Here is a 169,586-nt window from a genome sequence, read left to right on the forward strand (position 1 = left end):
GCCGCCGTCCCCCCCGGCCGCGCCCCCCCCCCCCCGGGGGGGGGGGGGGGGGCCCCCCGCCCCCCGGCGGCCCCCCACCCCCAGCAGCACGAACAGCGCGATCCGGCGGCGGTGCGGGCGGGCGAATGCGCCGATGCGGCGCAATGTCACCCGGTCGAAGGGGCGGCGTTCCTGCTGGGCGTGCATGACGCTGTAAAGCTGCGTCCAGGCGGTGCTCTCCATGCTCATGGGAGCGACCGTAGGACCTCAAGCAACCTTGAGGTCAACCTTCTCCCCGCATCCTCGACGACAAGGGATCGGACAAGGGATCGGCCGAGGGATCAGACAGCGGTTCAGGCAGAGGATCAGACGAAGGACCCGATGACCGTACGTAATGTTCCGTCCCCGCTTCCGCAACCCGCAGTTGGCGCCGTGCGGAGAACCTCTCCGAGTGTGACAGCGGTTCCCGTTCCCCTTCCCCCAGGCAGGCCGGCCCGGCGGGTGCCGGTGCGGCAGCTCCTGTGTCTGCTTCCGCTCCTGCTCGTCACCGTGGTCGCGGTGCGGCACCGGTCCGTTCTCGTCGAGGGCTTCGCACAGTTGCGGAGCGCGGAGTGGCCCTGGCTGCTGGCCGCGCTGGGAGCGACCTGCCTGACCTGGGTGGCGGCGGCCGTCACCCGGCAGGGCGCGGTGGTGGAGCGGCTGCCCGGACGGCGGCTGCTGGCCGCGCAGTTCGCGGCGGGCGCGGCCAACCACCTGCTGCCGACGGGGCTGGGCGCGAGCGCGGTCAACCTGCGGTTCATGACCGTGTGCGGGGTTCCCCTGGCCCGCTCCTCCGCGGCCCTCGCGCTGTATCTGCTGGCGGAGGGCGTGGCCCGGGTGGGCCTGCTGACCGTGCTGCTGCTCGTCTTCCCCGACGCGCTACGGCTCGGCTCCCTGCTGCCCGGCGGGGCGCTCGGCCCGCTGCTGGGCGCCCTCGGGGCCGCCGTGCTGGTGGTCGCGGGCGCGCTCGCCCTCGTACGGCGGCTGCGGTCGGCGGTGTGCTCCTTCCTGCGTACCGCGCTCGGCGAGGCGCGCTCGGTGCACTCCCGTCCGTCCCGGGCACTGGCCCTGTGGGGCGGCTCGCTGGCGTTCCCGGTGCTCCAGGCGGGTGGCCTGGCCGCGGTGGGGCAGGCGTTGGGGCTGCCGGTGCCGGTGGCGCACATGGCGGTCGCGTACCTGGCGGCGACGGTGGCGGTCGCGCTGGTCCCGACGCCGGGCGGGATCGGCTCGGTGGAGGCGGCGCTGGTCGTGGCACTGGTGGCGGCGGGCGGGCCGGTGGCGTTGGCCACGGCCGTGGTGCTCGGCTACCGGATCATCACGGTGTGGCTGCCGCTGGTGCCGGGGGCGCTGACGCTCGGCGCGCTGGTACGGATGAAGGTCATCTGAGGCACCCGCCGGGCCTCGGGCGCCTCAGGGCCGGACTCCTCGGGCGCCTCAGGGCCGGACTCCCACGTGGACGGGACCGTCCCGCGGGTCGACCCGGTGCGTCCAGCCGGCCGGCAGGCGCAGGGTGCGGTTCGGCAGGACGGTCGTCCACAGCCGTTCCTGGTGCAGCACGCGCCCGCTCTGGGTGACGCGCAGGACCGGGCGGGTCAGTCTCGTCGCGGTGCGCAGGACGTAGGGGAGACGGTCGGCCGGGGTGACACGGTTCGGGGCGATCCAGCGCAGGGGCGGGTCCACGAGGAGCGGGACGACGTCGGCTCGGTCGGCACCGCAGGGGTGACCGGCGTCCGAGGGGTGGCCGGCGCCCCAGGGGTGACCGGCGCCCGAGGGGTGACCGGCGCCCGAGGGGTGACCGGCGTCCGAGGGGTGACCGGCGCCCGAGGGGTGGTAGGCGTCCGCGAGGTGGTCGAGGACGGCACCGGCGGCATGGGTGCCCTCACGGGCCGCGGTCGCCGCGCTCTCCACGGCGTGCAGCACGCTGCCGACGGCGAAGACACCGGGGCGCGAGGTGCGCAGGGCGCCGTCGACGGCGGGGCCGCGGGTGCCGGGGTCCAGGACGAGTCCGCCCCGCCGGGCCAGTTCGTGGTCGGGGACGAAGTCGCCGGTGAAGACGACGGTGTCACAGGGCAGTACGGCCGTACGGCCGTCGCGGTGCCGCACCCGCACTCCCGACAGACGTCCGTGGCCCAGCAGTTCGACGACCGTGGTGCCGGTGAGGAGCGCGGTGCCGTGGCGCAGCCGGGAGCCGGCGGCCCGGGCCGCGGTGGTCTGCGGGCCGGGCAGGTCGGTGAGCATCGCCACGACCGTGGCGCCGGCGGCCCGTACGGTGTCGGCGGCGGCGTACGAGACGTCCTGCGCGCCGACCACCACCGCGCGCGTACCGATCCGCTGCCCGTAGAGGTGTACGGCCTGCTGGAGTTCACCGGTGGTGTAGACGCCGGCCGGGCGGGTGCCGGGCACCAGCCGGGCCGCCCGGGGGCGTTCGCGGGCGCCGGTGGCCAGGACGACCGCCCGTGCGGTGATGGTCCCGGGTCCCTCGGCGCCGAGGGTGTGCAGGGCCAGCGGGCCGGCCCAGGCGAGGGCCGTCACACCGGTGCGGACGGTCGCCCCGGCCTGCCGGGTCGCGGCGACCAGCAGCCGGGCGTACGCGGGGCCGGTGAGAGGACGCAGCAGGGTGCCGTAACCGCCGTGCGCGCAGTGCCGCGGCGCTCCCCCGGCCCGTGTCTCGCGGTCCACGATCTCGACGCGGCCCGCCCCGGCGGCGGCGAGCCGGGCGGCGGCCGCGAGGCCCGCGGGGCCCGCGCCGACGACCAGGACGTCGACCCGGCGTACTCCGCTCATTCCCGCGCCTCCTCCAGCAGGGCCCGCACGGCCGCCCCGCAGTGGAACCCCTGGCAGCGGCCCGCGCGGGCCCGGGTGCGGCGGCGCAGTCCGTCGAGGGTGCGCGGCGGGATCGGATGGGCCAGGGCGTCCCGGATCTCGCCCCGGGAGACGCGTTCGCAGTGGCAGACGAGGATGCCGTACTCGGGGCCGGTCGGCTGCCGGTTCCTCCGGACGGGTCGCAGTTCGCGCACCGGCCCCGGGTCGAGGCCGGTCTCGGTCTCGAGCAGCCCGACGACGTGGGCGGCGATGGCGAGGGACGCCGTCAGGCCGGTGGAGCGGATCCCGCCGACGGTGACACAGGCCTGACCGGGGTGGGCGGTGATGCGGTAGTCGTCGTGCTCGGTGGCGGCGCGCAGTCCCGCGTAGACGGCGGTGACCTCCTCGTCGAGGAGCCCGGGCAGGATGCGGCCGCCCTGCGCGCGCAGTCCCGCGAGGCCGTCGGCCGTGGAGTGCGTGGCCCGTTTGTCGTCCAGGTCCTCGGCGGTGGGGCCGAGCAGGACGTTGCCGTACACGGTGGGTGCGACCAGGACGCCCTTGCCCAGGGCCGTGGGCACGGGCAGCAGGATGTGGTGGACGAGATCGCGGGCGAACTTGTCGAAGACGATGAGCTGGCCGCGGCGCGGGACGACGGTGAAGTCGTGGTGGCCGAGCAGCCGGTCGAGCGCGTCGGCGTGCAGACCGGCCGCGTTGACGAGGAAGCGGGCGCGCAGGGCGCCCCGGGCGGTGCCGATCACGTGTGTGTCGCCCTGCCGGTCCACCTGTCGGACACGGGCGTGGAGGTGCAGGTCCACGCCGTGCCGCACGGCCTGGGTGGCGTACGCCAGCGGGGTCGTCCAGGGGCAGACGACGCTCTCGCCGGGCACGTGCAGGGCGCCGAGCGCGCCGGGCCCCAGGTGCGGTTCACGCGCGTACAGTTCGGCGGTCCCGATCAGGCGGGCGTCCTTGTACTCGTTGCGTTCCGCCTTCTCCGCCAGCCGGGGCAGTGCGGCGAGCTGCTCCTCGTCCCAGGCCACGAGCAGCGCGCCGACCGGCTCGACGGGGATGCCGGACTCCGCGGCGTAGGCGGCGAGGAGGGCGGCGCCCTCGCGGACCAGGCGGGCCTCCAGCGAGCCGGGGACCGCGTCGAAACCGGTGTGCAGGATCGCGGTGTTGGCCTTGGACGTGCCCTGGCCGATGTCGTCCTGGGCCTCGACGAGGGCGACCTTGAGGCGGGGCCGGCGGGCCAGTTCGCGGGCGACGGCGCAGCCGACGACTCCGGCGCCCACGATCGCGACGTCGTACGGCGTCGTGGGCAGCGGCCCCTCGGTGGTCACCGTCATGCCGGCTCCCGCTCCAGCAACGCGCCCACGGCAGCACGGAACTCGCCCAGCCGCCGCGCCGCCTCGGCCGCCGGGATGCGGGGCTCGTACACGGCCGAGGGCCTGCCGTCGGGCAGCGCGTCGGCGACGCTCAGACCGGGGGTGGCGCCGAGGCGGGCCAGGGCGCCCGCGCCGAGGGCCGTCGCATCGGACAGCGGGGACACCTCGACGGGACACTGCGCCAGGTCGGCCTGGGTCTGCATGAGCAGGGCCGAGCGGGTCAGGCCGCCGTCGACCCGCAGAGTCGACACGGGCCTGCCGAGGTCGGCCGCCGCGGCCTCGGCCAGTTGAACGATCTGTGCGGCCAGTCCCTCGCACAGGGCGCGCACCAGGTGCCCCGGGGTGGTGTCCAGGCCGAGTCCGGTGAGGGAGCCGCGCAGGTCGCCGCGCCACCAGGGGGCGGCGAGTCCGGCGAGGGCGGGGACGAAGGTGACGCCGCCGCTGTCGGGCACGGTGGCGCCGACGGTGTCGAGGTCGGCGGCGCCCTGGATGACACCGAGGCCGGAGAGCCAGCGGACGGCGGAGGCGGCGGTGTACACCTGGCCGTCGAGACAGTAGGCGGTGCGTCCGTCGAGCCGCCAGGCCACGCAGCCGACCAGCCCGGAGGTGCTGCGGCGGGCCGTGCCACCGGTGGGGGCGAGGAGGAACGCCCCGGTGCCGTAGGTGCACTTGACGACGCCGGGCGTGGTGACGCGTTGGGCGAGCAGGGCTGCCTGCTGGTCGACGACGAGGCCGGTGAGCGGGATCTCCGGGCCGAACGCGCGGGTCGTGCCCACCGGTCGGGCGTTGTCGACGATGTCCGGGAGCCGTTCGCCGGACAGTCCGTAGAGGTCGAGGGCGCGCGGCGACCACTGCGAGCGGTCCAGGTCGAGCAACTGGGTGCGGCCCGCGGTGGCGGCGTCGGTGACATAGGCGCCGGTGAGCCGGTGGACGAGCCAGGCGTCGCTGGTGGTGACGACCCCCTCGGTGGTGAGGTGCCGTCGTATCCAGGCCATCTTGGGGGCCGCGAAGTACGGGTCCAGGGGCAGCCCGGTGAGCCGGCGCAACTCGTCGGCGTGCGGCTCCAGTCCGGCGCACACGGAGGCGGCCCTGCGGTCCTGCCAGACGAGGGCGTCGGTGAGCGGGCGGCCCGTGGCCGGGTCCCAGGCGAGGACGGTCTCGCCCTGGTTGGCGAGACCGAGCGCCACCACGGGTTCGCGGGCCTCGGCCAGCGCCTGGCGGCCGGCGGCGACGACCGAGTCGTACAGCGCGTCGGGGTCGGCCTCGGCCAGGCCGCCGGACGGGTAGCAGGGGTGCACGGCGGCGAAGCCGGCGCCGATCACGCCGCGTTCGGGACAGATCACCAGGGCCTTGGTGCCGGAGGTGCCCTGGTCGACGGCGAGTACCGGACCCGTCATCGTGCCCTCCCCTCGGTGATCGGTTCGGGTGATCACCGGGCGACAGCCTGCCGTCGGCCCACGGGTCGCGTCAAGAGGCCCCCGACCAGCGGCGACCTGCTCTTCGTTCACTGGCTGATGGCCAGTCAATTATGTTGTTCAAAAGGTCGGTTGGATCGAGCGGGAAACGAGTGTGATGCGTTTCCCGCGCCCCTATAGTGACGGCCGACCGACGCGATCCCCTCACCCGCCACTCCATCCGCCGCCCCGAGGAGGGCTGTTGTTACTCCACCCTGCCGTCGTGCCGGTGCCACGCCCGCGGGCGGGTGGCTGATGGCCAGAGACGGAGCACGGCCGGCCTACGACCCCGCCGGGCACGACGGCGATCTGCGGGCCGCTCTCCAGGAGGTGCGCACCGGCCGCTGGCTGTCGATGCGCCTCCTGCTGGAGCGCACCACGGCCTGGTGCCAGTGGACGCGGCGCACCCAGGTGCTGGCCGCGGCGGCGGCCGGGACGGACGTGGTGCGGGCCTGGCTCGCCGAGGAGCCGCACAGCGTGCCGGCCACGGTGATGCAGGCCCGGGTGGCCGTCGAGCGGGCGCTGCGGGCGCACCGCGAGCGCCACCTCCGTACGCACGAACTGTGGATCGAGGCCTGGGACCTGAGCCAGTCCGCGGCCCGGACCGCGCCGCCGGACCCGGTGCCGTGGGTGTGCCTGCTGGCGCTGGCCCAGCTGGACCGCGAGCTGCTGTGGGAGGAGCACCGGGCGGCGCCGCCCGAGCCGACCCTCCCGCCGGGCCCGTGGGGTCTGCTCGACGAGGCCGGCCGCCGTGACCCGCACAACCGCGAGGCGCACCACCGCATGCTCCAGTTCCTGTACACGCGGGCGAGTTCCGGGCGGCTGGCCGAGGCGGCGGGCTTCGCGCACCTGGTCGCGGGCACCGCCCCGCCGGGTTCCGCGCTGCACGTCCTGCCGCTCTACGTCCGGGCCGAGCGCTACCGGCGCGGCGCCGGCCGCGACGCCGCCCTCGACCTGCACTGGGTGGCCGAGGACGCGACCCGGGAGGCGCTGCGGGCGCGGGAGGGGTGGTTCGACCGCGCCGGTCCCGCCGAACGCTCGCCGCTCGACCTCAACCACCTGGCGCACGCCCTGTGGGGAGCGCTCCGCTTCGCCGACGCGGCCGAGGTGTTCGACGCGATCGGACCGTACTGCACGCCGCTGCCCTGGGCGTACCGCGCCCCGGCCCCGGGCGATCACGCGGAGGCCGTGCGGGTGTTCCTCCAGGCCCGCACGCGCAGCCGGCCCGGGGCACAAAGGCCCGGTTCCTGACGCCGTCCGGGTCCCCTCACCCGCCACCCTCCCCTCCCCTCCCCCTCACTCGTACTCCCCGGTACTCCCCCGTGCTCCCCTCGTGGCCCTTCTCTCTTCGGAGGTTTGTCATGTCCAGCGTCCCCGACCCTGCGGCTCTGCCCGCCGTACCCGCGAACCCCGCCGTGCCCCGTCCCGACGAGGAACAGCGGCTGCGCGAACTCGGTTACCGGCCGGTGCTGGCCCGTCGGATGGGCGGATTCGGCAACTTCGCGATCAGCTTCTCCGTGATCTCGGTCCTGTCCGGCTGCATGACCCTGTACGGCTTCGGCATGGGCGCGGGCGGCCCCGCGGTGATGCTCTGGGGCTGGGCGGGCGTCGGCCTGTTCGTGCTGTGCGTCGGGCTCGCGCTGGCCGAGGTCACCAGCGCCTATCCGACGTCCGGCGCCCTGTACTACATGGCCGACCGGCTCGGCGGACGGCGCTGGGGCTGGTACACCGGCTGGCTGAACCTGCTCGGGCTGCTCGGCGCGATCGCCGGCATCGACTACGGCGCCGCGCTGTTCGCGGGCGCGTTCGCCAATCTCCGCTGGGGCTTCGAGCCGACGCCACAGAAGACGATGCTGATCTTCGTGGCGATCCTGCTGCTGCACGCCGTGCTGAACCTGTTCGGCGTCCGCCTGGTCAGCGTCCTCAACTCCGTCTCCGTCTGGTGGCACCTGGCGGGGGTGGCGCTGATCGTCGGCGCCCTGTGGATCGTCCCCGACCACCACCGGTCGCCGTCGTTCGTGTTCACCGAGTTCGTCAACGACACCGGCTGGCACAACCCGGTGTACGTGGCCGCGATCGGGCTGCTGCTGGCCCAGTACACGTTCTCCGGCTACGACGCCTCGGCGCATCTCTCCGAGGAGACCTCCAACGCCTCGGTGTCGGCGGCCAAGGGCATCGTGCGCTCCATCTGGGTGTCGTGGATCGCGGGCTTCGCGCTGCTGGCGGGGCTGACCTTCGCCATCCAGGACTACGCCGCCACCCGCGCCACCGGCACCGGCGTGCCGCCCGCGCAGATCCTCCTCGACGGGCTGGGCACGGACGGCGCGAGCGCGCTGCTCGTCGTGGTGATCACCGCCCAGCTGTTCTGCGGGAACGCCGAGGTCGCCGCCGCCAGCCGCATGGTCTTCGCGTTCAGCCGGGACCGGGCCCTGCCGGGCTCGGATCTGTGGCGCAGGGTCAGCAGCCGTACCCAGACCCCGGTCGCTGCCGTGTGGCTGTCGGTGGTGGTCGCGGGTCTGCTCGCCCTGCCGTCCCTGTACTCGGCGACGGCGTACGGCGCGGTCACCGCCATCAACGTCATCGGCATCACCCCCGCGTACGCCATCCCGGTGCTGCTGCGGCTGCGCGCCGGGGACCGTTTCCAGCCGGGTCCGTGGCATCTCGGCCGCTGGAGCCGCCCGATCGGGTGGGTCGCCGTGGCGTGGGTGGCCTGTGTGACGGTGCTGTTCTGCCTGCCCCAGTCGTCGCCGGTGACGGTGGACACGATGAACTACGCGTCCGTGGCCCTGGCCGTCGTACTGCTCCTCGCCACGGTGTGGTGGTTCGTGGCCCGCCGTTCGTACGGGACGCCCACCACCGCGGCCTACGGATCGGACCGCGAGCAGGCCGAACTGGCCGAGGGAATCGTCTGAGCTGCGGGATCCCGCCACCGCGACCGGATCCTCGGGTACGAACTCCCGTGCCGGATACGGCAGGATGAGCGGTCGCGCCCGCTCCGCGAACGGCAGGCGCGACCGCACACCCCGGAACCGAACAGGTGACATCGTGACGAGACTTCACATCCGGCCGTCGGCGGCCCTGCGTGCCGCGGATCGACTTCCCGGAGGTGACCGGTGAACCGCGCCCTGACCCTGGACGACGGAGCCATCGCCGGAATCGCCCTGGCCACCGGCCTGTTGGCCGCCTTCCTGTCCCGCGCGCTGCTGCGCTGGCTGGCGAAGCACGCCAAGCGCACGAGGTGGAGCGGCGACGACGTCGTCGTGGACGCGCTGCGCACCGTGGTGCCGTGGTCGATGATCGCCGCCGGCGCGGCGGCCGGGGCCGCGGTGCTGCCGCTGACGAAGGCCGTCCAGCACACCGTCAACCAGTGTCTGACGGTGCTGCTGATCTTCGTGGTGACCGTGTCGGCGGCGCGGGTCGTCGCCGGGCTCGTGCAGTCGGTGACCTCCTCGCGCTCCGGAGTCGCCGGGTCGGCCACGATCTTCGTGAACATCACCCGGATCCTGGTCCTGGCGATCGGCTTCCTGGTGGTGCTCCAGACGCTGGGCATCTCCATAGCCCCGCTGCTCACCGCCCTGGGCGTCGGCGGTCTGGCCGTCGCGCTGGCCCTCCAGGACACCCTCGCCAACCTGTTCGCGGGCATCCACATCCTCGCCTCCAAGACCGTCCAGCCCGGTGACTACATCAAGCTGAGCAGCGGCGAGGAGGGCTATGTCGAGGACATCAACTGGCGTCAGACGACCGTGCGCGCCCTCTCCAACAACCTCGTCGTCATCCCCAACGGGCAGCTCGCCAAGTCGAACATGACCAACTACATGCGTCCCGAGCAGCAGTTGACGATCCTGGTGCAGGTGGGTGTCGCCTACGACAGCGACCTGGAGCATGTGGAGCGGGTGACCTCGGAGGTCATCGCGGAGGTCATGGCGGGCGTCGACGGCGCCCTCCCGGACCACGAACCCGCCATCCGCTTCCACACCTTCGGCGACTCGCGGATCGGCTTCACGGTGATCCTGGGCGTCGGCGAGTTCAGCGACCAGTACCGGATCAAGCACGAGTTCATCAAGCGGCTGCACCGCCGCTACCGCGAGGAAGGCATCCGCATCCCGGCGCCGGCCCGCACGGTGGCGTTGCAGTCGGGCACGGTCGTCATCCCGCAGCAGCGGACCGGCGACGACATCGTGCAGGGCGGGCTGACCGCCCTGCACGACTGACGGCGGCCGACGGCGCCGGCCGCCGGGTCAGAGCGTGGCCGAGTTCTCGTGCCAGCGCCCGCCCGCCTGCCGGCGCGGGGCGGTGAGGGACGGCGTCACCGGAGTGACCGTCCAGTCCGGATGGCCGGGCATCCTCGGTGTCGTCGTGCCGTACAGCCAGTCCCGCAGGAAGCCGGACACGTCCTGGCCGCAGGTGTGCGAGGCGAGGGCGATGTAGTCCTCCGTCGACGCCGAGGAGTTGCGGTGGCGGGCCAGGAAGGTCCGCTCGACCGTGTGGAAGGCGTCCTCGCCGATGAGCTGCCGCAGTGCGTACAGGACGAGGACGCCGCCCAGGTAGCGCTGGCTGTCGAAGAGGTTGGCCGCGTTCGGCGCGGCGACCGGGCCGGAGGTCTTGCGCCACTGGTCGCCGCGCGCGTAGGTGTCCTTCATCCGGGCCTCGAAAGTGGTCAGGCCCAGAGAGTCCGGCCAGCCCCGCTCGTAGCGGTACAGCAGCCCGTAGAAGTCGGCGTGGCCCTCGTTGAGCCACAGGTCGGCCCAGGTGGCGGGGCTGACACTGTTGCCGAAGTAGGAATGGACCAGCTCGTGCATCATGTGCGAGCCGATCTTCGGCTCCGCCTGGAGCAGGTAGTTCGGCTTGTACAGGGTGAGGGTCTGGGTCTCCAGGCCCGTGAAGTCGAAGGCGTTCGGGTCGTCGGAGTTGCAGGGCAGCAGTCCGTACGTCTCGAAGGGGTAGGCGCCCAGCCGTGCCTCGAGCCACTCGACCAGGCCGGGGGTGAGCGCGAGGGCGGGCTCCAGGGCCTCGGCCCGCGCGGTCGGGACGACGTCGCGCAGGGGCAGTCCGTGCGGGCCGCTCCGCTCCTTGACGACGTAGTCGCCGACCGTGATCTGCACCAGTTCGGTGGCGATCGGCGAGCGGGAGCGGTAGGTGTACGCGGTCCGGTCGCCGGCCAGGTCCTCGGTGCACACGAGCGAGCCGCCGGCGACGGCGCGCAGGGTGGCGGGGACGGTGATGCGGAAGGTGAAGTCCGCCTTGTCCGACGGATGGTCGTTGCAGGGGAAGACGGTGTGCGCCGAGTCCGGCTGGGGACAGATCGCGAACCCGTCCGCCGTCGGGACCCACGCGGTGTGGGCGAGCGCACGGCGCGGGTCCGCCGTGTAGGTCACGCACACGGTGACCCGGGCCCGGGCGGGCAGCGGCCGGGCGGGGGTGATCCGCAGCTTTTCGTCCACCTGTTCGAAGGTGGCCGTGCGGCCGTCGACGTGGACCGTGCGTATGTCCAGGCCCAGGGCGTCCAGCGAGAGCCGGGTGAGGGCCTGGGCGGTGCGCAGCTCCAGGGTCGCCGTGGCGTCGACCAGCGTGGTCGAGTGGTCGTAGGAGAAGTCGAGGTGGTAGGCGTCGACGCGGTAGCCGTCATTGCCCAGAGCCGGGAAGACGGGGTCGCCGAGGGTCTCGGGACCCGGGGCGTCATCGGGCTTCGGGTCCGCGTACGCCGTGTTTCCCCCGGCCAGGACTGCTGCTGCCGTGCCGATCAGCGCGGCCGCCGGGGCCGTCACTCTGCTGCGATATCTCATGGTCCGCTTTCGCTCGGGCGGCCGGGTGGTCGGTCCGGCCGTCGGATCAGGTCGACGATCTACCTCCATGACTACGAAAAGCGGAGCTTCGGTTGCCCCGTAAAGGAAACATGTACATGCCGAAGTTGGAGGAGACCCCTGTCGAGCCGAACCCGGTCACGAGATATCTTGATGTCGAGCAATGTTGCAGACGTGGAGCGGAGCACCCGGTGACTGACTCGACCATCATCTATACGCACACTGACGAGGCCCCGGCCCTGGCGACGTATTCCTTCCTGCCGGTGGTCCAGGCGTACGCCTCGCAGGCGGGTGTCGCCGTCCAGACGCGGGACATCTCCCTGGCCGGGCGGATCATCGCCCTGTTCCCGGAGTACCTGACCGAGGACCAGCGGATCCCGGACGCGCTGAGCGAGCTCGGTGAGCTGGCCAAGACGCCCGAAGCCAACATCATCAAGCTGCCGAACATCTCGGCGTCGATCCCGCAGCTCAAGGCCGCGGTCGCCGAGCTCCAGGCCCAGGGCTACGCGCTGCCGGCCTACCCGGACGACCCGAAGACCGACGAGGAGCGGGACATCCAGGCCCGCTACGACAAGGTCAAGGGCTCCGCCGTGAACCCGGTCCTGCGCGAGGGCAACTCCGACCGCCGCGCCCCCGCGTCGGTCAAGAAGTACGCGAAGACCCACCCGCACCGCATGGGCGCCTGGTCGTCGGAGTCGAAGACCAACGTCGCGACCATGGGCGAGAACGACTTCCGCTCCACCGAGAAGTCGGTCGTGATCTCCGAGGCCGGATCCCTGCGGATCGAGCTGGTCGGCGACGACGGCTCCACCAAGGTGCTGCGCGAGTCGGTACCGGTCCTCGCGGGCGAGGTCGTCGACGCCTCCGTCCTGCACGTCGCGCCGCTGCGCGAGTTCCTCACCGCGCAGATCGCCCGGGCCAAGGCCGAGGGCGTGCTGTTCTCCGTGCACCTCAAGGCCACGATGATGAAGGTCTCCGACCCGATCATCTTCGGTCACGTGGTGCGCGCCTTCTTCCCGAAGACCTTCGCGCAGTACGGCCAGGCGCTCGCCGCGGCCGGCCTGACCCCGAACGACGGTCTGGGCGGCATCTACAAGGGCCTGGAGTCCCTGCCGGAGGGCGCCGAGATCAAGGCCTCCTTCGACGCGGAGCTCGCCGAGGGCCCGGAGCTGGCCATGGTCGACTCCGACAAGGGCATCACCAACCTGCACGTGCCGTCCGACGTGATCGTCGACGCCTCGATGCCGGCCATGATCCGCACCTCCGGCCACATGTGGGGCCCGGACGGCCAGGAGGCCGACACCCTCGCGGTGCTGCCGGACTCCTCCTACTCCGGCGTCTACCAGGCCGTACTCGACGACTGCCGCGCCAACGGCGCCTACGACCCGTCGACCATGGGCTCCGTCCCGAACGTCGGTCTCATGGCGCAGAAGGCCGAGGAGTACGGCAGCCACGACAAGACCTTCGAGATCCCGGCCACCGGCACGGTCCGCCTCGTCGACCAGGCCGGCAACGTCGTGATCGAGCAGACGGTCTCCGCCGGCGACATCTTCCGCGCCTGCCAGACCAAGGACGCGCCGATCAAGGACTGGGTGAAGCTGGCCGTCACCCGCGCCCGCGCCACCGGCGACCCGGCCGTCTTCTGGCTGGACGCGACCCGCGCCCACGACGCCAACCTGATCGCCAAGGTCGAGGCGTACCTGCCGGAGCACGACACCGAGGGCCTGGACATCCGTGTCCTCGCTCCGGTCGAGGCCACCAAGCTGTCGGTGGAGCGCATCCGCCGCGGCGAGAACACCATCTCGGTGACCGGCAACGTCCTGCGTGACTACCTGACCGACCTGTTCCCGATCCTGGAGCTGGGCACCAGCGCCAAGATGCTGTCGGTCGTCCCGCTGATGGCGGGCGGCGGTCTGTTCGAGACGGGCGCCGGCGGCTCCGCGCCGAAGCACGTCCAGCAGCTGGTGAAGGAGAACTACCTGCGCTGGGACTCGCTGGGCGAGTTCTTCGCCCTCGTGCCCTCCCTCGAGCAGTACGCCGACTTCACCGGCAACACCCGCGCCAAGATCCTCGCCGACACGCTCGACCGCGCCACGGCGACCTTCCTGAACGAGGACAAGTCCCCGACCCGTCGCGTCGGCGGCATCGACAACCGCGGCAGCCACTTCTACCTGTCCCTGTACTGGGCGCAGGAGCTGGCTCAGCAGACCGACGACGCGGAGCTGGCGAAGGCCTTCGCCCCGCTCGCCGAGACGCTCGCCACGAACGAGCAGGCCATCGTCGACGAGCTGCTCGCCGTCCAGGGCCGGCCTGCCGACATCGGCGGCTACTACCAGCCCGACCCGGCGAAGGCGGCGGCGTTCATGCGCCCGTCGACCACCTGGAACGAGGCCCTGGCGTCCCTGAGCTGACGCACCGCAGCACCCACCTCCGCCCCGACCGGACCTACCCGGCCGGGGCGGCCGTGCGTCCGACGCCCCCCCTGGACCCCGACGCGGCCGGCCCGGTCCCACCCGCGACCGCGCCCACCTCCCCCTGCCGACCGTGCGGGTCGCTCCGACGTGCCGGTATGGCATCTTGATCATGCGCCACGCCATCGACAACGTCCGGAGCAGCCTCGTGACCCCTGCCGCACCGTCCTTCTCCTTCGTCCCCGGCGCCGCCGACTCGCCGGTGATCCTTCATGTGCCGCACTCGGCGCGGGAGATACCGGCCGGGGTGCGGGCGGGCATCGTGCTGGACGACGGGGCGCTGGAGCGGGAACTGGACCACATCACCGACTCGCACACCGCGGAGATCGCCGAGGCGGCGGCGCGGCTGGCGTCAGTCACGCCCTGGCGGTTCGTGAACCGGCTGTCGCGGCTGGTCGTCGATCCGGAGCGGTTCCCGGACGAGCGCGAGGAGATGCTGGCCGTCGGCATGGGGGCCGTGTACACGCGCACCACGCACCGCGAGGTGCTGCGGCCGCGGGAGACCGATCCCGAGCCGCTCGTCGCCCGCTACTTCCGGCCGTACGCGCAGGCGATGACCGACGCCGTCGCCGAGCGGCTGGCGGCCGTCGGACGGGCCGTGGTCGTCGATGTGCACTCCTACCCGACCGAGCCGCTGCCCTACGAGCTGCACGGCGAGGGGCCGCGGCCGCCGGTCTGCCTCGGCACCGACGCCTTCCACACCCCGCCCGAACTGCTCGCCGCCGCCCGGAAGGCGTTCGGGGAGGCGGTGGGGGAAATCGGGCTCGACAGCCCGTTCGCCGGGGCCTATGTGCCCCTGGAGCACTACGGGAAGGAGCCGCGGGTGAGCGCGCTCATGGTCGAGATCCGGCGGGACACGTACATGACCGAGCCGGGCGGACCGGCCGGGCCGGGACTCACCCGGCTCGCCTCGGCGCTCGCGGCCCTCGTGGACACCGTCACCGGCTGACCTCCGGCCGGACCGCCGAAACCCGGCTGGGGTGGACGGCACGACCGGGAAGACCGCCACGCCGACCGGGCCGGGCCCCGAGGCGCTGGTGGGCACGCCGGTGGACGGGCCGCCGGGGCAACGGCCGAAGCCTGGTCGGCGAGCGGGCGTCGATCCGCCGCCGGGGCTGCGGCCGAAGCCTGGTCGGCGAGCGGGCGTCGATCCGCCGCCGGGGCTGCGGCCGAGTCCTGGTCGCCACGCCTCTGGTCGGCGCGTCAGCCGGGGCAGCGGCCGAGGCGCTGGTCGGCGCGCCGGCGGACGGCCGGGGCAGCGGCCGAGGCGCTGGTCGGCGCGTCGGCGGACGGCCGGGGCAGCGGCAGCGGCAGCGGCAGCGGCTCACGGTCGCGGCCGCCGGGTCGGCTCGCGGCGGGCGGCCGTGGGTCCGGCGCCGCGGAAGCCGCCCCGCTCGTCTTCGGGCTCAGGCGCGCAGCCACTCCGTCACGACCACCTCCGCGCCGGTGTGCAGCCGCAGGGCGAACGGGCCGCCCGGAGGCGTGTCGCAGGCGAAGCGGCCCATGTCGTCGGCGGTGAGCGAGGCGCCCGCCCGGGGGCCGTGCAGGACCTCGATCGAGGCCGACTGGGGCGGCAGCAGCTGACCCATCAGCCCCTCGTCGGTCACCTCGACGTCGACCGTCAGCCCACCCGTGTGGAACGTCAGCATCCGTGGCACGTCCACCGCGCCCCGCACCGGGATGGCGTCGACCAGCGAGTCGAAGGTCAGCTCGGCGATCCGCGCGTCCAGGTCGTGCAGCGCGTAGGCCTCGATGGCGGCCCGCCGCAGCTCGGCGGGCACCGGGTCCAGGATGGCGGCGGCCTGGCGGAGTTCCTCCTCCAGCCGGTCGTGGTCGAACTCCTCGTCGACGAAGGGGACTTCGCCGAAGAAGTCGTCCTGCTCGTCGTCGTTCATACCGTTCATGCCGTTCACAGGGCTCCCCGTGCGTCGAGTCGGGCGCGCAGGCGGCGCAGACATCGCTGGCGCATCGGTCCGATGCTGCCGACGGCGATGCCCAGGGCGGCCGACACCTCCTGATAACTGGGCGGCGGCGAGGCGATCAGGACCCGCAGCAGCTGCCGGCAGCGCTCGCCGAGCGCCTCGAACTCCTGCCACAGGAACCGCACCCGCTCGCTCTGCGCGGCCGCCTCCTCCGAGTCGAGGACCGACTGCTCGGGAGTCAGCTCCTCGCTGGCCCGGTCGAGCAGCAGGGGATCGTCGGTCGGGGTCAGCCGCCGCAAACTCTTGATCACTTTCAGGCACTCGTTGCGCGCGGTGCTCGCGAGCCAGGAACCGGCCTTGTGCGGCTCGCGGATCCGCCCGAGATGCTGGGCGAAGCGGAACCACACGGTCTGGTACACCTCGTGCCCGTCGGCGTCGGAGAGCCGATGCGCGCGTACGACCGACCACACCAATGGGCTCAGCCCGTCCACCAGCGCCTTCCAGGCCGCCGTGTCACCGTCGACGGCGGACTGGACGAGCGCGCCGACATCAGTACGGTCCACGGCCCCACCCCTCGTGTACGGCCTGTCATCGTACGCCGTGGCGGGGCCCCTCTCGGACGTCATGCCGCCCTCACGCCGGACCGGCCTGAGCCGGTTGCCAGGTGGGCGGAAGCAGTGCCGGTACGTGCGCGCCCCGCACCTCCGCGAACTCGGAACCGGTGGCGAGGAGCCGGCGGGCGGCGGCCCGTGGATCGGTCACCCCGTGCGCGGTCATGTAGGCCGCGACCAGCCCGGCCACCAGGGGGGTCGCGAAGGACGTGCCGCTCCAGGACGCCAGTCCCTCGAACATCACCTGGTCCGGCTTGCCCGGGGTGACCTGCTGCGCCTCGCTCAACACACCGACGTGGCGCGGGGATCGGCAGGTGCAGGAGTAGGTGAAGCCGTAGCGGCAGGCCTCGTAGGTGGAGTGCTGGTAGACGTACGGGACGGGGGTGCCGAAGCCGGTGAGGGGGCCGGTGAGGCGCTCGCCGGGGGCGTAGACCTTCACCCAGGGGCCGTGGTTGCTGAAGCAGGCGCCGAACTCGCCGTCGCCGCGCAGCGCGCCCACCGACAGCACCGCGTCGGCGTACTCCGGCAGCGAGGCGTAGGCGGCCGGCCAGAAGGGCACGGCGCTGCCGTTGTTGCCGGCGGCCGCGACCAACAGGGTTTCCTGGGACTGGAGTTCCTCCATGAAGGCGGCCACGCCGAGCAGGCCGTCCACCCGGCCGTTGGAGGTGCCCGCGGAGAGGCTGAGGATGTCGGGCCAGCCGCCCTCGACGGCGTCGAAGAGCCGCTCGCCGAACTCGGACTCCAGGATCGCGCCGGCGTCGTTGAGGGTGCCCCGCACGGTGACGTCGGTGTTCGGCGCGACGGCCGCGACGAGCCCGGCGATGAACGTGCCGTGGCCGACGTACTGCTGGAGGATCCCGTCCTCGTCGGTCTCCCTGACCTGGGCGTCGCCCTCGGTGCGGGCCAGCAGCGGGTAGGAGCGGTAGTCGTGGGTCAGGCCGGTGTCGACGACGAGCACGCCGACGGCGTCCGCGCCCTCTCCCCCCTCCGCGGCGTCGGCCGCCCGTGCCGCGGCGGGGTTGGGCCGGGCGCTGCGCGGGACGGGCACCGGTTCGTCGCCGGGGCAGGCGTTGACGGCGATCGACACCAGGTGGTTGCGGCTGACCAGGCGGCGGCCCGCGCGGCCCTCCGTCTCCCGCAGCGCGCGCAGGGCCCCCGCGACGGTGTGGTCGGCGCCCCGTCCGCCCTCGCCGGCGTCGCCGACCCGGATGCGGGTGATGCCCGAGCGGTTGGTCTCCGGGCCCGCCCGGCGCACATGGTCCGGGACCAGGCCCTCGGTCGCCGTGAAGTGCGAGCGGACGGCGTCCTCGACGACCCGGGCCTCCTCGCCGTCGCGTGCGAGGACGACGCCCTTCTCGTAGATGAACTCGGCGGAGTCGTCCGGTCCCATCGCCAACGGGACGTCGGGCAGCGAGCGTTGGATGTGGTCGAACTGCTCGTGGAATCGCTGTGGTGCCATGGCGTGTCCTCCCCCTACAGCCGGTGGTCGACAGCAAGACCCGCGGGACGGCCGTCTGATACAGGTGGTGCGACGGCGGATGGGGGTGGTGCGGTTGCGGTTACGCGCCCCTCACGATGCCGAGTCCGTTGACACGACGTCCAATTGTTACTGGTGGATACGGTGCCGAACCGGTGTGGGGTGCCGGCCGGAGCACTACCATCCGTGGAGTGACAGCGGGAAACGACTCGGTTCTCGAACTGCTGCCGATGGTGTTCGCCGCCCCGGGCGACGCGTTGTCGCGGGCGCGAGGAGTGCTCGGCACCGACCCGACGCCGTTGCACGCCTCGGTCGCCCACCAGGTGATCGGCATCTGGCAGCGGGACTGGGGCGACATGCGTCTCGCCCTGGACCATCTGCGGCGCGCCCGGGACCTCGCGGCGCGCGCGGACTCGGCCGAGCGGGAGGCGGACGTCCTCGGCACGCTCGGCGTGGCGCTGGTGCACGCGGGCCGCACCCGGCAGGGGCTCGCCGCATTCGAGCGGGGGGTCGAGCGCGGGACCGGTCACACCCGCGCGCGCGTGATGTACCGGCGGGCCTACTCCTTGTGGGTCCTCGGCCATCACCGCGAGGCACTGGAGGACGTACGCCGGACGATCCCCGTGCTGCGTCAGGCCGACGACGTCATCTGGACGGCGCGCGCCCTCACCCTGCGCGCCACCGTGCACCTGGCGCTCGGGGCGGTGGACCGAGCCGAGGCGGACTTCACGGCGGCCGAGGCGCTGTGGGACACCACCGGCCAGGAGCACGACAAGGCGGACGCGGTGGAGAGCCGGGGGCTGGCCGCCTTCCGTTCCGGCGACGTGCCGGCCGCGCTGCGGCTCCTCGACGAGGCGGAGGAGCGGTACGCCAAGCTCGGCACGCCGACGTTCATGCTCAACATCCGGCGCTGCGAGGTCCTGATGGCCGCCGGTCTCGCGCCGGAGGCGCTGGCCGAGGCGGACGCGGCGATCGGGGTCCTCGACGGCATCGGAGGCCAGTCCACCCGTAAGGCGGAACTGCTGCTGACGGCCGCGAGGGCGGCGCGGCTGGCGGGCGATCCGGGGACGGCGATCGCGCGCGCGGCGGTGGCCGAGCGGCTCTTCGCGGGCCAGCGGCGCACCTGGTGGGAGACGCACGCCCGGCTGGTGCTGATCGAGGCGCGGGTGGCCACCGGACGCGGCTCGGGGCGGCTGGTCGCGGACGCCGCCAGGCTCGCCGAACGGCTGGCCGCCTTCCAGGCGCCGGCCGCACCGGAGGCCTGGCTGCTGGCGGGGCGGATCGCACTGGACCTGAACTGGACCGCGGACGCCGAACGGTATCTCCAGATCGCGGCCCGCAGCCGGCGCAGCGGGCCGCCGCTGGCCCGGATGACGGGCTGGGCGGCCCAGGCGCTGTGGGCGCGGGCCACCGGCTCGGGCCGGGGCGTGCTGGAGGCCTGCCGGCGCGGGCTCGACGTCCTCGACGACCACCGGACGACACTGGGCGCCTCGGAGCTGCGGGCCCGGGCCACCGCGCAGGGCGCCGAACTCGCCGCACTGGCCCAGGAGGTCAGTCTGGAGCGGGGCGGGCCACGGCAGTTGCTGGTGTGGAGCGAGCGGTGGCGGGCCACGGCGCTGTCGACGCCGCCCACCCGGCCGCCGGCCGACCCTGCGCTGCTGAGCGGGATGACCGCCTTCCGGGTGATCGCCGCCCGCGCGGAGGCCGCCCGGATGGAGGGCCGGCCGGTGCCGACGCTGGAGCGTGAACAGCGGCGTCTGGAGCGGGAGATCCGTTCCCGGACCCTGCACATCCGCGGGGTCACGCCCTGGGGCGGCGACCGGTTCGGCGGCGACCGGTTCGACGCGGGCCGGCTGCTGGAGCGGCTCGGCGACGGGCGGCTGGTCGAACTGGCCGTACTGGACGGGCGGGTTCAGGTGCTGTTGTGCGGGGGCGGGCGGGTGCGCCGGTTCGCGGGCGGGCTGCTCGCCGAGGCGGAGCGGGAGGCCGAACACGTACAGGCCGGGCTGCGGCGGCTGGCCCACCCCGGCGCGGAGGGCCGGCTGCCGGTGGTGGAGGCGGCGGGGCGGAAGCTGGAGGAACTGCTGCTCGGCGAGGCGGCGAGGCACCTGGGCCCGGGTCCTCTGGTGGTGGTGCCGCCGGCCCGGCTGCACCGGGTGCCGTGGGCGCTGCTGCCGTCGCTGCGGGAGCGGGTGGTCAGTGTGTCGCCGTCGGCCAGCGGCTGGCTGCGCGCGCGGGAGACCGAACCGCCCGTGGGCGGCCGGCAGGTCCTCGTACGGGGCCCGGGGCTGGCGACCGGCGGAGCGGAGGTGCCGGAGGTCGCCGGGCGGTACGGCAGGCCGATCGTGCTGGAGCAGGCCGACGCCCATGTGGCGCGTGTGCTGCAGGAGTTGGACGGGGCCGCACTGGCGCACATCGCCGCGCACGGCACGTTCCGCGGCGACAGCCCGATGTTCTCGTCGCTGCGGATGGCGGACGGGCCGCTGATCGTCCATGACTTCGAGCGGCTCGCCCGCAGCCCGTACCGGATCATCCTCTCCAGCTGCGACACCGCGCGGCTCGCCTCGGTCGGCGCGGACGAACTCCTGGGCCTGGTAACGGCGTTGCTGCCGCTGGGCACGGCGGGTGTGCTGGCGAGCAGCGCACCCGTCAACGACGCGGCGGTCGTCCCGCTGATGCTGGCCCTGCACAAGGGCGTCAGCGCGGGACTCTCCCTGGCCGAGGCGCTGCGGGACGCCCGTGCCGCACTGCCGGACGACGCGGTGCACCAGGCGACGGGCTGGGCGTTCACGGCGTTCGGCGCGGCGTGAGACGGCGCTGGGCCCGGCCCGTTCAGGCCGGCTGTTCCACCAGCCACGGGAGGGCGCCGCGGTCGCCGGCTCCGAGCCGGGTGTAGGCGCCGTAGAGGTGGTTGCCGACGGTCCGGACGGACAGGGTGAGGCGTTCGGCGATCTGCCGGTTGCTGAGGCCGGCCGCGGCGAGGGTGACGATCTGCCTCTGCCGGGCGGTGAGTTCGCCCAGGACCAGACCGGACAGGGCCGGGGTACGGGCGCCCTGGCAGCGCCGGGCCAGGGCGACGGCACGCGTCCGGGCGGTGCGGGCCGCGCCGGCGTCCCGGTGGACGCGTACCGCCTGCGCGTACGCCTCGGCCGCGAAGAGAAGGAATCCACGCTCCTCCAGTTCGGCGGCCGCCAGGTCCAGCGCGGGGCCGTCGCCCCCGGCGAGCGCGCGGGCGTGCCGGGCGAAGGAGCCGTCCGGGGGGAGAAGCCGGACGGCGTGCCGGGGAGCGCCGAGGCGTACGGCGTCGTAGGCGGTATAGGCGTCGGGGGCCAGGTTGCCGGGGGCCGGGTCGGGGGCGTCGGCCGCGCAGGGGTGGTTGCCCGTGCGGGAGCCGGCGGTGTGTGCGTGGCTCGCTTCCGGCGGGGCCAGGGTCGAGTCGGCGCATATGCCGGTGCCGTCACAGATGCCGATGCCAGTGCCGGCGCAGATGCCGGTGGCGGTGGCGGTGCCGGTGCCGGTGCCGGTGCCGGTGGCGTCACAGATGCCGGTGCCGGTGCCGAGAGGTGGGGCGGTGGTGGTGCCGGGGGGTGGGGCGGTGTGTTCGAGGGTCTTCACGGCCGTGTCGAGGTCTCCGCGGGCGGCCGGTGGCCATGCCGCTGTACCGGGGTGCTCGGCGAGGAGGTCGATGGGTGGGCCGGTCTCGCCCGACTGGGCTGCGGCCAGGGCGAGTTCGGTGCGGCAGGCGCGGTCGTGCGGGGCGGTGGCCAGGCCCTCCCTCGCCCAGGCCGCCGCCTCGCGCAGCTCTCCCCGCAGCCGTGAGAACCGCGCGCGGACGGCGGCGTACCGCGCCGGTACCGGTTCCCCCTCCGCGACGAGCCACTCCCCCACGGGCGTGGGCGTCGTGCGGACGTCGGCCCGCCCGATGCGGCGGGTCAGCTCGGCCGCCTCGGCGTCGAGGGCGGACACGGTGGACCGTCGTCGGCCGGTGAGCCGCCTCGCACGCAGCCGGCCGGTCTCGGCGCGCAGCACCGGGCCGTGCAGGGGGTGGGCCAGGCGGACGGTCGCGTCGTCGTCGACGTCGAGAAGGCCGTCCGCCTCCAGGCGTTCGAGGACCCGCAGGTCCAAGGAGTCCGCCGCCAGCGGCAGCGGTTCGGCGAAGGCGAGCCGGTCGAGGATCTCGCGTTCGTCGGGGCAGGCGCGGCCGAGCACCGCGGCGGCGCGTTCCCGCAGGGCCGGGGTCACCGGGATCGGGCCGCGCCAGGTCCGCTCGTCGGAGTCCTCGTCCCTGGTCGGCAGGCTCCGCTCGCGCAGCGCGTCCAGCAGGTCGCGCAGGAGGCGCAGGTCGCCCCGGCACAGCCGGTGCAGGCGGTTGGCGGCCAGGGGCTCCAGGGGGCCGCCGGCGCCGGCGTCGAGGAGTGGGGCGGTGTCCTCGCGGGGCAGGGGCCGCAGCGCGAGACGGGGCAGCAGTTCGCCGGTCCACAGTCGGGAGACGGCGCCGGGCGGGCGGGCTCCGTCGGTGACGAGGACCAGCAGCCGGGTGCGGCCCTGGACGGCGAGCTGGTGGAGCAGGGCGGCGGAGGCGTCGTCCAGCAGATGCGCGTCGTCGACCAGCAACTGCCGTACGCCGGAGAGAAGTTGGACCGCTCTGTGCAGGGTGACTCCCTCGGGGAGCAGATGGGCGAAGGCGGCGAACGGCAGATCGCGGGTCCCGGGGGTGCCGGCCACCCGGGCGCAGTCGGTGCCGCGGACCGCCTCCACGGCCAGCCGGGTGCGGCCGCAGCCCGCCGGTCCGGTGAGCACCATGCCGGGCCGGCCCGCCGCCAAGGAGCGGCGGACGAGCTCCAGTTCCTCGTCCCGGCCCGTGAACGGCCACGGCAGTCGCAGGGTCCCGGCTTGCGGTTCGAACGTGGTCACACCTAGGAGAGTCGGCATACTCACGCCTGATACAGGGCGACTTGAGTAGCCCCCGACTCAGGCCGGGCGGCGGTCCCGCACGGCAACCTGGAACCCATGACCGCCCGTTACTGCTCGCTCGCCCGGCAGTCGGCCCCCGCGTTCGCGCCGGGGCTGGCCGTCGAGCGGCTCGGCGCGCTGATGAGCGGGCGGCGGATGTGGGTCAACGGCACGGTGCTGCACTACTGCTTCCTCGACGGCGAGAGCGACGGGTCGGTCATCGCCCTGCCGGGTTCCGGGGGAACCCGATGGGTGTCGTGGGCCGGCGGCGAGAACCAGCGGGAGGTCGTGCGGGACTGCTTCCGCGAGTGGCGGGAGCTGGGCATCGGGGTGTCCTTCGCCGAGGTCGCCGACCGCTCGGAGGCGGAGCTGCGCATCGGGTTCCAGCCGGGCGACGGCTCCTGGTCTGCGGTGGGCCGGGACGCGCTGTCGGCCGGTCTCAACGAGCGCACCATGAACTTCGGCTGGGACCTGACCGCGCCCGGGGAGCGCGCGACGGCCCTGCACGAGATCGGACACGCACTCGGCATGCAGCACGAGCACCAGAGCCCGTTCGCCGGCCTGCACTGGGACGACGAGGCCGTGTACGCCGATCTCGCGGGCCCGCCCAACCACTGGAGCCGGGACCGGACCTGGTTCAACATCCTGCGCAAGCTGGACCCGGCCGAGGTGAACGGGTCGGTGTGGGACTCGCAGTCCGTCATGGAGTACCCCTTCTCGGCGGGGCTGATCCTGGAGCCGGAGCAGTTCCGCGGGGGTGTGCATCCGGCCGGCGGGCTGTCGCCGCTGGACAAGGAGTTCGTCCTCGGCTGGTATCCGCCGCCCGACACGGCACGGCCGCCCGCACTGGTGCCGTTCCGTTCGGCGCCGCTGTCGCTGGGTCCGGGCGAGCAGGTCGACTTCACCGTCGAGCCGCGCGAGACCCGCGAGTACACCTTCGCCCTCTTCGGGGAGAGCGACTCCCTGGTCGTGGTCTTCGAGGAGCGGGACGGCGAGCCCCGCTTCCTCGCGGGCCACGACGACGCGGGCACTGCGCACAACGCCACGATCAGGGTCCGGCTCGTCAGGGACCGCCGCTACTTCGTCCGCGTACGCCTGTACTCCGGCTGGGGTTCGGGCGAGACGGCGGTCATGTGCTGGTGAGCCGGGAGGCCGCCCGGAAACCACAGTCCGGCGCCGGGGGAAGCGCCGGGGACGCGTCTCCTTCGGGGGAGGGGGACGCGTCCCCGGCCACACCGGGCACGCCTTCGCGGACGGGTCCGCCCGGCGTGTTTCCATCGTGCGAACCGGCCGGCCGGGACGGCGACAGGAGCGTTGGGGCGGTGTGAGCATGACGGCATGCTTCCGGGAGATGATCGCGCGGCCCGGCGGGTACTGACGGTCTGTCTGGCGGCCGGGGCGACGACCCTGCTGGACCAGTCGGTCCTCAGCATCGCCGTGCCCGCGCTGCGCCAGTCACTGTCCGCCGGCGCCACGGACGTGCAGTGGATCGTCGCGGCTACTCGCTGGCCTTCGGGCTCGCCCTGCTGGGCGGCGCCCTGGCGGCGGTGACACTGCCGCTCGCCGCGCTGCCCCTCGTGCTGGCGGCGGTCCAGGTGGCCTCGGGGGCCGCGGCCGGCCTGACCGTCTCCCCCAACCAGGCGCGCGTCCTCCAGCACGCCCCTGCCGAGGCGGCCGGGGTGGCGGGCGGCATCCTCCAGATGATCCAGCGGATCGCGGCGGCCGTGTGCCTCAGCGCCGTCTCCGGGATCTGCCTGCGGGGTTCGGCCGACGCGGAGGGTGCGCCGCGGACGGCGTTCGCACTCGCGTCGGTCGTCTGCGCGGGCCTGCCGGCGGCGGCCCTGCCGGTGAGTGCGGCGCTGCAGCGCGTTCCGTCCGGTGCGGGGCGGGTGCGGGGCCGGGCGGGGGCTGCGGACCGTACGCCGGGCGAGGAGTCGTAGGCCGTCGGCGGGTCAGTCGCCCTGTCCCGGCCGCGTCGGGGCCGCGCCGCCCAGTTCCAGCGGTCGCGCCGGATCCTTCGACCACTCCTCCAGGGAACCGTCGTAGAGGGACACGTCCTCGCGCCCGAGCAGGGTGAGGGCGAGGGCCACCCCGGCGGCCGAGACACCGCCGCCGCAGTACAGGACGACCGGCGCGTCGGTGGTGTCGAGGACGGCGCCGACGCGCGCGGCGAGGTCGGCCGCGGGCAGCAGGCGCCCTTCGGCGTCCAGGAGTTCGCGACCGGGAAGACTGCGGCTCCCGGGGATGTGTCCGCGTCGGCTGTACCGGGTGGGGACCGATCCGACGAAGCCGCCCGCGGGCAGCGCGCAGACCAGCGTGCCGGGCTGCTCACCCCGGCTGATGGCCCCCACTTCGTGGACATCTGTCCACACTCCGGGACGCGAGACGGGGGTCACGGGCGTCACCTCGGGAACCGGCACCGTGTCGTCGCCGGACGCGAGCGGCCGTCCCGCCGACTCCCAGGCCGCCAGGCCCCCGTCGAGCACGGCCGCCGGCACGGAGACCGCCCGCAGCATCCACCACAGCCGGGCCGCCCAGATCCCGCCCCCGGTGTCGTACACGACCACCGCGCTCCCCTCCCCCACGCCGACCCGGGCGAGCGCGCCGGCCAGCGCCTCCGGGCCCGGCGCCGCGAAGTGGCAGGGCGCGTCCGAGTCGGTGAAGTCCCCGGTCAGGTCGGCGTACCGGGAGCCGGGGAGATGCCGTCGGACCCATCCCTCGCGGCCGCTCGCACAGCGGTGGTCACCATCGTGCCGGGGCGAGGGGAGCAGCACCGTGGCGTCGAGGACGACCAGCCGGGGGTCGTCGAGCCGGGCGGCCAGCCAGGTGTCGTCGACGAGGGGGCCGGGCAGCGGGGAGGTGGTCATGGCGGCCGATGGTACGCCCGCGAGCTGGTCGTCTTACCCACTGATCATGGCCGTCTCATATATCGGATCAAGGTTGCGCGAGGACCGTCGACTGCCGTTATGGTTTCGGCCATCTACGCGGGAGCCCCTCCCCGGACGGGCTGAGAGGGCGTCTGGGATCCGTTCGTCGAACGCGGTCCCCATGGGGACGCCGACCGCACGAAACGCGCCCAGGCGCCCCGCGTAGGAGTTCACGTGTCCGCAGCAGTAGAGCCGAAGCCTTTGGTGGTCTCCACCCCGGCGGGCAGCTCCTGTTGTTGTCGTACGTGCAGCTGCCGCGCGTGCCGCTGTCGCCGGTCCGTCTGACCGCGCACCGCCCCGCACACCGCGTTCCTTCTCCCCCTCCGCCACTCTCCCGCGTTCTCGCGCGCCGCCTTCGGAGTTCCCTCATGCCGCACATCCGGGTCATGCTCGACTATTTCCATCCCTGGCCGAATTCCTCCGGTTTCTATGTGGCCCGTGCCCGCCGCTGGTTCGCGCAGGCCGGGCTGGATGTGGAACTCGTGGTCCAGGATCCGGGACGCGGCGACACCCTGGAGTACCTGGCCCGCGGCGAGGTGGACTTCGGGGTCTTCCCGCCCAACCGGCTGCTGGCCCGGCGTGCCGCGCACGGCCAGCCGCTGATCGCCGTGGCCGCCGTCAACCACCGGGGTCTGGAGGCGATCCAGACCACCGCGTCCACCGGCATCACCCGCCCCCGTGAGCTCGCCGGCCGTCGCGTCGCCCTGAACCCGACCCCGCGCGGTCTGGCCATGGTCCGCCATCTGGTGGCGGCCGACGGCGGCGACCCGGACGCGGTGCTCATGATCGACGCGGGGACGCGCGAGCTGACCGTCGACGACATCGCGGCGGGCGAGGCCGACGCCACCTTCGGCACCTACTGGTCCTGGGACGCGCTGCGCGGCGACCTCCCCGAGGAGCAGCGCGTGACCTGGCCGGTCGACGAGATCGGCGCTCCCCGCTACCACAGCTACCTGCTGGGCACGAACGAGCGCCTGCTCGCCGAACAGCCTTCTCTCGTGCGGGACTTCCTCGCCGTCACGGCCCGGGGCTACGCGGCCGCGGCGCAGGACACCGAGCGGACGCTGGAGCTGCTGGAGGGGGTCATTCCCTACTTCCCGCGCCCGCTGATAGCCCGTTCCCTCGCCCTGATCGCACCTACCTGGACGGACCCGGAAGGCCGTTGGGGAGTGATCGATCCGGCGCGCACGGGCCCTTACGCGCACTGGCTCGCGGAGCACGGCGCCCTCGCGCACGACCGGGACTGGGACCGCTCCTTCACCAACGCGCTGCTGCCGGCCGTGACCGCGTGAGTGTTCTGTCCTGCCAGGCGCGGGGGCTGACCCGGCGGCTGGCCGTCGACTTCAAGCGGGTGGACAGCGCGCTGTGTCGCCGGGCGTGACCGTGCCGACGCCGCCCCGACCCCCCTCGCCCCCGAAGGAACCCTCATGCACCGCCGCACCGTCCTGTCCGTCATCGCCGCGTCGGCCGTCCTGGCCGCCACCGGCTGCTCGGCGGACCCCTCGGCCGACGCCACCGCCAAGGACGGCACCACGACCGTCACCCTCGCCCTGGACTGGACCCCGAACACCAACCACACCGGCATCTACGTCGCCCGGCAGAAGGGCTGGTTCAAGGCCGCCGGCATCGATCTGAAGATCGTGCCCTACGGTTCGACCGCGCCCGAGACGCTGATAGCGAGCCACAAGGCCGACTTCGGCGTCTCCTACCAGGAGGGCGTGACCACGGCGCGCGCCGCCGGGCAGGACATCACCTCGGTCTACGCGGTCACCCAGAAGACGAACGTCACCATCGCGGTGCGCGCCGGCCGTACGGACATCGCGTCCCCGAAGGACCTGGACGGCGAGACGTACGCCGGTTTCGGCGCGCCCTACGAGAAGCCGCTCCTGCGCAAGGTGATCCAGAACGCGGGCGGCAAGGGCGACTTCAAGCAGGTCACCCTCAGCACCTCGGCGTACGCGGCGCTCTACGCGGGCAAGGCGGACTTCGCGATGCCGATGCCGACCTGGGAGGGACTGGAGGCGGAGCTGAGCGGCAAGCCGCTGAAGAACTTCCAGTTGTCCGACTACGGCTTCCCGGCGATCTACTCGACGCTCCTCGCGTCCTCCGACCGGTTCCTGAAGAAGAACCCGGCGGTCGCGAAGAAGTTCCTGGCCGCCGTCGACAAGGGGTACAGGTACGCGGCCGACCACCCCGACCAGGCCGCGGATCTCCTGATCGACGCCAACAAGAGCGTGCTCACCAACACCGAACTCGTGCGCAAGAGCGAGGAGCTGCTCGCCAAGGAGTACTACAGGGCCGCCGACGGCACGATCGGTTCCCAGAGCGGGGAGCGCTGGCAGGCCTTCGCCGACTTCGAGTACCGGGCGGGGCTGCTGAGCGACGCGAACGGCCGCAAGCTGACCGAGGCCCCGGACGCCGCGTCGTTCTTCACCAACGCCTATCTGCCGGCCTCGAAGGACGCCGGGAGCGCCAAGTGAGTTCGCTGCTGCGGTCGTTGTGGCCGCCGTTGCTGGTGCTGGCCGTCGTGGTCGGCGGCTGGCAGCTGTACGTGACCGGCGCGGGCGTCGATCCGACGATGCTGCCGTCGCCGGCTCGGGTGCTGGAGCAGGGCTGGGCCAGCCGCGCGGACCTGTGGGCGCAGACCCTGCCCACGCTCCAGGAGACCCTGCTCGGCTTCGCGCTGTCGTTCGCGGCGGCCTGGCTGGTCGCCGTGCTCCTGGACTTCTCGGCGGCGGCCCGCCGGGGCCTGTACCCGCTCCTGGTCGCCTCGCAGACCATCCCGATCGTCGCCGTGGCGCCCCTGCTCATCATCTGGTTCGGTTTCGGGCTGCTGCCGAAGATGCTGGTGGTGACGCTGACGACGTTTTTCCCGCTGGCCGCCAACCTGGCCGCCGGTTTCGCCGCGACCGACCGGGAGGCGATGCGGCTGCTGCGCTCGCTGGGCGCGGGCAGGCTGCGGACGTTCCGGCTGGTGCGGGTGCCGAGCGCGATGCCGTACTTCTTCGCCGGGCTGCGGGTGAGCATCACCTACGCCGTCGTCGGCGCGGTGTTCGCGGAGTACGCGGGCGCGGAGGCCGGACTCGGGATCTACATGCAGGCGCAGAAGAGCGCGTTCCGCACGGACCTGGTGTTCGCGGCGGTGGGCGTGACGGCGGCGCTGAGCATCGCGCTGTTCGGGGCGGCCTGTCTGCTGCAGCGGCTGGTACTGCCGTGGGAGCGGGCGCAGCAGGAGGAGAGGTCATGAGCAGTCTGCGTATCGAGGGGGTCGGCAAGTCCTTCGGCTCGCTGGAGGTCCTGCGGGATCTCGAACTGTCGGTGGAGCCGGGCGAGTTCGCGGCCGTGATCGGGCCGAGCGGCAGTGGCAAGAGCACCCTGTTCAACCTCGTCTCAGGGCTCGACCGGCCGACGACCGGTCAGGTGCTGGTGGAAGGCGAACCGGCCGGGGTGGAGTCCGGCAAGGTCGCCTACATGCCGCAGAAGGACCTGCTGTTCCCGTGGCGGACCGTGCTGGACAACACCGCGCTCGGCCTGGAGGCGCAGGGCGTGCGCAAGAGGGACGCCCGGGCGCGGGCCGACGCGCTGTTCGCCGACTTCGGCCTCGACGGCTTCCAGAAGGCATACCCCTCGCAGCTCAGCGGCGGGATGCGGCAGCGGGCCGCGCTGCTGCGCACGGTCGTCCTGGAACGTCCTGTGCTGCTGCTGGACGAGCCGTTCGGGGCACTGGACTCGCTGACCCGCACCGAGATGCAGCTGTGGCTGGCGCAGATGTGGCAGCGCCACCGGTGGACGGTGCTGCTGGTCACCCACGACATCCGCGAGGCGGTACTGCTCGCGGACACCGTGCACGTCCTGTCGCCGCGTCCGGCCGGCGTCGTCGCCCGCGTGGAGGTGCCGCCGGCCCGCTCGCGCGGGGCGGAGGACTTCACCGCGCCCGGGTTCGCGGCCACCGAGCGCCGGGTCCTGGAGGCGCTGCGCGGCACACCGACGGTGCCGGCGGGGGTGCGTACGGGATGAGTGCGCATCTGGCCCACGGCCTGGGCACCGACCCGGTCGAGCCCGACTGGGCGCCGCTGACCGACGACGAGGTGACGGACGTCGTCGGGGCGGGCGCCCGGGTGGTGTGGCGCAGCCCGCGCCCGCTGTCCGCGGCGGCCGTCGTCGAGCGGGACGGCCGGCGGCTGTTCGTGAAACGGCACCACGTCGGCGTGCGCTCCCCGGAAGGGCTGGCGGAGGAGCACGCCTTCCTGCGGCACCTGCGCGAGCACGGCGCGCCGGTGGTGGAGGTGCTGCACTCGGCGGCACGCGGCGCGTGGACGTACGAGGTGCACTCGACCGGCGACGGGGAGGACCTGTACCGGGACGCGCTGTCCTGGTCGCCCTTCCGCTCCCGCGCGCACGCCACGGCGGCGGGCGAGGCGCTGGCCCGACTGCACCTGGCGGCACGGGGGTTCGACGCGCCGCGGCGTCGGGTGCAGCCGCTCGTCGCCTCGTTCACGGTGTTCGCCGCGCAGGATCCCTGGGGCGCGCTGGAACGGTTCCTGGAGGAGCGGCCCCAACTGGCCTGCGGGATACGGCGGTTCCCGTGGCGAGAGGACGTCCGGCGGGTGCTGCTGCCGCTGCACGAACGGCTCGCGCCGCGGCTGGCCGGCCTGGAACCCCTGTGGACCCACAACGACTGGCACGCCTCCAACCTGCTCTGGGGCGGCGACGGACAGGTCCGCACCGTCCTGGACTTCGGCATGAGCGACCGCACGACGGCCGTGCACGACCTGGCCACGGCGATCGAACGCAACGCCGTGCAGTGGCTCCGGCCCGGCTACCCGGTGCGGGAGGAGGACGTGACCGCGCTCGTCGACGGCTACCAGTCCGTACGACCGCTCACCCCCGCCGAATCGGCCGCGCTCCCCGAGCTGCTGCCGCTGGTGCACGCCGAGTTCGCGCTGTCCGAGCTGGGCTACTTCCACGGGGTCACACGGTCCGCGGAGAACACCCGGCTGGCGTACGAGTACTGCGTGGGGCACGCCGAGTGGTTCGCCGGCGACGACGGCGGACGCCTGCTGGACGTCGTGGCCGGTGCCGCCGGGGTGGCGCGCGGGGGATCCGCGGCTCGCACCTTGCGGTAGGCGTCGGGTGTGCCGCCGTCGGCGCGGCGACGAGGCCGGCCGCGCCGGGGCGATCACGTACGGGCGGTCCGCGGGAACGCCGTTGGTGGCGGGAACGCGGGTGGATCAGCTCGACGGGGCGCAGTGCCCCCTGCCGCGCCACTCCTCGGCGAGGAGTCCGTAGGAGCGGACGCGGTCCGTGTGGTCGTGGGTGATGGTGGTGACGAGCAGTTCGTCGGCGCCGGTGGCCTCCTGGAGCTGCTCCAGGAGGTCGGCGACCCGGGCCGGGGAGCCGACGAACTGGGTGTCGATCCGGTCCTGGACGAGCGACCGGTCCTCGTCGGTCCAGGTGTGGGCGCGTGCTTCCTGCGGGGTCGGGAACGGGATCGCGCCCTCGGCGGTGCGGATGCTGCGCACCCACAGGCCGTAGCCGGTGGCGAGTTCGCGGGCGCGGGCGTCGTCCTCGGCGACGACGACATCGGCGGAGACGCTGACATGGGGCGCGTCGAGGGACGCGGAGGGCTTGAAACGGGCCCGGTAGCCGTCCACCGCCTCCAGGACGGTGGCCGGGCTGACGTGGTAGTTCGCGGCGAAGCGCAGACCCCGGGCGCCCGCGACCTCGGCGCTCTGGCCGCCGCTGCTGCCCAGGATCCACACGTCGACGTCGGCGCCCTCGCCCGGTACGACATGCGCCTCGACGCCCTCCGGGGAGCGGTAGGTACCGGCCAGCAGGGCGAGGATGTCGTCGATCTGCTCGGCGTAGTCCTGCGAGGTGGCCTCCGGCAGGAGGAGCAGCCTGCGCTGGAGGGCGATCCGGGGCGAGCCGAGGAGGCGTTCGAAGGAGAAGCGCGGCGGGATCGGCAGGCCGTTCGGGGCACGGCCGTCGACGACCGGGGTGGCCGCGGCCGGCGGGCTCTCCTTTTCCCCCGGCGGACGGCCACCCGAGCGGCCCAGGCCCAGGTCGAAGCGGCCGGGGTGCAGCGCGTCGATCAGGCCGAACTCCTCCACCGTGGACAGGGCGGTGCGGTGGCCGAGCTGTACGGCGCCGGAGCCGAGCCGGATGGTGGAGGTGGCGGCCGCGGTCAGGGCCAGGACGACGGCCGGGGACGTGCCCGCGACCCCGGGGTTGAGGTGGTGTTCGGCGAACCAGTAGCGGGCGTATCCGAGCCGTTCCGCGTGCCGGGCCAGGTCGATGGAGTTGCGCAGGGCGTCCGCGGCCGTCGAGCCCGAGGAGATCGGGACCAGGTCGAGCACGCCGAGGGGGATCTCAGACACGGGCAGGCTCCTGGGTGGTCGACGATGTGGGAAGCACCGGCCCCCAGTCGAAGGGCGGGTCCGGTATGTCCTTGCGGAGCACGGACGCCACCTCCGACCGGAACAGTTCGAGTGAGTCGCGGTGCTGGGGTTCGGTGAGGCCGCCGGCGTCGGCGTGCACATGCAGCACGGTGTGGCCGAACCGCTCGTGGTAGCGGTGCACCTTGTCGACGACCTGCTGCGGGCTGCCGATCAGGGCGGAGCTGCGCTCGACGAAGTCCTCCACCGTCTCGAAGACGACGGGCAGCCCGGCCTGTCTCTGGAAGGCGAGCGTGCCCTCGAAGACCGGCCGGTAGGCCTCGACGGCCTCCTGGGAGGTGCGCGCCACGTACAGTCCCGCCGAGCCGGCGCCGACCGCGAGGGCGCCCGGGTCGTGACCGTAGTGCTCCCAGCGCTCCCGGTAGTACCCGATCAGCTCGGCATAGGGCTCGATGGGGTGGGTGACGTTCGCCGAGAACAGCGGATCGCCGTAGCGGGCGGCCAGGTCGACGGACTCCTTGCTGGTGGCGCTGCCGTGCCAGACCCGGACGGGCCGCTGGTACGGCCGGGGCCACACCTCCGCGTCCGCCAGCTCCGGGCGGAAACGGGTGGCCGCGGTGACCTTGTCCTGGCGCCAGATCCGCCGGAACACCTCGTAGCTCTCGGCGTTGCGCTCCCACTGGTCGTCGGGCGTGACCTGGAACAGCTCGCGCTGGGCGGCGCCGTTGCCCTTGCCGATGATCAGTTCCAGGCGGCCGTCGGAGAGGTGGTCGAGGGTGGCGTAGTCCTCGTAGGCGCGGACCGGATCGAGGAGGCTGAGGGTCGTCACGGCGGTGAAGAGCCGGATGCGGCGGGTGAGGGCGGCGATGTGGCTCAGGACCACCGGCGGGGAGGAGGAGATGAACGGCCGCTCGTGCCGCTCCCCCACGCCGAAGCCGTCGAAGCCGAGTTCCTCGGCGAGCAGGGCGTTGTCGAGCACCTCGCGGAAGCGGTCCCGGGTCGTCTTCAGGACGCCGGTGACCGGGTCCGGGCGGTGCACGATCAGGGTGATGGCGAGGAACTTCACGAGGCCACCCGCTCGGCGCCGCCCGCCTCGTCGATGGGGGTCCCCCCGCTCGAGCGAAGCCGAGAGTGGGGGAGAGCGAGGCCGAGGTGGTCCCTGAGCGTGGTGCCCTCGTACTCGGTGCGGAAGACGCCCTGTTCCTGGAGGAGCGGGACGACCTTGTCGGCGAACGCGTCGAGGCCGCTCGGGGTGATGTGCGGGACGAGGATGAAGCCGTCGGCGGCGTCGGCCTGGACGTAGTCGTTGATCGTCCTGGCGACGGTGGCCGGGGAGCCGACGAAGTTCTGGCGGTTGCCGGTCTCGATGACCAGGTCGCGGATCGACCAGTTGTTGGCCTGTGCGAGCTCCCGCCATTCGCGGGCCGTGGCCAGCGGGTCGCGGTACATCCGGACCTGGGCGCGGCCCCGCGCGATGTGGCTCTCGCCGAGATCCGGGTCGATGTCGGGCAGGGGGCCCTCCGGGTCGTAGCCGGACAGGTCCCTGTTCCAGACGAACTCCAGGTGCTTGAGGGCGGTGGCGCCGCTGACCTGCTGGCGGCGCACGTCCTTGGCGATCTCCTCGGCCTCGGCGTCGGTGTCGCCCAGAACGAAGCTCGCGGCGGGCAGGATCAGCAGTTGGTCGGCGCGCCGGCCGTACCTGGCGAGGCGTGACTTGACGTCGGTGTAGAAGGCCTGCCCGGCGTCGAGGGCCGCGTACCGGCTGAAGATCGCGTCGGCGGACGAGGCGGCGAACTCGCGGCCCTCGTCGGAGTCCCCGGCCTGGAAGATCACCGGACGGCCCTGGGGGCTGCGCGGGACGTTGAACCGGCCCTGGATGTCGAACTGCCGGCCCTCGTGGACGAAGGCGCCGGCCTTCGCGTCCTGGAGGAAGGCGCCGGTGCTCTGGTCGGCGACGATCTCGTCGCCCTGCCAGGAGTCGAAGAGCTCGCCCGTGGTGGCCAGGAACTCCTTGGCGCGGGCGTAGCGCTCGTCCTGCGGGAGGTAGCCGCCACGGCGGAAGTTCTCGCCGGTGAAGGCGTCCCAGGAGGTGACGACGTTCCACGCGGAGCGGCCGTCGGAGAGGTGGTCGAGGCTGGCGAACTGGCGGGCCACCTCGTAGGGCTCGTTGAAGGTGGAGTTGATGGTGCCGGTCAGGCCGAGGCGCTCGGTGACGGCGGCGAGCGCGGCGAGGATCGTGAAGGTGTCGGGGCGGCCGACCACGTCCAGGTCGTAGATCTTGCCGCCCTGTTCGCGCAGGCGCAGCCCCTCGGCGAGGAAGAGGAAGTCGAACTTGGCGCGTTCGGCGGTCCGCGCGAAGTGGGCGAAGGAGCTGAACTCGATATGGCTGCCGGCCCGCGGGTCGCTCCACACGGTGGTGTTGTTGACGCCGGGGAAGTGCGCGGCGAGATGGATCTGCTTCTGGGGCTTGCTCATGGTGGGGTCTCCCTCCCGCTCAGACGGCGGCGTAGCGGTTGGCGGGGCGGGGCAGGCCCAGCAGCCCGCGCAGGGTGTCGGCCTCGTAGGCCCGGCGGAAGGCGCCGCGGCGCTGGAGTTCGGGGACGAGGCCCCGGGTGATGGCGGGGAGGTCGTGGCCGGCGACGGCGGGGCGCAGCCGGAACCCGGTCAGGCCCGCCGCCCGGAAGTCCTGCAGCAGATCGGCGAGTTGGGCGGGCGAGCCGGCGAATACACGGGCGTCGCTGCGGTACTCCTCGCCGGCGAGGGCGTCGAGGCGGTCGCGTCGGGCGGCGGCCTCGGCCGGGTCGTCGTCGAGGAAGACCACCAGGTCCGCGAAGACGTGCAGCGGCTCGGCGGCCCGCCCGGCCCGCTCCTGTTCGGCGCGGATCTCGGCGACGATCGCCCGGGCCTGGTCGGTGTCGTGCGGGGTGACGTACCCGACGTCGGTGGCGCGGGCCACCAGGCGGTAGGGGACCGTGTCGTGCGCGAGGGCGCTGACCAGGGGCTGGCCTTGCGGGGGACGCGGGGTGATGGAGGGTCCCTTGACGCTGAAGTGGCGGCCCTCGAAGTCGATGTAGTGGAGTTTGTCGCGGTCGACGAAACGGCCCGTCGCCACGTCCCGGATCTCCGCGTCGTCCTCCCAGCTGTCCCAGAGGCGGCGCACGACCTCGACGTAGTCGGCGGCCTCGTCGAACAGGTCGGTCACCAGGTCCTGGGTGGCCGGGGCTTCGTAGGCCTCGATCCGGGGGATCGTGCGGCGGCCGAAGTGGGCGGCGTCGGCGGGACGGGCGCTGACCTGGACGCGCAGGCCGGCGCGGCCGGTGCTCACGTAGTCGAGGGTGGCGATCGCCTTGGAGAGGTGGAACGGCTCGGTGTGCGTGGCCACCACGGTCGGCACCAGGCCTATGTGGTGGGTCAGCGGGGCGACGCGGGAGGCGACGAGGACGGCGTCGAGCCGGCCGCGCACCTGGTCGGTGCGGTCGTCCGGGTCGAGGAAGTGGGAGGACTGCGGGCCGAGGCCGTCCTCGATCGTCACGAAGTCGAGCAGGCCTCGCTCGGCCTCGGCGACCAGGTCGGCCCAGTAGCCGGCGGTGAACAGCTCACGGGGTCGGGCGACGGGCTCGCGCCAGGAGGCGGGGTGCCAGCCGGTGCCGTCCAGAGCGACGGCGAGATGCAGCGGGGAGGAGGGGGTCGGGGACACGAGGGTGCCTTCCTGGAGGTCCGTACGAGAGCGCCGGCCTGCGCGCAGGGATCGCGCGGGCACATGGCGGGGGCGAGCGCAGCCAGAAGGAGGTTCCCCGGCCGATGGCCGGGGGAGGGTCAGGAGGAGCTACAGAGCGCGCCGGCCACGCGCTGGAGGTCGATGTGGGGCCGGGAGTGGAGGTGCACGGCGTGGCGTATGCGGGTCACGTCCGCTCCTCCCTCTTTCCGGGCGCCGGACGGCGCCTCACACATCTCGTCATCAGTCAGAACGCCCCGGCCGCGCCGGATGTTCCCGGGGTGCGCACCGAGACGGTGGCCGAACGGCGGCGCGGGACGAAGCCCAGGGACTCGTACAGACCGATCGCGGGGGCGTTGCCGGCGGCGGCGTGCAGGAACGGGGTGTCGCCGCGGTCGCGGATGCCGGCGCCCACCGCGCGGATCAGCCGGGTGGCGAGGCCCTTCCCGCGGTGGTCGGGTTCGGTGCAGACGGCGCTGATCTCAGTCCAGCCGGGCAACCGCAGCCGCTCGCCCGCCATGGCGATCAGGCGGCCCCGGTGGCGGATGCCGAGGTAGGTGCCGAGGGCGATGGTCCGTTGCAGGAAGGGGCCGGGCCGGGTGCGGGCGACGAGGCCGAGGATCTCCGGCACGTCGTCGGGCCCGAGGCGGACGCTCTCGGGTGCCGGTTCGGTGCGGAACTCCTCGGTGGCGACGAGCTGCACGCCCTCTCCCCCGCCGGTGACCTCCCAGCCGTCGGGTACGAGGTCGACGGGCTTGACGCGTACGGCGGTGCCGGGGCCGACGAGGGTGTGCAGGTCGGCCCAGGCGGCCGGGTCCGCGGGGTCGGCGAGGGCGGCGAAGGCGTAGACGTCGGCAGGGTAGCGTGCGGCGCGGCCCAGGCGTTCGGCGAGAGGGGCGTGCGGGCCGGTGAGCGCGGCCCAGACGGCGTTGTCCAGCGGGTGCGGGCGGGTGACGGCCGGAGCTCCGCCTCCGCGGGGGTCGATCGGACAGGCCACGGAGGCGGAGTCCCTTCCTGTCGTGTGCCAACTCAACTCGCGTGTCTCATCGTCTAAATGACGGGACGTCAGGAATTGTCCAGGGGAAGTCCCGGCGGGTTGATCTCGGACTTGGCGACGGCCTCGTTGGAGAGGTTGTAGGCCGCCAGCCACTTGGCGTACTGACCGTGCTCGATCAGGTAGTTGATGGCCTCCTCGACCGGCTTGGCGAGGCCGCTGTCCTTCTTGGCGGTGGCGGCGATCAGGCCCTGGAGCGTCTCGCCGGCGCCGGAGAACGTGCCCGCGTTGCGGGTGGCGTTGGCCTTGCCCGCCGTCTGGGAGACGTTGTAGGCGATGCCGGGGTTGGGGCCGAAGTACGCGTCGATCTTGCCGCTGGCGAGCGCCAGGTAGATGCCGTTGCGGTCCGGGTAGTACTTGACGGTGAGCTTCTTGCCCTCGGACTCCAGCTTCTTCTTCCACTCCAGGAGGATCTTCTCCTGGTTGGTGCCGGAGCCGACGGTGACGGTCAGACCGGCGAGGTTCTCGTAGTTGCCGTCGAAGTTCCACGTGCTGGACTTCTTGACCTCCCAGCCGAGGTTGTCCTGGCGGTAGGAGGCGAACTCGTACTTCTTCTTGCGCTCCTCGGTGTCGGTGATGTTCGAGAAGCCGACGTCGACCTTGCCGCTGTCGATGCCGACGAAGAGGTTCTCCCAGGTGAAGTTCTTCGTCTCCGGCTTCAGGCCGAGGACCGCGGCCACCAGGCGGCCGAGGTCGGGCTCGGCACCGGTGAGGGTCTTCTGGTCGTCGCCGACGTAGGCGAGCGGGGCGAAGCCGGAGGGCAGGGCGCCGATGCCGATGTTCAGCTTGCCGCTCTTCCTGATCGCGTCGGGCAGTCCGGCGCTGATGGACTTGACCTCGGAGACCTTCAGGGCGGTCTCCTCGGCCGCGCCGTTGGACACCCGGCCGATGGTCACGCTGCCGGCGGCGCTGCCGGTCGTGGTGGCGGCCTCGCTGTCACCACCGCAGGCGGCGAGCCCGGTGGCGAGGGTGGCGACCGCGGTCGCCGCGGTGATGCCGCGAATCAGGCTGCGTCGGGTGAAGTGGGCAGACATGGCCGTCCTTTGTGACTGGTGTGACTGGGCGAGAGGGTGGTGGCGTGGGGGGAAGTCGGGGGCGCGTCGGTGTCAGAGCACCTTGCTGAGGAAGTCCCGCGTCCGCTCGTGCTGCGGTTTGTCGAGGACCTCGCTGGGCGGGCCCTGCTCGACGATCTTCCCTTCGTCGATGAAGACGACCCGGTCGGCCACCTCGCGGGCGAACCCGACCTCGTGGGTGACGATGACGAGCGTGGTGCCGCTGGTCGCCAGGTCCTCGATGACCGCGAGGACCTCGCCGACGAGCTCGGGGTCGAGGGCGGAGGTGGGCTCGTCGAAGAGGATGACGCCGGGGCGCAGCGCGAGGGCGCGGGCGATGGCGACGCGCTGCTGCTGGCCGCCGGACAGCTGCCGGGGGTAGGCGCCGGCCTTGTCGGCGAGGCCGACCCGGTCCAGGAGTTCGCGGGCCAGTTCCAGGGCGGCGGACTTGGCGAGCCGCCCGGTGGCGACGGGCGCGGCGGCGACGTTGTCCAGCACGGTCAGGTGCGGGAAGAGGTTGAAGTTCTGGAAGACGAAGCCGATCCGGCCGCGCTGGGTCAGGATGGCGCGTTCGCTCAGCTCGCGCAGCCGGTCGCCGTTGCGGCGGACGCCGATCAGCTCGCCGTTGACGCTGACGTAGCCGATCTCGGGCTTCTCCAGGTGGTTGATGACCCGCAGCAGGGTGGACTTGCCGGAGCCGGACGGGCCGAGGATCACGGTGACCTCGCCGGGCCGCACGGTCAGGCTCACGCCGTCCAGGACCCGGTGGGCGCCGTACCACTTGTGCACGTCGTGCACCTCGACGGCGGCGGGCACGATCGCGGCGGTGCCGGCGCTCTGCACGGTCTCGGTGGTCATACGGCGGCCTCCCGGCGGATGCGGCCCCGCAGGTCGGTGAGACCGGTCCGCAGTTTCTGCAACGGCGTCGGCGGCAGGGAACGCGTGGCGCCCCGGGCGTAGTACCGCTCGACGTAGAACTGGACGACGGAGACGAGGCTGGTCAGGATCAGGTACCAGACGGTGACGACCAGCAGCAGCGGCACGATGTCGCCGGGGTAGGTGGCCCCCATGGTCTGCGCGGTGCCGAACAGGTCGAGCAGCGACACGTAGAAGACCAGCGAGGTGGACTTGACCAGGCCGATCAGCTGGTTGACGTAGTTCGGCGTGATCGACCGCAGGGCCTGCGGGAACACGATCTTCCAGAACTGGTAGCGCTTGGGCAGACCGAGCGCGGCGGCCGCCTCGTGCTGGCCCTGGTCGACGGAGAGGATGCCACCGCGGACCACTTCGGCGGCGTAGGCCGCCTCGTTGAGGCTGAGGCCGATGACGGCGATCACCATGTCGGTGGCCAGCCGGGACTCGTCGAAGCGGAAGAACGCCGGACCGAAGGGAACGCCCACGCTCAGGGTCTGGTACAGAGCGCTGAAGTTGTAGAGGAAGAGCAGCACCACGATCAGCGGGATGGAGCGCAGGGCCCATACGTAGGTCCAGCTGACCGCGCGCAGCACCGGGCTCTTCGAGAGCCGGGCGAGGGCGAGCAGGATGCCGCCGAGGAGGCCCAGCACCGCGCTGTAGGCGGCCACTTCCAGGGTGATCAGCAGTCCGTCGAGGATCACCGGCCGCAGGAACCAGTAGCCGAAGCGGTCCCACTGGTAGAAGGGGTTGGAGATCAGTCCGTGCGTGAACTGCGCCACCAGGACGAGGGCCACGGCGGTGGCGATCCAGCGGCCGGGCTTGCGCAGCGGCTGGACGCGCTGGGCGGTCAGCCTCTCTGACGGGACGTCGATGACGGGCGCGGCCTCGGCGAGGGTCACGGCGCCTGGGGGTTCACTCATGAGGGGCTCCGGCGGGAGTCGGACACCCCGGGTCACGGCGGACGTGCGTGGCCGGACACGCTTCGGCGGGGCGGCGGGAACCGCTCCGGGGGCGCGAACAGGGCATGGCGCACGGATGCGTACGGGAGACCGGGGTGGGGCGGACAACGGCACACCGCTCGGGCGGTGTTCGTCAGGAACGCGGCGGCGGGGCTGCGGTGCGAGGGGTTCGTTCAGCCCCGACAGCGGGCACGGCCCGGTGCGGTACACAGTGCGCTGTTCACACGCAGGAGGTCGACGGCGCGGTTGGCGACGAGGATGTCGAGGTACGGCCGTACGCAGCCCCGGGGGCGACGCGGCGCCGTCCGATGAGCTGCGTACATGTCCGTCACCGTCACTGTTCCGGCCCCTGAGGGGCCCTCGCGCTTACCGATACGTCATTACCGAAACGTCGGTCCGGTCGTCACCTGGGGCACCCCACCGCGGAGCGAGGGTTGCCGGTCAGCTAGCCAGGGCTTGTCGCTGACGCTCATGACCGTTCTGGGCCGTAAGTAAGACAGTTGCCCGAACGAATGTCAACGGCGGTCCAGTGGATGGACCGGGTCAGGGCCGGTTGACCTGCGGTCGGACCGCCGAACCGTCTGCCGCGTGGGTCTCCCAGTCCAGGATCTGGACAGCTGCGCCGGCGGCCTCCAGGCCCTGGCAACGGGCGTGGTGACGGCGGGCGATGGCGTCCAGGTCGAGGTGGGCGCCGAAGGCCGGGTGGGCGGCCAGCCGACCGGCGTAGGCCCACAGGGCGGGATGGTCGGCGATGCGGTGCACGGCGGCCGCGTCGAGGTGGTAGCGGTGCACGGTGTCGAGTTGGACCAGGGCGACCCACAACTCGACGTCGGAGGCGGTGATCTGATCACTGATCAGGTACTCGTGGGCGCCGAGCCCCCGCTCCAGCACCCCGAGCGTGGTGAGCAGCGTGTCGAGGGCGGCGGTGCGCTCCGTCTCCTCGATGTCGGCCGCTCCGGCGCGCTGGGCCGCCTCCTCGACGCCCTGGGCGCACATCCGCTCGACGGCCTCGATCTGCGACTCCGCGCCGCACGGGTACAGGGTGGGCCGGCCCCCGCCGAACCGCCGGGCCAGGTCGCGGGCGATGTCGGGGCCGTGGCTGCTGACGATGCGGCCCGACCAGTCGTCGCTGAGCACCGGCGCGAGGGCGGGTCCGGTGTACCGGTGCGCGCTGGCGTCGTACAGCGGACGCAGCGCCGAGTGGCCCCCGTCGGGACAGTCCGGGACGGCGGGCAGGAAGGTGACCGGGCAGGCCTTGTCCAGGCCGAGGAGGCTGTGGGTGACGGCGATGCGCAGACAGTCGGGGTCGGCCGCCGCCAGGTGGAGGCGGTAGCGGCGCGGCACGGCGTAGTGGCCGCTGCGCGCGTCCCGGCCGATCCGGCCCCGGAAGGCGGCGGTGGGCCGGGCGGACGGGTGGGCGGCCAGTGGTGTGACGGACATGACTCTCCCCGGAGGCGGGACGCACGAGGGACGTGCGCGCGGCGGATGCGACGTCGAAGAGGGAGGTGCGGACCTCGTCCGCTCGTGCCGGGTGCGGCCGCGTCCAGGGGACACCGCCGGTGCGGTTCGGCGCGGGGACGGGCCCGGCTCAGTCCTGGAACCTGATGGCGCTGCAGACGCGCTTCAGGTCGATGTGACGGCGGGAGGTGAGAAGGGGCGACGACCACGCCGTGCGGCTCGCGCGGCCGGTGATCGGCTCCTGTCGCCCCATTGTTTCCCTACCCGTTCACTAGGATTCCCGGATCGAGTGTCGATCCGCCTCGGGCCTCCGTCAAGGGGGCGTCCACCAGGTGAGTACCGGGCGGGTACGGGGCGGGTGCCGGGGCTGCCGGGGGGGGAGCTCCGGGAGCCGGAGTTCTCCCTCACCGCCCCATGGCGTCCAGGGCCGCGCGGGCGGCGTCCCGGACCGAACCTCGCCCGGCCCGGCCGGCCGCGTTCGCGACCTCGCTCAGCAGGCGTACGTCCTTGGCCAGCAGTCCGCCCGCGTGCGCGCCGATGCGGTCGAGGGTGCCGCCGGCGTCGGCGACCCGCTCCAGCGCGAAGCTGGCGGCGCTGCCTCGATGCAGGATCCGGCCGAGGACCACCGGATCGAGGCCCAGGGCTCCGCCGAGCGCGAGGGTGTCGGCGGCCAGTCCCAACTGAGCTGTGAACAGTGTGTTGTTGAGCAGTTTGGCGACCTGCCCCGAGCCGACGGGGCCCAGATGGACGACCGGATCGCCGTACGTGGCGAACACCGGCCGGCAGGAAGTGAACACCTCCGGGTCCCCGCCCACCATGACCAGCAGGGCGCCCTGCTCCGCGGCCCGGCCGCCGCCGCTGACGGGAGCGTCCAGCACGGACACACCCTGCGCCGCGGCCCGCTCGGCGAGGCGGCGGCAGGTGTCGGGGTGGACGGTGGAGTGCACCGCGATCACCCCGCCGGGCCGCAGTCCCTCCAGTACGCCGGAGGCGACCTGCTCCACATCCGCGTCGGCCACCACGCACAGGCACACCAGGTCGCTGCCGGCGGCCAGTTCGGCCGGTGAGCCGGCGACCCCGGCGGCGGTGCCGGCGAAGGGTTCGAGGCCGACGGGGTTGCGGGCCCACAGGGTGGTCGCGAAGCCCGCCTCGACGATCCGGCGGGCCATGGGCGCGCCCTGGCCGCCCAGTCCGATGAAGCCGACCCGCACGGGACGCCTCCTCAACTCTCGTTCCGCGGGCGCCAGAACACGGCCAGCAGACCGGCCGTCGCGACGACACCGACCCCGAGCACCACACCGGCGCCCGCCCATCCGGTCACTCCGATGTCCGCGGCCTCGTCCACCGAGTGGTCCCCCGGCCCCCACGCCCCCAGCGCCACCGCGAGGACGCCCAGGACGAGGACGTACTCGTAGCCCTCCTTGAACACGAAGAAGCCGTTGCGGCGGTGCGCGAGCAGGCCCGCCACCAGCATCACGGAGAGCACGGCCGCGCAGGCCAGTGAGGTGAGGAAGCCGGCCAACAGCAGTACACCCGCGCCGAGTTCGGTGAGGACGCTGAGCCACGCCTGGAGTCTCGGGCGGGTGAGCCCGAGCCCGCCGAACCAGTCGGCGGTGCCGGATATGCCGCCTCCGCCGCGCCAGTGGTTCCAGCCGTGCGCCACCATCACCACGCCGAGCACGAACCGCACAAGAAGCAGTGCGGCGTCCGAAGCCTCACTCATGGCCATGTCCCCTTCTCCGTCGGAAGCGCCCGCACCCCCAGCGCGCGCTCCTCTACGAAGACGGGCACGTGCAGGCGGTGAGCGAGAGCGGTACGGCCGGCGCTGGTGTTGCCCCCGCGCCCGCCTGCTCGTGGCGTACCACCCACGGGGCGCCGGTGAACATGGAAGCGAGGTCCGTACACAACGAGCGCCGCTGATCTCCCCTCAGGTACGGGACTTGGTCGTCGCGGCGAAGGAGTCGGCGGCCGCGAGGTCGAAGTCGCCGTGGTCGCTGCCGAGCCCCTGCGCGACGAGTGCGGCGGCGGCGCTGCCGAGTACGGCGGCGTCGCTCGGCGTACGGCCGAGGCTCACGCCCCGCAGATAGCCGGCCGAGAAGGCGTCACCGCACCCGGTGGTGTCGACGACGTCGACCACGAAGGCGGGGACCGGTTCCGCGCCGTCCGCGGTCACCACGAGCGCGCCGTCGCCGCCGCGCGTGACGGCGACCACGCCCGCACCGGCGCCGAGGAGCTTGCGCGCACCCGTCAGCAGGTCGCTCTCGCCGGTGAAGCCGAGGACCTGGTCCTCGTTGGGCAGCAGATGGTCGATGTGCGGCAGGGCCGCCTCGATCTGCTCGAAGCTGCCGAGGACACCGGGGGCGAGCAGGTCCACGGAGGTCACGACGCCGTGTTCCCTGGCGTACGACAGGATGCGCGTCGCGGCCTCGACGCCGATCAGCTCCGGTCCGCCCAGGTGCAGATGGTCGGCCTCGGCGAGGGCGTCCCAGGGCACGTCGTCGAGACCGTAGGTGATGTTGGCGCCGAGCAGGTGCAGCGAGGGGCGGTCGCCGTTGGGCCGGATCGGCAGGACGCTCGCGGAGGTGGCGGTGTCCGTGCGGCGGACGAGGAACTCGGTGTCGATGCCCGCCCGGCCGAGCAGCTGCACCAGCAGGTCACCGGTCGGGTCGGAGCCGATGGCGCCGGCGCTGCGCACCTGCGCGCCCAGCTTGGCGAGGGTGAGAGCGGTGCCGCCCGCGGTCCCGGCGGCGGTCATCCTGATGTCGTCGACCAGCGTCGCGCCCTGGCCCTCGGGTATCTCCTGCACCGGCCGCACCAGTACGTCCAGGACGTGTACGCCCATGGTGAAGACCTTCATCGGCTTTCCCCCTTCATCGGCCTCAGCGGCTTCAGCGGCTTCAGCGGCTCTGTTCCTGCGCGGGTGGTACGGGGTGGGTGGTGCCGTAGTCGCGGGCGATCGCGGCCTCGATCACGGCGAGCTGCTGCTGTTCGTCGAGGAAGCGGGGCCGGCCCATGGCGGCCGCGCGCTGGTAGACGCCGCAGGCCCATTCGAGGAGCAGCGCGTTCTCGACGGCCTTGTCGAGGGTCGTCCCGTGGGTGACCGCGCCGTGGTTCGCCAGCAGGGCGGCGCTGCGGCCGTCGAGCGCGGTGAGTGCCGACTCGGCGAGTTCGGAGGTGCCGAACGTGGCGTAGGGCGCGACCCGCACCGTGCCGCCGAGCGCGATCAACTGGTAGTGGATGCAGGGCAGTTCGTCGAGCACGCAGGAGACAGCGGTGGCCATCGGGGCGTGGGTGTGGACGACCGCGCCGGTTCCGTAGCGGCGGTAGACCCCGAGGTGCAGCTCCAGCTCCGAGGTCGGCCGCAGGCTTCCGGCCACGACCTCGCCGCCGAGGTCGACCACGGTCACCTGGTCAGGGGTGAGTTCGGCGAGGACCGCTCCGGTCGCGGTGACGGCGACCCGGTCCCCGACGCGTACGCTCACGTTGCCGGCCGTGCCGATGAGGAGGCCTTCGGCCCCCAGGCGCCGGCAGACGTCCGCTACGGCGGCCCGCTCCTGGCTCAGCGCCGAGCTTGAGGCGGTCATGGGCGCGAAGGTAGCGTAAACGTGAAACAAAGTCACGTTCATGTTTGGAGGCAGTTCCTTGGCCCGGACGACCACCGGTCCCGACGGCGGCACTCCCCTGCGCCGCACGCCGCGCCAGGCGCGCAGCAGGGCACGGCTGGCCCTGATGCTGGAGGCCGCCGAGCGCATCCTGGTCGGCGACGGCGTCGAGGCGCTCACCACGACCCGGGTCGCGGCCGAGGCGAAGGTGTCGGTCGGCTCGCTGTACCAGTACCTCCCCGACCGTGACGCGATCGTCGACGCCCTCGCGACGGGCTACTTCGCCCGCCTCGAGGACGTCATGGACGATCTGGTCCGGACGGCGGGGCGGGAGCGGTGGGACGATCCCGTGGGCGTGCTCATCGACACGTTCGCCCGTGTCTACCGCACCGAACACGGCTTCCGTGCCCTGTGGTTCGGCAGCGGGCTGACCGAGCGGACGCGGGCCGCGGACCGTGAGCACAAGCGGCGGATGGCCGACGGGATCCGCCGGGTGCTGCTCGCGCTGGGCGTCGCCCGCGACGACGAGACGCTCGCGCGGGCCTGCCACGCCGCGATCCTCGCCGCCGACGCCCTCGCCCAGGAGGCCTTCCGCCGCGCCCCGGAGGGCGACACCGACCTCCTCGACGAGGCGAAGGCGATGCTGCGCTGCTACCTCACCGAGGTCGTCGCGCGCTACGAGCGGCGGTCGCCGTGACGGCCGTCCGCCCGGACGGCCTGGCGGGGGCCGGAACGGTGGCACGGCTGGCCGGCTCGCTGCACATCGGCGAGATGCACACCGGCGACGTGTACAGCCCGGTCAGCGGCGGCACCTTCACCGGCCCGGTCCTCCGGGGCCGCGACTTCTCCGGCCTCTCCTTCACGACCCCGGCCCCACCACGGGTGGATCCCGTCGCGGGCACTCCGCCCCCACCCGGCTGAGGACGCCGCCGACCGGCCGCGGTCGGTACACCGGCCCGGAGGGTTTCCGGGCGCTGCCGCGTGGCTCGCCGGGGCATCGCGCGATCCGGTGAGTACTCTCGCGCTGCCCCAAGCCGCACTGTCTCCGAGCCGAACCAGGAGAAGACCCATCAGCGAGCCGAAGCGCGAAGATGCGGGGACCGCTCCGGGAAACCAGCCCCAGGAAGCCGACCAGTTGCGGGACATGCTGCGCCGGCCCGAGTACCGGCGGGCGCTGGTGTTCTGCGGTGTGATCGGGGTCCCGGTGTCATTGGCCGCGTTCTGGTTTCTCGTCCTGCTCCATGAACTGGAGAACCTGCTCTGGGTGGACTGGCCGCACCATCTCGGATGGACGGATCCGCCCTGGTGGTGGCCGCTTCCGCCGGCTCTGCTGTCCGGTGTGGTCGTGGCGCTGGTCGTCATGCGGTTTCCCGGCAGGGGCGGTCACATCCCGGCGGCCGGCCTCCACCCGGGAGGGGCGACGAAGGCCGCCCTCCCCGGTGTGGTGCTCGCCGCGCTGGCCAGCCTGCCGCTGGGAGCCGCGCTCGGGCCCGAGGCCCCGATGATCGCCCTCGGCGGCGGTCTGGCGCTGGTTTTCAGGGACCTCGTCCGCGCCCCCGCGACCGAGGCGAGCACGGCGCTGCTCGGTGCCGCCGGTTCCGCCGCGGCCATCTCCGCGATCTTCGGCAGCCCGCTCGTCGCGGCCGTGCTGCTCATGGAGGTGGCCGGGGTCGGCGGCCCGCAGCTGTTCGCCGTGATGCTGCCCGCCCTGCTGGCCAGTGGAGTCGGCGCCATCGTCTTCACCGGCTTCGGCAACTGGACCGGGCTCCAGACCGGAAGCCTCAGCATCGGACTGCCCGCTCCCCCGATTCTCGACACCGGGGACGTGGTGTGGTCCGTCCTGATGGCCGTCGTCATCGGGGCCGTCATCCACTGGGTCATCGTCGGAGGGCGGATGGCGGCGGGTTTCGTCGCCGCGCATCCGTTGCGCAACACGGTGCTCTGCGCCCTCGCCGCCGCCGGCTGCGCGGCGCTCTACGCGGTCGCCACCGGCCGTTCGCCGTCGGAGGTCTCGCTGTCCGGCCAGGCCACCCTGGCGCAGCTCGCCGCCGACCCGCACGCGTGGCCGGTCGGCAGCCTGGTGGCGGTCCTGGTGTTCAAGGCCCTCGCGTACGCGCTCTGTCTGGGCAGCCTTCGCGGCGGTCCGGTCTTCCCCTCGCTGTTCCTCGGCGGCGCGATGGGTGTGCTGCTCTCGCCCCTGCCGGGGCTCGGTGTGGTGCCGGGCATGGCGGCGGGCATGGCGGCCGCGTCCGCCGCCGCCCTCCGGCTGCCCGTCAGCTGTGTGGTGCTGGTCGTCCTCGTCGTGGGCCACTCGGGGTCGGTGCCGGTGATCGTGCTCGCCGCGGTGGTGGCGTTCGTGACCACCGAACTGCTGCCGCAGGGGCCGGGGATCCCGGCCTTCACCGAGGGATCTCGTCGAGGGCCTCGTCCAGCGTCGTCGCGGCCATGATGAGGGAGAGATGGGTGAAGGCCTGCGGGAAGTTGCCGAGTTGCTCCCCGCTGGGGCCGATCTCCTCCGCGAACAGGCCGACATGGTTGGCGTACGTCTGCATCTTCTCGAAGGTGTAGCGGGCCTGGGGCAGTCGCCCGGCGCGGGCGAGGGCGTCGACGTAGAGGAACGTGCAGAGGCTGAACGTGCCCTCGGAGCCGCGCAGTCCGTCGGGGGACGCCGCGGGGTCGTAGCGGTAGACGAGGCTGTCGGAGACGAGGACGCGGTCCATCGCGTCGAGGGTGTTGAGCCAGCCGGGGCTGCGCGGCGACATGAATCCGACCCGGGGGGCCAGCAGGAGGGAGGCGTCCAGGACGTCACCGCCGTAGTGCTGGACGAGGGCCTGCTGCTTGTCGTCCCAGCCGTGTTCCATGACCTGTTCGAGGATCGCGTCCCGGGCCCGGGTCCAGCGCGCGGTGTCCGCGGGCCTGCTGAACTCGGCGGCCAGTCTCAGACCGCGGTCGAAGGCGGCCCAGCACATCACCCGGCTGTAGGTGAAGTCCTTACGGCCGCCCCGGGTCTCCCAGATGCCTTCGTCGGGCCGGTCCCAGGAGTCGGCGAGCCAGTCCAGCATGCGGGACAGGCCCTTCCAGCCGTGGTAGCCCGCCTGTTCGCCGATCTGGCGGCTCTCGGCGAGGGCGTAAAGGGCCTCGCCGTAGATGTCGAGCTGCAACTGGTCGGAGGCGGCGTTGCCCGCCCGGACGGGGTAGGAGCCGCGATAGCCCTCGAAGTGCTCCAGGATCTCCTCGGTCAGATGGGGGTCTCCGTCGACGCGGTACATGATCTGGAGGGGTTCGTCGTCCGGTCCTTCGCGGGCGGCCAGGCGGTCGCCGAGCCAGTGGGTGAATCGGGTGGCCTCCTCCACGAAGCCGAGGTCGAGCAGGGCCCGCACCGACAGGGAGCCGTCCCGCACCCAGGTGTAGCGGTAGTCCCAGTTGCGTTCCCCGCCGACCTGTTCGGGCAGGCCCATCGTCGGGGCGGCGACCGGTGCGCCCGAGGGCGCGTACGTGAGGAGCTTGAGCGTGATGGCCGAGCGGTGCACCATCTCCGACCAGCGGCCGCGGTAGCGCGAGGTGCGCACCCACTTCTGCCAGAAGTCGACGTTCTCCCAGAGCCCGTCGGTGATGCTCTCGGTGGTCGGGGGCGGGGGCGCCTCCCCGCCCGGCGCGCACACGGTGAACACGACGGCCGCGGTCTCCCCGGCCTGGAGGGTGATGGCGCCCCGGACGTCGTTCCCGTCCCGTTCGAGCGGAATGGTGCCCTGGAGGTGGGCCGTCGTCCCCGGGGCGCGGAACGTGGCCACGTCGGGGGTCAGGTCGAGTTCGTGGGACGCCCGCGCGTAGTCGAACCGCGGGCGGCATTCGAGCCTGAAGCGCACGGTGCCGCGCACGGTCCGTACGACGCGCACCAGCCGGTGCCGGTCGGTGGCCGTCGGGCCCGGCAGGACCGGCATGTGGTCGATGATCTCGCCGACCCCGTCGGGGGACATGAACCGGGTCACCACGACGGCGGTGTCCGGGTAGTAGAGCTGCTTCCAGGACCCTTCGGGGTGGTCGGGCGCGAGGAGGAAGTACCCGCCGCCGTCGTGGTCGAGCAGCGCGGCGAAGACGCTGGGCGAGTCGAAGCGCGGCGCGGCGAACCAGTCGATCACGCCCTGGGACGAAACGAGCGCGGCGGTCTGGAGGTCCCCGACGAGCCCGTGGTCGGCGATGGGCGGGTATCGGTCCATGGCGTTCTCCTCAGGCGGCTTCAGCCGCTGCCGTCGGACGGGTGTCCGGAGGTCATCGAAGCCGCTTTGCGAGGTGGTCGCCGACGCGCAGGGCGTTGGCGATGGCGGTGAGCGAGGGGTTGACCGCCCCGATGCTCGGGAAGAAGCTCGTGTCGACGACGTAGAGGTTGTCCAGGTCGTGGGCCTTGCAGTGGACGTCGAGGGCGGAGCCGGCGGGGTCGTCGCCGAAGCGGACCGTGCCCGCCTGGTGCGCGGTGGCGCCGATGGGCATGCCCTTGTGCAGATAGATGCTGTGCGACAGGAGATGGTGTTCGCTCATGCCCAAGTGACCGAGCATTCCCTGGAGTTCGTGCCGCAGACGGTTCAGTCCCGCGATGTTGTTCTTCTCGTCGAGGGCCAGGTGGATGCCGCCGTCCCGGTCCAGGGTGACACGGTTGCCGGCGGCGGGCAGGTCCTCTCCGCACAGCCAGAAGTCGACCGCGTGGTGGGCGAGTACCTCGAAAGGCATGTCGGGAGCCACGGCCCCGGCCCAGCGGGGCGCTTCGCCGTGGATCTGCTCGGAGTCGGACTTGCCGAGCATCTGGATGCCGCCGAGGGGATAGTCCCAGTCGTCGGATCCCAGATACCAGTCGTGCAGCGCCAGGGTCTTCTGGAACCTGGTGTCGTTCGGTTCCCTGGACACGGCCATCAGGGCCAGGTTGTTGTGCCGCATGTAGTGCCGGCCCACCACGTCCGAGCTGTTGGCCAGTCCCCGCGGGTGCCGGTCGTTCGCCGAACGCAGCAGCAGGACGGCGGAGTTGACGGCTCCACAGGCGACCACCACGATGTCGGCGCGGAACTCCACGGTGGAGGCGTCCCCGTCTCCCGGCTCCCCCACCGTGGCGACGACCGAGGTGACACTCCGGCCGGTCGCGTCCGTTTCCAGCCGCCGCACATCCGCGTGGGTGACCATCTCGACGTTGGCGTGTTCGAGGGCGGGGTCGACACAGATGACCTGGGCGTCGGACTTCGCGCCGACCAGGCAGGGGAATCCGTCGACCCGGTCGCAGCGGATGCAGGCGCTGGTGCGGGTGGCCCGGCCTTGGTCGTCCTGGGTGAGGTTCACCCCGATCGGGAGGTGGAAGGGATGCAGCCCCTGCTTCTCCAGGTCGTGGCTGAGTTGCTGGATGCGCGGCTCGTGCTGGACCGGCGGGTGGGCGTACTGGGCGCTGGTGGGGCCCTCGGTGGGGTCCTCGCCGTGCCGGCCGTGGACGAGGTAGAGGTGTTCGGCCTGCGTGTAGTACGGCTCGAACTCCTCGTAGCTCAGCGGCCAGGCGGGGGACACGCCGTCGTGGTGGCGGAGTTCGCCGAAGTCCTCGGGGCGCAGCCGGAAGAGCGCGGCGCCGTAGAACTTGGTGTTGCCTCCCACGTAGTAGTTGACCTCGGGCGGGAACTCCTTCCCGTCCTTGTCGTACCAGAACTCCGGGGCACGGTACTTCCCCTTGACGAAGACCGCGGTGGAGTCCCAGTTGTCCCGTTCACGGGGAAGATAGCCGCCGCGTTCGAGGAGGAGAATCCGTTTTCCGGTGGGTGCCAGCCGATGGGCGAGAGTGCCACCGCCCGCACCTGTGCCGATGATGATGACGTCGTAGTGCTGCGCGTCGGTCATGCCGGCCACCGTCCTCGGAGAATGCGCCGGTCCTGCCGGGTGAATGGGCCGTCGGACCCGACCACCAACGTATCTCCGGGCGATGTTTCCGGCGAGTTGGGCCGGTCGGGTGAACCGGGGCGCCGCACGACGCCGCCTCGTACGCGTGCGTGAGCGGATCGACCGCTCTCACAGGATCGCGAGCGGGTTGACGGGAGAGCCGGTGGCCGCGGGCAGCCGGAGCGGGGCGATGACGCAGAGGAACGACCAGCGGCCTTCCCGCGCGCAGAGCGGCGCGAGGTCCTCGAACCGCAGGTAGTCCAGCAGGTGCAGCCCCATGGCGTGGATGCCCAGCACATGGACCGGGAACGCGACCCCCTGGGCCGCGCTGGGCGCGCTGTCGTTGTTGCCGTCACCGCCGAGTACGGCCACCTCCCGCTCGGCCAGGAACTCCATGGCCGTCGGATGGAGTCCGGCACGGGCGGCGGCCACGTCCCAGGGGCCGAGCTCCTCGCGGCGCCGGCGGTGTCCGACCCGTACCAGCAGGATGTCGCCGCGGCCGACCCGGACGCCCTGCCGTGCCTCGGCGGCGGCGAGGTCCTCGGCCCGCACCTGCGCTCCCGGTTCGAGCCAGGGGACGCCGTGCAGCCGCGGGATGTCGAGGAGGACCCCGCGTCCTACGATGCCGTCGCGGGCGAGGTCGACGGACAGGGCGCTCGCTCCGTCCGCCGACAGCACGTCCGCCGCCGGTACGCCGCCGTGCAGGGTGCCGTCGTAGACGACGTGGCACAGCGCGTCGAGGTGGCTGTCCACGTCGCCGTGGATGTTCATGGCGAAGCGGTCCCGGGCGAACTCCAGGCCGCTCGAGCCGGGTTCGCCGTCGGCCGGGGCGGTGAGCCGGTGTTCGGCCGGGTCTGCGTCGTCCGGTCCGGTACGGGTGTTCACGGGGGCGGCGAGCGACACCGTACGCCCCGACCGCACCTCGCGTACGGCGGCCAGCACGTGTTCCCCGGTGATCGTGTCCAGGGCGCCCCGGTGTGCGGCGCCGCCGGGGGACGTGTCGCGCAGGTGCCGGTAGAGACGCCGGAAGTCGGCCTCGCTCAGCTCGCCGGTCGTCCGCACGTCCCCCACCCTCCGGCAGGTTCAGGGCCCCCGCACGCCGAGTTGCCGGGCTCGGGGACCGCCGCGTTAATAGGGGAGCGAACCGATCCGCGGAGGTCCGGATGGACATGATCCGTGTCCGGGCGGTGTGCCCGCCGGACCTCACAGACCGCGCCATGGCCCTGCTCGGCGCCGAGCCGTGCGTCCTGAACCTGCACCTTCAACAGGGCCGCGTACGCAACCCCGGCGGTGACGCCATCCAGTGCGACGTCCTGACCGGAGCCGCGAACGAGGTGCTGCGCGGGCTGCGGGAGCTCGGCCTCGAGCGGCGTGGCTCCATCAGCCTCGATCCGGTGGACACGGCGTTCTCGGACCTCGCGGCCCGGACCTGGGCCAAGGAGCTCGGCGGACGGCTGCGCGCGCCGGTGTGGGAGCAGGTGGAGGCCCGGATCCGGGCCGAGGGCAGCTACCCCCCGAGCTTCTACCTCTTCCTGGTCATCGCCGGACTCATCGGCGCCGTGGGCATCATCACCAACTCCCAGATCCTCATCGTCGCGGCCATGGTGGTCGGCCCCGAGTACGGGGCCATCACCAGCGTCGCCCTCGGCATCGACCAGCGCTCCGGGCCGCGGATCCGGCAGGGCCTGCTGGCGCTGCTGGTGGGCTTTCTGCTGGCCATCGCCGCGACCTTCCTCTTCGCCCTGCTCGTCCGCGGCTTCGGGCTGCAGCCGGAGGCCTTCGAGCTGGGGGTGCGGCCCGTCTCGAATCTGATCAACACCCCCAACTTCTTCTCGGCCGTGGTGGCGGTGCTGGCCGGGGTCGTCGGCATCGTCTCGCTGACGGAGGCCCGGACGAGCGCGCTGCTCGGCGTCTTCATCTCGGTGACCACGATTCCGGCGGGGGCGGACATCGGGGTCTCCGTGGCGTTCGGCAGCTGGGACGAGGCCCGGGGCTCCCTGCTCCAACTGCTGCTCAACATCGTCGTACTGATCGTGGTCGGGACCGGCACACTCAAGTGCCAGCGGGCCATCTGGCGCCGGGTGAGCGAACGCCGGCACGCGCGCGCGGCCGGGCGGACCACGTAGGAGCGGTGCGGGTGAGCAGCGCACCGAGGTGCGGGGGCCTCCGTCCGATGCTGCAATGAGATCCGAGAGCAGGGGAGCTGAACGCCGTGACCACCCAGGGGTGAAGCCGTGAGCGAAGATTTCGTCGAAATGGGACCGATCGACTATGTCGTCGTCGAGTTTCCCGGGAACCGCATGACGGGCGAGGGCTTTCCGCTGCTGGTCGATCTGGTGGACCGCGGCCTCATCCGGATCCTGGATCTGCTGTTCGTCCGGAAGGACGAGGACGGTTCCGTGGTCGGCCTGGAGATCGCCGACCTCACCGGCGACGGGCTTCTGGACCTGGCCGTGTTCGAGGGCGCGTCCTCCGGCCTGCTGGGCCAGGACGACGTCGAGGAGGCCGGCGGCGCTCTGGAGCCCGGCAGCTCCGCGGCGATCCTGGTCTACGAGAACCTGTGGGCCGCGCCCTTCGCCACGGCCCTGCGACGCGGCGGTGCGCAGTTGGTCGCCTCCGGACGGATCCCGGTACCGGCCGTCCTGGCCGCGCTGGACGAGACGGACGACGTCCGACCGCCGAGGACGTAGAACTCCGTAGCGCAGAAACTCCGTCGCGGTGACGGAAGACCAGGTATTCCTGGGCCTCGGCCTGATCGTCGTGCTGGCCGTCGGCTCCCAGGTGCTGGCGAACCGTCTGCGCATCCCCGCGCTGATCGTTCTGCTCCCCGTCGGATTCACCGCGGGCGCGCTGACCGACGACATCGATCCCGAGCGGCTCCTGGGCAGCACCTTCTCCCCGCTGGTCTCGCTGGCCGTCGCGGTGATCCTCTACGACGCCGGACTCGGCCTGGACCTGAAGGGCTTCAGAGCCCACACCCGCCGGGTCGTGGTGCGGCTGATCTGGTTCGGCGCGCTGGTCACCGGCGCTTCGGCGGCGCTGGTGGCCATGCCGTTGCTCGGGATGTCATGGGGCGCGGCCGTGATGCTCGGCGCGATCCTCGTCGTGTCCGGGCCGACGGTCGTCGGCCCGCTGCTCGCCTTCGTCCGCCCCACGCAGCGACTGCGGCGGATCCTCGTCTGGGAGGGGTCGCTGATCGATCCCGTGGGCGGCATCCTGGGCGCGCTGGTCTTCCACGCCGTCACGGCCGGCGGGCCCGGCGGCTTCGGCAGCCGGGCCGGCCCCTTCGCCGTCAGCACGGCGGTGGGGGTGGCGGGAGGCGTCGCCGGAGCGGCCGTGCTGACGGTGGCCCTGCGCAGACTCCGGCTCGGCGAGGTGCTCGCCACCACGGTGCAGCTCGCCGCGGTGGTCGGCGTTGCGGCCGCCTGTGACATCGTCCGGGACGACACGGGACTCATCGCCGCCGTCCTGATGGGACTGGCGGTGGCGAACCTGTCCGGCGCGGGCGTCACGGCCCGCAGGCCGTTCTTCGAGACCCTCGTGGATCTGGTCATCGGACTGCTCTTCATCTCGATCTCGGCCACCGTCAGCCCCGGGTCCCTGCGCCATGTGGTGCTGCCGGCGCTGGGGCTCGTGGCGTTCCTGGTGCTCGTGGTCCGCCCTCTGGTGGCGGCCGTGTCGGCGTGGAGAACCGATCTGACGGCCGGGGAACGGGGCTTCCTCGGCTGGATGGCGCCGCGCGGGATCGTGGCCGCCGCCACCGCCTCGACGTTCTCGGCCACGCTGGTGGACCGGGGCGTCGGCGGCGCCGCGAAGATCCTGCCGGCCACGTTCGTGGTGATCGTCGCCACCGTCACGCTGTACGGGCTGAGCGCGGCGCGGGTGGCCGGGCGGCTGGGCGTGGTGCGCTCGGCGCGTTCCCGGCCGTTGCTCGTGGGCGGGGATCCATGGGTGGTCGATCTGGGGCGGGCCCTGCGGTCGGCCGGGCTGGAGGTGGTGATGTGGGCGGGGCGCGAGACGGAGCGGGGCGGTATCAGGGCCGCCGGGATCGAACTCGCCCCCGGGGAGCTGTTCGCCGCGGCCACGGGCGAGGGCGCGGAGCTCGAGGGCCTCACCGGGGTCCTGCTACTCACCGGCGAGGACGACTTCAACGCGCTGGCGGCCACGCGTCTCGAGAGCGGCGTCGAGGGCACGGTCCACCGGCTGCGGCCGGCTGCGGGGAGCCAGGGCGTCATCACGCCCTACGCGGGTGGTGAGGTGCTCTTCGATCCGGACCTCACCGGGCCCGAACTGGCACGGCGTCACGCCCGGGGCGCCCGCGTCGTGACGCGTCGCTTCGACGGCACGCTTCCGGCCGGACACCGGATGCTGTTCCTGGTGCGGGGTGACGGCCGGCTCCTCCCGGTCACCCGTGCCGGCGGCCCGACAGCGCGGCCGGGAGACGTCGCCGTACTGCTGAGCGGCTGACCCGTCAGCGGCCCGTGGACCGCCCGAAGGAGGCGACGGCGGCCCGCACCCGGGCGAGGCCGGCCGCAAGGCCGGCTGTGGCGTCCAGGGTCAGGCCCGGTTCGTCAGGTTCCAGTGGCTCCAGCGTCGCGAACTGCGAGTCGACCAGCCGGGCGGGCATGAAGTGGCCGGTGCGCCGGGCGACGCGGTCCCGTGCGGTGTCCCGGTCGAGGGCCAGGCAGAGGCACCAGAGCCGGCCGCCCGCGGCCGCCCGGAGCTCGTCGCGGTACGCCCGCTTGAGGGCCGAGCAGGCGAGAACCAGTCCCTCCCCGGCCTCGGCGGAGTGCCGGACGCGGTCGGCGAGGGCGCGCAGCCAGGGCTCGCGGTCGGCGTCGTCCAGGGCGTGCCCCGCGGTCATCTTCGCGACGTCGGCGGCGCTGTGGAAGCCGTCGCCCTCGACGAACGTCACTTCGAGCAGCTCGGCGACCGCTTTGCCGACGGTGGTCTTCCCTGAACCGGACACACCGAGGACCAGCACGATCGGCGGTCCCTGCCCGGTCCCGGGCACGGGCTCCCCGCGCACCGGCTCCCCGCCGCCGGTCACGGGCTCTCGGGCTCCCGTCCGGCCGCCGTCCGCCGCAGGTCCGCCTCGGTGAGGGGCTGGAGGGCCCCGGCGGTGTCCAGCCGGTAGAGCAGGACGAGGGGGGGTCCGACGAGCACCACGGCGATGGCCGTGACCAGCAGCAGCCAGCGCAGCGTCGTCGGCGCGCCGGCCGCCTCGGACACGGTCAGCGAGGTGGGGATGAGATAGGGCCGCTGGGCCAGCCCCCACGCCACGACGACGAGGGCCACGCTGCCGACGGCGGTGATCCTCGCCCATCCCGTGGCGGTGCGGTACAGCAGCCCGGCGGTGGCCAACGCGCCGACGACGGCGACCAGGACGAAGGCGAGACCGATTCCGCTGGTCAGCCCGTCGTGGACGTAGCGCGCGTCGTCGCGGGTCACGGCGAGGCCGACGACCGCCAGGACGGCGAGGGCGCCGAGGCTGCACCAGGCCCGCAGCCGGAAGTATCCGACCAGATCGGCGTCGAAGCGGCGGGCGTCGGCGGTCAGGAACACCGCCCCGAGGAAGGCGGTCGCGGCGACGGTCAGCAGGCCGGCGATCACGGACGTCCCGTTGGACCACGCGTCGGCCGTCGCCTTCGTGCCGGGAGCCACCCGGCCCGTGGCCAGCCCGCCGACCGCCGCTCCGAGGAAGAAGGGGGTCAGCAGCGAGGAGACGGCGAAGACGGCGCCGTAGACCCTGCGCCCGGCGAGGCGCTGCGTGGGTTTGCGCAGGGCGAACCCGGCGCCGCGCAGGACGAGTCCCACGGCCGCCAGCGCCAGCGGCAGCCACATGGCCGTGAAGACCGTCTGGAACAGGACCGGGAAGCCGGTCCACATGATGACCAGGACGAAGATGAGCCAGACGTTGTTGGTCTCCCACACCGGTTCCATGGCGTGGTCGATGAGCCACCTGGGACGCCTGCCCCGCTCGGCGCCGCCCGCGAGGAGGTCCCAGAATCCGGCGCCGTAGTCCGTGCCGCCGGCACACGCGTAGGCGGCCACCACGGCCAGCAGCACCCAGGCGACGGCGTCCTCGGTCATGTGCCGCCCCCGTCCCTGCCGCCGGTCGTGGACAACGGCCGGGGCCCGTAGGGGGTGTCGCCCTCCACGTCCCCGGTGGCGGCTGCCGTGCCGGCGCCCTCGTCGGCCAGCCGCCACCGTCTGCTCATCTTCAGCACGACGGTCAGGAAGGCGCCGAACACGAGGACGTAGAGCACCACGACGATGCCGAGCATCGTCCACAGGGTCGAGGCACGGGTGTCCGTCACCGCCTCCGCGACCCGCATGTTCTGGTAGACGATCCAGGGCTGCCGGCCCACCTCGGTGGTGATCCAGCCGCACTCCACGGTCAGCAGGCAGGCGCCGCCGGCCAGCGCCGCGCACCGGAAGAACCACGGTGACCTGGGCAGGTCACGGCGGCGGAGCCAGCACCAGCCGTACCAGAGCGCGAGCAGGGCGAGCAGGCTTCCGATGGTCACCATGATGTCGAACGCCCAGTGCGCGATCGTGGCCTGAGTCGCCGTCGGACGGTCGCTCGCGGGGACCGAGGACAGGCCCGTCACCTTGGTGCTCGGGCTGAACCCGGCGAGGATCGAGTCCAGTTGGGGGATCCTGATCCCGCCGGAGATCGTCCCGTCGGAATGCAGACGCCCGAACATGTACTCCGGCACGTGGGTGTCGGTCTTCCAGACGATCTCGGTGGCCGCGAACTTCACCGGCTGCTTGTGGAACACGGAGCGGGCGATCGAGTCCCCGAGCATGAACTGCACGGGGGTCAGGATCGCGGCGACGGAGAACGGCACGGTGAAGCCGAGCCGGTGGTAGCGGTCCCGCCGGCCCCGCAGCCAGCCGACCGCGTACACCCCGGCGACGACATAGCCGGCGGTCAGCACCACTCCGACCACGAAGTGCCAGTACTCCGGGCCGAACATCGGTGTGAAGATCGCCCTGCGTACGTCGACGTCCACCGGGTTGCCGGATCCGTCGAGGGTGAAGCCGCGCGGGGTGTTCATCCAGGAGTTCGCGGCCACGATGCCGAACGCCCCCATCAGGGCGGCCAGCGGCAGGGGCAGGCCGAGCCAGAAGTGCGTCCACGGCTTGAGCCGGCGCCAGCCGTACAGGTAGATGGCGATGAGGATCGCCTCGAGGAAGAACGCCCAGGCCTCGACCCCGAAGCCGAGGCCGAAGACATCGCCCCACCGGCCCATCATCCCCGGCCACAGCAGGCCGAGTTCGAAGGAGAGGACGGTGCCGGTCACGATGCCGATGGCGAACTGGACGGCCATGACCGCCGACCAGCGCCGTGCGAGCAGCAGGGCGACGGCGTCGCCCTTGCGCAGTCCGCGGTAGTGCATCAGGAGGGTGATGGCGGGCAGGGCCACGCCGAAGGGCACGAGCAGGATGTGGGAGCCCAGGGTGAAGGCCATCAGCTCCCGGGCCGGCAGCAGCTGTGCGGGGCCGTCCGCCAGAAAGTGGTAGATCGCGCTGTTCACATGGTCCTCGGTGGCTCGTCCGGGATGGCTGAGGCGTGGCGGGTCTCAGCCACCCGTGGCGAATCCCGGGAACAGCGTCATTCCGCCGTCGACGTAGATCGTCGTCCCCACCACGTAGTCGAAGAGGTCGGAGGCCAGCACGGCCACCACGTTCGCGATGTCGTCCGGGTCGCCGACGCGGTGGTAGGGGACGAGCCGGAGAAGGTCGGCCTCGGCCTCGGGGGTGTCCCAGGCACTGCGGTTGATGGGCGTGCGGATCGCTCCCGGAGCGACGGCGTTCACCCGGATCCGGTGCGGGGCGAGCTCCTGGGCGAGGGTCGCCATGAGCATCTGCACCCCGCCCTTGGACGACGCGTAGTTCACATGGCCCGTCCAGGGGATGAGCTGGTGGACCGAACTCATGCAGATGATTTTCCCGGCGGACCGGGAGACCTCCGGGACGACTCCGCGCCGCATGAATTCCTTGGTCGCCTCGCGTGCGCACAGGAACTGTCCGGTGAGATTCACGCCCAGTACTTTGTGCCACTGGTCCATGGTCATGTCGGTGACGGGGGCGTCTCGCTGGAGTCCCGCATTGGCGACCATGACGTCGATGGTCCCGAACTCCTCGACCATGCGGGAGACCATCTCGACGACCTGGTCCTCCTGCGACACATCGGCCTCGTGCGCATAGGCGCGGACGCCGAATCCCTCGATCTCGCGCACGACTTCTTCCGCGGCTTCCCGTCCCGCCACATAGTTCACGACCACATCGGCGCCCACCCGTCCCAGGCCGATCGCCGTGGCCTTTCCGATGCCGGAATTCCCGCCCGTCACCAGTGCCTTCTGCCCTTTGAGGAGCAGCGGGGCAAGGGGCTGGCGACCGTCACTGCCGCTGGTTTCCACTCGTGTCTCCCTGTGCGTGCCGGCGCGGACATTCGGCGGATATTCAGACGAATCCGCCCGACAACGAAAACACGCGTGGACCGGTACGGCACGGTGGCACGTCTCCCGTCAGCCGCCCGGGGTGCCTGCCCGCGCGAACGGCCCAACGGGCACCACGGGCGCCGGCCGGGTCGCGCGCGACGCGCGGCCCGCTCGGACGGCCCGCTCGGACAGGCCGGCCGAACGGGCTGGTCGAACGGGCTGGTCGAACGGGCCGCGCGCGGGGGCTATTCGGTGCGGGCGTCCCGGCCCGTTCCGATGCACAGCGCCCAGATGACGAAGGCGTCCACGGCGATCAGCACGATGGCCCAGACGGGCTGGTACGGCAGCCACATGAAATTGGCGATCATCGACAGGCCGGCCACCGCGACGCCGACGACGCGTGCCCACACCGCGCCACGGAACAGAGCGACGCCCGCGAGCGCGACCAGAACACCGAGGACGAGATGGATCCATCCCCAACTCGTCAGGTTGAAGTTGTAGGCGTAATCGTTGGTGACGACAAAGACGTCATCCTTGGCGATGGCGGCAATTCCCTGGAATATCGCCATCAGCCCGCCGAAGATCATCATGACCCCGGCGAAGCCGGTCCAGCCGGACACCCACGCCCCGCCGCCGCTTGCCGATCCATGTCCGTGGTGCACCCCGGTCGCGGTCATCTCGGGCTCCTCCCACATACATCTCGCCACTGACAGGTGGCCGTTCGGTCGCCCACTCATCAGCTTGCCATGAGAAGCACAAAGCGGCAGAACACCGGTAGACACGCAGTTCAGCGCCCGGGCCGACGTGCGAGGGAAATCCGACGGTGGTCCAATGGGGGTGTCCGGTGCGCCGTCCGTCGCGCGTCGGCCGGGAAAGCCGTCCCTTTCGCAGGTCTCCGGCGAGAAAGGAAACCGCCGTGCCAGGTCTCCTCCGCGGGGTCGCCCGCACAGCCGTAGTGGCCGGTACCGCGACCGCCGTGTCGAACCGCGTGTCACGCCGCCAGCAAGGGCGCTGGGCCCAGCAGGACTCTCCGCAGGCCGCGCCGCAGCCGGCGCCGTCCGCCGCTCCCCCGCCCGCCCGGCCGGCCGACATGAGCAGCAAGATCGACCAGCTGAAGCAGCTCGGGGAGCTCAAGGCCCAGGGCGTGCTCACCGAGGCCGAGTTCGAGGAGCAGAAGCGCAGGATCCTCGAGTCCTGAAACCGTCCCCATGGGGCATGAAGCCGATCTCGGTGGGGATGTGGGCATCGGGCAGCAGTCGATGAGCGTGCCCGCCGCCGACGAGGACACCGTGACCATGGGCGCGGCCGCTGCCGCGCCGATCATCGCCCGGCACGGCACCGACCGGATCCGGACGGTCGTGTTCGCGACGGAGTCGTCGATCGACCAGGCGAAGTCGGCCGGTGTGTACGTCGAGAAGCGCTGGACGCATTGACCCGCAGTGTTGCGCACACGGGTGAGGGCCGGTTTCGGACATCTCCGAAACCGGCCCTCACCTGCGACTCTCACGAGTCGGGACGACAGGATTTGAACCTGCGACCCCTTGACCCCCAGTCAAGTGCGCTACCAAGCTGCGCCACGTCCCGAGGCGTTGCCGCTGCGGTGAGCTGCGGAAACGCGCAGGCAGAGCCTACCGTACGGGAGCAGGTGCGGCGGTCGGCGCCTGGTGGGCGGCCGGCTCCGGCAGACGGCTCGCGCGGCGTAGCGGGACCAGCAGGGCGCCCGGCCGTGCTCGGGGTCGGGACGAACCCGGGCAGGAAGGGCCGGATCGCGTACATGCCGGCGCCGAACAGCAGCGCGGGAAGGTTGTTGGTCCACACGGCCGGCCGTCGCATGATGCGCAGGTCGATCAGCGGCTGCGGGAGCGGGCCTCGGTGAACAGCCATAGCGCGAACAGCGCCACGGCCACGGCGAACAGGCCGACGGCCCGGGCCGAGCCCCGGCCCCGGCTGCCCGCCGGTGTCACCGCGACGCCCTTCGTGGACGACGCCCAGCGCGACCGCGTCCTGGCCATCGCGCTGGACGGGGTGCGCGCCGGGCGTTGACCGGGAGGGTCAGCCGGAGACGGGAGGGTCAGCCGGAGAGCGGGTGCTGCGGGGCGAGCAGGTCCGCGATCCGTTCGGTGATCGTCTGGGCGGTGTTGCCCGCGGGGGCGTCCGGGCCGACCGTCGTGGACACCGCGATGGACAGCCGCTGGTGCGGCTCGTACGCCATCACCGCCGCGTAACCGAAGAAGGACGGGTTCTGCACGACCCAGCCGTTCTTGACGACGACGCCGATGCCGAAGTGGAAGTCCTCGGTCATGGGCAGGCAGACCGTGGCGGGGCAGTTCGCGGTGGGATGCCCGAGGCCGACCGTGCCCGGATCCAGCTGGGTGCGGAAGGAGCGCTTCGAGAGCAGTTCACCCGAGCCGATGGCCTGCCCGGAGCGGGCCAGGTCACAGATGTCCTGGGTCAGGACGGCGCCGGGCGCGGTGGTCCAGGAGGGATTCCAGTAGGTGGACTCCTCGTAGGTCCCGCGTTCGTCGTCATAGGCGTGCAGCACGGGCGGCGGGATGAGCGCGGTGTCGTTGTTGCGGGTGTTGCGCAGCTTCAGGGGCTTCATGACGCGCTCGTGCAGGAGGCGGTCGAGCGGGGTGCCGGAGATCTCCTCCAGGGCGCGGCCGAGGAGGACGAAGTTGGCGTGTGAGTAGCTCCAGTTGGTGCCCGGCCGGTACCACAGGGGGTGGCTGAGGGAGATCCCGACGACCTCCTCGGGGGACCAGTGCTGCCAGGGGTCGGCGTAGAGCTTCTTCAGGAAGAGGGGGTCGGTGACGTAGTCGTGCAGGCCCGACGTCGAGTCGCCGAGCATCCGCAGGGTGATCTCGTCGCCGTGCGGCAGGTCGGGCAGCCAGCGGGAGACCGGGTCGTCGAGGCGCGCCTTGTGCTCCTGGACGAGCTGGAGCAGCACCGTGCCCATGAAGGCGATGCCGACCGAGCCGGTCCGGAAGTGCGCGGCGGGCGTGGCGGGCACATCCGTGAGGGACTCGCCGTCCGCGCCGGTGACGAGTTCACGCCCGCCTACCGTGACCTTGACCAGGGCGGCCTTGAGACCCAGTTCCTTGCGGGCCGCGCGGACGAGGTCGAGGACCTCGCGCGCCTGGCCCCTCGGTTTCTGGGTGGCGGCGCAGGCCCGGTCGTGGTGACCGGGGCCGGCGGTCGCGGCCGCGACGGCCGTCTGGAGGGTCGAGGCGAGGAGAGCGGCGGCGCACAGGAGCGCCGTACGGGTACGCGTCATACGGGCACTATGGGCTGATTGTCACATCGGTCACGGGGACAACACTCCGTACGCCGTCCCCCCGAACCCGTACGGCCCCCCGGCACGTCCGAGCGGACCCACTCGGTCGACCCGTTCGGTCGGCAGTCGCATCGGGCCGGCAGTCACATCGGGCCGGCAGTCACATCGGGCCGGCAGTCGCATTGGGCCGGCAGTCGGCAGTCGGCAGTCGGCAGTCGGCAGTCGAGGTCAGGGGTCAGGGGTCGGCCGATGTCTTCAGTTTTCACGCGGATACGGCTACATGCTGGAGTACCCGATCGCCCGGCTGTACGCGGACGCGCGCATCGACAGGGGGCGGGGACACCGAGGCGCTGCGACAGGGAGGACGGTGGGGCATGGAGGACTTCTCCGGTCGGCAGGGGGTCGCGGTCGTCGCGGGCGGCATCGGCGCGGCGGTCGTACGGACGCCGGCGGCCCGCGGCAGCACGGTGGTGTTCACCTGCCGAGCCCGGCGGGAGGCGGCCGAGACCCTCGCAGAGGGGACGAAAGGGCTCGTGCCGCTCCCCCAGGCCCTGACCGACGAGACGGCGACGGCCCGGGCGGTGACCGCGACCGCCGAGGCGTACGGCGGCATCCACACGCTCGTGTACGCGGCCGGTCCGCATGTGCCGACATCCCGCTGCGCCGGTTCGGAGAGGCGGCGGACATCGCGCAGGCGGTGTCCTTCCTCGCCTCGGACCGGGCCGGGTTCATCACGGGCCAGGGGCTGGGGGTGGACGGGGGCTACAGCGTGTGAGGCGCCCGGACTCCCCCGCCCGCCGGAGGGGCGGGTGACCGCGGAGTCGAGCCGGTCGACGACCTCCCGAGGACCGGCTCGACTCCGCGGTCATTCCAGTCTTCGCGGCAGGTCGGCCCGCGTCAAGGCCCGTCTCACGGGGCGACTCGGGCACCGTCGTCAGCACAAGCCTTTCCCGGTCACTCCAGGAACGACACACAGATTTTTCCCCGCCACCCGGCCGACGCCGGGAATGTGCGTGGCGATTCGGACAAGCGGTCCAGAGGAACCCATTTCCTGCGTTCGTTCATGTTTCTACGGTGTGAGTGGAGGGTGAACGAGGCCTGGCCCGACAGGAATTCATCCGATTTCCTACGCCCTGCCCCTCCGCCCCGACTGACCGAATCATTGCGGCTGGATACCGCCCGATCGTTCGAACGTTGACCAGTGAGTAATAAGCGCACTACCTTTCAACGCGTTTCGAGCACGCGCTTTAGAACGGCGTTCCGCGGTGGATCTCTGCCCGCGGGAATCCGGTGAGCCGCCATTGCTGTCCCGAACCCCCCACCGTGCAGTCTCACCCTTGATTCGGAGAATCATGACGTCTGCTGTGCGTTCCGAGGACATGATCATCGGCATCACTCCTTTCGGCGAACCCGATGCCGGGCTCGCCCTGGCGATCAACCGGGCCGGCGGGCTCGGCGTACTCGACCTGGGAGCCGGTGACCGAAGAACCCGCGAGGCCCTGTCCCGTCTGCGCCGCGCCTCCCCGGGCGGATTCGGGGTCCGGGTCGGCGCACACTGCCGGCTGACCCCCGCCGACCTGGAACCCGACGGCCCGCACACGGTCGTCCTCACCGCGGAGACGGCACAGGCCGCGAGGACCGCGGAGACCGCTGCGACCGCTGCGACCGCTGCGACCGCTGCGACCGACGAGGCGCCCTGGTCGGTCGCCGGCCTCTCGACGGGCTACCGCGTGCTGGTCGAGGTCACCGACCTGGCGGGCGCGCGGGACGCGTTACGCGCCGGGGCGCACGGCCTGATCGCCCGCGGCGCCGAGAGCGGTGGCCGGATCGGCGAACTGAGCACCTTCGTCCTGCTCCAGCAGCTCCTCGCCGCCCCCGAGGTGACCTCGCCGGTGTGGGCGTGCGGCGGAATCGGCCCGCGCACGGCCGCCGCCGCGGTGGCCGGCGGTGCGGCGGGCGTCGTCCTGGACAGCCAGCTCGCGCTGCTCGCCGAGTCGGCCCTGCCCGAACCCGCCGCCGCGGCGCTGCGCACCCTGGACGGCTCGGAGACCGTCGTCCTCGCCGGACACCGGGTCCTGCTGCGGCGCGGCCCGGACGCCCCGCAGCTCGCGAAGGGCGCGGAACCGCAGGCGGTGGCGGCGCTGCTGGGCGCGCAGGATCCCCACGGACAGCTGCTCCCGGTGGGCCAGGACGGCTTCCTCGCCGCACGGTTCGCCGAGCGCTGGGGTGACGTGCGACGGACGCTGCGGGCGCTGCGGGACGCGGTCCTGGACGCCGTACGCGACGACACGGCCGTACGGGCGCTGCGGGCCGGGTCACCGATGAGCCGGGCGCTCGGCACCCGGCTCCCCCTCGCCCAGGGGCCGATGACCAGGGTGAGCGACGGGGCCGCGTTCGCCGCCGCCGTGGCGGCCGACGGGGCGCTGCCCTTCCTCGCCCTGGCGCTGGCGGACGGCGCGCGGACACGGGCGATGCTCGCCGAGACCCGGGACGCGGTGGCCGGCCGGCCCTGGGGGGTGGGCGTGCTCGGCTTCGCGCCGGAGGACGTGCGCGCCGCACAGCTGGAGGCCGTACGGGAACTGCGGCCGACGCACGCGATCATCGCGGGCGGCCGGCCGTCCCAGGCGCAGGCGCTGGAGCGGGACGGCGTCCGGACCTTCCTGCACGTGCCGTCGCCGGGGCTGCTGCGCCAGTTCCTGGAGGCCGGGGCGCGCCGGTTCGTGTTCGAGGGCTCGGAGTGCGGCGGGCACGTCGGGCCGCGCGGCAGCTTCCCGCTCTGGGAGGCCCAACTGGCGGTCCTGGAGGACTGGTCGGAGGATCACGGGGCCGAGGACGTCGAGGTGTTCTTCGCGGGCGGGGTCCACGACGAACGGTCGGCGGCGATGGTCGCCGCGCTCGCCGCGCCGCTGACCGCGCGCGGAGCGGCCGTCGGCATGCTGATGGGCACCGCGTACCTGTTCACCGACGAGGCCGTGTCCCACGGCGCGATCCGGCCGCTCTTCCAGCGGCAGGTCATGGCCGCCGGGCGCACCACGCTCCTGGAATCGGCGCCGGGACACGCCACCCGCTGCGTGCCGAGCCCGTTCGCCGCCGGCTACCGCGACGAGGAGGCCCGGCTGCGGGCCGAGGGCGCCGGGGACCGGCGGATCTGGGAGGCCCTGGAGCGGCTCAACGTCGGCCGGCTGCGCATCGCGAGCAAGGGCGTGACCCGGGACACCGACGGCTCCCTCACCCCCGTCGACGAGCGACGCCAGCTCGCCGAGGGGATGTTCATGGCCGGGGAGGTGGCCGTGCTGCGCTCGGCGACGACCACGGTCGCGGCGCTGCACGCATCGGTGACGACCGGCGCGATCGAGCATCTCACCCTGCGCGCGGCCGAGTTGGGCCAGGAGGAGACGGTCCGGGAGCCGGCCGCCCCGGCCCCGCTCGACATCGCCGTCGTCGGCATGGCGTGCATGTTCCCGCAGGCACCCGACCTGCCCACCTTCTGGGCGAACGTGGTCGGGGGCGTGGACGCGGTCGGCGAGGTCCCGGCCGACCGCTGGGACCCGGCCGTCCACCACGGCGGGTCGACTCCGTCCAAGTGGGGCGGCTTCCTGCCCCGCATCCCCTTCGACCCCCTGCGGTACGGCATCCCGCCCACGTCGCTCGGCAGCGTCGAGCCGGTGCAGCTGCTGTCCCTGGAGGCGGCCCGGCGCGCCCTGGAGGACGCCGGATACGGTGAAGGGGAGCGGGAGTTCGACCGCTCCCGCACCTCGGTGGTGTTCGGCGCGGAGGCGGGCAGCGACCTGTCGAACGCGGCCACGCTGAGGGCGGTCCTGCCCTCCTACTACGGCAGTGTCCCGGCGGGCCTCGACGACCAGCTCCCGCAGCTCACCGAGGACTCCTTCCCCGGCATGCTCGCCAACGTCATCTCCGGGCGGATCGCCAACCGGCTCGACCTAGGGGGCGCCAACTACACCGTCGACGCCGCCTGCGCCTCCTCGCTCGCCGCGGTGGACGTCGCGTGCAAGGAACTCGTCGGGGGCACCTCCGACGTGGTGCTCTGCGGCGGCGCCGACCTGCACAACGGCATCAACGACTACGTCCTCTTCTCCTCCGTGCACGCCCTGTCCCCGACCGGCCGCTCCCGCGCCTTCGACGGTTCGGCGGACGGTATCGCACTGGGCGAGGGCGTGGCCTGCGTCGTCCTCAAGCGGCTCGCGGACGCCGAGCGCGACGGCGACCGGATCTACGGCGTGATCAAGGGCCTCGGCTCCTCCAGCGACGGCCGCGCGCTCGGCCTCACCGCGCCCAGGCCCGAGGGCCAGCGCTCGGCCCTGGAGCGCGCCTACCGCAACGCGGGCGTCTCCGCGGCCGACGTCGGGCTCGTCGAGGCGCACGGCACCGGGACGGTGGTCGGCGACCGCACCGAACTGCGCATCCTCAGCGAGGTGTTCGAGGAGGCCGGGGCGCGGCCGGGCGGCTGCGCGATCGGCTCGGTGAAGTCGCAGATCGGGCACACCAAATGCGCCGCCGGACTCGCCGGCCTGATCAAGACCCTGCTGGCCCTGCACACGGGCGTCAGGCCGCCCACGCTGCACGTCGAGGCCCCCAACGCGGCCTGGGACCCGCGGACCAGCCCCTTCGCCTTCCACGCGCGGGCCCGGCCCTGGGCGGCGCCCGCCGGGGAACGGGTCGCCGGGGTCAGCGCGTTCGGCTTCGGTGGCACCAACTTCCATGTGGTGCTGAGTGCCTACGCCGACGGCGTGCCACCGGTGCGGGGCGCGGACGCCTGGCCGGCCGAACTGTTCGTCTTCCGCGGACGGGACGCCGCCGCGGCCGGCCGTGCCGTGGACGAACTCCTCAAGGCCGCGGAGGCGGAGGGCCGGCCGTGGCGGTTGCGGGACCTGGCGCTCGGCGCCGCGCGGCGGTCGGACGCGAGCGGTGAACCGGCGCAGGTCGCGCTCGTGGCGACGGACGTGGACGACCTGGTCGGCAAGTTGCGACGGGTGTCGGCCTATCCGGCCGGGCACGACCCGGCGCGGGGAATCCACCGGGCCGGACCGGACTCCCCCCAGGACGGCCTCGCGGACTCCAAGGTCGCCTTCCTCTTCCCCGGCCAGGGCAGCCAGCGCACCGGCATGCTCGCCGACCTGTTCGTCACCTTCCCCGAGCTGCGGCCCTACCTGGAGCTCGGACGCGCCCACGCCGACACCCTGTACCCGCCGGCCGCCTTCGACGACGCCGAACGCGACCGTCAGCAGTCCGCGCTGACCGACACCCGGGTGGCGCAGCCCGCCCTCGGTGTCGCCGGGCTCGCCGCGCATGCCGTGCTCACCTCGGCCGGGGTACGGCCGGACATGGCCGCCGGGCACAGCTACGGCGAACTGGTCGCCCTCTGCGCGGCAGGCGCGCTGAGCCCCGAGACACTGCTGGACCTGAGCGCGGAACGGGCGACTGCGATCCTCGAAGCCGCCGGGGCGACCGGGGCGACCCGACCGGCCGGGGCGACCGGATCGGCCGGATCCGCCGGTGCCGATCCCGGGGCCATGGCCGCCGTCGCGGCCGGCGCCGACAAGGTGGCGCGGGCGCTGGAGGCGACGCGGGCGCCGGACTCCGTGGTCGTCGCCAACCGCAACTCGCCCGAGCAGACGGTGATCTCGGGCCCCTCGGACGCCGTCGCCGAGACCGTGCGGCTGCTGCGCGAGGCGGGTCTCGGCGCCAAGCGCATCCCCGTGGCCTGCGCCTTCCACAGCCCGCTGGTCGCGGGCGCCGCCGACCGGTTCGCCGAGGCGCTCGCGGCCCGTCCGGTGCACGCGCCCGAGTTCCCGGTGTGGTCCAACCGCACGGCCACGCCGTACCCCGCCGACGCGGACGGGGTGCGGGCCGGACTCGCCGCCCAGATCGGAGCCCCGGTCGCCTTCTCCGAGCAGATCGAGGCGATGTACGCGGCGGGCGCGCGGATCTTCGTCGAAGCCGGTCCCGGGTCGGTGCTGACCCGGCTGGTCGGGCAGATCCTCGGCGACCGTCCGCACCGCACGGTGGCCTGCGAGCCCCGCCCCGGCGGCGGTCTGCACGACTGGCTCGACGCCCTGGCCCGGCTCGCCGTCGCGGGCCAGCCGGTACGTGCCGGGTGGCTGCTGCGCGGCCGGGACGCGGTCGACGCGGTACGGACCCCCGTGCCGAAGCGGCCCGGCTGGACGGTCGACGGACAGCTGGTCCGCACCGCCGCCGGCGCCCTCCTTCCCGGTGCGCTCGCACCGGCCCGACGAGTCGTGGAACCCCCCGAGAGGACCGTGGCGACTGTGCCGACGAACCCCCCGCACGGCGTCCCGTCCGACCGGGACGCACTCGTCTCCGAATTCCTGCGCACCAGCCGGGAGATGATCGCCGCCCAACGGGACGTACTGCTCACCTACTTCGGCGCCAGCGCGGGCGCGCTGCCCGCACCGCCCGTGGCGGCGGCGCCGCAGGCGATCCAGGCGGCGCCCCAACTCCGCACGGCGGAACCGGCGGTGGCCGCCGAGACGGCGGAGCCGAGCCAGGATGCCGCTCCGCCCCGGGCCACCGGGCCCGTCGATGTCCAGCAGGTCGTGCTGGAGATCATCAGCGAGCGCACCGGCTACCCCGTCGACATGCTCGAGCCCGACCTCGACCTCGAGGCCGACCTCAGCATCGACTCCATCAAACGGGCGGAGATCGCGGGCGAGCTGGCCAAGCGCCTGGGCGCCGGGGCGGGTGCGGATCTCGCGTCGATGGACGACGACGAGCTGGAGGAGCTGGCGAAGGCGCGCACGGCCGCCGCGGTGACCGACTGGCTGACCGCCCGACTGGGCGGAGCGGCCGCCCCCGTGCCCGCCCCCGTGCCCACCGCCAAGCCCGACGCGCCGGTGCCGGCGCCGGTCACGGAGCACGGCATCTCCGTGGAGGCCGTGCGGGAGGTGACCGGCGAGCCGCCCAGACGGCACGTGCTGCGGCCGGTCCTGCTCGACGCGGGCACCGACGCCCCCGCCGTCCCCGCCACCGTGCTCTCCGGCACCCGCTGGACCCTCCTGGGGGAGGCCCCCGAGGTGGTGGCCCGCCTGGTGTCCCACGGCGCCGACGTCGCCGTACGGGCCCGGGACCACGTCCTGACCGAGGCGGACGGGCCGGTGGACGGCGTGCTGTACCTCGGCGCCCTCGACGGCGCCGACGACAGCCCGGTCCTGCCGGACGCCTTCCCCGTCCTGCAGGCGGCCCTGGCGCGCGGCCCGCGCTGGCTGCTGGCCGTACGGGCGGACGGCGCTGCACCCGACAGCCGGACCGCCGGGCTGCGTGGCCTGTTCCGGACGGTGGCGCGCGAGTACCCGGAGCTGGTCACCCGGGTCGTCGACCTCTGCGACACCTCGCCGTCCGCCGTCGCGGACGCCGTGGTCGCGGAGGCCCTCGCGCCGGACCGTACCCCGGTCGTATGGCGGACGGCGGCCGGCCGGCACGGTTTCGAGCTGGTCGAGGCGCCGCTCGGCGCGCTCGGCAGCACGGGCGCCGGACCGGCCGGGGACGGGGCCGCCGAGGCGGCCGCGCTCGGACTGGACCGGGACTCGGTGGTCCTGCTCGCGGGCGGGGCGCGGGGCATCACCGCGCAGTTCGCCGCCGCGCTGGCCCGTGCCGCCCGCTGCCGTCTGGAGCTGCTCGGCCGGACCCCCGCGCCGGACGGTCCCGAGGACGCGGACACCGCGGCCGCCCGCACGCCGGCCGAGCTGCGTGCCGCGCTCGCCGCGCGCGGCGGCACGAAACCGGCGCAGATCAACCGTGCCGCCGAACTCCTGCTGGCCCAGCGGGAGATCACCGCCACCCTCGCCGAACTCACGGCGCTCGGCGGCCGGGCCCGCTACCGCTCCGTCGACTTCCGCGAACCCGGGGCGGTGCTCCAGGCGGTGAAGGAGATCCACGCCGAGCACGGCCGGCTCGACGGCGTGGTGCACGCGGCCGGGGTGATCGAGGACCGGCTTGTCGCGGAGAAGACCGCCGAGTCCTTCCAGCGCGTATACGGCACCAAGGCGACCGGCGCGGACGCCCTGCTCACCGCGCTGGAGGAACTCCCCGCAGCGCCGGCGTTCACGGTGCTGTTCGGCTCGATCTCGGCCGTCCTGGGCAACCGGGGCCAGGTGGACTACGCGGCCGCCAACGACGCGCTGGAGACCCTCGGCGCGGCCTTCGCCTCCCGTACCGGGCACCGCGCGGTGACCGTGCACTGGGGGCCCTGGGCGCCCGCGGCCGGGCACGCCGGCATGGTGGGGGTGGAGCTGGCCCGGGAGTACGCCCGGCGCGGCATCCGGCTGATCGATCCCGAGGAGGGGACCGCGGCCCTGCTGCGGGAGCTGGCCTGGGGCGACGAGTCCGCCACCGCCGTCGTCCACACCGCCTCGGGCTGGTGAGGAGAGCCGTGGCCGCACGTCACGTGCCCGTCGCCATCGTCGGCATGGCGGTGCTGCTGCCGGGCGCCGCCGGCCTGGACGCGTACTGGCGGAACCTGCGGGACGGCGTGGACGCGATCGGCGAGGTGCCCGAGGGTCGCTGGGACGCCGAGTACTACCGCCCCGGCACGGCCTCCGATCCGGCCGTCGCGGACCGGGTGTACGCGCGGCGGGGCGGGTTCGTGGACGGGCTGGCGGAGGTGGAGGTCACCCGGTTCGGGATCATGCCCCACTCGGTGGCCGGGACCGAGCCGGACCAGCTGATCGCCCTGCAGGTGGCCTCGGCCGCCCTCGACGACGCCGGCGGCCCGGACCGGCTCCCCGACCGGGGGCGGGTCGGCGTGGTCCTCGGCCGGGGCGGTTATCTCACCCCCGGCCTGGTCCGGCTCGACCAGCGGGTCCGGACGGCCGGCCAACTCGTGCGCACGCTCGGCGAGTTGCTGCCCGACCTGACGTCCGACCAACTCGGCCGTGTGCGGGCCGCGTTCACCGAGCGGCTCGGTCCGGACAGTCCCGAGTCGGCGATCGGCCTGGTGCCCAATCTCGCCGCCTCCCGGATCGCCAACCGGCTGGACCTGCGCGGGCCCGCGTACACCGTGGACGCGGCCTGCGCGTCCTCGCTGGTCGCCGTGGACCAGGCGGTGGGCGAACTCGGCTCCGGGCGCTGCGACCTGATGCTCGCGGGAGGCGTCCACCACTGTCACGACATCACGCTGTGGAGCGTCTTCTCCCAGCTCCGCGCCCTGTCCCCCAGCCAGCGCAGCCGCCCCTTCCACCGGGACGCCGACGGCATCCTGATCGGCGAGGGGACGGGCGTCGTCGTCCTCAAGCGGCTGGCCGACGCCGAGCGCGACGGCGACCGGATCTACGCGGTGATCCGGGGCACCGGGGTGGCCAGTGACGGCCGGGCCGCCGGGCTGGTCAACCCCGATCCGGGCGGTCAGGCGCAGGCCGTCCGGCAGGCGTGGCGGGCCGCGGGACTCGACCCGGCCGAGCCCGGTTCGATCGGGCTGCTGGAGGCGCACGGCACCGCGACCCCGGCGGGCGACCAAGCCGAACTGGCCACGCTCGCCGAGGTGTTCGGACCCGGCGAGGGTGAAGCGGTGCTGGGGTCGGTCAAGTCGATGATCGGGCACACCATGCCCGCCGCCGGGGTCGCCGGCCTCGTCAAGGCCGCGCTCGCGGTCCACCACCGCACGCTGCTCCCGACGCTGCACTGCGACGACCCGCACCCCGCCCTGGCCCGCACCCGGTTCCGTACCCTGGAGAAGGCCGCCGACTGGGAGACCACCGAGCGGCAGCCCGTGCGCCGGGCCGCCGTCAACGCGTTCGGGTTCGGCGGGATCAACGCGCACGTGGTGCTGGAGGAGGCGCCGGGGGCCCGCGGGTCCCGCGCGACCGCGCCGCCCCGTCCGGTCCTGGCGGTCGCCGAACCCGAGCGGATCCTGCTGCTCGCCGCCGGCTCCCCCGCGCGCCTCGCCGCCCTCCTGGACGCCGACGACGACACCGTACGGGCCGCCGGACTCGCCCCCTCGCATCCGCACCCGGACGCGGGACCCGCCCGCCTCGGCATCGTCGACCCGACCGCGAAGCGGCTCGCTCTGGCCCGCCGCACGGTCGCCAAGCAGCGTGCCTGGCACGGCCGCAGCGACGTCTGGTTCCGGCCGAGCCCCCTGCTGGGCGCCGGCCGGGGCGGACCGGCGTTCCTGTTCCCCGGTCTGGAGGGCGACTTCACCCCGCAGGTCGACGACGTGGCCGCCCACTTCGGTCTGCCCGCCCTGTCCGTCGCCGGGGACCGGCCCGGTGACGTGGGCCGCCACGGTCTCGGTGTCGTCGCCGTCGGCCGGCTGCTCGACGCGGCACTGCGCCGCAGCGGGATCGTGCCGGACGCGGTCGCCGGGCACAGCGTGGGCGAGTGGACGGCGATGGCGACGGCCGGGCTGTACTCCGGGGACGAGGTCGACGCGTTCATGGCGGACTTCGACCCCGACGCGGTGACGGTCGCGGGGCTGGCCTTCGGCGCGATCGGCGCGTCCGCCGAGCGGGTACTGGCCGCCCTGCGGGACGGCGGCCGGGCCACGGCGGGACTGGTGCTCTCCCACGACAACGCGCCCGGCCAGTCGATGGTGTGCGGTCCGCAGGCGGCGGTGGAGGAGTTCGTGCGCGCTTTCCGCGCCCTGGGTGTCCTCGGCCAGGTGCTGCCGTTCCGGTCGGGTTTCCACACCCCGATGCTGGAACCGCATCTCGGCCCGATCAAGGAGGCCGCCGACCGGTTCCGGCTGTGTCCGCCGCACACCACGCTCTGGTCGGGGACGACCGCCGCCCCCTTCCCCGAGGACGAGGCCGCGATACGGTCCCTGTTCGTCCGCCATCTGCTGGAACCCGTCCGCTTCCGGCAGCTGACCGAGGCGCTGTACGCGGCCGGACACCGGGTGTACGTCCAGGTCGGCCCGGGTCAGCTCGGCTCCCTCGTCGGGGACACCCTGGGCGGCCGGGACCACCTGGTCGTCGCCGCCAACTCCCCCCACCGCACGGGCCTCGCCCAGCTCCGCCGGGTGGCCACCGCGCTGTGGACGGCGGGGGCCGCGGTGGCGCCCTCCCTGGTGTCCTCCTCTGCGTCCTCCCCGTCGCCGGTCGCCGCCGCGCGGGCGGCACGTCCGCCGGTACGGCTGGACCTGGGCGGCGCCCTGGTGTCCCTCGCGCCGCAGCGGCTCACCGCACTGCGCGCCGAACTGCGCACCCCGGCCCGCGCCCCGGTCCGCGCGGCCGGCCCCGCCGGTGCGTCGCCGCTGGACGCCCTCGTCGAGGGCTCACCGATGGCCGCCGAACTGTCCGCCCTGCTCCACGAGACGGCGGACACGGCGGCCGCCCTCATGACCGCGCGGGCCACGGCTCCCGCGGCCGCCCGGCGGACGGGCCCCTGGCACAGCAGCGTCCATGTCTCCCCCGACACCATGCCCTACCTGCTGGACCACTGCTTCTTCCCGCAGCGGCCCGGCTGGCCCGAGGTCGCCGACCGGTGGCCGGTCGTCCCGGCGACGACGATCGTGCGGCACATCGTGGACGCGGCGGTGGAGGCGGCCCGGGAGTCGGCTCCCGGCAGGGTGGCCGTCGCCGTGCACGGCGCGCGGTTCGAGGAGTGGCTCACCGCCACCCCCGCCGTCGACGTGCCGGTGACCGTGACACCCGAGGGCCCCGACCGGCTGGCCGTCTCCTTCGGCCCCCGGGCCCGGGCCACCGTCGAACTGGCCGCCGCCCACCTGCCGCCTCCCGCCGCGTGGCCCGCCGACCCCGGCGCCGAGCGCGCCCCGGAGCACACCGCCGCCCAGCTCTACGAGGAGCGCTGGATGTTCCACGGCCCGGCGTTCCAGGGCGTCACCGAACTCACCGCGATCGGCGACCGTCATGTACGCGGGGTGATCACCACCCCGTCCGCACCGGGCGCGCTGCTGGACAACGTCGGTCAGATCCTCGGCTACTGGATCATGGCGACCCGTACCGAGCGCACCGTCGTGTTCCCCGTCGGGATGCGGGAGATGCGCTTCCACGGACCGCATCCGGCGCCGGGGACCGAGGTGGGCTGCCTGGTGCGGATCACCTCGCTCACCGACGCCTTCCTGGAGGCCGACGTCCAGCTGACGGCCGGGGGCACGGTGTGGGCGGAGCTGTACGGCTGGCAGGACCGCCGGTTCGACAACGACCCGAAGACCCGGCCCGTCGAGCGCTTCCCGGAACACCACACCCTGTCCGAGACCCGTCCGGGCGGCTGGCAGCTGCTGCACGAGCGGTGGCCTGACCTCGCGTCCCGCGAGCTGATCATGCGCAACTCCCTCGGCGGAGCCGAGCGTTCGCAGTACGCGGAGCACGCGCCGCGCGGGCGCCGGCAGTGGCTGCTGGGCCGGATCGCGGTGAAGGACGCGGTACGGCGGTGGCTGTGGGACCAGGGCGAGGGCCCGGTCTTCCCGGCCGAGCTGCGGGTGCGCAACGACGAGGCCGGCCGGCCGTACGTCACCGGCGTGCACGGCCGCGTCCTGCCCGCGCTGGACGTCTCGCTGGCCCACTGCGCGGAGGCGGGCGTCGCCATCGTCCGGCCGCACACGCCGGGCCCCGGCCCCGGGATCGACATCGAGGAGGTCACCGACCGCACCCCGGAAACCCTCGCCGCCGCCCTCGGCGAGGGCGAACTACGGCTGCTGCGCGCCCTGTCGGCGGGCTCCGGCGGCTCAGAGGCTCTGTGGTTCACCCGTTTCTGGGCCGCGAAGGAGGCCGTCGCCAAGGCCGAGGGCACCGGATTCGACGGCAGGCCACGGGACTTCACGGTGCTCGACGCGACACCGGCCGGCGACCGGCTGACCGTCGCGGGCCGGCTGGAACGCGCCTACGCCGTGCACTGCGCACCGGCCGCCAACCCGCCCCGGCTGCCCGACCGTTCGTACGTGGTGGCCTGGACGACGGGACACCCGACCGCAGAGGAGTACGAGGCCCGATGACACCCCCCACCCCCCGCACCCCCGTCACCGCCGACGAGACGGCCGTCCTGGCCGACCTCACCGGCATGCTCACGCGGCTCCTCGAGGACGAGTACGGCCTCGACGACGTCGAGGTCGGCATGCGGACCACCTTCAACCGCGACCTGGAGCTGGAGAGCATCGACCTGGTCACCCTGGCCGGCCTGCTCCAGGAGCGGTACGGCGACCGGGTCAACTTCGCCGAGTTCCTGGCCGGCATGGAGTTCGACGAGATCATCGAACTGACCGTCGGACGGCTCGTCGAGTACGTCGTGACGAGTCTGAAGGCCGCGGAGGCGAGCTGAGTCATGGCGATGGTCGACACCGGCTCCGTCCGGTTGCACGTACAGCGGCTCGGCCCCCGGCAGGGCCGGCCGGCCACCGCCACCGTGGTGCTGGTGCACGGTCTGCTCACCGACAGCCTGGCCAGCTACTACTTCACCGTCGCCCCGGCGTTCGCGGCCGAGGGCCTCGACGTCGTGATGTACGACCTGCGGGGCCACGGCCGCAGCGAGCGCCCCGCCCGGGGCTACACGCTGGACGACAACGTCGACGACCTGGAGGCACTGCTCGACCGGCTGGCGGTGACCGGCCCGGTGCATCTGGTCGGCAACTCCTACGGCGGCACGATCGCGTTCGGCTACGCGGCCCGTCACCCCGAACGGGCGGCGAGCGTCACCCTCGTCGAGTCCGAACCGGCCACCGCCTCCTGGGCGGTGAAACTCGGCGGGATCCTGGACCGGGTCGTGACCCAGCTCGCCCACAACGAGTCCGACGCGATCGCCTGGATCACCGCCCACCGCGGCCACAACACCGCCCGCCTGGCCAAGGGCGCGGCCCGGCTCGCCCGGGAGACCACCCTGGGACGGGACATTCCGGCCAGCCGCGTACTGACGGACCATCAGATAGCCGCGGTTCGCTGCCCGGTGCTCGGTCTGTACGGCGGCGACTCCGATCTGGCCGAACTCGTGCCCTGGCTCCGGGCGGTGCTGCCGGACTGCCGGACGGTGGTGATCCCGGGGCATGAGCACTCGGTCCTCGTGGAGGCCTCCGGGACGGTCGGCGGGCACATCCTGACCCTCGTCGACGAGGCCGGGCGGGTCGCGGCGGAGGCGGCCGGATGAGCCGGTTCCTGTTCGTCGTCCCGCCGTTGGTGGGTCACCTCAACCCGGCGATCGGCGTCGCCGCCGAACTCACCGCACGGGGCCACCAGGTGGCGTGGGCCTGCGCCGATCCGGAGCTGGTCGGCCGGCTGGCGGGTCCCGGGGCAGGGGCGGTCTTCGCCTGCGGCGGGGCGCCGCGCGGCGAGCGGCCCGCCGACCTGCGCGGTCCCGAGGCGCTGAAGTTCCTGTGGGAGTGGTACCTGCTGCCGCTCGCCGAGGCGATGGCGCCGGGCGTGCGGGCGGCCGTCGAGGCGTTCGGGCCGGACGTCGTCGTCGCCGACCAGCAGGCCTTCGCCGGCGCGTTGGTCGCGGAGCGGCTGGGCCTGCCGTGGGCGACCTCGGCGACCACCTCGGCCGAGTTCACGGACCCCCTCGCCGGGCTGCCCAAGGTCAGGGAGTGGCTGGACCGGCGGCTGGCCGCGCTGCGGTCCGCGATCGGCGATCCGGCGGGCGGCGCGGACCCCCGCTTCTCTCCGCACCTCGTCCTGGCCTTCAGCACCCCTGAGTTGGCGGGCGACGCGCACGGGGGCGTCCGCTGGGTGGGCCCGTCGATCACGGCCCGGCCCTCGGCTGCCGCCTTCCCCTGGGAGTGGCTCGACGGCGGCCGTGCCACCGTGCTGGTCACGCTCGGCACCGCGAACACCGACGTCGGCGGACGGTTCCTCGAGGTCTGCCGGGACGTGCTGCGGGAGCGGGCCGACCGGGTGCAGGGCGTGATCGTCGATCCGGGCGGCACGCTGGAGCCACGGGGCGACGACAAGGACCTGCTGGTCCTGCCGTACGTGCCCCAACTCGCCCTGCTGGAGAGGCTGGAGAGGGGAGCCGGCGCGGTGGTGTGCCATGCCGGGCACAACAGCGTGTGCGAGGCCCTGTGGCACGGCGTTCCCCTGGTCGTGGCCCCGATCCGCGACGACCAGCCGGTCGTGGCCGGGCAGGTCACCGACGCGGGGGCCGGGGTGCGGGTGCGGTTCGGCCGGGTCACCCCGCGGCAGCTGGGCGCGGCGGTCGACTCCGTCCTGCACGAACCCGGACACCGCGCCGCCGCCGGCCGGATCCGTACGGCGTTCCGCGCCGCGGGCGGCTCCTCCGCCGCGGCGACCCATCTCGAGAACCTGGCCGGGGAGTTCGGATGAGCGAAGAGAGCAAGCCCGCCGAGCGGATCGCCGAGGCGCGGCCCGTCTACCAGGCCGACATCGCCGCCGGCCAGGACCGCTTCTTCGAGCCCCGCCGCACCACCTGCCCCTGGTGCGGCTCGGCGGCGCTGACCACCCGGCTGCGCACCACCGACCTGCTCCAGCACAAGCCGGGCCGCTTCGTCCTGGACCGCTGCGGGGGCTGCGGGCACATCTTCCAGAACCCGCGGCTGAGCGCCGAGGGCCTGGAGTTCTACTACCGGGACTTCTACGACGGGCTGGGCGAGAAGAAGCTCGGGGACACCTTCGGGGGCCGGACCAAGATGTACCGGGGACGGGCCGGGTCGATGCTGCCGCACGACCCCGCGCCGAAGAGCTGGCTGGACGTCGGCACCGGGCACGGCCACTTCTGCGCGGCCGCCCGGGAGGTGCTGCCCGGGACGACGTTCGACGGGCTGGACTTCACCGACGGCGTCGAACTCGCCGAGCGGGAGGGCCGGGTGGAACACGGCTACCGGGGCGCGTTCCCCGAGCTGGCGCCCGAACTCGCCGCCCGTTACGACGTGGTGAGCATGTTCCACTACCTGGAGCACAGCACCGACCCCGACCGCGAGCTGCGCGCCGCGCACGAGACGGTGCGCCCCGGCGGCCATCTCCTCATCGAGGTGCCGGACCCCGAGAGCCGCTACGCGCGGCTGCTGGGCCGCTGGTGGCTGCCCTGGCTCCAGCCGCAGCATCTGCACTTCGTGCCGGTGGCCAATCTGCGGGAACGGCTCACGCGGCTGGGCTTCACGGTGGTGGCGGAGCAGCACGCCGAGCCGCACGACCCGGTCGACCTGCTGGCCGCCGTATGGCTGGCGCTGGACCACGCGGCGCCGCGCGAGGACGCGCCGTGGCTGCCCGAGGCGCCGGGCGCGCTGCGCCGCACGCTGCGCGGGGCGCTGCTGGTCGCCGGGATTCCGGCGCTGATCGTGGGCACCCTGCTCGACCGGTTCGCGGTGCGCCCGCTCTCGCACCGGCCGGGGGTGTCCAACGCGTACCGGATCGTGGCCCGGCGCGACTGAAGGACCGGTGCGCGCGCGGTTCCCGCCGTGCTAGCTTCGCCCCGTTCTCTTCATCAGGAATCCTGACGATCGACGGTACGGCTCGACGAACGGAACCCGCATGTCCATCCTGGCCAGACCGGCGGTGGCCGCCTTCGCCGCCAAGACGATGCAGGGCCTCACCGGGCTCGCGAGCCGCCGCTCCGGTGGCCCCGGCTCCACCGCCGACGGGCAGGCCCGTTTCCCGGAGTACCCCCGCGCGGTGCGTGAGCTGACGGTGCCGACCTCCGTCGCCCCGGCACAGGTCACGGCGTACGCGCCCCCGGCCGGGACGGCGACGCCCGCGCCCGTCCACGTCAACTTCCACGGTGGCGGCTACGTCGTGTCGATGCCGGAACTCGACGACGGGCTCTGCCGGTGGCTGGCCGCCGAGGCGGGGGTGGTCGTGGTCAACGTGAAGTACGTCGTCGCCCCGCAGCACCCGTTCCCGGCCCCGCCGACGCAGGCCTTCGAGGTGGTGCGCTGGGTCGCCGAGCACGGCGCGGAGCAGGGCTGGGACGGCGGGCGGCTCACCGTGGGCGGACAGAGCGCGGGCGGCGGACTCGCGGCGGCCGTGGCCCGCCAGGCCCTGGAACAGGGCGGACCCGCGATCGCCCTCCAGGTGCTGCACTACCCGCCGTTGGATCTCGCGACCAGCGCGAAGGACAAGAAGGCGGCTGTCGCCAAGCCCATGCTGCGGCCCTGGATGGCCGAGATCTTCGACACCTCGTACGTGCCGGATCCGCGCGAGCGCGCCCACCGGTTCGTCTCGCCCGCCCATGCCTCCGACACCGCCGACCTGACGGGCATCGCCCCGGCGCTGGTCATCACGGCCGAGTACGACCTGCTCAGGAACGAGGCGGTGCGGTACGCGGAGCGGCTGGGCGCGGCCGGTGCTCTCGTCGAGCACCATGACCTCGCCGGGGCCGACCACGGCTACGACACCAAGGACGACGAAAGAGCCCGGACCACCTACGCGCTGATCGCCCGTCATCTTCGACGGGCGACCGACGCCGGTACGTCGCAGGCCTCTTGAGGCGAGGCGGGGGCGGGAGGGCGGAGGGCGGGAGGGCGCGTCCGCCGCACCGGACGCCCCCGGGTGGCCCGCAGGCGTAGTCCGCCGCACCGGCGTGCCCGGCCACCCGCCCCCGCCCCGGTCGTCGTCCCGGACAGCCACTGTCCCCTATCCAGCGGCTGCCGGCAGGGCGACGCCCAGCTTCTCGGCCCGCTCGGTCAGGTCGCGCCACACCTTGGGCGCCACCGGGATGCCCTTCTCCCCTCGGCCGGCGGCCACGGCGGCACTGCGCTCGCCGGGGTAGAACACGCCCTGCGCGTCGTCCGCGGCCGGCAGGCCCTTGAGCGTGCCCAGTGTGGCGTCCACGGACTCGGTGAAGGCGTCCGCGTCTCCGAAGGCGGCCGGGTCGACGGCGATGAGCAGGGCGTTCTGGCGGTGCTTGCGGCCGGCCGGGTCGTCCGAGTGGAACGCCGCGAAGATCGGCGCCCCCACCAGCACGCTGGTCAGCAGCTCGAAGGCGAGGGACATGCCGGAGCCCTTGGCCCCGCCGAGCGGCAGCGGCATGACCGCCTTCCCGGGGTCGGTGGTCGGGGTGCCGTCCTCGGTGGCGGCCGCGCCCTCGGGCAGCGGGGTGCCGCTCGCCTTCGCCTGCCGGATCTTGCCGAGGGCGATGGTGGCGGTGGCCATGTCGAGCAGCAGCGGCGCGTGCGCCGACGAAGTGCCGGTCGGGACGGCGATGGCGAGGGGGCTGGTGGCGACGGCCGCTCCCCTGACTCCGGTGTAGCCCATGTTCGGCATCCCGGCGACGAACCCGATGCCGACCAGGCCCTGCTCGGCGATCTTCGACACGTAGTAGCCGATCGCGCCGGTGTGCACCGTGCGGCGTACGCCCACCGCGGCGATGCCGGTCGTCCTCGCCCTGGTCACGGCCTCGTCTGCCGCCGCGCTGAGGGCCACCGGGCCGGGGGCGCGATCGGCGTCCAGGACGGCGGCGGCCGGGGCGCCGGCCTCGAGCGTGATCCGGGCGTCGGCGTTGGCGACGCCCTTCTCCAGCAGGTCCAGATAGGCGGGGACCCGGGCGATGCCGTGCGAGTCGACGCCGCGCAGCGCGGCCCAGACGAACACGTCGGCGGTGGTGCGGGCGTGTTCGGCGCTCAGGCCGCCCTTCTCGAGGAGGGCCGCGGAGAAGGTGCGCAGGTCCTCTGCGGGCACCAGGATCTTCGTAGCTGGGGTGGACATGGTGGCGGTGCCTCCTGGTTCAGCGGGTGACGAGGACGTCGACGACGGCGGTGGTGCCCTCCGCCACGGCCTTGAGGGCTCGCTCGAGGGCGGGCCCGAGCGCCTGTGAGGTGTCGACGGTCTCGGTGTGCATGCCGAACGGCTCGGCGAACTGGGCCAGTCGGGGCAGACGGTGCAGGTCGGTGCCGAGCCATTCGCCGGTCTCGGCGGCCGCTCCGTCGGGATAGAACCTGCGGTGGTTGAGGTTCATCGACTTGTAGACGCGGTTGTTGAACACCACGATGAGCAGTGGGAGTTCGTACGCCTTGCTGGCGTCGTACGAGGGGACGACCGGGTTGTAGGTGAACGCTCCGTCGCCGATGGTGAGGACCACCGGCCTTTCCCTGGCGGCGAGTTTGACGCCGAGCGCGACCGCGATGCCCTGGCCGAGGCCGCCCTGCACATAGAAGTACGAGTCGGGGTCGGCCGTGCGCAGGTGCCGCTTGACGACGCGGCTGTGGGTGATGGTCTCGTCGACGACGATGCCGTCCGAGCCGTCGAGCAGCTCGCGCAGCGTGGCGGCGACCAGCACCGGGTCGACGCCCTCGGCCTGCCGCTGTGCCCCGGCCCTGTTCTCGGCGTCGGCGACGGCGGCCTGCTCGGCGGCGTGCCGCTCGTCCTGCGCGGTGCGCCGTACGGCGACGGCGGCCTCGTCGAGATCCTTCGCCCGCTTGGCGAGCTGGCGCAGCGTGTTGGCGACGTTGCCCTCCAGGTACGCGTCGGCGAACAGGACTTGGTAGACGACGTGCGGACGCTGCGGCACCTCGTCGATGACGACGACCTGCGCCTTGGAGGGGCGGCGCGACGGAGGGTAGAACGGGGCGCGGCAGTTGACGAGGAGGATGAGGTCCGCCTCGTCCATCCACGGGCCGATGTCGCTGCCCGCGTGCAGCGGGTGGGTGCGCGGGAAGTTGCCGCACACCGCCGAGTCCGGCTCGACGACCGGGATGTTCCAGGCCTCGGCGAAGGCGACGAGGGCCTCGAAGCCGCCCGCCTCACGGCCGGCGGTCTCGGTCACGATGACCGGGTTCCTCGCCTCGCGGATCAGCCGGGCGACCGGGTCGACCTCCTCGGGCGAGCTGTGCGTGGAGCCCGGCGGCACGAGGGGCTTGGCCTCGCGGCCGTCCCATTCCTCCAGCAGGATCTCCAGCGGGACGTTCAGGTACGCCGGACCCGCCGGGGCCCGCCAGGCCAGCTCGGCCGCCCGCGTGACCATGGTGGGCAGCGTGTGGACGCTGGCGGCCTCGGTGGACCACTTGGTGAACGGGGTCGCGACACCGTGCGGGCCGCCCACGATGGACAGGTTCCGGTACCACTGGCCGCCCGGGTCCTGTCCGGGGCCGTCGCCGTAGGTGGTCGACTCCGAGGAGCTGACCACCATCGGGACGCCGGCGAGCAGCGCCCCGTGGACGGCCATCGAGCCCTGGAGCAGGCCGGGGGCCGCGTGCAGCAGCACGCCCTGCGGCCGGCGGCTGACCAGGCCGTAGCCGGTGGCCATGCCCACGGCGACGGTCTCGTGGGTCAAGTCCAGGTACCGCGGGCAGGGCAGCCCGTCCCGGTGGCGCCGGGCGAGGGACTCCCACACCGGGGCCCACTCGGACCCGGACGAGCAGAACAGGTAGTCGGCGCCGACGGCGTTGAAGGCGGTGACGAGAGCGTCTCCGCCGTCGGCGCCCGGTGAGGTGGTGGTGTCGGTCATCTCTCGTGTTTCCTCAGCCCTCGATCGGCCAGTTCAGGACCTCGGAGATACCGCGGCCCATGATCCACTCCAGCTCCTCGGGCGTGAAGTCCCAGTGCTTGGTGAACTGCTCGATGGTGTCGGTGTAGGTGATGCCGTGGCCCAGCAGGCGGGTGATGTCGGTGCCGTAGAAGCAGCGCTGCGGGCCCATCTTGTCGACCATCTCGCGCACGTACTTCTGGATGTTGTTGTTCGGGAACGGCTGCGTCGAGTAGCCGGGCAGCGCGGACACCTTGACGTAGATGTTCGGGTGGGCCGCGAGGTCCGCGGTCTCCGCGACCCAGTATCCGATCGCGTCGTCGACGCAGCGGGCCATGATGCCCATGTGGTCGATGATGATCTTCAGCTCGGGGTGCCTGGCGGCGATCTCGCCGAGCTCACGCTTCCAGATCGGGGCGTGGACCATGGTGGGGATGCCGAGCTCCGCGGCGACGGGCCAGTACCAGTCGTTGGTGCCGTCGATCATCCAGTTGCGGTCCTGCGGGCGGTGGAAGGTCAGTCGCGTGCCCTTGATGTGCGGGTTCTGCGCGAAGTCCGCCAGCAGGGCCTTGCCCTCCTCGGGCTTGTTCTGCGGGATGCGGGCCATGATGCCGAAGCGGTCCGGGTGCGCCTCACAGGCTTCGAGGGCGTAGTCGATGCGGTCGCCCTCCCAGGACGGCGGCAGGATCAGCGCGCGGTTCACGCCGGCCTCGTCCATCAGCTCGAGGGCCTCCTCGTAGGAGAAGGGGTCCTCGCGGTGGCCGTTGAGGCGGATCCGCTCCCGGGCGCCCGGGACCCAGGGGCGGTCCGGGGTCTCTTCCAGCCAGATGTGGATCTGCGTGTCGACGACGAACATGTCCCGTACTTCTTTCTCTCGGTAGGGCACGTGGTGAGGCGTTGCGGAGGGAACGCTAGGCGGCCGGAAAGGCCTTGCGGAGCCCCTGGGAGCGCAAGCTGTTGTTGCGTGAAAGCGCCCTGTTCGCAGGGCACTTTCAGGTTGCGCGAGCGGTCGCCGAAAGCGGTTTCCGGACCTGTTGCGCCACCGGTTGCGCAGCAGGCTTCTCGCCCTGTTGCGCAACCGGTTTCTCGGCCTGCTTCGGTGGCCTGTTGCGCAACCGCTTCCCGGCCTGCATCGGCCGCCCTGTTGCGCAACCGGTTCCCGGCCCGCTTCCCGGCCTGCATCGGCCGCCCTGTTGCGCAACCGGTTCCCGGCCCGCTTCTCGGCCTGCTTCGGCCGTTCTGTCTCTCGGCCGGTTTCCCGGCCTGTTCCTCAGTCGCTGCCGGAAGCGCGGTCGAAAACGGCTTCGACGATGTGCTCGGCGATCGCCATGGAGGCCGTGGCGGCCGGCGAGGGCGCGTTGCGGACGGCCGTGACCCGGCCCACCCGGTGGATCCGGAAGTCGTCCACGAGGGTGCCGTCCCGGTCCAGGGCCTGGGCGCGCACGCCCGCCCCGCCGCGCACGACGTCCTGGACGCCGACCGCGGGGACGTACAGCCTGGCGTCCTTCATGAAGGCCTTCGCCGAGAACGACCCGCGGTACTCCTTGATGCCCGTACGCCAGTGCTGGGCCGCCATCCTCCAGACGCCCGGGTAGGCGGCGAGGCCGAGCAGGTCCCTCGGGGAGACCCGGGCGCGGGTGTACCCCTCCCTGGCCAGCGCCAGGACCGCGTTGGGGCCGACCTCCACCGAGCCGTCGACGCGGGGCGTGAAGTGGACGCCGAGGAACGGGTAACGGGGATCCGGCACCGGGTAGATCAGGCCCCGTACCAGGTCGGTCCTGTCCGGCCTGAGCAGCATGTACTCGCCCCGGAACGGGACGATCCGCGGGTCCCGCCGGTCCCGCGCGAGCCCCGCCACGGAGTCGGAGTGCAGACCCGCGCACAGGATCAGCCGGTCCACGCGCACCCGTTCCGCTCCGGAGGCCACCTCGATGCCATGGGGTACCTCGGTGAGGGAGGTGACCGGGAAGCCCGTCCGCACCTCTCCCCCGGAGCCGACGACGTCGTCGGCGAAGGCCCGGGCGATCGCCGGATAGTCGGTGATCGCGGTGCGCGGGGAGTAGAGGGCCGCGACACCGCCGGCGTTCGGCTCGATCTCCCGGATCTCCTCGCGGGAGACCTTCCGCAGATCGGGCACATGGTTGTTCCTGGCCCGGTCGTAGAGGGCGTTCATCCGGCCGAGCTCCTCCTCGCGGACCGCCACGACCAGCTTGCCGATCTCGCGGTACGGCAGCTCACGGTCCTGGCAGTACGCGCGCAGCAGTGCCACGCCCCGTACCGTCAGCTCGGCCTTGAGACTGCCGGGCGTGTAGTAGATGCCGGCGTGCACGACGCCCGAGTTGTGGCCGGTCTGGTGGAGCGAGACCTCCCGCTCCTTCTCGAAGACCACGACCCGGGTGCCGGGCCTGCTCAGGGCGATCTCGCGGGCCGTCGCCAGACCCACGATGCCGGCCCCGACGATGCCGATCGTCTCGTCAGCCATCGAACGCCTCCTTGTCTCTTGTCCGCATCTCCCGATCGTCAGCCGCCGAAGTGCACAGCGACAGTCTTGACGCGCGTGGAGAAACGCAGGACTTCCTCGCCCTGCTCCTTGTAGGCCGTGCCGGAGTCGTGGAACCCGCCGAAGGGCAGATGGACGTCCCAGCCGGTGGTGGTGGAATTGACCGCGACCTGACCGCACTCGGCCTCGTCGGCGAAGCGGTGGGCGTGGGCGAGGTCGCGGGTGAAGACGGCGGCGGCGAGGCCGAAGCCGGAGTCGTTGACCGCCGCGACGGCCGCGTCGAAGCCGTCGACCGCGCGCAGGACGAGGACCGGCCCGAAGACCTCGTCCCGCCAGATCGCCGCCTGCGGGGTGACGTCCCCGAGCACGGTCGGCTGCACATAGCAGCCGTGGGCGCGCTCGCCCCCGGTGTCCGCGTGGCCGCCGGTGAGGACCGTGGCGCCCTGCTCGACCGCCCCGGCCAGATCGGCGAGGACGCTGTCGCGCTGCTTGGCACTGGACAGCGGGCACAGCGTGGTCGCCGGGTCGCTGCCCGGGCCGACCTTCAGCCGCTCGACCTCGGCGACCAGCAGCCGGGTGAACTCCTCGTACACCGGGCGCTCGACGACGACCCGGCTGGTGGCGGTGCAGCGCTGGCCCGCCTGCCCGAACGAAGCCGCCACGACGGCTTTCGCGGCGGCCGGCAGATCGGCGTCCTTCAGTACCACCGAGGCGTTCTTGCCACCCAACTCGCCCTGGAAACGGACGTTGCGGTCGGCGAGGCGGCGGCGGATACGGTTGCCGACGGCGTTGGAGCCGGTGAAGGTGACGCCGACGATCCGCGGGTCGTCGAGGAGTGCCTCCTCGATCTCCGCGGTCCGGCCGGTCACGACGTTCAGCACGCCCGCGGGCAGTCCGGCGTCATGCAGGGCGCGGGCGAAGTGCAGGCCGGAGACCGGGGTCTCGGTGGCCGGCTTGAACACGGCCGCGTTGCCGGTCGCGAGCAACGGGGCGAGCTTGCGGGCCGGCGTGATCAGCGGGTCGTTCCACGGGCTGATCACCAGGATCACGCCGATCGGCTCGCGCTGGGTGTGGGTGCGGTGGTGGGGCCGTACGTCGTGCAGGAGGGTGCCGTAGCCCTGGCGGGCGAGACCGGCGTAGTACTCCAGGAAGTCGGCGGCCTTGAGGGTCTCGCCGGTCGCCTCGGTGAGGGTCTTGCCGTTCTCCGCCGTCACGTCGGCGGAGATCTCCTCGACCCGTTCGCGGATCAGCCGGGCCGCGTCGGTGAAGATCCGGGCCCGCTCGAAGGGGCTGGTGCGCTTCCAGACGGCGAACCCGCGCTCGGCGTGGTCGAAGGCACGGGTGACGTCCTTGGCCGTGAGGGCCGGAACGCGGGCGACGGGGGTACGGACGTCGGCGGGGTCGAGGACGTCGATCCAGTCGGCGCTCGCCACCCACTCCCCGCCCACGAGGGTCTCCAGGGTACGCATGTCGGGTCACTTCCTTTGTCGGCCAGGGTGCGGACTGTGACAACACACCACGTCAGGGCGGTGCCGCCAGCTCTGTGGCAGCAGGCATTGGTTGCGCCGCGCGCAGGTGGGCGCGGGCCTGATCCGTGCTGGAATCGGCAGGCCGGAGGCCTGACAGCGGTCTCCGCAGAGCCGCCGAGGAGAACCGGACATGTCCTACGCCGTCGTCGCCCACTACCGCTGCGCCCCCGCCGACGAGACGAGCGTGCGCACCGCGCTGCTCGAGGTGCGCGAGCACACCCGTGCCGAGCCGGCGAACGAGGGGTACGAGGTGCACGCGGTCGAGGGGCAGCCCGGCGGCTTCCTGCTGTACGAGCGGTACGCCGACCGGGCCGGGTTCGAGGCGCACAAGGCGGCCGAGCACTTCCAGAAGCTGATCGTGGCGACCGTGTGGCCGCTGCTGACGGACCGGACGGTCACCTTCGCCGAGGCGCTGTAGGGCCAGGTGCTCCAGGCTCAGGTGCTGAAGCGCGTGGTGCTGTGGTGCTGCAGTGCCGTGGTGCTGTGGTGCTGCAGTGCTGTGGTGCTGTGGTGCTGCAGGGCGGGGTGCTGCAGGGCGGGGTGCTGAAGGAGGCGGCGCGGCAGGGCGGGGTGCCGCAGGACAAGGCGCCGCAGGACAAGGTGCGGTGTGGCGTGGGCCGGGCAACTCCCTTGAGTTGCCCGGCCCTTGTCCCGCTGTCAGAACTCGTTGCCCCACACGTAGCGGGCGACCGTCTCCACCAGCACGATCTTCCTGCGCTGCTCCTGCGTGGTCAGCAGCGGCCGGTTCGCCACGTCGGCGAACCCCCGGGACGGCGACACCGCCGCGTCCTCGAGGTCCTTGAACGCGCCGACGGCGTCGATGCGGGCCATCACCGTGTCGATGTCCTCGAGTCCGGGCACGGTCGCGTCGACCACGCCCAGACAGACGTCCCGGTCCTGCGGCAGCGCCCGGACGAGGTCCAGCTCGGCGTCGGTGCCCTGGTCGAAGGGCAGGATCCAGCGGTCGGCCGGTACCGCGCCGTACAGCCGCTCGGCGCGCGCCCGGTCCACGGCCCCGGGGGCGGCGAAACCGGGGGCGACCCCGATCCGTACGCCCTCGCCACGCTCGTCGAGGCGTACCGCGAGGGCCTCGACGGCGAGGGCGTCCTCGAAGGACAGCGCACCCGGGTCGGCCGGGTCGCTCGCCAACTGACCAAGCAGCAGCGGGTTGTTGAGCTGGATCAGGCGTACGCCCTTCGACACCAGCAGCTCGATCTCCGCGTGGATGATCTCCGCGAGGGCCTCGCCCAGTTCGCGTGCGCAGGACACCCCGAGGCCGGGCCGGTAGGTGGTCGCGGCGAGATACGCCGGGGAGGGCAGCGAGGCCTTCGGCGCGATCACCGTCAGCGCGGTGAGCCGGTCGGCCCAGTCGGCGAGCAGTGGGCCGGTCGCCTTGGGCAGGGACTCGGCGACCCAGCCGGCCAGTCCGTCCGCACCGACCTCGCCGGTACGGCGGAAGCCGGTCACCGCGTCGAGGACGGCGCCCCGGAAGTCCTCGCGGGGGAAGTCGCCGTCGGTGACGACGGTCGAGCGGAGCCTGCGCTGGAAGACGACCGCTTCCTCGACCGCCGTCCGTTCGGCGGCCGCCCGTGCCTCCGGGTCGCCGGCCGCGCGGGCGGCGACCAGCTCGGCGGGACGGACCAGGCTGCCGTGGTGGTCGATGCGGTAGTTGAACGTGTCCGCCATGACTCACGCGTCCTTTCCGGGCCCGGCCGGGCCGCCGTCCCCCACCCTCGGCTCCGCTCGGCCGGGGGGACCCCCACCGCCCCAGGCGGCGAACTCCAGCTCGTAGCCGAGGGCGGCGAGCACCTCGTCGGCGATGGTCTGGTCCTCGTCCGCGGTGCCGCCGGCGATGCCGAGGCCGCCGATGATCTCGCCGTCCTTCTTGATGGTGACGCTGCCCTCGGTGGCCATGATCGGCATGGCCGCGCCCGGGAGCTGGGAGAGCTGGGCGAAGAAGACGGGCTGGCTCTCCTGCCACTTCTTCAGCATCTTGCCGGGCCGCTGCATGACGGCCGCGGTGTACGCCTTGGCGCGGGCGATGTCCGGGGTGAGAGGGCGGGCGCCGTCCGGGCGGCGGATGGCGATGGGGAAGCCGCCGGCGTCCACGACGGCGACGCTCACCGCCTTGCCCACGGCCCGGGCCCGCTCGGTGGCGGCCTCGATGATCTCCTCGGCGGCGGCCAGGGTAAGGCTGCTCATGCTGCTTCCTTCGGTGCGGTGAGGGTGCGGCGCAGACGGGCGACGGCCTCGTTGTAGGCCTGGGGCGTCTCCCAGTACATGGAGTGCGGGGCGCCCGGGACGATCTCCAGGTGCGATCCGGCGAGCAGTTCGTGCGCGCGGGTCACCGTCCTGACGCTCAGTACGGCGTCCTTCTCGCCCGCGAGGAAGGCGACCTCGACGCCCGACGCCTCGATCTCCTCCAGGGAGGGGCCGTCGGTGTCGAGGTTGCGCAGGTCCTGCATCCTGGCGACGTTGAAGGTGCCCATCTGCTGGAACAGGAACGTGAGGTCGGCGCGCTCCCGCTGGAAGGACTTGGTCAACAGCCGGTCGATCACGGGGAGTTCGACGGCCTCGGCGCGGTCGGCGGCGGCCAGCTCCTTCAGCTCCGGGTGGCTGATGCCGCCCAGCGAGTGGCCGAGGACCACGCGGGAGACGCGCTCGGGGCGCAGCAGCCCGGCGCGCAGGGCGGCGACGGAGCCGATGGACTGGCCCACCAGCATGACGTCGGTCAGGTCCTCCTGGTCGAGGACCGCGACGACGTCACCGGGGAAGTCCTGGCCGTCGAACTCGGGCATGGACGAGTCGGAGTTGCCGAAGCCGCGCAGGTCGACGGTGACCACGGTGAACTCGTCGCGCAGCGCGGCGACCTGCTGCCACCAGGCGGCGTGGTGGCCGCCGCTGCCGTGCACGAACAGGATCGCCGGACCGCTGCCATGGCGCTCGTAGTAGAGGGAGGTGCCGTCGGAGTCGGCGAGAGGCATAGGAGGGAACTCCTGAGCGTGAGAGGTCAGTTGGGGCGCTTGGCGTGGTACACGAGCTCGATCATGGTGTGGTCGGGGTCGTGGATGTAGCAGAACTTCGACTGGTTCTCGGGGCGTTGGACGGGCCGGGTGTGCCGGATGCCCAGCTCACCGAGGTGCGCCAGGAAGTCGTCCCAGTCGTCGACCTCGACGGCGAAGTGGTAGGGCGCCATGCGCTCCATCTCCTCGACCGGGGTGAAGTGCAGGTCGAAGTTGCCGCGGGTCATCAGCACGACCCGGGTGTTGGACTTGGGCATGATCCGCTTCATGCCGAAGACCTTCGTGTACCACTCGGCGGTGCGGTCGGGGTCGGTGGTGGGGAAGTTGACGTGGTGGATGTAGCGGGGTTCCGCACTCATGACTGGTGGTTCCCTTCGAGGTGAACGGGGTTGGACAGCACACCGATGCCGCTGATCTCGATCTCCACGGTGTCCCCGGGCCCGATCCCGCAGGTCGACTCGGCGCCCATCCACAGCACGTCCCCGGGCCGCATGGTGATGTGTCTGGTGATCTCGACGATGAAGTCGAAGGGATCGAAGACCATGTCGCCGGTGGGGAACGAGGCCCGCTCCTCGCCGTTGACCCGCAGGGTGGTCGTCTGCGCCAGGGCGTCGACGTCCGTCTCGATCCACGGCCCCATCGGCTTGAAGGTGTCGCTGTTCTTGCTGCGCCAGAAGGTGCGGTCCCGGTGCTGCCAGGTGCGGGCGCTGACGTCGTTGCCGATGGTCCAGCCGAAGACCGACTTACGGGCCTCCTCGTACGAGGCGTGCCGGATCGTCCGGCCGATGACGGCGACGAGTTCGGGCTCGGCCTCGAACCGCCCCTCGACCTCCGCCGGTTTCACGATCGGTGAACGGTGGCCGGTGAGCGCGTTGTTGGCGCGGTAGCCGACCTCGGGGCGGTCCGGCAGGACGGCGGCCGGGTTGCCGAGCCGGGCCGCGTGCTCGATGTGCCGGGGGTAGTTCAGGCCGACCGCGTAGAACACGGGCGGGACGACGGGCGGCAGCCAGTGGGCCGTGTCGCGCCGGACCGTCCCGACGACCTCGGGATCGCCTTCCAGGGGGGAGCCGGACAGCAGCTCGACGTCCGTCTCCCCCACCCGGCCCCACCGCGCCCGTCCGTCGGCCGAGAGCCGTGCGTACCTCATGGCGCCAGCTGGTGGGAGACGCGCTTGGTGACCAGGTAGGCGTCCAGCGCCTCGGGCCCGCCCTCCCGGCCGTAACCGCTGTCCTTGACGCCGCCGGAGGGCGCCTCGTGGACGGAGCCGCCGCAGTGGTTGAGGGAGAGGATCCCCGCCTCCAGCTCGGCGGACAGCTTCTCGGCGGTCGCGGCGGAGTCGGTGAAGCCGTAGGCGGCGAGGCCGTACGGCAGCGCGTTCGCGGCGTCGAGGGCCTCGTCGAGGTCGCTGAACGGCACGATAGGCGCGATCGGCCCGAACGGCTCCTCGTGCAGCAGCTCCGCGTCCTCGGGTACGTCGGTCAGGACCGTCGGCGCGAAGAAGTAACCGGGCCGGTCCGGCCGTTCGCCGCCGGTGAGGACCTTGGCGCCGCGCGCGACGGCGTCGGCGACGAGCCGCTCCAGGGACTCCAGCCGGCGTTCGTTGGCCAGCGGGCCCATGGTGGTGCCCGGCTCGCGACCGTCACCGACGACCACCGCCTCGGCGGCCTTCACGAACTCGGCGGTGAACTCCGCCACGAGACTCTCGTGGACGAGGAAGCGGCTCGGCGAGGTGCAGACCTGGCCGGCGTTGACGAACTTCGCCCGGGCGGCCTTGCGGGCGGCGCGCACCGGGTCGGCGTCCGCGCAGACGATCACCGGGGCATGGCCGCCGAGTTCCATCAGCGACGGCTTCATGACCTGGCCCGCCTGCGCGGCCAGCAGCTTTCCGACCGGCACCGAGCCGGTGAAGGCCACCAGACGGACCACCGGGGAGGCGATCAGGTGGGCGGAGACCTCGGCGGGCTCGCCGAAGACGAGGTTCAGCACTCCGGCCGGGAGCCCCGCGTCGGTGAAGCAGCGCACCAGTTCCATGGCGGTCGCCGGGGTCTCCTCGGAGGCCTTGACGACGATGGAGCAGCCGGCGGCGAGCGCGGCGGAGATCTTGCGCATCGGGCCGCCCGCCGGGAAGTTCCACGGGACGAAGGCGGCGACCGGACCGATCGGCTCACGGCGGACGGTCAGGACCGTGCCCGGCTCGGCCGGGATGATCCGGCCGTAGGCGCGACGGGCGTCGTCGGCGTGCCAGCGCAGGGTGCCGGCCACCCGGCGGGCCTCGCCGGTCGCCTCCGCGAGCGGCTTGCCCTGCTCCAGGGTCATGATCCGCCCGACCTCGGCGGCGCGCTCGGTCAGCAGGCCGGCGGCGGCGTGCAGGATGTCGGTGCGCTCGGCCACGGGCGTCGCGCGCCACACCTTGAAGCCCGCCGCGGCGGCTTCGAGCGCGCGGTCCAGGTCGGCGGGGGCGGCCAGGGGCACTTCCCCGATCACCTCCTCGGTGGCCGGGTTCACGATCGGGGCGGTACGTCCGGTGCCGCCCTGGCACCACTCGCCCGCGATGTGGAGGCGGACGGCGGGGTAGCCGTGGTCGGTGGTCATGGGTGGGTGCCCTCTCAGGCTGGAGAGTCGGTGGGGCCGCAACGGCTCAGGAAGCGGTTGCGGCGTCCTGGTCGCGGTTCGTGCGCAGCGCCCAGATGTGGTGCGGCGGGGTGCTCTCGTGGACCCGCGTCTCGTAGGTGTCGTCGACGCGGTCCATGTCGGCGGCGTACTCGACGCGGCCCCCGCACGGGGCGTGCAGGAAGCGGAAGACGTTCGAGCCGACGGTGTGGCGGCCGAGCCGGCGGGCCTCCCGCCAGCCCTTCTCGATCATGTGGTTGCCGCCCTCGATGACGTCGTCGAAGCCGGGCACCTCGTAGGCGACGTGGTTGACGCCCACCCGGTCCGGGCGGTGGCACAGCAGCATGGTGTGCTGGTCGTCGTCGCCCGGGGCCTGCATGAAGACGCCCATCGGCTCCACGATGTCGGTCGGCCGGAAGCCGAGGACGTCGGTGTAGAAGGCGACCGTCTCGTCCTTGCCGGCCTTGGCGATGTTCAGCGCCACATGGCACATGCGCAGCGGGTACGCGCGCGTGAGCGGCTCCAGGGCGGTGTTCCACCGGCTGACGCTGCCCGTCGCGTTGGCGGGACGGGAGTCGACGGCGACCGGCTTCGGCCGGGCGAGGGTGAGGCCCACGCCGAAGCCGCTGAGGTCGACGGTGTGGAAGACGCCCTCGGCGCTCTCGCGCACCGCTCGCCGCCGGCCGGCGGCCTCGGCCAGGCGGGTCAGCTCCTCCCGGGTGTCGACGCCCCAGACGACCTCGCGCAGGGTCGGTCCGTCCTCCACCGGCGGGGGCAGCAGCGGGTTCGGGGCGGTGTCGAGGTGGAGGGTCTGCCCGGTGAGGGTCTCGAACACGGCGTGTTCTCCGGTCCGCTCCACCAGGAACAGACCGAAGTCCTCGAAGAACCGGACGCATTCGTCCAGGTCGTCGATGCCGTAGGTGACCGATTCGATTCTCTGGATTCCCATGGATTCCTCGTTTCCGGGTCGCCTGGTGAGCGTAGGTTTGGGGTGGCCGGGGCCTCAATGGCCCTGGCTCTACCAAATGCGCAACTCTTGGTTGCGCCTGCCGTCGGGGCTACCGGATCGCGGGAATCGGATTCTGCGAGAACCATCCGGAGAGAAAGTCCAGAAACACGCTGATCTTGCGCGGGGTGTCCTGTCCGGGGCCGTAGATGGCGTACAGCGGGCGGTCGGGTACGGCGAGTTCCGGCAGCAGCACCTTCAGGGCGCCGGAGACGAGGTCGTCGTAGGCCGGTCGCTGCGGAAGCAGGGCGATGCCCCGGCCGTGCACGGCCGCCTTCTGGAGGGCCAGGTAGGAGTTGGAGGAGAAGGCGATGTTGCGGATCTTGTGCAGGGTGCTGGCGTGGCCGTGGCCGATGCGCCAGACCGGGTCGTTGACGTGCACGAGACAGTCGTGGCCCGCGATGTCGTTGGGATGCGCGAGGCCGCCCTGCCGTTCGATGTAGTCCGCCGAGCCGCACAGCACGAACGGCAGGGAGGAGATCTTCTTCAGGCGGACGCTGGAATCGCGGAGGTCGCGCGTGTGGAAAGCCACGTCGAATCCGCTGTCCAGGAAATCGTAGGTCCGGTCGGACATGCCGCCGAGTTCGAATCGCACCTGAATCTTCGGGTGGGCCGCGGAAAAGGCGGCGATCGCGTCACCCAGGTCCAGGCTGCCTATCCATTTCGGACAGATGATGCTGAGGGTGCCCTCGGCCCGGTCGTGCGAGTCGGCGAGCGCCGCGTCCTGCGCGTCGATCTCGTCGAGGATGCGGGCGGCGAATTCCGCGTACCTCAGCCCCGGCTCGGTGAGGCTCACCGAGCGGGCGGTGCGGTTGACCAGGCGGACCCCCACCTGCCGTTCCAGCTCGGCCACGTGCCGTGACACCAGTGACCCGGAGGAGCCGAGTCTCTTGGCGGCTCCGTTGAAGCTTCCGGCCTGAGCGACAGTGACGAAACTGTGCATCAGCAGCAAGCGGTCCATGTTTCCTCCGATTGCGGCTCCCGCCCGCGGCGTCGAGAACGGGAGCATTCCTGCGGCTCGGAACAACCGGGGCGCCGGCAGGCACCGCTTCCCGGTGGGGCCCTCACTTCGGGCAGTACTGGGGTGCCTCGCTCAGGTTGTCCTCGGTCACCAACAGAAGAGGAATGTTGGCAATCTTGTCAACCTTTTGCTTGCCGAGGAGCCCGACGGCGTTCTGCACGGCCGTCTCGCCGATCGTCTTCGCCGAGTTCGCGACGGTGGCCGAGAACTCGCCGTTCCTGACGGCGGCCAGGCCCTCGTCGGTCCCGTTCACCGTGACGATCTTGACGTCCTTCGCGCCGGCGGCGTCGAACGCCTTGCGCACCGCGAAGGCCATCTCCTCGTTGGCGACGAACGCGTAGTCCAGGTCGGGATGGGCCTGGATCATGTTCTCCGCCACGTCCTGGGCCTTCGCGGGATTGAACATGCCCGGCTGGTTGGCGACGACCTCGGCCGTGGCCGGGAGAGCGCCCTTGAAGCCGCCCACCAGCAGGTCCGAGGCCGCGCCCGGAGCCCCGGCCACGATGCCGACCTGCACCGGCTTCGTGCCCGCGTCCTGGGCGATCCAGCCCGCGTCGAGGCTGCCGACCTTCTTGAGGTCGACGACGGCCGCGCCGAGGATGTCGGCGGCGTCGCCGGTGGACACGGAGGTCAGATAGATCGGTATGCCCGAGGCCTTCGCCTTGGCGATGTCGCCCTTGAGCGCGTCGACGTTGACCGTCTGCACGATCAGCGCGCTCACGTCGCGGGAGATCATGTCCTCGATGTTGGACAGCTCGGTCCCGGCGTTCTGGTGGGAGTTGGCCGTGTAGACCTTCGCTCCCGCGGTCTTCGCCTGACCCTCGACGGCTTTCTGGAGACAGCTGTGGAAGCTGGTGTCGCCACCGTTGACGAAGCCGAGGGAGACGCTGTCGGCACTGCCGCTGTCGCCGTTGCCGCAGCCGGTCAGCACCAGGGTGGAGCCGGTGAGGGTGGCGAACAGTGCCCTGCGTGAACGGGCGGAGAGTCTCATGGGGAAGGGCCTTTCGGGACGAGGCATGGACGAGAGGGAGGTTCAGTGGCGCGCCGAGCCCGAGCGGGCCTTGTGCATCTCGTTGGCGATCGCCGCCACGAGCAGCACGGCGCCGACGGAGACCGGCTGGTAGTTGCTGGAGAAGTCCAGGAGGTTCAGCGCGTTGGCCACCACACCGAGCAGCACCAGGCCGAGGGCGGTGCCGATGACGGTGCCGTGCCCGCCGGCCAGCGAGGTGCCGCCGATGACCACCGCGGCGACCACGGCCAGTTGGAGCGAGAGGCCGGCGGTGCCGCCGGGGCTGGAGGAGCCGAGACGGGACAGCAGCATGAGACCGGCGAGTCCGGAGAGGGTGCCGGTGAGGCCGTACAGGGTGAGCTTGCGGGCGGTGACGTTGATGCCGCTGAGGCGGGCCACGTGCTCGTTGCCGCCGATGGCGAAGGCGTCCCGGCCGAACACCGTGAACCGCATGACGAGCGCCGTCACGATCAGCACCAGGACCGCGACGATCAGCAGATACGGCACGCCGAGCACCTTGTCGTTGCCGAGGGCGGACATCCGGGTGCCGATGGAGATGGTGGAGCCGTCGTGGACCAGCAGCGCCACGCCGTCGAGCAGGGTGGCCGAGGCCAGCGTCACGACGAACGGCGCCACGTCGGTGAAGGTCACCACCAGCCCGTTGACGAGGCCGATGGCGGTGCCGAGCAGCAGCGCGACGACCACGGCGTAGCCGGTGGGCTGGCCCTCGGCGAGCAGTTTCGCCGAGACCGCGGCCGTGACGGCGACGTTGCCGCCCATGGAGAAGTCCATGCCGCCCGCGGTCATCAACAGGGTGAGTCCGGCGGCGAGTACGGCGTTGACGCTCACCTGGCTGAGGATGTTGACGATGTTGCGGTCGGTGGCGAACGTCTCGCTCTGCACGGCGGTGAACACCACGACGAGGACGAGCACGGCGATCAGGCCGGCGTGCGGCAGATCGCGCACCTTGCCCGGGGAGAGACGGGACTTGGGCGCCTCGGGCGGGCCGGACACGCCGGGGGCATCGGAAAGTGTCTTGACGCTCACTGCGGTTGACCTCCGAGGGCCGTGGCGACGAGTTCGTCGCGGGTGATGGCGGTGATGTCGTGCTCGGCGACCATGCGGCCGGCGCTCACGACGACGACCCGGTCGGCCAGCCGCATGACCTCCTCGGCGGAGGAGGAGGCGAGCAGTACGGCCACTCCCCGGGAGGCGAGATCGTCGAGGAGGGTGTGGATGTCGGCCATGGCCGCGATGTCCACGCCGTTGGTGGGGTCCTCCAGGAAGCACGCCGCCGGTGAGGTCTCCAGCCACTTCCCGAGCAGCACCTTCTGCTGGTTGCCGCCCGACAGCGCGCTCACCGGCGGGTTCCCGGCCAGTGCCCTGACTCCGTAGCTGTGGCGCAACGGAGCGGCCCGGCGGGCCAGTTGACCGCGGCGGTGCAGACGACGGCGCGCGAACCGGTCGTCGGCGAGCATCAGGTTCTCGTCCAGCGACATGCCCGGGACCAGGCCCAGGGAGCGGCGGTCGCCGGTGACACAGCGCAGCCCGCTGGCGAGCGAGGCCGGGACCCGGCCGAAGGGCACGGCCCTGCCTTCGACGTGCAGGTCGCCGGTCTCCGGGCGCTGCCGTCCGGACAGCAGGTCGAACAGCCGGGACTGGGCGTCCCCGGCCGGCCCGAGGACGGCGACGATCTCGCCCCTGCGCACCTCGACGGTGAAGTCCCGGATGGCCCGGCCCTGGCTCAATCCCCGTACCGAGAGGCCGACTTCGTCCTTCGGCGCGGGCCGTTCGGGGCGGGTGGAGACGACGTCCCGGCCGACCATGGCACGCACCAGTCCCGCGTCGTCCAGCTCGGCGGCGGGCGCGCTCGTCACCACGGCCCCGTCCCGCAGGACGGTGAGCCGGTCGGCGACGGCCATGACCTCGTCGATGTAGTGCGAGATGTAGACGACGGCGACGCCCTCGTCGCGCAGGGTGCGCACCAGGGCCCGGATCCGGTGGGCGTCCCCGGCGCTCAGACAGGCGGTCGGCTCGTCCAGGATCAGCACGCGGCCGCCGCGCCTGACCTCGCGGGCCACCTCCACCATGGTCTGCTCGGCGACGGTGAGCGAACCGGCGGCGCGCTCCACGTCGATGTCGATGCCCAGGGCGGCGAGGGCCGTGCGGGCCTCCTCCCCGACCGCCTTCCACCGCACGGCGCGCCCCCGGGTGGGCAGGTCGCCGAGCAGGATGTTCTCGGCGACGCTCAGCCCCATCGCCAGTTCGCGGCGCTGCGGCACCGAGGAGATGCCCAGCCTGCGCGCCCTGCGCACACTCAGCCCGTGCTGCTCCCGCCCGTCGACCTCGATCGTGCCGGCGTCGGCCTGGTGGACGCCGGACAGCACCTGCACGAGGGTCGACTTCCCGGCGCCGTTCATGCCCATCAGGGCGTGCACCTCGCCGGGGTACAGATCGAGGTCGACGCCTTTCAGCGCGGCCGCCCCGCCGAAGCTCTTGGTGACGCCCCGGGCGCGCAGTACGGCGGTCATGGCCGGTCGCCCTCGGGGGCCACACGTCCGTAGCCGCGGATGTCGGGGAACGGGGGCTCCTTGTCGGCCTGGAGGTCCACCTGGAAGGTGTTCAGGCACATGCCGAGCATGGTGAAGTTGCCGAGCGCGCCGATGGTGTCCACCAGTCCCTTGGAGCCGAAGTGCTCCAGTGCCGCCGCGAAGGTGGCGTCGGTGACGAAGTGGTCGTCGAGGATCTCCCGGCAGAACCGGTAGAAGACCTGGTCGGCCTCGTTGTCGAAGACCGCCTCGCGCTTCTCGGCGATCGCCTGCACGGCGGCCTCCGGGATGCCGGCCTCCACGGCCTGGTGCACATGGGCGTTCCAGGAGTACTGCGCGTCCCAGTTGCGGGCGGCCATCAGCAGGGTCAGCTCGCGCAGGTGCCTGGGCAGCGAGCAGTCGAAGCGGGCGAACGCGCCGAGCGACTCGGCCCGCTCGCACATCTCCGGGCTGTGCAGCCACACCCGGAAGGGACCGCGCACCGCGCCACGGCGGCCGGCGATCCGCGCGGCCAGCTCCTGCTGCCGCGCATCCATTTCCTCTTCGTCGAGAACGGGGAGCCTCATCCGGCCGATACCTGCCTTTTCTTTCCGGCGCATTACGGGCACGGGTCGTGAATCCGTGCGGTGCCAGGTGAAGGTACAGCCGTGTCCGAGAAGCTCACCCACCTCGGAACGCAACGTAAAACTGCACGCCGGAGGCCCCCCATTCGCCGGGCGGCGACCTAACGTCGTCCGACATGACCACCATCATCAAGGCCGCTTCCGTCCCGCTGCTCGACCGCGGCGGCGCGGTCGCCTCGACACCGCTCGTCACCACCGCGTCGGCGAACGGGGAGAACCGGATCACCAGCGGGATGAGCGTCTACCCCGTCGGCTCCGGGGCCCCGCTGCACTCGCACAACTGCGACGAGCACGTGACGGTCCTCGAGGGCGAGGCGGAGGTGTGGGTGGACGGCGAGGTGACGAGGCTGGAGCAGTTCGACACCACGTACGTGCCGTCCCCGGTCCCCCACCTGTTCCGCAACATCGGCGACCGTCCGCTGCGGATCCTGTGGGTGTACTCCTCGGGCCATGTGACGCGCACGTTCACCGAGACCGGCCGGACGGTTGAACACCTCTCGGCGGAGGACCAGATGGGCTCCGACGACTGAGGGCGGGCCCGGGAGGGGGACGGCCGTCAGCGCACCGACGCCGTGGCCGCCTCCGCGATGACCTCGGCGACCGCGGCCGGCTGCTCGACGAGGAGGAGGTGCCCCGCGTCGGGCACGGTGACCATGCGCACCCGCGGGCAGGCCTCCAGGCCCAGCCGCTCCTCGGCCGTCAGGCCGATCCCGTCGCGGTCGCCGCGCACCACCCAGGCGGGCACCCCGGACCCGCACAGCCTCGGTACCAGCGACGGATACCGGTCCAGGTACGCGTAGTAGCCCCGGACGATCCGACGGCAGGACGCCGGATCGTTGCCGGCCATGACCGCCGCCAGCGCTTCGGCGCGGTGCGGCGGCATTTCGCGTTTCATGGACCGCGGCAGCAGCGCGAGCATGGCCGTCCAGGCCGCGGCACCGAGCCCGGGCACGCGGCCCAGGGCGTTCAGCACCGTCAGGAACCTCGCCTCGTCGCCCCGCGAGAAGGTCGGCGACAGCAGCACCAGCGGGCCCTGGAACAGACCCTGCGCCGCCATCTCCAGCGCAACGTTCGCGCCGAGGCTGTGCCCGACGACCGCGTCGCAGCCGGCGTCGGCGGCGAAGTCGGCCATCAGCCGGGCGTAGTGGTCCATGGACACGTCCTCGGGCGCCTCGGTACGCCCGAAGCCCGGCTGGGTCACCGCGACCATGCCCAGCCCGGCCACCGCCGGCTCGGCCATGACGTCCGCGTAGAACTCGGTCGTGCACAGCCCGCCCGGAATCATCAGCACCCGGTGCGGGGCGTTCGTCGCGCCCGCCCGGCGGACCTCCCACCGCTCACCCATACCTCGAGCGTGCGACCGGACGCCGGCCCCCGCACCTCGTGCGGTGACCGGCGTCCGTCCTGCGCCCCCGGTGTCAGCCGTGCGTCGTGCGCTCGCTCAGTGGGCGCCCACCAGCTCCTGGTCGGCGCCGCGCGGAGTCTGCTTCGAGCTGCGCAGTGCGGCGATGCCGATGAAGACCATGGACGACAGGCCGGCGATCGCGAACGCGGTGAAGCCCCAGTCGCCCTGGTTCGAGGCGAGCAGCTGGCCGCCCAGCCACGGGCCGAACACGGCGCCGAAGCGGCCCATGCCGGAGGTCCAGCCGACGGCGGTGGCCCGGTCGTCCGCGTGGGAGCGGATGGAGACCGTGGCGTAGATCATCGTCTGGGCGCTGTTGAGGAAGACGCCGGTGAAGAAGACGACGATCATCGTCACGCTCATCGGCATGTGGACGCTGAGCAGGAACACGCCGGCGGCGGTCAGCGCGAACCAGATCGCGGAGATGCGCGGGGCGCCGAACCGGTCGGCGGCACGCCCGGCGACCAGCATGCCCACGATGCCGCCGAGGTTGAAGACGACCACGAAGGACAGGGCCGAGCCCAGCTCGTAGCCTTCGGCGCGCATCAGGGTGGGCAGCCAGGTGGCGACGCCGTAGACGAGGAGGAGACCGCCGAAGGAGGCCAGCCAGTACAGCAGGGTCTGGGTCCACTCGCCGCCGCGGAAGAGGTTCTGGAGCGCGTTCCAGCGGTCGGCCGCGCCCTGCTTGCCGGACTTCGCGGCGGGCAGCTCGACGTCGTAGCGGGTGGCCAGTTCGCGGGCCTCCGCATCGCGGCCCTTGGCCACGAGGAAGCTCAGCGACTCGGGCAGCAGCTTGGCGAGCACCGGGGCGAAGAGCAGCGGAAGCACGCAGACCCAGAAGGCGGCGCGCCAGCCGACCGGGTCGATGAGCCACTTGGCGACGTAGGCGGAGAGGATGCCGCCGGCGTGGTGGGCGGTCATCAGCAGGCCGATGATGATGGCGCCGCGGCCGCGCGGGGCGTAGTCGGAGACCATGCTGATCGCGGTGGGCAGCAGGCCGCCGAGGCCGACGCCCGCCAGCGTCCGGCCGAGGCCGAAGACCTCGACGCTGCCCGCCATCGCGCACACGCCGGAGGCCAGCGAGAACAGGATCACGCAGCCGACCATCAGCTTCTTGCGCCCGATCCGGTCGGCGACGGTGCCCGCCGTGAGGGCGCCGATCAGCATGCCGAAGGTGGCGTAGCTGCCGAGGTCGCCGGCCGTGGCCGGGGTGAGGCCGAAGGTCTTCGTCTCCAGCAGGTGCGGCAGCACCGAGCCGTAGATGAACATGTCGAGGCCGTCGAAGAGCACGGCCAGCCAGCACAGACCGACGACCAGGAGGGCCAGTCTGCTGCCGCGGGCGGACAGAGCGGGGGAGGAGGACATCGTTGTTTTCCTCTCGTCCAGGAGACGAACCCTGGAGGGGACGAGTGAAGAGGGCCGGCGCGGCTCGTGCGGCTGACCCGGTGTGCGCAAGACGCTAAGGATCAGCCCCGAGAGAGTCAACACTTTTGTCAACAATCTCATCGACAATCCACTGGTCCGCTGGCCGACGCCCTGCGCACCCGAGGGAACAGGCTCAGCTCACGGGCGGTGTGCCGTGCGTGTGGAACGACTCGATGGTCCGCAGACCCCAGGCCTGCCCCTTCTTGCGCTCTTCCTCGGTCCAGGTGACCAGCGGCCAGTCGGGGGCCAGGACGAGGCGGGTGAGCGGGTTGCACAGCTCGATGCGGTTGCCGCCGGGCTCGTAGACGTACAGGAAGAACGTCTGCTGGATGGCGTGCTTGTGCGGGCCCGTCTCGATGAACACGCCCGAGTCGATCGCGAGATCGGCGGCGCGCAGGATGTCCTCACGGGTGTCGGTCGCGAACGCGATGTGGTGCAGCCGCCCGGAACTGCCGGTCCAGTCCGAGGTGTACACGACGTCGTACGACTTGTTCGTGTACGTCAGCCAGCGCGCCGCGATCCTCCCCGTGTCTAGACGGATCTGCTCGGTGGGACGGGCGCCCAGCAGGTTCTGCTGGAACTCGGAGTTGGCGAGCACGTCGGCGGCGAGGAAGTTGATGTGGTCCAGGCGCCGTACGCCCACGCCCCGGTTGGGCTTGGCCTGCGGCTGGTTCTTCAGGGCCGGCTTCAGCCCGTCGGGGGCCCGGTAGTGCTCGCTCTCCCAGTACAGGGCGTGCTCGTGGCCGTCCGGGTCGGTGGTGACGTACAGCTTGCCGAGGCCGGGCTCGTCCTCGGCCCAGTGGCCGGTGCCGCCCGCCGCCTCGACCGCCTCGACCCGGCGCCGGAGGGCCTCCTCGCTGGAGGTGCGCAGGGCCAGCCGGCCGAGGCCGGGCTGCTCGCGGGCGGTGAGCACCAGGCTGTGGTGCTCGTAGTCGTCGAAGGTCCGCAGATAGACCGTGTCGCCGTCCTGCCCGTTGACGGTGAGCCCCAGGTAGTCCGTGAAGAAGCCGACACTGGCGTCCAGGTCCGGGGTGAAGAGCTGGGCGTGGCCGATGTGGGCGATGTCGCCGAGCGGCGGAGTCATCGTTGACCTCCAAGGGAGCGTGCGGGCAGGGGGGCCGTCTCGGCGGACCTGGGGAAGACGGTGCCGTCGAAGATCTTTCGGGCCGTGCGCACCACGGCGGTGCGGCGGGCGGAGGGCAGACCGTCGGGGGTTGCCCCGAGGCTACTTTCGATATCCAGGAATCCAGAGGGATGTTCTATGCGAATTCGGTCACTTCCGGCGTCGATCCTCGCCAGATCAGCCCCCACGCTGCCTTCGATCCGCAGGCCGGCCGCGACGCTGGCCGCGCCAAGTACCCCGATCGAGGGGTGGCAGCGCACCGGAATGAAGGTGCGGGTGGTGACCGCGCCGCCGTCGCGGGGCGCGGCGAGCAGCGTGAGCTTGGGCACGGTGGTGTCCGAGACGTCGCCGAGGCCCATCAGCCGGCCCGCCGCCAGGCGGATCGTCCGGAGCCGGTCGGCGAGCGCGACGTCCTCCTCCAGGTCCCTCGGTAGCTCGTAGCCGGTGACCTTGAGGGAGGTGGCCGCGATGAGCACCGTGGGCATCCCGTTGTCCACGCAGGTCACCGCCACACCGTCGATCTCGTCCCGGACGTTGCCCGTGGGCAGCAGCGCGCCGGTGCCCGGCGGGAACTCGATCACCACGGGCGCGGCCGACCCCGGCACCCCGGAGATCTCGGCGGCGCCGGTGTAGTCCACGCGACCGCCCGGCGTCGGGAAGGTCGCCGTCGCGTAGTCGTCGGAGTTGACCATGCGGATACGGACGGCGGTCTCCGCCTCCCCCGCGGCGACGAGTCCGCGCTCCACGGCGAACGGGCCGACGCCGGCCAGGATGTTGCCGCAGTTCTGACGGTCACTCACCTCCGGCCGGTCCACACCGACTTGAAGGAAGAGGTAGTCGACGTCGGCGTGCGGGTCGGCCGACGGCGACACCACGGCCACCTTGCTGGTGAGCGGGTGGGCGCCACCCAGCCCGTCGATCTGGCGTGCGTCCGGACTGCCCATGACGCGCAGCAACAGCTCGTCGCGCAGGGCCGGTTCGGCGGGGAGATCGTCCGCGAGGAAGTACGCGCCCTTGGAGGTGCCGCCCCGCATCAGCAGGCAGGGCAGCTCCTCGGGCACGGAGGTCACGACGACTCCCCCGCGTAGGTGTCGTACGTCTTGTACTCGACGCCGAGCCGCTTCAGGGTCTCCCTCAACCCGTAGCGGTCCAGGCCGAGTTCGCCGTCGAGGAAGGCGGCACGGGAGCGGGCCTCCTTGGCCTCGCGGGCCTCGGACGCCTCCGCGATGGCGCGGGCACGCACGCGTGGGACGACCACGACACCGTCGTCGTCGGCGAGGATCACGTCGCCCGGACGGATCACCTGGCCGTCGATCGCGATCGGCACGTTGACCGAGCCGCCGGTGGCCTTCACGGTCCCCTGCGAGGAGACGGCCCGCGACCAGGCCGCGAAGCCCATGTCCCGCAGCTCCTGGGTGTCGCGGATGCCCGCGTTGGTGATCACGCCGCGCACCCCGCGCCGCTGCAGCGCGGTCGCGAAAAGCTCGCCGAACATGCCGTCGGTGGACGGGGAGGTGGTGGTGACGACCAGGATGTCGCCCTCACCGCACTGCTCGACGGCCGCGTGGATCATGAGGTTGTCGCCGGGCCAGCTGAGCACGGTCACGGCGGTTCCGGCGACCCGTACGCCCTGCTGGATCGGGCGGATCTCCGGGCTCAGCAGTCCGGTCCGGCCCATCGCCTCGCCGACCGTGGCCACGCCGAAGCCGGCCAGCGCGTCGACGTCCTTCAGCTCCGCCTTCGGCGGATTCGTGACGATCACGCCGCTCACGCCAGCTCCTTCGCGATCTGCGGGTAGGGGCGCATGAACGCCTCGGCCATGGTCCTGTGCGCCAGGCCCAGGTTCGGACCGGCGTTGCGCTTGAGCTGGACGCCCCGGCGCACGGCGAGGTCGGTGTAGTAGTCCCACAGGTGCTGCTGGGCGCCGAGGCACTCCATGGCCTCGCGCTTGGTCTCCCACACCTCGGTGATGTCGAGCAGCACCTCGGGCCTGAAGCCGCTCATCTCCGGCTGGTGCGGCTCGAAGTAGAAGACCGGCGGCGCGCCGATGATCTCGCCCTCACCCGGGTAGCCGATGGCCTGGGCGAGGACCCTGGCCTCCAGCGCCATGCGGTTGGCGGCCGGGTGGTCGCCGTTGTACGGGTCCTCGGTGGGGTGGGTCAGCACCACGTCCGGCTGGGTGTCCCGGTAGACGGCGACGAGCCGGTCGGTCAGCTCGGCGGTGGCCACGAGCGGGTAGTCGCCGGCGTCGAAGAAGCGGACCTCGGCGCCCAGGGTGGCGGCGGCGCGCTCGGCCTCGTCCCGGCGTATCGCCTTGATCTCGTCGAGCTTCCTGCCCTCGCGCCACGCCTTGGCGGACTCACCGCGCTCGCCGAAGGTCAGGCACGCGATGGTCACCTTCTCCCCGCGGGAGGCGGCCAGGGCGATGGCGCCGCCCGCCCGCCACACGAAGTCGCCGGCGTGCGCGGTGACGACGAGGGTCGATCGTGGTGGGCTGGCGGGCGCGTTGGCCTGGGTCATTCTCAGATCTCCTTGGTAACAGGTGGGCGCCCGCCCCGCGCAGCCGTGATCAGTCGCGCAGCGCCTCGATCACGCTGGTGAGGTGGGCGCGGACGGCCGTCTCGGCCGCCTGGGGGTCCCTGGCCCGGATCGCTTCGATCATGGTCAGGTGCTCGTTCAGGGATTGCTGCGGCCTCCCCGGCCTCAGCGCCAACTGGAAGCGATGGCGCACCAGTTGGGCGTTGAGCCGCTCCAGCAGCTGCTGCGCGGTCCGCTGGTCGGAGAACTCCCGGATGCGGACGTGCAGTTCGTGGTTCAGGTCGGAGTAGGTGACCGGCTCGCCGTCGGCGACGGCCTTGGTCATGGCCGTGCCGAGGTCGGTGAGCTCGCTCAGCTGGTCGTCGCTGGCCGCGACGGCCGCCTTCGCCGCGCACAGCCCTTCGAGGACCATGCGGCACTCGGTGATGGCGACCGCTTCGTCCACGGTCACCACCCGCACCCGCGAACCGCGGTTGCGGATCCGTTCGACGAGTCCCTGGGACTCCAGATCGATGAGCGCCGCGCGGATGCTGGCCCGCGTCACACCGAACTGCTCGGCGAGCTCGTTCTCCACCAGCCGCTGGGCCGGTGCCATCTCGCCGTGCAGGATCGCCTGCCGCAGCTGCGCGAGCGCATGCTGCTTGGCCTGCTCCCCGGTGCTCGGACGGGCTTCTTTCGGCATGGTTGCCCTCCCTGAGTGAGTGCCTGTCGAACCTAAATCTAGCGAAACAAGATTGTCAACAATTTTGTCCGCCGTATTGCGGGCGTGCTGCCGCCGCGCCATGTTCCCACCGGACGGGTACGGCGAAGGACGGTACGGGTTACTTGATCAACGCGTTCGCCACGACCACGATCACGCCGAGCAGCGCGTCCACCGCCCCGATCAGCACCGCGACGGCCCACGGGCGGCGCGACCAGCGGGCCGTGACCAGGCCGAGGACGAACAACAGGGCGATGTTCAGGACGAACGCGGCGTACTCCACCCCGCTCGCCGGCCACCAGCCCCAGCCGGCGCCCGCGAGGATCAGGACGGTGGGCAGCACGGCCACGACGAGGGGCCACTCCTCGGCGAGGGTGCGCAGCACGTCCCCCCGGCGGTGCGCGCCCCGCTCGGCGATGTAGTGGGCGTAGCCGTGCGCGAGCGCCGAGGCGAACGCGGTCACCAGCAGCCAGGCGGCGTCGTAGCGGCGGCTGCTCTGGGAGGTGTGCCCGTGCTGGCTGAGCGCGGCGACCATCGAGCTCGCGAGGACCGCGCCGTAGACACCGCCGAAGAGAAGAGCCGCACGCGTGTCGTGCCGGTGCGGCTCGCGCGCGGCCGCGGTGTCGTCCGCCATGGGCTCCACGATCACCCCGTCCCGCACGGGCCGCCAGTCGTGACGAAGTGTCCTCCCACCTGGGCCGACAGCCCACACAGTGTCCACGCCCGGCGGACGTACGGCCTCGCTAGGGTCGCCCCATGAGCACCGACAGCAGCACCGCCGGCAGCCCCGGCGGCCCCCCGCCCCACAGCTTCGTCGTCCACATCCCCGACGCCGACCTCGAGCCGGAGCCGCTCGATCCGCGGCAGATCGTCGCCGGGACCCCCGAGGTGACCGGCAAGGTGGTGTGGGAGTCGGCCGACGGCCGTCAGGTCAGGGGGATCTGGCAGATCACCCCGGGCGTCGTCACCGACACCGAGGCGGACGAGCTGTTCGTGGTGATCAGCGGGTCGGCGACCGTCGAGGTCGAGGGCGGTCCCACGCTGACGGTCGGCCCCGGCGACATGGCGGTACTGCGCGAGGGCGACCGGACGACCTGGACCGTCCACGAGACGCTGCGGAAGGCCTACGCGATCACGCTGTGACCGCGGGCGGGGGCGCCGTCGTGCCGCGGACCTCCAGGACCGGCGGGGCCAGCTGCAGCCGTCCCTCTCCGCCCGGGCGTTCGAGACGGTCCAGCAGACAGCGGGCGGCACGGCGGCCGACCTCGTGGCCGGCGCCGTCGACGGTCGTGAGCCACACATGGCGCAGCCGGGAGATGCCGGTGTTGTCGTAGCCGACCACGGACAGGTCGCGCGGCACCCGCAGGCCCAGTTCCTCGGCCGCCGAGAGCGCCCCCACCGCCGTCATGTCGTTGACGGCGAACACGGCCGTGGGCCGGTCGGGGCGGGCGAGCAGCCGCACCAGGGCCCGGTAGCCGCCCTCCTCGGTCATGTCCCCCGCCTCGACCAGGGCCACCTGGGCCGGTCCCGCCGCCCGCATGGTCGCCTCGAAGCCGCGCCGGCGCAGGTCGGCGACGGCGCCGTAGCCCGCCAGATGGGCGATGCGGCGGTGGCCGAGCCCGACGAGGTGCTCGGTGACCAGGCGGGCGCCGCGCTCGTCGTCGTTCGCCACCAGGTCCACCCCGGCTGGCACCGGCTCACGGGCCGCCGCGACCACGACCGGCATCCGGGCGGCGACGGTCTCCAGCGCCGCCGGGTCGGGCAGCGTGCCGACCACGACCAGCCCGTGGGCTCCCAGGTCCAGGAAGGGCCCGGCCGGGTCCTGGCCGACGCGCCGGTGCAGCCGGGCGTCGGCCAGGAGCATGTGCAGGCCGCTCGCGTGCAGCAGGGAGTTGAGGCCGTCCAGGAGGTCCACGTACCAGGGGTTGCGCAGGTCGTGCAGCAGGACGCCGACCATGGGGGTCCCCCCGCCCGAGTGCGGCCGGGAGTCGGGCAGGCCGCGCTGCTCGCTGAGGCTGCGCGCGGCCGCGTTGGGCCGGTAGCCCAGCTCGCGCACGGCCCGCAGGACGGCCTCCCGCTTCTCGGCACGCACCTGGCCGGAGCCGCGCAGCACCAGGGAGACCAGCGACTTGGACACCCCGGCCCGGTCGGCGACGTCACGAATGGTCGGTGCTCTCATGATTGGACCGTTCCATGTGTGGCACCGGTTGTCAAAGGGTCCGGAAACCCTTGACACCCTGGGGAAACGGCCCGCAGGGTGGCTTGGTCAGCTAATGGAGCGGTCCAAGGAAGGGCTGTGGTGACTGCCATGGTGGATGCGCTGGGAGTGGCCGTCGTGGGGTTCGGCTGGATGGGCCGGGTGCACACCCAGGCGTACGCCCGCGTCCGGCACCACTACCCGCGGCTGGCCCTGCGGCCGGAGCTGGTCGCCGTCGCCGAGGAGGTGCCCGGCCGGGCCGACGAGGCCGCGGAGCAGTTCGGCTTCGCGTCCGCCACCCGGGACTGGCGCGAGGTGGCCGCCGACCCGCGGGTGCGGGCCGTGAGCATCACCGCGCCGAACTTCCTGCACCGCGAGATCGGTGTCGCGATGGCCGAGGCGGGCAAACACATCTGGATCGAGAAGCCGGTGGGCCTCACTCCCCCGGACGCCCGGGCGGTGGCGGAGGCGGTGGCCGAGGCGGGCGTGCAGGGCGCGGTCGGCTTCAACTACCGCAACGCGCCCGCCGTGGAGAGCGCCCGCGACCTGATCGCCGCCGGTGAGCTCGGCACGGTCACCCACGTCCGCGTCCGTCTCTTCAGCGACTACGCGGCCCACCCCGACGGCGCTCTGACCTGGCGCTACGAGCGGGAGCGGGGCGGCAGCGGAGTGCTGGGCGACCTGGCCTCGCACGGCGTCGACCTGGCCCGTTTCCTGCTCGGCGACATCACGTCCCTGACGGCCGACACAGCGGTCTTCGTCCCCGAGCGGGCCCGCCCGACGGGAGCGACGGCGGGCCACAGCCTCGCTGTCGGCGGCGAACTCGGCCCGGTCGAGAACGAGGACTACGTCAACTGCCTGCTGCGTTTCGCCTCCGGCGCCCGGGGCGTGCTGGAGGCCTGCCGGGTCTCGGTCGGCGAGCAGAACAACTACGGCTTCGAGGTGCACGGCACCAAGGGCGCCGTGTTCTGGGACTTCCGGCGGATGAACGAGCTCGGCGTCAGCCGCGGCGCCACCTACCAGGACCAGCCCGTCAGCACGGTGTACGTCGGCCCGGGCGACGGTGAGTTCGGCGCCTTCCAGCCGGGCGCGGCGAACGCCATGGGATACGACGACCTGAAGGTGGTGGAGGCCTACCGCTTCCTGCGCTCGGTCGCCGAGGGCACCCCCTACGGGGCGACACTCGCGGACGCGGTGCGCAGCGCGACCGTGCTGGAGGCGATGACACGCTCCGCGGAGAGCGGCTCCTGGGTGGACGTGCACCCGTAGGGGTGGCGGTAGGGCCACCCCTACGGTCCGGCTCTCAGGCCCAGGGACCGCGCGCCCCGGGAACGCCAGGATTCAGGGGGGGCGGCGTGCTCGACCCGCGTTCTTCTACGCGGCGAACGGCTGGGGCACGACCGCCCTGACGGGGGCCGTCCTCAGCTACTGGCTGCCGGCCCTGGGCGTCTGCACGTACCACAGCGCCGCGTGCCTCGCCCCGGCGGCAGGAACACCGGCCCTGCGGCACTGAGCGGCCCCCGCATCCCACGCCCCGGCGGATCCCGCACCCCGGCCGGCCACCGGTTTCAGCCGGCTGCCGGCCGGGGCGGCAGGTTGTACGGGGTGACCACCTGGATCGCCGACGGCAGCGTGGGACCGGCCGGCGGCAGCGCGCCGTGCGCCCGCATCACGGTGTGGCAGGCCTCGCGCACATCGTGGCGCAGGTCGTGGTGGAGGACGGCGGACAGCCGGTGTCCGCGCAGCAGCCGGGTGTTGTCGTGGTCGAGGTCGTGCGCGACGAACACGGCGCACTCACGGCCGAGGTCGGCGAAGGCACGCAGGGTGGCGTCGTTGCCTCCGCCGATGGAGTAGACGGCGCGGATGTCCGGGTCGCGTTCCAGCGCGGCCCGCACGAGCTCGTACTGCGTGGCGTCCAGCCCCTGCCCCTCGGCGATCTCGACCAGCGTGCGCTCCGGATGCCGGGCCCGCATCACGCTGCGGAAACCCATCTCGCGCTCCTCCTCGTTGCGGAAGAAGCCGCTGCTCAGGCTGGTTAGCACATTGCCGGGGCGGTCACCGAGCCACTGGCCCATGAGATAGGCGGCGGTGGCGCCGGCGGCCCGGTCGTCGATACCGACGTAGGCGAGGCGGGCGCTGGCCGGCAGATCCGTGACCAGGGTGACGACCGGGATCCCTGCGGCGACCAGCCGGCCGACGGCGGCGTTGATCTCGGGTACGTCCGGCGCCTTGAGAACGACCCCCTGGGAGCCGCGCCGGGCTATCCGGTCGAGGGTGGCGACCTGCTCCTGGACCGGTCCGGTCTCACGGAAATGGAAGCGCGAGCGCAGCACGGCCGGGTGCAGGGACGGCAGCTCGGCCTCCAGGGCGGCCCGCACGGCGGTGCTGAACCGTTCCGGCGCCTGCATGACGATGTCGACCATGAAGGTGCGCCCGACGAGCCTGACCTGGGTCCGCTGCCGGTCCAGGTCGGCGATGGCGCGCTGGACCTCCTGCACGGTGGACTCCCGCACCCCTCCCCTGCCGTTGAGCACCCGGTCGACGGTCGCCTCGCTCAGACCCGCCTGACGTGCGATCTCTCGGATGGGGAAGGGGTGGCCCACGAAATGCTCCCAGGGGATCTGCTTGAGGGGTTTTTGATGGCCGCCTGCCGGTTGTTCGACGGGTTTGTCATGACAAGAATGGCAGCGCTGAGCCGCCATTGTCATCGAAGGGACGACGATGTCCTTCATCTCCGTGCGGGGCCACGCCTGGCCGACCGGGCAGGACTGCGATCTCGACACCTTCCGCACGCTCGTCGAGCGCACCACCGACCGCCCCGAGTTCCCGCATGCCTCGGCGGTGCAGGGGAACGTCATCGCCCACGACAGTGAGCGCCTGCGCGCCCCCGTCACGGGCCGCGCGGTCCGCGCCGAACCGGTGCGGGCCCTGAGCGACGGTCCCGGAGTCGGTCTCGCGGGACGCCTTCCCCGATCCGGCGGTCGTCGACCGGGCCACCGCCGTGTTCGACGCGCTCGGCGCACGAGCTGAAAGGACCGCCCGTCCATGGGGCACGTCGTCGAAAGACCGGCCTGGTCGGGCGTGGTCACCGGTTCGGTGATCGACTGGGACCGGAACGAACCGGGCGGCCCGGACCGATCAAGCCCGTCCGGCCGTCGAGGACGAGCCCGAAGGGCGACCGGGGTCCGGGGGCGGAGCCCCGGCAACGCACAGCAACCACACACAAGGAGCAGCGAAGCACATGCGCATCGGAATCCTCGGCCTCGGCCGCATCGGCGCCTTCCACGCCGAGACCCTCTCCGGACTCGACGCCGTCGGGTCGCTCGTCGTGGCCGACCCGTTCGCTGAGGCCGCCAAAAGGGCCGCCGAGCGGTTCGGCGCCGAGGTCGCGGACTCCCCCGAGGCCGTGCTGGCCGCCGGGGTGGACGGTGTCGTGATCGCGGCGGCGACGGACGCCCACCCCGGTCTGATCCTGGCCGCCGTCCAGGCGGGCATCCCCGTCTTCTGCGAGAAGCCCGTCGCCAGGACCATGAGCGAGGGCGTCGAGGTCCTCAAGGCCGTCCAGGACAGTGCCGTCCCCATCCAGATCGGCTACAACCGCCGCTTCGACGCGGGCTTCGTCGCCGCGCGGGCGGCCGTGACGGCCGGCGAGCTGGGCAAGCTGCACACGGTCCGCTCGACCACGCTCGACCCGGCGCCGCCGCCGGCCGCGTACGTCGCCGCCTCCGGGGGCATCTTCCGGGACTGTTCCGTGCACGACTTCGACATCATCCGCTGGGTCACCGGCCGCGAGGTGACGGAGGTGTACGCGGTCGGCGGCAACCGGGGCGCCGACTACATCAAGGAGGCGGGCGACGCCGACACCACAGGCGCGATCCTCACCCTCGACGACGGCACGATCGCGGTGGTCTCCAACTCCCGTCACAACGCCCGGGGTTACGACGTCCGGATGGAGATCCACGGCTTCACGGACTCGATCGCGGTCGGCCTGGAGGACAAGCTGCCGCTGCGTTCGGTGGAGCCCGGGGTGACCTTCCCGGCCGGTACCCCGCACGACTTCTTCATGGACCGCTTCACCGCCGCCTACCGCGCCGAACTCACCGCGTTCACGGAGGTCGTGGCCGGTACCCGTACCTCGCCCTGCACGATCGAGGACGCCCTGGAGGCGGGCTGGATCGCGGAGGCGTGCACGCTGTCCCTGCACGAGCACCGGCCGGTGACGATCGCGGAGGTCCGCGCCTCCTGAGCCTGTGGGTCCGCGGGCCTGTGGGTCCGCGGGTCCGCGGGTCTGCGGGTTCGCGGGTCTGCGGGTCCGCGGGTCTGCGGGTCCGCGGGTCCGTGGGGCCCTGGGGCCGTGGGTCTGCGGGTCCGTGGGGCATCCGCGCCCTGTCCGCGGGTCCGTGGGGCATCCGCGCCCGAGGGCGGCCGGGGAGAGATGTTCCCCGGCCGCCCTCACCGGCTCACAGGCCGTAGCGGACCGCGAACTCGTCCGGGTCGTAGGCGTCCCGGTCCGGGTCCCTGGGGGTGGCAGGCCGCTCCTCGACCATGTCCTGCGGGCGCACTCGCTCGGGCAGCGCGCCGAACCGGGCCCGGCGCCGGACCTCCGCGGTGCCGGCCTGCTCTTCCTCCTGCATCTCACCCTCCCCGTCCCCGACTTCACACACCTGGTGTCTGTCTGAACGTCCTCACCTCGCCGCTGGTTCCGCCGGCAGGTTGAAGATGTGGTCCGGGGAGATGATCGTGGTGATCGCGTCGCCGAACAGGGTGCTGGGCTCCTCGTTCTTGTAGTTGATGTCGGTGTTGAGCACGACGACGAGGGTCGCTCGTGCCGACGGCAGGTAGATGGTCAGGGACTCGTAGCCGGGCAGCGAGCCGTTGTGGCCGATCCAGCCCTGCACGTCGAAGATGCCGAGACCGTATCCGGCGCCCGGAATGGGGGTCGGCGGTGTGATCAGGCGCTGCTTCTGGGTGGCGGGGCTGATCATCCGCTCGCCGTCGGGCAGCACACCCGTGGCGACGGTACGCGCCCAGACCCGCAGGTCCTCCAACTGGGAGATCATCGCGCCGGCCGCCCAGCCCCAGGACGGGTTCCAGTCGGCGCTGTCCTCGATCTTCCCGGTCGCGGTCTGGTTCGTGTAGCCCTGGGAGTGCGGGGTCGGGAACTCGTTGCCGGTCGGGAACAGGGTGTGTTCCAGGCCGGCCGGGTCCAGGATGTGGTCCTGGATGTAGTCGTTGAGATGCTGGCCGCTCATCTGCTCGACGACCAGGCCGAGCAGGATCAGGTTGGTGTTGCAGTAGTAGAACTTCTCACCCGGCGGGAACAGCACGGGATGCTTGAACGAGTAGTCGAGCAGCTGCTGCGGGGTGAACGGCCGCTGCGGGTCGGAGGTCAGCGCCTTGAAGAAGTCCTCGTCCGCCGAGTAGTTGAACAGCCCGCTGCGCATGCCGGCCAGCTGCCGCAGGGTGATCTTGTCGCCGTTCGGTACGCCGTCGATGTACTCGCCGATGGTGTCGTCGAGGCCGATCTTCCCCTCGTCGACCAGCTGGAGGACCGCGGTGACGGTGAACGTCTTGGTCTCGCTGCCGATACGCATGTAGAGGCCGGGGTCCATCTTCTTGCCGGTGCTCTTGTCGGCGACGCCGAAGGATTTCACGTACTCGCCTTTGCCCGGCGTCCAGATGCCGACGGACACGCCGGGGATGCTCGCCTGCTTCATCACCCGCTGCACGGCGTCGTCGACCTGCTTCTGTACGGCCGGGGTGAGTTCGACGACGCCGTCCCCGGAGGAGGACGGCGAGGGTGGTTCGGTGCCGGCGGCCACCGTGGGGGCCGAGGACGGCAGCGCCATCGCCGGACCGCCCGCGGCCGGCACCACCAGCGCCCCCACCGCGGCGGCGACGACGATCCCCCTGCTCAGTCGGATACACGGGTGTGTCATGGGCTCGCTCCCGTATGAGGAGGTTCCGCCGCAGGCCACAGCCGCACCAGGGGCACGGGCCGCATGCGGCCCATCACCCCCACCATACGAGCGCGGGCGCGCCGCCGCCTGTCGGCGACGGCGCGACGCGCCTGGCCACCCGGCCCCCGGGTCAGGCCCCGCAGGAGCGCGGGAACTTCCGGGTGCGCGCCGCGATGGGCAGCGGCCGGTCCGGCTCGCACGGGTACACGTCCTGCTCCACGATCGCGAACAGCTCGACGCCGAGCCGCTGGGCCGCGATCAGAACCGGCTCCAACTCCGGTACACCGGACGGTGGTTCGCCCATCACCCCGCGCTGTCGGGAACCGGGGACCGAGCCGGCCCGGATGCGGTCGAGGGCGTTCGCCGTGTCAGGGCGTCCTCTCCCCAGGAGTCGCCATGGGGGCGGTGAGGTCCTTCTCCTCCGGGAGCTCCTCGACGTCGACGCCACGGACCTGGGCCAACTCGTGCTTGAGAGCCGCGAGTTCGGTGCCGCCGGCCATGTGGTTGGTGAGTTCTTCGAGGCCGACCTGGTCGCGGGAGGCGGAGAGTTCCATGGTGCCCAGACGCAGGACGCTGAAGTGGTCGCCGACCATGTAGGCGTGGTGGGGGTTGTGGGTGATGAAGATGACGCCGAGGCCGCGGTCGCGGGCGGCGGCGATGTACTTCAGCACCACACCGGACTGCTTGACGCCGAGGGCGGCGGTCGGTTCGTCGAGGATGAGGACGCGGGCGCCGAAGTGGACGGCGCGGGCGATGGCGACGCACTGGCGCTGACCGCCCGAGAGCGTCCCGATGGGCTGCTCCAGATCGTCCAGGACGATGCCCATGTTGCGCAGTTCCTCGTCGGCGGTCTTCTTCATCTTCTCGATGTCGAGACGGCGCACCGGCCAGGGGCCCTTGGTGAGTTCGGAGCCGAGGAAGAAGTTCCGCCACACCGGCATCAGCGGGACCGTCGCCAGGTCCTGGTAGACGGTGGCGATGCCCTTGTCGAGAGCCTCGCGCGGGGTGGCGAAGCGCACGGGGTGGCCGTCGACGAGGAACTCGCCCTCGGTGTGCTGGTGCAGCCCCGAGACGATCTTGATGAGGGTGGACTTGCCGGCGCCGTTGTCACCGAGGACACAGGTCACCTGGCCGGGACGGACGGCGAGATCGACCCCGTGCAGGGCACGGATGTTGCCGTAGGACTTGCCCGCGTTGCGCAGTTCGACGAGTGGACTGTCACCGCCCTCGGGAGCGGTGTCCGCGAGGATGGCGCCGTGCGTGCCGGTTCCGTTGGTGGTCATTCGGGTCACCTCCGGGTGGCCGTGCGCTGGACCCACAGATTGATGAGGACGGCGCCGAGGAGCATGACGCCGAGGAAGGCCTTGAACCAGTCGGGGTTCCAGCCGGCGTAGACGATGCCCTGCTGCACCATGCCGAACATGAACGCGCCGAAGACCGGGCCGATCGCCGAGCCGGCGCCGCCGGTCAGCAGACAGCCGCCGATGACGGCCGCGGAGATGTAGATCAGCTCCTGGCCGACGCCCTCGCCGGACTGCACGGTGTTGAAGGTGAACAGCTGGTGCATCCCGACGAACCAGGCGCCGAAGCCGACCAGCATGAACAGCGAGATCTTGGTGAACGTCACGGGCACGCCGACCGCCCGGGCGCTCTCCTTGTTGCCGCCCACCGCGAAGACCCAGTTGCCGTAGCGGGTCCGCAGCAGGATCCAGGTGGCGATGGCCGCGAAGACCAGCCAGTACACGATGGTGATCTTGACCTGGACACCGCCGACGTCGAAGGACGAGGCGAAGACCTTCTTGGCCTGGCCGAAGCCGTCCATGTCGCTGATGTCGTCGGTGGCCACGTTGGTGGTGACCAGCTTGGTCACCGCCAGGTTCACACCCTGGAGGATGAGAAAGGTGCCCAGGGTGATCAGGAAGCTCGGCAGCCCGGTCTTCACGACCATCCAGCCGTTGAGGAAGCCGATCCCGAGGGACACCAGAAGGGCGACGACGACACCGACCCACACGTTCATGGTGAGTTGGTAGCTGAGCATGGACGCGGTGAGCGCCGAGGTGATGACGGCGACACCTGCGGAGAGGTCGAACTCGCCGCCGATCATCAGCAGCGCGACCGGCAGCGCCATGATCCCGATCGTCGACGACTGGTACAGGATGTTGGCCATCGAACTGCCGTCACGCACCGGCGGCGCCGTGATCAGGAAGAACACGTACACCGCGACCGCGCCGAGGAACACACCCACCTCGGGGCGGGCCAACAGCCGCAGGGCCAGGGGGCGCTGTTCGGTCCGGCCGTCGCTCTCCTTGCGGCCGGGGGCCGGCGGTGTGGTCACCGCCGGCTCGGCATGATGGGTCATGCTCATCACCGGGTGCCCTTCGCGGCGAACGAGGCGACCGCGTCGACGTTGGTCTTGTCCACGAAGGCCGGACCGGTCAGCACCGGCTGCTCGCCGCCGCCCATGTAGTTGCCGTTGTTCTTGTAGAGCCACAGCGAGTCGACCGCCAGGTAGCCCTGGAGGTAGGGCTGCTGGTCGACGGCGAACGCGATCGTGCCCTTGTCGATGGCGCTCGTCAGGTCCTTGTTCAGGTCGAAGGTCGCGATCTTGGCCTTGCTGCCCGCGTCGGACTTCGACTGCACCGCCGTCAGCGCGAACGGGGCGCCGAGGGTGACGACGTAGTCGATGGCCTTGTCCTGGCTCAGCTTGGCGGTGATCGTCGACTTCACGGACGGCATGTCGGTGCCGTTGACGTACAGGGTCTCCGTCGTGCCCGAGAACGTCTTCTTGACACCGGCACAGCGCTGGGTGAGGCCGATGTTGCCCTGCTCCTGGATGACACAGACGGCCTTCTTGGCGCCCTCGGAGTTGAGCCTGTTGCCGAGCGCCTCGCCGGCCACCGTCTCGTCCTGGCCGAAGAACTCCATCAGGCCGAGGTTCTTCCACTCGCTGACACCGGAGTTGAGGCCGACCACGGGTATCTTCGCGGTCTTCGCCTTGGCTATGACGTCCTTCAGCGCGTCCGGCTTGGCGAGGGTGACCGCGATGCCGTCGACCTTCTGGTCGATCGCGTTCTGGATCAGGGTGGCCTGGTTCCCGGCGTTCGGGTCGGCCGAGTAGACCAGCTTGACGTTGTCCTTCGCGGCGGCCGCCTCGGCGCCCTTGCGGACGATGTCCCAGAAGGTGTCGCCGGGCGACTGGTGGGTCACCAGGGCGACCGTCATCTGCGGAGTGCTCGCCTTGCCCGCGGAAGCGCCGTCCGCGCTCTCCTCGGACTTCTTGCCGCCGGAACCGCTGGAGCAGCCTGCAAGGGTCAGGGCCACCGCCGCGGCCATGGCCACGACCGGGGCGATTCTGCTCGAGCGGAAGGGAGAAGAGCTGTCCATCTTTCCTGCACCTCACTGTGCGACGGAGAAAACGACGGGAAAAGGGGAGGCGATCGCGAGGATCCGGGGCCCGTTTCTACTCAGATTGGGGCCATGGGGCCGGGTCCGCGACTGTTCAGGTGTCTCGGACCCGGCGTGCGCTGCTTGATGCCGGATCCAATCCCTTGACGGGCTCACTGTCAATGCTTTGTTAAGACATCATTTCACAAGCAGGTCCGAATGTAAGTACAAACTCTTGACAGTGCGGGTCCCGGGGACCTACACCTGGGAGACGCCAGGCCCCCGATCACCATGAGGAGCGTCGCACATGGCCGAGTCGGCCCAGCCACCGGGCGTGATCACGAGGGGTCGTACCGGGATCGATCTCCACCCCTGGTGACCAGGCGCACCCCTCATGCGGACGGAGACGTTCGAAAGGACCGTATCGCCCTCGCCCGGCGGGAGTTGACCGTGATGCACGAGGCCGAGAGCGGGACCTGCACCGGACCCGCGGGACACCTCGCATCCGGCTGATCCGGTCCGTAACCCTCCCCCGCTTCTCCAGCCGCTCTCGCCCCCCGACCCCACCGACCCGAGGAGGTGCCCCGATGGCGAGGACCGGCGACCGATCCCGTGCCGTGCCCGGCTCCGCGCTCGACCTGCTGCATTTCGCCCTGGACCGCACCAGCCCCGTGCCGCTCTACTACCAGCTCGCCCAGCAGTTGGAGGGGGCGATCGAACAGGGAGCGCTCGCCCCGGGCAACCTCCTCGGCAACGAGATCGACCTGTCGACCCGCCTGGGCCTGTCCCGTCCGACGGTCCGCCAGGCCATCCAGTCCCTGGTCGACAAGGGGCTCCTGGTGCGACGGCGAGGAGTCGGCACCCAGGTCGTGCACAGCCAGGTGAAACGGCCGCTGGAACTGAGCAGCCTCTACGACGACCTGGAGGCGGCCGGTCAGGGACCCACCACCCATGTCGTACGCAACGAACAGGTGCCGGCGACCGCCGGCGTGGCCGCCGCGCTCGGTGTCCCGCAGGGCAGCGAGGTCACCCTCCTGGAGCGGCTGCGCGCCACGCACGGACAGCCGGTGGCGTTCCTGTGCAACTACCTGCCCCCGGCCCTCCTGGACCTCGACACGGAACGCCTGGAGTCGACCGGCCTGTACCGGCTGCTGCGCTCGGCGGGCATCACCCTGCACAGTGCCCGCCAGACCATCGGCGCCCGCTCCGCCACCGCCGAGGAGGCCGCCCTCCTCGCCGAGAAGGAGGGGGCGGCCCTGCTGACCATGCAGCGCACGGCTTACGACGACACCGGCCGGCCGGTCGAGTACGGGACGCACATCTACCGCGCGTCCCGGTACGCGTTCGACTTCCAGCTGCTGGTCAGGTCCTGAAGCCTCCAGAGACCCCACTGACCCCCAGGGGCCTGCCCAGGGCCTACCTGGGGGCCATCCGCAGCGCGCCGTCCATGCGGATGGTCTCGCCGTTGAGGTAGTCGTGGTCGACGATCGCCAGGGCCAGCCGGGCGTACTCCTCGGGCCGGGCCAGGCGGCGCGGGAAGGGCACGCCCTCGGCGAGGGAGGCGCGGAACTCGTCCGACACCGTCGCCAGCATCGGCGTCTCCACGATGCCCGGGGCGATGGTGCACACCCGGATCCCGTACTGCGCGAGGTCGCGGGCGGCGGGCAGGGTCAGGCCGACGACCCCGCCCTTCGACGACGCGTAGGCGGCCTGGCCGATCTGCCCGTCGTACGCGGCGATGGAGGCGGTGTTGACGATGACGCCCCGCTGGCCGTTCTCGTCGGCCTCGGTCGCGGCGATGGCCTCCGAGGCGAGTGCGAGCACGTTGAAGGTGCCGATCAGGTTGATCTGGATCACCTTGGCGTACAGACCGAGGTCGTGGACGCCCCTCTTGCCGAGGATCCGCGCGGACGGGCCGATACCGGCGCAGTTGACGACCGTGCGCAGCGGGACACCGGAGCCCGCCGCGGTGGCGACGGCGGCGCCGACCTGCTCGGGGTCGGTGACGTCGGCGGGCACATAGGTCACGCCCGGCACCTCGGGCGCCTGGTCGATGCCGTCCTTGAGGTCGAGGGCGAAGACGTGGGCGCCGCCCTCGGCGAGGGCCTTCGCGGTGGCCGCGCCGAGGCCGGACGCACCGCCGGTGACAAGGGCGGCGGTGTTCTCGAGCTGCATCATCACTCCTTGCCGAGGACGGTGAGCACACCGCCCTCGTCACGGTCCAGCGCACGAGAGATGATCATGCGCTGGATCTGGTTGGTTCCTTCGAAGATCTGCATGACCTTGGCTTCGCGCATATAGCGCTCCACGGGGAAGTCACGGGTGTATCCGTACCCCCCGAGCACCTGCACGGCGTCCGTGGTCACCTTCATGGCGTTGTCCGTGGCCACGAGTTTGGCGATCGACGCCTCCCGTGTGAAGGGCAGGCCGAGATCCTTCAACCGGGCGGCGGACAGCGCGGTGGCCCGCGCCGACTCGATCGCGGCGCCCATGTCGGCGAGCACGAACGCCAGCCCCTGGTGCTCGATGATCGGCTTGCCGAAGGTCTCCCGCTCCCGCGCGTAGCGCACCGCGTGGTCGAGGGCGCCCTGGGCGAGGCCGGTGGCGACGGCCGAGATGCCCAGCCGGCCGCAGTCGAGGGAAGCGAGCGCGATCTTCAGCCCCTGCCCCTCCTGCCCGATCCGGCGCTCGACGGGCACCCGGACGTCCTCCAGCCGCATGGTCGCGGTCGCCGAGCCCGTCAGGCCCATCTTCCGCTCCGGCGGATCGGCGCTGAGCCCCGGGGTGCCGGCCGGGACCAGGAAGCAGGAGATGCCGTGCGCGCGGTCGTCGGAGGTGCGGGCCATGACCGTGTAGAAGTCGGCGTAACCGCCGTGCGTGGTCCAGGCCTTGGTGCCGTTGAGCACGTAGCAGTCGCCGTCGCGGACCGCGCGGGTGAGCATGGCCGCCGGGTCGGAGCCGGCGTGCGGTTCGGACAGGCAGTACGCGCCGAGCAGTTCGCCGCCCAGCATGTCCGGCAGCCACCTGCGCCGCTGCTCCTCGGTGCCGAAGCGGGCCAGCGGGAAACAGGACAGGGCGTGCACGGAGATGCCCACGGCGACGCTCGACCAGACCGCGGCGACCTCCTCCAGCACCTGGAGGTAGACCTCGTACGGCTGGTCCGCCCCGCCGTCCTCCTCCGCGAAGGGCAGCCCGAGCAGACCGCTGCGCCCGAGGGTGCGGAAGACGTCCCGGGGGAACGCCCCGTCCGCCTCGGCGTCGGCGACCCGGGGCGCGAGTTCCTTGGCGGCGAGGGTGCGCGTGAGCTGGATGAGCTCGACGGCTTCCTCGGTCGGCAGGGCACGAGTGGCAGGCATGGTGACCTCCACGTAGGAGTACCGGAAAGTACTGGAAGTGATACTGAAGTGCGTACGAACGTATCATTCACAGTACGGCACCGGGGCGGTACGGGGCATCCGACCGCGACGGGAGAGTGTCCGCTTCAGGAGGAGACGGCGTGCACGATGAGCGACGCGAGCTGTTCGTACGCCTCCGCGTCGGTCAGCCCGGTGCGGGTCTTGAGCTCGCCCTGCTGGATCTGGCGCATGGTCGCGGCGGCGACCTCTCCGACGAACGCGGTGTGCACCTCGCGGAAGGCGCCGTCCGAGACGCCCTCGGCGATCAGCCGGCGCACCCGCTCGGCGGCCATCCGCGTGTTGGCCTCGTACACCTCGCGGGCGGGCGGGAAGTCCGCCACGTCGTCGAGGAACCGGCGCGAGAGCGGGCGCAGCTGTTCGGCCACGGCGGTCAGGTACGCGCGGACCCGGTCCGAGGGGTCGACGGTCTGCGCCACCCGCTTCTCGACCGCCTCGGTGGCCCCGCGGAAGTAGTGCTTGACCGCCTCCACGACCAGCCCCTGCTTGCTGCGGGCCAGCTGGTACAGAGTCGTCTTGGAACAGCGCAGCCGCTCGGCGAGGTCGTCCAGGGTGAGGTCCGAGAACCCCTCCGCCGTCAGTAGCGCGACGAGGCGTTCCAGCAGGTCGGCCTGCCTGGCGGTACGGCGGGTGGACGGCATGATCCCAGCGTAGCCTCCCGGTTGCTCCCGGGGTGCCCCGCTGACTGCGCCCGGACGGGCCCGGTCGTCAGCGCGCGGCGTCCAGCCGGGCGCGCAGCTCCGCGGTCAGCTCCAGGTAGACGGCGGCCGGGTTCTCCCCCAGTTGCGCCACCGACGACGCCCCGGCCGGCGGGACGATCGGCAGTTCCCCGCCCGACTGCCAGGCCAGCACGACCTGGTTGACGCTCGCGCCGCCCTCGCGGGCGACCTCGCGCGGCACGGCCAGCCGGGCCGGGGTGCCCGGGTGGTCGCAGTCCGGCGGCAGGGGCTTGTCCTGCCGTACGTGGGCGCCGGCGAGCAGCGGCGAGCAGGCGACCAGGGTGAGGCCGGGCTCGGCCCGCACATAGCCGAGGAGTTCGGCGCCCCGCGTGACCGAGGCTGCCGTCCGGGAAGAGGTCGCTGGGGACGTCGAAGCGCGGGCGCAGATGACTGTGCTGGTACTGGAGCACCTCGTAGCCGGGCAGTCCCGCCGCGGCGGCGAGGGCGCGGGCCCGCTCCACCCGCCCCATGGCATGGGCTTGAAGTGCGCTTCAGGGCAAGGGCTTTTACCGGGCATGGATGCGGATCGCGCCCCGTGTGGTGCGTCGTCAGTCCGCCCTCACCGGATGCGTCAGGTTCGCTCCGGTCGCCGGGTCGAACACGTGAGCCTTGGCCATGTCGACCTGCAGCTCTACGGGTTCGCCCTCGCGGGCACGCGTGGCGGCGTTCAGGCGGGCCACGATGTGATGGGTGTCGGCGCCGGTGTCGCGCAGGCCCGAGTCCTTGGCGAGCTCCTCCAGTTCGGTGGTCGTCGCGGGCCCGCCCTCCGCGGTGAAGTAGACAAAGGCATCGGAGCCCAGTGACTCCAGTACCTCCACGGTGGCGGTGAAGACCGGGCCCGTCCGGTCCCGGTCGCGTGACAGGGCCACGTCCTCGAATGCCTCAGGTCGTAGCCCGACGATGACCTCGCGGGGCGCGTTCTGCCTTTCCAGCGCCTGTCTCGTACGGTCGTCGAGAGTCAGCTCGCCCAGGGGCGAGCGCAGGGCGCTGCCCTCCAGGCTGGCGTTCAGGAAGTTCATCGCCGGGGAGCCGATGAAGCCCGCGACGAAGATGTTGCGCGGCAGGTCGTACAGTTCGGCAGGGGTGCCGATCTGCTGGACCAGGCCCTGTCTCATGACCACGACGCGGTCGCCGAGCGTCATCGCCTCGGTCTGGTCGTGGGTGACGTACACGGTGGTCGTGCCGAGGCTCCGCTGCAGCCGGGAGATCTGAGTGCGCATCTGTACCCGGAGTTTGGCGTCCAGGTTGGACAGCGGCTCGTCCATCAGGAACGCCTTGGGATCACGGACGATCGCCCGCCCCATGGCCACCCGCTGACGCTGACCGCCCGAGAGGTTGGCGGGCTTGCGGTCCAGGTGATCGGTGAGGTCGAGGATCCGGGCGGCTTCCGTCACCTTGGCGTTGATGGTGTCCTTGTCCACCTTGGCCAGACGCAGCGGGAAGCCCATGTTCTCCCGGACGTTCATGTGCGGGTACAGGGCATAGCTCTGGAACACCATGGCGACGTCGCGTTCCTTGGGAGCCAGGTCGTTGACGACTCGGCCTCCGATGCGCAGGGTGCCCTCGGTGATGTCCTCGAGTCCGGCGATCATGTTCAGGGTGGTGGACTTGCCGCATCCCGACGGACCGACCAGGATCACGAACTCGCCGTCGGCGATCTCGAGGTCCACGTCCTTCACGGCGAGGGACCCGTCGGGAAAGCGCTTGGTGACTCCCTCGAGGATGATCTCGGCCATGGATGGTGCCTCCTTGCCTTCATGCCTTCCGGGTCCGAGCACTGCGGTCGGTGTCCCGGGCCGGTGACCTGTCTGCCGCGGTCGGCCCGTTCACCCCTTGACTGCCCCGGAGGTCAGTCCGGCGACGATCCGCCGCTGGAAGAACAGGACGAAAACGATGATCGGGATGGTGATGACCACAGCGGCGGCGGCGATCGACCCTGTGGGCTGCTGGAACTGGGAGCTCCCGGTGAAGAACGCGATCGCGGCCGGCACTGTGCGCGCGGACTCGGTGGAAGTCAGCGAGATCGCGAACAGGAAGTCGTTCCAGCAGAAGATGAACACGAGAATGGCCGTGGTGAACACGCCCGGCGCGGCCAGCGGCACGATCACCATCCGGAAGGCCTGCGCGGGGGTCGCCCCGTCGACCTTGGCGGCCTTCTCCAGATCCCAGGGGATCTCCCGGAAGAAGGCCGACAGCGTGTAGATCGCGAGCGGCAGGGAGAAGGTCATGTACGGGATGATCAGCCCGACCCAGGTGTCGAAGATCCCGATGATCCGCTCGATGTTGAACAGCGGTGACACCAGGGAGATCGGCGGGAACATGGCGATCAGCAGTGACATGCCGATGAGCACCCGCTTGCCGGGGAAGCGCAGCCTGGCCACCGCGTAGGCGGCCATGGTGCCCAGCACCACCGCGATCACCGTGGCGATCAGGGCGATACCGATCGAGTTGATCAGCGCGCGGGTGAACTCGGCGGTCTCGAAGATGCCCTGGTAGTTCTCCCAGGTCCAGTCCGTGGGGATGTAGTTGCCGTCCGTCAGGGTGGTGGGGTCCTTGAACGACAGCGCGGCGATCCACCACACCGGGAACAGGGCGTACAGCACCACCACCACGTTGATGACACCCCACCGGGCGGCGTGCGTCTTACCTACCTCGGCCATCAGCGCTTCACCTCCGCGCCGGGTGCGGCGGTGCCGAACAGTTTGACGAAGGTGAAGGCGATGATCCCGACGCAGATGAAGATCAGGACCGAGATCGCCGACCCGATGCCCAGGTTCAGCGCGGTGAACAGGTTGTCGTACCCGAGGATCGACAGAGAGCCGGTCCCCTGGGCGCCCGCGGTCAGGATGTAGATGTTGTCGAAGATCCGGAACGCGTCCAGTGTGCGGAAGAGCAGTGCCACCAGGACGGCCGGTTTCATCAGCGGCAGCATGATCTTGGTGAAGCGCTGCCAGGCGGTGGCACCGTCCACCATGGCCGCCTTCAGGGTCTCCTCGGGGACCAGTGCGAGGCCCGCGAGCAGCAGCAGGGCCATGAACGGCGTCGTCTTCCACACCTCGGCGAGGATGATCAGCCAGAGGGCGGGCCACTGCTCGGTCAGCGGGGCCTCTCCGCTGGGCAGCAACGCGGCGAGGTATCCGAGCTCAGGGGTCCAGGCGTACTGCCAGGAGAAGGCGGCGACCACGGTGACGATCCCGTACGGGATGAGGACCGAGGTGCGGACGACGCCGCGCCAGAAGATCGTGCGGTGCATCACCAGGGCGAGCCCCATTCCGAGGACCAGCTCGATCGCCACCGACACGGCGGTGATGAACAGGGTGACCCAGAAGGCGTCCCACCAGAACGGGGAGGACAGCACCGCCCCGTAGTTGCTCAGGCCCACGAACTCCGCCCGTCCGGGAAAGCGCAGGTCGTACCGCTGAAGGGACAGGTAGACGGCGTACCCGATGGGGTAGGCGGTCACGGCGATCATGACGACGACCGCGGGCGCACAGAGCAGCCAGCCGAGCCGCCGCTCCTGCCTGGCGCCCGCCGAGCGTGCCGCCCGGTCCGGCCCCGCCTGCTCCGTCTTCGCCCCGGGGGGCGGCGGGGTTCCGGCCGGTTGCGCCCGCGTGCTCATCTCGGGCCGCCCGAGGACGAGGCCCGCGCGCTGCGGCGCCGGGCGACGAAGTGGTGCGGGAGGTGGTGGTTCACGGGATCACACCCTCGGATCGCAGGGCATCGTCGATCTGCTCCCCGATGGTGTCGACCGAGCTCTCCGGTTTGATCCCGGACGGCGGAGACAGCGTGTGGGAGACCGCGATCGACACGTTCTGGTAGACCGGAGTCACCGGTCGCACACTCGCCGACTCCAGAGCGGCCAGCACTTCCCCGGAGAAGGGGTACTCCTTCGTGAACGCGGGCTCGTCGTACAGGGCGCGCAGGGTGGGCGGCAGACCGCCCTCGAGCGCGGCGGTGAGCTGGTTCTCCCGGTTGCGCAGGCACAGCGCCGCCTCGAAGGCCAGGTCGGGATGGCGCGAGTAGGCGCTCACCGCCAGATCGATGCCGCCGATGGTGGGCCGTGCCGGACGATTCGCGTCGACCCGAGGGTACGGCGCCCAGCGGAAGTTCTTGAACAGCTCGGGGTTGTTCGCCTTCATCGACGGATAGACGAACGGGTAGTTGAGTTCGAACGCCGCCGTCCCCGACTCCATGGCGAGCCGGTTCTGGTCCTCCATCTGGTTGGGCAGGGAGGGGTCCGCGGCCGGGGACCTCGCCAGATCACGCATGATCCCCGCGGCCCGCACGGCAGGAGGACCGAGGGAGGGCTCGGTCGCGCTCGCGTTGAGGATGGAACCGCCCGCACTGTTGATCAGCGTGTTGAACCAGACGGTCAGGCCCTCGTACTGGGCGCCCTGGATCTCCACGAAGTGCGGTTTGCCCTGCCGGGCGAGGGCGCCGGCCATGCCCAGCATCTCGGCCCAGGTTTTGGGTGGGGTGGGCACCAGGTCCTTGCGGTACCACAGGAGCTGGGTGTTGGTGTTGTACGGGACGGCGTACAGCTTGCCTTTCCAGGTCGAGGTCCGCAGCGGTACGCGCAGGGTGCCCTCTACGGCCTGCCGCCTCGCCGTCCCCGTCCATTCCCGGATCCAGCGTGCCTCGGCGAACTCCGCGGCCCAGGTGACGTCCAGGCCCAGGATGTCGAGCGAGTCGTCCTCAGCGGCGAGTCTGCGGACAAGCTGCTGGCGCTGGCCGTCCGCGGCACGCGGGAGCTTGTTGTAGCTGATCCTGTAGCGGCCGCCCGACGCGTGGCTGCACCGGTCGGCCGCCTTCTGGAGCGCACCGGAGTCGTCGGGGAAGTTGTACCAGTTGACGGTGGGCCTACCGGAGCCCTCGTCACTGCCGCAGGCGGCGAGCACCGACGCCAGCAACGGCAGTACGGCGAACGCCCGCAGCCATCGCGTCCCCCTGGGGCGTCCCTTCTGACCCGCAACGGGCCGGCAGCCGCACCTCGCGTGCACGCGCTCCACACCTCGCTTCCGGACGGTGGCACGGGACTCGGACCTCGCAGCGTTTCTCTCCCGGCGAAGACTAAAGACCACATAAGGCATGATCAAGCACATATCGCATCAAATCACCCAGACCGGCCCAGCGGGACCTGTCCGGTCGATCAGGTGCGGAGCCGGATGACGAGGGCTCGAGCGACTGGGGACACCAGGCCGCCGTCTTCGACGCCGGCATCGGGTCGGTCGCCATCGCCGAGGCGACGCCGGCCGTCAGCCTCGACGACAACCCCGTCCGGTACGGCAAGCCGTGACTCGCCTCGTCGCCGGGCGCGCCCGACCGGCTCGTCACCGCGGACAGCCAGGGCGCGCCGGGCATGCGCGGGTACGGCGCAGGCTCCGGCACGCTGCAGGAGACCGCCTACAGCGACGCCGTCGCCGATGTCGAGGACATGACAGTGACGCCGGACGGCAGCAGGGTGATCACCGCGAACGGCTCCCACTACCACCACCAGCGGTGGCGCCTGTCGGACCTGACGGAGGAGGCCCAGTACGGCACCGGCCCCTACCCCAGCTCCGTCGCCGGCGACTCACACGGCACGGTCGCCGCGGGGATCGTGGCGGGAGGGGTGTGGGACGTCTACGTCCACCGCCCGGGAGAGACCGCCGCGTACCGCACGGTCGCGTTGTCGCCGCCACCCTGGGCGGAGGAGCGGGTGCCCGGCCGCCGGTACGACACACCGCACCGGTTGTCGGCCGGCGGCTCCCAGGACTCCGGCCGGAGCGAACCCGCCGCGCGAGCGGCCCAGGCCCTCGCCTCCAGCACCACCAAGGTGCGCTACAGAACCGCCCCATAGCACTTGGTCCCCATCTGGTCCCCAAGTAATGACGAAGAGGCCACTTCCGGCCAACCGGAAATGACCTCCGACCTGCTACTCGCAAGTCGGGACGACAGGATTTGAACCTGCGACCCCTTGACCCCCAGTCAAGTGCGCTACCAAGCTGCGCCACGTCCCGGTGCGCTTCGCACGGCGTTCGCCGTGCGATCACGCGAACAGCACTTTACCCCACGCCGGGCGGTGCGCCGTAGAGGGCCCGGACGCGGGACAATCGCCGTATGGACCGTTTGGACAGCGCAGGAGGTACGAGCGGCGGCCGGCCCACCGGTCCCCGGGACCGGGACGGCGAGGGGCGGGCGCGCAACGCCCGGCCGCGGGACGGACTCGGCCGGCCCCTGCCGTACGGCACGCCCGGTGTGGAGCGGCAGCCCGAAGGGGTCGTCCGCACCCCGGAGGCGACCGTCGCCGAGGCGCAGACCCTGCTGGACGCCGGGAAGCCGTTCCACGCGCACGAGGTCTTCGAGGACGCCTGGAAGTCGGGCCCCGACTCGGAGCGCGCCCTGTGGCGCGGGCTCGCGCAGCTCTCGGTGGGCCTGACGCACGCCGCCCGGGGCAACCTCACGGGCGGGGCTCGGCTGCTGCGGCGCGGTGCCGGGGCGCTGCGGGAGTGGGCGGCCGGCGCGGGGCAGGACCGGCCGCACGGAATGGATCTCGCCGGTCTGGCCCGCTGGGCGCGGGAGTTGGCGGACACCGTGGAGCGGACCGGCGCCGCCGTGGACGCGAGGAGCCGGGCGCCCCGGCTGCGCTGACCCGGCCCGGTCACTGTCGGTGGCGTACGGCAGACTCGTGGCGTGCGAAAGATTCATGTCATCGGTATCGGCGCGGGCGACCCCGAGCAGCTGACCCTCCAGGCGGTCCGGGCGCTGCGGAGCACGGACGTGTTCTTCGTCCTGGACAAGGGCGAGGTGAAGAGCGACCTGACGCGGTTGCGCCACGACATGCTCGACGCGCACCTGCCGCACGGTGCGTACCGGGTGGTCGAGGCCCGGGACCCGGAGCGGGACCGCGGGGCCGGGGGCGCGTCCTACTCCCCCGCCGTCGGCGACTGGCGCAGTGCCCGTGCCGAGATCTACGAGCGGCTGATCACCGAGGAACTCGGCGAGGACCAGAGCGGCGCGTTCCTGGTCTGGGGCGACCCGGCGCTCTACGACAGCACGCTGGGCATCCTCCAGGAGGTTCTGGCCCGGGGCGCGGTGGCCTTCGAGTACGACGTCGTCCCCGGGATCAGCAGCGTCTCGGCGCTCGTCGCCCGGCACCGCACCGGCCTGAACCGGGTGGCGCGTCCGGTGCAGATCACGACGGGCCGGCGGCTCGCCGAGGGCTTCCCGGAGGGGGTGGACGACGTGGTGGTGATGCTGGACGCCCACCAGACCTTCCGGCAGTACGCCGAGGAGGACGTCGACATCTACTGGGGCGCCTACATAGGGACCCCGGACGAGATCCTCGTCTCCGGCCCGATCGCGGAGGCCGGCCCCCGCATCGAGCGGCTGCGCGCCGAGGCGCGCGAACGCAAGGGCTGGATCATGGACACCTATCTGCTGCGCCGCAACCCGGGGCACCGGTAGCCTCCCCCGGGCGGTCACGTCCCCGCGTGCGCGCGGGGGGTGACAGCGCCCTGAGGACCGGCTGCCCGGGCAGTACAGCTAGCGCAGCAGCAGTTGGAGGCCGCCCACCACGGTCGCCGCGATCACGAGTCGCTCGAAGAGCCGCTGGTTGATGCGGGGCACGGCCCACTTGCCGAGCAGCGCGCCGGGGACGACGAACGCGACGAGCGCCGCGTCCAGGAGAAGTGATTCGCCGTCGATGAGTCCGAGGCTCGCGCTGAACGGCACCTTCGAGACGTTGACGATCAGGAAGAAGAACGCGGAGGTGCCGAGGAAGCCGAGTTTGCGGAAGCCGGCCGAGAGCAGGTACAGCGACATCACCGGACCGCCGGCGTTGGCGACCATGGTGGTGAAGCCGCCGAGGACGCCGTAGGAGCGGGCCTTGACGCGGCCGGCCCGGGTGACCACGGCGTCGGGTTCGCCGCCCGCGTCGGCCGTGCGGCGCCGCCACATCGTGACGCCCGCCATCAGCAGCAGGATCGCGCCGATCGAGGTGCGCACCATCCCGTCGTCGGCCCACACCAGGAACACCGTCCCGAAGACCACGCCGGCCGCGACCGCCGGGAACAGCCGCCACAGCGTGGGCCAGTGGGCGTGCCGCCGGTAGGTGAGGACGGCGAGGACGTCGCCGGCGATCAGGATCGGCAGCAGGACGCCCGTGGAGGCTCGGGCGGGCAGGATCGCCGCGAAGATCGCGAGACTGACCGTGTTGGCCCCGCTGACGGCCGTCTTGGAGAAGCCGACGAGCAGGGCCGCGAGGGCCAGCGCCACGAACTCCCAGCCGGTGATGTGCCACAGGTTCATCGTGTTCATGCGGAGACCGATGCTACGCACACCTACCGGACGGCCAGAAGGCCGTCTCGCCTGGTGGCCGTTCCCGCCCGGTGACCTCTCACCCGGTGGCCCAGGCCGACGCCGTCAGAGCGTCTCAGTGCCTCTCCACCAGTACCGCGCTCCCCTGTCCGACGCCCACGCACATCGTGGCCAGCCCGCGCTCCGCCCCCGTGCGGCGCATGCGGTGCAGGAGGGTGGTGAGGATGCGGGCGCCCGAGCAGCCGAGCGGGTGGCCGAGGGCGATCGCCCCGCCGCTGGTGTTGACCAGGCCGGGGTCGATGCCGAGCTGGTCGACGCAGGCGAGTACCTGGGCGGCGAACGCCTCGTTGAACTCGGCCGCCTGGACGTCGTCGACGCTCCAGTCGGCCCGGGCCAGCGCCTTGCGGGTGGCGGGGACCGGTCCGATGCCCATCACGTCGGGGTGGACCCCGGCGGAGGCGCCGGCGACATAGCGGCCCAGGGACTCCAGGCCCAGCTCGTTGAGCGCCTCCTCGCTGACGAGGAGGAGTCCGGCGGCGCCGTCGTTCATGGGTGAGGCGTTGCCCGCGGTGACCGTGCCGCCCTCGCGGAACACGGGCTTCAGCTTCGCGAGCTTCTCCGGCGAGGTGTCCTCGCGGATGCCCTCGTCGGCGTCGACGACCACGCCGTCCGGGCGCCGTACGGGCAGGAGTTCGTCGTCGAAGTGGCCGTCCTCGCGGGCCAGCGCCGCCAGCCGGTGGCTGCGCAGGGCGAACTCGTCCTGGCGTTCGCGCGTGATGCCGTACCGCGCGGCGACCTCCTCGGCGGTCTCTCCCATGGCGAGCAGGCCGTGCAGGTCCTTCATGGCGGGGTTGACCAGGCGCCAGCCGAGCCGGGTGTCGACGGTCTCGACCCGGTGCGGGAGTGCCTCGTCGGGGCGGGCCAGGACGAAGGGGGCGCGGCTCATCGACTCGGAGCCGCCGGCCAGCACGATGTCGGCCTCGCCCGCGGCGATCGTGCGGGCCGCGGTCGTGACGGCCTCGAGCCCGGAGGCGCACAGCCGGTTCACCGTGGCGCCGGGCACGGTCTCGGGGAGGCCGGCGAGCAGGGCGGCCATCCGGGCGACGTTGCGGTTGTCCTCGCCCGCCTGGTTGGCGGCGCCCCAGTAGACGTCGTCGATACGGGCCGGGTCGAGCGCGGGCACCTCGGCGACCAGGCCGCGGATGACGGTCGCGGCGAGATCGTCGGGCCGGACGCAGGACAGGGCTCCGCGCAGTCTGCCGACGGGGGTGCGGCGGGCGGCCGCGAAGTGGACGGGGCGCACGTCAGGACTCCTTTATTAGCACTGCTAGTTTTTTGACTGTAGACCCCGCTCCGACCCCCTGGGAAGATCCCCGGAAGCCTCACCGGCCTTCACCGACGCAGTTGGAGGAGCGATGACCGGACACGTCCTCACCGGGACCCGCGGCACGATCGCCGTGCGCGAGTGGTCCCCTCCGCGGCCCCGCCGGCTCGCCCTCGTGGTGCACGGCTACGGCGAGCACGCCGGCCGCTACGGGGAACTCGCCGGCGTGCTGACCGGGCACGGCGCGGCCGTCTTCGCCCCGGATCACATGGGTCACGGAAGGTCGGCGGGCGAGCGCGTGGTGATCGAGGACTTCGAGGACGTCGTCACCGATGTGCACGCCGTGGCGCGGCTCGCCCGGACCGCCCACCCGGACCTCCCCCTGATCGTGATCGGGCACTCCATGGGCGGCCTGATCGCGGCCCGGTACGCCCAGCGGTACGGCGACACGCTCGCCGCGCTCGTGCTGTCCGGCCCGGTGATCGGCGACTGGGAGCTGCCCGGGCGGCTGCTGGCGCACGAGGAGATCCCCGACCTCCCCGTCTCGCCCGCCGCCCTCTCCCGCGACCCCGCGGTGGGCGCGGCCTACGCGGCGGACGAGCTGGTATGGCACGGGCCGATGAAGCGGCCGACGCTGGAGGCGTTCGCACGGACCCTGCGGACCGTGGCCGAGGACGGCGACGTCGGCCCGCTGCCCCTGCTGTGGCTGCACGGGGACGAGGACCGGCTGGTCCCACTGCCCGGCAGCCGGACCGGCGTCGAGCGGCTGAGCGGCGGTGCGCCGACCGAGCGGATCTACCCGGGAGCCCGTCACGAGGTCTTCAACGAGACGAACCGCGCCGAGGTGTTCGCGGACGTGACGCGTTTCCTGGACGGTGTGCCCGCTCGCTGAGACGGAACGGAGATGCGGCTGTTTGCGGTGGTGTGACCGGGGCACCCGCGCCTTCATGGAGTGGTTGCGCAGTGCCGCCTGTGTGGGCGAGGACCCCGAGTTGTTCTTCCCCGTGGGCACGAGCGGACCCGCCCTGCGCGACGTCGCGGCGGCCAAGCGCGTCTGCGCCCGCTGCACGGTGTGCGCCGAGTGTCTGTCCTACGCGTTCGCGATCGGACGGACGTCGGGCGTGTGGGGCGGGACCGGCGAGGAGGAACGCGCGGAACTGCTCCGTACCGCCAGAAACGACGCGACGACGAGGAGCACCGCATGACTGTCGTGAAGAGCCCGCTGCCCGAACCGGCCCGCCAGGTCACCTTCGACGCGTTGCAGACCACCCTCGTGGATCTCCTGGGCCTCTCCCTGATCGGGAAGCAGGCGCACTGGAACATCGTCGGGCCCCGGTTCCGCTCGATCCACCTCCAGCTCGACGAGGTGGTCTCGACGGCCCGTTCGTACTCCGACACGGTCGCCGAGCGGGCGGCTGCCCTGGGCCTGCCGCCCGACGGCCGCCCGGAGACGATCGCCTCGGCGTTCACCCTGCCGTCCCCGAAGGACGGCTGGCTGCGCGACGAGGACGTCGTCCAGCTGATCGCGGACACCCTGGGGGCGGCCATCGGACGGCTGCGGGAGCGGATCACGGCGACCGAGGAAGCGGATCCGGTCACCCAGGACCTGCTGATCGGCATCACCGCCGAGCTGGAGAAGCAGCGGTGGATGTTCGAGGCGGAGAACTGGCCGCGCGAGCACTGACCACGAAAGGAGCGAGGGGCACGTCATGACCGACGCACTCGAACTCGACGCGCTGTGGGAGGACTTCCACCGCGTCGTGAACATGACCTCGCAGGAACTGGCCGCCTGGCTGCGGGTGCGCGACGCCGACGAGAACGCCGAGCCCCTGCCCGAGGAGGCGGGGACCCCCACCGGGCAGCATGTGCTGGCGATCCTCCAGAAGCGGCGCACGGACCTGACCGACGACGACGTCCGCGTGATGTACCGGGTCGTGGACACGGTCACCGCGCAGGCGGACCTGGAGAACGAACCCCGGGCCGAGGACACCCGCGGACGCCATCGCCTGATGACGATCGGCCACGATCCGCTCAAGCCCTGAGGCCCCGCGCGGGCCGCCCGAGCCTCAGCCGCCTCAGCCGGTGAGCCGGGAGAGCGCCGCCGACACCAGCGTGCGCACTCCCGGCACCAGCACGGACAGGTCCGGCGCGAACAACGGGCTGTGGTTTCCCGGCACTCCCTCGAATTTCTCCCGCAACTCCTCCCCCGGCGCCGCCTCCCACACGGGCGCCGGGGTCGAGGTCACGTACCAGTAGTCGTACGGCACGCCCGCCGGGGCGAGCAGGGAGAAGTCCTCGCTGCCCAGCGCCTGCCCGAAGTCGAACACCGTGTGCTCGCCGAAGAGTTCACGGTGTACGGCGGCGATCTCCCCGTCCAGCGCGGCGTCGTTGACGGTGTTCGGGCAGCCGGGGCGGACCGTGACCTCGGGCGGGACCGGGCAGCCCGCGGCGGCGCACTCCCCCTCGACGACCCGCCGGATCGCGGCGAGGACCCGCTCCCGCACCCGGACGTCCTGGGTGCGCACGTTCAGCGCGAGCCGGGCCTCGGCGGGGATGATGTTGGCAGTCGTACCGGTGTGGAAACTGCCCACCGTCAGCACCACCGACTCGCTCGCCGCGATTTCGCGCGCGACCACGGTCTGGAGCCTGGTCACGATGTACGCGGACGTCACGACCGGGTCGACCGTCGACTCGGGCCGTGAACCGTGCCCGCCCACACCGTGCACGACGACGTCGACGTCGTCCGAGGCCGACAGCGTCAGGCCGGGCGTGTGCGGGTAGAACCCGGCGAGCCCGGGCGCCGCATGCTGGCCGAACAGCGCGTCCGGGCGCGGGAAGCGGGCGTGGATCCCGTCGGCGACCATCGCCGCCGCGCCGCCCCCGGCCTCCTCCGCGGGCTGCCCGACCACGACGAGCGTCCCGGACCAGGCCTCACGGGCGTCGGCGAGCGCCTCGGCGGCCGCGGCCAGCCAGGTGACGTGCAGATCGTGACCGCAGGCATGCATCAGCCCGTCGACGGTCGAGGCGTACGGCAGCCCGGTCGCCTCCCGCACGGGCAGCGCGTCCATGTCACCGCGCAGCCACACCACCGGCCCGTCGCCGTTCGCGAGCACCCCGACGACGCCGGTGCGGGCCACCCCCTCCGTCACCTCGTACCCGGCCGCGCGCAGCCGCAGGGCCAGCTTCGCGGCGGTGCGGTGTTCCTGGAAGGACAGCTCGGGGTGGCGGTGCAGGTCCTGGTAGAAGCCCGCCAGCCGGCCGGGTTCGAGTCCCGAGGTGATCTCGCGGGTCAGGCGGGCGACAACGGCCGGTTCGGTCATACAGCGCAGCCTAGGAGAGGCGTCCCGCCGGCCGCAGCCGACGAGCGCGATCGGCCGGACTTCACCGTCCGGAGCGCCGGGGCGGCGGAGGCAGAGGTCCGTCAGAGGTCCAGCAGACGCGCGACGGTGCGCAGGACCCCGTTGTCGTTGTTGGAGGGCGCGAGGTGGCGGGCCCGGCGGACGACCTCCGGGTGGGCGTTGGCCATGGCGAACGACCAGTCGGCGGCGTCCAGCATCTCCAGGTCGTTGAGATAGTCGCCGAACACCATGGTCTGCGCGGGCGTGATGCCCAGCTCCCGCTGGAGGGCGCGCAGCGCCGCGCCCTTGTTGGCGGTGCGGTTCATCACGTCGACCCAGTGCTCACCGGAGACGACGACCTGGTGGGTCCGCGCGAAGGGCGCGAGCGCCGGGGCGGTGGTCCGCTCGGCGGACCCGAAGTCGAAGAGGGCGACCTTGATGATGTCGTCGTCGACGGCGGTGACGTCCTCGACGACCCGGTGCCGCAGGTAGTACCGGCCCACCTCGGCCAGGAACGCCTCGTCGGCCCGCTCGACGTAGGCGGACCGCTTCCCGCAGACGACGGCGCCCACGTCGACGCCGTCGGACGTGAGCCCCCGCACGGCCTCCATCACCCGCGCGACCACGCCCGGCGCCAGCGGATCGGAGCTCAGCTCCTCCCCGTCGCGCACCACATAGGTGCCGTTCTCCGCTATGAACACCATGCCGTCGGCGACCTCGGCGAACTCCGCGGCCAGGGTGGCGTACTGGCGCCCGCTGGCCGGGGTGAACAGCACCCCGCGCTCCCGCAGCCGCGCCAGCGTCTCCCACAGGCCCTCGGGCACCTTCTTGTCGTCGTCGAGCAGTGTGCCGTCCATGTCGGTGACGACCAGCCGGATGTCGACGGGACCCGCCGGGGACGCGGACGCGGCAGGGCGGGGGGCGTGCGAGTAGGGCATGGCCTGCTTCCTGTACGGGATCACCGGATTTTCACCCTACCGGGGACAACGGTGATCATCCGGCGGCACAATGGCGGGCAAAGGCCCGTGACGCGGGCCGGACGTGAGCGAGAGGGCGGTCAGGTGAGCGGGTCGGCACGGCTGAACACCGGCGTGGCGCACAACGCGCGGGTGTGGAACTACTGGATCGGCGGCAAGGACAACTACGAGGTCGACCAGCGGGTCGGCGAGCATGTCGCCGGGATGTTCCCGCTCATCCGGGAGATCGCGCGCGCGGACCGCTGGTTCCTGGGGCAGGCCGTGCGGTTCCTCACCGAGGAGCGCGGGGTGCGGCAGTTCCTCGACATCGGCACCGGACTGCCGACGGCCGACAACACCCACGAGATCGCGCAGCGCATCGCGCCCGAGTCGCGGATCGTGTACGTCGACAACGACCCCATCGTGCTGGCGCACGCCCGTACGCTGCTGACCGGCACCGCCGCCGGCGTCACCGACTACATCGACGCCGACGTGCACGACCCGGCCCAGATCCTCGAACGCGCGGCGGGCACCCTGGACTTCACCCGCCCGGTCGCGGTGATGATGCTGGGCATCCTGAACTTCGTCCTGGACTTCGAGGCGGCCCGGGACATCGTCCGCAAGGTCATGGCCGACGTCCCCTCCGGCAGCTTCCTGGTCCTGACGCACCCCACCCACGACAGCGAGGTGGGCGGCGAGGGCCAGATCCCGGCGATGAGGTTCTGGAACGAGAACGCCACCCCGCCGATCACTTCACGCGGCGGCGCGGAGATCGCCGCGTTCTTCGAGGGCCTGGAACTGCTGGAGCCGGGCCTGGTGTCCTGCTCGCGCTGGCGCGGCGAGGCCGACTCCCTCGCGGTGGTGCCGCAGTACGGCGCGGTGGCCGTGAAACCCTGACGGACGTACGGCACGCAACGGACGTACCGACCGTGGAGGACGTATGACGACCCTTGCCGATCCCGTCCCCGGTGGGCGTCCCGGAGAGGTCGAGCGGGCCGACGCGCTCGGCGGCGAGCTGTCGGCGAGAGGCGTGCACGGGATCGTCCTGGCCTACGTCGACACGGCGGGCATCGGCCGGGTGAAGACGATCCCCACGGCCGGGCTGGCCTCGGCGGCGGCCTGGGGCGTCGGGATGTCACCGGTGTTCGACACGTTCCTGGCGAACGACCACATCGTCGCGACCGACGTTCTGGGCTCCCCGGACGGCGACCTGCGCCTCTACCCGGACCTCGACCGGCTCGTGGCCCTGGCCGGACAGCCCGGCTGGGCCTGGGCGCCGGTCGACCGCGTCACCCAGGACGGCGAACGGCACCCCGGCTGCTCCCGCACCTTTCTGCGCCGTATCGTCGCGGACGCGGCCCACCAGCACGGTGTCGCGTTCAAGGCGGCCATCGAGATCGAGTGGTCGGTCGGCCTGGACTCGGCGCCCGAGGGGGAGTTCGTCCCGGCGGCCACGGGACCGGCGTACGGCGCGACCCGGCAGGTCGAACTGAGCGAGTACACCGCCGACCTGCTGGCCGCGTGCGCCGCGCAGGGCGTGGACGTCGACCAGGTCCATCCCGAGTACGCGCCCGGCCAGTTCGAGATCTCCGTGGGCGCGCTCGACCCGGTGGCGGCGGCCGACCGCAGCGTCCTCGTCCGCCAGACGATCCGCGCGCTGGCCCGGCGCCACGGCCTGCGGGTGTCCTTCTCCCCCGCCGTCGTGGCGGAAGGAGTCGGCAACGGCGGGCACGTCCATCTCTCCGCCTGGCGGGACGGCACGAACCTGCACACGGGCGGAGTACGGCGGCACGGCATGACGGCCGACGCCGAGGCGTTCGCGGCCGGAGTGCTGGCCCGGCTCCCGGCCCTCACGGCGGTGACCGCGCCCAGCCCGGCGAGCCGGCTGCGCCTCAAGCCGTCGCAGTGGGCCGGGGTGTTCACCGCCTGGGGCCTGGAGACCCGCGAGTGCGCGCTGCGCCTGGTGCGCGGTACGGCGGGCCGGCGCGCGGAGCAGGCGAATCTGGAGGTCAAGCCGGTCGACCTGGCCGCCAACCCTTACCTCGCCCTCGGCTGCCTGATCGCCGCCGGGCTGGCCGGGCTCGCCTCGGGCGCCGTCCTGCCCGAGGAGACGACCGGGGACCCGGCCCGGCTCGGCGCCGGGGAGGCCGCGGCCCGGGGCGTGCGCCGGCTGCCGACCTCGCTCGCCGGGGCCCTCGCCGAGTTCCGCGTGGACGAGGTGCTGCGGACCGCGCTCGGCCCGGTCCTCGCCGACGCGGTGAGCGCCGTACGGCAGGGCGAGATCGACGCCGTCGACGGGCTCGACGACGAGCGGGTGGCCGCGGCCTACCGCTGGAAGTACTGACATGACCGGCGGACCGGTCCATGAGGCGCTCGACGAGCTGGAGCTGGTGGACCACCACTGTCACGGGGTCGTCGTCGACCCGCTGGACCGGCCGGGCTTCGAGGCGCTGCTCACCGAGGGCGACCGGTGGCCCGGCGTCTCGGCCTTCGACACGCCCGCCGGGGTGGCCGTACGCCGCCACTGCGCGCCGCTGCTCGACCTGGAGCGGCACGCCCCGGCCGACGTCTACCTGGCCCGGCGCGCCGAACTCGGCCCGCGGGAGGTGAACCGGCGGTTCCTCACCGCCGCCCGGACCGGCGTCTTCTGCGTCGACACCGGGTTCGCCCCGCACCGCGTCACCACGCCCGCCGAGCTGGCCGGGGCGGCCGGAGCCGGCGGACCGGCCCTCGCCCGCGAGGTCGTCCGGCTGGAGTCCGTCGCGGAGGCCGTGGCCGGACGGGGTGTCGAGGCCGACGGGTACGCCGACGCGTTCCGGGCGGCCGCCCTGGACGCGGTACGGCGGCCGGGCGTGGTGGCGGTCAAGTCGGTGGCCGCCTACCGGACCGGCTTCGACCTCGACCCGGCCCGGCCCCCGGACGCCGACGTCACCCGGGCCGCGCGGCGCTGGCTGGCGGGCGGCGGACGGCTGGCGGACCCGGTGCTGGTCCGGCACCTGCTGTGGACGGCCGTCGACCTGGGGCTCCCGCTCCAGCTGCACACCGGCTTCGGCGACAACGACATCCGGCTGCACCGGGTGGACCCGAGCCACCTCACGGACTGGCTGCACCTGACGGCGGGCACGATCCCGGTACTGCTCCTGCACTGCTGGCCCTACCAGCGGCAGGCCGCCTACCTGGCCGCGGTGTTCGAGCAGGTCTACCTGGATGTGGGGCTCACCCTGCATCATGTGGGTCCGCCACGAGCGCGGGCGGTCCTGGAGGAGGCGCTGGAGATCACACCGTTCCACAAACTGCTGTACAGCTCGGACGCCTATGGTGTGGCGGAGTTCTACGGGCTCGGCGCGCTGGCGTTCCGCAGGGGACTGGGGGATCTGCTCCAGGACCGGGTGGACGCCGACGAACTGGGCCTGCCCGACGCGCTGCGCCTGGCACGCTGGGCCGGAGCCGACAACGCCCGCCGGGTCTACCGGCTTCCCGACGGACACTGAAAGTATGATCAAGCAATGTCTGACTTGACCGAAACCACGCCGGGTTGGCTGACCTCCGACGAGCTCGAGATGGCACGCGCCCGTATGCCGATCCTGTACGTCGAGGCCGTGCCCGTGCGCGTCGACGACAGCGGCGAAGTCACCAGCGTCGGCCTGCTGCTGCGGATGGGGCCGGACGGCAATGTCAACCGGGCCCTGGTCTCCGGCCGGGTCCTGCACCACGAGCGTGTCCGCGACGCCCTGCTGCGCCACCTGGAGAAGGACCTCGGCCCGGTGGCGCTGCCCCGGGTACCGACCTCGCTCCAGCCGTTCACGGTGGCCGAGTACTTCCCTACGCAGGGCGTCACCCCTTACCACGACCCCCGTCAGCACGCGGTCTCGCTGGCCTACATCGTGCCGGTGACCGGCGACTGCCGTCCCCGCCAGGACGCGCTGGACCTGGTGTGGTTCAGCCCGCAGGAGGCCGCGTCGCTCGCGGTGCAGAGCGAGATGCCGGGCGGGCACGGGTTCCTGCTGCGGCAGGCCCTGGCCCACGTCGGCCTCTCGGCCTCCTGAGCGTGATACCCGCGCCGGCCGGCCGTCGCGCCCTGGTCGGCGCCGCCCGCAGCCGTCCCTGCACACTCGTGGTGTGCAGGGGCTGCTGCTGCGGCGACGCCGGCAAACACCCCGGCTACGACCACGACTGGCAGCTGGAGCGGCTGCGGGCGGCCGCCGCCGACTCCGCCGGCGCCTTCGAGGTCCGTACGACGGACTGCCTCGGCCCCTGCGACCAGGCCAACGTGATCGTCGTCCAGCCCTCGGCCGACGGACGCCGGGCCGGCGGCCGGGCCACCTGGGTCGGCTTCGCCATGGACGACGACTGCACGGACGAGATCCTGACCTGGGCGACGGCCGGCGGCCCGGGAATCGCGGCGCCACCGGTCACCCTGGAGCTCCAGTTCATCAGCCCACCGCGAGCGAAGCGGGTACGCGGCCGCAGGTGACTCTGTGCACCCCAACCGCCCCTGCGACCCGGGCGGTTGGGGCTCTCGGAGCTTGCTGCGGCGGGCCTCGCCGGTGTCGCGGGGTGGGCGGCCGACGCCGTGTGTGCGGCCGCGCTGGGCGGCGGCACCCTGTCGGCCGCGACCGCCCTGACGGCCGGCTCCCTCACTCTCGTCCTGGTCTATCTCGGTCTCGCCCGGCTGACGAAGGTCGACGAGCTGCGGGGGCTGCCGGGGCTGCGGTGACCGCGGGTTCGCCCGCCTCGGCGAGCAGGGCGGCCAGGGTGGCGCGGGCGCGGGCCACCCGCGAGCGGACGGTGCCGACCGGGCAGTCGCTCACCTCGGCCGCCTCCGCGTAGGGCAGCCCCAGCAGTTGGGTCAGCACGAACGCCTCCCGCCGGTCCTTTGGCAGCGTGGCCAGCAGATCCAGCAGGACGACACCGTCGTCGAAGCCGGGCAGGCCGCGCGGCTGGGCCAGTTCGACGGCCGTCTGCCAGTCGGCCCGGTCCGACAGGCGCGGCCGGACGGCGGCGGACCGGAAGCTGTCCATCACCGCCCGGCGCGCGATGGACAGCAGCCACGCCCGCGCCGAGGAACGTCCCTCGAACCGGTGCAGTCCGCTCAGCGCCCGCAGGAACGTGTCCTGCGCGAGATCGTCCGCCGCCTGCGGGTCGGCGCTCAGATGGGCCACGTACCGGACCACGTCGTGGTGCAGGGCGCGCACGAATCCCTCGACGGCCGCCGCGTCCCCGCCCCGCGCGGCGAGCGCCAGCGCGGTGGTCGACTCGTCGGCCGGTGCCGCCTTGCCGGCCCGCTTCGCGCGTCCCGCGCCGTGCGGTGTCCGGTGCCTCTCGGCCTTGGCGGTGTCGTGGAGCCTGCGGTGCTTGTCGGCCTTGCCGTGCCCTGCGGTCATGGCGCCTCATCCTGACAGCGGGGCCGCTGGGCGTCACTCGGGGTTGGGCGAATCCACAGGTAGTCCGGCCGACTCACAGCAGAGACAGCACGGACAGCACGGACGCGCCACCGCACGCCACCGTGTCTCAGTGCCTCTCACGGTGGGGAAAACGATGAAGGCCGCTTCCACGCTTTCGTGGAAACGACCTTCCGACCTGCGATGAAGCTGGTCGGGACGACAGGATTTGAACCTGCGACCCCTTGACCCCCAGTCAAGTGCGCTACCAAGCTGCGCCACGTCCCGTTGCCCGTCTGACCTGGGGTTTCCCCTGGCCGAACACGCATGGAAACCATACCGCACTCGGGTCGATGGTCGCGCACCCGTTTCCCGCGCCCCGGCCGCCGGGCACCGTCATTCCCTCGAGGTCGCCCCCAGTTCCGGGTACGCGTCCAGCAGTCGCGTCGGGGCCGCCTGCCGCCACGAGTCGGCGAGGATGTCCCGCAGCTCGGCCTCGTCCTCCAGCGCGGCGAGGCGGGCCCGCACCCAGGCGAACTGGGCCTCGTGGCCGGCGATCCAGAACTTCCCGGGCTCGGCGAGCACCAGTTCGTCGCGCTCCTCCTTGGGGCAGCGCACGGCGAGGGAGGTCTCTTCCTCGGGCAGGGTGGCGAACATCTTCCCCGCGACCCGGAAGGTGGGCATGTTCCAGGAGATCTTCTCCGTGGTGTCCGGCAGGGACAGGGCGATACGGCGTACGTCTTCGGCGTCCGGCATGCTCCGCACCGTAGCCGCTGCCACTGACAGTCACTCGACGGCGACCTGCTTGTAGTACAGGGTGGTCGGGCGCAGGACCCCGGCCGGGCTCGCCGCGTAGTCCGGGATCGCCCCGGCCCTGGTCCACCCGGCGGAGCGGTAGAGGTGTTCGGCGGGGCTGTCGGTCTCGGTGTCCAGGTGCAGCAGGCTGACACCGGCCGCGACGGCGCTCTCCTCGGCGGCGGTCAGGAGGGTGCGGCCGAGTCCCTTCCCGCGGGCGTCCCGGTGGACGATCAGCTTGACGAGCTCGGCGCGGTGGCGGCTGTTGGGCTTGTCGGGGAAGGCCAGGCCGACGGTGCCGACGACACGGTCCCCGTCCTGCGCCGTCCAGACCGCGAGCCGGCCGGCGGCCACGCCCGCCGCGCGTTCCTCCCACCAGGCTTCGGCCGCCGCCCGGCCGAGCGGCGCGAGGAAGCCGAGCGAGGCGCCGTCGTCCACCGCGCCGATCAGCAGGCCGGCCAACTCCGCCGCGCGGGCGCGCAGTCGGGGGGCGTCGAGCCGGGTCACGGTCATGGCAGCACCACCGCGAGGACGTACCGCACATCCTCGTCGCCCGCGCACCGGAACCGGGTCGGGCCCCACACCCGCAGGCGCAGGCAGTCCCCGGCGCCGAGGTGGTGCCCGGTGTCCTCGGCCGTCACCTCGAGGGCGCCCTCCAGCACCCAGATGTGCTGTTCCAGGCCCGCCACGGGCGGCCGGTCGTAGGCGATGTCGGCGCCCACGGCCAGCCGGCCCTCGACCAGTTCGCCGCGCAGCGCGGGGTGCGGCGGCGACACGGAGCGCCGGACGAAGCCGGAGGCCCGGTCCTCCCAGACGGGCTGCTCGTCGGCGCGCAGTACCGGCGCGGGCTCCGCCTCCACCTCGCTGAGCAGCCGGGACATGGTCTTCCCGTAGACATGGCAGAGACGGTTGAGCAGCGCGGCGGTCGCACTGGTCTCCGCCCGCTCGGCCCGCGAGAGGGTGGACCGGCTCACCCCGCTGCGGTCCGCCAACTCCCCCAGGGACCAACCGCGTTCGGCCCGCAACTCGGCCAGCCGCCCGGCGATCCGCACATCGACGGGATCCGGCGATCCGACCGTCTCCGCTCCGCCTGTCTCGTCGTGTCTCATATCCGGGAAGTTATCCCGGATATGAGACAGCGCTGTTACGGAAGGCTCACAGGGCTCACACCCGGGCGGCCTCGCCGAGCGCCTCCAGCACCGGCCGGATCAGCGGATGGCCCTCCGCTCCCCGGCGGACGGCCGCGAAGACCCTCCGGGTCGGCGCCACCCCGTCGACCGGCCGTACGACCACCCCCGTGAGGTCCATGCCGCGCAGCGCCGAACGCGGGACGAGCGCCACTCCCGCGTCGGCCGAGGCCAGTGCGACGACCGCGCGGAAGTCGTCCGAGGAGTGCTCCAGACGGGGCTGGAAGCCGGCGGTCTCGCAGGCCAGGACGACCACGTCATGGCAGGGGTTGCCCGGGTAGGGGCCGATCCACGGGTCCTTGGCCAGTTCGGCGAGCGGCACCTCGGGGGCGTCGGCGAGACGGTGGCTGACCGGGACGACCGCGTCGAAGGGCTCGGCGTAGAGCGGGACGTGCGCGAGCCTCGGGTCGTCGGCGGCCGGGGCCCCGCGGTACTCGACGGCCACCGCGACGTCGACCTGCCGGTCGAGCACCATCGGCAGGCTGGCGTCGCCCTCGGCGTCCTGGACGCGGATCCGGATCCCCGGGGCGGTGCCGGCCAGCCGGGCCACCGCGGGCGCCACGACCAGGGCGATCCCCGTCGCGAAGGCGGCGACGGTGACCGTGCCGGCCGCTCCGGAGCTGTAGGCGGCCAGCTCCGCCTCGGCCCGCTCCAGCTGGGCGAGGACGGCGTTGGTGTGGGCGAGCAGGATCTCGCCGGCCGGGGTGAGCCGTACGCCCTTGGCGCCGCGCTCGACCAGCCGGTGGCCGGTCTCCTGCTCCAGGGCCGTCAGCTGCTGGGAGACGGCGGACGGGGTGAGATACAGCGCGGCGGCAGCCGCGGTCACCGTGCGGTGGTCGGCCACCGCACGGAGGATGTGGAGCCGCCGCGCTTCGATCATGGATCGATTATCGCAATATGTCCGAGCCGCCCGGACCGCCTCCGGCCCGGACCGCCTGCCGGACCGGACCGCCTGCCGGGGCCCGGATCTCCTGCCGGACCGGGCCTCCCCGACAGGACCGCTTCCGGCGCCCGGACCGCTTGGGGCGCCGGGCCGCTTCGTGCCGGGAGCGCTTCCGGCTCGCGGCTTCCAGCTCGGAATGCTCAGGCCGCTTCCGGCTCAGGCCGCTTCCGGCTCAGGCCGCTTCCGGCTCAGGCGGCTTCCAGCTCGGCCCGCGCCGCGATGAAGGCGTCGACCGCGCGGTTGACGTCGTCCGTGGAGTGCGCGGCGGACAGCTGGACCCGGATCCGGGCCCGGTCCTGCGGGACGACCGGGTAGGAGAAGCCGATCACGTACACCCCGCGCTCCAGCAGCAGTTCGGCCAGCCGGGCCGCCTTCGCCGCGTCGCCGATCATCACGGGCGCGATGGCGTGGTCGCCGGGCAGGATGTCGAAGCCCTCGTCGGTCATCCGGCGGCGGAACAGCGCGGTGTTCTCGGCGAGCCGCACCCGCAGGTCGTCGGCCGACTCCAGCAGGTCGAGCACCTTCAGCGAGGCGGCGGCGATGACCGGGGCGAGGGTGTTGGAGAAGAGGTACGGGCGGGAGCGCTGGCGGAGCAGGGCGACGATCTCCGCCCGGGCGGCCACATAGCCGCCCGACGCGCCGCCCAGCGCCTTGCCCAGGGTGCCGGTGATGATGTCGACCCGGTCCATCACCCCGTGCAGCTCGGGCGTGCCGCGGCCGCCGGGGCCGACGAAGCCGACCGCGTGCGAGTCGTCGACCATGACCATGGCGTCGTAGCGCTCGGCGAGGTCGCAGATCTCGGCGAGGGGCGCCACATAGCCGTCCATGGAGAAGACGCCGTCGGTGACGACCAGCCGGCGCCGCGCGTCGGACGCGTCCTTCAACTGCCGCTCCAGGTCCGCCAGATCACGGTTGGCGTAGCGGAACCGGCGGGCCTTGGACAGCCGGATGCCGTCGATGATCGAGGCATGGTTGAGAGCGTCGGAGATCACCGCGTCCTCGGGGCCGAGAAGCGTCTCGAAGACCCCGCCGTTCGCGTCGAAGCAGGAGGAGTACAGGATCGTGTCCTCCTGGCCGAGGAAGGCCGACAGCCGCGCCTCCAGCTCCTTGTGCACCTCCTGCGTCCCGCAGATGAAGCGCACCGACGCCATGCCGTAGCCCCAGCGGTCGAGGGCCTCGTGGGCGGCGGCGACGACCTCGGGGTGGTCGGCGAGGCCGAGGTAGTTGTTGGCGCAGAAGTTCAGGACCTCGCCGGGCCGGCCGCCCGAGGTCACGGCGACCGTCGCCGACTGCGGGCTGCCGATGACCCGCTCGGGCTTGTGCAGACCGGCGGCGCGGATCTCGTCGAGGGTGGCGCGCAGGTCGTCGCGCACGGAGTCGAACATGGAAGAGCTCCTAAGGAATACGGGTGGCTTACGCGGTCCAGTCGAGGATGACCTTGCCGCCGCGGCCGCTCTCCGCGTCGGCGAAGGCCGCCTCGAAGTCGCGGTAGCCGTACCGGCCGGTGATCACGGGGGCGAGGTCGAGGCCGCCCTCCAGCAGCACCGACATCGCGTACCAGGTCTCGAACATCTCGCGGCCGTAGATGCCCTTGATCGTGATCATCGAGGTGACGATCCGGGCCCAGTCGACGGGGAACTCCTCGGCGGGCAGCCCCAGCATCGCGATCCGGCCGCCGTGCGTCATGTTGGCGATCATGTCGCGCAGCGCGGCGGGCCGGCCGGACATCTCCAGACCGATGTCGAAGCCCTCGCGCAGCCCCAGCTCACGCTGCCCGTCGGCGATGGACGCCTGCGACACGTTCAATGCGAGGCTCGCGCCGATCTTGCGGGCCAGCTCCAGCCGCTCCTCGCTGACGTCGGTGACGACGACGTTGCGGGCGCCCGCGTGCCGGGCGACGGCGGCGGCCATCAGCCCGATCGGTCCGGCGCCGGTGATCAGGACGTCCTCGCCGACGAGCGGGAAGGACAGCGCGGTGTGCACGGCGTTGCCGAACGGGTCGAAGATCGCCGCCACGTCGAGGTCCACCGGCACCCGGTGCACCCACACGTTGGACGCGGGCAGGGCGACGTACTCCGCGAAGGCGCCGTCGCGGCCGACGCCGAGCCCGACGGTGGCCCGGCACAGATGGCGGCGCCCGGCGAGACAGTTGCGGCACTTGCCGCAGACGAGGTGCCCCTCGCCGCTGACCCGGTCCCCCACCTGGATGTCGGCGACGTCACGGCCGGTGCCGACGACCTCGCCGGCGAACTCGTGCCCGAGCACGAGCGGGGTGCTGATCGTCTGCCGCGCCCAGCCGTCCCAGGACCGGATGTGCAGATCGGTGCCGCAGATCCCGGTGCGCAGCACCCTGATCAGCACGTCGCCGGGCCCGACGGCCGGCTCGGGGACGTCCGCGAGCCACAGTCCGGGCTCCGCCTTCTCCTTGACCAGCGCCTTCACGCTACGGCTCCTGTGATGAGGCCCGGGCGCGGGCAGCCCGAAGGGCCCCGCATCCGGGAAGACATGTGGATTCGCCCAGCAATCTGCCGCACTTCACCCGGCCCGGTCCATCGAGCTTTTCTTAAGCGCCGCCACAGCTCCGCTTCACACGGGTGGCCCCGCTCGCCCGGACCGGCTTCCCGCACACCACGGTGGGGCGTGCCACCCTGGACCGCAACCCTCGCAAGGCCGGCCGACTGACGTGGAGTCTTCGATGACCACAGCACGGGACCTGATCCTCGTCGCGATGGACGTGGCGCCCGTGCGCCCTGTCGCGCAGGGCGAACTGTCGCTCGCCCTCGCGGGCGCCGAGGTGATCGATCTCGTCGGATCCGGAGCGGTCACCCTCGACGGCGATCTCCTCGTCCCCGGCCCGGCGCCGGCACCGGACGACCACCTTCTCGCCGAGGCCGCGGCGTCACTCGTGCGGGCGACGCCGTACGAGTCGGTCGAGGACTGGCTGTGGCGCCGTGGCAGCGGCCTGGCCGCCGCCTATTCCGCCCGTCTCGAGGCGGACGGGCTGATCGGACGGCCGCGCCACGGCCGGCTCCCCTTCCGGTCCGCGGGGACGGAGCCGCTCGACTCACCGGCCCGTCGCCGGGCCACCGGGCGCTGGGAGGCGGACGAGCCGGTCCTCGCCGCGCTGGCCGCCGCCGTGGGTCTGCGCGAGGAGCCCGCCGACGGCTTCCCGGACCTCCCCGGCGACCCGGTCGTGACGGTCCTGGCGGCGGTCGGCGACGCGGCGGCGGAACTCGAGGCCGTACGACAGCGGCGGTCCATCGAGGACGCGGCCTTCGACAACATCTGGCGGGCCCCCTGACCGGCGTGCCTCACGGCGCCGGGAACCCGTCGGCCTCCCGCCGCTGCAGCTGTCCGGCGAGTTCGGCGGCCGTCGACTTGATGGTCTCCAGGCCGGCCTTCCCCCAGGGCCGGGGCGTGAGATCGGCGACGCACACCGTGCCCAGCACCATGCCGCTCGTGTCGATGAGCGGGGCGCCCAGGTAGGAGCGGATGCCGTACTCGTCGACGACCGGGTTGCCCGCGAAGCGCGGGTAGTCGCCCACGTCCTCCAGCACCAGCGCCTTGCGCCGCACGACGACATGGGGGCAGTAGCCGTAGTCGCGGGGCAGCCGGCGGCCCACCTCGGGCTTGCCGCCGCGCGCGGCCCGGCCGCCCTCCGGGGTGTGCAGCCCGGCGAAGAACTGCCGTTCCTCGTCCAGGAAGTTGACCATGGCGTACGGCGCTCCGGCCACCTCGGCCAGGCGGTCCGCGAAGGCGTCCAGGGCGGGCTCCGGCTGTCCCCCGAGGCCGAGTCTGCGCAGCCTGCGGGCGCGGGCGGGAGCTTCCCTGTCCTCCGGCGTGAGCAGCAGACGACCGGCCGGGCGCGGCGGGTCGTAGCTCATGTCCGGGTTCCGTCGCTGTGGACGTACGTCATATGCGGCTCCGGGGCGTTGGGTGCGGGGATCACATGTGGGCGCCGCGGCTCGGCTGGGGTGCGGCCGGTGCGTGGGCGATCAGGTGTTTGACGAGGGTGAGCAGGGTCTGGACACCGGACGCGGAGATACGGGCGTCGCAGCGCACGACGGGGACGTCCGGGGTGAGGTCGATGGCGGCGCGCACCTCTTCGGGGTTGTAGCGGTGGGAGCCGTCGAACTCGTTGATGGCGATGATGAAGGCGAGTCCGCGTTCCTCGAAGAAGTCGACGGCCGCGAAGCACTCCTCCAGGCGGCGGGTGTCGACGAGGATGACCGCGCCGAGGGCGCCCTCGGAGAGTTCGTCCCACATGAACCAGAACCGCTCCTGGCCGGGCGTGCCGAACAGGTAGAGGACATGGCTCGGGTCGAGGGTGATGCGGCCGAAGTCCATGGCGACGGTCGTCTCGACCTTGTTCTCGATGCCGTCGAGGTTGTCGGTCGCGGCGCTGACCGTGGTGAGCAGCTCCTCGGTACTGAGCGGCGCGATCTCGCTCACGGCGCCGACGAAGGTCGTCTTGCCGACCCCGAAGCCGCCCGCGACCAGGATCTTCAACGCCGTGGGAAAGGGGTCCGAGCCGCCGCCGTCAGGGGCGCCGTGCTCGCGGTGCTCGTCGTACTCGTCGTACTCAGAGCTGTCGTCGTAGTCCATCGAGCACTGCCTCCAGAAGGGCCCGGTCGGTGGGGATGTGGTGGTACTCGGGGGGCTTGGTGGTCAGCGCCCCGCAGTCGAGGAGGTCCGACAGCAGCACCTTGGTGACCGCCGCCGGCAGCTTCAGATGGGCCGCGATCTCGGCCACCGAGACGGGTGCGCGGGTCAGATGGAGCGCGGTCGCGTGTTCGGGACCGAGGTAGCCGAGAGGGGTCGCCCCGGTGGCCATCACCTGCGACATGAGGTCGAGGGCGACGCTGGGCTTGGTCCGGCCGCCGCTGACCGTGAAGGGGCGCACCAGCCGCCCGGCCGCGTCGTCGAGCCAGGGCCCGTCGCCGGCCGCCGCCACGCTCAAGGTCCCATCACCGACGGTTCGACGGTGTGCTGCCGGGGCGCGGTCATGAGATACGGCCGGACGCTCTTGACGAGCATCGACATCTCGTAACCGAGCACGGCCGCGTCGGCCTCCCGGCCGGCGAGCACCGCGAGACACGCGCCCGAGCCGGCGGTGGTGACGAACAGCAGCGTCGAGTCGAGTTCGACGACGACCTGCCGCACGTCCCCGCCGTCGCCGAACCGGACGCCGGCGCTACGGCCGAGGGAGTACAGGCCGCAGGCCAGGGCGGCCATGTGGTCGGCGCTGTCGGGGTCGAGGCCGTGGACCGACTTCACCAGCCCGTCGCAGGAGAGCAGCACCGCGCTCGTGGTGTGCGGTACGCGCTGCACGAGGCCGCTCATCAGCCAGTCGAGATCGGATACCTGGCCGGTCGGCGCATCGCTCGCCATGGTGGATCGACTCCTTGGGGTACGAAGGTCTGCGGGAGCGCTGGGGGTGGGGGTGGGGGTGGGGGTGGGGGTGACAGTGCTCATCCGGCTGGTGCGCTCCCGTCGTGCCGGGCGGTGGATCGGTCGGGACCGGGCAGGTCCAGCCCGTCACGCGTGCCGTACGCCTCGGGCGGCGCGGCGGCGGGCGTGGGGCGCGCCTGCGGTATGCGGGACGGATGCGGCGGCCGTACGTCGGCGTCGACGGGGAGCGGCACCGGCCGGCCCTCTGCCGCGCCCCCGCCCGGGGCGTCACCGCCGGCGGCACCGTGGCCTCCGGGACGCCGGCCGTGGTCCGACGCCGGGTGGGCGGCCGGGTCGAGCAGGACTTCGAGGGGGGCGGGGGCGGGCGGCCGCGACGGTGCCGGGTCCAGGATGTCGGCGGCCTCCAGGCTCTGCTGGGCCTCGGCCAGGCCGATGCCGCGCTGGAAGGCCGCCATCAGGCCGGGGTCGTGACCGGCGGGCTGCTCGGAGTCCTGGCGCGGGGCCGGGCCGCCGCGCAGCTGGGGCACGAGGTGTTCCTGGGCGCGGCGGCGGGGCAGTTGGGGCTTGCCCATGGTGCCGCGCACCGTGCCGACGCGCGGGGTGGGCGCGATGCCCGCGTGCTCCTCGACGACGGGCCGGTCGCCGCGCCGGATGCCGGGCACGGCCTCGGCCGGGTTGGGCCGTGCCGCGCGGGCGCCTCGGACGGGCAGGGGCGCGGGTGCGGCCGGCCGCCGCGGGGCCGGCTCGGCGGGGGCGGGGTCCGGGGGCGGCGAGGCCGCGTGGACAGGGCCGGAGCCGCTCGGGTGACCCTGCGGACGCGGGGCGACCTGGGGCACCCCCGAGCCGGGCGTGTCCTGCGTCGGGGACGGGGACGGGGCCGGGGTCCGACCCGCACCCGAGCCGTCCCACGCCTGGGGCGACCCGCCCGACGGACCGGCAGGCACGACGCCGTCCGCCACCCGCACCGACACCGGCACCGGCACCGGCACCGGCACCGGCACCGGCACCGGCACGAACGACCGCCCGGCACCGTCGGTGCCCCGCCCGGGGGACGGCACCGATGGACCGCCCGCACCCGAGCCGTCCCACGCCTGGGGCGACCCGCCCGACGGACCGGCAGGCACGACGCCGTCCGCCACCCGCACCGGCACGAACGACCGCCCGGCACCGTCGGTGCCCCGCCCGGGGGACGGCACCGATGGACCGCCCGCACCCGGCGCGTCCTGGGGGTGCGCGAAGCCCGTCGGCCGGCACACGCCCGCGGTGTTCCGGGGGTGGTGCGGCTGTGCGGGATCGGGTGTCCGGGCGGCGCGGGGCTGCGCGGCGGGGGGCAGGGGCGGCCGTACCGGGGCGGGAGGCGCGGGAGGTGCGGCGGGTGCGAGGGGCCGGCCGGCGCCGTCGGTGTCCGGACCCTGCGATACCGCCCCGGGGACGCCCGGCGCGGAGCCCAGCAGCGCCTGCGGCACGACGAGGACGGCCTGGACGCCGCCGTAGATGTTGCTCTGGAGACGGACCCGGATGCCGTGCCGCCGGGCGAGCTGGGAGACGACGAACAGGCCGATGCGGCCGTCGGCCAGCAGCCGGCCGACGTTGACCTGGTCGGGGTCGGCGAGCAGGGCGTTCATCCTGCTCTGCTCCTCGGCGGGCATACCGAGGCCGCGGTCCTCGACCTCCACGGCGAGCCCGGAGGTCACGAGGTTGGCGCGCAGCAGCACCTGGGTGTGCGGGGCGGAGAACACCGTGGCGTTCTCGACGAGTTCGGCGAGCAGGTGGATGACGTCGGCGACGGCGTGGCCGCGCAGTTCGCCGTCGATGGGCGGGACGAGCTTGACCCGTGCGTACTGCTCGACCTCGGCGATGGCGGAGCGCAGCACCTCGGTCATGGAGACCGGGTTGCTCCACTGCCGCCGGGAGACGGCCCCGCCGAGGACGGCGAGGTTCTCGGCGTGCCGGCGGATACGGGTGGCGAGGTGGTCGACGTGGAAGAGGCCCTTGAGGAGGTCGGGGTCCTCGATCGCGTTCTCCAGCTCGTCGAGGATCGAGATCTCGCGGTGCACCAGGGACTGAAGGCGCCGCGCGAGATTGACGAAGACCTCCAGCTTCTGTTCGCTGCCCGCCTGACTGGACAGCTGCGCGGCCTGGACGGCGGCGGTGACGGCCCCGTCGCGGGCCCGGGCCAGGTCGGCGGCGAGCAGTTCGAAGTCGTCGGCGTCGCCGGGCGGGCCGCCGCGCGACGTGCGCTGGGGCGGGACCTCGCCGCGGCGCAGCGCCTCGATGACGGCCCGCAGGTCGGCCTCGCCGCGCGCGCTGCCGCGGCGCAGGGCCGCGACGCGGTCGCTGACGGAGCGGGCGGCGCGGTCCGCGGCCACGGCGGCGATCACGATGCCGACGCCGGTCACCGCGACGCCGCCGGCGACGACCGCCCACAGGGTCGCGCCGGGCCGGATGCCGGACGAGCGCACGGTGAACAGGACGACCGCGCAGGCGCTGAGGGCGACCGCGGTCGGCGGGAGCACGGCGAGCCGCAGCAACTGGTGCCGTATGTGTGTCTCGGCCGGCGCCGGTGCGGGGCGGGCGACCGGTCGCCCGTGCCGCCCGCCCTCACGGCGGTCGGCACGTGCGGCGGGTGCGCGGAGGTGAGACATCGGTGTCCTCGTACTGGTCCGTCGAGCCTGGCCGTCGGTCGGGAGAGCCGAAGAATTCGGCCCGCTGTCACCCGACGGCCACTCACAGTAGTCGGCAACGTGTCAGGTGCGGTGGGCAGTTGACAAAGTCACCCGGCGAGCGTCCCGCTCTGGTATGAGGCTTCGCACGACAGACCGATAAGGCCGCGCCACTCAGGGAGCAACACGGAAAGATGCCGATCAGACCTGGTCAGAGACGGTCCGGAAACGACCGTGCGGGCCGGGGAGCTTTTCGCTCCCCGGCCCGCACGGTCGTTCACCTCAGGCCCTGGGTCAGCCCGCCGGGACCGCCTCCGGCGCATCGCCGCCCTCGACGGCACCTCGACTTTCGTCACTCTCGGTATCGGCTTTGGCCTTGGTTACCGTCGCGATCAGGGGCTGCCATCCGGCGGCCGGAGCGAGCGCCACCTCCCGCCACCACGGCTCGTCCGGGACGGCCTCGGCCCCGGGCTCGAAGGGCTCGCCGGGTCGGGGCAGGGCGGCCCGCGCGCCGACGGCCCGTGCGGCGGCCAGGGTGCCCTCGCCCGGGTCGGTCCACGCGTGGGTGGCGAGGTTGAACGTGCCCCAGTGGATCGGCAGCATCACTCCGCCGGGACCGCCCTGGAGGTCCAGGTGGGCGCGCATGCCCTCCTCGGGGGTCATGTGGATGTCGGGCCAGAAGTCCGAGTAGGCCCCGATCTGGATCATGGTCGCGTCGAACGGACCGTGCTCGGCGCCGATGTCCTTGAAACCCTCGAAGTAGCCGGTGTCACCACTGTGGTAGATCCGGTGCTCCTCGCCCGCGACGACCCAGGAGGCCCACAGGGTGTGCTGGGTGTTGCGCAGCCCGCGGCCGCAGAAGTGACGGGCCGGGGTGGCGGTCAGGGTGAGTCCGCCGACCTTCGTCGCCTCGTGCCAGTCCAGCTCGCGCAGCCGGTCGGCGGACACTCCCCAGTGTTCGAGGTGGGAGCCGACGCCGAGCGGCACGGCGAACAGGGTGTCCGTGTCCGCGAGCGCCTTGATCGTGGGCAGGTCCAGATGGTCGTAGTGGTCGTGGGAGATGACGACGACGTCGACCGGGCCCAGCGCGGCCAGCGGCAGCGGGACGGGGTGCAGCCGCTTGGGTCCCGCGAAGGAGAAGGGGGAACAGCGCTCGCCCCAGACGGGGTCGAACAGCACGCGCCGCCCGTCGATCTCCGCGAGCACACTGGAGTGCCCCAACCAGGTCAGCCGCAGGCCCGTCACCGGCGGCTCGGCGAGATCGGCGAGGGTGGTGGGGTGCACGGGTACGGTGCCCGCGGGCGCGCGGCGGGGGCGCTGGTCCTTGTCGAAGAAGGCCTTGGCGAACTCGAGCATCGAGCCCGAGGGCCGGGTGCTCGCCAGGCCGCCGGGGTTCTGGAAGACCCCGTCCTTGAAGTGGGGCGATCTGCGGATGCGCGCCAGGCGCTCACCGCTCGGATCCGCGCCGAAGGCCGCGGGCTGTAGAGCGCGGAGCCCGGAGCTCAGGGAACGGAAACCGGACACGGTACCTCCAGGGGGAGTCGCTGAGGCATTCCATTATGGTCGCCCGCTCCGACAACGCCGGGGTCACCCCGGTCATTCCGCCGCGAGCCTGCTTTGACACGGCGTCCCCGCGTTCCAATACTGACCCACTGTTCAGTATCAGCCGTTTCGGCCGTACCGGCCCGCCGGTCGAGGAGTTCGCATGACCGCCCCCTACCTGTCGCTCACCTGGACCGACCACGTCACCGGGCGCCAGGGCCACCTGGTCGTCGACCGGCTCGTGCGCGGCGTGTGCAGCGGCGGTCTGCGGATGCGGGCGGGCTGCACCCTGGAGGAGGTGACCGGGCTCGCCCGCGGCATGAGCCTCAAGGAGGCGCTGCACTACGACCCCGAGGCCCGCTACGTCCCCCTGGGCGGAGCCAAGGGCGGCATCGACTGTGATCCCCGGGACCCGGAGGCGTACGGACTGCTGGTGCGCTACCTGCGGGCGGTGCGGCCCTATGTGGAGAACTGCTGGACCACCGGCGAGGACCTGGGGCTGACCCAGGACCTGGTGGACCGGGCGGCCGCGGAAGCGGGACTGGTGTCTTCCGTGCAGGCGGTCTACCCGCTGCTGGACGACGAGTTCGCCGCCCGCGAGCGGCTCGCCGCCGCCTTCGCCGTCGAGGTGGACGGCATCGGCCTGGACGAGCTGGTCGGCGGCTGCGGGGTCGCCGAGTCCGTGCTCACCGCCCTCGACCGGGCCGGGACGGCGTACGCCGGGACGCGGGTCTCCCTCCAGGGGTTCGGCACCATGGGCGGGGCCACCGCGCGCTTCCTCACGCGCGCGGGGCTGACGGTCGTGGCCGTCGCCGACGTCAAGGGCACGATCGCCCACCCTGCCGGTCTCGACGTGGAGGCGTTGCTCGCCGCGCGGGACGCCCACGGCACCGTCGACCGCTCCGTGTTGCGCCCCACAGACCTCGAGCTGCCGGGCGACGCCTGGCTGTCGGTGGAGGCGGAGGTGCTGGTGCCGGCCGCCGTGTCGTACGCGATCGGGGTCGAGGAGCAGGAGCGGATCGGCGCCCGGTGGATCGCCGAGGCGGCCAACATGCCCGTCCTGCCGGAGGCGGAGAGGCTGCTGCACGCGCGCGGGGTGAGCGTGCTGCCGGACGTCGTCGTCAACTCCGCGACGAACGCCTGGTGGTGGTGGACGCTGTTCGGCGACATCGGCGCGGACGCGGCGGAGGCCTTCGCGTACACGCGGCGCTCGATGCGCGCCCTGGTGGAACTGGTGCTGGCCCGCGCCGAGGCGGACGGCACGACACCCCGGGCCGCCGCGCACACCATCGCCGAACAGCGGCTGCCGGTGATCGCGGAACGCTTCGGGCGGTACCGGCCCGTTCGGTGAGCGTCCGCCGGCACGGACCGGTCCGGCGGCGCTCACGCCGACGGATTAGGGTGACGGCGTGGTGAGGGTCCGGTTGAGTGTGGCCGAGCGGCGCGAGGAACTGCTGCGGGCGGCCATCGAGCAGATCGAGGCGCGGGGCGTGGCGGCGGTCAGGATCGCCGACGTGGCCGCGGCCCTCGGTGTGAGCAACGCCCTGGTGCTGTACCACTTCTCGACGAAGGAGAAGCTCGTCGCCGACGCGTTCGCCTTCGCGGCCGAGGGCGACCTGGCGCGGCTGCGCAAGCTGGTCGGCCGCCGTACCACGGCACTGCGCCGGCTGCGGTCGGCGGTGCGCTGGTACGCGCCCACGGGACAGGCCAAGGGCTGGCGGCTGTGGATCGAGGGCTGGGCGGTGTCGCTGCGCGAGCCCGCGCTGCGGGACGTCGCACGGGATCTCGACAAGGAGTGGAAGGCGGCGCTCGCCGAGGTGATCGCGGAGGGCGTGGCCGCGGGCGAGTTCCGGTGCCCGGACCCGGCCGGCACGGCCCTGCGCCTGACGGCCCTGCTCGACGGACTCGCCGTACAGCTGACGTCCTACGCGGGCTCGGTGTCCCGGGCCCGGGCCCAGGAGTGGGTCGACCAGGCGCTGGCCCGGGAACTCGGGCTGGGCCCCGATACGTTGAGCGCCCAGGAGCGCTGAGAGACCGGCCGCCGCCACGTACCCGGAGCTCGCCACGCCGGCCGGCCGGCCGACCTGCGCGCCTCCGAGCCGGCCCGGCACCCACCCCGGCGGTGGCTCGTCCGGGCCGAGTCCCACCCCGGCTCGTGGACCACCCGGTCTGAAGGCCACCCCAACCGGTGGCTCTCCCTGCCCGAAGCCCACCCCTGCCGACGCCTCGGCCCAACCGGTGGCTCGCCCGGCCCGAAGCCCACCCCTGCCGACGCCTCGGCCCAACCGGTGGCTCTCCCTGCCCGAAGCCCACCCCGGCCGGTGGCTCGATCCGGGTTGTACACCGCCGAGGGGGGACACCCCGGTGTCCGCGGCCGACGGCGCCGGGCGGTCGCGGGCGGAACCGCGGCCCGGTCCCGCGGCCTGCTCAGTCCAGCTCGTACACCGCGGTCACCGTCGCCGTCGCCCGGATCTCGCCGGGCGCGACCGGCACACCGCCGAGGCCTGCCCCGGGCGTGTCCGCGGCCGACGGCGCCGGGCGCGGGGAGCTGGAGGCGTCTTCGCTGAGCGAGACGAGACGGCCCAGGCGGCGCCCGCCGAGGCGGGCGTACTGTTCGGCCTTGGCGTGGGCGTCGGCGTGCGCGGCCTCGCGCGCGCCGGCCCGCAGCGGGGCGGGGTCGGCGACGTCGAAGGCCACGAAGCCGATCCGCCCGGCGTCACCGGCGGCGTCGGTGACCGCCTGCACGACCACGCCGACCTTCGCCACCTCACGCACCTTCACGGAGAAGGACTGCGCGGCCTGGTAGCCCGTCAGACGGGCGGTGCCGCCCGTGTGGTCGTAGACGGCGTCGAGGGAGACGCTCTCCGTTCGGATGTCCCGGTCGGCGACGCCCTGGGCGCGGACGGCGGCCAGCAGCGCGGCGGCCGCCCTGTTCTGTGCGTCCAGCGCGGACTGCGGGGTCTTGGCGGAGGCCTCGACGCCGGCGCCGACGACCGCGAGGTCGGGCGGCGCGCTCGCGCTGCCTTCGCCGGTCACCGTGAGGGTGGCGGGGCTGTCCGGCGCGAGCGGACGGGCCGTCGCGGCGGGGTGAGCGGGCAGCGCGGCGGCCGTGGGCGCGGTGAGTGCCGTGACGCCCAGGGCGAGCAGGGAGGCGAGGGCCGCGGCGACGGGCTTACGGGCAAAGGGCGTACCGGGAAGGGGCATGCGGGACCGGTCCTTGGAGGTGTCGGGCGGTGCCAGGTGCGGGTGCGGTCATCCCAGCACCCGTGCCCGGCACCGCCCGGGCACCACTCCCGTGCGATCACCTCACTGGTGGAGCGGCCGGCCGTGCGTCGTCCACGGCCGGCGTCCCGCCCGCTCGGTGGTTCAGGCCACGGCCGCTATCCGCATCCTGATGTCGTCCGCCGACAGCGTGCCCTTGGCGGTCACGTGGTCGCCCGAGGACTCCCCGCGCAGCCGGCGTCCGATCCACGGCACCAGGTACTCGCGCGCCCAGTGGACGTTGTCGCGCCGCACGTCCAGGGTGCCGCGCGGCGGGAGCAGCGGCCACGGCTGCTCCGGGTCGGCCGGCACCTCGAGGCCGAGGGCCAGCCCACCGCGCAGCGCCACGCGCGTGTGCCCCTCCGGGGAGAGGTGGAGCCGGTCGCCGTCCCAGGCTCTGCGGTCCTGAATGGACTTCAGGGACCACAGGTCGAGCACCGGACAGCCGTAGCGGTCGGCCACGGCACGGACGTGCCCGTTGTAGGTGGCGATCTTGCCGCGCAGGTGCTTGAGCACGGGGACGCCACGGGTGTCGAAGCCGGTCGTCACCATCACGGTGCCGGCTGCTTCGGTCAGGGCCGAGATCGCGCGCTCGAAACGCTCGGCGACCTCGTCCGGGTCGGTACCGGGACGGAGGATGTCGTTGCCGCCCGCACAGAAGGAGACCAGGTCCGGGGCGAGTTCCACCGCCCTGGGGAGTTGGTCCTCCATGATCTGGTCGAGCAGCTTCCCGCGGACCGCGAGGTTGGTGTAGTTGAAGTCGCCCTCGGGGCGCCGGTCGGCGAGGAGCACCGCGAAGCGGTCCGCCCAGCCGACGAACGCCCCGTCGGGGCCTGGGTCGCCGACGCCCTCGGTGAAGCTGTCCCCCACCGCCACGTACGACCTGATCACTGATCTGTCGTCACTCTTCGAATCGTCTGCCACAGCAGTTCATCATTCACCTTCGAATGTGACCTACGCGATCGTAGGAAGGGGTTGACGTGCGGTGAGATAAGACACCCTTAAAGAGTTTGCCAATCAGGGAATAAGGGACCACGCCCGGAAGTCGCTGATCCGGAAATGGCTCCAGGTGGTCCGGAAGGCGAAGTGCCCGCCCGTGTAGGGCTCCGGGTCGGTGTGGTCGAAGACGAGCCGGCCGTTGTTCCACCAGCGGACGACCGAACCGTCGGAGACGATGCGGACGTGGTTCGGCTCGTTCGCGACGAGCAGCGGCTCGGTGTAGTCGTAGATCAGCGGACGCACCCCCGCCTCGCCGACGTAGCGGCGCAGCCGGGTCGTGGTGTTGGTGTTGGCGCCGTAGCCGACGTAATAGGTCCTGAGGTAGTCGTATTCGGCGAGGGCGCCGCCGCGCGGGGTGGCGAAGAGATTCTCCGGGGAGCGGACGTCGACGGCGTTCCAGAAGTTGTTGAGGTCGGAGACGCGGTCGTTGACCCCGCCCGCGGAGACGGGCGTGGCGACGTACTCGAGGACGTACGGCCCTTCGAGCGGCCGCTTGAACCAGATCGTCGCCCCGGCGGGTACGTCGACCTCCAGGGTCCCGCGGGAGGCGGTGACCGTTCCGCCCTTCTCCAGTTCCACGGCCCACTGGCGCAGGCCGTGGCGGAAGTCGTCGTGGGCGATCAGACGGCGGTGGCGGGACCGGGCGCTCGCGGTGGCCGCCGGGGCGAGGGCGGCCAGCGCGGCGCCGGCGGCGAGGGCTCCGAATGCCCTGCGGGTGGTCGTCATGTCGGTCGGCTCCTTCAGTGGGTGGGGGTGGTGAGGTGCGGCTGGGGGACACGGCGGGTCTCGGTGCCGAGGTAGTAGTCGGTGTACGTGGACTGGAGGTAGCCGCGTACGGTCCAGCCGAGGCGGTACGCGGGGTTCTGCGCGAGCGTGTAGAAGCGGGTGCCGGTCGGCGCGGTGGTGGTGTAGAGGCGCAGCGCGGTGTGGTCGGCGGTCTCGGCGAGGATCTCCTCGCGCCAGTCGCCGAGGAGGTCGCCGTAGAAGGGGGTGGCGTTGCGGGCCCCGGAGACGACGCCGGCCGGGTCGAAGACCGTGGCACTGCTCTCGGTCGCCGGGTCCCACTTCTCGACGCGGGTGAAGTCGAGCAGCTCCGACGCCTTGTCACCGTCCCACCAGATACGGAAGTTGACGCTGGCAGTGGTGGTGGAGACCTTGCCGTCCTGGACGTTGAAGACGCCCGCGCCGGGCCGGGTCACGTCGGCGGTGGACGTCCAGTACTCGTAGCCGCGGTGGTCCGGGTCGATGTCCGCGGCGTTCCCTCGGCCGGTGTCGAGGTCGGCGTCGCTCACCGGGCTCGCCGGGTGCGAGCCGGTCACCAGCCGCTCGCCGGTGTCGGCGTCGTAGTAGTACCAGGGGAACGCGGAGACGATGCCCAGCTCGGACTGCTGGATGGCGAAGCCCTCCAGGCCGGGCCGGTCGGGGTCGAGGTCGGCGATGTCGAAGCGGTCGCCGTGGATGGCCCCGTCGACGACGTAGCGCAGCGTGCCGTCGCTGTTCACGACGTAGTTGCCGTCGGCGATCTCGTCCCTGCCGTCCCCGTCGACGTCGACGGTGCGGATCTGGTGGAAGCTGGTCGCGCCGGTCGTCGGGTCCACGACGTGCTTCCAACGGCGGGTGAGGTCCGTGCCGTCGAAGTCCCAGGTCTGGAACAGGACCCGGAACGCGCCGCGCCTGGCTCCGACCCGGGTGACCGACTTGGTGACCAGGCTGGGGTGTTCGCCGTCGAGGTAGGCGATGCCGAAGTGGCCGCCGGAGGGGCCGTCGGCCACGAAGTCGTCGGGGACGGGCTGCCGGGTCCGCTCGGTGCCGGTCGCTCCGTCGATCACCGACACGAACTGGTTCGCGGGCGAGGCGGCGGTGACCTGAGCACCGTCGGCGAAGGTGGTCCCGGCGGCGGTGTGCGCCAGCACCTCGGCACGGCCGTCGGAGTCGAGGTCGTAGACGGTGACGTTGTCGTCGTTGCGGTAGCCGCCGATCGCCGTGGACCCGCTGATCGCGGCGGGCGCCGGGTCGTTGGCGCCGTTCCCGCCGGCCTGGGTGTAGGAGCCGGGGCCGAGGTCGACCCGCCACAGGCGCTCGCCGGTGAGCGTGTACGCCTCCAGCAGGTCCGGCCGGTCGCGGGTCCCGGACAGCCGGCTGACGACGAGCTCGTAGCGTCCGTCGCCGTCGAGGTCACCCGGCCAGGCGTGCTGCACGGTGTAGCCGTCGGCGCCGGCCAGCGGGATCTCGGCGTAGCCGTCGGTGAGGAGCAGGGCTGCCGGACTCGGCTTCTGCACATGCCCGTCGACGACGGCGCGGACGGTGTACGTCCCCGTCCCCCGGCTGTCGTCCTGATAGGTCGTCGATTTCCTGATCGGCTCCCGGTTGAGGCGGCGGCCGTTCTTGTAGACGTTGAAGGCGATGGCGTCGCCGTACCGCGCGTATTCGGTGCCGAGCAGCCGCCAGCTGAGGAAGGTCCCGTCGCCTGACGGGGTGGCGACCAGGCCGCGGTCGAGGTTCTCGACGATCCGGCGCGGGGTCCCGGCGGCGTGCCCGGGAGGCGCGGAGACGAGTCCGGCCAGCAGGGCCGCGACGGTGACGGCGGCCGCGGCGGCGGCGCCCTTGATGACGATGCGTCGGTCGACGCCGGACACAGGACCTCCGAGGAGCGATAGAAAGCGCTTGCTCACTGACGGGGATCACTGTGTCCCCACTCTGTCCCACCTGTCGATGGGGCGAGAAGGGCTGCCACAAGAACGCAATAGAACGATCATGAACGCGCGAACTCCCACACCGGCGCCGCCCGGACACGCCGAAGGCCGGACCCGGGGATCGGGGTCCGGCCTTGGGCCGCGTGTCAGGCGGGAGGTCGTCGGAGTCGGAGGGGATCAGCCGACGGAGACGCCGTGCGAGCGGAGGTAGGCGATCGGGTCCACGTCGGAGCCGTAGTCCGGGGTGGTGCGGATCTCGAAGTGCAGGTGCGGGCCGGTCACATTGCCGGTCGCGCCGGAGAGGCCGACCTGCTGGCCCGCGGTCACGGTCTGGCCGGCCGAGACGGAGAGCTGGGACAGGTGGGCGTACTGGGCGTAGTAGCCGTCGGCGAGCTTGATGACGACCTGGTTGCCGTACGCGCCGCCCCAGCCCGCGGAGACGACGGTGCCCGCACCCACGGCCTTGAGGGTGGTGCCGGTCGGGACGACGAAGTCGGTGCCGGTGTGGTAGCCGCTGGACCACATGCTGCCGGCCGTGTGGTAGGCGGTGCCGACGGTGGCGCCCCCCACCGGCAGCGTGTAGCCGCTGGAGGTACCGGTGCCGCTCTCGGCGGCCTGGGTGACCGTCTTCGAGGAGGACGAACCGGACGACGAGGAGGAAGAGGAGGAAGAGGAGGAAGAGGACGACGACTTGGTTCCGGACGCCTTCGACTTCGACGAGGAGGACGAGGAGGACGAGGAGGAACCGGAGGACGAGCCGGTGCCGCCGGTCGCGGAGGTCGCGGCCTTCTTGCCGATGGAGAGCTTCAGTCCGGGGTGGATCAGCGACGGGTCGCCGCCGACGGCCTGACGGTTGTCCTGGTAGAGCTTCTGCCAGCCGCCGCTGACGTTCTGGTCGTCGGCGATCTTCGAGAGATAGTCGCCGGACCGCACGGTGTAGGTCTTCGCCGTCGTGGCGGTGGCCGTCTTCTGCGCCACCGGCACGGACTGCACGGCCTTTTCCGGAACGGCCTGGGAAGCCGACTGGGAGACGGACTGCGCGGGGGCCGCGTGAGCGCCGGCGGCACCTATGAGCGGAAGGGCGAGCGCGGCGCCGCCGGTTCCGGCGACGGCGATGGAGCGAGTGAAGCGCTGGGGCTTCGGACGGCGGTGCTTACCCTTCGCGGGCATGGCGAATTCCTCTCCGGCGCCTGCGAGGTGAGCTGTCGGGTGCGGACTGGAGATGTCCGGCCGCGCCGAGGCGCGGCTTTACCCCAAAGCCTGTTCCGGAGACCGGAACAGGCGGTTGTGCCTGTGGGTCCCCCGCTCCTGCCACGTACGGGTGAGTGCGCGGGTTCCGGGCGGTGGCAGGATTCGGCGTCCGTCCGGATTGGTGTGGAACGTAAGCGACCAGGACGCACAGGGACAAGCAGAGGTTGTGCTGTTAACGCCTTTCTCTTGATCCGCTGCGAGATTCCCCGGTCACACTGCGTGAGTCAAAGGGCTCGTTCATCGGCAAGCACCCTTGAAAGCATGCGAATTACGTGGACATGGCGAACGACGCACGGTCACGGATATGACGCTGCTCACGTGACGGCTCTCCAGGTTCCTTTATTCCAGAGCGAGTTGGAACGAAGGATCCAATTCGGACAGAAACCTCAGATGCGACGCAGCCGGATAACCGTCGCATCAAGGTCGCCCCGCAGTGCGGTACGCAGTCCGTGGTGCAGCAGCACCGCCCCTCGGTGGACTTCGCCCGTTTCACGGCATTCGTACGACGCTGTCGGGTCGAGTCCGCGCAGCCGCAGCGCCGGAACGGGCTCGCCGAACCGCTGCGCCTGGAGCCAGGCGAGGACGACACTCTCGTCACCGCGCACATACTGGACGGCGCTCAGGCCGCCCGCCGGGGGCCGCAGCCGGTAGAGGTCGCCCTGCTGCACGAGGGGCCGGATCTCCTTGTAGAGGTCCACCCACCGACGCGCCTCGGCGAGCTCCTCCTCGCTCCACTCGGAGAGGTCCCCGCCGACGCCGAGCACGCCGGCCATGGCGCTGACGAACCGGAAGCGCAGCGAGCTGACCCGGCCGTTGAGCTGGGTGTTGGGACTGTCGGTGACCCACGCAGCCATGACCCGGGCGGGGTGGATCTGACTGAAGCCGTGCTGGATGTCGAGCCGGTCGAGCGGATCGGTGTTGTCGGAGGTCCACACCTGGTCGGTGCGGCTCATGATCCCGAGGTCGATGCGCCCGCCGCCGCCGGAGCAGGACTCGAAGGCGACCCCGGGGTGGGCCGCCCGCAGCCGGTCCAGGAGCGCGTACAGAGCCCGGACGTGGTCGACCCAGAGGCGCTGCGGGTAGGGGTCGTCCGGCCAGCCGGCGTCGGTGAAGCAGCGGTTGAAGTCCCACTTCACATAGTCGACGGGCGCGCTGGAGAGGAGTCCGTGGAGCTGCTCCCAGAGGTACTCCTGGACGTCCTCGCGCGCGAGGTTCAGCACGAGCTGATTGCGGAATTCCGTCCGCTTTCGTCCCGATTGGAACTGCACCCAGTCGGGGTGGGCCCGGTACAGCTCGCTGTCCGGGTTGACCATCTCGGGCTCGACCCAGATGCCGAACTGCATGCCGAGGCCGTGCACGTAGTCGGCGAGGGGCTTCAGTCCGCCCGGGAACCGGTCGGGGTTGGGCTGCCAGTCGCCGAGCCCGGCATGGTCGCCGGTGCGCGCCCCGAACCAGCCGTCGTCGACGACGAAGAGCTCCACGCCCATCGCGGCGGCCCGCCGGGCGAGCGTGCCCTGCTGCTCCTCGGAGATGTCGAAGTAGGTGGCCTCCCAGGAGTTGAACAGCACCGGCCGGTCCTGTTCGGCATCCGGGACGACGTACGCGCGCTGGTAGGCGTGCCAGGTGCGGCTCGCACCGCCGAAGCCGGCGTCGCTCCACAGTCCGGCGAAGACCGGTGTGGTGAAGGACTCCCCCGCGGCCAGCCGCAGCAGACCCGAGTCGTCGTACCCGGCGCCCCCGGTGATCTGTACGCGCGCGTCCGGGAGTTGGGCGACGGCGATCCGCCAGGAACCCGACCAGCCGAGGGCGCAGCCGTAGACCTCGCCGCGCTCCTCGGTCGCGTCGGTGTCCAGGGCGACCCAGGGCAGGTGCTGGTGCCCGGTGTGGCCGCGGCGGCTGCCGATGACCTGCTCCCCGTAGGTGAGGGGGGACCGGGTGAGCCGGGACTCGGCGGCCCAGCGGCCGTGCAGCTGCGACAGCCGCCAGTCGTCGCGCTCGGGCAGGGTCCAGGTGGCGGAGTCGGCGCGCAGCAGCTCCAGCGGCCGCTCACCGTCGTTGCGCAGGGTCGTCCAGCGCTCGACGACATCGCCCCGCATCCGGTAGTGCAGGGTGACGGTCAGCCCGGCGTCCCGGAACCGCAGCCGCAGCTCGCCGCCGTCGGCCTCGAAGCCCTCGTAGGACCACTCGGTGCCGCGTCGCTCGTCGGTGCGCACGGACAGGGCGGGCCGGACGAAGCGGGGTCCGCCCTCGACCGGGTACTCCTCCCGGCCGTCGAGCGGGGACTCGAAGGACGCCCCGCGCTCCGACGGCGGATGGCCGGCGAGCGCCTCGGCGTCCGCGAGCGCGATGCCCGGGCCCCAGTGCAGGTGGACCAGCTCGTCGCCCTCGGTGAGGTGGAGGGCGTAGCTGCTCGTCGGCCCGGAAAGGAGCCAGGTGCGGCCGTTGTCGGCGATCTCGGGCATCAAACCCCCACTGATTCGAACAGGTGCGATCAAGCACCAACATCATCGAATGCGGCCGGCCTGCCGGGCAACTTTCGGTGGACAACTCTTCACCTGGGCAGACGTGCGCGGTACCGCCCTGTGGACAACCCGTTGCCCGGGGAATCCATGTCGTATCGTCGGGGAGATGTCCCGTCGGCCACCACGAGCCGCGCCGACGGAGACCGGCAGCGAGGGAGCCCCCGTGACGCAGCAGATCCCGTCGACCGAGCCCGAGCTGGCCGCTGTGCGCAACTTCCGGGATGTGGGCGGTCTGCCGACCGTCGACGGCCGTAGGGTGCGGCACGGCGCGCTGTTCCGCAGCGGACATCTCGCGCACGCGACCGACGAGGACGCCGCGTTCCTCTCCGGCCTGGGCCTGCACACGATCTTCGACTTCCGCAACGCCGCGGACCAGAAGCTGGAGGGCCCGGACGTCGAACTGCCGGGCGTGCGCAATGTGAACCTGCCCCTGTCGGACCCCGCGGACGGCTCCGAGTTCTGGAAGATGGTGCGCGACGGCGAGATCGACCAGCTGCGCGCGATCCTCGGCGACGGCAAGGCCGCCGGCCGGATGATCGCCTCCTACCGCTCGATCATCAGGGAGCGGACGGCCGAGCACGCGCGGGTGCTGCACTCGCTCGCCGAGGACAGCGTCCCGGCCCTGATGCACTGCGCGGCGGGCAAGGACCGCGCCGGCCTGTCCATCGCGGTGACGCTGCTCGCCCTGGGCGTGGAGCGTGAGGCGATCCTCGCCGACTACCTGGAGTCCAACGCCAAGCACCGCCGTTACCGGGTGCGCCGCAGCGCCACCTCCGCCGAGGCCTACTCCCCCGAGGTCATGGAGCTGCTCGCTCCCCTCTTCGACGCGCGCGCGGAGTACCTCGCGGCGGCCGTGGAGACCATCGAGGAGATCTGGGGCGGCGTCGACGCCTATCTGGAGGAGGGCCTCGGGCTCTCCCCCGAGACCCGCGAGCGGCTGCGGGACCGGCTGCTCGACTGACACCGCGACCGGCACCGCGCCCCGGAGGCCGCACCGGCCCCCGGGGCTCTACTGGTTGGCCCCCACCTCGAACAGCAGCCACAGGAAGCCCGCGAAGAGGTGTCCCACCGCGATGTAGATGATCAGCCGGATCCAGAGGGAGCGAGGGAACTTCTCCTCGATGTCCTTCATGGTGTCTCTCCGATGTCCGAAGGGGTCGGGCCCAGGCACAGCGCGGCCGTGGGGCTCTGCAGCAGGGTGTGGACGAAGAGCAGCTCGACCCCGTCGTCGTCCTGCGCCGCGATGCGGTGCGGGGTCAGCGAGTCGAAGTGCGCGCTGTCACCCGGCCCGAGCAGCTCGGTGGTGTCCCCCAGGCGCAGCCGCAGCCGCCCGCGCAGGACGTGCAGCCACTCCTCCCCGGGGTGCACGCGCACGACGTCCCCCTGGGAGCCGTACGGCACCTGGACGCGCAGGGCCTGCAGCCCGCGCCCGGAGGCGCCCGCCTGCCAGTACGTCCAGCCGCCCGCGCGGGTCGGCTCCATGTCGGCGGCGCGGACGACGGCGTCCCGGTCGGCGGACGTCTCGCCGAGCAGTTCCGAGACCGTCGTACCGTAGATGCGGGCGAGCGCGAGCAGCATCGGCAGCGAGGGCTGGCGCTGCCCGGTCTCCAGGCGGGAGAGATGGGCCGGCGACAGCCCGGCGGCGCGGGCCGCGGCCTCCAGGGTGAGGGCGGCCCGGCGGCGCAGGGCGCGCAGTTGGGGGGCGACGGCGGGAAGTGCCCCGGCTGGTTCCGCCGGGGCCTGCGACTCGGGCGAGTTCATGGCTCCATTGCACGCCGAATTTGCCTCTGCGGCAAATTCCTTGCCTCAGAGGCAAAAACACTCGGGAGCCGGGTCAGCTCTGCCGGCCTCCCGCGCTCCCGCGCCGCTCAGCGGTTGGCCACCGCCTGCTTCACCAGCGTCCTGCCGAAGTCCCACATCAGCCCGCCGCCGCTGTGCGCGTCGTCCATCACGGCGGTGAAGGCGTCGACGAACCGGTCCACCTCCCGCTCGCCGACGATCAACGGCGGGATCAGCTTGATCACCTCCAGGTGGTCACCGGAGACCTGGGTGAGGATGCGGTGCCGTTGGAGCAGCGGTACCACCACCATCTGCGCGAACAGTCCCTTGCGGGCCGCCTGGAGCATGGCCCACCGGCTGCGCAGCTTCAGCGACCTGGGCTTCCCGAACTCGATCCCGATCATCAGGCCCCGGCCGCGGACGTCGGCCAGCAGCTCGTACTTGTCGACCAGCGCCGCCAGCCGGGACCTGAGCAGGTCGCCCGTGACCCGCGCGTTGGCCACGATCTGCTCGTTCTCCAGGACCGACAGCACCGCGAGCCCGGCCGCCATGGCCTGCGCGTTGGACCCGAAGCTCGCCGAGTGCACGAGCACCCGGTCCATCGACGAGTAGACCTTCTTGAAGATCCAGTCCTTGCCGAGCGTGGCGCCGACCGGCACATAGCCCCCGGACAGCGCCTTGGCCACGCACACCAGGTCCGGCTCGACGCCCTCCTCGTGCTGGTAGGCGTAGAAGTCGCCGGTCCGGCCGAGGCCCGTCTGCACCTCGTCCGCGATCAGCAGCGCCTTGTGCCGGTGCAGCAGCTCCTGCGCGGCGCGCAGATAGCCGGGCGGCGCCTCGTGCACCCCCTTGCCCTGGATCGGCTCGACGATCAGCGCGGCGACGTCTCCCTTCCTCAGCTCGCCGGCCAGTGCGTCGAGATCGCCGAGCGAGACCGCCGTGTCGGCCAGCAGGGGCGCGAACCCGTCCCGGAAGCCCGGCTCGCCGTTCACCGACAGCGAGCCCGTGGTGAGCCCGTGGAAGGCGTGGTCGCAGTACAGGACCCTCGGCCTGCCGGTGGCGTACCGGGCGAACTTCAGCGCCGTCTCCACCGCCTCGGTGCCGCTGTTGCCGAAGAACACCCGGTCCAGGTGCGGGCTGTGGGCGAGCAGTTTCTCGGCCAGCAGCCCGGGCAGCGGCTGGCAGTCGAAGCGGGTCAGGTCGGCGAGCCGGGCGTCGAGGACGTCGTGCAGCGCCTTGCGGACGACGGGGTGGTGGCGGCCCAGCCCCATCACCCCGAACCCGGCGAGCATGTCCAGGTAGTCGTTCCCGTCCGCGTCCCAGAAGTACGCGCCCTCACCGCGCTCGTAGACCTTGTCGAAGCCGATGGTGTGCAGCATCCGCGGCAGTTGGTGGTTGAGGTATCTGCCGTGCAGCTCGTAGCGCTCGGCTCCGCGCTCGGCCAGGAGGGCGCCGAGGTCGAACTCCGTGGTCATTCAGCCTTCTCCTTGACTGGGCCGGTCGCCGCGGCGTCGGCGGACCTGACATCCGCGGCGGCCAGGCTCGCGCTGATCCGGCCCGCCACCTCGACGGGGGTGAGACCGATGTCGGCGAGCACCTCGCCGCGCTTGGCGTGCGCGAGGAACTGCTCCGGGATCCCGAACCGTCGTACGGGCACGTCGACCTCGGCGTCGCCCAGGGCCAGCGCCACCGCCGATCCGACGCCGGCGGCCCGGCTGTTGTCCTCGACGACGGCCACCAGCCGGTGCTCGGCGGCGAGGCCGGGCAGGGCCGGGTCGACGGGCTTCACCCAACGGGGGTCGACGACCGTGCAGGCGACGCCCCGGGCCTCCAGCAGCTCGGCGGCCTGGAGACACACCGGCGCCATGACGCCGACGGCCACCAGGAGCACCTGCGCGCGGTCGCCGCGGTGCAGCACGTCCATACCGCCAACCCGGCCGACGGCCGGCACCTCCGGTCCGACCGACTCCTTCGGGAAGCGGACCACTGTCGGCGCGTCGTCCACCGCGACCGCCTCCCGCAGCTGCGCGCGCAACTGCTCGGCGTCGCGGGGGGCCGCGATGCGCAGTCCCGGGACGGCCTGGAGCACGGACATGTCCCACATGCCGTTGTGGGACGCCCCGTCCACGCCGGTGACGCCGGCCCGGTCCAGCACGAACGTGACCCCGCAGCGGTGCAGTGCCACGTCCATCAGCAGCTGGTCGAAGGCCCGGTTGAGGAAGGTGGCGTAGACGGCGACGACGGGATGCAGGCCGCCGGTCGCGAGGCCGGCCGCGCTCACGGTCGCGTGCTGTTCGGCTATGCCGACGTCCCACACCCGGTCCGGAAAGCGTTCGGCGAACCTGCCGAGCCCCACCGGATGCAGCATCGCCGCGGTGATGGCCACCACGTCGTCGCGTTCCTCGCCGATCCGCACGATCTCGTCGCCGAATACGGACGTCCAGGACGGCCCGCCGGCGGGCGCGAGCGGCACGCAGGTGAGGGGGTCCATCGCGCCGACGGTGTGGAAGTGGTCCTCCTCGTGCGCGAGGGCGGGCTCGTAGCCGCGGCCCTTCTCGGTCAGGCAGTGCACCAGCACCGGCCCGTGGAAGCGTTTGGCCCGCCGCAGCGCGGACTCGACGGCCTTGATGTCGTGCCCGTCGATCGGGCCGACGTACTTCAGGCCGAGGTCCTCGAACATGCCCTGCGGCGCGAACGCGTCCTTGAAGCCCTTCTTCGCGCCGTGCAGCGACTCGTAGACCGTGTGGCCGACGACCGGGGTGCGCAGCAGTACGTCCTTCCCCCAGGCCAGCACCTTCTCGTAGCCGTCGGTCGTGCGCAGGGCCGCCAGGTGGTTGGCGAGTCCGCCGATGGTCGGCGCGTACGAGCGCTCGTTGTCGTTGACGACGATGATCAGCGGCCGGTCCTTGGCGGCCGCGATGTTGTTCAGCGCCTCCCAGGCCATGCCGCCGGTGAGCGCGCCGTCGCCGATGACCGCGACCACATGGCCCTTCTCGCCCTGCACCTGGCGGGCCTTGGCGAGGCCGTCGGCCCAGCCGAGGGCGGTGGAGGCGTGGCTGTTCTCGATGACGTCGTGCTCGGACTCCTCACGGGAGGGGTAGCCGGACAGGCCGCCCTTGCCGCGCAGCTTGGAGAAGTCCTGACGCCCGGTCAGAAGCTTGTGCACATAGCTCTGGTGGCCGGTGTCCCACAGGACGCGGTCGACCGGTGACTCGAAGACCCGGTGGAGCGCGACGGTCAGTTCGACCACACCCAGGTTGGGCCCCAGGTGTCCGCCGGTCCTGGCGACCGCGTGCACCAGGAACTCCCTGATCTCTTCGGACAGTTCACCGAGTTCCGCCTCGGACAGCGCCTTCAGGTCGCGTGGTTGCCGGATGTTCTCCAGGATCGTCACGTCGGGCCCCCTTCGGTCCGTGCTGTTCACCTCACGCTGACGGCCGGCTCCCCCGCCGCGACGCCGTCCTGTTCCATCTGCTCGGCGATCTTCATGGCCTCCTCGATGAGGGTCTCGACGATCTTCGACTCGGGGACGGTCTTGATGACCTCGCCCTTCACGAAGATCTGGCCCTTGCCGTTGC

At 72.5% G+C, this 169,586-nt stretch carries 153 protein-coding genes, 3 tRNA genes, 7 pseudogenes and 2 riboswitches; of the genes and pseudogenes, 56 read left to right on the forward strand and 107 right to left on the reverse strand.

All coding sequences use genetic code 11. The features are described from left to right. Positions 1 to 228 (reverse strand): annotated as a pseudogene (locus ACFWBD_RS01670) (hypothetical protein); the annotation flags it as partial. A 252-nt stretch (positions 229 to 480) separates the two neighbouring features. Here ACFWBD_RS01670 and ACFWBD_RS01675 point away from each other — a divergent pair. After that, on the forward strand, positions 481 to 1,404 hold the full coding sequence (locus ACFWBD_RS01675; protein ID WP_385661512.1) for a YbhN family protein: 924 nt from the start codon (positions 481 to 483) through the stop codon (positions 1,402 to 1,404). Positions 1,405 to 1,452: 48 nt separating this feature from the next. Here ACFWBD_RS01675 and ACFWBD_RS01680 read toward each other — a convergent pair whose 3' ends face one another. The 3 genes from ACFWBD_RS01680 to ACFWBD_RS01690 are packed head-to-tail and all read right to left on the reverse strand — an operon-like array spanning position 1,453 to position 5,599. Then, complete coding sequence (locus tag ACFWBD_RS01680) at positions 1,453 to 2,802, reverse strand: FAD/NAD(P)-binding oxidoreductase (protein WP_385661099.1); 1,350 nt, start codon at positions 2,800 to 2,802, stop codon at positions 1,453 to 1,455. Next, on the reverse strand, positions 2,799 to 4,163 hold the full coding sequence (locus ACFWBD_RS01685; protein WP_385661100.1) for an FAD-dependent oxidoreductase: 1,365 nt from the start codon (positions 4,161 to 4,163) through the stop codon (positions 2,799 to 2,801). Before ACFWBD_RS01685 ends, ACFWBD_RS01680 begins: the two co-directional genes overlap by 4 nt. Then, complete coding sequence (locus ACFWBD_RS01690) at positions 4,160 to 5,599, reverse strand: FGGY family carbohydrate kinase (protein WP_385661103.1); 1,440 nt, start codon at positions 5,597 to 5,599, stop codon at positions 4,160 to 4,162. The genes ACFWBD_RS01685 and ACFWBD_RS01690 overlap by 4 nt, the downstream gene beginning before the upstream one ends. A gap of 312 nt (positions 5,600 to 5,911) precedes the next feature. Here ACFWBD_RS01690 and ACFWBD_RS01695 point away from each other — a divergent pair, with 312 nt between their 5' ends. The 3 genes from ACFWBD_RS01695 to ACFWBD_RS01705 all read left to right on the forward strand — a co-directional run bounded on the left by ACFWBD_RS01695 (position 5,912) and on the right by ACFWBD_RS01705 (position 9,867). Next, a complete protein-coding gene (locus tag ACFWBD_RS01695) occupies positions 5,912 to 6,907 on the forward strand; it encodes a hypothetical protein (protein WP_385661105.1) in 996 nt (331 codons plus the stop codon). A gap of 110 nt (positions 6,908 to 7,017) precedes the next feature. Further along, entirely contained in the window at positions 7,018 to 8,568 is a 1,551-nt protein-coding gene (locus ACFWBD_RS01700; protein WP_385661108.1) for an amino acid permease, read from the forward strand. A gap of 201 nt (positions 8,569 to 8,769) precedes the next feature. Continuing rightward, positions 8,770 to 9,867, forward strand: coding sequence for a mechanosensitive ion channel family protein (locus ACFWBD_RS01705; RefSeq protein ID WP_385661111.1), 1,098 nt, complete (start codon positions 8,770 to 8,772; stop codon positions 9,865 to 9,867). Positions 9,868 to 9,894: 27 nt separating this feature from the next. Here the strand turns inward: ACFWBD_RS01705 and ACFWBD_RS01710 are convergent, their stop codons facing one another. After that, entirely contained in the window at positions 9,895 to 11,439 is a 1,545-nt protein-coding gene (locus tag ACFWBD_RS01710) for a M1 family metallopeptidase (protein WP_385661114.1), read from the reverse strand. Positions 11,440 to 11,648: 209 nt separating this feature from the next. Between ACFWBD_RS01710 and ACFWBD_RS01715 the strand changes: the two genes are divergently transcribed. Then, entirely contained in the window at positions 11,649 to 13,868 is a 2,220-nt protein-coding gene (locus ACFWBD_RS01715; protein WP_385661116.1) for an NADP-dependent isocitrate dehydrogenase, read from the forward strand. A gap of 172 nt (positions 13,869 to 14,040) precedes the next feature. Continuing rightward, entirely contained in the window at positions 14,041 to 14,877 is an 837-nt protein-coding gene (locus ACFWBD_RS01720) for an N-formylglutamate amidohydrolase (protein ID WP_385661119.1), read from the forward strand. Positions 14,878 to 15,131: 254 nt separating this feature from the next. Here ACFWBD_RS01720 and ACFWBD_RS01725 read toward each other — a convergent pair whose 3' ends face one another. The 4 genes from ACFWBD_RS01725 to ACFWBD_RS01740 all read right to left on the reverse strand — a co-directional run bounded on the left by ACFWBD_RS01725 (position 15,132) and on the right by ACFWBD_RS01740 (position 17,920). Further along, positions 15,132 to 15,350: a hypothetical protein gene (locus ACFWBD_RS01725; RefSeq protein WP_385661121.1), complete on the reverse strand. Its 219-nt coding sequence runs from the start codon at positions 15,348 to 15,350 to the stop codon at positions 15,132 to 15,134. Next, complete coding sequence (locus ACFWBD_RS01730) at positions 15,335 to 15,823, reverse strand: hypothetical protein (RefSeq protein ID WP_385661515.1); 489 nt, start codon at positions 15,821 to 15,823, stop codon at positions 15,335 to 15,337. Before ACFWBD_RS01730 ends, ACFWBD_RS01725 begins: the two co-directional genes overlap by 16 nt. A gap of 14 nt (positions 15,824 to 15,837) precedes the next feature. Further along, entirely contained in the window at positions 15,838 to 16,413 is a 576-nt protein-coding gene (locus ACFWBD_RS01735) for an RNA polymerase sigma factor (protein ID WP_384109268.1), read from the reverse strand. Positions 16,414 to 16,483: 70 nt separating this feature from the next. Beyond that, the gene (locus ACFWBD_RS01740; protein ID WP_385661122.1) at positions 16,484 to 17,920 is read right to left on the reverse strand and encodes a S8/S53 family peptidase; all 1,437 of its coding nucleotides are present in this window, start codon (positions 17,918 to 17,920) and stop codon (positions 16,484 to 16,486) included. Between the two features lie 248 nt (positions 17,921 to 18,168). Here ACFWBD_RS01740 and ACFWBD_RS01745 point away from each other — a divergent pair, with 248 nt between their 5' ends. Further along, positions 18,169 to 20,748, forward strand: a complete 2,580-nt coding sequence (locus tag ACFWBD_RS01745) for a CHAT domain-containing protein (protein ID WP_385661518.1) — start codon at positions 18,169 to 18,171, stop codon at positions 20,746 to 20,748. 22 nt (positions 20,749 to 20,770) lie between these two features. On the opposite strand, the gene ACFWBD_RS01750 is transcribed toward ACFWBD_RS01745, so the two are convergent. Next, the gene (locus ACFWBD_RS01750) at positions 20,771 to 22,852 is read right to left on the reverse strand and encodes a LuxR C-terminal-related transcriptional regulator (RefSeq protein WP_385661125.1); all 2,082 of its coding nucleotides are present in this window, start codon (positions 22,850 to 22,852) and stop codon (positions 20,771 to 20,773) included. 96 nt (positions 22,853 to 22,948) lie between these two features. Between ACFWBD_RS01750 and ACFWBD_RS01755 the strand changes: the two genes are divergently transcribed. The 3 genes from ACFWBD_RS01755 (at position 22,949) to ACFWBD_RS01765 (ending at position 24,831) form a co-directional block, all read left to right on the forward strand. After that, positions 22,949 to 24,034 carry a M12 family metallopeptidase gene (locus tag ACFWBD_RS01755; protein ID WP_385661127.1) on the forward strand — a complete coding sequence of 362 codons (1,086 nt, stop codon included), beginning with the start codon at positions 22,949 to 22,951 and terminating at the stop codon, positions 24,032 to 24,034. 195 nt (positions 24,035 to 24,229) lie between these two features. Then, complete coding sequence (locus ACFWBD_RS01760; protein ID WP_385661130.1) at positions 24,230 to 24,442, forward strand: hypothetical protein; 213 nt, start codon at positions 24,230 to 24,232, stop codon at positions 24,440 to 24,442. Beyond that, positions 24,376 to 24,831, forward strand: a complete 456-nt coding sequence (locus ACFWBD_RS01765) for a hypothetical protein (protein ID WP_385661134.1) — start codon at positions 24,376 to 24,378, stop codon at positions 24,829 to 24,831. The genes ACFWBD_RS01760 and ACFWBD_RS01765 overlap by 67 nt, the downstream gene beginning before the upstream one ends. A gap of 12 nt (positions 24,832 to 24,843) precedes the next feature. Here the strand turns inward: ACFWBD_RS01765 and ACFWBD_RS01770 are convergent, their stop codons facing one another. Continuing rightward, positions 24,844 to 25,758 (reverse strand): sulfurtransferase, encoded by a 915-nt coding sequence (locus tag ACFWBD_RS01770; protein WP_385661136.1) that lies wholly within the window; start codon positions 25,756 to 25,758, stop codon positions 24,844 to 24,846. 428 nt (positions 25,759 to 26,186) lie between these two features. Here ACFWBD_RS01770 and ACFWBD_RS01775 point away from each other — a divergent pair, with 428 nt between their 5' ends. The 5 genes from ACFWBD_RS01775 (at position 26,187) to ACFWBD_RS01795 (ending at position 30,944) form a co-directional block, all read left to right on the forward strand. Beyond that, complete coding sequence (locus tag ACFWBD_RS01775; protein ID WP_385661139.1) at positions 26,187 to 27,110, forward strand: ABC transporter substrate-binding protein; 924 nt, start codon at positions 26,187 to 26,189, stop codon at positions 27,108 to 27,110. 135 nt (positions 27,111 to 27,245) lie between these two features. After that, on the forward strand, positions 27,246 to 28,298 hold the full coding sequence (locus ACFWBD_RS01780) for an ABC transporter substrate-binding protein (RefSeq protein ID WP_385661141.1): 1,053 nt from the start codon (positions 27,246 to 27,248) through the stop codon (positions 28,296 to 28,298). Beyond that, positions 28,295 to 29,065, forward strand: coding sequence for an ABC transporter permease (locus tag ACFWBD_RS01785; protein ID WP_385661144.1), 771 nt, complete (start codon positions 28,295 to 28,297; stop codon positions 29,063 to 29,065). The genes ACFWBD_RS01780 and ACFWBD_RS01785 overlap by 4 nt, the downstream gene beginning before the upstream one ends. Further along, complete coding sequence (locus ACFWBD_RS01790) at positions 29,062 to 29,835, forward strand: ABC transporter ATP-binding protein (protein WP_385661147.1); 774 nt, start codon at positions 29,062 to 29,064, stop codon at positions 29,833 to 29,835. The genes ACFWBD_RS01785 and ACFWBD_RS01790 overlap by 4 nt, the downstream gene beginning before the upstream one ends. Continuing rightward, complete coding sequence (locus ACFWBD_RS01795; RefSeq protein WP_385661150.1) at positions 29,832 to 30,944, forward strand: phosphotransferase enzyme family protein; 1,113 nt, start codon at positions 29,832 to 29,834, stop codon at positions 30,942 to 30,944. The genes ACFWBD_RS01790 and ACFWBD_RS01795 overlap by 4 nt, the downstream gene beginning before the upstream one ends. 105 nt (positions 30,945 to 31,049) lie before the next feature. Here the strand turns inward: ACFWBD_RS01795 and ACFWBD_RS01800 are convergent, their stop codons facing one another. From ACFWBD_RS01800 to ACFWBD_RS01865, 14 genes are all read right to left on the reverse strand, one after another. Further along, positions 31,050 to 32,198, reverse strand: coding sequence for an LLM class flavin-dependent oxidoreductase (locus ACFWBD_RS01800; RefSeq protein ID WP_385661153.1), 1,149 nt, complete (start codon positions 32,196 to 32,198; stop codon positions 31,050 to 31,052). Beyond that, a complete protein-coding gene (locus ACFWBD_RS01805; RefSeq protein ID WP_385661156.1) occupies positions 32,191 to 33,282 on the reverse strand; it encodes an LLM class flavin-dependent oxidoreductase in 1,092 nt (363 codons plus the stop codon). The genes ACFWBD_RS01800 and ACFWBD_RS01805 overlap by 8 nt, the downstream gene beginning before the upstream one ends. Beyond that, positions 33,279 to 34,691, reverse strand: a complete 1,413-nt coding sequence (locus ACFWBD_RS01810) for an NtaA/DmoA family FMN-dependent monooxygenase (protein ID WP_385661159.1) — start codon at positions 34,689 to 34,691, stop codon at positions 33,279 to 33,281. The genes ACFWBD_RS01805 and ACFWBD_RS01810 overlap by 4 nt, the downstream gene beginning before the upstream one ends. A gap of 19 nt (positions 34,692 to 34,710) precedes the next feature. Continuing rightward, the gene (locus ACFWBD_RS01815) at positions 34,711 to 35,913 is read right to left on the reverse strand and encodes an LLM class flavin-dependent oxidoreductase (RefSeq protein WP_385661161.1); all 1,203 of its coding nucleotides are present in this window, start codon (positions 35,911 to 35,913) and stop codon (positions 34,711 to 34,713) included. A gap of 119 nt (positions 35,914 to 36,032) precedes the next feature. Next, positions 36,033 to 36,122 carry a putative leader peptide gene (locus ACFWBD_RS01820; protein WP_385661164.1) on the reverse strand — a complete coding sequence of 30 codons (90 nt, stop codon included), beginning with the start codon at positions 36,120 to 36,122 and terminating at the stop codon, positions 36,033 to 36,035. 56 nt (positions 36,123 to 36,178) lie between these two features. Beyond that, a complete protein-coding gene (locus ACFWBD_RS01825; protein WP_385661166.1) occupies positions 36,179 to 36,928 on the reverse strand; it encodes a GNAT family N-acetyltransferase in 750 nt (249 codons plus the stop codon). Between the two features lie 68 nt (positions 36,929 to 36,996). Further along, positions 36,997 to 38,019 (reverse strand): transporter substrate-binding domain-containing protein, encoded by a 1,023-nt coding sequence (locus ACFWBD_RS01830; RefSeq protein ID WP_385661169.1) that lies wholly within the window; start codon positions 38,017 to 38,019, stop codon positions 36,997 to 36,999. Between the two features lie 72 nt (positions 38,020 to 38,091). Then, entirely contained in the window at positions 38,092 to 38,895 is an 804-nt protein-coding gene (locus ACFWBD_RS01835; protein ID WP_385661172.1) for an amino acid ABC transporter ATP-binding protein, read from the reverse strand. Then, positions 38,892 to 39,872, reverse strand: coding sequence for an amino acid ABC transporter permease (locus ACFWBD_RS01840; RefSeq protein ID WP_385661175.1), 981 nt, complete (start codon positions 39,870 to 39,872; stop codon positions 38,892 to 38,894). Before ACFWBD_RS01840 ends, ACFWBD_RS01835 begins: the two co-directional genes overlap by 4 nt. Positions 39,873 to 40,268: 396 nt before the next feature. Continuing rightward, positions 40,269 to 40,388, reverse strand: a riboswitch (SAM riboswitch). Between the two features lie 66 nt (positions 40,389 to 40,454). After that, positions 40,455 to 41,351 carry a glutathione S-transferase C-terminal domain-containing protein gene (locus ACFWBD_RS01845; RefSeq protein WP_385661177.1) on the reverse strand — a complete coding sequence of 299 codons (897 nt, stop codon included), beginning with the start codon at positions 41,349 to 41,351 and terminating at the stop codon, positions 40,455 to 40,457. A gap of 422 nt (positions 41,352 to 41,773) precedes the next feature. After that, the gene (locus ACFWBD_RS01850) at positions 41,774 to 42,580 is read right to left on the reverse strand and encodes an NAD(P)-dependent oxidoreductase (RefSeq protein WP_385661180.1); all 807 of its coding nucleotides are present in this window, start codon (positions 42,578 to 42,580) and stop codon (positions 41,774 to 41,776) included. An 11-nt stretch (positions 42,581 to 42,591) separates the two neighbouring features. Continuing rightward, entirely contained in the window at positions 42,592 to 43,092 is a 501-nt protein-coding gene (locus ACFWBD_RS01855; protein ID WP_385661183.1) for a DoxX family protein, read from the reverse strand. A gap of 204 nt (positions 43,093 to 43,296) precedes the next feature. Then, positions 43,297 to 44,226: a carbohydrate kinase family protein gene (locus tag ACFWBD_RS01860; RefSeq protein ID WP_385661186.1), complete on the reverse strand. Its 930-nt coding sequence runs from the start codon at positions 44,224 to 44,226 to the stop codon at positions 43,297 to 43,299. Between the two features lie 40 nt (positions 44,227 to 44,266). Further along, positions 44,267 to 44,953, reverse strand: a complete 687-nt coding sequence (locus tag ACFWBD_RS01865; protein ID WP_385661189.1) for a class II aldolase/adducin family protein — start codon at positions 44,951 to 44,953, stop codon at positions 44,267 to 44,269. 58 nt (positions 44,954 to 45,011) lie between these two features. On the opposite strand from ACFWBD_RS01865, the gene ACFWBD_RS01870 reads away from it, so the two are divergent. From ACFWBD_RS01870 to ACFWBD_RS01880, 3 genes are all read left to right on the forward strand, one after another. Further along, on the forward strand, positions 45,012 to 45,668 hold the full coding sequence (locus ACFWBD_RS01870; protein WP_385661192.1) for a TetR family transcriptional regulator: 657 nt from the start codon (positions 45,012 to 45,014) through the stop codon (positions 45,666 to 45,668). Beyond that, positions 45,665 to 45,892, forward strand: coding sequence for a hypothetical protein (locus ACFWBD_RS01875; RefSeq protein WP_385661195.1), 228 nt, complete (start codon positions 45,665 to 45,667; stop codon positions 45,890 to 45,892). Before ACFWBD_RS01870 ends, ACFWBD_RS01875 begins: the two co-directional genes overlap by 4 nt. Positions 45,893 to 46,115: 223 nt before the next feature. Next, positions 46,116 to 47,420, forward strand: a complete 1,305-nt coding sequence (locus tag ACFWBD_RS01880; protein WP_385661521.1) for a chloride channel protein — start codon at positions 46,116 to 46,118, stop codon at positions 47,418 to 47,420. Here the strand turns inward: ACFWBD_RS01880 and ACFWBD_RS01885 are convergent. From ACFWBD_RS01885 to ACFWBD_RS01895, 3 genes are all read right to left on the reverse strand, one after another. Continuing rightward, complete coding sequence (locus ACFWBD_RS01885; RefSeq protein ID WP_385661198.1) at positions 47,371 to 49,188, reverse strand: glycoside hydrolase family 15 protein; 1,818 nt, start codon at positions 49,186 to 49,188, stop codon at positions 47,371 to 47,373. The two genes, ACFWBD_RS01880 and ACFWBD_RS01885, sit on opposite strands and share 50 nt — an antisense overlap. Before the next feature lie 52 nt (positions 49,189 to 49,240). Continuing rightward, the gene (locus ACFWBD_RS01890; protein WP_385661200.1) at positions 49,241 to 50,836 is read right to left on the reverse strand and encodes a GMC oxidoreductase; all 1,596 of its coding nucleotides are present in this window, start codon (positions 50,834 to 50,836) and stop codon (positions 49,241 to 49,243) included. A 168-nt stretch (positions 50,837 to 51,004) separates the two neighbouring features. Further along, positions 51,005 to 51,937, reverse strand: a complete 933-nt coding sequence (locus ACFWBD_RS01895; protein WP_385661203.1) for a cyclase family protein — start codon at positions 51,935 to 51,937, stop codon at positions 51,005 to 51,007. A gap of 101 nt (positions 51,938 to 52,038) precedes the next feature. On the opposite strand from ACFWBD_RS01895, the gene ACFWBD_RS01900 reads away from it, so the two are divergent. The 3 genes from ACFWBD_RS01900 to ACFWBD_RS01910 all read left to right on the forward strand — a co-directional run bounded on the left by ACFWBD_RS01900 (position 52,039) and on the right by ACFWBD_RS01910 (position 55,342). Further along, positions 52,039 to 53,001, forward strand: coding sequence for a DUF389 domain-containing protein (locus tag ACFWBD_RS01900; RefSeq protein WP_385661206.1), 963 nt, complete (start codon positions 52,039 to 52,041; stop codon positions 52,999 to 53,001). A gap of 129 nt (positions 53,002 to 53,130) precedes the next feature. After that, positions 53,131 to 53,565 (forward strand): DUF6325 family protein, encoded by a 435-nt coding sequence (locus tag ACFWBD_RS01905; protein WP_385661524.1) that lies wholly within the window; start codon positions 53,131 to 53,133, stop codon positions 53,563 to 53,565. Positions 53,566 to 53,593: 28 nt separating this feature from the next. After that, positions 53,594 to 55,342 (forward strand): cation:proton antiporter, encoded by a 1,749-nt coding sequence (locus tag ACFWBD_RS01910; protein WP_385661209.1) that lies wholly within the window; start codon positions 53,594 to 53,596, stop codon positions 55,340 to 55,342. 4 nt (positions 55,343 to 55,346) lie between these two features. Here ACFWBD_RS01910 and ACFWBD_RS01915 read toward each other — a convergent pair whose 3' ends face one another. The 5 genes from ACFWBD_RS01915 to ACFWBD_RS01935 all read right to left on the reverse strand — a co-directional run bounded on the left by ACFWBD_RS01915 (position 55,347) and on the right by ACFWBD_RS01935 (position 60,002). Then, a complete protein-coding gene (locus ACFWBD_RS01915; RefSeq protein WP_385661212.1) occupies positions 55,347 to 55,925 on the reverse strand; it encodes a gluconokinase in 579 nt (192 codons plus the stop codon). Further along, a complete protein-coding gene (locus ACFWBD_RS01920; RefSeq protein ID WP_385661215.1) occupies positions 55,922 to 56,968 on the reverse strand; it encodes a cytochrome d ubiquinol oxidase subunit II in 1,047 nt (348 codons plus the stop codon). The genes ACFWBD_RS01915 and ACFWBD_RS01920 overlap by 4 nt, the downstream gene beginning before the upstream one ends. Further along, on the reverse strand, positions 56,965 to 58,419 hold the full coding sequence (locus ACFWBD_RS01925; protein WP_385661217.1) for a cytochrome ubiquinol oxidase subunit I: 1,455 nt from the start codon (positions 58,417 to 58,419) through the stop codon (positions 56,965 to 56,967). The genes ACFWBD_RS01920 and ACFWBD_RS01925 overlap by 4 nt, the downstream gene beginning before the upstream one ends. A gap of 45 nt (positions 58,420 to 58,464) precedes the next feature. Beyond that, positions 58,465 to 59,304, reverse strand: a complete 840-nt coding sequence (locus ACFWBD_RS01930) for an SDR family oxidoreductase (protein WP_385661220.1) — start codon at positions 59,302 to 59,304, stop codon at positions 58,465 to 58,467. A gap of 266 nt (positions 59,305 to 59,570) precedes the next feature. Beyond that, complete coding sequence (locus ACFWBD_RS01935; protein ID WP_385661223.1) at positions 59,571 to 60,002, reverse strand: hypothetical protein; 432 nt, start codon at positions 60,000 to 60,002, stop codon at positions 59,571 to 59,573. Positions 60,003 to 60,241: 239 nt separating this feature from the next. Here ACFWBD_RS01935 and ACFWBD_RS01940 point away from each other — a divergent pair, with 239 nt between their 5' ends. Both ACFWBD_RS01940 and ACFWBD_RS01945 read left to right on the forward strand, forming a co-directional pair. Further along, positions 60,242 to 60,523, forward strand: a complete 282-nt coding sequence (locus ACFWBD_RS01940) for an SHOCT domain-containing protein (protein ID WP_385661225.1) — start codon at positions 60,242 to 60,244, stop codon at positions 60,521 to 60,523. A gap of 10 nt (positions 60,524 to 60,533) precedes the next feature. Further along, on the forward strand, positions 60,534 to 60,758 hold the full coding sequence (locus ACFWBD_RS01945; RefSeq protein ID WP_385661228.1) for a hypothetical protein: 225 nt from the start codon (positions 60,534 to 60,536) through the stop codon (positions 60,756 to 60,758). A gap of 77 nt (positions 60,759 to 60,835) precedes the next feature. Here the strand turns inward: ACFWBD_RS01945 and ACFWBD_RS01950 are convergent. Together ACFWBD_RS01950 and ACFWBD_RS01955 are read right to left on the reverse strand one after the other, a co-directional pair. Continuing rightward, positions 60,836 to 60,909 (reverse strand) — tRNA-Pro (locus tag ACFWBD_RS01950). A 135-nt stretch (positions 60,910 to 61,044) separates the two neighbouring features. Continuing rightward, positions 61,045 to 61,280, reverse strand: a pseudogene (locus tag ACFWBD_RS01955) (MFS transporter); the annotation flags it as partial. Between ACFWBD_RS01955 and ACFWBD_RS01960 the strand changes: the two are divergent. Further along, positions 61,270 to 61,368 (forward strand): annotated as a pseudogene (locus ACFWBD_RS01960) (TetR family transcriptional regulator); the annotation flags it as partial. The pseudogenes ACFWBD_RS01955 and ACFWBD_RS01960 sit on opposite strands and share 11 nt — an antisense overlap. Positions 61,369 to 61,396: 28 nt before the next feature. On the opposite strand, the gene ACFWBD_RS01965 reads toward ACFWBD_RS01960, so the two are convergent. Beyond that, complete coding sequence (locus ACFWBD_RS01965) at positions 61,397 to 62,599, reverse strand: serine hydrolase domain-containing protein (RefSeq protein WP_385661231.1); 1,203 nt, start codon at positions 62,597 to 62,599, stop codon at positions 61,397 to 61,399. Between the two features lie 374 nt (positions 62,600 to 62,973). Here ACFWBD_RS01965 and ACFWBD_RS01970 point away from each other — a divergent pair. The 9 genes and pseudogenes from ACFWBD_RS01970 to ACFWBD_RS02010 all read left to right on the forward strand — a co-directional run. Then, a pseudogene (locus tag ACFWBD_RS01970) lies at positions 62,974 to 63,180 on the forward strand (dehydrogenase); the annotation flags it as partial. 116 nt (positions 63,181 to 63,296) lie between these two features. After that, entirely contained in the window at positions 63,297 to 63,374 is a 78-nt protein-coding gene (locus ACFWBD_RS01975; RefSeq protein ID WP_385661526.1) for a hypothetical protein, read from the forward strand. 577 nt (positions 63,375 to 63,951) lie between these two features. Beyond that, entirely contained in the window at positions 63,952 to 70,998 is a 7,047-nt protein-coding gene (locus tag ACFWBD_RS01980; protein WP_385661234.1) for an SDR family oxidoreductase, read from the forward strand. Between the two features lie 44 nt (positions 70,999 to 71,042). Continuing rightward, complete coding sequence (locus ACFWBD_RS01985; protein WP_385661529.1) at positions 71,043 to 75,527, forward strand: beta-ketoacyl synthase N-terminal-like domain-containing protein; 4,485 nt, start codon at positions 71,043 to 71,045, stop codon at positions 75,525 to 75,527. Beyond that, positions 75,524 to 75,850 (forward strand): acyl carrier protein, encoded by a 327-nt coding sequence (locus ACFWBD_RS01990; protein WP_385661237.1) that lies wholly within the window; start codon positions 75,524 to 75,526, stop codon positions 75,848 to 75,850. The genes ACFWBD_RS01985 and ACFWBD_RS01990 overlap by 4 nt, the downstream gene beginning before the upstream one ends. A gap of 3 nt (positions 75,851 to 75,853) precedes the next feature. Beyond that, a complete protein-coding gene (locus ACFWBD_RS01995) occupies positions 75,854 to 76,669 on the forward strand; it encodes an alpha/beta fold hydrolase (protein ID WP_385661239.1) in 816 nt (271 codons plus the stop codon). Further along, on the forward strand, positions 76,666 to 77,841 hold the full coding sequence (locus ACFWBD_RS02000) for a glycosyltransferase (RefSeq protein ID WP_385661242.1): 1,176 nt from the start codon (positions 76,666 to 76,668) through the stop codon (positions 77,839 to 77,841). Before ACFWBD_RS01995 ends, ACFWBD_RS02000 begins: the two co-directional genes overlap by 4 nt. Continuing rightward, positions 77,838 to 78,905, forward strand: coding sequence for a class I SAM-dependent methyltransferase (locus tag ACFWBD_RS02005; protein ID WP_385661244.1), 1,068 nt, complete (start codon positions 77,838 to 77,840; stop codon positions 78,903 to 78,905). Before ACFWBD_RS02000 ends, ACFWBD_RS02005 begins: the two co-directional genes overlap by 4 nt. Positions 78,906 to 79,005: 100 nt before the next feature. Further along, positions 79,006 to 79,959 (forward strand): alpha/beta hydrolase fold domain-containing protein, encoded by a 954-nt coding sequence (locus ACFWBD_RS02010; RefSeq protein WP_385661246.1) that lies wholly within the window; start codon positions 79,006 to 79,008, stop codon positions 79,957 to 79,959. 147 nt (positions 79,960 to 80,106) lie between these two features. On the opposite strand, the gene ACFWBD_RS02015 is transcribed toward ACFWBD_RS02010, so the two are convergent. From ACFWBD_RS02015 to ACFWBD_RS02035, 5 genes are all read right to left on the reverse strand, one after another. Beyond that, entirely contained in the window at positions 80,107 to 81,177 is a 1,071-nt protein-coding gene (locus tag ACFWBD_RS02015; RefSeq protein ID WP_385661248.1) for an Ldh family oxidoreductase, read from the reverse strand. Positions 81,178 to 81,196: 19 nt separating this feature from the next. Further along, positions 81,197 to 82,915: a thiamine pyrophosphate-dependent enzyme gene (locus tag ACFWBD_RS02020; RefSeq protein WP_385661250.1), complete on the reverse strand. Its 1,719-nt coding sequence runs from the start codon at positions 82,913 to 82,915 to the stop codon at positions 81,197 to 81,199. A gap of 13 nt (positions 82,916 to 82,928) precedes the next feature. Beyond that, a complete protein-coding gene (locus tag ACFWBD_RS02025; protein ID WP_385661253.1) occupies positions 82,929 to 83,789 on the reverse strand; it encodes an amidohydrolase family protein in 861 nt (286 codons plus the stop codon). A 414-nt stretch (positions 83,790 to 84,203) separates the two neighbouring features. After that, positions 84,204 to 85,415 carry an L-2-hydroxyglutarate oxidase gene (gene lhgO, locus ACFWBD_RS02030; protein ID WP_385661256.1) on the reverse strand — a complete coding sequence of 404 codons (1,212 nt, stop codon included), beginning with the start codon at positions 85,413 to 85,415 and terminating at the stop codon, positions 84,204 to 84,206. Positions 85,416 to 85,453: 38 nt separating this feature from the next. Then, positions 85,454 to 86,902, reverse strand: coding sequence for an aldehyde dehydrogenase family protein (locus ACFWBD_RS02035; protein WP_385661258.1), 1,449 nt, complete (start codon positions 86,900 to 86,902; stop codon positions 85,454 to 85,456). Between the two features lie 190 nt (positions 86,903 to 87,092). Between ACFWBD_RS02035 and ACFWBD_RS02040 the strand changes: the two genes are divergently transcribed. Next, on the forward strand, positions 87,093 to 87,380 hold the full coding sequence (locus ACFWBD_RS02040) for a putative quinol monooxygenase (protein WP_385661261.1): 288 nt from the start codon (positions 87,093 to 87,095) through the stop codon (positions 87,378 to 87,380). A gap of 239 nt (positions 87,381 to 87,619) precedes the next feature. Here the strand turns inward: ACFWBD_RS02040 and ACFWBD_RS02045 are convergent, their stop codons facing one another. From ACFWBD_RS02045 to ACFWBD_RS02100, 12 genes are all read right to left on the reverse strand, one after another. Continuing rightward, the gene (locus tag ACFWBD_RS02045) at positions 87,620 to 88,648 is read right to left on the reverse strand and encodes a methionine synthase II (cobalamin-independent)-like protein (protein WP_385661263.1); all 1,029 of its coding nucleotides are present in this window, start codon (positions 88,646 to 88,648) and stop codon (positions 87,620 to 87,622) included. Positions 88,649 to 88,651: 3 nt separating this feature from the next. Further along, positions 88,652 to 89,164, reverse strand: coding sequence for a heme-binding protein (locus ACFWBD_RS02050; RefSeq protein WP_385661267.1), 513 nt, complete (start codon positions 89,162 to 89,164; stop codon positions 88,652 to 88,654). Continuing rightward, the gene (locus ACFWBD_RS02055; RefSeq protein ID WP_385661269.1) at positions 89,161 to 89,946 is read right to left on the reverse strand and encodes an alpha/beta fold hydrolase; all 786 of its coding nucleotides are present in this window, start codon (positions 89,944 to 89,946) and stop codon (positions 89,161 to 89,163) included. Before ACFWBD_RS02055 ends, ACFWBD_RS02050 begins: the two co-directional genes overlap by 4 nt. A gap of 26 nt (positions 89,947 to 89,972) precedes the next feature. Then, positions 89,973 to 90,344 carry a VOC family protein gene (locus tag ACFWBD_RS02060; RefSeq protein ID WP_314219782.1) on the reverse strand — a complete coding sequence of 124 codons (372 nt, stop codon included), beginning with the start codon at positions 90,342 to 90,344 and terminating at the stop codon, positions 89,973 to 89,975. Next, a complete protein-coding gene (locus ACFWBD_RS02065; protein ID WP_385661272.1) occupies positions 90,341 to 91,132 on the reverse strand; it encodes a fumarylacetoacetate hydrolase family protein in 792 nt (263 codons plus the stop codon). Before ACFWBD_RS02065 ends, ACFWBD_RS02060 begins: the two co-directional genes overlap by 4 nt. Beyond that, entirely contained in the window at positions 91,129 to 92,577 is a 1,449-nt protein-coding gene (locus tag ACFWBD_RS02070) for an NAD-dependent succinate-semialdehyde dehydrogenase (protein WP_385661275.1), read from the reverse strand. Before ACFWBD_RS02070 ends, ACFWBD_RS02065 begins: the two co-directional genes overlap by 4 nt. Before the next feature lie 46 nt (positions 92,578 to 92,623). Further along, positions 92,624 to 93,544, reverse strand: coding sequence for a VOC family protein (locus ACFWBD_RS02075; RefSeq protein ID WP_385661278.1), 921 nt, complete (start codon positions 93,542 to 93,544; stop codon positions 92,624 to 92,626). Between the two features lie 109 nt (positions 93,545 to 93,653). Then, a complete protein-coding gene (locus ACFWBD_RS02080; RefSeq protein ID WP_385661281.1) occupies positions 93,654 to 94,562 on the reverse strand; it encodes a LysR family transcriptional regulator in 909 nt (302 codons plus the stop codon). Between the two features lie 103 nt (positions 94,563 to 94,665). After that, a complete protein-coding gene (locus ACFWBD_RS02085) occupies positions 94,666 to 95,613 on the reverse strand; it encodes a sugar ABC transporter substrate-binding protein (protein ID WP_385661284.1) in 948 nt (315 codons plus the stop codon). Between the two features lie 42 nt (positions 95,614 to 95,655). After that, positions 95,656 to 96,678, reverse strand: a complete 1,023-nt coding sequence (locus ACFWBD_RS02090) for an ABC transporter permease (protein ID WP_385661287.1) — start codon at positions 96,676 to 96,678, stop codon at positions 95,656 to 95,658. Next, positions 96,675 to 98,162, reverse strand: coding sequence for a sugar ABC transporter ATP-binding protein (locus ACFWBD_RS02095; protein ID WP_385661289.1), 1,488 nt, complete (start codon positions 98,160 to 98,162; stop codon positions 96,675 to 96,677). Before ACFWBD_RS02095 ends, ACFWBD_RS02090 begins: the two co-directional genes overlap by 4 nt. Beyond that, on the reverse strand, positions 98,159 to 98,716 hold the full coding sequence (locus ACFWBD_RS02100; RefSeq protein WP_385661532.1) for a carboxymuconolactone decarboxylase family protein: 558 nt from the start codon (positions 98,714 to 98,716) through the stop codon (positions 98,159 to 98,161). Before ACFWBD_RS02100 ends, ACFWBD_RS02095 begins: the two co-directional genes overlap by 4 nt. Before the next feature lie 203 nt (positions 98,717 to 98,919). Here ACFWBD_RS02100 and ACFWBD_RS02105 point away from each other — a divergent pair, with 203 nt between their 5' ends. Continuing rightward, positions 98,920 to 99,333 carry a cupin domain-containing protein gene (locus ACFWBD_RS02105; protein WP_385661292.1) on the forward strand — a complete coding sequence of 138 codons (414 nt, stop codon included), beginning with the start codon at positions 98,920 to 98,922 and terminating at the stop codon, positions 99,331 to 99,333. Between the two features lie 26 nt (positions 99,334 to 99,359). Here ACFWBD_RS02105 and ACFWBD_RS02110 read toward each other — a convergent pair whose 3' ends face one another. The 8 genes from ACFWBD_RS02110 to ACFWBD_RS02145 form a co-directional block, all read right to left on the reverse strand. Then, positions 99,360 to 100,148 carry an alpha/beta fold hydrolase gene (locus ACFWBD_RS02110; protein WP_385661295.1) on the reverse strand — a complete coding sequence of 263 codons (789 nt, stop codon included), beginning with the start codon at positions 100,146 to 100,148 and terminating at the stop codon, positions 99,360 to 99,362. 96 nt (positions 100,149 to 100,244) lie between these two features. Further along, positions 100,245 to 101,570 carry an MFS transporter gene (locus tag ACFWBD_RS02115; RefSeq protein ID WP_385661298.1) on the reverse strand — a complete coding sequence of 442 codons (1,326 nt, stop codon included), beginning with the start codon at positions 101,568 to 101,570 and terminating at the stop codon, positions 100,245 to 100,247. Positions 101,571 to 101,763: 193 nt separating this feature from the next. Beyond that, positions 101,764 to 102,714, reverse strand: coding sequence for a VOC family protein (locus tag ACFWBD_RS02120; protein ID WP_385661301.1), 951 nt, complete (start codon positions 102,712 to 102,714; stop codon positions 101,764 to 101,766). Continuing rightward, a complete protein-coding gene (locus tag ACFWBD_RS02125; protein ID WP_385661304.1) occupies positions 102,711 to 103,823 on the reverse strand; it encodes a 4-oxalomesaconate tautomerase in 1,113 nt (370 codons plus the stop codon). The genes ACFWBD_RS02120 and ACFWBD_RS02125 overlap by 4 nt, the downstream gene beginning before the upstream one ends. Further along, positions 103,820 to 104,524: a 4-carboxy-4-hydroxy-2-oxoadipate aldolase/oxaloacetate decarboxylase gene (locus ACFWBD_RS02130; RefSeq protein ID WP_385661307.1), complete on the reverse strand. Its 705-nt coding sequence runs from the start codon at positions 104,522 to 104,524 to the stop codon at positions 103,820 to 103,822. Before ACFWBD_RS02130 ends, ACFWBD_RS02125 begins: the two co-directional genes overlap by 4 nt. Further along, positions 104,521 to 105,273, reverse strand: coding sequence for a PIG-L deacetylase family protein (locus ACFWBD_RS02135; protein WP_385661308.1), 753 nt, complete (start codon positions 105,271 to 105,273; stop codon positions 104,521 to 104,523). The genes ACFWBD_RS02130 and ACFWBD_RS02135 overlap by 4 nt, the downstream gene beginning before the upstream one ends. Before the next feature lie 49 nt (positions 105,274 to 105,322). After that, the gene (locus ACFWBD_RS02140) at positions 105,323 to 105,973 is read right to left on the reverse strand and encodes a GntR family transcriptional regulator (protein ID WP_351767874.1); all 651 of its coding nucleotides are present in this window, start codon (positions 105,971 to 105,973) and stop codon (positions 105,323 to 105,325) included. A gap of 139 nt (positions 105,974 to 106,112) precedes the next feature. Then, a complete protein-coding gene (locus ACFWBD_RS02145) occupies positions 106,113 to 106,625 on the reverse strand; it encodes a hypothetical protein (RefSeq protein WP_385661311.1) in 513 nt (170 codons plus the stop codon). Positions 106,626 to 106,747: 122 nt separating this feature from the next. Between ACFWBD_RS02145 and ACFWBD_RS02150 the strand changes: the two genes are divergently transcribed. Then, positions 106,748 to 107,134 carry a cupin domain-containing protein gene (locus ACFWBD_RS02150; RefSeq protein WP_385661314.1) on the forward strand — a complete coding sequence of 129 codons (387 nt, stop codon included), beginning with the start codon at positions 106,748 to 106,750 and terminating at the stop codon, positions 107,132 to 107,134. On the opposite strand, the gene ACFWBD_RS02155 is transcribed toward ACFWBD_RS02150, so the two are convergent. Then, positions 107,124 to 108,170, reverse strand: coding sequence for a LacI family DNA-binding transcriptional regulator (locus ACFWBD_RS02155; protein ID WP_385661317.1), 1,047 nt, complete (start codon positions 108,168 to 108,170; stop codon positions 107,124 to 107,126). The genes ACFWBD_RS02150 and ACFWBD_RS02155 overlap by 11 nt on opposite strands. A 129-nt stretch (positions 108,171 to 108,299) precedes the next feature. Here ACFWBD_RS02155 and ACFWBD_RS02160 point away from each other — a divergent pair, with 129 nt between their 5' ends. Next, a complete protein-coding gene (locus ACFWBD_RS02160; protein WP_385661534.1) occupies positions 108,300 to 109,457 on the forward strand; it encodes a Gfo/Idh/MocA family protein in 1,158 nt (385 codons plus the stop codon). A gap of 299 nt (positions 109,458 to 109,756) precedes the next feature. On the opposite strand, the gene ACFWBD_RS02165 is transcribed toward ACFWBD_RS02160, so the two are convergent. Further along, positions 109,757 to 110,791: a LacI family DNA-binding transcriptional regulator gene (locus ACFWBD_RS02165; RefSeq protein ID WP_385661320.1), complete on the reverse strand. Its 1,035-nt coding sequence runs from the start codon at positions 110,789 to 110,791 to the stop codon at positions 109,757 to 109,759. A gap of 118 nt (positions 110,792 to 110,909) precedes the next feature. On the opposite strand from ACFWBD_RS02165, the gene ACFWBD_RS02170 reads away from it, so the two are divergent. Further along, positions 110,910 to 111,218: a hypothetical protein gene (locus tag ACFWBD_RS02170; RefSeq protein ID WP_385661323.1), complete on the forward strand. Its 309-nt coding sequence runs from the start codon at positions 110,910 to 110,912 to the stop codon at positions 111,216 to 111,218. A gap of 211 nt (positions 111,219 to 111,429) precedes the next feature. Further along, the gene (locus tag ACFWBD_RS02175) at positions 111,430 to 112,434 is read left to right on the forward strand and encodes a Gfo/Idh/MocA family oxidoreductase (RefSeq protein WP_385661326.1); all 1,005 of its coding nucleotides are present in this window, start codon (positions 111,430 to 111,432) and stop codon (positions 112,432 to 112,434) included. 214 nt (positions 112,435 to 112,648) lie between these two features. Here ACFWBD_RS02175 and ACFWBD_RS02180 read toward each other — a convergent pair whose 3' ends face one another. From ACFWBD_RS02180 to ACFWBD_RS02205, 6 genes and pseudogenes are all read right to left on the reverse strand, one after another. Then, positions 112,649 to 112,822 carry a hypothetical protein gene (locus ACFWBD_RS02180; RefSeq protein ID WP_199875966.1) on the reverse strand — a complete coding sequence of 58 codons (174 nt, stop codon included), beginning with the start codon at positions 112,820 to 112,822 and terminating at the stop codon, positions 112,649 to 112,651. A gap of 51 nt (positions 112,823 to 112,873) precedes the next feature. Continuing rightward, positions 112,874 to 114,127, reverse strand: a complete 1,254-nt coding sequence (locus ACFWBD_RS02185; RefSeq protein WP_385661329.1) for a serine hydrolase domain-containing protein — start codon at positions 114,125 to 114,127, stop codon at positions 112,874 to 112,876. A 151-nt stretch (positions 114,128 to 114,278) separates the two neighbouring features. Further along, positions 114,279 to 114,464: pseudogene (locus ACFWBD_RS02190) on the reverse strand (2-keto-myo-inositol dehydratase); the annotation flags it as partial. A gap of 52 nt (positions 114,465 to 114,516) precedes the next feature. Next, the gene (locus ACFWBD_RS02195; RefSeq protein ID WP_385661331.1) at positions 114,517 to 115,431 is read right to left on the reverse strand and encodes an ATP-binding cassette domain-containing protein; all 915 of its coding nucleotides are present in this window, start codon (positions 115,429 to 115,431) and stop codon (positions 114,517 to 114,519) included. 5 nt (positions 115,432 to 115,436) lie between these two features. After that, positions 115,437 to 116,513 carry an ABC transporter permease gene (locus ACFWBD_RS02200; protein WP_385661333.1) on the reverse strand — a complete coding sequence of 359 codons (1,077 nt, stop codon included), beginning with the start codon at positions 116,511 to 116,513 and terminating at the stop codon, positions 115,437 to 115,439. Then, complete coding sequence (locus ACFWBD_RS02205) at positions 116,513 to 117,532, reverse strand: sugar ABC transporter substrate-binding protein (RefSeq protein ID WP_385661335.1); 1,020 nt, start codon at positions 117,530 to 117,532, stop codon at positions 116,513 to 116,515. The genes ACFWBD_RS02200 and ACFWBD_RS02205 overlap by 1 nt, the downstream gene beginning before the upstream one ends. A gap of 587 nt (positions 117,533 to 118,119) precedes the next feature. Here ACFWBD_RS02205 and ACFWBD_RS02210 point away from each other — a divergent pair. Then, positions 118,120 to 118,905 (forward strand): GntR family transcriptional regulator, encoded by a 786-nt coding sequence (locus tag ACFWBD_RS02210; protein WP_385661338.1) that lies wholly within the window; start codon positions 118,120 to 118,122, stop codon positions 118,903 to 118,905. 43 nt (positions 118,906 to 118,948) lie between these two features. Here ACFWBD_RS02210 and ACFWBD_RS02215 read toward each other — a convergent pair whose 3' ends face one another. From ACFWBD_RS02215 to ACFWBD_RS02250, 8 genes and pseudogenes are all read right to left on the reverse strand, one after another. Continuing rightward, positions 118,949 to 119,707 carry an SDR family NAD(P)-dependent oxidoreductase gene (locus tag ACFWBD_RS02215; protein ID WP_385661341.1) on the reverse strand — a complete coding sequence of 253 codons (759 nt, stop codon included), beginning with the start codon at positions 119,705 to 119,707 and terminating at the stop codon, positions 118,949 to 118,951. Positions 119,708 to 119,709: 2 nt separating this feature from the next. After that, a complete protein-coding gene (locus ACFWBD_RS02220; protein ID WP_385661344.1) occupies positions 119,710 to 120,888 on the reverse strand; it encodes an acyl-CoA dehydrogenase family protein in 1,179 nt (392 codons plus the stop codon). Positions 120,889 to 121,013: 125 nt separating this feature from the next. After that, positions 121,014 to 121,586: a TetR/AcrR family transcriptional regulator gene (locus ACFWBD_RS02225; protein WP_171400758.1), complete on the reverse strand. Its 573-nt coding sequence runs from the start codon at positions 121,584 to 121,586 to the stop codon at positions 121,014 to 121,016. A 67-nt stretch (positions 121,587 to 121,653) separates the two neighbouring features. After that, positions 121,654 to 122,137: pseudogene (locus ACFWBD_RS02230) on the reverse strand (aldo/keto reductase); the annotation flags it as partial. Positions 122,138 to 122,212: 75 nt separating this feature from the next. Next, complete coding sequence (locus tag ACFWBD_RS02235) at positions 122,213 to 123,400, reverse strand: ABC transporter ATP-binding protein (protein ID WP_385661348.1); 1,188 nt, start codon at positions 123,398 to 123,400, stop codon at positions 122,213 to 122,215. Between the two features lie 90 nt (positions 123,401 to 123,490). Continuing rightward, positions 123,491 to 124,324 (reverse strand): carbohydrate ABC transporter permease, encoded by an 834-nt coding sequence (locus tag ACFWBD_RS02240; protein WP_385661351.1) that lies wholly within the window; start codon positions 124,322 to 124,324, stop codon positions 123,491 to 123,493. Beyond that, the gene (locus ACFWBD_RS02245; protein WP_385661353.1) at positions 124,324 to 125,283 is read right to left on the reverse strand and encodes a carbohydrate ABC transporter permease; all 960 of its coding nucleotides are present in this window, start codon (positions 125,281 to 125,283) and stop codon (positions 124,324 to 124,326) included. Before ACFWBD_RS02245 ends, ACFWBD_RS02240 begins: the two co-directional genes overlap by 1 nt. 70 nt (positions 125,284 to 125,353) lie before the next feature. After that, complete coding sequence (locus ACFWBD_RS02250; RefSeq protein WP_385661356.1) at positions 125,354 to 126,664, reverse strand: ABC transporter substrate-binding protein; 1,311 nt, start codon at positions 126,662 to 126,664, stop codon at positions 125,354 to 125,356. 359 nt (positions 126,665 to 127,023) lie between these two features. On the opposite strand from ACFWBD_RS02250, the gene ACFWBD_RS02255 reads away from it, so the two are divergent. Next, a complete protein-coding gene (locus ACFWBD_RS02255) occupies positions 127,024 to 127,503 on the forward strand; it encodes a hypothetical protein (RefSeq protein WP_385661357.1) in 480 nt (159 codons plus the stop codon). An 86-nt stretch (positions 127,504 to 127,589) separates the two neighbouring features. Here ACFWBD_RS02255 and ACFWBD_RS02260 read toward each other — a convergent pair. Beyond that, positions 127,590 to 127,663 (reverse strand) — tRNA-Pro (locus ACFWBD_RS02260). Between the two features lie 100 nt (positions 127,664 to 127,763). Here ACFWBD_RS02260 and ACFWBD_RS02265 point away from each other — a divergent pair. Together ACFWBD_RS02265 and cobF are read left to right on the forward strand one after the other, a co-directional pair. Beyond that, complete coding sequence (locus tag ACFWBD_RS02265) at positions 127,764 to 128,294, forward strand: DUF309 domain-containing protein (RefSeq protein ID WP_385661358.1); 531 nt, start codon at positions 127,764 to 127,766, stop codon at positions 128,292 to 128,294. A 42-nt stretch (positions 128,295 to 128,336) separates the two neighbouring features. Then, positions 128,337 to 129,110: a precorrin-6A synthase (deacetylating) gene (gene cobF, locus ACFWBD_RS02270; protein WP_385661361.1), complete on the forward strand. Its 774-nt coding sequence runs from the start codon at positions 128,337 to 128,339 to the stop codon at positions 129,108 to 129,110. 78 nt (positions 129,111 to 129,188) lie between these two features. On the opposite strand, the gene ACFWBD_RS02275 is transcribed toward cobF, so the two are convergent. Both ACFWBD_RS02275 and ACFWBD_RS02280 read right to left on the reverse strand, forming a co-directional pair. Continuing rightward, the gene (locus ACFWBD_RS02275) at positions 129,189 to 129,962 is read right to left on the reverse strand and encodes a sulfite exporter TauE/SafE family protein (protein WP_385661363.1); all 774 of its coding nucleotides are present in this window, start codon (positions 129,960 to 129,962) and stop codon (positions 129,189 to 129,191) included. 115 nt (positions 129,963 to 130,077) lie between these two features. Further along, positions 130,078 to 131,265: a thiolase family protein gene (locus ACFWBD_RS02280; protein WP_385661365.1), complete on the reverse strand. Its 1,188-nt coding sequence runs from the start codon at positions 131,263 to 131,265 to the stop codon at positions 130,078 to 130,080. A gap of 112 nt (positions 131,266 to 131,377) precedes the next feature. Here ACFWBD_RS02280 and ACFWBD_RS02285 point away from each other — a divergent pair, with 112 nt between their 5' ends. Genes ACFWBD_RS02285 through ACFWBD_RS02300 form a run of 4 tightly spaced genes read left to right on the forward strand, consistent with a single transcriptional unit; the run spans position 131,378 to position 133,328 of the window. Next, positions 131,378 to 132,178, forward strand: a complete 801-nt coding sequence (locus ACFWBD_RS02285) for an alpha/beta hydrolase (protein ID WP_385661367.1) — start codon at positions 131,378 to 131,380, stop codon at positions 132,176 to 132,178. 55 nt (positions 132,179 to 132,233) lie between these two features. Beyond that, a complete protein-coding gene (locus tag ACFWBD_RS02290) occupies positions 132,234 to 132,491 on the forward strand; it encodes a WhiB family transcriptional regulator (protein WP_385661369.1) in 258 nt (85 codons plus the stop codon). Further along, on the forward strand, positions 132,488 to 132,970 hold the full coding sequence (locus tag ACFWBD_RS02295) for a Dps family protein (RefSeq protein ID WP_385661372.1): 483 nt from the start codon (positions 132,488 to 132,490) through the stop codon (positions 132,968 to 132,970). Before ACFWBD_RS02290 ends, ACFWBD_RS02295 begins: the two co-directional genes overlap by 4 nt. 25 nt (positions 132,971 to 132,995) lie before the next feature. Next, on the forward strand, positions 132,996 to 133,328 hold the full coding sequence (locus ACFWBD_RS02300) for a DUF3140 domain-containing protein (RefSeq protein ID WP_171400748.1): 333 nt from the start codon (positions 132,996 to 132,998) through the stop codon (positions 133,326 to 133,328). 33 nt (positions 133,329 to 133,361) lie between these two features. On the opposite strand, the gene ACFWBD_RS02305 is transcribed toward ACFWBD_RS02300, so the two are convergent. Together ACFWBD_RS02305 and ACFWBD_RS02310 are read right to left on the reverse strand one after the other, a co-directional pair. Continuing rightward, on the reverse strand, positions 133,362 to 134,606 hold the full coding sequence (locus tag ACFWBD_RS02305) for an amidohydrolase (RefSeq protein ID WP_385661376.1): 1,245 nt from the start codon (positions 134,604 to 134,606) through the stop codon (positions 133,362 to 133,364). A gap of 101 nt (positions 134,607 to 134,707) precedes the next feature. After that, positions 134,708 to 135,562, reverse strand: a complete 855-nt coding sequence (locus ACFWBD_RS02310) for a Cof-type HAD-IIB family hydrolase (RefSeq protein WP_385661379.1) — start codon at positions 135,560 to 135,562, stop codon at positions 134,708 to 134,710. A gap of 123 nt (positions 135,563 to 135,685) precedes the next feature. Between ACFWBD_RS02310 and ACFWBD_RS02315 the strand changes: the two genes are divergently transcribed. Genes ACFWBD_RS02315 through ACFWBD_RS02335 form a run of 5 tightly spaced genes read left to right on the forward strand, consistent with a single transcriptional unit; the run spans position 135,686 to position 140,054 of the window. Beyond that, a complete protein-coding gene (locus ACFWBD_RS02315) occupies positions 135,686 to 136,477 on the forward strand; it encodes an SAM-dependent methyltransferase (RefSeq protein ID WP_385661382.1) in 792 nt (263 codons plus the stop codon). A 43-nt stretch (positions 136,478 to 136,520) separates the two neighbouring features. Continuing rightward, a complete protein-coding gene (locus ACFWBD_RS02320) occupies positions 136,521 to 137,924 on the forward strand; it encodes a glutamine synthetase (RefSeq protein WP_385661384.1) in 1,404 nt (467 codons plus the stop codon). A 1-nt stretch (position 137,925) separates the two neighbouring features. Next, positions 137,926 to 139,071: an amidohydrolase family protein gene (locus ACFWBD_RS02325; RefSeq protein ID WP_385661387.1), complete on the forward strand. Its 1,146-nt coding sequence runs from the start codon at positions 137,926 to 137,928 to the stop codon at positions 139,069 to 139,071. Positions 139,072 to 139,086: 15 nt separating this feature from the next. Continuing rightward, positions 139,087 to 139,626, forward strand: a complete 540-nt coding sequence (locus ACFWBD_RS02330; protein ID WP_385661389.1) for an NUDIX hydrolase family protein — start codon at positions 139,087 to 139,089, stop codon at positions 139,624 to 139,626. Between the two features lie 2 nt (positions 139,627 to 139,628). Next, positions 139,629 to 140,054: a (2Fe-2S) ferredoxin domain-containing protein gene (locus ACFWBD_RS02335; protein ID WP_385661392.1), complete on the forward strand. Its 426-nt coding sequence runs from the start codon at positions 139,629 to 139,631 to the stop codon at positions 140,052 to 140,054. A gap of 163 nt (positions 140,055 to 140,217) precedes the next feature. Here ACFWBD_RS02335 and ACFWBD_RS02340 read toward each other — a convergent pair whose 3' ends face one another. From ACFWBD_RS02340 to tdh, 8 genes are all read right to left on the reverse strand, one after another. Then, on the reverse strand, positions 140,218 to 140,964 hold the full coding sequence (locus tag ACFWBD_RS02340) for a sigma-70 family RNA polymerase sigma factor (protein ID WP_385661395.1): 747 nt from the start codon (positions 140,962 to 140,964) through the stop codon (positions 140,218 to 140,220). A gap of 208 nt (positions 140,965 to 141,172) precedes the next feature. Beyond that, positions 141,173 to 141,249: transfer RNA gene (locus tag ACFWBD_RS02345), tRNA-Pro, on the reverse strand. A 108-nt stretch (positions 141,250 to 141,357) separates the two neighbouring features. Continuing rightward, entirely contained in the window at positions 141,358 to 141,717 is a 360-nt protein-coding gene (locus ACFWBD_RS02350) for an MmcQ/YjbR family DNA-binding protein (protein ID WP_385661398.1), read from the reverse strand. A gap of 30 nt (positions 141,718 to 141,747) precedes the next feature. Then, positions 141,748 to 142,269, reverse strand: coding sequence for a GNAT family N-acetyltransferase (locus ACFWBD_RS02355; RefSeq protein WP_385661401.1), 522 nt, complete (start codon positions 142,267 to 142,269; stop codon positions 141,748 to 141,750). Continuing rightward, positions 142,266 to 142,865: a helix-turn-helix domain-containing protein gene (locus ACFWBD_RS02360; protein WP_385661404.1), complete on the reverse strand. Its 600-nt coding sequence runs from the start codon at positions 142,863 to 142,865 to the stop codon at positions 142,266 to 142,268. The genes ACFWBD_RS02355 and ACFWBD_RS02360 overlap by 4 nt, the downstream gene beginning before the upstream one ends. A gap of 55 nt (positions 142,866 to 142,920) precedes the next feature. Further along, positions 142,921 to 143,823, reverse strand: a complete 903-nt coding sequence (locus tag ACFWBD_RS02365; protein WP_385661407.1) for a LysR family transcriptional regulator — start codon at positions 143,821 to 143,823, stop codon at positions 142,921 to 142,923. A 251-nt stretch (positions 143,824 to 144,074) separates the two neighbouring features. Next, entirely contained in the window at positions 144,075 to 145,271 is a 1,197-nt protein-coding gene (locus ACFWBD_RS02370; RefSeq protein WP_385661410.1) for a glycine C-acetyltransferase, read from the reverse strand. A gap of 28 nt (positions 145,272 to 145,299) precedes the next feature. Beyond that, positions 145,300 to 146,328, reverse strand: coding sequence for an L-threonine 3-dehydrogenase (gene tdh, locus ACFWBD_RS02375; protein ID WP_385661413.1), 1,029 nt, complete (start codon positions 146,326 to 146,328; stop codon positions 145,300 to 145,302). 253 nt (positions 146,329 to 146,581) lie between these two features. On the opposite strand from tdh, the gene ACFWBD_RS02380 reads away from it, so the two are divergent. Next, entirely contained in the window at positions 146,582 to 147,187 is a 606-nt protein-coding gene (locus ACFWBD_RS02380; RefSeq protein ID WP_385661416.1) for a GPP34 family phosphoprotein, read from the forward strand. 10 nt (positions 147,188 to 147,197) lie between these two features. Here the strand turns inward: ACFWBD_RS02380 and ACFWBD_RS02385 are convergent, their stop codons facing one another. The 6 genes from ACFWBD_RS02385 to ACFWBD_RS02410 all read right to left on the reverse strand — a co-directional run bounded on the left by ACFWBD_RS02385 (position 147,198) and on the right by ACFWBD_RS02410 (position 153,485). Then, positions 147,198 to 147,770, reverse strand: a complete 573-nt coding sequence (locus ACFWBD_RS02385; RefSeq protein ID WP_385661418.1) for a GAF domain-containing protein — start codon at positions 147,768 to 147,770, stop codon at positions 147,198 to 147,200. A 61-nt stretch (positions 147,771 to 147,831) separates the two neighbouring features. After that, positions 147,832 to 148,491 carry an ATP/GTP-binding protein gene (locus tag ACFWBD_RS02390; protein WP_385661421.1) on the reverse strand — a complete coding sequence of 220 codons (660 nt, stop codon included), beginning with the start codon at positions 148,489 to 148,491 and terminating at the stop codon, positions 147,832 to 147,834. Next, the gene (locus ACFWBD_RS02395; RefSeq protein WP_020129490.1) at positions 148,469 to 148,840 is read right to left on the reverse strand and encodes a DUF742 domain-containing protein; all 372 of its coding nucleotides are present in this window, start codon (positions 148,838 to 148,840) and stop codon (positions 148,469 to 148,471) included. The genes ACFWBD_RS02390 and ACFWBD_RS02395 overlap by 23 nt, the downstream gene beginning before the upstream one ends. Before the next feature lie 2 nt (positions 148,841 to 148,842). Then, positions 148,843 to 149,277 carry a roadblock/LC7 domain-containing protein gene (locus ACFWBD_RS02400; RefSeq protein WP_385661424.1) on the reverse strand — a complete coding sequence of 145 codons (435 nt, stop codon included), beginning with the start codon at positions 149,275 to 149,277 and terminating at the stop codon, positions 148,843 to 148,845. A gap of 80 nt (positions 149,278 to 149,357) precedes the next feature. Beyond that, positions 149,358 to 151,943 carry an ATP-binding protein gene (locus ACFWBD_RS02405; protein WP_385661427.1) on the reverse strand — a complete coding sequence of 862 codons (2,586 nt, stop codon included), beginning with the start codon at positions 151,941 to 151,943 and terminating at the stop codon, positions 149,358 to 149,360. A gap of 312 nt (positions 151,944 to 152,255) precedes the next feature. Next, positions 152,256 to 153,485: an MBL fold metallo-hydrolase gene (locus ACFWBD_RS02410; RefSeq protein ID WP_385661429.1), complete on the reverse strand. Its 1,230-nt coding sequence runs from the start codon at positions 153,483 to 153,485 to the stop codon at positions 152,256 to 152,258. Positions 153,486 to 153,666: 181 nt separating this feature from the next. On the opposite strand from ACFWBD_RS02410, the gene ACFWBD_RS02415 reads away from it, so the two are divergent. Beyond that, positions 153,667 to 154,854: a Glu/Leu/Phe/Val dehydrogenase dimerization domain-containing protein gene (locus ACFWBD_RS02415; protein ID WP_385661432.1), complete on the forward strand. Its 1,188-nt coding sequence runs from the start codon at positions 153,667 to 153,669 to the stop codon at positions 154,852 to 154,854. A 58-nt stretch (positions 154,855 to 154,912) separates the two neighbouring features. Next, a complete protein-coding gene (locus tag ACFWBD_RS02420) occupies positions 154,913 to 155,533 on the forward strand; it encodes a TetR/AcrR family transcriptional regulator (protein ID WP_385661434.1) in 621 nt (206 codons plus the stop codon). A 397-nt stretch (positions 155,534 to 155,930) separates the two neighbouring features. On the opposite strand, the gene ACFWBD_RS02425 is transcribed toward ACFWBD_RS02420, so the two are convergent. The 6 genes from ACFWBD_RS02425 to ACFWBD_RS02450 all read right to left on the reverse strand — a co-directional run bounded on the left by ACFWBD_RS02425 (position 155,931) and on the right by ACFWBD_RS02450 (position 164,169). After that, a complete protein-coding gene (locus ACFWBD_RS02425) occupies positions 155,931 to 156,707 on the reverse strand; it encodes an SIMPL domain-containing protein (protein WP_385661437.1) in 777 nt (258 codons plus the stop codon). A 162-nt stretch (positions 156,708 to 156,869) separates the two neighbouring features. Further along, positions 156,870 to 157,655: an SGNH/GDSL hydrolase family protein gene (locus ACFWBD_RS02430; RefSeq protein ID WP_385661537.1), complete on the reverse strand. Its 786-nt coding sequence runs from the start codon at positions 157,653 to 157,655 to the stop codon at positions 156,870 to 156,872. 126 nt (positions 157,656 to 157,781) lie between these two features. After that, complete coding sequence (locus tag ACFWBD_RS02435) at positions 157,782 to 158,489, reverse strand: DUF6250 domain-containing protein (protein WP_385661439.1); 708 nt, start codon at positions 158,487 to 158,489, stop codon at positions 157,782 to 157,784. Positions 158,490 to 158,503: 14 nt separating this feature from the next. After that, a complete protein-coding gene (locus ACFWBD_RS02440) occupies positions 158,504 to 160,399 on the reverse strand; it encodes a hypothetical protein (RefSeq protein ID WP_385661442.1) in 1,896 nt (631 codons plus the stop codon). A gap of 234 nt (positions 160,400 to 160,633) precedes the next feature. Then, positions 160,634 to 161,626: a LysM peptidoglycan-binding domain-containing M23 family metallopeptidase gene (locus ACFWBD_RS02445; RefSeq protein WP_385661444.1), complete on the reverse strand. Its 993-nt coding sequence runs from the start codon at positions 161,624 to 161,626 to the stop codon at positions 160,634 to 160,636. A gap of 4 nt (positions 161,627 to 161,630) precedes the next feature. Continuing rightward, positions 161,631 to 161,825: riboswitch (cyclic di-AMP (ydaO/yuaA leader) on the reverse strand. Between the two features lie 268 nt (positions 161,826 to 162,093). Continuing rightward, positions 162,094 to 164,169 (reverse strand): alpha-galactosidase, encoded by a 2,076-nt coding sequence (locus tag ACFWBD_RS02450; protein WP_385661446.1) that lies wholly within the window; start codon positions 164,167 to 164,169, stop codon positions 162,094 to 162,096. 223 nt (positions 164,170 to 164,392) lie between these two features. On the opposite strand from ACFWBD_RS02450, the gene ACFWBD_RS02455 reads away from it, so the two are divergent. Further along, positions 164,393 to 165,190: a tyrosine-protein phosphatase gene (locus tag ACFWBD_RS02455; protein WP_385661449.1), complete on the forward strand. Its 798-nt coding sequence runs from the start codon at positions 164,393 to 164,395 to the stop codon at positions 165,188 to 165,190. A gap of 48 nt (positions 165,191 to 165,238) precedes the next feature. On the opposite strand, the gene ACFWBD_RS02460 is transcribed toward ACFWBD_RS02455, so the two are convergent. The 5 genes and pseudogenes from ACFWBD_RS02460 to ACFWBD_RS02480 form a co-directional block, all read right to left on the reverse strand. Beyond that, a complete protein-coding gene (locus ACFWBD_RS02460) occupies positions 165,239 to 165,361 on the reverse strand; it encodes a DUF6126 family protein (RefSeq protein WP_385661450.1) in 123 nt (40 codons plus the stop codon). Beyond that, the gene (locus ACFWBD_RS02465) at positions 165,358 to 165,990 is read right to left on the reverse strand and encodes a helix-turn-helix domain-containing protein (protein ID WP_385661453.1); all 633 of its coding nucleotides are present in this window, start codon (positions 165,988 to 165,990) and stop codon (positions 165,358 to 165,360) included. The genes ACFWBD_RS02460 and ACFWBD_RS02465 overlap by 4 nt, the downstream gene beginning before the upstream one ends. Positions 165,991 to 166,097: 107 nt before the next feature. After that, entirely contained in the window at positions 166,098 to 167,483 is a 1,386-nt protein-coding gene (locus tag ACFWBD_RS02470; protein WP_385661455.1) for an aspartate aminotransferase family protein, read from the reverse strand. After that, complete coding sequence (gene dxs / locus ACFWBD_RS02475; protein ID WP_385661458.1) at positions 167,480 to 169,402, reverse strand: 1-deoxy-D-xylulose-5-phosphate synthase; 1,923 nt, start codon at positions 169,400 to 169,402, stop codon at positions 167,480 to 167,482. Before dxs ends, ACFWBD_RS02470 begins: the two co-directional genes overlap by 4 nt. Before the next feature lie 26 nt (positions 169,403 to 169,428). Then, a pseudogene (locus ACFWBD_RS02480) lies at positions 169,429 to 169,586 on the reverse strand (4-hydroxy-3-methylbut-2-en-1-yl diphosphate synthase); the annotation flags it as partial.

The sequence above is a fragment of the Streptomyces sp. NPDC060002 genome (genome assembly GCF_042737245.1).
Lineage (GTDB): Bacteria > Actinomycetota > Actinomycetes > Streptomycetales > Streptomycetaceae > Streptomyces.

Bases quoted from the DNA above. Each gene is read 5' to 3' on its own strand.
- ACFWBD_RS01680 (WP_385661099.1), bottom strand. From the start codon at position 2,802: ATGAGCGGAGTACGCCGGGTCGACGTCCTGGTCGTCGGCGCGGGCCCC.
- ACFWBD_RS01685 (WP_385661100.1), bottom strand. From the start codon at position 4,163: ATGACGGTGACCACCGAGGGGCCGCTGCCCACGACGCCGTACGACGTC.
- ACFWBD_RS01690 (WP_385661103.1), bottom strand. From the start codon at position 5,599: ATGACGGGTCCGGTACTCGCCGTCGACCAGGGCACCTCCGGCACCAAG.
- ACFWBD_RS01695 (WP_385661105.1), top strand. From the start codon at position 5,912: ATGGCCAGAGACGGAGCACGGCCGGCCTACGACCCCGCCGGGCACGAC.
- ACFWBD_RS01700 (WP_385661108.1), top strand. From the start codon at position 7,018: ATGTCCAGCGTCCCCGACCCTGCGGCTCTGCCCGCCGTACCCGCGAAC.
- ACFWBD_RS01710 (WP_385661114.1), bottom strand. From the start codon at position 11,439: ATGAGATATCGCAGCAGAGTGACGGCCCCGGCGGCCGCGCTGATCGGC.
- ACFWBD_RS01720 (WP_385661119.1), top strand. From the start codon at position 14,041: ATGCGCCACGCCATCGACAACGTCCGGAGCAGCCTCGTGACCCCTGCC.
- ACFWBD_RS01730 (WP_385661515.1), bottom strand. From the start codon at position 15,823: ATGAACGACGACGAGCAGGACGACTTCTTCGGCGAAGTCCCCTTCGTC.
- ACFWBD_RS01740 (WP_385661122.1), bottom strand. From the start codon at position 17,920: ATGGCACCACAGCGATTCCACGAGCAGTTCGACCACATCCAACGCTCG.
- ACFWBD_RS01745 (WP_385661518.1), top strand. From the start codon at position 18,169: ATGGTGTTCGCCGCCCCGGGCGACGCGTTGTCGCGGGCGCGAGGAGTG.
- ACFWBD_RS01755 (WP_385661127.1), top strand. From the start codon at position 22,949: ATGACCGCCCGTTACTGCTCGCTCGCCCGGCAGTCGGCCCCCGCGTTC.
- ACFWBD_RS01760 (WP_385661130.1), top strand. From the start codon at position 24,230: ATGCTTCCGGGAGATGATCGCGCGGCCCGGCGGGTACTGACGGTCTGT.
- ACFWBD_RS01770 (WP_385661136.1), bottom strand. From the start codon at position 25,758: ATGACCACCTCCCCGCTGCCCGGCCCCCTCGTCGACGACACCTGGCTG.
- ACFWBD_RS01775 (WP_385661139.1), top strand. From the start codon at position 26,187: ATGCCGCACATCCGGGTCATGCTCGACTATTTCCATCCCTGGCCGAAT.
- ACFWBD_RS01780 (WP_385661141.1), top strand. From the start codon at position 27,246: ATGCACCGCCGCACCGTCCTGTCCGTCATCGCCGCGTCGGCCGTCCTG.
- ACFWBD_RS01790 (WP_385661147.1), top strand. From the start codon at position 29,062: ATGAGCAGTCTGCGTATCGAGGGGGTCGGCAAGTCCTTCGGCTCGCTG.
- ACFWBD_RS01795 (WP_385661150.1), top strand. From the start codon at position 29,832: ATGAGTGCGCATCTGGCCCACGGCCTGGGCACCGACCCGGTCGAGCCC.
- ACFWBD_RS01810 (WP_385661159.1), bottom strand. From the start codon at position 34,691: ATGAGCAAGCCCCAGAAGCAGATCCATCTCGCCGCGCACTTCCCCGGC.
- ACFWBD_RS01830 (WP_385661169.1), bottom strand. From the start codon at position 38,019: ATGTCTGCCCACTTCACCCGACGCAGCCTGATTCGCGGCATCACCGCG.
- ACFWBD_RS01835 (WP_385661172.1), bottom strand. From the start codon at position 38,895: ATGACCACCGAGACCGTGCAGAGCGCCGGCACCGCCGCGATCGTGCCC.
- ACFWBD_RS01840 (WP_385661175.1), bottom strand. From the start codon at position 39,872: ATGAGTGAACCCCCAGGCGCCGTGACCCTCGCCGAGGCCGCGCCCGTC.
- ACFWBD_RS01845 (WP_385661177.1), bottom strand. From the start codon at position 41,351: ATGTCCGTCACACCACTGGCCGCCCACCCGTCCGCCCGGCCCACCGCC.
- ACFWBD_RS01855 (WP_385661183.1), bottom strand. From the start codon at position 43,092: ATGAGTGAGGCTTCGGACGCCGCACTGCTTCTTGTGCGGTTCGTGCTC.
- ACFWBD_RS01860 (WP_385661186.1), bottom strand. From the start codon at position 44,226: ATGAAGGTCTTCACCATGGGCGTACACGTCCTGGACGTACTGGTGCGG.
- ACFWBD_RS01865 (WP_385661189.1), bottom strand. From the start codon at position 44,953: ATGACCGCCTCAAGCTCGGCGCTGAGCCAGGAGCGGGCCGCCGTAGCG.
- ACFWBD_RS01880 (WP_385661521.1), top strand. From the start codon at position 46,116: ATGCTGCGCCGGCCCGAGTACCGGCGGGCGCTGGTGTTCTGCGGTGTG.
- ACFWBD_RS01885 (WP_385661198.1), bottom strand. From the start codon at position 49,188: ATGGACCGATACCCGCCCATCGCCGACCACGGGCTCGTCGGGGACCTC.
- ACFWBD_RS01890 (WP_385661200.1), bottom strand. From the start codon at position 50,836: ATGACCGACGCGCAGCACTACGACGTCATCATCATCGGCACAGGTGCG.
- ACFWBD_RS01900 (WP_385661206.1), top strand. From the start codon at position 52,039: ATGGACATGATCCGTGTCCGGGCGGTGTGCCCGCCGGACCTCACAGAC.
- ACFWBD_RS01905 (WP_385661524.1), top strand. From the start codon at position 53,131: ATGGGACCGATCGACTATGTCGTCGTCGAGTTTCCCGGGAACCGCATG.
- ACFWBD_RS01920 (WP_385661215.1), bottom strand. From the start codon at position 56,968: ATGACCGAGGACGCCGTCGCCTGGGTGCTGCTGGCCGTGGTGGCCGCC.
- ACFWBD_RS01935 (WP_385661223.1), bottom strand. From the start codon at position 60,002: ATGACCGCGACCGGGGTGCACCACGGACATGGATCGGCAAGCGGCGGC.
- ACFWBD_RS01945 (WP_385661228.1), top strand. From the start codon at position 60,534: ATGGGGCATGAAGCCGATCTCGGTGGGGATGTGGGCATCGGGCAGCAG.
- ACFWBD_RS01965 (WP_385661231.1), bottom strand. From the start codon at position 62,599: ATGACGCGTACCCGTACGGCGCTCCTGTGCGCCGCCGCTCTCCTCGCC.
- ACFWBD_RS01980 (WP_385661234.1), top strand. From the start codon at position 63,952: ATGACGTCTGCTGTGCGTTCCGAGGACATGATCATCGGCATCACTCCT.
- ACFWBD_RS01985 (WP_385661529.1), top strand. From the start codon at position 71,043: ATGGCGGTGCTGCTGCCGGGCGCCGCCGGCCTGGACGCGTACTGGCGG.
- ACFWBD_RS01990 (WP_385661237.1), top strand. From the start codon at position 75,524: ATGACACCCCCCACCCCCCGCACCCCCGTCACCGCCGACGAGACGGCC.
- ACFWBD_RS01995 (WP_385661239.1), top strand. From the start codon at position 75,854: ATGGCGATGGTCGACACCGGCTCCGTCCGGTTGCACGTACAGCGGCTC.
- ACFWBD_RS02000 (WP_385661242.1), top strand. From the start codon at position 76,666: ATGAGCCGGTTCCTGTTCGTCGTCCCGCCGTTGGTGGGTCACCTCAAC.
- ACFWBD_RS02005 (WP_385661244.1), top strand. From the start codon at position 77,838: ATGAGCGAAGAGAGCAAGCCCGCCGAGCGGATCGCCGAGGCGCGGCCC.
- ACFWBD_RS02010 (WP_385661246.1), top strand. From the start codon at position 79,006: ATGTCCATCCTGGCCAGACCGGCGGTGGCCGCCTTCGCCGCCAAGACG.
- ACFWBD_RS02015 (WP_385661248.1), bottom strand. From the start codon at position 81,177: ATGTCCACCCCAGCTACGAAGATCCTGGTGCCCGCAGAGGACCTGCGC.
- ACFWBD_RS02020 (WP_385661250.1), bottom strand. From the start codon at position 82,915: ATGACCGACACCACCACCTCACCGGGCGCCGACGGCGGAGACGCTCTC.
- ACFWBD_RS02025 (WP_385661253.1), bottom strand. From the start codon at position 83,789: ATGTTCGTCGTCGACACGCAGATCCACATCTGGCTGGAAGAGACCCCG.
- lhgO (WP_385661256.1), bottom strand. From the start codon at position 85,415: ATGGCTGACGAGACGATCGGCATCGTCGGGGCCGGCATCGTGGGTCTG.
- ACFWBD_RS02035 (WP_385661258.1), bottom strand. From the start codon at position 86,902: ATGCGTACCCTGGAGACCCTCGTGGGCGGGGAGTGGGTGGCGAGCGCC.
- ACFWBD_RS02040 (WP_385661261.1), top strand. From the start codon at position 87,093: ATGTCCTACGCCGTCGTCGCCCACTACCGCTGCGCCCCCGCCGACGAG.
- ACFWBD_RS02045 (WP_385661263.1), bottom strand. From the start codon at position 88,648: ATGGCGGACACGTTCAACTACCGCATCGACCACCACGGCAGCCTGGTC.
- ACFWBD_RS02050 (WP_385661267.1), bottom strand. From the start codon at position 89,164: ATGAGCAGCCTTACCCTGGCCGCCGCCGAGGAGATCATCGAGGCCGCC.
- ACFWBD_RS02055 (WP_385661269.1), bottom strand. From the start codon at position 89,946: ATGCCTCTCGCCGACTCCGACGGCACCTCCCTCTACTACGAGCGCCAT.
- ACFWBD_RS02060 (WP_314219782.1), bottom strand. From the start codon at position 90,344: ATGAGTGCGGAACCCCGCTACATCCACCACGTCAACTTCCCCACCACC.
- ACFWBD_RS02065 (WP_385661272.1), bottom strand. From the start codon at position 91,132: ATGAGGTACGCACGGCTCTCGGCCGACGGACGGGCGCGGTGGGGCCGG.
- ACFWBD_RS02070 (WP_385661275.1), bottom strand. From the start codon at position 92,577: ATGACCACCGACCACGGCTACCCCGCCGTCCGCCTCCACATCGCGGGC.
- ACFWBD_RS02075 (WP_385661278.1), bottom strand. From the start codon at position 93,544: ATGGGAATCCAGAGAATCGAATCGGTCACCTACGGCATCGACGACCTG.
- ACFWBD_RS02080 (WP_385661281.1), bottom strand. From the start codon at position 94,562: ATGGACCGCTTGCTGCTGATGCACAGTTTCGTCACTGTCGCTCAGGCC.
- ACFWBD_RS02085 (WP_385661284.1), bottom strand. From the start codon at position 95,613: ATGAGACTCTCCGCCCGTTCACGCAGGGCACTGTTCGCCACCCTCACC.
- ACFWBD_RS02095 (WP_385661289.1), bottom strand. From the start codon at position 98,162: ATGACCGCCGTACTGCGCGCCCGGGGCGTCACCAAGAGCTTCGGCGGG.
- ACFWBD_RS02100 (WP_385661532.1), bottom strand. From the start codon at position 98,716: ATGGATGCGCGGCAGCAGGAGCTGGCCGCGCGGATCGCCGGCCGCCGT.
- ACFWBD_RS02105 (WP_385661292.1), top strand. From the start codon at position 98,920: ATGACCACCATCATCAAGGCCGCTTCCGTCCCGCTGCTCGACCGCGGC.
- ACFWBD_RS02110 (WP_385661295.1), bottom strand. From the start codon at position 100,148: ATGGGTGAGCGGTGGGAGGTCCGCCGGGCGGGCGCGACGAACGCCCCG.
- ACFWBD_RS02115 (WP_385661298.1), bottom strand. From the start codon at position 101,570: ATGTCCTCCTCCCCCGCTCTGTCCGCCCGCGGCAGCAGACTGGCCCTC.
- ACFWBD_RS02120 (WP_385661301.1), bottom strand. From the start codon at position 102,714: ATGACTCCGCCGCTCGGCGACATCGCCCACATCGGCCACGCCCAGCTC.
- ACFWBD_RS02135 (WP_385661308.1), bottom strand. From the start codon at position 105,273: ATGACCCAGGCCAACGCGCCCGCCAGCCCACCACGATCGACCCTCGTC.
- ACFWBD_RS02140 (WP_351767874.1), bottom strand. From the start codon at position 105,973: ATGCCGAAAGAAGCCCGTCCGAGCACCGGGGAGCAGGCCAAGCAGCAT.
- ACFWBD_RS02145 (WP_385661311.1), bottom strand. From the start codon at position 106,625: ATGGCGGACGACACCGCGGCCGCGCGCGAGCCGCACCGGCACGACACG.
- ACFWBD_RS02150 (WP_385661314.1), top strand. From the start codon at position 106,748: ATGAGCACCGACAGCAGCACCGCCGGCAGCCCCGGCGGCCCCCCGCCC.
- ACFWBD_RS02155 (WP_385661317.1), bottom strand. From the start codon at position 108,170: ATGAGAGCACCGACCATTCGTGACGTCGCCGACCGGGCCGGGGTGTCC.
- ACFWBD_RS02160 (WP_385661534.1), top strand. From the start codon at position 108,300: ATGGTGGATGCGCTGGGAGTGGCCGTCGTGGGGTTCGGCTGGATGGGC.
- ACFWBD_RS02170 (WP_385661323.1), top strand. From the start codon at position 110,910: ATGTCCTTCATCTCCGTGCGGGGCCACGCCTGGCCGACCGGGCAGGAC.
- ACFWBD_RS02175 (WP_385661326.1), top strand. From the start codon at position 111,430: ATGCGCATCGGAATCCTCGGCCTCGGCCGCATCGGCGCCTTCCACGCC.
- ACFWBD_RS02180 (WP_199875966.1), bottom strand. From the start codon at position 112,822: ATGCAGGAGGAAGAGCAGGCCGGCACCGCGGAGGTCCGGCGCCGGGCC.
- ACFWBD_RS02185 (WP_385661329.1), bottom strand. From the start codon at position 114,127: ATGACACACCCGTGTATCCGACTGAGCAGGGGGATCGTCGTCGCCGCC.
- ACFWBD_RS02195 (WP_385661331.1), bottom strand. From the start codon at position 115,431: ATGACCACCAACGGAACCGGCACGCACGGCGCCATCCTCGCGGACACC.
- ACFWBD_RS02200 (WP_385661333.1), bottom strand. From the start codon at position 116,513: ATGAGCATGACCCATCATGCCGAGCCGGCGGTGACCACACCGCCGGCC.
- ACFWBD_RS02205 (WP_385661335.1), bottom strand. From the start codon at position 117,532: ATGGACAGCTCTTCTCCCTTCCGCTCGAGCAGAATCGCCCCGGTCGTG.
- ACFWBD_RS02210 (WP_385661338.1), top strand. From the start codon at position 118,120: ATGGCGAGGACCGGCGACCGATCCCGTGCCGTGCCCGGCTCCGCGCTC.
- ACFWBD_RS02215 (WP_385661341.1), bottom strand. From the start codon at position 119,707: ATGCAGCTCGAGAACACCGCCGCCCTTGTCACCGGCGGTGCGTCCGGC.
- ACFWBD_RS02220 (WP_385661344.1), bottom strand. From the start codon at position 120,888: ATGCCTGCCACTCGTGCCCTGCCGACCGAGGAAGCCGTCGAGCTCATC.
- ACFWBD_RS02225 (WP_171400758.1), bottom strand. From the start codon at position 121,586: ATGCCGTCCACCCGCCGTACCGCCAGGCAGGCCGACCTGCTGGAACGC.
- ACFWBD_RS02235 (WP_385661348.1), bottom strand. From the start codon at position 123,400: ATGGCCGAGATCATCCTCGAGGGAGTCACCAAGCGCTTTCCCGACGGG.
- ACFWBD_RS02240 (WP_385661351.1), bottom strand. From the start codon at position 124,324: ATGGCCGAGGTAGGTAAGACGCACGCCGCCCGGTGGGGTGTCATCAAC.
- ACFWBD_RS02245 (WP_385661353.1), bottom strand. From the start codon at position 125,283: ATGAGCACGCGGGCGCAACCGGCCGGAACCCCGCCGCCCCCCGGGGCG.
- ACFWBD_RS02255 (WP_385661357.1), top strand. From the start codon at position 127,024: ATGCGCGGGTACGGCGCAGGCTCCGGCACGCTGCAGGAGACCGCCTAC.
- ACFWBD_RS02265 (WP_385661358.1), top strand. From the start codon at position 127,764: ATGGACCGTTTGGACAGCGCAGGAGGTACGAGCGGCGGCCGGCCCACC.
- ACFWBD_RS02275 (WP_385661363.1), bottom strand. From the start codon at position 129,962: ATGAACACGATGAACCTGTGGCACATCACCGGCTGGGAGTTCGTGGCG.
- ACFWBD_RS02285 (WP_385661367.1), top strand. From the start codon at position 131,378: ATGACCGGACACGTCCTCACCGGGACCCGCGGCACGATCGCCGTGCGC.
- ACFWBD_RS02290 (WP_385661369.1), top strand. From the start codon at position 132,234: ATGGAGTGGTTGCGCAGTGCCGCCTGTGTGGGCGAGGACCCCGAGTTG.
- ACFWBD_RS02295 (WP_385661372.1), top strand. From the start codon at position 132,488: ATGACTGTCGTGAAGAGCCCGCTGCCCGAACCGGCCCGCCAGGTCACC.
- ACFWBD_RS02300 (WP_171400748.1), top strand. From the start codon at position 132,996: ATGACCGACGCACTCGAACTCGACGCGCTGTGGGAGGACTTCCACCGC.
- ACFWBD_RS02305 (WP_385661376.1), bottom strand. From the start codon at position 134,606: ATGACCGAACCGGCCGTTGTCGCCCGCCTGACCCGCGAGATCACCTCG.
- ACFWBD_RS02310 (WP_385661379.1), bottom strand. From the start codon at position 135,562: ATGCCCTACTCGCACGCCCCCCGCCCTGCCGCGTCCGCGTCCCCGGCG.
- ACFWBD_RS02320 (WP_385661384.1), top strand. From the start codon at position 136,521: ATGACGACCCTTGCCGATCCCGTCCCCGGTGGGCGTCCCGGAGAGGTC.
- ACFWBD_RS02325 (WP_385661387.1), top strand. From the start codon at position 137,926: ATGACCGGCGGACCGGTCCATGAGGCGCTCGACGAGCTGGAGCTGGTG.
- ACFWBD_RS02330 (WP_385661389.1), top strand. From the start codon at position 139,087: ATGTCTGACTTGACCGAAACCACGCCGGGTTGGCTGACCTCCGACGAG.
- ACFWBD_RS02340 (WP_385661395.1), bottom strand. From the start codon at position 140,964: ATGACCGCAGGGCACGGCAAGGCCGACAAGCACCGCAGGCTCCACGAC.
- ACFWBD_RS02350 (WP_385661398.1), bottom strand. From the start codon at position 141,717: ATGCCGGACGCCGAAGACGTACGCCGTATCGCCCTGTCCCTGCCGGAC.
- ACFWBD_RS02355 (WP_385661401.1), bottom strand. From the start codon at position 142,269: ATGACCGTGACCCGGCTCGACGCCCCCCGACTGCGCGCCCGCGCGGCG.
- ACFWBD_RS02360 (WP_385661404.1), bottom strand. From the start codon at position 142,865: ATGAGACACGACGAGACAGGCGGAGCGGAGACGGTCGGATCGCCGGAT.
- ACFWBD_RS02365 (WP_385661407.1), bottom strand. From the start codon at position 143,823: ATGATCGAAGCGCGGCGGCTCCACATCCTCCGTGCGGTGGCCGACCAC.
- ACFWBD_RS02370 (WP_385661410.1), bottom strand. From the start codon at position 145,271: ATGTTCGACTCCGTGCGCGACGACCTGCGCGCCACCCTCGACGAGATC.
- ACFWBD_RS02380 (WP_385661416.1), top strand. From the start codon at position 146,582: ATGACCACAGCACGGGACCTGATCCTCGTCGCGATGGACGTGGCGCCC.
- ACFWBD_RS02385 (WP_385661418.1), bottom strand. From the start codon at position 147,770: ATGAGCTACGACCCGCCGCGCCCGGCCGGTCGTCTGCTGCTCACGCCG.
- ACFWBD_RS02390 (WP_385661421.1), bottom strand. From the start codon at position 148,491: ATGGACTACGACGACAGCTCTGAGTACGACGAGTACGACGAGCACCGC.
- ACFWBD_RS02400 (WP_385661424.1), bottom strand. From the start codon at position 149,277: ATGGCGAGCGATGCGCCGACCGGCCAGGTATCCGATCTCGACTGGCTG.
- ACFWBD_RS02405 (WP_385661427.1), bottom strand. From the start codon at position 151,943: ATGTCTCACCTCCGCGCACCCGCCGCACGTGCCGACCGCCGTGAGGGC.
- ACFWBD_RS02415 (WP_385661432.1), top strand. From the start codon at position 153,667: ATGACCGCCCCCTACCTGTCGCTCACCTGGACCGACCACGTCACCGGG.
- ACFWBD_RS02425 (WP_385661437.1), bottom strand. From the start codon at position 156,707: ATGCCCCTTCCCGGTACGCCCTTTGCCCGTAAGCCCGTCGCCGCGGCC.
- ACFWBD_RS02435 (WP_385661439.1), bottom strand. From the start codon at position 158,489: ATGACGACCACCCGCAGGGCATTCGGAGCCCTCGCCGCCGGCGCCGCG.
- ACFWBD_RS02445 (WP_385661444.1), bottom strand. From the start codon at position 161,626: ATGCCCGCGAAGGGTAAGCACCGCCGTCCGAAGCCCCAGCGCTTCACT.
- ACFWBD_RS02450 (WP_385661446.1), bottom strand. From the start codon at position 164,169: ATGCCCGAGATCGCCGACAACGGCCGCACCTGGCTCCTTTCCGGGCCG.
- ACFWBD_RS02460 (WP_385661450.1), bottom strand. From the start codon at position 165,361: ATGAAGGACATCGAGGAGAAGTTCCCTCGCTCCCTCTGGATCCGGCTG.
- ACFWBD_RS02465 (WP_385661453.1), bottom strand. From the start codon at position 165,990: ATGAACTCGCCCGAGTCGCAGGCCCCGGCGGAACCAGCCGGGGCACTT.
- ACFWBD_RS02470 (WP_385661455.1), bottom strand. From the start codon at position 167,483: ATGACCACGGAGTTCGACCTCGGCGCCCTCCTGGCCGAGCGCGGAGCC.